The 228639-nt window shown below is 67.2% G+C and carries 206 protein-coding genes, 2 tRNA genes, 1 pseudogene and 2 riboswitches (2 of these 211 only partly in view); of the genes and pseudogenes, 98 read left to right on the top strand and 111 right to left on the bottom strand.

The window, feature by feature from the left end; all coding sequences use genetic code 11:
* Both ftsX and rpoH read left to right on the top strand, forming a co-directional pair.
* Window positions 1-819, top strand: partial view of a permease-like cell division protein FtsX gene (gene ftsX, locus LMH63_RS16705; RefSeq protein WP_109678604.1) — the 3' portion only. Its footprint begins 126 nt before the window's first position; only the last 819 of its 945 coding nucleotides appear in the window; its start codon lies off the left edge, out of view; the stop codon is at window positions 817-819.
* A 497-nt stretch (window positions 820-1316) separates the two neighbouring features.
* Window positions 1317-2198, top strand: a complete 882-nt coding sequence (gene rpoH, locus LMH63_RS16710; RefSeq protein ID WP_109678605.1) for an RNA polymerase sigma factor RpoH — start codon at window positions 1317-1319, stop codon at window positions 2196-2198.
* A gap of 208 nt (window positions 2199-2406) precedes the next feature.
* On the opposite strand, the gene radC is transcribed toward rpoH, so the two are convergent.
* Window positions 2407-3081, bottom strand: coding sequence for a RadC family protein (gene radC / locus LMH63_RS16715; protein WP_109678606.1), 675 nt, complete (start codon window positions 3079-3081; stop codon window positions 2407-2409).
* A gap of 158 nt (window positions 3082-3239) precedes the next feature.
* Here radC and coaBC point away from each other — a divergent pair, with 158 nt between their 5' ends.
* From coaBC to LMH63_RS16740, 5 genes are read left to right on the top strand one after another with little or no spacing between them, the layout of a single operon-like run.
* Window positions 3240-4463, top strand: a complete 1224-nt coding sequence (coaBC, locus tag LMH63_RS16720; protein ID WP_109678607.1) for a bifunctional phosphopantothenoylcysteine decarboxylase/phosphopantothenate--cysteine ligase CoaBC — start codon at window positions 3240-3242, stop codon at window positions 4461-4463.
* Entirely contained in the window at window positions 4420-4875 is a 456-nt protein-coding gene (gene dut / locus LMH63_RS16725) for a dUTP diphosphatase (protein WP_109678608.1), read from the top strand. Before coaBC ends, dut begins: the two co-directional genes overlap by 44 nt.
* A gap of 10 nt (window positions 4876-4885) precedes the next feature.
* Complete coding sequence (locus tag LMH63_RS19455) at window positions 4886-7402, top strand: phosphomannomutase/phosphoglucomutase (protein WP_109678609.1); 2517 nt, start codon at window positions 4886-4888, stop codon at window positions 7400-7402.
* 19 nt (window positions 7403-7421) lie between these two features.
* On the top strand, window positions 7422-8321 hold the full coding sequence (gene argB / locus LMH63_RS16735) for an acetylglutamate kinase (protein WP_109678610.1): 900 nt from the start codon (window positions 7422-7424) through the stop codon (window positions 8319-8321).
* A gap of 56 nt (window positions 8322-8377) precedes the next feature.
* Complete coding sequence (locus tag LMH63_RS16740) at window positions 8378-8881, top strand: C40 family peptidase (protein ID WP_109678611.1); 504 nt, start codon at window positions 8378-8380, stop codon at window positions 8879-8881.
* 179 nt (window positions 8882-9060) lie between these two features.
* Here LMH63_RS16740 and LMH63_RS16745 read toward each other — a convergent pair whose 3' ends face one another.
* From LMH63_RS16745 to pyrE, 3 genes are all read right to left on the bottom strand, one after another.
* Window positions 9061-10788, bottom strand: coding sequence for a potassium/proton antiporter (locus LMH63_RS16745; RefSeq protein WP_109678612.1), 1728 nt, complete (start codon window positions 10786-10788; stop codon window positions 9061-9063).
* A gap of 20 nt (window positions 10789-10808) precedes the next feature.
* On the bottom strand, window positions 10809-11441 hold the full coding sequence (locus tag LMH63_RS16750) for a DUF4124 domain-containing protein (protein WP_109678613.1): 633 nt from the start codon (window positions 11439-11441) through the stop codon (window positions 10809-10811).
* Between the two features lie 107 nt (window positions 11442-11548).
* On the bottom strand, window positions 11549-12193 hold the full coding sequence (pyrE, locus tag LMH63_RS16755) for an orotate phosphoribosyltransferase (RefSeq protein ID WP_109678614.1): 645 nt from the start codon (window positions 12191-12193) through the stop codon (window positions 11549-11551).
* A 186-nt stretch (window positions 12194-12379) separates the two neighbouring features.
* Here pyrE and LMH63_RS16760 point away from each other — a divergent pair, with 186 nt between their 5' ends.
* Entirely contained in the window at window positions 12380-13060 is a 681-nt protein-coding gene (locus LMH63_RS16760) for a hypothetical protein (protein WP_109678615.1), read from the top strand.
* A gap of 294 nt (window positions 13061-13354) precedes the next feature.
* Here the strand turns inward: LMH63_RS16760 and ppc are convergent, their stop codons facing one another.
* The 3 genes and pseudogenes from ppc to icd form a co-directional block, all read right to left on the bottom strand.
* A complete protein-coding gene (ppc, locus tag LMH63_RS16765; protein ID WP_109678616.1) occupies window positions 13355-15997 on the bottom strand; it encodes a phosphoenolpyruvate carboxylase in 2643 nt (880 codons plus the stop codon).
* Between the two features lie 212 nt (window positions 15998-16209).
* Window positions 16210-16737, bottom strand: a complete 528-nt coding sequence (locus LMH63_RS19460) for a CBS domain-containing protein (protein ID WP_308443960.1) — start codon at window positions 16735-16737, stop codon at window positions 16210-16212.
* A pseudogene (gene icd, locus LMH63_RS16770) lies at window positions 16735-17973 on the bottom strand (isocitrate dehydrogenase (NADP(+))); the annotation flags it as partial. The gene LMH63_RS19460 and the pseudogene icd, both read right to left, overlap by 3 nt.
* 483 nt (window positions 17974-18456) lie before the next feature.
* Between icd and bktB the strand changes: the two are divergent.
* Window positions 18457-19638 (top strand): beta-ketothiolase BktB, encoded by a 1182-nt coding sequence (gene bktB / locus LMH63_RS16775; RefSeq protein WP_109678618.1) that lies wholly within the window; start codon window positions 18457-18459, stop codon window positions 19636-19638.
* Between the two features lie 213 nt (window positions 19639-19851).
* On the top strand, window positions 19852-20511 hold the full coding sequence (gene nfi, locus LMH63_RS16780) for a deoxyribonuclease V (protein ID WP_109678619.1): 660 nt from the start codon (window positions 19852-19854) through the stop codon (window positions 20509-20511).
* 237 nt (window positions 20512-20748) lie between these two features.
* Here the strand turns inward: nfi and LMH63_RS16785 are convergent, their stop codons facing one another.
* Both LMH63_RS16785 and LMH63_RS16790 read right to left on the bottom strand, forming a co-directional pair.
* Window positions 20749-22095 (bottom strand): response regulator, encoded by a 1347-nt coding sequence (locus tag LMH63_RS16785; RefSeq protein ID WP_109678620.1) that lies wholly within the window; start codon window positions 22093-22095, stop codon window positions 20749-20751.
* 621 nt (window positions 22096-22716) lie between these two features.
* Window positions 22717-23124 carry a tetratricopeptide repeat protein gene (locus tag LMH63_RS16790; protein ID WP_109678621.1) on the bottom strand — a complete coding sequence of 136 codons (408 nt, stop codon included), beginning with the start codon at window positions 23122-23124 and terminating at the stop codon, window positions 22717-22719.
* A 379-nt stretch (window positions 23125-23503) separates the two neighbouring features.
* On the opposite strand from LMH63_RS16790, the gene LMH63_RS16795 reads away from it, so the two are divergent.
* The 3 genes from LMH63_RS16795 to LMH63_RS16805 all read left to right on the top strand — a co-directional run bounded on the left by LMH63_RS16795 (window position 23504) and on the right by LMH63_RS16805 (window position 26287).
* Window positions 23504-24901 (top strand): AmpG family muropeptide MFS transporter, encoded by a 1398-nt coding sequence (locus tag LMH63_RS16795; RefSeq protein WP_229332634.1) that lies wholly within the window; start codon window positions 23504-23506, stop codon window positions 24899-24901.
* A 118-nt stretch (window positions 24902-25019) separates the two neighbouring features.
* Entirely contained in the window at window positions 25020-26009 is a 990-nt protein-coding gene (gene trxB, locus LMH63_RS16800; RefSeq protein WP_109678622.1) for a thioredoxin-disulfide reductase, read from the top strand.
* Window positions 26010-26011: 2 nt separating this feature from the next.
* Window positions 26012-26287, top strand: a complete 276-nt coding sequence (locus tag LMH63_RS16805; protein ID WP_109678623.1) for a glutaredoxin family protein — start codon at window positions 26012-26014, stop codon at window positions 26285-26287.
* Between the two features lie 9 nt (window positions 26288-26296).
* Here LMH63_RS16805 and LMH63_RS16810 read toward each other — a convergent pair whose 3' ends face one another.
* From LMH63_RS16810 to LMH63_RS16820, 3 genes are all read right to left on the bottom strand, one after another.
* Window positions 26297-27076 carry an exodeoxyribonuclease III gene (locus LMH63_RS16810; protein ID WP_199225656.1) on the bottom strand — a complete coding sequence of 260 codons (780 nt, stop codon included), beginning with the start codon at window positions 27074-27076 and terminating at the stop codon, window positions 26297-26299.
* Window positions 27077-27154: 78 nt separating this feature from the next.
* Complete coding sequence (locus LMH63_RS16815) at window positions 27155-28819, bottom strand: L,D-transpeptidase family protein (RefSeq protein ID WP_146205209.1); 1665 nt, start codon at window positions 28817-28819, stop codon at window positions 27155-27157.
* A gap of 139 nt (window positions 28820-28958) precedes the next feature.
* Window positions 28959-29246 (bottom strand): DUF6763 family protein, encoded by a 288-nt coding sequence (locus LMH63_RS16820; protein WP_109678625.1) that lies wholly within the window; start codon window positions 29244-29246, stop codon window positions 28959-28961.
* A gap of 183 nt (window positions 29247-29429) precedes the next feature.
* Here LMH63_RS16820 and cobU point away from each other — a divergent pair, with 183 nt between their 5' ends.
* From cobU to LMH63_RS16890, 14 genes are all read left to right on the top strand, one after another.
* Window positions 29430-29939: a bifunctional adenosylcobinamide kinase/adenosylcobinamide-phosphate guanylyltransferase gene (cobU, locus tag LMH63_RS16825; protein ID WP_109678626.1), complete on the top strand. Its 510-nt coding sequence runs from the start codon at window positions 29430-29432 to the stop codon at window positions 29937-29939.
* The gene (gene cobT / locus LMH63_RS16830) at window positions 29936-30961 is read left to right on the top strand and encodes a nicotinate-nucleotide--dimethylbenzimidazole phosphoribosyltransferase (protein WP_229332635.1); all 1026 of its coding nucleotides are present in this window, start codon (window positions 29936-29938) and stop codon (window positions 30959-30961) included. Before cobU ends, cobT begins: the two co-directional genes overlap by 4 nt.
* Before the next feature lie 17 nt (window positions 30962-30978).
* The gene (locus tag LMH63_RS16835; protein ID WP_109678628.1) at window positions 30979-31605 is read left to right on the top strand and encodes a histidine phosphatase family protein; all 627 of its coding nucleotides are present in this window, start codon (window positions 30979-30981) and stop codon (window positions 31603-31605) included.
* Entirely contained in the window at window positions 31602-32348 is a 747-nt protein-coding gene (locus LMH63_RS16840) for an adenosylcobinamide-GDP ribazoletransferase (RefSeq protein ID WP_373317875.1), read from the top strand. The genes LMH63_RS16835 and LMH63_RS16840 overlap by 4 nt, the downstream gene beginning before the upstream one ends.
* Before the next feature lie 287 nt (window positions 32349-32635).
* Entirely contained in the window at window positions 32636-33133 is a 498-nt protein-coding gene (locus LMH63_RS16845) for a sigma-70 family RNA polymerase sigma factor (RefSeq protein WP_158280367.1), read from the top strand.
* The gene (locus LMH63_RS16850) at window positions 33126-34082 is read left to right on the top strand and encodes a FecR family protein (RefSeq protein WP_109678631.1); all 957 of its coding nucleotides are present in this window, start codon (window positions 33126-33128) and stop codon (window positions 34080-34082) included. The genes LMH63_RS16845 and LMH63_RS16850 overlap by 8 nt, the downstream gene beginning before the upstream one ends.
* 110 nt (window positions 34083-34192) lie before the next feature.
* Window positions 34193-36595 carry a TonB-dependent siderophore receptor gene (locus LMH63_RS16855; RefSeq protein WP_109678632.1) on the top strand — a complete coding sequence of 801 codons (2403 nt, stop codon included), beginning with the start codon at window positions 34193-34195 and terminating at the stop codon, window positions 36593-36595.
* A gap of 70 nt (window positions 36596-36665) precedes the next feature.
* Window positions 36666-37703: a FecCD family ABC transporter permease gene (locus LMH63_RS16860; RefSeq protein WP_109678633.1), complete on the top strand. Its 1038-nt coding sequence runs from the start codon at window positions 36666-36668 to the stop codon at window positions 37701-37703.
* Window positions 37700-38743, top strand: a complete 1044-nt coding sequence (locus tag LMH63_RS16865; protein ID WP_109678634.1) for a FecCD family ABC transporter permease — start codon at window positions 37700-37702, stop codon at window positions 38741-38743. Before LMH63_RS16860 ends, LMH63_RS16865 begins: the two co-directional genes overlap by 4 nt.
* 4 nt (window positions 38744-38747) lie before the next feature.
* Window positions 38748-39566: an ABC transporter ATP-binding protein gene (locus tag LMH63_RS16870; RefSeq protein WP_109678635.1), complete on the top strand. Its 819-nt coding sequence runs from the start codon at window positions 38748-38750 to the stop codon at window positions 39564-39566.
* Between the two features lie 3 nt (window positions 39567-39569).
* Complete coding sequence (locus LMH63_RS16875) at window positions 39570-40382, top strand: (2Fe-2S)-binding protein (protein ID WP_109678636.1); 813 nt, start codon at window positions 39570-39572, stop codon at window positions 40380-40382.
* Window positions 40379-41308, top strand: a complete 930-nt coding sequence (locus tag LMH63_RS16880) for an ABC transporter substrate-binding protein (protein WP_109678637.1) — start codon at window positions 40379-40381, stop codon at window positions 41306-41308. Before LMH63_RS16875 ends, LMH63_RS16880 begins: the two co-directional genes overlap by 4 nt.
* A complete protein-coding gene (locus LMH63_RS16885) occupies window positions 41305-43176 on the top strand; it encodes an ATP-binding cassette domain-containing protein (protein WP_109678638.1) in 1872 nt (623 codons plus the stop codon). Before LMH63_RS16880 ends, LMH63_RS16885 begins: the two co-directional genes overlap by 4 nt.
* On the top strand, window positions 43173-44879 hold the full coding sequence (locus LMH63_RS16890) for an ABC transporter ATP-binding protein (RefSeq protein WP_109678639.1): 1707 nt from the start codon (window positions 43173-43175) through the stop codon (window positions 44877-44879). Before LMH63_RS16885 ends, LMH63_RS16890 begins: the two co-directional genes overlap by 4 nt.
* 337 nt (window positions 44880-45216) lie before the next feature.
* Here LMH63_RS16890 and LMH63_RS16895 read toward each other — a convergent pair whose 3' ends face one another.
* The 17 genes from LMH63_RS16895 to LMH63_RS16975 all read right to left on the bottom strand — a co-directional run bounded on the left by LMH63_RS16895 (window position 45217) and on the right by LMH63_RS16975 (window position 64562).
* Complete coding sequence (locus tag LMH63_RS16895; RefSeq protein ID WP_109678665.1) at window positions 45217-46665, bottom strand: cobyric acid synthase; 1449 nt, start codon at window positions 46663-46665, stop codon at window positions 45217-45219.
* Between the two features lie 14 nt (window positions 46666-46679).
* A complete protein-coding gene (locus LMH63_RS16900) occupies window positions 46680-47552 on the bottom strand; it encodes a cobalamin-binding protein (RefSeq protein ID WP_109678640.1) in 873 nt (290 codons plus the stop codon).
* Window positions 47549-48547: a threonine-phosphate decarboxylase CobD gene (cobD, locus tag LMH63_RS16905; RefSeq protein WP_109678641.1), complete on the bottom strand. Its 999-nt coding sequence runs from the start codon at window positions 48545-48547 to the stop codon at window positions 47549-47551. The genes LMH63_RS16900 and cobD overlap by 4 nt, the downstream gene beginning before the upstream one ends.
* A complete protein-coding gene (gene cbiB / locus LMH63_RS16910; protein ID WP_229332805.1) occupies window positions 48540-49445 on the bottom strand; it encodes an adenosylcobinamide-phosphate synthase CbiB in 906 nt (301 codons plus the stop codon). The genes cobD and cbiB overlap by 8 nt, the downstream gene beginning before the upstream one ends.
* 178 nt (window positions 49446-49623) lie before the next feature.
* Entirely contained in the window at window positions 49624-50229 is a 606-nt protein-coding gene (cobO, locus tag LMH63_RS16915; RefSeq protein WP_109678643.1) for a cob(I)yrinic acid a,c-diamide adenosyltransferase, read from the bottom strand.
* The gene (locus LMH63_RS16920; RefSeq protein ID WP_109678644.1) at window positions 50222-50521 is read right to left on the bottom strand and encodes a DUF2149 domain-containing protein; all 300 of its coding nucleotides are present in this window, start codon (window positions 50519-50521) and stop codon (window positions 50222-50224) included. The genes cobO and LMH63_RS16920 overlap by 8 nt, the downstream gene beginning before the upstream one ends.
* Before the next feature lie 208 nt (window positions 50522-50729).
* Complete coding sequence (locus LMH63_RS16925) at window positions 50730-51167, bottom strand: MotA/TolQ/ExbB proton channel family protein (protein WP_229332636.1); 438 nt, start codon at window positions 51165-51167, stop codon at window positions 50730-50732.
* An 18-nt stretch (window positions 51168-51185) separates the two neighbouring features.
* Window positions 51186-55484 carry a cobaltochelatase subunit CobN gene (locus tag LMH63_RS16930; RefSeq protein WP_373317940.1) on the bottom strand — a complete coding sequence of 1433 codons (4299 nt, stop codon included), beginning with the start codon at window positions 55482-55484 and terminating at the stop codon, window positions 51186-51188.
* Window positions 55484-57274 carry a TonB-dependent receptor domain-containing protein gene (locus LMH63_RS16935; protein ID WP_109678647.1) on the bottom strand — a complete coding sequence of 597 codons (1791 nt, stop codon included), beginning with the start codon at window positions 57272-57274 and terminating at the stop codon, window positions 55484-55486. The genes LMH63_RS16930 and LMH63_RS16935 overlap by 1 nt, the downstream gene beginning before the upstream one ends.
* Window positions 57275-57394: 120 nt before the next feature.
* Window positions 57395-57617: riboswitch (cobalamin riboswitch) on the bottom strand.
* A 252-nt stretch (window positions 57618-57869) separates the two neighbouring features.
* Window positions 57870-58637 carry an ABC transporter ATP-binding protein gene (locus tag LMH63_RS16940; RefSeq protein WP_109678648.1) on the bottom strand — a complete coding sequence of 256 codons (768 nt, stop codon included), beginning with the start codon at window positions 58635-58637 and terminating at the stop codon, window positions 57870-57872.
* Complete coding sequence (locus LMH63_RS16945; RefSeq protein WP_109678649.1) at window positions 58634-59632, bottom strand: FecCD family ABC transporter permease; 999 nt, start codon at window positions 59630-59632, stop codon at window positions 58634-58636. Before LMH63_RS16945 ends, LMH63_RS16940 begins: the two co-directional genes overlap by 4 nt.
* A 4-nt stretch (window positions 59633-59636) precedes the next feature.
* A complete protein-coding gene (gene trmB, locus LMH63_RS16950) occupies window positions 59637-60338 on the bottom strand; it encodes a tRNA (guanosine(46)-N7)-methyltransferase TrmB (RefSeq protein WP_109678650.1) in 702 nt (233 codons plus the stop codon).
* 189 nt (window positions 60339-60527) lie between these two features.
* A complete protein-coding gene (locus tag LMH63_RS16955; RefSeq protein WP_109678651.1) occupies window positions 60528-61307 on the bottom strand; it encodes a thiazole synthase in 780 nt (259 codons plus the stop codon).
* A 54-nt stretch (window positions 61308-61361) separates the two neighbouring features.
* The gene (gene thiS, locus LMH63_RS16960) at window positions 61362-61562 is read right to left on the bottom strand and encodes a sulfur carrier protein ThiS (RefSeq protein ID WP_229332806.1); all 201 of its coding nucleotides are present in this window, start codon (window positions 61560-61562) and stop codon (window positions 61362-61364) included.
* A gap of 65 nt (window positions 61563-61627) precedes the next feature.
* A complete protein-coding gene (locus LMH63_RS16965) occupies window positions 61628-63109 on the bottom strand; it encodes a tripartite tricarboxylate transporter permease (RefSeq protein ID WP_109678653.1) in 1482 nt (493 codons plus the stop codon).
* 3 nt (window positions 63110-63112) lie between these two features.
* Window positions 63113-63547 carry a tripartite tricarboxylate transporter TctB family protein gene (locus LMH63_RS16970; RefSeq protein ID WP_158280368.1) on the bottom strand — a complete coding sequence of 145 codons (435 nt, stop codon included), beginning with the start codon at window positions 63545-63547 and terminating at the stop codon, window positions 63113-63115.
* A gap of 19 nt (window positions 63548-63566) precedes the next feature.
* Window positions 63567-64562: a Bug family tripartite tricarboxylate transporter substrate binding protein gene (locus LMH63_RS16975; RefSeq protein ID WP_109678655.1), complete on the bottom strand. Its 996-nt coding sequence runs from the start codon at window positions 64560-64562 to the stop codon at window positions 63567-63569.
* A gap of 146 nt (window positions 64563-64708) precedes the next feature.
* Here LMH63_RS16975 and LMH63_RS16980 point away from each other — a divergent pair.
* Window positions 64709-64782: transfer RNA gene (locus LMH63_RS16980), tRNA-Gly, on the top strand.
* Between the two features lie 190 nt (window positions 64783-64972).
* Here LMH63_RS16980 and LMH63_RS16985 read toward each other — a convergent pair.
* On the bottom strand, window positions 64973-66298 hold the full coding sequence (locus tag LMH63_RS16985) for an MFS transporter (protein WP_109678656.1): 1326 nt from the start codon (window positions 66296-66298) through the stop codon (window positions 64973-64975).
* Window positions 66299-66599: 301 nt separating this feature from the next.
* On the opposite strand from LMH63_RS16985, the gene LMH63_RS16990 reads away from it, so the two are divergent.
* From LMH63_RS16990 to LMH63_RS17005, 4 genes are all read left to right on the top strand, one after another.
* Window positions 66600-68540, top strand: a complete 1941-nt coding sequence (locus LMH63_RS16990; protein ID WP_109678657.1) for a PrkA family serine protein kinase — start codon at window positions 66600-66602, stop codon at window positions 68538-68540.
* A gap of 40 nt (window positions 68541-68580) precedes the next feature.
* A complete protein-coding gene (locus tag LMH63_RS16995; protein ID WP_109678658.1) occupies window positions 68581-69759 on the top strand; it encodes a DUF444 family protein in 1179 nt (392 codons plus the stop codon).
* Entirely contained in the window at window positions 69756-71138 is a 1383-nt protein-coding gene (locus LMH63_RS17000) for a SpoVR family protein (RefSeq protein ID WP_109678659.1), read from the top strand. Before LMH63_RS16995 ends, LMH63_RS17000 begins: the two co-directional genes overlap by 4 nt.
* A 143-nt stretch (window positions 71139-71281) precedes the next feature.
* Window positions 71282-72172, top strand: a complete 891-nt coding sequence (locus LMH63_RS17005) for a DMT family transporter (protein ID WP_109678660.1) — start codon at window positions 71282-71284, stop codon at window positions 72170-72172.
* Between the two features lie 328 nt (window positions 72173-72500).
* Here LMH63_RS17005 and LMH63_RS17010 read toward each other — a convergent pair whose 3' ends face one another.
* The 7 genes from LMH63_RS17010 to LMH63_RS17040 all read right to left on the bottom strand — a co-directional run bounded on the left by LMH63_RS17010 (window position 72501) and on the right by LMH63_RS17040 (window position 77932).
* On the bottom strand, window positions 72501-72686 hold the full coding sequence (locus LMH63_RS17010) for a hypothetical protein (RefSeq protein WP_109680346.1): 186 nt from the start codon (window positions 72684-72686) through the stop codon (window positions 72501-72503).
* Between the two features lie 306 nt (window positions 72687-72992).
* Window positions 72993-73985 carry a zinc transporter ZntB gene (locus LMH63_RS17015; RefSeq protein ID WP_109680347.1) on the bottom strand — a complete coding sequence of 331 codons (993 nt, stop codon included), beginning with the start codon at window positions 73983-73985 and terminating at the stop codon, window positions 72993-72995.
* Entirely contained in the window at window positions 73982-74581 is a 600-nt protein-coding gene (locus LMH63_RS17020) for a MarC family protein (RefSeq protein WP_109680348.1), read from the bottom strand. The genes LMH63_RS17015 and LMH63_RS17020 overlap by 4 nt, the downstream gene beginning before the upstream one ends.
* A 191-nt stretch (window positions 74582-74772) precedes the next feature.
* Window positions 74773-75876 (bottom strand): molybdenum ABC transporter ATP-binding protein, encoded by a 1104-nt coding sequence (gene modC / locus LMH63_RS17025; protein ID WP_109680349.1) that lies wholly within the window; start codon window positions 75874-75876, stop codon window positions 74773-74775.
* Window positions 75873-76484, bottom strand: coding sequence for a molybdate ABC transporter permease subunit (modB, locus tag LMH63_RS17030; protein ID WP_109680356.1), 612 nt, complete (start codon window positions 76482-76484; stop codon window positions 75873-75875). The genes modC and modB overlap by 4 nt, the downstream gene beginning before the upstream one ends.
* A 53-nt stretch (window positions 76485-76537) precedes the next feature.
* Window positions 76538-77320, bottom strand: a complete 783-nt coding sequence (gene modA, locus LMH63_RS17035) for a molybdate ABC transporter substrate-binding protein (protein WP_109680350.1) — start codon at window positions 77318-77320, stop codon at window positions 76538-76540.
* Window positions 77321-77434: 114 nt separating this feature from the next.
* Entirely contained in the window at window positions 77435-77932 is a 498-nt protein-coding gene (locus tag LMH63_RS17040; protein ID WP_109680351.1) for a host attachment protein, read from the bottom strand.
* Window positions 77933-78094: 162 nt separating this feature from the next.
* Between LMH63_RS17040 and LMH63_RS17045 the strand changes: the two genes are divergently transcribed.
* The 3 genes from LMH63_RS17045 to LMH63_RS17055 all read left to right on the top strand — a co-directional run bounded on the left by LMH63_RS17045 (window position 78095) and on the right by LMH63_RS17055 (window position 81803).
* Window positions 78095-80251, top strand: coding sequence for an AsmA family protein (locus LMH63_RS17045; protein ID WP_109680352.1), 2157 nt, complete (start codon window positions 78095-78097; stop codon window positions 80249-80251).
* Window positions 80248-81327: an A/G-specific adenine glycosylase gene (mutY, locus tag LMH63_RS17050; RefSeq protein ID WP_109680353.1), complete on the top strand. Its 1080-nt coding sequence runs from the start codon at window positions 80248-80250 to the stop codon at window positions 81325-81327. Before LMH63_RS17045 ends, mutY begins: the two co-directional genes overlap by 4 nt.
* A 209-nt stretch (window positions 81328-81536) precedes the next feature.
* Entirely contained in the window at window positions 81537-81803 is a 267-nt protein-coding gene (locus tag LMH63_RS17055; protein WP_109680354.1) for an oxidative damage protection protein, read from the top strand.
* Window positions 81804-81852: 49 nt separating this feature from the next.
* Here the strand turns inward: LMH63_RS17055 and azu are convergent, their stop codons facing one another.
* The gene (gene azu / locus LMH63_RS17060; RefSeq protein ID WP_158280490.1) at window positions 81853-82308 is read right to left on the bottom strand and encodes an azurin; all 456 of its coding nucleotides are present in this window, start codon (window positions 82306-82308) and stop codon (window positions 81853-81855) included.
* 140 nt (window positions 82309-82448) lie between these two features.
* Between azu and LMH63_RS17065 the strand changes: the two genes are divergently transcribed.
* Window positions 82449-82524: transfer RNA gene (locus tag LMH63_RS17065), tRNA-Phe, on the top strand.
* Window positions 82525-82687: 163 nt separating this feature from the next.
* Here LMH63_RS17065 and LMH63_RS17070 read toward each other — a convergent pair.
* Complete coding sequence (locus LMH63_RS17070) at window positions 82688-83926, bottom strand: ammonium transporter AmtB (RefSeq protein ID WP_229332638.1); 1239 nt, start codon at window positions 83924-83926, stop codon at window positions 82688-82690.
* Between the two features lie 35 nt (window positions 83927-83961).
* Window positions 83962-84300 (bottom strand): P-II family nitrogen regulator, encoded by a 339-nt coding sequence (gene glnK / locus LMH63_RS17075; protein ID WP_109680328.1) that lies wholly within the window; start codon window positions 84298-84300, stop codon window positions 83962-83964.
* 258 nt (window positions 84301-84558) lie between these two features.
* Here glnK and ubiK point away from each other — a divergent pair, with 258 nt between their 5' ends.
* The 4 genes from ubiK (at window position 84559) to LMH63_RS19645 (ending at window position 89624) form a co-directional block, all read left to right on the top strand.
* The gene (gene ubiK, locus LMH63_RS17080; RefSeq protein WP_109680329.1) at window positions 84559-84849 is read left to right on the top strand and encodes a ubiquinone biosynthesis accessory factor UbiK; all 291 of its coding nucleotides are present in this window, start codon (window positions 84559-84561) and stop codon (window positions 84847-84849) included.
* Between the two features lie 68 nt (window positions 84850-84917).
* Complete coding sequence (locus LMH63_RS17085) at window positions 84918-85763, top strand: YifB family Mg chelatase-like AAA ATPase (RefSeq protein WP_109680330.1); 846 nt, start codon at window positions 84918-84920, stop codon at window positions 85761-85763.
* 897 nt (window positions 85764-86660) lie between these two features.
* Window positions 86661-89222, top strand: a complete 2562-nt coding sequence (locus tag LMH63_RS17090; protein WP_146205292.1) for an SIR2 family NAD-dependent protein deacylase — start codon at window positions 86661-86663, stop codon at window positions 89220-89222.
* Between the two features lie 36 nt (window positions 89223-89258).
* Entirely contained in the window at window positions 89259-89624 is a 366-nt protein-coding gene (locus tag LMH63_RS19645) for an integrase core domain-containing protein (protein WP_109680332.1), read from the top strand.
* Window positions 89625-89734: 110 nt separating this feature from the next.
* On the opposite strand, the gene LMH63_RS17100 is transcribed toward LMH63_RS19645, so the two are convergent.
* The gene (locus LMH63_RS17100; RefSeq protein WP_255414649.1) at window positions 89735-90031 is read right to left on the bottom strand and encodes an HU family DNA-binding protein; all 297 of its coding nucleotides are present in this window, start codon (window positions 90029-90031) and stop codon (window positions 89735-89737) included.
* 569 nt (window positions 90032-90600) lie between these two features.
* On the bottom strand, window positions 90601-90870 hold the full coding sequence (locus tag LMH63_RS19580) for a YjiS-like domain-containing protein (protein ID WP_109680333.1): 270 nt from the start codon (window positions 90868-90870) through the stop codon (window positions 90601-90603).
* 394 nt (window positions 90871-91264) lie between these two features.
* A riboswitch (TPP riboswitch) is annotated at window positions 91265-91377 on the top strand.
* Window positions 91378-91446: 69 nt separating this feature from the next.
* Between LMH63_RS19580 and thiC the strand changes: the two genes are divergently transcribed.
* Window positions 91447-93330 (top strand): phosphomethylpyrimidine synthase ThiC, encoded by a 1884-nt coding sequence (thiC, locus tag LMH63_RS17105; RefSeq protein ID WP_109680334.1) that lies wholly within the window; start codon window positions 91447-91449, stop codon window positions 93328-93330.
* A 296-nt stretch (window positions 93331-93626) separates the two neighbouring features.
* Here the strand turns inward: thiC and LMH63_RS17110 are convergent, their stop codons facing one another.
* Window positions 93627-94142, bottom strand: a complete 516-nt coding sequence (locus tag LMH63_RS17110) for a hypothetical protein (RefSeq protein ID WP_109680335.1) — start codon at window positions 94140-94142, stop codon at window positions 93627-93629.
* A 23-nt stretch (window positions 94143-94165) separates the two neighbouring features.
* Window positions 94166-96187: a hypothetical protein gene (locus LMH63_RS17115; protein WP_229332639.1), complete on the bottom strand. Its 2022-nt coding sequence runs from the start codon at window positions 96185-96187 to the stop codon at window positions 94166-94168.
* A gap of 807 nt (window positions 96188-96994) precedes the next feature.
* Between LMH63_RS17115 and LMH63_RS17120 the strand changes: the two genes are divergently transcribed.
* A complete protein-coding gene (locus LMH63_RS17120) occupies window positions 96995-97648 on the top strand; it encodes a pyridoxamine 5'-phosphate oxidase family protein (protein WP_158280481.1) in 654 nt (217 codons plus the stop codon).
* 55 nt (window positions 97649-97703) lie between these two features.
* Here LMH63_RS17120 and LMH63_RS17125 read toward each other — a convergent pair whose 3' ends face one another.
* Together LMH63_RS17125 and LMH63_RS17130 are read right to left on the bottom strand one after the other, a co-directional pair.
* Window positions 97704-98621: a DMT family transporter gene (locus LMH63_RS17125; protein ID WP_109680164.1), complete on the bottom strand. Its 918-nt coding sequence runs from the start codon at window positions 98619-98621 to the stop codon at window positions 97704-97706.
* A 216-nt stretch (window positions 98622-98837) separates the two neighbouring features.
* Window positions 98838-99716 carry a helix-turn-helix transcriptional regulator gene (locus LMH63_RS17130; protein ID WP_158280482.1) on the bottom strand — a complete coding sequence of 293 codons (879 nt, stop codon included), beginning with the start codon at window positions 99714-99716 and terminating at the stop codon, window positions 98838-98840.
* A gap of 160 nt (window positions 99717-99876) precedes the next feature.
* Between LMH63_RS17130 and LMH63_RS19585 the strand changes: the two genes are divergently transcribed.
* The 6 genes from LMH63_RS19585 to LMH63_RS17150 all read left to right on the top strand — a co-directional run bounded on the left by LMH63_RS19585 (window position 99877) and on the right by LMH63_RS17150 (window position 105123).
* Window positions 99877-100140 carry a DUF3892 domain-containing protein gene (locus LMH63_RS19585; RefSeq protein ID WP_109680166.1) on the top strand — a complete coding sequence of 88 codons (264 nt, stop codon included), beginning with the start codon at window positions 99877-99879 and terminating at the stop codon, window positions 100138-100140.
* Window positions 100141-100156: 16 nt separating this feature from the next.
* Complete coding sequence (locus LMH63_RS17135; RefSeq protein WP_109680167.1) at window positions 100157-100396, top strand: DUF2188 domain-containing protein; 240 nt, start codon at window positions 100157-100159, stop codon at window positions 100394-100396.
* A 14-nt stretch (window positions 100397-100410) separates the two neighbouring features.
* Window positions 100411-100830: an HNH endonuclease gene (locus tag LMH63_RS19590; RefSeq protein ID WP_109680168.1), complete on the top strand. Its 420-nt coding sequence runs from the start codon at window positions 100411-100413 to the stop codon at window positions 100828-100830.
* Between the two features lie 79 nt (window positions 100831-100909).
* Window positions 100910-102076, top strand: a complete 1167-nt coding sequence (gene mblB, locus LMH63_RS17140) for an anti-phage 6A-MBL system MBL-fold protein (protein ID WP_109680169.1) — start codon at window positions 100910-100912, stop codon at window positions 102074-102076.
* Entirely contained in the window at window positions 102069-104378 is a 2310-nt protein-coding gene (cap2-3, locus tag LMH63_RS17145; RefSeq protein ID WP_109680170.1) for an anti-phage 6A-MBL system cap2_3 protein, read from the top strand. The genes mblB and cap2-3 overlap by 8 nt, the downstream gene beginning before the upstream one ends.
* A gap of 7 nt (window positions 104379-104385) precedes the next feature.
* Window positions 104386-105123, top strand: coding sequence for a hypothetical protein (locus LMH63_RS17150; RefSeq protein WP_146205287.1), 738 nt, complete (start codon window positions 104386-104388; stop codon window positions 105121-105123).
* Between the two features lie 334 nt (window positions 105124-105457).
* On the opposite strand, the gene proA is transcribed toward LMH63_RS17150, so the two are convergent.
* Window positions 105458-111439 carry an anti-phage protein ProA gene (gene proA / locus LMH63_RS17155; protein ID WP_109680172.1) on the bottom strand — a complete coding sequence of 1994 codons (5982 nt, stop codon included), beginning with the start codon at window positions 111437-111439 and terminating at the stop codon, window positions 105458-105460.
* A 584-nt stretch (window positions 111440-112023) separates the two neighbouring features.
* Between proA and LMH63_RS17160 the strand changes: the two genes are divergently transcribed.
* Together LMH63_RS17160 and LMH63_RS17165 are read left to right on the top strand one after the other, a co-directional pair.
* Window positions 112024-112401, top strand: coding sequence for a BRCT domain-containing protein (locus LMH63_RS17160; RefSeq protein ID WP_146205288.1), 378 nt, complete (start codon window positions 112024-112026; stop codon window positions 112399-112401).
* 1744 nt (window positions 112402-114145) lie between these two features.
* Window positions 114146-115525 carry an RDD family protein gene (locus tag LMH63_RS17165; RefSeq protein WP_109680174.1) on the top strand — a complete coding sequence of 460 codons (1380 nt, stop codon included), beginning with the start codon at window positions 114146-114148 and terminating at the stop codon, window positions 115523-115525.
* A gap of 435 nt (window positions 115526-115960) precedes the next feature.
* Here LMH63_RS17165 and LMH63_RS17170 read toward each other — a convergent pair whose 3' ends face one another.
* Window positions 115961-116866: a LysR family transcriptional regulator gene (locus LMH63_RS17170; RefSeq protein ID WP_229332640.1), complete on the bottom strand. Its 906-nt coding sequence runs from the start codon at window positions 116864-116866 to the stop codon at window positions 115961-115963.
* 97 nt (window positions 116867-116963) lie between these two features.
* Between LMH63_RS17170 and LMH63_RS17175 the strand changes: the two genes are divergently transcribed.
* From LMH63_RS17175 to LMH63_RS19650, 5 genes are read left to right on the top strand one after another with little or no spacing between them, the layout of a single operon-like run.
* Window positions 116964-117443, top strand: a complete 480-nt coding sequence (locus tag LMH63_RS17175) for a DoxX family protein (protein ID WP_229332641.1) — start codon at window positions 116964-116966, stop codon at window positions 117441-117443.
* Complete coding sequence (locus LMH63_RS17180) at window positions 117436-118110, top strand: glutathione S-transferase family protein (protein WP_229332642.1); 675 nt, start codon at window positions 117436-117438, stop codon at window positions 118108-118110. The genes LMH63_RS17175 and LMH63_RS17180 overlap by 8 nt, the downstream gene beginning before the upstream one ends.
* A gap of 4 nt (window positions 118111-118114) precedes the next feature.
* Window positions 118115-119101: a glutathione S-transferase family protein gene (locus LMH63_RS17185; protein ID WP_229332643.1), complete on the top strand. Its 987-nt coding sequence runs from the start codon at window positions 118115-118117 to the stop codon at window positions 119099-119101.
* 17 nt (window positions 119102-119118) lie between these two features.
* Entirely contained in the window at window positions 119119-119952 is an 834-nt protein-coding gene (locus LMH63_RS17190; RefSeq protein ID WP_229332644.1) for an alpha/beta fold hydrolase, read from the top strand.
* Window positions 119949-120179 carry a GFA family protein gene (locus LMH63_RS19650; protein ID WP_439654550.1) on the top strand — a complete coding sequence of 77 codons (231 nt, stop codon included), beginning with the start codon at window positions 119949-119951 and terminating at the stop codon, window positions 120177-120179. The genes LMH63_RS17190 and LMH63_RS19650 overlap by 4 nt, the downstream gene beginning before the upstream one ends.
* Window positions 120180-120324: 145 nt before the next feature.
* Here the strand turns inward: LMH63_RS19650 and LMH63_RS17195 are convergent, their stop codons facing one another.
* From LMH63_RS17195 to LMH63_RS17215, 5 genes are all read right to left on the bottom strand, one after another.
* Window positions 120325-121254 carry a DMT family transporter gene (locus LMH63_RS17195; RefSeq protein ID WP_229332645.1) on the bottom strand — a complete coding sequence of 310 codons (930 nt, stop codon included), beginning with the start codon at window positions 121252-121254 and terminating at the stop codon, window positions 120325-120327.
* An 8-nt stretch (window positions 121255-121262) separates the two neighbouring features.
* Window positions 121263-121775, bottom strand: coding sequence for a MarR family winged helix-turn-helix transcriptional regulator (locus tag LMH63_RS17200; protein ID WP_158280422.1), 513 nt, complete (start codon window positions 121773-121775; stop codon window positions 121263-121265).
* Between the two features lie 318 nt (window positions 121776-122093).
* A complete protein-coding gene (locus LMH63_RS17205) occupies window positions 122094-123347 on the bottom strand; it encodes an MFS transporter (RefSeq protein WP_146205240.1) in 1254 nt (417 codons plus the stop codon).
* Window positions 123344-123922 (bottom strand): TetR/AcrR family transcriptional regulator, encoded by a 579-nt coding sequence (locus LMH63_RS17210; RefSeq protein WP_109679537.1) that lies wholly within the window; start codon window positions 123920-123922, stop codon window positions 123344-123346. The genes LMH63_RS17205 and LMH63_RS17210 overlap by 4 nt, the downstream gene beginning before the upstream one ends.
* 495 nt (window positions 123923-124417) lie before the next feature.
* Window positions 124418-125080 (bottom strand): FMN-dependent NADH-azoreductase, encoded by a 663-nt coding sequence (locus LMH63_RS17215; RefSeq protein WP_109679538.1) that lies wholly within the window; start codon window positions 125078-125080, stop codon window positions 124418-124420.
* 295 nt (window positions 125081-125375) lie between these two features.
* On the opposite strand from LMH63_RS17215, the gene LMH63_RS17220 reads away from it, so the two are divergent.
* Entirely contained in the window at window positions 125376-126251 is an 876-nt protein-coding gene (locus tag LMH63_RS17220; protein ID WP_229332807.1) for a LysR substrate-binding domain-containing protein, read from the top strand.
* 251 nt (window positions 126252-126502) lie between these two features.
* Window positions 126503-127012, top strand: coding sequence for a nucleoside deaminase (locus LMH63_RS17225; protein WP_109679540.1), 510 nt, complete (start codon window positions 126503-126505; stop codon window positions 127010-127012).
* Window positions 127013-127212: 200 nt separating this feature from the next.
* On the opposite strand, the gene LMH63_RS17230 is transcribed toward LMH63_RS17225, so the two are convergent.
* The 12 genes from LMH63_RS17230 to LMH63_RS17285 form a co-directional block, all read right to left on the bottom strand.
* Entirely contained in the window at window positions 127213-128127 is a 915-nt protein-coding gene (locus LMH63_RS17230; RefSeq protein ID WP_109679541.1) for a XamI family restriction endonuclease, read from the bottom strand.
* Window positions 128124-129665 carry an Eco57I restriction-modification methylase domain-containing protein gene (locus tag LMH63_RS17235; RefSeq protein WP_109679542.1) on the bottom strand — a complete coding sequence of 514 codons (1542 nt, stop codon included), beginning with the start codon at window positions 129663-129665 and terminating at the stop codon, window positions 128124-128126. The genes LMH63_RS17230 and LMH63_RS17235 overlap by 4 nt, the downstream gene beginning before the upstream one ends.
* Window positions 129666-129921: 256 nt before the next feature.
* A complete protein-coding gene (locus LMH63_RS17240; protein ID WP_146205241.1) occupies window positions 129922-130389 on the bottom strand; it encodes a hypothetical protein in 468 nt (155 codons plus the stop codon).
* Between the two features lie 430 nt (window positions 130390-130819).
* A complete protein-coding gene (locus LMH63_RS17245) occupies window positions 130820-131113 on the bottom strand; it encodes a hypothetical protein (protein ID WP_109679543.1) in 294 nt (97 codons plus the stop codon).
* 523 nt (window positions 131114-131636) lie between these two features.
* Entirely contained in the window at window positions 131637-132323 is a 687-nt protein-coding gene (locus tag LMH63_RS17250; RefSeq protein ID WP_109679544.1) for a DUF1989 domain-containing protein, read from the bottom strand.
* 62 nt (window positions 132324-132385) lie between these two features.
* Window positions 132386-133462 (bottom strand): ABC transporter ATP-binding protein, encoded by a 1077-nt coding sequence (locus tag LMH63_RS17255; protein ID WP_109679545.1) that lies wholly within the window; start codon window positions 133460-133462, stop codon window positions 132386-132388.
* A gap of 50 nt (window positions 133463-133512) precedes the next feature.
* Window positions 133513-134319, bottom strand: a complete 807-nt coding sequence (locus tag LMH63_RS17260; protein WP_109679546.1) for an ABC transporter permease — start codon at window positions 134317-134319, stop codon at window positions 133513-133515.
* Window positions 134316-135236 (bottom strand): ABC transporter permease, encoded by a 921-nt coding sequence (locus tag LMH63_RS17265; protein WP_109679547.1) that lies wholly within the window; start codon window positions 135234-135236, stop codon window positions 134316-134318. The genes LMH63_RS17260 and LMH63_RS17265 overlap by 4 nt, the downstream gene beginning before the upstream one ends.
* Window positions 135237-135301: 65 nt before the next feature.
* Window positions 135302-136435 carry a polyamine ABC transporter substrate-binding protein gene (locus LMH63_RS17270; protein WP_109679548.1) on the bottom strand — a complete coding sequence of 378 codons (1134 nt, stop codon included), beginning with the start codon at window positions 136433-136435 and terminating at the stop codon, window positions 135302-135304.
* 39 nt (window positions 136436-136474) lie between these two features.
* The gene (locus tag LMH63_RS17275) at window positions 136475-137641 is read right to left on the bottom strand and encodes an ABC transporter substrate-binding protein (protein WP_109679549.1); all 1167 of its coding nucleotides are present in this window, start codon (window positions 137639-137641) and stop codon (window positions 136475-136477) included.
* Between the two features lie 50 nt (window positions 137642-137691).
* Window positions 137692-138657, bottom strand: a complete 966-nt coding sequence (locus tag LMH63_RS17280) for a polysaccharide deacetylase family protein (RefSeq protein ID WP_109679550.1) — start codon at window positions 138655-138657, stop codon at window positions 137692-137694.
* 2 nt (window positions 138658-138659) lie between these two features.
* The gene (locus LMH63_RS17285; protein WP_158280424.1) at window positions 138660-140105 is read right to left on the bottom strand and encodes an amidase family protein; all 1446 of its coding nucleotides are present in this window, start codon (window positions 140103-140105) and stop codon (window positions 138660-138662) included.
* Window positions 140106-140244: 139 nt separating this feature from the next.
* On the opposite strand from LMH63_RS17285, the gene LMH63_RS17290 reads away from it, so the two are divergent.
* The gene (locus LMH63_RS17290; RefSeq protein ID WP_109679552.1) at window positions 140245-141297 is read left to right on the top strand and encodes a GntR family transcriptional regulator; all 1053 of its coding nucleotides are present in this window, start codon (window positions 140245-140247) and stop codon (window positions 141295-141297) included.
* A 323-nt stretch (window positions 141298-141620) separates the two neighbouring features.
* A complete protein-coding gene (locus LMH63_RS17295) occupies window positions 141621-143207 on the top strand; it encodes an L-aspartate oxidase (RefSeq protein WP_109679553.1) in 1587 nt (528 codons plus the stop codon).
* A 201-nt stretch (window positions 143208-143408) separates the two neighbouring features.
* Here the strand turns inward: LMH63_RS17295 and LMH63_RS17300 are convergent, their stop codons facing one another.
* Window positions 143409-144284 carry a LysR family transcriptional regulator gene (locus tag LMH63_RS17300; RefSeq protein WP_199225717.1) on the bottom strand — a complete coding sequence of 292 codons (876 nt, stop codon included), beginning with the start codon at window positions 144282-144284 and terminating at the stop codon, window positions 143409-143411.
* Window positions 144285-144494: 210 nt separating this feature from the next.
* On the opposite strand from LMH63_RS17300, the gene LMH63_RS17305 reads away from it, so the two are divergent.
* The 4 genes from LMH63_RS17305 to LMH63_RS17320 all read left to right on the top strand — a co-directional run bounded on the left by LMH63_RS17305 (window position 144495) and on the right by LMH63_RS17320 (window position 148450).
* A complete protein-coding gene (locus LMH63_RS17305) occupies window positions 144495-145622 on the top strand; it encodes an MFS transporter (protein ID WP_199225718.1) in 1128 nt (375 codons plus the stop codon).
* 53 nt (window positions 145623-145675) lie between these two features.
* A complete protein-coding gene (locus LMH63_RS17310; RefSeq protein WP_199225719.1) occupies window positions 145676-146977 on the top strand; it encodes an SGNH/GDSL hydrolase family protein in 1302 nt (433 codons plus the stop codon).
* 19 nt (window positions 146978-146996) lie between these two features.
* A complete protein-coding gene (locus LMH63_RS17315) occupies window positions 146997-147791 on the top strand; it encodes an SDR family NAD(P)-dependent oxidoreductase (protein WP_109679556.1) in 795 nt (264 codons plus the stop codon).
* A gap of 323 nt (window positions 147792-148114) precedes the next feature.
* Window positions 148115-148450, top strand: a complete 336-nt coding sequence (locus tag LMH63_RS17320) for a hypothetical protein (RefSeq protein WP_109679557.1) — start codon at window positions 148115-148117, stop codon at window positions 148448-148450.
* A 150-nt stretch (window positions 148451-148600) separates the two neighbouring features.
* Here the strand turns inward: LMH63_RS17320 and LMH63_RS17325 are convergent, their stop codons facing one another.
* Complete coding sequence (locus LMH63_RS17325) at window positions 148601-149863, bottom strand: MFS transporter (protein ID WP_109679558.1); 1263 nt, start codon at window positions 149861-149863, stop codon at window positions 148601-148603.
* Window positions 149864-149953: 90 nt separating this feature from the next.
* Between LMH63_RS17325 and LMH63_RS17330 the strand changes: the two genes are divergently transcribed.
* Window positions 149954-150571, top strand: coding sequence for a TetR/AcrR family transcriptional regulator (locus LMH63_RS17330; protein WP_199225720.1), 618 nt, complete (start codon window positions 149954-149956; stop codon window positions 150569-150571).
* A gap of 188 nt (window positions 150572-150759) precedes the next feature.
* Here the strand turns inward: LMH63_RS17330 and LMH63_RS17335 are convergent, their stop codons facing one another.
* The 7 genes from LMH63_RS17335 to LMH63_RS17365 form a co-directional block, all read right to left on the bottom strand.
* Window positions 150760-152205, bottom strand: coding sequence for an aminotransferase-like domain-containing protein (locus LMH63_RS17335; RefSeq protein WP_109679559.1), 1446 nt, complete (start codon window positions 152203-152205; stop codon window positions 150760-150762).
* 139 nt (window positions 152206-152344) lie between these two features.
* The gene (locus LMH63_RS17340) at window positions 152345-152608 is read right to left on the bottom strand and encodes a hypothetical protein (RefSeq protein WP_109679560.1); all 264 of its coding nucleotides are present in this window, start codon (window positions 152606-152608) and stop codon (window positions 152345-152347) included.
* 411 nt (window positions 152609-153019) lie between these two features.
* A complete protein-coding gene (locus tag LMH63_RS17345; RefSeq protein ID WP_158280426.1) occupies window positions 153020-154282 on the bottom strand; it encodes a YbfB/YjiJ family MFS transporter in 1263 nt (420 codons plus the stop codon).
* 228 nt (window positions 154283-154510) lie between these two features.
* Entirely contained in the window at window positions 154511-154966 is a 456-nt protein-coding gene (locus LMH63_RS17350; RefSeq protein WP_229332646.1) for an NUDIX hydrolase, read from the bottom strand.
* A 38-nt stretch (window positions 154967-155004) separates the two neighbouring features.
* Window positions 155005-155607 (bottom strand): LysE family translocator, encoded by a 603-nt coding sequence (locus LMH63_RS17355; protein WP_199225721.1) that lies wholly within the window; start codon window positions 155605-155607, stop codon window positions 155005-155007.
* Between the two features lie 593 nt (window positions 155608-156200).
* Complete coding sequence (locus LMH63_RS17360) at window positions 156201-157106, bottom strand: alpha/beta fold hydrolase (protein ID WP_109679563.1); 906 nt, start codon at window positions 157104-157106, stop codon at window positions 156201-156203.
* A complete protein-coding gene (locus LMH63_RS17365) occupies window positions 157093-157398 on the bottom strand; it encodes an ArsR/SmtB family transcription factor (RefSeq protein ID WP_109679564.1) in 306 nt (101 codons plus the stop codon). The genes LMH63_RS17360 and LMH63_RS17365 overlap by 14 nt, the downstream gene beginning before the upstream one ends.
* A gap of 379 nt (window positions 157399-157777) precedes the next feature.
* Between LMH63_RS17365 and LMH63_RS17370 the strand changes: the two genes are divergently transcribed.
* Both LMH63_RS17370 and LMH63_RS17375 read left to right on the top strand, forming a co-directional pair.
* Window positions 157778-158287 carry a GNAT family N-acetyltransferase gene (locus tag LMH63_RS17370; protein WP_109679565.1) on the top strand — a complete coding sequence of 170 codons (510 nt, stop codon included), beginning with the start codon at window positions 157778-157780 and terminating at the stop codon, window positions 158285-158287.
* A gap of 287 nt (window positions 158288-158574) precedes the next feature.
* Complete coding sequence (locus LMH63_RS17375) at window positions 158575-159204, top strand: 2-hydroxychromene-2-carboxylate isomerase (RefSeq protein WP_109679566.1); 630 nt, start codon at window positions 158575-158577, stop codon at window positions 159202-159204.
* A gap of 184 nt (window positions 159205-159388) precedes the next feature.
* On the opposite strand, the gene LMH63_RS17380 is transcribed toward LMH63_RS17375, so the two are convergent.
* A complete protein-coding gene (locus LMH63_RS17380) occupies window positions 159389-159616 on the bottom strand; it encodes a hypothetical protein (protein WP_109679567.1) in 228 nt (75 codons plus the stop codon).
* An 82-nt stretch (window positions 159617-159698) separates the two neighbouring features.
* Between LMH63_RS17380 and LMH63_RS17385 the strand changes: the two genes are divergently transcribed.
* Window positions 159699-160667, top strand: coding sequence for a LysR substrate-binding domain-containing protein (locus LMH63_RS17385; protein WP_109679568.1), 969 nt, complete (start codon window positions 159699-159701; stop codon window positions 160665-160667).
* 619 nt (window positions 160668-161286) lie between these two features.
* A complete protein-coding gene (locus tag LMH63_RS19595; RefSeq protein WP_369406043.1) occupies window positions 161287-161826 on the top strand; it encodes a helix-turn-helix transcriptional regulator in 540 nt (179 codons plus the stop codon).
* Here LMH63_RS19595 and LMH63_RS17390 read toward each other — a convergent pair.
* Window positions 161723-162517: a helix-turn-helix domain-containing protein gene (locus LMH63_RS17390; protein ID WP_109679570.1), complete on the bottom strand. Its 795-nt coding sequence runs from the start codon at window positions 162515-162517 to the stop codon at window positions 161723-161725. The two genes, LMH63_RS19595 and LMH63_RS17390, sit on opposite strands and share 104 nt — an antisense overlap.
* 131 nt (window positions 162518-162648) lie before the next feature.
* Here LMH63_RS17390 and LMH63_RS17395 point away from each other — a divergent pair, with 131 nt between their 5' ends.
* Window positions 162649-163533: an NHL repeat-containing protein gene (locus LMH63_RS17395; protein WP_109679571.1), complete on the top strand. Its 885-nt coding sequence runs from the start codon at window positions 162649-162651 to the stop codon at window positions 163531-163533.
* A gap of 299 nt (window positions 163534-163832) precedes the next feature.
* Here the strand turns inward: LMH63_RS17395 and LMH63_RS17400 are convergent, their stop codons facing one another.
* Window positions 163833-164723 carry a LysR substrate-binding domain-containing protein gene (locus tag LMH63_RS17400; protein ID WP_158280428.1) on the bottom strand — a complete coding sequence of 297 codons (891 nt, stop codon included), beginning with the start codon at window positions 164721-164723 and terminating at the stop codon, window positions 163833-163835.
* Between the two features lie 181 nt (window positions 164724-164904).
* Between LMH63_RS17400 and LMH63_RS17405 the strand changes: the two genes are divergently transcribed.
* From LMH63_RS17405 to LMH63_RS17415, 3 genes are all read left to right on the top strand, one after another.
* Window positions 164905-165696 carry a crotonase/enoyl-CoA hydratase family protein gene (locus LMH63_RS17405; RefSeq protein ID WP_109679573.1) on the top strand — a complete coding sequence of 264 codons (792 nt, stop codon included), beginning with the start codon at window positions 164905-164907 and terminating at the stop codon, window positions 165694-165696.
* 41 nt (window positions 165697-165737) lie between these two features.
* Window positions 165738-167159: an aldehyde dehydrogenase family protein gene (locus tag LMH63_RS17410; RefSeq protein ID WP_109679574.1), complete on the top strand. Its 1422-nt coding sequence runs from the start codon at window positions 165738-165740 to the stop codon at window positions 167157-167159.
* A 120-nt stretch (window positions 167160-167279) separates the two neighbouring features.
* The gene (locus tag LMH63_RS17415) at window positions 167280-167591 is read left to right on the top strand and encodes a helix-turn-helix domain-containing protein (RefSeq protein ID WP_109679575.1); all 312 of its coding nucleotides are present in this window, start codon (window positions 167280-167282) and stop codon (window positions 167589-167591) included.
* 43 nt (window positions 167592-167634) lie between these two features.
* Here LMH63_RS17415 and LMH63_RS17420 read toward each other — a convergent pair whose 3' ends face one another.
* Window positions 167635-168009 (bottom strand): DUF2306 domain-containing protein, encoded by a 375-nt coding sequence (locus LMH63_RS17420; protein WP_109679576.1) that lies wholly within the window; start codon window positions 168007-168009, stop codon window positions 167635-167637.
* Between the two features lie 344 nt (window positions 168010-168353).
* Between LMH63_RS17420 and LMH63_RS17425 the strand changes: the two genes are divergently transcribed.
* From LMH63_RS17425 to arsN2, 6 genes are all read left to right on the top strand, one after another.
* Entirely contained in the window at window positions 168354-168752 is a 399-nt protein-coding gene (locus LMH63_RS17425) for a PadR family transcriptional regulator (protein WP_199225722.1), read from the top strand.
* A gap of 77 nt (window positions 168753-168829) precedes the next feature.
* Window positions 168830-170158 (top strand): FAD-dependent oxidoreductase, encoded by a 1329-nt coding sequence (locus LMH63_RS17430; RefSeq protein ID WP_109679577.1) that lies wholly within the window; start codon window positions 168830-168832, stop codon window positions 170156-170158.
* 17 nt (window positions 170159-170175) lie between these two features.
* Window positions 170176-171399, top strand: a complete 1224-nt coding sequence (locus LMH63_RS17435) for an MFS transporter (RefSeq protein WP_109679578.1) — start codon at window positions 170176-170178, stop codon at window positions 171397-171399.
* Between the two features lie 31 nt (window positions 171400-171430).
* Window positions 171431-171904 carry a MarR family winged helix-turn-helix transcriptional regulator gene (locus LMH63_RS17440; RefSeq protein WP_146205242.1) on the top strand — a complete coding sequence of 158 codons (474 nt, stop codon included), beginning with the start codon at window positions 171431-171433 and terminating at the stop codon, window positions 171902-171904.
* Entirely contained in the window at window positions 171901-172596 is a 696-nt protein-coding gene (locus LMH63_RS17445) for a DUF8737 domain-containing protein (protein WP_146205243.1), read from the top strand. Before LMH63_RS17440 ends, LMH63_RS17445 begins: the two co-directional genes overlap by 4 nt.
* Window positions 172597-172618: 22 nt before the next feature.
* Entirely contained in the window at window positions 172619-173065 is a 447-nt protein-coding gene (arsN2, locus tag LMH63_RS17450; protein ID WP_109679581.1) for an arsenic resistance N-acetyltransferase ArsN2, read from the top strand.
* Here the strand turns inward: arsN2 and LMH63_RS17455 are convergent.
* The 6 genes from LMH63_RS17455 to LMH63_RS17480 form a co-directional block, all read right to left on the bottom strand.
* Window positions 173060-173539 (bottom strand): OsmC family protein, encoded by a 480-nt coding sequence (locus LMH63_RS17455; protein WP_109679582.1) that lies wholly within the window; start codon window positions 173537-173539, stop codon window positions 173060-173062. The two genes, arsN2 and LMH63_RS17455, sit on opposite strands and share 6 nt — an antisense overlap.
* Window positions 173540-173578: 39 nt before the next feature.
* Entirely contained in the window at window positions 173579-173815 is a 237-nt protein-coding gene (locus tag LMH63_RS17460) for a DUF1127 domain-containing protein (protein ID WP_109679583.1), read from the bottom strand.
* A gap of 512 nt (window positions 173816-174327) precedes the next feature.
* On the bottom strand, window positions 174328-174807 hold the full coding sequence (locus LMH63_RS17465) for a hypothetical protein (RefSeq protein WP_109679584.1): 480 nt from the start codon (window positions 174805-174807) through the stop codon (window positions 174328-174330).
* Window positions 174808-175090: 283 nt separating this feature from the next.
* Window positions 175091-175543 carry an RES family NAD+ phosphorylase gene (locus LMH63_RS17470; protein ID WP_109679585.1) on the bottom strand — a complete coding sequence of 151 codons (453 nt, stop codon included), beginning with the start codon at window positions 175541-175543 and terminating at the stop codon, window positions 175091-175093.
* Window positions 175540-175950, bottom strand: coding sequence for an Xre family toxin-antitoxin system antitoxin (locus LMH63_RS17475; RefSeq protein ID WP_109679586.1), 411 nt, complete (start codon window positions 175948-175950; stop codon window positions 175540-175542). The genes LMH63_RS17470 and LMH63_RS17475 overlap by 4 nt, the downstream gene beginning before the upstream one ends.
* A gap of 90 nt (window positions 175951-176040) precedes the next feature.
* The gene (locus LMH63_RS17480) at window positions 176041-177390 is read right to left on the bottom strand and encodes an alpha-isopropylmalate synthase regulatory domain-containing protein (RefSeq protein WP_229332647.1); all 1350 of its coding nucleotides are present in this window, start codon (window positions 177388-177390) and stop codon (window positions 176041-176043) included.
* A gap of 50 nt (window positions 177391-177440) precedes the next feature.
* Here LMH63_RS17480 and pdxR point away from each other — a divergent pair, with 50 nt between their 5' ends.
* On the top strand, window positions 177441-178940 hold the full coding sequence (gene pdxR, locus LMH63_RS17485) for a MocR-like pyridoxine biosynthesis transcription factor PdxR (RefSeq protein ID WP_229332648.1): 1500 nt from the start codon (window positions 177441-177443) through the stop codon (window positions 178938-178940).
* A 28-nt stretch (window positions 178941-178968) separates the two neighbouring features.
* Here pdxR and LMH63_RS17490 read toward each other — a convergent pair whose 3' ends face one another.
* Both LMH63_RS17490 and LMH63_RS17495 read right to left on the bottom strand, forming a co-directional pair.
* Window positions 178969-179358 carry a RidA family protein gene (locus LMH63_RS17490; protein WP_158280485.1) on the bottom strand — a complete coding sequence of 130 codons (390 nt, stop codon included), beginning with the start codon at window positions 179356-179358 and terminating at the stop codon, window positions 178969-178971.
* A gap of 458 nt (window positions 179359-179816) precedes the next feature.
* Complete coding sequence (locus tag LMH63_RS17495; protein ID WP_109680226.1) at window positions 179817-180842, bottom strand: zinc-dependent alcohol dehydrogenase family protein; 1026 nt, start codon at window positions 180840-180842, stop codon at window positions 179817-179819.
* 111 nt (window positions 180843-180953) lie between these two features.
* On the opposite strand from LMH63_RS17495, the gene LMH63_RS17500 reads away from it, so the two are divergent.
* The 3 genes from LMH63_RS17500 to LMH63_RS17510 all read left to right on the top strand — a co-directional run bounded on the left by LMH63_RS17500 (window position 180954) and on the right by LMH63_RS17510 (window position 183406).
* Window positions 180954-181883: a LysR family transcriptional regulator gene (locus tag LMH63_RS17500; RefSeq protein WP_109680225.1), complete on the top strand. Its 930-nt coding sequence runs from the start codon at window positions 180954-180956 to the stop codon at window positions 181881-181883.
* Window positions 181884-182091: 208 nt separating this feature from the next.
* Window positions 182092-182997, top strand: a complete 906-nt coding sequence (locus LMH63_RS17505; RefSeq protein ID WP_109680224.1) for an alpha/beta fold hydrolase — start codon at window positions 182092-182094, stop codon at window positions 182995-182997.
* 37 nt (window positions 182998-183034) lie between these two features.
* Window positions 183035-183406: a hypothetical protein gene (locus tag LMH63_RS17510; RefSeq protein WP_109680223.1), complete on the top strand. Its 372-nt coding sequence runs from the start codon at window positions 183035-183037 to the stop codon at window positions 183404-183406.
* Window positions 183407-183486: 80 nt separating this feature from the next.
* On the opposite strand, the gene LMH63_RS17515 is transcribed toward LMH63_RS17510, so the two are convergent.
* Both LMH63_RS17515 and LMH63_RS17520 read right to left on the bottom strand, forming a co-directional pair.
* Window positions 183487-184089 carry a glutathione S-transferase family protein gene (locus LMH63_RS17515; protein ID WP_109680222.1) on the bottom strand — a complete coding sequence of 201 codons (603 nt, stop codon included), beginning with the start codon at window positions 184087-184089 and terminating at the stop codon, window positions 183487-183489.
* A gap of 104 nt (window positions 184090-184193) precedes the next feature.
* Window positions 184194-185000, bottom strand: coding sequence for an alpha/beta fold hydrolase (locus tag LMH63_RS17520; protein ID WP_109680221.1), 807 nt, complete (start codon window positions 184998-185000; stop codon window positions 184194-184196).
* A gap of 122 nt (window positions 185001-185122) precedes the next feature.
* Between LMH63_RS17520 and LMH63_RS17525 the strand changes: the two genes are divergently transcribed.
* Window positions 185123-185425 (top strand): MerR family transcriptional regulator, encoded by a 303-nt coding sequence (locus tag LMH63_RS17525; protein WP_229332649.1) that lies wholly within the window; start codon window positions 185123-185125, stop codon window positions 185423-185425.
* Window positions 185426-185462: 37 nt separating this feature from the next.
* On the opposite strand, the gene LMH63_RS17530 is transcribed toward LMH63_RS17525, so the two are convergent.
* The gene (locus LMH63_RS17530; RefSeq protein ID WP_109680219.1) at window positions 185463-186095 is read right to left on the bottom strand and encodes a hypothetical protein; all 633 of its coding nucleotides are present in this window, start codon (window positions 186093-186095) and stop codon (window positions 185463-185465) included.
* A 374-nt stretch (window positions 186096-186469) separates the two neighbouring features.
* The gene (locus tag LMH63_RS17535; protein ID WP_109680218.1) at window positions 186470-187387 is read right to left on the bottom strand and encodes a LysR substrate-binding domain-containing protein; all 918 of its coding nucleotides are present in this window, start codon (window positions 187385-187387) and stop codon (window positions 186470-186472) included.
* Window positions 187388-188269: 882 nt separating this feature from the next.
* Between LMH63_RS17535 and LMH63_RS17540 the strand changes: the two genes are divergently transcribed.
* Both LMH63_RS17540 and LMH63_RS17545 read left to right on the top strand, forming a co-directional pair.
* Complete coding sequence (locus LMH63_RS17540) at window positions 188270-189250, top strand: DMT family transporter (protein ID WP_109680217.1); 981 nt, start codon at window positions 188270-188272, stop codon at window positions 189248-189250.
* Window positions 189247-189873: a nitroreductase family protein gene (locus tag LMH63_RS17545; RefSeq protein ID WP_109680216.1), complete on the top strand. Its 627-nt coding sequence runs from the start codon at window positions 189247-189249 to the stop codon at window positions 189871-189873. The genes LMH63_RS17540 and LMH63_RS17545 overlap by 4 nt, the downstream gene beginning before the upstream one ends.
* Before the next feature lie 71 nt (window positions 189874-189944).
* Here LMH63_RS17545 and LMH63_RS17550 read toward each other — a convergent pair whose 3' ends face one another.
* Window positions 189945-190247, bottom strand: a complete 303-nt coding sequence (locus LMH63_RS17550; protein ID WP_109680215.1) for a hypothetical protein — start codon at window positions 190245-190247, stop codon at window positions 189945-189947.
* Window positions 190248-190659: 412 nt separating this feature from the next.
* Here LMH63_RS17550 and LMH63_RS17555 point away from each other — a divergent pair, with 412 nt between their 5' ends.
* The 5 genes from LMH63_RS17555 to LMH63_RS17575 all read left to right on the top strand — a co-directional run bounded on the left by LMH63_RS17555 (window position 190660) and on the right by LMH63_RS17575 (window position 197297).
* Complete coding sequence (locus tag LMH63_RS17555; protein WP_146205290.1) at window positions 190660-192465, top strand: hypothetical protein; 1806 nt, start codon at window positions 190660-190662, stop codon at window positions 192463-192465.
* Between the two features lie 446 nt (window positions 192466-192911).
* Window positions 192912-193160, top strand: a complete 249-nt coding sequence (locus tag LMH63_RS17560) for a DUF1272 domain-containing protein (RefSeq protein ID WP_109680213.1) — start codon at window positions 192912-192914, stop codon at window positions 193158-193160.
* A gap of 998 nt (window positions 193161-194158) precedes the next feature.
* The gene (locus LMH63_RS17565) at window positions 194159-195889 is read left to right on the top strand and encodes an ATP-dependent nuclease (protein ID WP_109680212.1); all 1731 of its coding nucleotides are present in this window, start codon (window positions 194159-194161) and stop codon (window positions 195887-195889) included.
* Entirely contained in the window at window positions 195876-196562 is a 687-nt protein-coding gene (locus LMH63_RS17570) for a UvrD-helicase domain-containing protein (RefSeq protein ID WP_109680211.1), read from the top strand. Before LMH63_RS17565 ends, LMH63_RS17570 begins: the two co-directional genes overlap by 14 nt.
* A gap of 141 nt (window positions 196563-196703) precedes the next feature.
* Window positions 196704-197297 carry a hypothetical protein gene (locus tag LMH63_RS17575; RefSeq protein ID WP_146205289.1) on the top strand — a complete coding sequence of 198 codons (594 nt, stop codon included), beginning with the start codon at window positions 196704-196706 and terminating at the stop codon, window positions 197295-197297.
* A gap of 342 nt (window positions 197298-197639) precedes the next feature.
* Here LMH63_RS17575 and LMH63_RS17580 read toward each other — a convergent pair whose 3' ends face one another.
* The gene (locus tag LMH63_RS17580) at window positions 197640-198545 is read right to left on the bottom strand and encodes a LysR family transcriptional regulator (protein WP_229332650.1); all 906 of its coding nucleotides are present in this window, start codon (window positions 198543-198545) and stop codon (window positions 197640-197642) included.
* A gap of 334 nt (window positions 198546-198879) precedes the next feature.
* Window positions 198880-201762, bottom strand: a complete 2883-nt coding sequence (locus LMH63_RS17585; protein WP_146205302.1) for a bifunctional diguanylate cyclase/phosphodiesterase — start codon at window positions 201760-201762, stop codon at window positions 198880-198882.
* A gap of 398 nt (window positions 201763-202160) precedes the next feature.
* On the opposite strand from LMH63_RS17585, the gene LMH63_RS17590 reads away from it, so the two are divergent.
* Window positions 202161-202454, top strand: a complete 294-nt coding sequence (locus LMH63_RS17590) for an HU family DNA-binding protein (RefSeq protein WP_439654560.1) — start codon at window positions 202161-202163, stop codon at window positions 202452-202454.
* 248 nt (window positions 202455-202702) lie between these two features.
* Here LMH63_RS17590 and LMH63_RS17595 read toward each other — a convergent pair whose 3' ends face one another.
* Together LMH63_RS17595 and LMH63_RS17600 are read right to left on the bottom strand one after the other, a co-directional pair.
* Entirely contained in the window at window positions 202703-203980 is a 1278-nt protein-coding gene (locus tag LMH63_RS17595; RefSeq protein WP_229332651.1) for an HD-GYP domain-containing protein, read from the bottom strand.
* A 1268-nt stretch (window positions 203981-205248) separates the two neighbouring features.
* A complete protein-coding gene (locus LMH63_RS17600) occupies window positions 205249-205926 on the bottom strand; it encodes a hypothetical protein (RefSeq protein WP_146205294.1) in 678 nt (225 codons plus the stop codon).
* A 306-nt stretch (window positions 205927-206232) separates the two neighbouring features.
* Between LMH63_RS17600 and LMH63_RS17605 the strand changes: the two genes are divergently transcribed.
* Together LMH63_RS17605 and LMH63_RS17610 are read left to right on the top strand one after the other, a co-directional pair.
* Entirely contained in the window at window positions 206233-206859 is a 627-nt protein-coding gene (locus LMH63_RS17605; RefSeq protein WP_229332652.1) for a tyrosine-type recombinase/integrase, read from the top strand.
* 335 nt (window positions 206860-207194) lie between these two features.
* The gene (locus LMH63_RS17610; protein WP_158280491.1) at window positions 207195-208604 is read left to right on the top strand and encodes an RES family NAD+ phosphorylase; all 1410 of its coding nucleotides are present in this window, start codon (window positions 207195-207197) and stop codon (window positions 208602-208604) included.
* Between the two features lie 435 nt (window positions 208605-209039).
* Here LMH63_RS17610 and LMH63_RS17615 read toward each other — a convergent pair whose 3' ends face one another.
* Entirely contained in the window at window positions 209040-210419 is a 1380-nt protein-coding gene (locus tag LMH63_RS17615) for a hypothetical protein (protein ID WP_146205295.1), read from the bottom strand.
* Between the two features lie 104 nt (window positions 210420-210523).
* Window positions 210524-211564 carry a helix-hairpin-helix domain-containing protein gene (locus LMH63_RS17620; protein WP_229332653.1) on the bottom strand — a complete coding sequence of 347 codons (1041 nt, stop codon included), beginning with the start codon at window positions 211562-211564 and terminating at the stop codon, window positions 210524-210526.
* A 245-nt stretch (window positions 211565-211809) separates the two neighbouring features.
* Here LMH63_RS17620 and LMH63_RS17625 point away from each other — a divergent pair, with 245 nt between their 5' ends.
* Window positions 211810-212022: a carbon storage regulator gene (locus LMH63_RS17625; protein ID WP_109680360.1), complete on the top strand. Its 213-nt coding sequence runs from the start codon at window positions 211810-211812 to the stop codon at window positions 212020-212022.
* 105 nt (window positions 212023-212127) lie between these two features.
* Here LMH63_RS17625 and LMH63_RS17630 read toward each other — a convergent pair whose 3' ends face one another.
* From LMH63_RS17630 to tnpA, 4 genes are all read right to left on the bottom strand, one after another.
* Window positions 212128-212376 (bottom strand): hypothetical protein, encoded by a 249-nt coding sequence (locus tag LMH63_RS17630; protein WP_109680411.1) that lies wholly within the window; start codon window positions 212374-212376, stop codon window positions 212128-212130.
* An 11-nt stretch (window positions 212377-212387) separates the two neighbouring features.
* Window positions 212388-213932 carry an IS66 family transposase gene (gene tnpC / locus LMH63_RS17635; RefSeq protein WP_373317942.1) on the bottom strand — a complete coding sequence of 515 codons (1545 nt, stop codon included), beginning with the start codon at window positions 213930-213932 and terminating at the stop codon, window positions 212388-212390.
* Between the two features lie 84 nt (window positions 213933-214016).
* Window positions 214017-214364, bottom strand: coding sequence for an IS66 family insertion sequence element accessory protein TnpB (tnpB, locus tag LMH63_RS17640; RefSeq protein WP_109680413.1), 348 nt, complete (start codon window positions 214362-214364; stop codon window positions 214017-214019).
* Window positions 214361-214753 carry an IS66-like element accessory protein TnpA gene (gene tnpA / locus LMH63_RS19420; RefSeq protein ID WP_146205305.1) on the bottom strand — a complete coding sequence of 131 codons (393 nt, stop codon included), beginning with the start codon at window positions 214751-214753 and terminating at the stop codon, window positions 214361-214363. The genes tnpB and tnpA overlap by 4 nt, the downstream gene beginning before the upstream one ends.
* A gap of 207 nt (window positions 214754-214960) precedes the next feature.
* Here tnpA and LMH63_RS17650 point away from each other — a divergent pair, with 207 nt between their 5' ends.
* The 3 genes from LMH63_RS17650 (at window position 214961) to LMH63_RS17660 (ending at window position 216664) form a co-directional block, all read left to right on the top strand.
* Window positions 214961-215278: an H-NS histone family protein gene (locus LMH63_RS17650; protein ID WP_109674968.1), complete on the top strand. Its 318-nt coding sequence runs from the start codon at window positions 214961-214963 to the stop codon at window positions 215276-215278.
* A gap of 621 nt (window positions 215279-215899) precedes the next feature.
* Complete coding sequence (locus LMH63_RS17655) at window positions 215900-216151, top strand: type II toxin-antitoxin system CcdA family antitoxin (RefSeq protein ID WP_158280248.1); 252 nt, start codon at window positions 215900-215902, stop codon at window positions 216149-216151.
* A 129-nt stretch (window positions 216152-216280) separates the two neighbouring features.
* Window positions 216281-216664, top strand: a complete 384-nt coding sequence (locus LMH63_RS17660) for a helix-turn-helix domain-containing protein (protein ID WP_109674972.1) — start codon at window positions 216281-216283, stop codon at window positions 216662-216664.
* A 213-nt stretch (window positions 216665-216877) separates the two neighbouring features.
* Here the strand turns inward: LMH63_RS17660 and LMH63_RS17665 are convergent, their stop codons facing one another.
* The 5 genes from LMH63_RS17665 to LMH63_RS17685 all read right to left on the bottom strand — a co-directional run bounded on the left by LMH63_RS17665 (window position 216878) and on the right by LMH63_RS17685 (window position 223087).
* Window positions 216878-217840, bottom strand: coding sequence for a hypothetical protein (locus LMH63_RS17665; protein WP_109674974.1), 963 nt, complete (start codon window positions 217838-217840; stop codon window positions 216878-216880).
* Window positions 217841-218470: 630 nt separating this feature from the next.
* Window positions 218471-219547, bottom strand: a complete 1077-nt coding sequence (locus LMH63_RS17670; RefSeq protein WP_109674976.1) for a TniQ family protein — start codon at window positions 219545-219547, stop codon at window positions 218471-218473.
* Window positions 219544-220434 carry a TniB family NTP-binding protein gene (locus LMH63_RS17675; RefSeq protein WP_109674978.1) on the bottom strand — a complete coding sequence of 297 codons (891 nt, stop codon included), beginning with the start codon at window positions 220432-220434 and terminating at the stop codon, window positions 219544-219546. The genes LMH63_RS17670 and LMH63_RS17675 overlap by 4 nt, the downstream gene beginning before the upstream one ends.
* On the bottom strand, window positions 220431-222263 hold the full coding sequence (locus tag LMH63_RS17680) for a TnsB C-terminal domain-containing protein (protein WP_229332655.1): 1833 nt from the start codon (window positions 222261-222263) through the stop codon (window positions 220431-220433). Before LMH63_RS17680 ends, LMH63_RS17675 begins: the two co-directional genes overlap by 4 nt.
* A 74-nt stretch (window positions 222264-222337) precedes the next feature.
* Complete coding sequence (locus tag LMH63_RS17685) at window positions 222338-223087, bottom strand: TnsA endonuclease N-terminal domain-containing protein (RefSeq protein WP_229332656.1); 750 nt, start codon at window positions 223085-223087, stop codon at window positions 222338-222340.
* Window positions 223088-223136: 49 nt separating this feature from the next.
* Here LMH63_RS17685 and LMH63_RS17690 point away from each other — a divergent pair, with 49 nt between their 5' ends.
* The gene (locus tag LMH63_RS17690; RefSeq protein ID WP_373317879.1) at window positions 223137-223841 is read left to right on the top strand and encodes an ATP-binding protein; all 705 of its coding nucleotides are present in this window, start codon (window positions 223137-223139) and stop codon (window positions 223839-223841) included.
* Between the two features lie 7 nt (window positions 223842-223848).
* Here the strand turns inward: LMH63_RS17690 and urtE are convergent, their stop codons facing one another.
* From urtE to urtA, 5 genes are all read right to left on the bottom strand, one after another.
* The gene (gene urtE / locus LMH63_RS17695; protein ID WP_109674984.1) at window positions 223849-224538 is read right to left on the bottom strand and encodes an urea ABC transporter ATP-binding subunit UrtE; all 690 of its coding nucleotides are present in this window, start codon (window positions 224536-224538) and stop codon (window positions 223849-223851) included.
* A gap of 325 nt (window positions 224539-224863) precedes the next feature.
* On the bottom strand, window positions 224864-225700 hold the full coding sequence (urtD, locus tag LMH63_RS17700) for an urea ABC transporter ATP-binding protein UrtD (RefSeq protein WP_109674986.1): 837 nt from the start codon (window positions 225698-225700) through the stop codon (window positions 224864-224866).
* A complete protein-coding gene (gene urtC / locus LMH63_RS17705; RefSeq protein WP_109674988.1) occupies window positions 225697-226818 on the bottom strand; it encodes an urea ABC transporter permease subunit UrtC in 1122 nt (373 codons plus the stop codon). The genes urtD and urtC overlap by 4 nt, the downstream gene beginning before the upstream one ends.
* Before the next feature lie 3 nt (window positions 226819-226821).
* Window positions 226822-228468 (bottom strand): urea ABC transporter permease subunit UrtB, encoded by a 1647-nt coding sequence (gene urtB, locus LMH63_RS17710; RefSeq protein ID WP_109674991.1) that lies wholly within the window; start codon window positions 228466-228468, stop codon window positions 226822-226824.
* A 61-nt stretch (window positions 228469-228529) separates the two neighbouring features.
* Window positions 228530-228639: the end of an urea ABC transporter substrate-binding protein gene (urtA, locus tag LMH63_RS17715; protein WP_109674993.1), read on the bottom strand. Its footprint extends 1207 nt past the window's final position; only the last 110 of its 1317 coding nucleotides appear in the window; the start codon falls outside the window, past its right edge; it ends in the stop codon at window positions 228530-228532.

Below are 228639 nucleotides of genomic sequence, written 5' to 3' on the forward strand. Positions count from 1 at the left end.
GTGATCGGCATCGCACTGGCGCTGCCCGCCGCCTTCCTGCTGCTGCTGGACAACCTCGAGCTCGTCACCGGTGACTGGGAGGGGCGCACGCGGGCGTCGCTGTTCCTCGAGCGCAACCTCGACGCCGAGGGCCAGACCGACGCCGCCCAGCAGGTGCGGGCCGTGGACGGCGTCGCCCGCGTGGAGCTGATTCCGCCGGAGGAGGCGCTTGCGGAGTTCCGCACCCATTCGGGAATGGGCGATGCGCTGGCGCTGCTCGAAGAGAACCCGCTGCCGCCGGTGCTGGTGGTGGAGCCGGCGGCAGAGCTCGACCCGGCGGCAGTGGAGGCGGTCATGGAAGAGCTCGCGGCGCTGGCGCCGGTGGTGGACGTGCGCCTCGACCGGGAGTGGCTGCGGCGGCTGCACGCCCTGATGCGCCTGGCCGAGCGCGGGGTGTGGGTGATCACGAGCCTGCTGGGGCTGACGGTCATCCTGGTGGTGGGCAACACGATCCGGCTGGACATCGAGAATCGGCGCGAGGAGATCGTGATCACCAAGCTTATCGGCGGCACGGACGCCTTCGTGCGCCGGCCGTTCCTCTATGCCGGCCTGTGGTACGGACTCGGAGGCGGCCTGCTCGCCTGCATCCTGGTCGAGGGCGGCCGCTGGCTGCTGGCGGGCCCGGCGGGCGAGCTGGCAAGCCTTTACGGCACCGGCTTCCGCCTCCGCGGCCTCGGACTCGACGGCGCCCTTACCCTCCTCGCCTGCGGCGCCGCCCTCGGCCTTCTGGGCTCGTGGCTAGCGGTTGGCAGGCATCTGTCGGCCATCGAGCCGCGATGACCGGGTCGGGGCAGTTCCAAGGGTCAAGTTCAAGGTTCAAAGTTCAAGGCGATTACGCACTTGCCTCAGCTAGCGTTACGGCATCATCGCTCGCGGAAGACGATACAGGCGCAGGCAGGGTGGCGTGGGGCGGGAGCGGCCGGGACCGTAGGCGAGAGGGATCTCGCCTACGAGCCTCCAGGGACGGATTCACGGCGTGTCCCGGGCGCTCCCGCCCCACGCCACACCCGGCACGGCCTCGAACCGCCTGCGGCACCGCGGATGCGCGCCCGGCAAGTATGGCTGAGCGAGATGCGTAATCGGGAAGTTCAAAGCTCAACGCGGAGGTGCGCCGCCTCGGCCCGGGACCACAGCCGGAACTCGTCAGGGTCTCGCCGATCCAACGAGATGGTAGAATTCAAGGCATCGGAACAGATGGATATGCACGGCCATATCCACGCTTTGAACTTTGAACTTGAGACTTCGAACTCCGCCTTAGGCGGCTCGGGGGGATAGCCATGGAAACGACCAAGGCGCTGGTAAGTAGCCAATACGATCAACTGCCCCTGCACGCGGGCAGCGAAGACCGCTACATCCAGGCGGTCAACGCCATCCCGACGCTCAGCGCCGAGGAGGAGGAAAGCCTCGCCCGGCGCTACCGCGACGAGCAGGATCTGGACGCGGCCCGCTGGCTCGTGCTCTCGCACCTGCGATTCGTCGTGCATATCGCCCGTGGCTATTCGGGCTACGGGCTGCCGCTGGCCGACCTCATCCAGGAGGGCAACATCGGCCTGATGAAGGCGGTCAAGCGCTTCGACCCGGATGTCGGTGTCCGGCTGGTGTCGTTCGCGGTGCACTGGATCCGCGCCGAGATCCACGAGTTCATCCTGCGCAACTGGCGCATCGTCAAGGTGGCGACCACCAAGGCGCAGCGCAAGCTGTTCTTCAACCTGCGCGGCTCGAAGAAACGGCTCGGCTGGCTGAATCACGCGGAGGTCCGGGCCGTTGCCGATGACCTGGGCGTGAAGCCGGAGACGGTGCTGGAGATGGAGTCCCGGCTCTCCGGCCAGGATGTCGGATTCGACCCCGCCCCGGACGCCGGCGACGACGACGACCACGGCCCGCGCGCCCCGGCGGCCTATCTCGAGGACACCCGCCTTGACCCGGCCGCCGAGGTGGAGAGCGCGGACTGGCAGACCCGCCAGAGCGAGGCGCTCGGCGCCGCGCTGGCGGCGCTGGACGAGCGCAGCCGCGACATCGTCTCCCGCCGCTGGCTGGCGGAGCCGAAGGCGACCCTGCAGGAGCTGGCGGACGAGTACGGCGTCTCCGCGGAGCGCATCCGACAGCTTGAGAAGAACGCGATGAAGAAGCTGCGCACCGCGATGGGCGAGGCGGCCTGAGCCGCCTCGCCCATGGCGGTGCGAGTAGGTAGGTCGGCAAGCGCACAGCGCTCGCCGACACGGCGGCAGCCGAGCTCCCTGCGAGCCGCGCTGCGCGCGGCTGTCGGCGAGCGCTCCCGCGCTTGCCGACCTACGTCATCTTTGAACTTGCCACTTTGAACTTGCAACTACGGGCGGCAGCCCGTCGGAAACTACGGGCGGCAACCCGTCAGAGGAGGCCGCGCTCCGCAAAGCTCACCGGCGGCCCGTCTCCCACCACGAAGTGATCCAGAACGCGCACGTCCACCAGGGCCAGGGCCTCGCACAGGCGGCGGGTGATGGCCTCGTCGGCGGCGCTCGGCTCGGCGATGCCCGAGGGGTGGTTGTGGGCGAGGATCACCGCGGCGGCGTTGTGGCTCATGGCCCGGCGGACGACCTCGCGCGGATAGACGCTGGCGGCGTCTATGGTGCCGCGGAAGAGCTCCTCGAAGACGATCACCCGATGGCGGTTGTCCAGGAACAGGCAGGCGAAGGCCTCGTGGGGGAGGTGCCGCAGGCGGGCCGCCAGATAGGCCCGCGTCTCGGCAGGGCTGGTGAGTGACTGGCCGCGCTGCAGGCGCTCCCAGAGGTGGCGGCGGCCCATCTCCAGCACGGCCTGCAGCTGGCTGTACTTGGCGGGCCCGAGCCCCGGGCGGGCCGAGAACGCCGCCTGGTCCGCTTCCAGCAGCGGCCGCAACCCGCCGAAGTCGCCGATCAGATCCCGCGCCAGATCCACCGCGGTGCGTCCCGCCACGCCGGTGCGCAGAAAGATCGCCAGCAGCTCGGCATCGGACAGCGCGGCGGCCCCGCGGCTCAGAAGCTTCTCCCGCGGCCGCTCGGCCTCGGGCCAGTCGGTGATGGGCATCGGCACCTCCGTGTGCGTCGGCGAGTTCCAAGTTCAAAGTTCCAGGTTCAAAGTGTACCCTCCGAGCCATCCAGGGCTAACTCTCGCCGTGGCGGGGTTGGTCGACCTGCAACTTGCGACTTGCAACTCGCAACTCCGAACTTGGGACTTGCCACTCCGTGCAGCTGGATGGCCTTCGCATCGTCCTCGGCGTCAGTGGTGGGATCGCGGCCTACAAGAGCCCGGATCTCGTGCGGCGGCTGCGTGAGGCGGGGGCGGAGGTGCGGGTGGTGCTCACCGCGGGGGCGCTGGCCTTCGTGCAGCCGCTAACCTTCCAGGCCGTCTCCCACCGCCCGGTGCACACCGAGCTGCTGGACCCCGAGGCCGAGGCCGGCATGGGGCATATCGAGCTCGCCCGCTGGGCGGACCTGATCCTGGTCGCTCCGGCGAGCGCCGATCTGATGGCCCGGCTGGCCCACGGCCATGCCGACGACCTGCTCACGACCCTCTGCCTCGCCAGCGAGGCACCCCTGGTGCTGGCCCCGGCGATGAACCACGTCATGTGGCGGGCTGCCGCCACCCGGGACAACGCCGAGCGCCTCACCGCCCGCGGCGTGCGCCTGCTCGGCCCCGCGGAGGGGCCGCTTGCCGAGGGTGAGTCAGGGCCCGGGCGCCTGCTCGAGCCGCGCGAGATCGTGGCCCTGCTCGCCGGCGACGGCCCCTTGCGCGGTGAGCGGGTGCTGATCACCGCCGGGCCCACCCGGGAGGCCATCGACCCGGTGCGCTTCATCGGCAACCGGTCCAGCGGCCGCATGGGGTTCGCCGTGGCCGCGGCCGCCGCGCGCGCGGGCGCCAAGGTGGTGCTGGTGGCGGGGCCGTGCAGCCTCGCTACGCCGGGCGGCGTCGAGCGGGTGGACGTGGAGTCCGCGCGCGAGATGCACGAGGCCGTCATGCAGCGGGCCGGGGATTGCGATATCTTCATCGCCACCGCGGCGGTGGCCGACTATCGGGTCGACCGCGTCCCGGAGCAGAAGATCAAGAAGAGCGACCAGCCCGTGGCGCTCACGCTCGTGCCCAACCCCGACATCCTGCAGGCCGTGGCCGGGCTGCCACGGGCACCGTTCACGGTGGGCTTCGCCGCGGAAACGGAGCGCCTGGCCGAGTATGCCGAGGCCAAGCGGGCCCGCAAGGGCCTGGACATGATCGCCGCGAACCTCGTCGGCGGTGGGCGCGACACGGGCTTCGACAGTGCCGACAATGCCCTGGAGGTGTTCTGGGCCGGTGGCCACCGGAGCCTGCCGCGGGCGCCCAAGATCCAGCTCGCTGAGGCGCTGGTCGCACTCATCGCGGAACGGCGACATGGAAACGATCAGACTACGGATTCTCGACCCGCGTCTGGGTGAGGCCTTCCCGCTACCGGACTACGCCACCGCCGGCTCCGCGGGGCTGGATCTGCGTGCGTGCGTGGATGCGCCGGTCACCCTGCAGCCCGGCGATACCGAGCTCATCCCGAGCGGCATCGCCGTCCATATCGGCGACCCCGGCTACGCCGCGGTGGTCCTGCCCCGCTCCGGCCTCGGCCACAAGCATGGCATCGTGCTCGGCAACCTGGTGGGGCTGATCGACTCCGACTACCAGGGCGAGATCCTTGTCTCCTGCTGGAACCGCGGGCGCGCTGCGTTCACCATCGAGCCCGGCGAGCGGGTGGCGCAGCTGGTGTTCGTGCCGGTGGCCCGGCCGCGCTTCGAGGTGGTGGACGCGTTCGAGGACAGCGAACGCGGCAGTGGCGGTTTCGGCCACTCCGGCAGGTACTGAAGGAGAACCCATGGCTCGCGGCAACCCAGCCAGCCCCCGCCCGCGTCCGGCATCAAGCCGACTGGCGCCGGCGTTCGTCGCAGGCGTTGTCGCGCTGGCGCTGGTGGCGGGTGGCATCGCCGTGCTCGGCGGCGAGACCCTGACCCGGAGCCGGGCCGACGCCGAGCGCCGCGAGGCAAGCCTGCTCGCCGGCCGCATCGCCGACCACGTCGCCGAGCGCCGCGCGGCACTTGCCGAGATCGCCGCGGCACCCGAGCTGCAGGCGGCCGCCGCCGCGGGGTCGCGCTCGGCGCTCGACACGCTGCTCGGCCACTACGAGCGCGCCCTGCCCGGCGTACAGCGCCTGCTCTATGCCCCGGCGGGCGAGCTCAGCGCCGATCGCGGCGCCAGCCCGCCCATCGGCTACGCCCTGGTGGAGCTCGTCGGCAGAGCGGCAGACACGGGCGAGGACGCCGTCGAGGTGCATCTCCCCGGCACCGCCGACGCCCACGTCAACCTCGTGCAGCCGCTGCCGGCCGAGGCGGACGCCGGCGGCGTGCTGGTGCTGAGCTACGATGCCGCCGCCCTGCGCACCGCGCTCGAGGCGCCGGGGAGCGCCGGCGCACGGCTTAGCCAGGGCGGCAGCGCGGTCATCGAGCTCGGCAGTCTCCCCACCGACGCCACCCGGGCCAGCGTCCCCGGGACGCCGTGGAGCCTGCAGTACGCCCGGGAGGGCGCGTCGGGGGCATTGCTCGGGATCTCGCCCGTGGTGTGGGCCGGGTTGAGCGGCGGCGCGCTGCTGCTGCTTGGCCTCGGCACCTGGGTCAGCGGTCGCGGACTGGCTCGTGCCCTTGCCACGGACGGCGAGACGGTGACCCGGCTCGTGGCGGATGCGTGGGGCGACCGCGTGCAGCCGCCCTACCGGGCGGCGCTCGCGGAGCTCGACCAGGCGCTGCAGGCGGCGCTGGCCGTCACCCGCGAGCAGACGCGGGCCGGGTCGCCGGCAACGGCGGACACGGCCCGACCCGCAGAGCCGGCGCCGGGCAGCGGCCTCGAGGTGAGCGAGGTGAGCGACGAGACGCTCACCACGGACGCCGACCGGGGCGAGGAGCGCCCGGCCCCGGAAGAGCCCGGAACAGGGCAGACCCAGAGCGACCAGGAGACGGCCCCGGTGAGCATCAATCCCGCGATCCTCCGCACCTACGACATCCGCGGCATCGTCGGCCGCGACCTCACCCCCGAGACCCTGCAGCTGCTTGGCCGCGCCATCGGCAGCGAGGCCGCGGCCCACGGTCAGGAAACGGTGGTGGTGGGGTATGACGGTCGCGAGTCGAGCCCGGAGCTCGCCGAGGCCCTGCGCGACGGCCTCTGCGCCACCGGCCGCCGGGTCATCGACATCGGCCGGGTACCGACGCCGGTGATGTACTTCGCGACGCACTTCCTCGGCACTCACGCCGGCGTCGCCGTCACCGGCAGCCACAACCCGCCCGAGTACAACGGCCTGAAGATGATCGTCGGCGGCCGCACCCTGTGGGGCGAGGCCATTCAGGCGCTCGGGCGCCGCATCGAGACGGGCGAGCTGATCGACGGCGACGGCCGCGAGGAGCGCCGTGACGTCTTCGCCGACTATCTCGACCGCATCGCCCGCGACGTCACCCTGCACCGGCCCCTGCGGGTGGTGGTGGACTGCGGCAACGGCGTCGCCGGGGCCGTGGCGCCGGAGGTATTCAGGGCGCTCGGCTGCGAGGTGGAGGAGCTCTTCTGCGAGGTGGACGGGCGCTTTCCCAACCATCACCCGGACCCCACCGTGCCGGAAAACCTGGACGCCCTGGTGAGCTACGTCCGCCTGCAGCAGGCCGACGTCGGCCTCGCCTTCGACGGCGACGGCGACCGCCTGGGCGTGGTCGACAACACCGGGCACATCATCTGGGCCGACCGCCAGATGATGCTTTACGCCCGCGACATTCTCACCCGCAATCCGGGCGCGGACATCATCTTCGACGTCAAGTGCTCGAGCCGCCTCGCGGACGTCATCACCGATCACGCCGGCGTGCCGCTGATGTGGAAGACCGGCCACTCGCTGATCAAGGAGAAGCTGCGGGAAACCGGCGCGCCGCTGGCCGGCGAGATGAGCGGGCACCTGTTCTTCAACGACCGCTGGTACGGCTTCGACGACGCCACCTATGCCGGTGCACGGCTGCTGGAGATCCTCTCCCTCGATCCGCGCAGCAGCGCCGAGGTCTTCGGCGAGCTGCCGGAGGGGGTGAGCACCCCTGAGCTCCGGGTTGACCTCGAGGAAGGCGAGCCGCCGCGGGTGATCCAGCAGCTGCTGGCCGACGCCGAGGGCTTCGAGGACGCGCGGGTGACCACCATCGACGGGCTGCGCGTGGACTTCCCCGACGGCTGGGGTCTGGTGCGCTCCTCGAATACCCAGCCCTGCCTCGTGCTGCGCTTCGAGGGCAACGACGAGGCGGCACTGGAGCGCATCAAGGCCCTCTTCCGGGAGCGCCTCGAAGCCGCAAGCCCCGGCATCAAGCTGCCCATCTGAGCGATATCCGAGCAACCGCATGGCCCAGCCACCCACGCCCCCCGCCCAGGTCGCCCACGTCCTCACCGAGGCGCTCCCCTACATCCGCCGCTTCCACGGCAAGACCGTGGTGGTGAAGTACGGCGGCAATGCCATGGTGGACGAGACGCTCAAGCAGAGCTTCGCCCGCGACGTGGTGCTGATGAAGCTGGTCGGCATCAACCCGGTGGTGGTGCACGGCGGCGGGCCGCAGATCGGGCGGCTGCTGGCGCGCATCGGCAAGGAGACCGAGTTCGTCCAGGGCATGCGGGTGACCGACGCGGAGACCATGGACGTCGTGGAAATGGTCCTGGGCGGGCTGGTGAACAAGGAGATCGTGAGCCTCATCAGCGGCCACGGCGGCCGTGCCGTGGGGCTCACTGGCAAGGACGGCGGCCTGATCCGTGCCCGGCGCCTGCGTCTCACCCGACCGGGGCCGGCGGAGCAGGCCCCCGAGATCATCGACATCGGCCACGTGGGCGAGGTGGAGAGCGTCGACCCGGCGCTGGTGGACATGCTCGATGGTGGCGACTTCATCCCGGTGATCGCCCCCATCGGCGTCGGCGACGACGGCGTCTCCTACAACATCAACGCCGACCTGGTTGCCGGGCGCCTCGCCGAGACCCTGCACGCCGAGAAGCTGATCCTGATGACCAACACGCCGGGCATCCTGAACGCGGCGGGGGAGCTGCTCACCGGGCTCGACGCCGAGCGCGTGCAGGCGCTGATCGCCGACGGCACCATCCACGGCGGCATGCTGCCGAAGGTGCGCTGCGCCCTCGAGGCCGTCGCCGGCGGCGTCACCGCGGCGACCATCATCGACGGCCGCGTCGAGCACGCCGTGCTGCTGGAGCTGTTCACCGACAGCGGCGTCGGCACGTTGATCCACGGCAGCCGGTAGCGCCGCCGCGACGCACGGGCTTGCCCGGCGTTGCCGGGCGCGGGCAAGCTTGCTCCATGCGCGTTATTCTCGCCATCAGCGTGACCCTGCTCCTGCTCGCCGGCTGCGCCTCGACGCCGCCGGAGCGGGCGGAAACGCCGTCGCCGGCGGTCGAGCCGCAGACCGGCGAGGCTGCCGGTGATCTGGTGGCCGTACTGGAGGAACAGCACCGGCGCTGGCGCGGCACGCCTTACCGGTACGGCGGCCGGTCCCCGGCGGGCATTGACTGCTCCGGCTTCGTACAGGTCACCTTCAGCGAGCGACTGGCGCGCAGCCTGCCCCGGACCACCCGCCAGCAGGCGCGGCGCGGAGAGCCCGTGGCCGCCGCGGCCCTGCGCGCCGGCGATCTGGTGTTCTTCCGCACCGGCGGCGGCAAGCTGCACGTCGGCATCTACGTGGAGGGCGGGCACTTCCTGCACGCCTCCACCAGCCGCGGCGTGACCCTCTCCCGCCTGGACAATCCCTACTGGTCGCGCCACTACTGGCAGGCGCGGCGGATCCTCACACCGGCACGCACCTAGCCCGGATATCTCACCGATTCACGGCTGCGGTCGCGGATCTGGTAGGCAGCCGCGGCGGCCGAGCGAGGCGGGGCCGCTACTTCGCGCGCTGGCCCGCGGCTCTCTGGCGCCGGGATGGCTCGAGGCCGTTGCTGTCCACGTGAGCATCGCTTCGAGCAAGGGGCGTACGCACTCTCCGGCTAACCGTGGGGCAGGCGCAGACCGACGCGCGCGATCCGCCCGCCGTCGATCTCCCGCACCACCAGACTCACCCCGCCCACGTCCACGCGATCGCCCTCCGAGGGCCGCCGCCGCAGCCGTCGCGCCAGGTAGTCGCCCACGGTCTCGCCCGGGCGGGCGTCGGCGACGGCGCCGCCGAGGTACGCCTCCGCCAGGGCCGCCATGTCCGCCTCCCCGTCGACGGTAAAGTCGCCGAAAAACGCCTGCTCGGCCGCGGGATGCACCGTGCCGACGGCATCCAGCCAGTGCTGGAACCGCTCCTGGAGCAGCGGGTCGGTGGCAGGCACCAGCAGGTAGAGCAGGTCCCCGGTGACGAGCTCCACATCAGCCTCCGGCGGCCGCGGCGCCCCGTCCCGCAGGATGCTGAGCAGATGCACGCCATCGGGGGGACGCAGCTCGCCCACCCGCAGGCGGCTCGCCGGGGTCTCCGGCAGCACCTCGCAGATCACCAGATCGTGGCCGACCGGGCGATCCAGATCCAGGCGCTGGGCCTCGGGTCGGCTGCCCGGCAGCGACAGGCCGAGCCAGCGCGCCAGCGGTGCCACGGTCCAGCCCTGCACCAGCAGCGAGATGAGCACGACGAAGAAGGCGATATTGAAATCGCGCCCGGCGCTGGCGATGCCCGCCAGCAGCGGGAACAGCGCCAGCACGATCGGCACCGCGCCGCGCAGCCCCACCCAGCTGACGAACAGGACGTGCCGCCAGGGGAAGCGCAGCGGCAGCAGGCATAGAGCCACCGCGGCCGGCCGCGCCACCAGGATCACGAAGGCGGCGATGAACACGGCATGCCCCGCCACACTCGGCAGCTCGCCGGGGGTGACCAGCAGTCCGAGCATCAGGAACAGGCCGATCTGGCAGAGCCAGGCCATGCCGTCGTGGAAGCGCTGGATGTTGTGGCGGGCGCCCCGGGCGCGGTTGCCCAGGATCAGGCCGGCCAGGTAGGCGGCGAGGAAGCCGCTGCCGCCGGCCACCGCCGTGCCGCCGTAGACCAGCAGGCCGCCGGACAGCGCGAGCAGCGGGTTCAGGCTCGCCGGCAGCCGCAGCCGGTTGACCAGCAGCGTGAACGCTGCCCCGCCAACGGCGCCTCCGGCGAGCCCGATGCCCCCCTGCCGCAGCAGCTCAGTGGCGATCGCGCTCCAGGCGGCGGCCTCGGGCGTGCGCATCGCTTCCAGCAGCGCGATCACCATGAACACGGCCATCGGGTCGTTCACCCCGGACTCGATCTCCAGGGTGTTGCGTACCTGGTCGTGCAGCCGCAGCCCGCGGCTGCGCAGCAGATAGAACACGGCGGCCGCATCGGTGGAGGAGATAATCGCCGCCATCAGCCAGGCCTCGAGCCAGCCCCAGCCGAACAGGCCATGCAGCGCGAACGCGGTCAGCCCGGCGGTGACCACCACGCCGGCGGTGGCGAGTAGCAGGCCCGGCCGCAGGCCCGTGCGGAAGCTCGCAAGCGGCGTGTGCAGGCCGCCGTCGAAGAGGATGATGGCGAGCGCCAGCGTCCCGAGCAGATGGGCCGTGGCGACGTCGTTGAAGACAATGCCGAGCAGCCCGTCCTGGCCGGCGAGCATGCCCAGACCCAGAACCACCAGCAGCAGCGGCACGCCGCTGCGGTCCGAGGGAATGCTGGCGAGGATACCCAGCGCGAGCAGGGCGCCCGCGGCGAAGATGAATTCGTTGGCGAATTCCACAGGGAGTCGCCCGGTGCCGCTCAGTCGCTGGTCCGGGTCAGCTCCCGGAAACGGGCCATGTCGCGGGCGAACTGAGCGCGGATGCGGGCCTGCTCCGCGCGCTGGCGCTCCACGAAGGCCCGGTTTTCCGCGATGCGCGCCTCCAGCTGCCCGATCTCCTCGTACAGCGGCGTCGGGTCACTACCGCCCGAGCGCTCCAGCCGGATGACCTCCTCACGGCGGCGCTCCAGGCGCGTCTCGAGGGTATCGATGCGGCTGCGGGTGAGCGCGATCTGGCCGTCGATGGCCTGCAGGCGCTCGTCCCGGGCCTCTTCCATCTCGGCCACGCTCTGGAACGTCAGCAGCAGGTTGCGGTCGCGCTCGGCCTGGGCGGCGGCCTCCCGGTCGCGCGCGGCCTCCGCCTCGCGCTGGCGGGCCAGCGCCTCCATCTGCTCCAGCGTGGGCGGCGGCTCGATACGCTCGACGGTAATGCCCGTGTCCGACTTCACCTCGCGCTCGCGCCGACGCTGCGCCTCCTCCGGCGGCAGCGTGTCGCTGTAGTGGACGTTGCCCTCGTCGTCCACCCACTTGTAGGTGGGCGCGGGCACCGCCGTGGACCACAGCAGCAGCACGAGCAGTGCGCCCGCCACAGGCTGCCTGAGCGATCTTGCCATGCGCGCCGATGCCCCCCGACTAAAGACCTGACCCGCGGTGGCCCCGCGACCACCAGACTTGAAGCTAACAGGCCCTCCCGCCGCGGTCGAGTGAGCGCCGCACGCTTTCAGCGCACGCCGTAACGGACGCGATAGCGCTCGATGGCCGGCAGGTGGCCGTCCGGGTCGCCGCGCTCGCGCAGGTAGTCCGTCAGGGCATCGAGGTCGATGATGGCGGTGACGGGCACGCCGTGACTGGCGGCCACCTCCTGGGTGGCGGAGCGCTCGCCCGTGCCCCGCTCCTGGCGGTCGAGGGCCACCAGCACGCCGGCGAGGCGCGCGCCGGCGGCCTCGATCAACGCCACGCTCTCGGCCACCGAGGTCCCCGCCGAGATGACGTCGTCCACCACCAGGACACGCCCCTGCAACGGGGCCCCCACCAGGTGCCCACCCTCGCCGTGGTCCTTCTCCTCCTTGCGGTTGAAGGCCCAGGGGACGTCACGCCCGGCCACCTCGGCGAGACCGATGGCCGTCGCCGCCACCAGCGGAATGCCCTTGTAGGCGGGGCCGAAGAGCATGTCGAACTGGAGCTCGGCATCCAGGGCAGCGCAGGCATAAGCGTGCCCGAGCCGGCGCAGGGCGTCACCGCTGTCGAACAGCCCCGTGTTGAAGAAGTAGGGGCTCACGCGGCCGGATTTGAGGGTGAACTCGCCGAAACGCAGGACGCCGTGTTCCAGGGCGAATTCGATCAGATCGCGCTGGTAGTCGCGCATCATGGGCCTCCTTCCTGCAGGCGGCACAGTTTACCTTCGTGACGGGTGACGGGTGACGGGTGACGGGTGACGGGTGACTGGTGACGGGTGTTCAGAGTATGCGGACTGGTGGCCCGATCGGCAGGGAATGACAGTTTCGTGACAGCGTCGTACGCTACGCGGTTTCTCCTGCTCCGGGGTTCCGCCATGCGCAACGACCGCCGCACCGCCACGATCCTTCTCGTCGCGCTCGCGATCTATACCGCTGCCATGGTCACGCTGGGCGTGTTCCTCGATGCCGGCGTGCGCAGCCGGATTTTCGCCGAATCGGGGCCCTTCGAGACGGCCAGCGAGTGGTTCTGGTTCGCGCTGGCCGTGGCCTGCCTGTGGCTGCTCCGGGCCACGCCGCGCGGCGGCATCGCGCTCGGGCTCGCCGCACTGCTGGCAGGGCTGCGGGAGGCGGAGATGCACAAGGCCCTGACGGCGGACAGCATCTTCAAGACCAACTACTACCTGGACAGCGCCGCGCCGCTCTGGGAGAAGGCGCTGGGCGGGGCCGTGGCGCTCGGCGCCATCGGCCTCGTGGTCTACCTGGGCGTTCGCGCCTGGCGACTGCTGCTGCGCGAGGGCAACTGGCGCACTCCCTGGGGCCTGGTGGTGGCGGTGGGGGCGCTGGCGTTGCCGGTGCTCAAGGTGATCGACCGCGCACCGGCCCTGCTCGTCCAGCACTTCGGCCTCGCCCTGCCCGCGGCGATCAAGGACGTCATGGGCTCGGTGGAGGAAGGTGTGGAGATGGCGCTGCCGCTGCTCTTCCTGGCGGCGCTGCGTATGGCCACGGCGAACCAGCCGGCCCCCGCAACCCGCCACGCGGTCACCGGTGACCGGTGACCGGTGACGGGGGCGTCGTGATGCCTTCCAGCCGACGGAGCGCGGCTCTCCCGGGCGAATCCCCGACCGGCACCGGCACGGCCGTGCAGGTCCGGGTGCGGTGCGCCCTCCCGGGACCGTAGGCGACAGGGATGTCGCCTTCGAGCCTACATGGATGTATTCACGGCGTGTCCCGGGAGGGCGTGCCGCACCCGGACCCCGCCTCCATCACTCGAGCAGCCATCGACACGTCCGGCTGGGGATTCGCCCGGCGGAGCCGCGATCCGGCGGCGCAAAATCCTAGCGCGTCACCCGTCACCCGGTATTGCGCATGCCCGCGGCGATGCCGTTGATGCAGACCATGAGCGCCTTGCGCAGATTCTCCTCGTGGCCATGGCGCACCCGCTGCAGCAGCTCCACCTGCACCAGGTTGAGCGGGTCCACGTAGGGGTTGCGCACGGCTACCGAGCGCTGCACCACGGGGGCATCGTCCAGCGGCCGCTCGTGGCCGCTCACCGCCAGCACGGCCTTCCGGGTCTCGACGTACTGCTCGCGCAGGCGGGCGCCGAGGGGCCGCAGCGCCGCCGGCACAAGGCGCGCGTCGTACCAGGCCGCCACGTCCGGATCGCCCTTGGCCAGCACCATCTCCAGCATGTCCACGAAGGCACGGAAGAACGGCCACTCGCGGTACATGCGCCGCAGCTCCGCCGCCTCCCCGGCGGCCAGCGCCTCCCCCAGGGCCTCGCCGACGCCGAGCCAGGCCGGCAGCATCAGCCGCGTCTGCGTCCAGGAGAAGATCCAGGGGATGGCACGCAGGCTCTCCACCCCCCGGGTCGGCTTGCGCCGCGCCGGGCGGCTGCCGATGGTCAGCTGACCGATCTCATGCTCCGGCGTCGCGTGGCGGAAGTAGTCGATGAATTCCGGGGTCTCCCGCACCAGTCCGCGGTAGGTGGTGCAGGCAGTGTCCGCCAGACGGTCCATGAGCGCGCGCCATTCCTGCCGCGGGGGCTGCGGCGGCTGCAGCGTGGCCTCGGCCACCGCCGTCGTGTAGAGCTCGAGGTTGCGCGCGGCGATGCCGGGCAGGCCGAACTTGGCCTGGATCACCTCGCCCTGCTCGGTAACCCGCAGGCGCCCGCTCACCGAGCCCGGCGGCTGCGAGAGGATCGCGGCATGGGTCGGTCCGCCGCCGCGGCCGATGGAGCCGCCACGGCCGTGGAACAGCGTCAGCTCGAAGCCCTCGCGGCGCGCCAGCGCGACCAGCCGCTCCTGGGTCTGGTACAGCGCCCAGGCGGCGGTGAGATGGCCGGCGTCCTTCCCGGAGTCCGAATAGCCGATCATCACCTCCTGGCGACCGCCGATGTGCTTGCGGTACCAGGGGATGTCGATCAGCCGGCCGATGCAGGCCTCGGCGCCCTCCAGGTCGGTCAGGGTCTCGAACAGCGGCACCACCCGCAGGCTGCGCCGGACACCCGCCTCCTGCTGCAGCAGCTCCACGGCGAGGATGTCCGAGGGCCGCGCCGCCATGGAGATCACGTAGGCGCCGAGTGAGCCCTCGCCGAGCTCCGCGATCACGCGGAAGGTAGCCAGCACCTCGGCGGCATCCTCGTCCGGCGCGAAGTCGCGCGGAATCAGCGGCCGGCGGCTCGCGAGCTCCCGGGTAAGGAAGGCCTGGCGCTCGTCCTCGTCCCAATCGGCGTAGCCGCCAAGCCCGAGCTCGCGGGTGATGGCATCCAGCGCCGCCGTGTGGCGCCCGGCCTCCTGGCGGATGTCCACGCGCATCAGCGTCAGCCCGAATACCGCCAGCCGGCGCAGCAGATCCAGCAGACGTCCATCCGCCACGACGCCGGCGCCGCAGCGCTGCAGCGAGTGATAGCAGGCGAGCAGCGGCTCGCGCAGCTCCTCGGTGTACCGGTAGATCTCGCCGTCCGGGGCCCGGCGACCTTCGAGCTGGGCCTCGAGCCAGTGCCGCGTCAGGCGCAGGCGGGCGCGCACCCGCTTGAGCTCGGCCCGATAGGGCTCCCAGGCATTGCCCACCCGCTCCTGCAGCTCGTCATCCGCGCATTGCAGGGAGAGCTCCTCCACCAGCGCCTCCACCTCGCGCTCGTAGAGCTCCACGGCCATCCAGCGGTTGAGCAGGCAGACCTCGCGGGTCACGCTGGCGGTTACCCGCGGATTGCCGTCGCGGTCCCCGCCCATCCAGGAGCCGAAGCGAATGGGCGCGGCGTCCAGCGGCAGGCCGCGCCCGGTGTGGCGCTGGAGCATGCGGTCCAGCCGGCGCAGGTGGCGCGGCACCACGTCCCAGAGCGTCTGCTCGATCACCGCGAGCCCCCAGCGCGCCTCGTCCTGGGGCGCGGGGCGGCGCTGCCGGATCTCGTCGGTGTGCCAGGCGCTGGTGATCTCCCGCCGCAACGCCTGGTGCACCTCCTCGATCTCCTCCGGGGTCGGATCGAGGCGGTCCCCCTGGTCCAGCAGGTCGGCGATACGGTTGTACTTCTGCAGCAGCGAGCGGCGCATCACCTCGGTGGGATGCGCCGTCAGCACCAGCTCGATGTCCAAGTCCCGCACCGTGGCGTGCAGAGCCTCCGGGTCCACCGACTCCCTGGTGCGGGCGAAAAACTCCTCCAGCGAGCCACGCAGCGGCGTGGACTCGGGATCCCGCAGCCAGGCCCGGCTGCGGCGCACACGGTGGTGCTGCTCGGCGATATTGGCGAGGTTCAGGAACTGGGAAAACGCCCGCACCACGGGCATGATCATCTCGTCCGGCAGCTCGCCGAGCCGGTGCTCCAGCGCCTCCGCCGCCCCGTCGACGCCGGCCCGCGCATCCTTCGCCAGCGTGCGGATGTCCTCCACCACCCGATAGACGGCCTCGCCGTCCTGCTCGTGCAGCGTACTGCCAAGCAGCCCGCCAAGCTGGCGGATATCCTCGCGCAGGGGGGCATCGGTGCGGTGGTCGGACATTAGCGCGCCCTGTAGTTTTGCTACAGGGCGCAGTTTCAAGTTGCAAGTTGCAAGTTGCAAGTTGGTCGCAACGCGGCAATCAGCCTCGCCCGACGCCTGATTGCGAACGGAACGTTATCCATTAACGAACCGTCGCCGCCGATCATGACTCGGTTGCCGCTTGTTACTTGTTACTTGCCACTTGCCACTCGCGCGGCGAGCCGCGCGCCAGCCTACTCGGGCAAGCCGAACTGCTCCACGCTGGCGAAGATGTCGGTGTCGGAGATGATGCCGAGGGGCTCGCCGACGTTGTCGACGACCACGACGCGGCGGATGTTCTCGCTCGCCATCTTCTCCGCGCAGTCATGCAGGGACATGTCCAGCGGCACGGTCTTCAGCGGCTTGCTCGCCACCTCGTCGACGCGCACCGAGCTCGGCTGCCGGTTCTTGGAGACGATGCGGGAGATGACATCGCGCTGGGTCATGATGCCCCAGTCGCCGTCCGGCCCCGGCTGGGTGATGACCGAGCTGATGCGCTTCTCGCGCATGAGGTGCATGGCGTCCTCGACGCTGGTCTCCGCCGGCACCGACACCGGGTTCGGGTTCATCAGGTCGCCCACGGTATGCGGCGTGCGCCCGGAGGCGATCATCTCCTCCAGCGGCGAGGAGACGCGGCGCAGCTCGCGGACCTTGCGGTCCTGCTCGATAGCCTGCTCGCGCTCCTGCTGGTATTTCGCGAGATCCACGCGCCCGGACTGCATGGTCTCGATGATGGCGTCGGCGAACTGGCTGGTCTTGACCTCGGTGGCGCCTTCGATCTGGCGGGCGAAGTCATAGGTGACGATGCGCGAGGTGACCACCTTCTGGTAGGCGGCACGGATGAGGTCCGCGGCCTCCTGCCAGCCGATGTACTCCAGCATCATCACGCCGGAGAACAGCAGCGACCCCGGGTTGACCTTGTCCTGGTTGGCGTACTTCGGCGCCGTGCCGTGGGTGGCCTCGAACACGGCGACGTTATCGGACATGTTCGCCCCCGGGGCGATGCCGATGCCGCCCACCTCGGCGGCGCAGGCGTCCGAGAGGTAGTCGCCGTTCAGGTTCATGGTGGCGAGGACGTCGAAGTCGTTCGGGCGCAGCAGCATCAGCTGGAAGATGATGTCCGCGATGCGGTCCTTGATGACGATCTTCCCCTCGGGGCGCTTGCCGCCGTAGGTGGAGTAGAGCTCGTCCTCGGTAATGGTGACGTCACCGAACTCCTCCCGGGCGACCTCGTAGCCCCAGCTGCGGAAGGCGCCCTCGGTGAACTTCATGATGTTGCCCTTGTGGACAAGGGTCACGCTCTCGCGGTTGTTGTCGATGGCGTACTGGATCGCCTTGCGCACCAGGCGCTTGCTGCCGAAGGGGCTGATCGGCTTGACGCCGAGGCCGGCATCGTCGAAGAACGTGGCGCCCATCTCCTCGCGCAGGAACTTCGCGAGCTTGCGGTTCTCGTCGGTGCCGGACTGATACTCCAGGCCCGCGTACACGTCCTCGGTGTTCTCGCGGAAGATCACGACGTCCACCTCTTCCGGCTTCTGCAGCGGCGAGGGCACGCCGTCGTAGTGGCGCACCGGGCGCACGCAGGCGTAGAGGTCGAGCTTCTGGCGCAGCGCGACGTTGAGCGAGCGGAAACCGCCGCCCACGGGGGTGGTCAGCGGCCCCTTGATGGAGACGATGAGGTCCTCGAGGGCTTCCTGCGTTTCGGCGGGGAAGTAGTCGCCGTCGTATAGCCCGGCGGCCTTCTCCCCCATGTAGAGCTCGGCCCAGTGGACCTTGCGCTTGCCCCCGTAGGCCTTTTCCACCGCGGCATCCCAGATGCGCATCGAGGCGCGAGTGATGTCCGGGCCGATACCGTCGCCCTCGACATAGCCGAGGATGGGGTTGTCCGGTACCTGCATGCGGCCGTCGACTACCCGGATCTTCTCGCCGCTCTCCGGATACTGGATATGCTGGGTCATGAGGCCTCCCTGAATCGGACGGGGCCGCGTGGGATCGGATCCTGCGTGCCCGCCGCACGGGCACGACACACGGGCCGTGACGAAGCGTCTTGTTGTCGGTGGCGGGCCGTACCCCGCGGCGGCGCACCGGGCACCGTCGGGACGGGGCACGGATGGCCGGGGTGGGCCCACGGCGCGAATCGCCGCATATTCTCGCCGACCCCCCTCATGCGTTCAAGAAAGCCGCCGCACAGCCCGCGTATCTCACCGATTCGCGCAGCGAGGGCGTGGAGATGGCGGGCAGGAGATGGGCAGCGCGGGAGAGTCCGGGCGCGCAGGCGTACTCGACAGTACGTCGAGCACCCGGACCGAGCGCAACGCCGGCCTGTCCGCCAGATCCGCGCCCGCAGCCGTGAATCGGTGAGATAGGCGGGCTAGCGGTCGCCGCGGCCCCGCGGCGGGCGCTACACTGCGATCTGCGACAGTCCACCGGAGGAGAGGGCCATGACCGAGATCGTCGTCGGCAGCGCGGTGCGCTGCCCCATCGGGACCTACGGCGGGGCGCTGAAGGATGTGCCTCTGGGCGATCTCGCGGCCTCGGTGGTGCGCGAGGCCGTCTCCCGCGCCGGCGTGGCGCCGGAGCGCTACGGCCATACGGTGTTCGGCAACGTCATCCACACCGAGCCCCGGGACATGTACCTGGCGCGGGTGGCCAGCGTGAACGGCGGCCTGCCGGTGGAGACCCCGGCGCTCACCCTGAACCGGCTCTGCGGCAGCGGCCTGCAGGCCATCCTCACCGCCGCCTCCTATCTCCAGCTCGGCGATACGGAATGCGCCGTCGCCGGCGGCGGCGACGCCATGAGCCGCGCGCCCTACTGGCTGCCGAGCGGCCGCTGGGGGCAGCGCATGGGCGACGGCAAGATGCTCGACGCCATGGTGGGCGCCCTGACCGACCCCTTCGACCGCTGCCACATGGGCGTAACGGCCGAGAACGTGGCCGAGAAGTGGGGCATCTCCCGCGAGGACCAGGACGCCCTCGCCGTGGAGAGTCACGCCCGGGCGGTGCGCGCCATCGATGAGGGCCGCTTCCGCGAGCAGATCCTCCCGGTGGAGATCAAGGGCCGCAAGGGCACCACGGTGGTGGACACGGACGAGGGCCCGCGCCGGGACATCGACCCGGACCGGCTCGCGGCGATGAAGCCGGTGTTCAAGCCCGAGGGTGGCTGCGTCACGGCGGGCAACGCCTCGACACTCAACGACGGGGCGGCGGCGGTCACGCTGTTCACGGCGGATGCCGCCCGCAGCGAGGGGGTCACGCCGCTGGCCCGCCTAGTGGACGGCACCGTGGCTGCGGTGGAGCCGCGGTACATGGGCATCGGCCCGGTGCCGGCGGTACGCCGGCTGCTGGAGCGCACCGGCGTCTCCCACGACCAGGTGGACGTCTGGGAGATCAACGAGGCCTTCGCGGCCCAGGCGCTGGCCGTGGTCCGCGACCTGGAGCTCGACCCGGCGAAGGTGAACCCCAACGGCAGCGGCATCTCCCTCGGTCATCCCATCGGCGCCACCGGCGCCAACCTGACGGTGAAGGCGCTCTACGAGCTCCACCGCAGCGGTGGCCGCTACGCCGTGGTTACCATGTGCATCGGCGGCGGCCAGGGTATCGCGGCGCTGTACGAGCGGCTCTGAGGAGCTGGCCATGGGATCCGGGCCGGAGCCTTGCGGCGGTGCCCAGGGCGTATTCGAGGGGTCGTGAGAATGTCGGCATCCGCCTTCGGTGGGTGCCGACCTACTTCAGTACTGCACGCAGTGCCTTCGGCGTAGGTCGTGCGCGGCGAAGCCGCGTGCGACGTCTCTCGACTCGGCCGTTCCGCGGTTGAGCGGGAGGTCGCGCACCATCGCATGAACGCGACTACGGAATGGCCCACTGACCCTGCCGAGGCGCGGGCGCTGCAGACGCGGCTCGCACGGAAGGTGCGGCTCGGGCCGGCGCCGGAATCCGTCCAGCTCATTGCCGGCGTCGATACCGGCTTCGCGGATGCCGGGCGAACGGCGCGGGCAGCGGTGGTGGTAATGCGCTGGCCGGGACTGGAGCCGGTGGCGGAGATGGTAGCCGAGCGGCCGACCCCCATGCCCTACGTGCCGGGGCTGCTGTCGTTTCGTGAGCTGCCGGCGGTGCTGGATGCGCTGGAGCGGCTGGCAATGACCCCCGACCTGGTGCTCTGCGACGGCCAGGGCATCGCCCACCCGCGCCGGCTCGGCATTGCCGCGCACCTCGGGGTGATCACGGGCTTTGCCACCATCGGCGTCGGCAAGAGCCGGCTGGTGGGCACGCATGCGGAGCCGGACATCGGGAAAGGCGCCTGGGCACCGCTCATGGACGGTGCCGAGCGGATCGGCACGGTGCTGCGCACCCGCGCCGGCGTGCGGCCGCTCTGGGTGTCGCCCGGGCATCGTGTCGACCACGACGGCGCCGCCGACTGGGTCCTCGCCTGCTGCCGCCGCTACCGCCTGCCGGAGCCAATCCGGGCAGCGGATCGGCTGGCGTCGCGGCGGCCCTAGGCTGAGGCCGGGTGCCTTTATTCCCGTAACGCTCGAACCCGCCGAGACGGCTGATGGGCGGGGAGTGGTCCCCTCTCCCGGGACCCTCTTCGGCAGGGATGCCGCAATGGAGCCTACACGGATGTATTCACGGCGTGTCCCGGGAGAGGGGGCCACTCCCCACCCGGGCACCGACGCTCGGCCGAGCCTCTGCACTCCGAAAGCCGATGTCAGCCCCCGCCTGCGGCGGCTGCCGACCTAACCGCTCAGGAAGGCGAGGACGAGGGCGAGGGCGGAGACCACGACGGCGGCGCCGGCGGTGGCCATCAGCTGACGGCGCAGGCTGACGAGGCGCGCCTCGAGCTCGGCGGTGCGCTCGCGGGCGATGACCTCCACCTGATCGTGCAGGAGCGTCTCCACCGCCGCCTCGGCGGCCTCCCGGCCTGCCTCGCGCGCCGCCGCCACCGCACGTTCCTCGGCGCTGGCGATGGCACTGGCGGTGATCTCGTCGCGCAGCCGCGGAGCCACCTCGCGGGCCACCGCGTCCCGCAGGCGCTCGGCGGCGGCATCCATGAGCGCATCCAGGATCTGGTCCCGGAAGGCGTCCGCGGCCAGCAGCTCCGCCATGTACTCGCGGATGTCCCGCCGCAGGTCCGCCATGATGCGCCGGGCGGCCTCGGGCCCGACTTCCTCCGCTACGCGACGGGCCGTCTCCTGGGCGACGCCGTCGCTGATCAGCTTCGCCGCCTGCTCCGCCACACCCTGGGCCGCCTCGCGGGCCGCCGCCTCGGCAGCCTGGCGGCTGGCGTCGTCCGCGGCCTCGCCGGCGAGCTCCCGGGCACGTGCCTCGCTGCGCTCGAGGCCCTCGCGAACCTCGCCGCGCAGGCGCTCGACATGAGGGGCGAGCAGGTCGTCGATCTCTTCGGCCAGGCTCTCCCGCGCCGCAACGCGGGCAGCACCCTCGGCGCTTTCCCGCGCCAGCTCACGGATGCGCTCCCAGGGCGGCTCGGCGCCCGCCGGCGCCTCGGGCGCAGGGGGCGGAGCGGCCCGCTCGCCGCCACTCGCGGCACGCCGCACCACGCCATAGGCGCTGGCGGCGCTGGCCCGGGCGTCGCTGACGCGCGCATCGCCAAATTGTGCCGAGGTGTCGGACCGCGCCTCCGCCGCCTGGGCGCCGGCCGCCTCCGCCTCACCGGCCTGGGCCGCCTCCGCCTGCGCAGCGATGGTCTCGGCGTGGCGCGCCACCGCCTCCAGCACCTCATCGAGCGCCTGCTCGCCGCTCGGCTTGGAGAGGAAACCGGTGATCCCGAGCTGGCGCGCCCGCTCGCGGTCCTCGGAGGTGTCCTGGGAGGTGTACATGACCACCGGCAGGTCGAGGCCGGCGATCTCGCGCAGCTGCCGGGTGGCCTCGAAGCCATCCATGTCCGGCATCATGTAGTCCATGAAGACCACGTCCGGCTGCTCGCCGCGGAGGAACTCCACGGCCTCGCCACCGGTGCCCACCACCTCAACCTCGACCTCGCGCCGCTGCAGCAACCGAGTGAGCGCGATCCGGGCAAGCCGTGAGTCGTCGACCACCAGCGCCCGTCTGACAGCGTGTTCCATGCGCTCTCCCTGGACCTCACGTGGTCGTCCCACCGCGACCCGCCCCGGCACCCAATGCCGGGTGCCTCGAAGTGTAACGCCCCCGGGGACGAACCCCAGCCGCGCAATATGCCAGCCATCAGTTTCCGGGTTGCCGGCGCAGCGATCCTTGACGTGGCTCGCAATTCTTCACCTGATCGCGCAGCCGAATTCACCATGCTTGCGGCTCACGCCGCCGCGACGCTTCTGATCGGGCATAGGCCGTGCCGTTGCGGTAAGGGGTGGGAGCGCCCGGGACACGCCATGAACCCATCCCTGGGGGCTCGTAGGCGAGGTCCCTCTCGCCTGCGGTCCCGGGCGCTCCAACCCCGCACCGCACCGCGGACGTCGGCAACGTCTTCCGCGACCGGGGAGGTGTAAGCGGGGCCCGGCCAGGTACGAAATCAGGCGTGCCCGCGAGCGAGCTGCGGCCTAAGACCGCCGGCGGGTGGGAAAAGCGCGGCCTGGCGCTTCGATACGGTTCGCAGAGATAGCAGGGTGACTGCGTGGTGAAGGCTCCGCGCTTCGCGGCGGTAGCGGAGGGACCCGCAGACGAGCGGCAGGGCGCTCGCCTGCGGGATCACAGGTACTTCGGCGCGGCCCTCAGGACGACTCCGCCACCGCCGGGTCCGCGTCCCGGCGCTCGAGCCAGCGGCGGGCCTCGGCGCTGCCGCCGAGGGCGGCATGGTAGAACCAGCGCACCGCGGCCTGCTCATCGGCGCGCACGCCCCGCCCCTCGGCGAACATCACCCCCAGATTGTGCTGCGCCGAGACATGACCCTGGGCGGCCGCCGCCTCGAACCAGCGCACGGCGAGCGCCTCGTCCCGACCCACGCCCTGGCCCGTGGCGTAGAGGAACGCCAGGGCGTGCTGGGCCTCCGCCATGCCGCGAAAGGCAGCGCGGCGGTAGAAGTACGCGGCGAAGGCCAGATCCACCGGGCAGCCGTCCCCCGTCTCCAGCCGGCGCCCGCGCAGATAGTCGTTCCAGGCCATGTCCACTTGCTTGCCCATCTTGTTATGCCCCCTCAATCCATTCCGGCCTGCGTGCTGACTGCGTAAATGCAGGAGCTGTGCCAGCGGGTGACCCGACCCGCTGCGACCGTCGCCAAACGGTGACAGGTCACTGAGAGCGAAGGAAAACTGGGTCACACTCCGGACCCGGGTGCAGATAGCCAGGCCGCGATACCCCTGGCCCAGACCTGCCCCGCCCTGTCGGCGAATGTCCTACATTGCCGTTTCGCGTCACCGCTTGCCGCACGCGGTGACGATGGCCGACGATGCGGCTTCGCGCCGCCAGCGCGCCGTTGCCCCGCCCCGACGTGGCGTCGGCGACGCCGTCGTCGAGGCGCCTTGCCCTGGCGTCGCTGCGGGCCTCAGAGGGCACAGGAACTTGCAATACAGGACACTAGCCGCCGAGCGTCAGCGCTGGCGCGACGCCATCGCCGTCTATGGCCGGCGCAACGTCGTGCTCATGGGCTTCCTCGGCTTCTCCGCGGGCCTGCCCTTCATGCTGGTGTTCGCCACGCTCACCGCCTGGCTGCGCGAGCTGGACGTGAGCCGTACGGCTATCGGCTTCTTCAGCTGGGTGGGGATCACCTACTCCATCAAGTTTCTCTGGTCGCCGGTGGTCGACCGCCTGCCCCTGCCCCTGCTTACCCGGGTGCTCGGGCGTCGCCGCGGCTGGATTCTTGCCGGCCAGATCGGCATCGCGGCCGGCCTCGCCGGCATGGCACTGAGCGATCCGCAGCAGGCACTGATGCCCGTGGCGCTGCTGGCCCTGGTGGTGGCGTTCTCCTCGGCGACCCAGGACGTCGCCATCGACGCCTTTCGCATCGAGTCGGAGGCTGCCGAGTATCAGGGCGCGATGGCGGCGACCTACCAGATGGGCTACCGCATCGCCATCCTCGCCTCCTATACCGGCGCGCTGTACCTCGCGGACGCCACCAGCTGGCCGGTGGCCTACCTGTGCATGGCGGCGATGACCGGGATCGGCATGGCCGCCGTGCTCGTCGCGAGAGAGCCGGCGGTTCGCGTCAGCCGGTACACCGAGGCACAGGAGGGCCGGGCCGTAGCCTTCGTCGAGCGCAACGCGCACCTGCCGGGATGGATGCAGCGCACCGGGGCCTGGCTGGTCACAGCGGTGGTCTGCCCGCTGGTGGATTTCTTCGGCCGCTTCGGGCTCTTCGCCGTGGTGGTGCTGGCGCTGGTGGCCACCTTCCGCATCAGCGACATCGCCATGGCCAGCATGGCCAACCCGCTCTATATCGACCTCGGCTACAGCAAGGCCGTTATCGCCAACATCAGCGGCGCCTATGGGCTCGCAATGACCATCCTGGGCGCGCTGGTGGGTGGTGCAGTGGTGGCGCGCTTCGGGCTCATGCGGCCCCTGCTCTCCGGTGCCGTGCTGGTGGCGGCCACCAATCTGCTGTTCGCCTGGATGGCGCTGCAGGAGGGCTCCGTGCCGGCACTGGTTCTGGTGATCAGCGCCGACAACCTGAGCGGCGGCTTCGCCGGCTCGGTATTCATCGCCTGGCTTTCGAGCCTCACCAACACCGCCTACACCGCCACCCAGTACGCCCTGTTCAGCTCGCTGATGACGCTGCCGGGCAAGTTCCTGAGCGGCTTCGGCGGCGTGGTGGTGGACGCCTTCAGCTATCCGGTGTTCTTCACGCTGGCGGCAGCGCTAGGGGTGCCCGCCATCATCCTGGTGCTGGTGGTCGCGGCGCGGGAGCGCCGCCGTGCACCGGACCACGTGGAGGCCACGGCACCGGGCGAATCCACTCCCTAGGGCATGCATCGCGATGGGGGTGGGAAAACACGGGGATCATCCCCATTCAGATCGGTCACGGTGGACGCACGGCCGCCCGCCACGGCAACATCTGCGGTCCTGTCCTGAGGAGCTTTGCATGACCGAAAGCCGCCACGCCCGCCTGCTCATCCTCGGCTCCGGCCCGGCCGGCTACACCGCGGCGGTCTATGCTGCCCGCGCCAATCTCGAGCCCGTGCTCGTCACGGGCCTGGAGATGGGCGGCCAGCTCACCACCACCACCGACGTGGACAACTGGCCGGGGGATGTCTCGGGCCTCCAGGGCCCGGAGCTCATGGAGCGCATGAAGGCCCACGCCGAGCGCTTCGGCACCGAGATCGTGTTCGATCATATCCACACCGCCGAGCTCGGCCAGCGTCCCTTTCGCCTCATCGGCGACAGCGGCGAGTACACGGCGGATGCGCTGATCATCGCCACCGGCGCCTCGGCCCAATATCTGGGGCTCGAGTCGGAGTCACGGTTCATGGGCCGGGGCGTGTCTGCCTGCGCCACCTGCGACGGGTTCTTCTACCGCGGCCAGGACGTGGCGGTGATCGGCGGCGGCAACACAGCGCTGGAGGAGGCGCTCTACCTCTCCAACATCGCCCGCAGCGTCACCATCGTGCACCGGCGGGACCGCTTCCGCGGCGAGAAGATCCTGCAGGACCAGGTGCTCCAGCGCGCGGAGGGCGGCAACATCCGCATCCGCTGGAACGCCACGCTGGACGAGGTCCTCGGCGACGACAGCGGCGTCACCGGCGCGCGCCTGCGGGACACGAAGACCGGCGAGACCGAGGAGATCGACGTGGCCGGCGTGTTCATCGCCATCGGCCATCGGCCGAACACGGAGCTGTTCGCCGGGCAGCTGGAGATGGAGGGTGGCTACATCCGCGTGAAGAGCGGTCTGGAGGGCAACGCCACCGCCACCAGCGTGCCCGGCGTGTTCGCCGCCGGGGACGTCATGGACCATGTGTACCGCCAGGCCATCACCTCCGCCGGCACCGGCTGCATGGCCGCGCTGGACGCCGAGAAGTATCTGGACGCCCTGGCCATGGACCCACCGGCGAGGGCCACCGCCGCGGCGTCGTGAGCATGGTCGCCGAGCCCGACACGCCCGCGCATCTTGCCCTCTACGAGCACGAGCTCTGCGGCTTCTGCCGGCACGTGCGCCACGCCATCGATGCGTCGGGCCTGGAGGTGGAATCCCGCAACATCCTGCGCGAGCCAGGGCACCGCGAGGATCTCATCGCCGGCGGCGGCCGGGGCATGGTGCCCTGCCTGCGCATCGAGCACCGGGATGGGCAGGTGGACTGGCTCTACGAGTCGGCGGACATCATCGCCTATCTCGAGCGACTCGCCGCCCGCTGAGCGGCGCCCTCACCAGGGCCAGTCGTAATCCAGCGTCAGCGGGGCGTGGTCGGAGAAGCGCTGCCCGGTGTGGATGCGGGCATCCAGGACCCGGTCCCGCAGCCCCGGGGTGATGACGTGGTAGTCGATCCGCCACCCCGTATTGTTGTCCCAGGCCCGGCCGCGGTAGGACCACCAGGTGTACTGGTGGTCCTGATCGTTCACCACCCGGAAGGCGTCGACGAAGCCGGCCTCGCCGAACAGGCGGTCCATCCATGCCCGTTCGTGGGGCAGAAAGCCGGAGTTCTTCTGGTTCGAGCGCCAGTTGCGCAGGTCCCGCGCGGTGTGCGCGATATTCCAGTCGCCGCAGATAATGAGCTCGCGCCCACTCTCGCGCAGCGCCTGCAGGCGCGCGAGGAAGGGCTCCATGAAGGCGTCCTTGACGTCCTGGCGGTGCTCGCCGGAGCTGCCCGAGGGCATGTAGAAGGAGACCACTGCCAGATCGCCGAAGCGCGCCTCCAGCCAGCGCCCCTCGCGGTCGATCTCGGGCATGCCGATCCCCGTGACCACCTCGTCCGGCTCGCGGTTGGCGTAGAGCGCCACGCCGCTGTAGCCCTTGCGCTCGGCATCGGCGAACCAGGCCCGGTAGCCGGGCGGGAAGTAGAAATCGTCGGTGAGCTGCGCGCGCTGCGCCTTGGTCTCCTGGACGCATAGGATGTCCGGTGACTCCTCCGGCAGCCAGTCGAAGAAGCCCTTGCGGGCGGCGGCGCGAATGCCATTGAGGTTGGCACTGGTAATGGTCAGCGGCATGACGGCTAAACAATGGCCCGTGGTGAGGACGCGCAGGGTACACCAGCGCTCGCCGGCGGCGCTGCGCCGGTGGGCCGGTCAGGGTGCTGACGCCCCCGCCATCAGCGCCTCCTGAGACGACTGCAGGGCCTCGAGCACCCGCGCATCCCGCCCGTAGACATCTTCCCGGAAGTGCATCACGCCATCCTCCCCCGCCCAGGCCGTCCAGTAGAGCAGATGCACCGGCACGGAACGCTCCAGACCCACCGTCCGCGGCTCGCCGCCCACCGCGTCAAGTGCAGCCTGGACCCGCTCCGGCGACCAGCTGTCGTTGGCGGCCAGCACCCGCTCGGCCAGCAGCCCCGGCGCCGAGACGCGGATGCACCCCGAGCTGAACGCGCGCCGATCCTCCTGAAACAGGTTCCGGGCCGGCGTATCGTGGAGGTAGACCGCAAAGCGGTTGGGGAACATGAACTTGACCCGGCCGAGGGCGTTCAGCGGGCCCGGGGCCTGCCGAAAACGAAACGGCAGCCGATCGCCGAGGGCCTGCCAGTCGATGGTCTCCGGATCGATCCGCACCTCATCCCGGCCCCAGCCCTGCAACACCTGGAATCCCATGCGCTCGAGGTAATCCGGATCCTCCCGCAGGGCCGGCACGATGTCGCGGCGGGCAATGCTCTGTGGCACCTCCCAGGTGGGATTGAACACCAGATAGGTCATGCGCCCGGACATCATCGGCGTCTGCCGGTACGGGCGGCCCACGATCACCGGCATCTCGAGCCCGGGTGCACCGTCCTCGAACCATTGCAGCCGGAAGCCAGCGATATTGACACGGATGTGGGGGTCGCCGAGCTCGGCCGGCAACCAGCGCCAGCGTTCGAGGTTCACGATGAGCCGGTCGATCAGCACCGGCAGCGGCTCGTTCAGCGCGGCGAGCGTCTGCCTGCCTACCAGGCCGTCCGCGAGCAGCCCGCGGCTGCGCTGGAACGCCTGCACGGCCTCGACCAGCGCCTCGTCATAGCGGTAACGCTCGGCATCCGTCGCCCGAGCGAATTCCTCCGCAACCAGGCGACGGCGCAGGGCCTCGACCCGCGCTCCGCCCTCGCCAGGCCGCAGCAACGGACCGTCCGGCACCGGCTCCCAGCCGCCGCTTCGCTGCAGGCGGCGATACTTCGCCAGCCCCTGGCGCAGGGCTGCGTAGCCGGGATCCGATGGCGCCAGCGCGGCGAGCGTCTCCCCCGGGCGCCCGGTCCGCACGGCCTCGCGCAAGGGCTCCAGATAGCGCTCCACCGGACGCGTCGGCAGCTCGCTGTCCGGATCGATGACCAGCGGATCCACCCGCCCGCTGCGCAGATCATGGGCGGCGCGCAGATAGGCATCCGTAAGCAGGAGCTCGAGGTCGGTCCGCGCGCCGGCACCGGATTCGGCCTCGAGAAGCAGCCGCCGCAACGCGTCGCGGTGATAGCGCTGCGGATCGAGGCCGTGACGGTCCATATCGTCGAGCGCCCGGCGCAGGGACCGGACCCGGGGGAGCGGCGCGCCTTCGGCGTCGTGCCACGCGGGCTCGTAGAGCCGTCCGGCGTAGAAGGCGCGCACGCCGGCCGGCGCCTCCAGCGGCACATCCGCTACCCGGGCCGGCAGCCGTGCGCCCTCGGCGAACAGCTGCTCCACCCGCTGGCGCAAGGACTCTTCCTGGGCGGGAGCGGGCAACGCCAGCGTGAAGGCGGCGAATCCGAGGAAAGCGGCGAGCGTGGCCCTGGTCAAGATGCGCTCCGAAGGGGCAGCCGGTGATGTACCGACTATGACACACCTGCCGACGAAGGCCGGCCAGGGTGCCAGCGGCCCACGGGCTCACGCCGCACGGGGCCCACACCAGCGGCCTCCCGCAACCGGCAGCGCGTGCTCAGAGATCGAGGTCGTCCAGCGGGTTGCCGGCGAAGTAGGCCGGCGTGCCGTCATCGAGGCCGAAGTCCTCGCGCATCATGTCCAGGGAACCCGACACATCCTCCGGCGGCTCAATGGGCTCGGCGGCCACTTCCATCCAGCTCTCGATGTCCAGCTCCTCGATCGCACCGTCGAAGTACTGGATCTCCACCGCGCCTTCCTCGGCGTCGTAGGCCACCACCTCGAAACTCTCGCCGCTGGTGGAGAGGTACCACTCGCCGATCTCCGGCTCGTGACTCACAGCCATCGCTCCGCTCCCCGTGTCCATCCGGTGCCAGGCACCGGCTGAAGGGTCAGTCCACCTATAGGGCGGGGGCCGCGGACGTTCAAGCCCGCTCATCGGGCAGGGGCGGCGGGGTGTCCGGCCATCGGCCGCCTCGGCTATGCTCCCGCCTCGCATGGGAACGGGGTACGGGAGGCTGGCAACAGGGTGAAGGAGCTGATTCTCGGGGGCGTGCGTTCGGGCAAGAGCCGGCTCGCGGAAGGCCGCGCCGGCGAGGGCGCGGTAACCTATGTCGCCACCGCCCGGGTGGGCGACGCCGAGATGGCGGCGCGCATCGCCGACCATCGGGCACGGCGGCCGGCACACTGGCGGACGGTGGAGTGCGGCGCAGGGCTCGCGGCCACCCTGCAGCGCGAGGCAGAAGCCGGGCGCTGCCTGCTGGTGGACTGCCTGACGCTATGGCTCACGGGCCTGCTGGAGCAGCCCGACGCCCTGGCAACGGAGCCCGACCGGCTGGTCGCGACGCTGCCGGAGCTGCCGGGCCACGTCATCCTGGTGGGCAACGAGGTGGGCCTCGGTATCGTGCCCCTGGGCGAGGTGAGCCGGCGCTTCGTCGACGCCGCCGGCAGTCTGCATCAGCGCCTTGCCGGGGTTTGTGACCGGGTGACCCTGGTCGCCGCCGGCCTGCCGCTGACGCTAAAGGGAGAGGCATCGTGATCCGTCAGCCCGACACCACGGCCGAGGCCGGCGCCCGCGAGCGCCAGCGGCGCCTGACCAAGCCGCCGGGGTCTCTCGGCCGCCTCGAGGATCTCGCCGTACGCCTCGCGGCGCTGCAGGGTCGCGCCCGGCCGACGGCGGATCACGTGCATATCACCGTCTTCGCCGCCGACCACGGCGTGACCGCCGAGGGCGTCTCCGCCTACCCCGCCGCGGTGACCGTGGAGATGATCCGCAATTTCGCGGCCGGCGGTGCGGCCGTAAGCGTCATCGCACGCCGTCTCGCTGCCGAGCTGGAGGTGGTGGACGTCGGCACCGCCGAGGACTACGAGCCGCCGGCCGGCGTGCGTTGTGAGCGCGCGGCGCGCGGCAGCGGCAACATCCGCCACGAGCCGGCAATGGACAGCGCCACCCGCGAACGCGCCGAGGCGAGCGGGCGGGCCAGCGTCACCCGCGCGCTGACGGCGGGTGCCGATATCTTCGTCGGCGGCGAGATGGGGATCGGCAACACCACGGCCGCGACGGCGCTGGCCTGCGCGCTGCTCGATCTGCCGCCTGCGCACCTGGCCGGGCCGGGCACCGGACTGGATGCCGCCGGGGTGACGCACAAGGTGGCAGTGGTGGAGGCCGCGCTGGCCCGGCATGGCCGGCTTCGCGACGACCCGGTGGCCGCCCTGGAACGGCTGGGCGGGCTGGAGATCGCGGCCCTGGCAGGCGCTTACCAGGCCTGTGGCGAGCTCGGGCTGTCGGTCCTGGCGGATGGCTTCATCGCCAGCGTGGCCGCCCTGGTGGCGGTGCGCCGGGAGCCCGCGCTCAGAGACTGGCTGCTGTTTGCCCATCGCTCCGGCGAGCCGGGTCACGGCGGCATCCTCGACGCCCTCGGCGCGGAGCCGCTGCTCGATCTCGGCATGCGGCTCGGCGAGGGTAGCGGTGCCGCGGCCGCCGTGCCGCTCCTGCGCCTCGCCTGCACCCTGCACAACGAGATGGCCACCTTCGACGAGGCCGGCGTCTCCGAGTCCTGAATCCACGGAGCCTTCGCATGCAGCGCATTGACCAGCACCCCATGACCCTCGTGGACCTGATGCGCCACGGCATGCCCGTCGGCGGCCGTCGCTATCGCGGCCACATCGACGACCCCCTGGCCGAGGAGGGCTGGGCGCAGATGCGAAGCGCGGTAGGCGACGCCTGCCCCTGGGACGCCATCGTGAGCTCCCCGCTGCAACGCTGCGCCGCCTTCGCCCGCGAGCTGGCCGAGCGCCATGACCGCCCGCTGCACATCGAGGAGGGGCTGCGCGAGATCAGCTTCGGCGACTGGGAGGGGCGCCATGTTCGCGAGATCCTCGCCGAGAGTCCGGAACAGGTGAGCCGCTACTGGCAGGATCCGGTCCGCCACACCCCGCCCGGCGCCGAGCCCCTCACCGACTTCCGCGAGCGCGTGGTACGCGCCTGGGAGCAGGTGGTCGAGCGCCACCGCGGCGGCCATGTGCTGATCGTCGGCCACGGCGGTCTCATTCGCACCCTGCTCACCCATGTGCTTGAGATGCCCCTCAGCGCCACCCTCCGGCTGGAGATGCCCAACGCCGCCTTCACCCGCGTCCGCGTGCAGGACGACATCAACGGCAACCCGGCGCCCAGCCTCGTCTTCCACGCCCGCCGGCACCCATGATGCGCGGGGCCCTCGCCGCGCTGGTCTTCCTCACACGACTGCCCCTGCCCCGCCTGGAGCTCGGGACGGCGGACGCCGGCCGGAGCCTGCCCTGGTATCCGGCCGTGGGCGCGCTGCTCGGCGCGCTCGCCACGCTGGCGGCACTGGCGGGGGCGAGTGCCAGCCCGCTGCTCGGCGCCGCCGTGTACGTCGCCGCCCTGGCCGCCCTCTCCGGAGGCCTCCATCTCGACGGGCTCGCCGACACCGCCGACGCCTGGGTCGGCGGGATCGGCGACCGCGAGCGAACGCTGGTCATCATGAAGGATCCGGCCTGCGGCCCGGCGGCGGTGAGCCTGCTTGTCGCCGTGCTCACCCTGCGTCTCGCCGCCGCGCAGGCCGTGCTCCTCGCCGGCGCCTGGCCGGCCCTGCTCCTGGCTCCCGTGCTCGGCCGGGCGGCCGCCCCGGCGCTGTTCCTCAGCACACCCTACGTCCGCGCCGGCGGCCTCGGGCAGGCGCTCAGCGAGCATCTGCCACGCGGCACCACACGCATAGCCCTGCTGGTAACCGCCGGCGTCGCGCTCCTCGGCGGCTGGCCCGGGCTCGCCGCCCTGGCGGCGGCCGGCGCGCTCCTGGTGGCGCTGCGCCGCGCGTTCCAGCGACGCCTCGGCGGCATCACCGGCGACACCACCGGCGCCGCCATCGAGCTCTGCGAGCTCGCGGCACTGCTCGCCCTGGCGCTTACGGTGCCAAACCCAGCGTCGTAAGTCGGCATCCGCCATGGGCGGAGGCGTACTGGACACGGACGTGGTGCCAAGAGCGGAGTTGATCCAGGGGTACACAGGTCTGGCTGCTGCCTCGGACGGATCCAGTGACACAGCTGCTCGCGGCTGAGCCCCGGCGCGTCCCGGGCACCGGTCAACCGGGTGCACGCCAGCGCCGCGGATCACGGAATCCGTCGGAGGGCATCAAGTTTCTGCCTGAACTCAAGAGAATGATAGTCTTTCGCACCTGACTCGGAACCCTTGCTGTCGGACTGTTCGAGACCTGCGTCGTGCCCCGCTCATGCCCGCTCATCGACACCCTGCTCCTGCACCGGGACGCCCTGGTGAGCCAGGTGCTCCCGATCGTCGGGGGGCGGGCGCAGGCCGAGGACGTGGTGCATGAGCTGTTCCTGCGCCTCGCGCGGCGCGACAGCGATGCCGGGGTGCGCCAGCCACTCGCCTTCCTGCATCGCGCGGCGCGCAACCTGGCCCAGGACGAGCTGCGTCACGAGCGCATGGTGGCGCGGCATGGCGAGCGGCAGAGCGGGCTGGCGCCGGAGCATGCCCCGTCGGCCGAGCACTGCAGCGGCGAGCGCCAGGCCCTGGAACGGGTGCAGCAGGCGCTGGCGGCGCTGCCGCGGGACTGCCGAGCCGCCTTCGAGATGCACCGGCTGGGGGGCTACACTCATCGCGAGATCGCGGCAGCCCTCGGAATATCGGCGAGCATGGTGGACAAGCACATTCGGCGGGCGCTGACCGCGTGCCGGGACGCCCTGCGCGATGAGTGAGCCGGCGCGCGACCGGCCGCAGAATGACCCCGCCTGGGAAGCGGCCCTGGACTGGCTGCTGGCGCTGCAGGCCGGCGGGCTCGACGACACGCAGCAGGCCGCGTTGCAGCGCTGGCTGGAGGCGGACCCGCGTCACCACGCGGCGTTTGCAGAGGCCCAGCGCGTCTGGGGGGTGACCGGTCATGTCACGCCAGCGCACGCGGCCTGGCCGCGTCCGCAGCGGCAGCGCCCACGGCGCCGGTGGCTGCCCCTCGCGGCGGCCGCGGTGCTGGTGGCGGGCATCACCGCCATCCTCGCCACCGGCGCCCTCGACCGGTGGCGTCACGACCTCGTCGCCGGTGTCGCGGAGCTGCGCACGGAAGCGCTCGCCGACGGCAGCCGCGTGACCCTGGCGCCGGGCAGCGCCGCGGATGTGAGCATGGATGCGTCCTCACGCCACCTCACCCTGCGCCGCGGCGCGATCTACCTCGACGTGGCACGGGACGCGGAACGGCCCTTCGTCGTCACCGCCGGTGAGACGCGGGTCGCCGTAATCGGCACCCGCTTCACCGTTCGCCGCTCCGACGTCCGTGTCCGTGTTGCGGTGGCTGAGGGACGGGTCCGCGTCGAGCGCGGACGCGCCGGCGTCGACCTCGCGGCGGGACAGGCGGTGGCCGCCGGCGGTGGGGCTATGCAGCCGCAACGCGTGCCCCGCCAGCAGGTCGGAAGCTGGCGCGAAGGCCGACTGCGCCTGCGCGATGCCACCATCGCCGAGGGCGTGGCCGCGCTGCGCCCGTGGCATCGGGGCATCATCCTCGACCCGCCCCAGGCACTGGCCCAGCGCCGCATCAGCGGCATCTACGACCTGCAGCGGCCCCAGGCAGCGCTGGCGGCGATGCTGGCGCCTCACGACGGCACGGTCGCCGCCTTCACACCCTGGCTGCTCCGTATCGAATCCCCCGACAGCTGATCGGGTCGGAAGTCATCCCGCATTGAGAACATTCCCCGGCTCGTTCGTCTTCTTCCGTAGACAAGAAGCGATTGCATTGGCATTCGCGACAACAACCACGGGAGAACCGCATGCGCACACGCCACGCCTGCCACCGCCTCGGCGCCACCCTGGCGGTGGCCTCCGCCCTGACCCTGGCCGCCGGCCTGGACGGCACCGCCCTCGCCCAGAACACGAGTGAGCCCACCAGCCTGCAGCTCCCGGCCCAGCCGCTCGCCGAGGCATTGACCGAGCTCGGCGCCGCCACCGGCGTCCAGGTGAGCTTTGACCCGTCCCTGCTCGCCGGCGAACGGGCGCCTGCCCTGGAAGGGCGCTACACCCTGGATCAGGCCCTGCAGCGCCTGCTCGCGGACACGCAGCTCACCTACGAGCGCAGCGGCGATGGCTCGGTGACCATTCGCGCCGCCAGCAACGGCTCGGATGCGGTCACGGTCGCGCCGATTACCGTCTCCGGCTGGCGCCCCTCCACCACCCAGGGCTACCGGGCGGAGGTGATCTCCTCGGCCACCAAGACCGAGGAGCTGCTGGTGGACGTGCCGGCGTCGGTGTCCGTGGTCACCGCCGACCTCATCGAGGACCAGAACGCCACCACCGTCGCCGAGGCCCTGCGCAACGTGCCGGGCGTGGGCGCCGGGCCCAATCCGGCCAATGTCTCGGTGCAGGAGGAGGTCACCATCCGCGGCTTCGAGTCCGCCCTGGTGCGGGTGAACGGCGTGCAGCGCCGCTCCACCGGGCCGCTCAGCCTCGCCAACGTGGCGAGCGTGGAGGTGCTAAAGGGCCCGTTCTCGGTGCTCTACGGCGACCTCTCGCCCGGCGGCTTCGTCAACATCCAGACCAAGCGCCCGCAGCGGGAGGCGGGGGCGGAGGTCAGCCTCGGCGGCAGCCAGGTCATGTCCGGGGACGGCACCAGCGCGCGGGGCACGGTTGACCTGACCGGCCCTCTGAACGAGGACGGGACGGTGCTCTATCGCCTGATCGCCTCCTCGGAGGGCGGCAGCTCCTTCATCGACACCGTGGAGAACGAGCGGCAGTTCATCGCCCCGTCGCTGTCCTTCCTCGGGCTCGACGACCGGCTGCGCGTCGACGTGGACCTTCGCTACCTGCGTAACGACGAGACATTCCTGTTCGGCGTCCCCGCCCGCAATGGCGAACCCGACGACCGCATCGACTACGACACCTTCCTGGGGGCCGATGACAGCGAGAAGGTCACCGAGGATTACGACGCCGAGCTGCGCGCCGAGCTCGAGCTGAGCGACCGTACACGGATCGATGGCGCCATCACCTATCACCGCAATGAGCACACATCACGGGCGCTCCGGCCGTTCGGCGGGGGTCAGGAGGTCGCGAGCGACGATACGGTGGAGCGGGCCTACAGCGTTCGCAGCTCGCGCACCACGGATCAGCAGATCGAGGTCAACATCATCCACGAGCTGAGCGTCCGGGATCAGGAATGGCGGTTCCTCGCCGGTGGCGATGTGCGAAGCACCGACTTCGAGCCGGCGGGCCCCGGCTCGCTGAACCTCAACCCGTTCGATACCACCAGTGTTTTCGATCCCGACAACGACGTGACCTTTCCCGCGGATGACGACCCCGCGCTGTCTCAGTTCTTCGTTGACCAGGACAACGACAGCTGGGGCGTCTACGGCCAAGCCGAGGTCTGGTGGCGGGACCGGCTCAAGCTGCTGGCGGGCGCGCGCTACACGGATCTCGATTACAGCTACCGCAGTGACGCCTTCGGCAGCTTCGATGAGAACCCGACCAGCGTGGATCCGCGCGCTGGGGCCCTGCTGAAGCTCACCCCGGAGACCTCGCTCTACGCGAGCTATAGCACCTCCTTCGAGCAGTCCTTCAGCTTCGACCCGGACAACGTGGAGCCGCTGGAGGCCGAGCAGTACGAGTTCGGCGTCAAGCGCGAGTTTGCCGGGGGCATGGGGCTCCTGACGGCCACTGTGTTCGATCTCACGCAGGAGAATCTGGTGACCACCGACCCCGAAACCGGGCTGAACCGCCAGATCGGCGAAGCCCAGACCCAGGGCTTCGAGCTCGAGGTCCGGGGCACGGTCACCGAGCGGTTACAGGTCCAGGCGGGCTACACATTCCTGGACAACGAGATCAGCAAGGACAACGACGGCAACGAGGGCAACCGCCTGCCCAACGTCGCCGAGCACGAGGCGAGCCTCTGGGCGAGCTACCGCCTGCCCACTCGGGGCGAGGGGTCCTGGTATCTCGGCGGCGGCGTGTTCTACGAGAGCGAGCGCTTCACCGGCGCCGCCAACACCGTGGAGATGCCAGGCTACGTCACCACGGACCTGAGCCTTCGCTACGAGCTGCCCCTTGGCGAGCGTCAGCTCTCGGTCCGCTTCGGCGTGAAGAACGTCTTCGACGAGGAGTACTACGCCGGCGGCTTCGGCGAGGGCATTTCCTTCCGCGGCGAGCCGCGCACGGCCTTCGCCACGCTCACGGCGCGCTTCTGAGGAGCCGGGCTGGCGATGGCGAACACGGTAGGTTAACGTTCAACGCTCTCAGTCGCGTTCGCATCCGGCCATGACCGTCGCAGCCATCTCCGGCGCCGCACCGCTCCCGCGGCGGCACCGCCGCCGCGCCCTGATCCTGCTCGGCCTCGCCGGTGCCGCCGGCACGGCCGTGCTGCTGAGCCTGCGGATCGGTTCGGTGCCCCTGGATACCGCCACGGTGCTCGCGGCCCTGATGGCCCCCGACAACTCGGATGCCCACGCCATCGTGCGCGAGCTGCGCCTGCCGCGCACGGTGCTGGGGGCCGCCGTGGGTGCCGCCCTGGCGGTGGCCGGCGCCATCATGCAGGCGGTCACGCGCAATCCGCTGGCCTCACCCACCATCCTCGGCCTCAACGCCGGGGCGATCTTCGCCGTGGTCTGCGCGGTATTCGTGCTCGGCATAGCCGACCCGGCCCAGTACCTGTGGTTCGCCTTCCTGGGCGCCCTCGGGGCGGCGGCGCTGGTGTTCGCCATCGGCTCCGCGGGCCGCGGCGGGGCGACGCCGGTGAAGCTCGCCCTGGCCGGCACCGTGGTCACGGCGCTGCTCTCGAGCTGGGTCAGCGGCATCCTCATCTTCGACCAGCGCACCCTGGACGAGGCCCGCTTCTGGCTCGCCGGCTCCCTCGGCGGGCGCGATCTCGAGGCCTTCTTCCGGGTGGCCCCGTTGATGGCCGCGGGCATCGCCACGGGACTCGCCCTCGGGCATTCGCTCAACGCCCTCGGCCTCGGCCGCGACGTGGCCACGGCGCTCGGCCAGCGCACCGCGTGGCTGCGGGTGATCGCGACGGCCACCGTCGTGCTCCTGGCCGGCTCCGCCGTCGCCGTCGCCGGGCCCATCGGCTTCGTCGGCCTCGCCGTGCCGCACATGGTCCGCGGCCTGCTCGGACCGGACTACCGCTGGGTGCTCCCCGGCTGCGCCGTCGGCGGCGCAGCGCTGCTGCTCACTGCCGACGTGATCGGGCGGGTCATCGCCCGCCCGGGGGAAGTCGAGGCGGGGATCATCACCGCACTCGTCGGTGCGCCCGTGCTCATCCACATCGTCCGCCGCCCGCGGCTCACCGGCCTGTGAGCGGCGCCCGGCTCGCCCTGCGGCTGCCCCGCCCGCTCGCCGCCTCCTGGCGGGTGGGTCGGCGCACGCTGCTGCTCGCCGCGCTGGCGCTGGCGTCGGTGCCCGTCGCAGCGCTGCTGGCGCTCGGGCTCGGCGAGTATCCGCTCGGGCCCTGGGGCAGCCTGCAGGCGCTGCTCGGCGCGCACGGCGACAGCCTCGGGCAGTTCATCGTCGCCGAGCTGCGCGCGCCCCGGGTGGCGGCGGCGCTGCTGGTGGGGGCCGCCCTCGGCGCCTCCGGGGCGGTGTTCCAGGGACTGGTGCGCAACCCCCTGGTGGCGCCTGACATCATCGGCATCAACGCCGGGGCGGGGCTCGCTGCGGTGCTGGTCATCGTCGGCGGCGCCGGGGTGCTGGCGCTGCCGGCGGCGGCCCTCGCCGGCGCCATCGTCACGGCGGTTGTCGTCTACGCGCTCACCTGGCGGCAGGGCATCACCGGCGGGCGGCTGGTGCTGGTGGGCATCGGCGTGAACGCCCTGCTCGCGGCGCTCACCACCCTGGTGCTGCTGCGCGCCCCGGTGGAGCAGGCGACGCCGGCCGTGGTCTGGCTCACCGGCAGCCTCGCGCTGCGGGACTGGGGCCACGCGGCGCTCGCCGCCGGGGGTATGGCGCTGCTGCTGCCCGCGTTGCTGCTGCTCTGGCCCCGGCTCGCCGCCCTTGAGCTCGGCGATGACAGCGCCCGGGCCCTGGGCGTGCGGGCGGAGCGCGACCGGCTGCTGCTGCTCGCCTGCGGCGCGGCCCTGGCGGGGCTGGCCGTGGCGGTGGCAGGGCCGCTTGCCTTCGTCGCGCTCATGGTGCCGCATCTGGCGCGGCTGCTGGTGGGGCCGCTCAGCGGCGGCGGCGTGGTGCTGGCGGCGGCCCTCGGCGCGCTGCTGGTGCTCGCGGCGGACCTGCTCGGCCAGCACGCCTTCGCGCCGGCGCGGCTGCCCGTGGGGCTGATCACCGCCAGCGTCGGGGCGCCCTTCTTCCTGTTCCTGCTCTATCGTGTCAACCGGAGCCTCTGAGCCCATGCCCGATCTGCGCGCCCGCGACCTTGCCCTCGGCTACGACGGACGCCTGGTGGTGGAGGGCCTGGACCTCGCCCTGCCGCCGGCGCGTATCACCGTGATCGTCGGCCCCAACGCCTGCGGCAAGTCCACCCTGCTGCGGGCGCTGGCGCGGCTGCTGCGCCCGCGCCGCGGCGCGGCACTGCTGGACGGCCACGCCGTGCACCGCCTGCCCACCCGAGCCCTGGCCCGGCGACTCGGGCTGCTGCCCCAGGCCCCCAGCGCGCCGGAGGGGCTCACTGTGGAGGACCTGGTGGCCCGCGGGCGCTTCCCGCATCAGCGGGTGTTCCGCTACTGGAGCCCGGAGGACGCGCAGGCCGTGGCCGAAGCCCTGGCCGATACCGAGATGGAGGCCCTTCGCGATCGGCCGGTGGACGAGCTCTCGGGAGGCCAGCGCCAGCGGGCCTGGATCGCCATGACACTGGCCCAGCAGACCGAGATCCTGCTGCTGGACGAACCCACCACCTTCCTCGACATCGCCCACCGCCTGGAGGTGCTGGAGCTGCTCCGGCGGCTGAACCGCGAGCGCGGGCGCACCATCGTCATGGTGCTGCACGACCTCAACGAGGCCGCCCGGCATGCCGACCACCTGGTGGCCATGCGCGCGGGCCGCATCCTCGCCGAGGGCCCGCCCGGGGAGGTGGTCACCCCGGCCCTCGTGGAGCGGGTCTTCGGCATCGCGAGCCGGGTGATCCCGGATCCCGTCACCGGCACGCCGCTGGTGGTGCCGGTACGCAGCGCCGAGCCCGACCAGCCGCTGCCCCGGGCGCGGAGGGCCTGACCGGTGCCGGACCATCCGCTGGCCGAGGCCCTCGCCGAGGCGACCCGCGCGGAGCCCTGGCTGGCAGCCCGCATTGCCCCAGGCGCGGGGGGCGAGAGCCTCGCGGGGCTCGCCGCGGACGCCGGCCGCCTGGAGGACCTCGCCGGGCGCATGGCGCACACCCACGGGTCGGACGAGGTCTTCGTCGGCGCCACGCTGCTGTTCGAGCGCCTCGCCGCCATCGCCTCGATGGCGCTGGCTTTCCCGTTCTACCTGCGGCAACGCCTGCCCCTGGCCGGCCCCGAAGCCCTGCATGTCGGCTTCGGCGCGGACGGCGAGCCCGATGGCATAACCGTCACGGACGCGGCTTTCGCCTGCCCGGAAGGCGATCCCGCCACCGGCCATGCCGATGCCCGGGTGCTGCCGGATGCGGCGGCCCTGCGGGCGCTGCTGCGCGAGCGCCTGGTCACGGTGGTCAGCCCGCTGGTGACTGCCCTGGCGCGCCCGGCGAAGCGCGGCCTGCGCACCCAGTGGCGAGGCGCGGCGGACATGATCACCATCGCCGCCTGGTGTGCCGGCGGCGCCGCGGGCGACGAGGACGGTGGCATCGCCCTGGCCGAAGCGCTCTGCGAGGCCGGCGCGCCACTGGTGGGGCAGGCCGGGTTCCGGCCCTTCGAGCACCGCGGCGTGGTGTACCGGCACCGGGTGCGCAACACCTGCTGCCAGCGATACCGGATCCCCGGGAAGGGCTACTGCTTCACCTGCCCGCTGCCGAAGCCGGCGCAGCGCGAGCGGCGCTGGCATGAGCACCACGAGGCGCGCGGCGACCCGCAATGAGAGCGCTGATCCTCCTGCTGCTGCTCGCCCCGGGCCTCGCGACGGCCGCGGAAGGCTGGCCGCGGGTGATCGAGCACCCCCTGGGCGAGACCCGCCTGCCGGCGCCGCCGCAGCGGGTGGTCGCGCTGGAGGTGGGCCAGAACGTGGACATGCTGCTGGCCCTCGGGCTGCCGCCGGTGGGGTCGATCACCTACGGCCTTGCCGCGGCCGACCAGCCCGCCGCCTGGCCGCCCGCCATCGCCGCGCAGGCGGCGGCCGCCGGCATCCGCTCGGTGGGCTCCCCGGGGCAGGTGGACCTCGAGGCCATCGCGGTGCTCGAACCGGATCTGATCATCGCCAACGAATGGGGCGGCCACGAGGCCTACGCGGCCCTCTCCCGCATCGCCCCCACCATCACGCTGCCCTTCGAGCGCCACTTCGTGCCGCCCCTGCGCGCGCTCGCCCGCGCGCTCGGGCGCGAGGCGCGCGCGGAGGCCTGGATCGCCCGCTACACCGCCCGCACGCTCGAGCTGCATGAGGCGCTTGCGGGCACCGAGGTTGCCATCGTGCGCCCTCGCCTGCAGTCGGTCTGGATGTACGGGCCGCCCTCAAACGCCGGGCGCGTGCTGGGCGAGGCCGGCGTCAGGGTGCAGCCCCTGCCGCCAGGCGCCTCCTTCACCGCTGACGCCCCCGGGGCCATCGGCGAGCTGTCCCTGGAGCGGCTGCCGGCGATCACCGCGCCGCATCTGTTCGTCATCCTCTACAACCTGGAGCACCACGACGGCCTCCAGGGCTATCTGCGCGGCCCGCTCTGGCAGCGGCTGCCGGCGGTCGAGGCGGGCAACGTGCACGGGGTCGAGGGCATCGCCTGGACCAATCACGGCCCCATCGGCGCCCTGCAGATGCTGGAGGAGGCCGCCGCCGCACTCACCGGCGAGGTGCCATGAGTCCCGCGGCCGCGCTGCTCGTCGGCCTCGCCCGGGAGCATTCCCGGGCGCTCGCCGGCGGCGTGGCGGTCGGCCTGCTCTGGCGGGGCGGCCAGCTCGCCGCGCCGGCGCTCACCGAGGCGGCCATCGACCGCGGCCTGATGCCGGGGGACGCGGGCGCGCTGCTCGTCTGGACCGCCGCGCTCGCCGTCACCGGGCTGCTGGTGGCGATCACCACGGGGGCGCGTCATCACTACGCCGGGCGGGCTGGCTACGGTGCCGAGGCAAGCCTGCGCGAGGCCCTCGCCGGGGCGCTGGCCGGCAGCGCGCTGGGCGCTGCCGAGCGCACCAGCCGCGTCACCGGTGACGCCCGCGCCGTGGGCGCGCTGTTCGAGGCCGCGCCCAGCAATGTCGGACTGGTGGTGGCGCTCGCCGGCGCCACCACCGCCCTCATTGCCACCGACCCCTGGCTCGCCGCCGCCGGGCTTGCACCCCTGCTCGCCCTCGGCGCGGTGACCGTGGCGGCGGTGCCGGGCCTGCGCCGACTCAGCCACGCCCTGCAGCAGAGCCGCGCCGCCCTCGGTGCCACCGTGGGCGAGTCGGTCAGCGGCATCCAGGTGGTGCAGGGGGTCGGCCTCGCCGCCGGCCTCGACCGGCGCTTTGCCGCCGAGAGCGCTGCCGCCCGCTATGCGGGCGAAGCCTTTGCCGACCGGCAGGCGGCACTGGCCGGGCTCGGCACCCTGGCCACCGGGCTCGGCCTCGCCGGCCTGCTCACTGCCGCGGCCTGGCGGCTGCCCGGCGGCAGCATCACCCCGGGCAGCATCGTGGCCGCGAGCGCCTACCTGCTACTGCTCGCTCCCGCGGTGCAGGGGCTCACCTGGCGGGTGTCCGCTGCCGTGCGGGCCTGGGCGGCGGCGGAGCGCCTCGCAGGGCTCGCCGCGAGCGCCCCGCAACGACCCTCGGGCAGCGCCGGGTTGCCGGACCTAGCCCGCATATCTCACCGATTCGCGAAGCGAGGGCGTGGAGATGGCGGGCAGGACAAGGCGCGCGAGAGTCCGGGCGCGCAGGCGTACTCGACAGTACGTCGAGCACCCGGACCGAGCGCAACGCAGGACTGCCCGCCAGATCCGCGCCCGCAGCCGGGAATCGGTGAGATATGCGGGCTTACCGGGCACCTGGTGTTCGAGGGGGTGCGGGTCAGCGCCGCGGACGGTACGCCGTGCCTGAACCTGGACCTCGCGATCCCGGCGGGGCAGCGGGTAGCCGTGCTCGGCGCCTCCGGCGCCGGCAAGAGCCTGCTGCTGGCCCTGGCCGCCGGGATCGACACACCCGCCGCCGGGCGCGTGACCCTGGACGGCGTGGCCGTGGCGGCACTCTCGCCCGAGGCGCGCCGCCGGGCCGTGGCCGTCGGCTTCGGCACGCCGTTCCTGTTCGCGGACACGGTGGCGGCGAATATCGCCCTCGCCCGGCCGGACGCAGTTGCCGCGGAGATCGAGGCCGCCGCCCGCGCCGCGGCCCTGCACGAAGAGATTCTGGCGCTGCCCCACGGCTACGCCACCCGCCTCGGCGAGCGCGGCCTGACCCTGTCCGGCGGGCAGCGCCAGCGGCTCGGCCTCACCCGTGCGCTGCTCGCCCGGCCGCGGCTGCTACTGCTGGACGACGTCACCTCCGCCCTCGATGCCGCCACCGAGGCGCAGATCCTGCCCCGCCTGGCAGCGGCCGCCACCGGGCGGACGCTGGTCTTCGCCACCAGCCGCCCGGCGCCCCTTGCGCTCGCCGAGCGCGTGCTGGTGCTCGAGGCCGGCCGCATCGTCGCGGATGGGGCGCCCGCCGAGCTCGCCGATCATCCCCTGCTGCGCGCCATGGCAGCGGGCGGGGAGGTCCGGTGAGCGGCCGCGCGCTTGCCCTGCTGCGCACCCTGCTCGCGCCACACCGCGGCCGGGTGCTGGCGGCAGTCGCGCTGGCGCTCGCGACGACCGGCGCGGGCCTGGTGCCACCGGCGCTGGTGGGCCAGGCGGTGGATGCCGGCGTGCTGCCGGGAGCGCCCAGGGCGGTGCTGGCCGCAGCGCTTGGCATCGCCGCGGCGGTCATGGTCGCGGCGCTGGCCCGCTGGGCCCTCACCCGCCTCGCCGCGCGGCTGGGCGAGGCGGTGCTGGCGGCCCTGCGCGAGCGCGTCTTCACCAACGTGCTGAGGCTGCCCCTTGCCTTCCATGAGCGCAGCCGCACCGGCGGGCTGGTCTCGCGGCTCACCGCCGACGTCGAGGCGGTGGGCGAGGTGGCCCGCAACGGCGCCGTGGAGACCGTCGTGGCCCTGCTCCAGCTCGTGCTGGTGGTGGGGGTGCTGGTGGCACTCTCGCCGCCGCTCGCGGCGCTGCTCCTGCTGGCCGGGCCGCCGGTGTGGTGGCTCGCCCGCTGGTTCCAGCGCCGCATCGGCCCCGCCTACCGGCGCTATCGCGACCGCGTGGCGGAGACCTCGGCGCGCCTGCAGGACGGCTTCGCCGGCGAGGCGGAGCTCGCGGCCAGCGGCGCCCGCGAGCGCCAGCTTCGCCGCACCCGCAGCGCGAGCCGCGCCGAGCGCCGCACCATCGCCTACGGCTATGCCCTCGAGAACCGCTTCTTCCCGGGGCTGGAGCTTGCCGAGCTGGCGCTGGTGGCGCTGGTGCTGGTGGCGGGTCTCGTGCTCGGCGGCGTGGAGCTGGTCAGCGTGGGCGTGGTCGCGGCCTTCGTTCTGTACCTGCGGGATCTCTTCGGCCCGGTGGAGGAGCTCTCCTTCTGGCTCGACGAGCTGCAGTCCGCCGGCGCGGCGCTGGACGCCCTGGCCGGGCTGCTCGCCGTACCCCAACCCACGGCGCCGGACACCGGGCAGCGGCTGCCCACACGCGGCGGGCTCGCCCTGGAGGGCGTGCGCTTCGCCTACGGCCAGGGGCAGGACGAGATCGACGGCGTGGACCTGACGGTGGCCCCGGGGGAGCGGCTCGCCCTGGTGGGGCCGAGCGGAGCCGGCAAGACCACCCTGGCGCGGCTGATGGCGCGACTGCTGGTGCCGCGGGCGGGCACTGTCCGCTACGGCAGGGTGGACCTGGCGGACGTTCCCCCGGCGACGGTCCGGGAGCGGATCGTGCTCGCGCCCCAGGACGGGCATCTGGTGAGCGGCACGGTGGCGGACAACCTCCGCCTAGTCGCCCCTGAGGCGGAGGACGCGACCCTGGAGGCGGCGCTGGCGGGCCTCGGGCTCGGCTCGCGGCTGCCCCTCGCCCGCGGGGTGGGGCCAGGCGGCGCCTGGCTCTCCGCAGGGGAGCGCCAGCTGCTCGCGCTGGCGCGGCTCGCGCTGCTGGACCCGGCGGTGGTCATCCTCGACGAGGCCACCGGCGCCCTCGACGCGGCCACCGAGGCGGACGTGGACGTTCTGCTGCAGCGCCTGCTCGCCGGGCGCACCGTCATCGTCATCGCCCACCGCCTCGCCAGCGCCTGGCGCTGCGACCGCGTGGCGGTGGTGGAGGCGGGGCGCATCGTCGAGATCGGGCCGCCGGTGACACTGGCAGCAGGGAACGGCCGTTTCGCCGAGTTGCAGCGGCTGGCCCGACCGGCATAGGCGGCCTAGCTGTGATCTCTCAAGAGGTTGCCCACGGGGACCTCCTTTGCGGATGCTTGGTCGGCACCCGCCATTGGGCGGATGCCGAAATCCTCAATCCGCGACGCCAGCGACAGGTCGCCGATGCGTGGCACAGGCGAAGCGTGGCGGTCTCTCCCGGGAGCCTCTGCGGCAGGGATGACGCAGTGGAGCCTTCAGGGAAGCGCTGAGCCATTCCCGTGGGTCTCTGCGCTTCCCGCGAGACGGATCCACGGCGTGTCCCGGGAAAGGGGGCCGCTCCCCGCCCTGGGCACCACGGCCACATGCAGGGTCGCTCTCGCTTGCGGCGGGTGCAGACCTACCTGGGCGCTTGGCTCTGCCGTGAGCTGGCGAGCAGGGCATCAATATCGACATGCTGCTCGAGCGTGTCGGCGAGGCGTTCGATACCCGCCTCGCGCAAGTCGGCCTGGTCCGGGAGCTCGAATGCCTCGAAGCCGCAGCGGGCGAGGAGGGCCCGGCGGGTCTCAGGGCTGTCGAAGAGGCCGTGGAGGTAGGTGCCGAGCACCCGACCGTCGGCGCTCGTGGCACCGTCCGGGCGTGAGCCGAGATCGGCGACCGGGCGCAGGGTATCCGGGCCGTCGGTCTCGCCCATGTGGATCTCGTAGCCCGTCAGGGCCGTCGTCTCGGGGACGAGCTGGCCGCGGACGCGGTGCAGATGCTTGCTGGCACGCAGGCGGGTGGTCACTTCGAGCAGCCCCAGGCCCTCGCTGCTGCCCGCCTCGCCCTCGACCCCATCCGGGTCGTCGATGCGCTCGCCGAGCATCTGGTAGCCGCCGCAGAGGCCGATGACCGTCCCGCCGTAGCGCAGGTGCCGTTGCAGATAGGCCGGCCAGCCCTCGCGACGCAGCCAGGCGAGGTCCGCGCGGACGTGCTTGCTGCCCGGCAGCACCACCAGGTCCGCCGCCGGCGGGTGCTGGCCGGGGCCGACGAAGCTCACCGCGACGCCGGGCGTCAGCGCCAGGGCATCCAGGTCCGTGTGGTTGCTCATGCGCGGCAGCGCGGGCACGACGACGCGGAAGTCGGCCTCCGCGGTGGCGTCGCGGCGCGCCAGGCTGTCCTCCGCCTCCAGGTACAGCCCCTCCAGCCAGGGCAGCACGCCCAGCACCGGCTTGCCGGTGTAGCCGGTGAACCAGGCGAGCCCGGGATCAAGCAGGGACGGATCGCCCCGGAAGCGGTTGATGATCACGCCCTGCACCCGCGCCCGCTCGCTCTCCGATAGCAGCTCCAGGGTGCCCACCAGGGTCGCGAACACGCCGCCCCGGTCGATGTCCGCCACCAGCAGCACCGGACAGTCCACCGCCTCGGCGAAGCCCATGTTGGCGATGTCGTCGGCGCGCAGGTTCACCTCCGCCGGGCTGCCCGCGCCCTCGGCGACGATGATCTCGTACCGGGCGGCGAGCCGGCGGTGGGCGGCCAGCATCTCGGCCCGCAGGGCGCGCTTGCGGGCCTGATAGCCCCGGGCGTCCAGGTCTTCGCGTACCTGGCCGCAGACGATCACCTGGGCCGTGCGGTCGGCGGTGGGCTTCAGCAGCACCGGATTCATGTCCGAGTGGGGCTCGAGCCCGCAGGCGGCGGCCTGGGCCGCCTGGGAGCGGCCGATCTCGCCGCCGTCGACGGTGACGGCGCTGTTCAGCGCCATGTTCTGGGGCTTGAACGGCGCCACCCGCAGGCCGCGGCGCCGGAATGCCCGGCACAGCCCCGTGGCGACGGCACTCTTGCCGGCGTCCGAGGTGCAGCCCTGGACCATGAGCGTCAGCGCCGTCACGGCTGGACCTCGCGCACGCGCTGCAGATGCCGGCAGAGCCGCTCCGCGCCGTCCAGGATGCGCGGCCCGTGCCGCTGCAGCAGGTCCGGGTGGACATGGTAGAGATGGCCCTCACGCACGGCGCGCAGCCCCGGCCACTGCCGCCAGTCGTCGAGCCACTCCGGTCGCGAGGCGCCCATGCCGCTCGCCACGATCGCCTCCGGATCGGCCCCGAGGACGGCCTCCCGGGTGATGCTCGGCGCCAGAGCGTCGGCCTCGGCGAAGGCGTTGCGGCCCCCGCACAGACGGATGATGTCGCTGATCAGGTGCTCGCCGTTGACCGTCATCAGCGGCCGGTTCCAGATCTGGTAGAGGACCGTGACCGGCTCGGCACCGGCGTAGCGGCGGCGCAGGGCGTCCCATCGGGCCCGGAAGACCTCAGCGCGCTCGTGGCCACGCTCGCCGTGGCCGGTCAGCGTGCCGAGACGCTCCAGCGCCGCGGCGATGTCCGCCAGCGTGCGCGGCTCGCTGACATAGACCGGCACTTCCAGCTCCCGCAGGCGCTGGATGGTGCGCGTGCCGTTACCGCTGCCCCAGGCCACCACCAGGTCCGGGTCCAGAGCGACGATGCGCTCCAGGTCCACGGCGTCGTAGCCGCCGACACGGGGCACCTCGCGGGCGGCGGGCGGATAGTCGCTGTGACTCACGGCACCCACCACCTGCTCGCCGGCGCCAACGGCGAACAGCAGCTCGGTGGCATGGGGCGCGAGGCTGATCACGCGCTGCGCCGGCGCGGGCAGCTGCAGCCGCTGGCCGGCGTCATCCACCACCTCGACGGCGGCCGCCGCCAGCAGCGGCCAGCACAGCAGCGCGAGCCACGCCCACCTCATGCGCCGGCCTCCCGGCGCGCGGCGGGCAGAGCGTCCGCCAGCCGTGACCAGGCGGCGCCCTCGTCCGGCGGCAGCCCGATGCGCAGCCCCTGCGGCTCGCGGAAACGCCGCACCAGAATCGCGCGCCGCGCGAGCGCGGCGGCAAGCGCATCCGGCGCCGACAGCGGTGCCCAGGCGTAGAGGTCCGTACCGCCCTCGGCGGCCAATCCGGCGTCGGCGAGCAGGGCGCGCAGACGGGTCGCCGCGGCCGCCAGCTGCCGGCGCTGGCGCGCCTGCCAGGCCGTGTCCGTCAGTGCCGCGGCGGCCACCATGCGTGCCGGCCCCGCCACCGGCCAGGGCCCTGCGAGCTGGTCCAGTGCCGCGCGCACGCCGGCGGCGGCGCCCACGAAACCGACCCGGGCACCCGCCAGGCCGAAGAACTTGCCCATGGAGCGCAGCACCACCAGCCCCTCGCTGCCGGCATCGCCGATGACGCTTACCTCCGGCGCCACGTCGGCGAAGGCCTCGTCCACCACCAGCCAGCCGCCCCGCCCCATCAGGGACGCCTGCCAGCGCCGCAGGCGCGCCACCGGGACGTGGCGGCCGGTGGGGTTGTCCGGGTTGACGACGACGACCACGTCGGCGTCGCTCACGGCCTGTTCCAGCCCGCCGGGCCGGTACTCGCTCACGCTGTGACCGGCGCGCCGCCAGGCCGCCGCGTGCTCGGCGTAGCCCCCGGCTGGGCAGGCGACGAGGCCGGGCGCCCGCAGCCAGGGCAGCAGGCCGATGGCCACCTGGCTGCCGGCCACCGGTGTCAGGGCAGCGGTGCCGTAGTACGCCTCGGCGGCGGCGAGCAGCCCGTCCTCGGGTTCCGGCAGGCGGCGCCATGCCTCGGCAGGCAGGGCCGGCGGCGGATAGCCCGTGGGCGCGATGCCGGTGGAGAGGTCCAGCCACTCCCCTGCCGGGATGCCGTGCTTTCGCGCCGCGGCCTGCAGGCGCCCGCCGTGCTCAAGCAAGGAGCGCCCCTCCCCCGATCGCGAGCAGCCAGACGACCAGCGTGCGGTGGACCAGGGCCATTGCCCGCTGGATATCCGCGCCCGCCGGCCCCTCACCCGCGCCCAGCACCGGCCGCTCACGCCGCGTGCCGTGGTAGACGGCCGGCCCGCCGAGGCGCAGGCCGAGGGCGCCGGCGCCGGCGGCCATCACCGGTCCGGCGTTCGGGCTCTCCCAGGCCGCCGCCTGGGTGCGCCAGGCGCGCAGGGCGCCCCGGGTGCGACCGGTGAGCGCATAGCCCAGTGCCGTCAGCCGGGCCGCAGGCCAGTTGAGGACGTCGTCGGCCCGGGCGGCGAAGCGCCCGAAGGTGCCGAAGCGCTCACTGCGATAGCCCCACATGGCATCCAGCGTGTTCGCCAGCCGATAGGCAACGACGCCGGGGGCGCCCGCCAGCACGAACCAGAACAGCGGCGCGAACACCGCGTCCGCCCCGTTTTCCAGCACGGACTCCACCGTCGCCCGGGCGCAGCCCTCGGCGTCCAGCGCCGCGGTATCGCGGCTGACCATCCGCCCGCTGGCCGCCCGCGCCGCGTCCAGATCGCCATCGGCCAGCGCTGCGGCCACCGGCCGGGCGTGCTCGTCGAGGCTGCGCCCGCCCAGGGCAAGCCAGAGCAGCAGCAGCGAGATCGCCATGCCCGGCCAGCCCGGCAGCGCCCCAAGCACCGCCGCCAGCGCCGTGGCCGGGAGCACCAGCAACGCCCAGGCCGCCGCGCCGCGCCAGGCATTACCGGCGTGCAGCGGGCGGTTCCAGCGCCGCTCCAGCGCCTCCGCCAGCCGGCCGAACCCCGCCAGCGGATGCGGCCGCGGCTCCGGGAGCAGGCGGTCGAGGGCGACGGCGGCGAGGGCGATCAGGGCAGTCACGGGTCGGCGGAGTTGCAGGTTGCCAGTGGCAAGTTGCAAGCAGGAACTCGATACGCGGTCGGCAGGGTCTGTAACACTGACCATGACGCCATACACGGCTTAATGAGCCGCGGCGCTCCGATTCGGGCTCGCCTGCCACTTGCAACCTGGGACTTGTAACTCGAGCTGTGAGCAGAGCTCATAGCTCGACCCCCTTCTGCGCCTTCACCCCCGCGCGAAACGCGTGCTTGACCATCTTCATCCAGCTCACGGTGTCGGCGGCCTCGATCAGGGCGTCCGGGGCGCGGCGGCCCGTGACGACGACGCTCTGCATGCGGGGGCGGGCCTGGAGGACGGCGAGGACGCGATCCAGCTCCAGGTAGCCCTTGTCGAGCACGATGTTGAGCTCATCCAGCAGCACCAGCTGCAGGGTATCGTCCGCGAGCATGGCCTCCGCGCGCTGCCAGGCCGCCTCCGCGGCGGCCACGTCGCGCTCGCGGTCCTGGGTCTCCCAGGTGAAGCCCTCGCCCATGACGTGATAGTCCACCTCCGGGAAGCGGCGGAAGAAGGCCTCCTCCCCGGTGCTGAAGCTGCCCTTGATGAACTGCACCACCCCCACCCGAAAGCCGTGGCCAAGCGCCCGTGCCACGGTGCCGAAGCCCGCCGTGCTCTTGCCCTTGCCGTTGCCGGTGTTCACCACCAGCACGCCGCGGTCCTCCGTGGCCCGCGCCACACGCTCGTCGACGATGCGCTTCTTGCGCGCCTGCGCCGCCCGCCAGGCCTCGGGGTCGTGATCTTCAGCCATCGTCCTCTCCCACCATGATCAGCCTGCCCGTCTCCGGGTCCCGATAGACGCGGCCCACCGGCTCCATGCCGGCCCCGCCCTCGCCGTACACGCCTGCCGGCGGCTCGGCGAGCTCCTCACCCCGCTCCACCACCTCACGCCCCGTCAGCACCTCGCGCAGATCGTCGCTGCGCGCCGCCAACGCCACCAGCAGCCCGCAGATGAACACGAGCATGATATCGGTGAGATTGGCCAGGGGACCCATGGGGTCGGTTTCCTGGGTGTCGAAGCGGGTCTGGGTGAGCCTTTTCATAGCGCCTCTCCGGGGCGGGTACTAGCGACGCTTCATAGCGTCGAGTTGCAAGTTTCAAGTTGCGAGTTGCAAGCTCCAGGACCGGCGCCCAAACACCGTAACCGCGACATTGGCGCCAGCTTCTGCAGCACCCGTTGAAGCCGGTGCATTCGAACTTGCAACTTGCAACTTGCAACTTTGAACTGCGGCTGCTGGAGGCGCTGGGCGCCTAGGCGCCCAGCGCCTCCAGCAGACCCTCGTACCACCGCCGCCGCAGCCGCCCGATGACGAAGGCGATGGCGCCGGCCAGCAGGCCGACGACGGTGGTGTCGAAGGCGACGGTGACGGCAGTGGCGAGGACGTCCAGCTCGCCGCGGCCGAGGGCGGCAAGGCCGGGGCCGAGGGGGATCAGGGTGCCCATCAGGCCAAGCATCGGCGCGAGCCGCGCCACCAGGTCCACCCGCTCGATGCGCCGTCGCGCCAGCGCCTCCACCCGCGCCGGATCCGCTCCGGCCGCAAGCCGGCGCAGGCCGCTAAAGCGCTCGCCCACCGCCGTGCCGCTATCCCAGACGCACACCACCACCGCCACGCCCAGCGCCACGAGCACCGGCTCCAGCAGCAGTCCGGTGAACCCGTGCAGCAGCGTAACCAGGGGACTGTCCAGCATGCCCGTCTCTCCTCAGTTTCAACCGGCGGCGCGGGCGCCCCGCCAGGCGCCCCCGGCGAGCAGCACCACCACCAGCCCGGCAGCCGTCCAGCGCCACGCGCCGACGGCTGCGAATGGCTCTCCGCCATGCTCCGGTTCGCCCGCGGCAGTGCTGCGGCCGTCCCGGCGCGCCGGGGGCTGCCCGCCCGCCGCGTCCGGCCGCTCTTCTTGCAGCGGCGCGATCTCGGTCACCGTGGTGAGGGTCGTCGCCTCCGCGTAGGGCTCGCCACGCGCCGAGGCGAGCTCCGCCTCGAAGGCCTCGCGGGTGGCGGCGTCGAGCCGCTCAGCAACGGCCTTCAGCATCGGGTGGTCCGGCGCCGTGTGGCCGCTGCCCGGCAGCCCGTGCTCGATGATGCCCTCGGCGAGCTCCCGGGAGAGGGCCTCCAGGCGCGCCTCGCCGGGCTCCCAGAAGCCCCGCTCGGCGGCCACCAGCAGCACGGCCCTCATCTGCAGGCCCACGGCCGCATGGCGCTTCCGGTCGAGGAATTCATCCACGCCGAGACCGTGGGCGTCCTGGAAGTAGACCCGGTCCACGGCCTCCCAGGCGCTCGCCCCCACCAGCTCCGGGCTCGTCACCTGCCAGCCCCAGAGGTTCTCCAGAAACCCGGTGCCGAAGGTGCGCGCCCCGGCATAGCCGTGCGCCAGCAGCGGCTCGATCCAGGCGGGGTTGAGGTAGCGCCCCCGCAGCTCCTGGCCGAGGGCGGTCTCCAGGGGCCGGAGTGCGGGTGCCTGCGGATCCGAGAGGTCGACGATACGCCCGCGGGGCGGCTCGCCGGTGAGGGTCTCCACGGCGAGCCCGAGGCCGCCCAGGTAGTCGAAGGCGTCATTGTTGTCGAGCAGGCCGTAGAGGTGGCTCGCCCGACCCAGGTAGCTGCGCCGCACCCGCTCGAGCGCGCCGCGGAAAGCCTCGCCGGCGGGCTCGCCGTAGGCGTCCGCGCCATAGGCGTGGCCGAGACGGCCGAGGTAGGCCTCGCCCAGCTCGCCGCGCGCCTCCCAGGCGCCGGAGCGCTCGGCGAGGGTGTTGATGCCGGCGCCGTAGCTGCCAGGCGCGTCGCCGAAAACCCGGCGCACGGCCTCGCGGCCGGCGGCGGCCGGTGGCTCTCCCGCGGCCAGGGCCGCACGGGCGTCCGCCACCCAGTGGGCGGCGAGCCGGTTGCGCTCCAGGGGCTCCGAGCCCGCCTCGCCTGTTCCGTCGAGCGGGGCCAGCGCCGCCTCCAGCGCGGGCACCAGCGCCGGGTGCCGCGCGCGAATGGTGGCCGCCGACCCCTGCAACGCCAGGCGCACCGCCCGATCCACGAGCTCGAGCAGGTTGCCGTACAGATCCCGGAACAGCCCCGAGGTGGTGAACACCACGTCCCGTCGCGTGGCGTCGTTGGCGAGGGGCACCCGGCGCAGGCCGCTGACGATGCCGCGGCTGTTCCACTCCGGCGCCACACCCAGCAGGGACAGCCCGAAGCCCACCATGGCGCCCTCGTCCCGCACGGTGTCCGAGGCCCAGAGCACCACCGCCTCGCTGCCGCTGCCGCCCCGTGCGCGGGCCTCCGCGGCCATCTCCGCGCCGAGCTCGTAGCCCACCCGGGTGGGCAGCAGGCTGCCGTCGAGGGCGTGGAAGTTTCGCCCCGTGGGCAGGACGTCCGGATTGCGTACCGGGTCGCTGCCTTCCCCCGGGCGCACGAAACGCCCGTCCAGCCCGCCGAGAAGGGCCTCGCGCTCGGCCGCCGGCGAGGCCGCCAGCGCCTCCCCCCAATGCGGCTCGGGCTCGCCGTCACCGGCCATGGATTCGAGCATGAGCCCGCGGTCGGCCTGGGTCCAGTCGGCGCCGAAGACGTGCAGCCCGCTCGGCATGAACTGCTCCTGCAGCTCGGTGAGATAGTGCCCGACCTCGTGCACCACCAGCTCCGGCTCCAGCTCGTCGAGGCGCGCCTCGGGCCAACCGAACTCCTCGGCGATGGCGGTCTCGAGCTCCCCGCGCAGATCCAGGGCGTCAAGGCGCTCGCGCAGGCGGCGGAAGGCACGCTCCCGGGCGGCACCGCCCGCCGCGCCCGCTTCCCAGGACTCCACGAGCTGACGCAGGCCGAGCAGGTCGTCGTAGAGGGGCGTGGTGCGCAGCGGCGGCGTGAGATGGTCGACGATCACGGCGAGCCCGCGGCGCTTGGCCTGCAGACCCTCGCCGACGCCATCGACGATATAGGGGTAGATCCCCGGCAGGTCGCCGGCAACCAGATCGGGGTAGTCGTCCGGCGCAAGTCCCGCGCGGCGGTGAGGCAGGAACTCGTAGGTGCTATGGCGCCCCAGATGCACCACCGCATCCGCAGCGAAGCCGTCCCGCAGCCAGTGGTAGAACGCCAGATACTGATGCGGCGGCGGCATGCCGAGGTTGGCGTGCAGGGCCTCCTCGCCTTCGTGCCATCCCCGCGGCGGCTGCGGGCCGATGAAGACGTTGCCGAAGGTGAGCCCGGGAAAGACGAAACGCCCGTCATGGACCATGACGCGCCCGGGCGGCTCGCCCCAGCCGCCGAGGCCCGGCACGCCGGTGCCGCGAATCGCCTCGATGAGCGAGGCCGCCACCTGCCAGTCCGGCCGGTGGGCCTGATAGAGGTCATCCAGGCGCTCCAGCAGCTCCGCCGCCCGATCACGGCCGGGGTGATCCAGCTCCCGCAGCAGGGCGCGCAGATCGCCAAGGACCGCGCGTCGCAGGTCGTCGGCAAGCCCCGGCTCACCCGCGCGGCGGGCGTCCCGCAGGCGCTGGTGCAGGCGGCCCAGAGGGCCGGCGCGCAGCTCCCGGCGCACCGATGCTGGCTGGCTGTCGAGCCACTCGCGGTAGGTGTCCGCGGGCATGCCCGGCACCTCGGCAGCCATGCCTGCCAGGGCCGCTGCGTCCTCGGGGAGGTTGACGCCCCGCGCCAGCAGCCGATCGGTCAGCGCCCCGACATCCGCCGGCAGCTCGCCGACGTCGTAGCCGGCAGCGTCGAGGTCACGCAGGATCCGCAGCAGCGAGGCGGGCACGTCGAGGTTGTCCGCACCGAGGTTCTGACGGCCCGGCGGATGATTGTAGAAGACGATGGCGATGCGTTTATCGGCATTCGGCTTGCGCCGCAGCGCCGACCAGCGTGCCAGGCGACCCGTCAGGCGCTCGACGCGCTCCGCATCCGGCTCGGTCACGGCAACGCGCAGGCCCGTGGCCTCATGGACGCGCGCCTCGGTGCTGTGGGCGAGCACCATGGGCTGGCTGACCCCCTGCAGCTCCGGCATGGCCACCCGCCAGTGGACGTCGTCGGCGGGGATACCGTCGGCCGAGAGGCGCCACTGGTCCCGGGTACGCTCGTCGAGCCGGATGCCCTGGAGCACCGGGACGTCCAGCGCCTGCAGCGCCGCCGTCGCCTCGGCGCGGCCATCGCCACCGCCGATGACGAATCCCTGCAGCGAGACCAGCGCCGCCAGGGGCGCCTTGCCGGTCAGCCGGGACAGGCGCTCGAGGGCGGCGACACTGGCCTCGCCCCAGCGCGCCAGCAGCACCAGGCACTGCAGATCGCGCTCGGCCAGGGCGTCACAGACGCTATCGAGCAGCGCCCGGTCACCCAGACGATCGCCGGTGTCGTGATCGAGCACGGCCACCACCGGGCGTTCCGGATCCAGGCTCAGCTCCCCGGCGGCAACCACCGCGCCGTCATGATAGAGGCGCAGCGGCGCCCGCGGCTGTGGCGGCGGCGCCTCGCGGCCGAGCAGCCAGGCAAACAGGGCCGCAAGATTCTCCGGGCTGCGGCCCTGCCAGTAGGCGAGTCCGGTGAGCCAGAGTGCCTGGTCGGGATGGTCCGCGGCCAGGCGCTCACGGTGGGTGACAGGGTCCTCGTCCGCCGCGGGATTGCCCGTAAGCTGATCGATGGTCTCGGTCTCGAGACCGGCCAGCGGCCGGCTCTCATCCAGCCGGCTGCTTCGGGTCAGCCGCCGGTCGCCGCTTACGGCCAGAAGCCGTGACGGGGGCGCCTCCCGCGCAAGCCGCAGCAGCCGGCCGACCACTGCGTCCTCGAACACGGCGCCCAGCAGCACGGCATCCGCGGCGCGCCAGTGCCTTGCAAGCGTCTGCTCGTCCATGCTGCGCACCTGGGCCTCGGTGCGGAGGATGATCTCGTCCGCCGGCTGGGCGTCCAGATGCCGCTCGGCCGCCGCAGCAGCGCCTGCTGCGGACCGCTCGGAGATCACGCCAAACAGCGTCTTCGCCCCGGCACCGGACACGAGGCCCAGTACCAGGGCGATGACAGCTGCGGCACGCAGCGCGATCACTGAGCAGCGGGCTCCCAGGTCAGGGTCACGAAGCCGGTACGGCCTGCGGTCTCGAAGCCGGCGACGCTCTGGTACTCCCGGTCGAAGGCGTTGTCCACGCTCAGCCGAAGGCGCCAGTCCGGAGCGAACCGGTACCCGGCCCCGAAACCGGCCACCGCGTAACCACCGAGGCGCTCATCCCCGTCCGGCCGCGGGCCGACGTAGCGCAGGTCGGCATCCAGGGCCCAGGGGCCGAGATCGCGCTCGACGCGCAGGGACGCGAGGCGCTGGGGCCGGCGGTTGAGCCGCTCGCCGGTGTCCCTGTTCTCCGGATCCTGCAGGGTCAGCGCCGCCTCCGCGCGCCAGGCCGGACGAGCGAATTCCAGGGTGAGTTCGGCGCCGCGGATGCGTGCCTCGCTCACGTTTTCGTTGCGGAAGGTGGTGGAGTCGTACTGAATGAGGTCATCCACTTCGGTGTGGAACGCCGCCAAACCCCAGCCGAATCCGCCGGCTTCGCCTTCGAGCCCGGCCTCGGCGCTCCTGGAGCGTTCGGGGTCGAGATCGGGATTCCCGGAGAAGAATCCGACGTTGGGGTAGTAGAGATCGTTGAACGTCGGTGCCCGAAACGCACTGCCGGCGCTGACGAAGCCGCGCACGCTCTCCGTGAAGGCGTATCCGACCGCGGCGCTGCCCGTCGTGGTCTCGCCGAAGGCCTCGTTGTCGTCGTGGCGCAGGCCCGCCTGCAGGTCCCAGCGGCCGAGAAACCACTGCTGCTGGGCGAAGACGCCGAGGTTGTCACGTCGGCTCTCTTCGAAGTCGAGATTGCTCGTGACCTCGTCGCGGTACCAGTCGACGCCGAAGGTGGTGATCACGTCGCGATAGCGGGCCGTGGTCTGCAGCGACGCCTGGTCACGATCGGTGGTGAAGCGATCGCCGTCTGCGGCGCGACTGTCGCTGTCGTCGCGGGCGCGTCCCAGCGCCAGGGTCATGTCCCACCGGTCAGTCACCCGGTAATCGGCGGCAACGCTAAGGGCCTGATTGACGTTCTCCGTCTCGTCCGGGCCGCCTAAGGTCGGCGAGGCGTCGAACTCCACCTCGCTGTCATTACGCAGCAGGCTGCCCCGGAGTGTCAGACGTGAACTCGGTGCGTACTCGCCGCGCAGGCTGACATTGCGCTCCTCGTAGCCGTCGTCGTCCGTGTCGCTGCCAGCCGCCTCCTGGACGTCGAAGCCGTCCGTGCTGAAGCCCCCGGCGGAGAGGCTCAGGCGGCCGTTCTCGAACTCGCGGCCAATGCCGGCGGAGAGGCTGCGGCTGTCGCGGCTGCCAGCGCCGAGGGTCACATGAGTATCGTTCGCCCGGGTGAAGATCTGCACCACGCCGCCGACCGCATCCGCGCCGTATAGCGTGGAGCGCGGCCCGCGCACCACCTCGATGCGCTCGATCCGGGCCAGCGGAATGCTCTCGAGCGCCGCGCTGCCCGCCGTGGCCGAGGCGACGCGAACGCCGTCGATGAGCACCAGCGTCTGATCGCTGTTGGTGCCGCGCAGGAACAGGCTGGTGCTCTGGCCGCGCCCACCGTTGCGTGCGATGTGCACACCCGGGAGCTCGGCGAGCAGATCCGGAAGATCCTGTGGCTGGCGCCGCTCGATGTCTTCGCGGGTAATGACCGAAACGCTGGCGAGCGTCTCGTCAGCAGTGAAGGGGTTGCGGTTGGGAGTGACCAGCAGTGGCTCCGTGGTCTCGGCCGCACTGGCCAGGAGCGGGCACGCAGCCAGCGCTGCGCCCGCGAGGAGGCGTCGGATCGTCATGCAATGCTCCCAGGTCGCGCCACCCGCGCGACGGTGTCGTTCTAGGTCTCATGCGGGAGCAGAGCGGGGCACGCAGCGACGCGGCGCGTCGGACGAGCCCGGGCGCCGCCTCCCGCAACGCTGGGCCAACGTCTCCAGGCCGGTCTCCGGGCTTGCGAGCGGGTGGGTGATCACCCCGGCGCCGCGCCTTCCCGGACCCGAGGGCCCAGTGGCAGATTGCGACGCCTTGTCTCGCCTACCGTTGCGGGGGCAGCGCCGGACTTGCCGTCTGTGACGGCGCACCGGCTTCCCGTTCAACCCCTGGGCCGGGTGGCCACGGGGCACCTGAAGCGATAATGGCGCCGGGAACAGTAGCGGCCCGTGGGCGGGGGGTCAAACCGGTGCCTGATTGGCAACGAGCTTCAGCTGCGCTGCCAGCCAGGTGGCGGGAACCCACGGCGGCCGAGCGAGGCTGGGCAGGAGCGCCCGGCACGGCCGTTACATCGGCCTCGGGGCCGCGGGCTCCTGGCGCCCGCATGGCTGAAGGTCTTTGCCAGTCGCGAACCGAGTTGCCCGAACGGCGGCGGATTCCTTTGCGCAACAGGGGCGTAGCCGGTCAGGCCGGCAGGAAGGCGCGGCGCCCGTCAGCGCTGAGGCAGCGCACCGGGTAGCCGTAGAGCCGGGTGAGATGGGTCTCGTCCAGCACGGCCTCGCGCCGGCCGAGATCGTGGCGGCCGTCGCCGTGGAGCAGCAGCACATGGTCCGCGAAGCGGTCGGCGAGGTTGACGTCGTGCAGAGTCATGACCACCGCCCCGCCCTGCTCCCGGGCGCGGGCACAGAGCAGCTCCAGCAGGCGTACCTGGTGGGGCAGGTCGAGATGGTTCGAGGGCTCGTCCAGCAGATACAGCCGGGGCGCCTGGGTCAGCAGCGTGGCGAAGGCGAGCCGCCGGCGCTCGCCGCCGGAGAGCGTGCCGACGTCCCGGCCCTCGAACCCTGTGAGGCCCGCGTCCGCGAGTGCCCGCCGCGCCCGTCGCTCGTCCTCCCGGCTCTCCCACTGCCAGGCCCGAAGCCAGGGATGGCGGCCGATGAGGGCGGTCTCCAGGACGGTCGCCGGAAAGGGGTCGAGGCTGTCCTGCGGCAGCACGCCCACCTGCTGGGCCAGTGCGCGGCGGGGCCAGAGGGCGAGGCCGCGCTGCGCCACCTCGATCGTACCCGCCGCCGGCGCGTGCAGCCCGGCCAGGGTGTGCAGCAGCGTGGTCTTGCCAGCGCCGTTGGCGCCGAGCACACACCAGCATTCGCCCGGCGCCACCGTGAGGTCGAGCGCCTGGCAGATCCCGCGCCCGCCGATGGTCACGGCCAGCCCCCGGGTGGCGAGCAGGGTCATGGTCCGGCCCCCGTCGCCGCCGGGCGCCCCCGGTGCAGCAGGAAAAGGAAGACGGGAACCCCGATAAGCGCCGAGAGCACGCCCACCGGCAGCTGCTGCGGGGCGAGCACGGTGCGCGCCAGGGTGTCCGCGAGGGTGAGGAAGCTGCCGCCGGCCAGCACGCAGGCGGGCAGCAGCAGGCGATAGTCGGTCACCCCGGCGAGCCGCAGCATGTGCGGCACCACCAGCCCGACGAAGCCGACGCTGCCGGCGAGGGTAACCGCCGCCGCCGTGAGCAGGGAGGTCAGCCCGAACACGGCGAGCCGCAGCCGGCCGACGGCGACCCCGAGCACCCGCGCCTGTACCTCGCCGCGGGCCAGCAGATTCAGGCTGCGCGCCAGCGCCATGGCCGCCATGAGTCCCGTGAGCAGCACGGCCGCCCGCAGTCCGGGCCCGCCGGCGCCGCTCAGGTCCCCCATCAGCCAGAACAGCATGCCGCGCAGCTCCGCCTGTGGTCCCACGGCGAGGAGAAAGCTCACCACCGCGCCCCAGCCCGAGGCCACCACCACGCCGTTCAGCAGCAGCCGCGCGGGCGTCCAGCCGCCGCGGCCGTGGGCCAGGCCGAAGACCATGAGCATGGAGGCGAGCGCGCCGAGGAAGGCGCTGCCGGAAACGGCGCCGGCGCCGAGCCCCGCCATCATGGACAGCAGCGCGCCCACCGCCGCCCCGCCGGAGAGCCCTAGGACGTAGGGATCGGCCAGCGGGTTGCGCAGCAGGACCTGCATCAGGGCCCCGGCGAGGGCCAGCAGTCCACCGGTGGTGAACGCGCTCGCCGCCCGGGGCAGGCGAAGCTCCCATATCAGGGTGCCGGCCATGCCGGCAGCGGGATCCAGCAGCCCGGCGAGCAGCGCCGAGGGCCGCAGCACCACGCTGCCAAACGCGCCGGCAGCCCCCACGGCCACAAGCGCGATCAGCGCCAGCGCCGGCAGGAGCACGAGCGCGCGTGTCTGCCGCATTGGATCAGGCGCCGTCGCGGCGACGCAGGATCAGATCGTAGACCTGATGCCCCTTGCTGCGCCCCCGCCGCTCGAACTTGGTCTGCGGCCGCTCGCCGCGATCCGGCGCGAAGCCGCCGGCCGGATTCTCCAGGCGCGGCTCGGAGCCCACCACGGCGAGCATGTGCTCGGCGTAGTCCGCCCAGTCCGTCGCCAGGTGCAGGAATGCCCCGGGCGCCAGGCGCTCCGCCACCAGCGCCAGCCAGCCGGGCTGCACCATGCGCCGCTTGTGGTGGCGCTTCTTCGGCCAGGGATCGGGGAAGAAGAGCTGCAGCCCGGCCAGGCTCGCCGGCGGGATGTTCTGGCGCAGTACCTCCACGGCGTCTGCTTCGAGCACCCGCACGTTGTCGATGCCCTCGCGCTCAAGGGTGCGCAGCAGCCGTCCGACACCACTGCGGTAGACCTCGATGCCCAGGTAGTTGCGCTCGGGGTGGGACAGCGCCAGCTCTGCCAGGGCCTCGCCGTCGCCGAAGCCGATGTCGAGCACCACAGGCGCGGTTCGGCCGAAGGCGGCGTCCAGGTCCAGCAGGCCCTGTGGGCGCGTCAGCCCGAAGCGCGGGTAGAGCTCGTCCAGCGCCCGCTGCTGGCCCGGCGTAAGCCGGCCCTCGCGGCGCACGAAGGAGCGGATGCGGCGGGCTGCGCCAGGCGGCGCGGTTTCGGCTTTCATGTTCAAGGTTTCGGGTTCGGGGGCGTCGCGGTTGGCAACCTTAAACGTTAAACCCGAAACCCGAAACTCCCCCGGGCGCCAACGGAGGATGCGCCTGCCGGCGTGTCGGCGAGCGCTGCGCGCTTGCCGACCCAGCCCGCCTATCTCACCGATTCGCGGCTGCGGGCGCGAATCGGTGAGATAGGCGGGCTACGCTATGGTGCCCTCCAGCGGCGAGCTGGCGGAGGCGAAGCGGCGGCGCGGCATGCGCCCGGCGAGGAAGGCCTCGCGACCGGCCTGCACGCCCTTGCGCATGGCCGAGGCCATGAGCAAGGGATCGCGGGCGCCGGCGATGGCGGAGTTCATGAGCACCCCGTCGCAGCCGAGCTCCATGGCGACCGCCGCATCCGAGGCCGTGCCCACGCCGGCGTCCACCAGCACCGGCACGCTGGCGTTCTCGATGATGGTGATCAGGTTGTACGGGTTCTGAATCCCGAGCCCGGAGCCGATGGGGGCGGCCAGCGGCATCACCGCCACGGCGCCCATCTCCTCCAGGCGACGTGCGGTGATGGGATCGTCGCTGGTGTAGACCATGACGTCGAAGCCGTCCGCCACCAGCTGCGCGGTGGCTTCCAGCGTGGCCGGGATATCCGGATAGAGCGTGGTCTGGTCGCCCAGCACCTCGAGCTTGACCAGGCTGTGGCCGTCGAGCAGCTCGCGGGCGAGCCGGCAGACCCGCACCGCGTCCCTGGCGGTGTAACAGCCGGCGGTGTTGGGCAGGATGGTGAACTCCGAGGGCGGCACCGCGTCGAGAAGATTCTCCTCGTCGTCGCGCTGGCCGATGTTCGAGCGACGCAGGGCCACGGTCACGATCTCGGCCCCGCTCGCCAGGATGGCGGCGCGGGTCTCTTCCAGATCGCGGTACTTGCCGGTGCCGACAAGCAGCCGGGAATGGTACTCGCGCCCGGCGATGGTCAGGATATCGGTCACAGTCGGGTGTCCTCGGACGGTCGGGAAAGGGTCGGCGCGCGGGACGGCGCCGGCTCAGCCACCACCAATGGCGCGTACGACCTCTACGCGGTCGCCAGGCTGCAGGGGGTGACTGGCGTGCTCGCTGCGCGGCAGCACCTCCTCGTTCAGCTCGATGGCAACGCGCCGGCCGGCGAGCTCCAGCGTCTCGAGCAGGTCGCCGACGCACGCGCCGGGTGGCAGCCGATAGGGCTCACCGTTGAGCAGAATCTCAATTTCCGCGGCTTTCGGTTCCATATAACGGATTATACCGGAGCCTACCCGTTTCCGGGAGCCGTTGATTAGCGCCTGCGGCGGAGCAGCATCGGCAGGACGATCACGACTCCGGCCATTACCCACAGGGTGATGGCGATGGGGCTGCTGAACAAGGCCGACCACTCACCATCGCTGAGGTTCAGGGTACGCCGCAGATTGGTCTCCATCGGCCCACCCAGCACCAGGCCGAGCACTATGGGTACGAGGGAGATCTCCAGACGCCGGAACAGATAGCCGAGCACCCCGAAGAAGGTCATCGTGAGGATGTCGAAGGGGCTGTGGCTGATGGAGTAGATGCCGACGAAGGCGACCAGCGTCACCGAAGGCATGAGCGCCCAGGTGGGGGTGCTCAGCATGCGCACGAACAGCCCGATCAGTGGCAGGTTCATCACCAGAAGGACGACGTTCGCCACGTACAGCGCGGCGATGAGCCCCCAGACGAGATCCGGCTCGTTCTCGAACAGCAGCGGCCCCGGCGTGATACCGAGGGACACCAGCATCGCGAGCAGGATCGCCATGGTGCCGCTCGCCGGCACGCCGAGGGCCAGCAATGGCACCAGGCCGCCGCTGACGCCGGCGTTGTTCCCGGCCTCCGGGGCCGCGACGCCGCGCTTGTCGCCCTTGCCGAAGGTGCCGCCCTTGTCATTCAGGCGCCGCTCCAGGCTGTAGGCGAGGAAGGCGCCCAGCGAGGCGCCTGCACCCGGCAGGATGCCGCCCACAAAGCCGACCACGCTGGAGCGCAGCATGGTGGCCCAGGTACCCGCCACCTCGCGCACCGCCCGGGTGATGCTGCCGACGCGCACCGGCTCCTGGGCGCCGCGAATATGGGCATCGATGAAGGCCAGCAGCTCGCTGACGGCGAACAGGCCCACCAGCGCGACGATGAAGTCCACCCCCTCGTAGAGCTCCAGCAGGCCGAAGGTATAGCGGGGGACGCCGGTGCCCGGATCCAGGCCGATGGTGGCGAACATCAGCCCGACGATGGTGGCGATGAGCGTCTTCAGCGGCCGGGCGCCGGTGACGCTGGTGATCGCGGAGAACGCCAGGATGTAGAGCGCAAAGTATTCGGCCGACCCGAAGCGGATCGCGAAGCTCGCCAGCCAGGGCGCAAAGAACATGAGCGCGATGATGGAGATGGTGGCGCCGACGAACGAGGCCACTGCGGAGATGGCCAGCGCCGCCTCGGCCCGGCCCTGGCGCGCCATGGGGTAGCCGTCCAGGGTGGTCATGATGGCCGGCTCGTCCCCGGGGATGTTGAGCATGATGCTCGAGATACGCCCGCCGTACATGGCGCCGTAGTAGACGCAGAGCAGCAGGATCATCGCCGAGTCGGCGCCGAGGCCGAGGCTGAACACCAGCGGGATGAGGATCGCGATACCGTTGGCAGGACCGAGCCCTGGCAACGCCCCCACCAGCGTGCCCGCAAAGGCGCCGAAAAGACCCAGGGCGATGTTGGTCGGCGTCAGCGCAACGGCGAAGCCGGCGAGGAGCAGGCTGAGGGTTTCCAAGGCTCAACCTCCGAACAGGGCGCCGGCCGGCAGCGGCAGCCCGAGCACCGGATCGAACAGGATGAACAGCCCGATGCTGACGCCGACCCCAAGCACCGCCGCAGGCCCCCAGCGCCCGCCCAGCTGCACGGCCAGCACCGCTATCGCCGCAGCCGTTGCGGGGATGAATCCCACCGGCTCGAGCACGAAGGCATAGGCGACCAGCACGGCCACCGCGACGATCTGGCGCACCAGGGCAAGCCCATGCGGCCACTCGACCCCCGGCCCCGGCCGGAACAGCAGCACCAGGGCGGTGATGCCGAGTGCCACCGCCAGCAGCTGGGGAAAGGCGGACGGGCCGAGCGGGTCGGAGGTGAACGCGCTCTGGTAGTTGCGCCCGACGACCCCATAGGCCACCGCGAGCACGAACAGCAGCGCGCCCACCACCCGATCGCTCATGCCCGTCACCTCCGCGCGCCTACTCTTGCAGGATGCCGATCTCGCGGGACAGCTCCGTGAGCTCTGCCACCTGCTCGTTAACGAAGTCGTCCATCTCCTCGCCGGCGCGCCAGAACGGCACCAGACCATTGCGGGTCATGGCCTCCTGCCACTCGGTGGAGTTGTAGACCTCCTCCATGGCGTTGACCCAGTAGTCATAGGCGGCGTCGCTCATCTCGCCGCCGGCATAGAAGCCCCGCCAGTTCGCGCCGACCACGTCCACGCCCTGCTCCGCGGCGGTGGGCAGGTCGGAGAACTTGTCCGGCAGGCGCTCGTCCGCCAGCACGGCGAGCACCCGGATGGCGCCGGCCTCGATCTGCCCGGTGGCCTCGGAGAGATCGCCAGTGAAGGCATCGATATGGCCGCCGCGCATCTGGGTGATGGCCGTGCCGCCGTTGTTGAAGGAGACGTACTTGATGGCGCGCACGTCCTCCACCCCGGCGGCCCTTGCCGCCAGCAGCACCTTCAGGTGATCCCAGCCGCCGACGGCACTGCCGCCGCCGAAGGACACGTCCCGCGGGTTCTCCGCGATGGCCTCCATCAGGTCGTTAAGGTCTTCGTGCTCGGAGTCCGGAGACACGGCGATGACGCCGAAGTCCGCGCCCAGGGTGGCGATCCAGCGCACCTGATCGGCGGAGAGCCCGGCATACTGGTTCTGCGCAAGGCGCGTGGTGGTGGCGGTGCTCGCGGCGACGATGAGGTTGTCGTCATCGGCGCGCTTGCTCACCACGTTGCTGTAGGCCACGCCACCGCCGGCCCCGGCCATGTTGGTGACGTTCACCGAGCCCTCGACCAGATCGAGCTCGTCAAGGATTCGCCCCACCGAGCGGCAGGTGAAGTCCCAGCCGCCGCCGGGATCCGCCGGCGCGATGCACTCGACGCCGGAGGCCGTGAAATCCTGCGCGGCGGCGCCGCCGGGCAGCATGGCGATCAGCGATACGGCGGCGAACGTCGCCGCGGACCACAGTCTGGACATGATCCTCTCCTCCTTTTACGGGCGGCCGGGTGGCCACCTTCTTTCGTATGGGATGCCCCTGAAGCGTGGCAGGGGCCCGCACCAACCGCAAGCACCGGCATCCCCCCTTGCTCCACAGCGGCAAACCCGCATACTAATGCGGTAACGCGGCTGTAGCTCAATGGTAGAGCGTCGCCCTCCCAAGGCGATGATGCCGGTTCGATTCCGGTCAGCCGCTCCACCCCTTCTCCTTACCCGTCTCGCAGTCGCGATTTCCCGCCAGATTTCGGCCGGTTTTCTTTTCCGAGAGGCGCCTTGACTTGCGCGCTTCCCTGATTCCGCGCGGCCGTGCTGCCGGGGTGCGCCATGCTAGGCGCCACGCCGCACCCGCTTCACGACCTCGCGGACCCGAGATCGAAAAAGCACGCAATTCAGGCCGCCTCGCGGCTGGCCTCTTGCGTGGACGGTGTGGCCTCGTCCGCACTGGCGTCGGCACGGGCGAGCTCCTCGATCCAGTCGAGCTGGGGGTCGATCTCCCGGGCGCGGGGGTCGAGCTCGGAGATCACGGAAGTGGTGCGCGCCATGCTCACGAAGGCCGACTGCTCCTTGGCCGGGACCTGCTCGCCGCGGGCGATCAGTGCGTACAACGCCATCGCCGCCGTGACGCCGGCCACGGCAAGAAACAGCCCCTCGGGCCCCACCCGTGCCATCAGACCACCCACCAGCACCGGCCCCAGCGCCGCGCCGATGCCCCACAGGAACAGCAGCGCCGCGGCCACGCCGACGAAATCGACATCGCCCCGGGCCCCGAGGCGGTCGTTGATATGCGCGACGGCCAGGGGGTAGAGAGTGAAGGTCAGCCCGCCGTACAGCGCCGCCACCGCCGCGAGCAGTACCAGCCCGGCGCCGGTGACCGCCAGCAGCAGGCCGCTTACGGCAAGCAGCGCCGCATTGACCACCACGATCAGCAGCCGGCGGTCGAAACGGTCCGAGAGCTGGCCGATGGGGTACTGCAGCAGCATGCCGCCGAGGATCATGGCGCCCATGAACACCGACACGCTCTGCACTCCGGCGAATGCCACCACGAACACCGGCGCCAGGGCGAACGCGGCACCGTTGACCACGCCTGCGGCGACGCACAGCAGCACGCCCATCCGGGAGCTCGTGAACACCGCCCTCAGCGCCAGCCGATGGCGCTGCGGCGGGGTGGGATGGATGGCGCGGGTAAGGCTGACCGGCACCAGGCAGAGGGCAAGGATGGCCGCGGTGATCATGAACAGCTCGGTGCCCTCGACCGGGCGCAGGGGCAGCAGGAACTGGCCGGCGCCGAGGCCGAGGTAGCTCGCGATCTGGTACAACGAGAACAGCCGGCCGCGGTTGCCGCTGCTCGCGCGCTCGTTCAGCCAGCTCTCGATGACCATGTACAGGCCGGCGATACTGAAGCCGGTCACTATCCGCAGCCCGCCCCAGACCCAGGCATCGATGTACAGGCCGTGCACCAGGGCGGCGGCGGTGGCCACCGCCGCGAACACCGCAAACGCGCGGACGTGCCCGGCGCGCCGGATCACCGCCCCGGCGCCGAGGGCGCCGAGCATGAGCCCGGCGAAGTAGGCCGCCATGACCGCGCCGGTGACGTCCGCAGGAAAGGCCTCTGCGGCCAGGCGCACGGACAGCAGGGTCCCCAGCAGCCCGCTGCCGACCATGAGCACCAGGGTCGACAGGAGCAGCGCGGTAATCGAGGCCACAAGCGCGATCATGCAGGGCAACCGGCCGTTGTTCCGGGGGGCGGCGGGCCCTGCGCCAGGGCCGACCCGGTGCCTTCCCGGCATCGGGCGCGCCAACGGTATTCCAGCGCCTCCGGCTTGTGAAGACTGCCAATGACGACTGGTCAACCGCCCCCGGCGGTGTGCTACAAGATAGGTAACGGCCGGCGCCAGAATACTGAAACCAAAGCCGCCTCGGGACGTTCCAAATCGCAGGCGGGTTCGCATCGCGACCCGGCGTGGGGGCAAAGCAACCGGGTGCACGAGAAGCCCGGATTAGCACGGAGGTGGTTACATGGCGAGCAGTAACGGCGGCGACCATCAGCGGTTCATGGACTCGCTCACGGCCTTCACCCGGGAGCACCGGGCGAAGCACTGGGAGGGCACGTTCGCAGAGTTCCTCGACCAGATCGTGAGCCCGCAACCGCAGCTCGCCACCCGCACCAGCCACCAGTATGTCTGGGACATGCTGAAGTGGATGCAGCGAAAGGAGAGCGTCGAGGCCGAGGACGGCGAGTTCCGCCTGTTCTCCCACGAGCTCTTCGGCATGGACGAGCCGCTGCGGCGGATCGTGGACTACTTCAAGGCGGCTAGCGCCGGCTCCGAGGTCGGGCGCCGCCTGCTGCTGCTGCTCGGCCCGCCCTCAGGCGGCAAGTCGAGCCTGGTCATCCTCCTCAAGCGCGGGCTGGAGGAGTACAGCCACACCGAAGAGGGCGCCGTATACGCGCTCAAGGGCTCGCCCCTGCACGAGAACCCCCTGAATCTCGTGCCCTACAGCCTGCGCCCCGAGTTCCGCGAGACCTATGGCGTGGACATCCAGGGCGATCTCTCTCCCTACTGCCGCGCCATCCTCGACGAGGAGTACGAAGGGGATTTCATGCGCTACCCGGTGGAGCGCATCTTCCTTTCGGAGGCGAGCCGGGTCGGCGTCGGCACCTATGCGCCTCACGACCCCACCACGGCGGATATCGCCGACCTGGTGGGCTCGGTGGACCTCTCAAAGGTCTCCGAGTACGGCGATGAGGGTGACCCGCGGGCGTGGTCCTGGTCCGGCGCGGTGTACTCCGCGAGCCGCGGCCTGCTCGAGATGATCGAGATCCTGAAGGTGAAGCGGGAGTTCCTGTATCTCCTGCTCACGCTGACCCAGGAGAAGAACATCAAGGTCTCGCGCTTCCCGCTCATCCACGTGGACGAGACCATCCTTGCCCACACCAATCTGGCGGAGTTCCGCAAGTTCCTACAGGAGAAGGAGAACGAGGCCCTGCTCGACCGCATGGTCATCGTGCAGGTGCCCTACACCCTCAACTACCGGGACGAGGCGCGGATCTACCGCAAGCTGATCGCCCAGGCGCCGACCTTCCGCGAGGTGCACCTGGATCCGCATGCGCTGGAGGTGGCGGCGGTATTCGCCGTCCTGTCGCGCCTCAAGCCCTCGGAGCGCGAGGATCTCGACCTGTCCAAGAAGCTGCGCCTGTACGCAGGCGAGGACGTCGAGGGGCACTCCCAGAACGAGGTGGAGCGCATTCGCCACGAGCACGAGGACGAGGGGCTCTCCGGGGTCTCTCCCCGGTTCGTGGTCAACGCGCTCTCCAACGCCATCTCGCGCAGCGAGGTGCACAGCCTCACCAGCATGGAGGTGCTGGTGACGCTGAAGGACGCCATCGAGAACGACGCCCGCATCGAGCCCAAGCAGAAGCGCCACTGGGTGGACTTCCTCGTCACCACCCGCAAGGATTTCTACAACCACTGGGTCAAGGAGGACGTGCACAAGGCGCTGTTCGTCTCCTTCGAGGAAGAGAGCCAGAACCTGCTGGACAAGTACCTCGACGAGGTCGAGGCGATGCTCGACAACCGCGAGGTGGAAGACCCCATCACCGGTGAGGCGCGCCAGCCGGACGAGCGTTTCCTGCGCTCGGTCGAGGAGAAGATCAACATCTCCGACGCCGGCAAGCAGACCTTCCGCCAGGAGGTCGTGCGCAAGGCGATGGTGGCCTACAAGAACGGCGAGAAGTTCACACTGGACTCCCACGCCCGGCTGAAGGAGGCGATGGAGCGATACCTGTTCGAGGAGCGCCGTGACGTCCTGCGCCTGGTCACCTCTGTGGCGCGGCCGGACGAGGAGGCGCGCGAGAAGATCGCCGCCGTCGAGGAGCGGCTGATCAGCGAGTACGGCTACGACCGGCACAGCGCGCGCGAGGCGCTCAACTACGTCACCACGCTCATGTCCCAGGAGTGAGGGGGCACCGCCCCCGACGCTCCCGGGAAGGAGGCTCCCGATGTCCCTGACCGACCACGACTCCAGGGACGGCGCCGGCCGCTGGTACGACCTCTTCTCCCGCGGCACCCGCGACTGGCTCCGGCACAACGAGAAGGTCCGCGAGGCGGTGCGTGAGCAGCTGCCCGACCTGGTGGCCGGCTCCGATGTGCTGAGCCGCCCGGACAACCGCACCGTGCAGGTGCCGGTGCGCTTCATGGAGCACGCCCGGTTCCGCCTGCGCGACCCCTCCGAGCAGAAGGGTGCGGGCCAGGGCCAGGCGAAGCCCGGCGACGTGCTGCGCCCGGCGCAGCCCGTGCGCCCCGGCCGCGGCGGCCAGGAGGGCGGCGGCGAGGGCGAGGGGCAGATCACCTTCGTCCTGGAGCTGCGCATCGACGACATCCTGGACTGGCTCTGGGACGAGCTGCAGCTGCCCAACCTGCAGCCGCGCCAGGGCAGCAACGTCGAGGCGGACGAATACATCCGCGAGGGCTGGGACCGCCGCGGCGCCCGCTCCCGGCTCGACCGCCGCCGCACCATGAAGGAGGCGATCAAGCGGCGCACGGCCGTGGGTGAGGGCGCCGTGCCGATCAGCAACGACGACCTGCGCTTCCGCCAGCTTGCCCGCCGCCGCCGGCCCACCACCAACGCCGCCGTGTTCTTCCTGCTCGACGTCTCCTCGAGCATGGACGAGCACTGCCGCAAGCTCGCCAAGAGCTTCTTCTTCTGGGCGCTGCAGGGCATCCGCCGGCAGTTCACTGCGGTGGATACGGTCTTCATCGCGCACACGGTGGAGGCCTGGGAGTTCGAGGAGCAGGACTTCTTCCAGGTCCACGGCCAGGGCGGCACCAAGAGCTCCTCGGGCTTCACCCGGGCGCTGGAGATCATGAACGAGCGCTTCGACCCCGGGCAGTACAACAACTATCTGTTCTACGCCACCGACGGCCACAACTTCAGCGAGGACCGCAGCCGCGCCACGGACCTGCTTCTGCAGCTCGCCCCGGCGATGAATTTCCTCGGCTATGCCGAGGTGTCGCACCAGAACCACCGCCGGCTCGACACCGAGGTCGCCGGCATCTGGCGCGAGATCGCCCTGCAGTACCCCTCGGGCAGCTATTCCCTGACCCGGGAGCAGGACATCTGGCCGGCGATCAAGGCGTTCTTCACCGACCAGGCCGACGAGGCGGAGGTCGCCTCATGACGGAATCCCTCGAAGACACCATCCCGCGCCTGGAGGCACTGGCCGCCGATCTCGGCCTGCGCCACCACCCGGTGGACTTCGAGATCGTGCCGCCGACCTTCATGATGGAGGTCGCGGTCTACGGCCTCCCGGTGCGCATGCCGCACTGGTCCTTCGGCGTGCGCTGGATCCACCAGATGATCCAGCATCGCATGGGCCACTCGAAGATCTTCGAGGTGGTCTTCCCCGGCAATCCGAACCGCGCCTACCTGGTGAACACCAACAGCGTCGAGGAGAACACGCTGGTGGTGGCTCACGTGCTTGGTCACGCGGACTTCTCCCACAACAACATGACCTTCGCCCGCAGCCAGGAGCAGGTGGGCTATCACATCGTCGAGCAGGCGGCGGCCCATGCCCATCGCATCCAGGAGGTGATCGACTCCGTTGGCACCCGGCGGGTGGAAGAGGTGCTCGACGTCGCGCTGGCGCTGGAGCCGCACATCGACACCGACCAGCCGCTGGAGCGGCCGCCCTACGGTCGCCGATCGCGGGATCGCCAGGCATCGGAGCGTGACGACGACCCGTTCCGCGCGCGCTACGGCCACCTCCCGGGCGAGGAGCCGACGGGAACCGGCGCCCGCGAGCGACCGCAGCCGCCACGCATCCCCCCCTACCCGGAGCGCGACCTGCTCTGGTTCATTGCCCAGTACGCGCCGGAGATGGAGGACTGGGAGCGGGACATCTTCCTCGCCGTGCGCAAGGAGTCCTACTACTTCCAGCCGGTGTTCAACTGCCAGATCATGAACGAGGGCTGGGCGAGCTACTGGCACTCGCGCCTGCTGCGTGAGGCGGACTTCCTGCCGCAGCAGACCTACGTCGACTGCATGAAGACCCACTCGGACGTGGTGCGCCCCTATGCCGGCGACCGCCAGGTGGCGCTGCAGGTCAACCCCTATCACCTCGGCTACCAGATCTGGGAGAAGCTGGTGGAGGCGGAGGGCATGGAGGCCGCGCGCCAGCTGATGGAGCAGGAGGACGACTTCGCCTTCGTGCGCAACCACCTCTCCGCCGAGATGGCGGAGGAGCTGGGGCTGTTCGTCTACAGCGCCCGCCAGAACGGCGAGATCCGCGTCACCGAGTCGAACCTGCACGAGCTGCACGAGGCCATCCTGCGGCCGAAGTTCCACTTCGGCGCGCCGCGGGTCTACGCCGACGAGCTCAAGTCCGACGGCACCCTGATCCTGCGCCACGACCACCAGGGCGACGGCGCGGGCCTCGAGGTGGAGCGCGCCCGCCAGGTGCTGGACTACCTGGACCGCATCTGGCGCCGCCCGGTCAAGCTCTACACCACCGACGAGCGCGGCCGCGAGATCTGCCTCAAGCCGGGCCTGGAGGACTGAGCGGGGTGCCAGCGTAGGTCGTGCACGGCCGCAGGCCGTGTGCGACATCCTCGCTGCGGGTTTGCCGGTCGCCGTGCCCGCCGCGGGGCACCCACGCCCCGACCTCGCTTGAAACGCCCAACCCGAAACCCGACACTGCGCCGGTGTCCGCACCGACGACCAACCAGCCCCGCGCCTATCTCCTCGCTCTGACGGCGGTACTGCTGTGGTCTACCGTGGCCTCGGCCTTCAAGCTGTCGTTGCGGCACCTCACGCCGATCCAGCTGCTGGCCTACGCCACCCTGGTCTCGCTGATCACCCTGCTGGTGATGCTGGCCATCCAGGGGCGGCTGCGCGGGCTCATCGAAGGCACGGCGGGCGATCTCCGGCGGTCGGTGATGCTCGGGCTGCTGAACCCGGTGCTCTACTACCTGATCCTGTTCGAGGCCTATGACCGCCTGCCCGCCCAGGAGGCGCAGCCCCTCAACTACACCTGGGCCATCACCCTGGCGCTGCTCTCCATCCCGCTGCTGCGCCAGCGGCTGAGCCGCTGGGACCTCATCGGCGGGCTGGTGGCCTATGCCGGCGTCTGGGTGATCGCCACCCGGGGCGACGTGCTCGGCGTGGAGTTCGCGGATCCAATGGGCGTTGCCCTCGCCCTCGGCAGCACCGTGGTCTGGGCGCTGTACTGGATCTACAACGTCCGCGACGGCCGCGAGCCGCTGGTGGGGCTTGCCTCCAGCTTCGCCGTTGCGCTGCCTGTGGTCCTGGTGATCTGTGCGCTCACCGACGGCCTTGCCGTCGGCTCCCCGGCCGGGCTGCTGGGGGCGGCCTACGTCGGGGTATTCGAGATGGGGGTGGCCTTTGCCTGCTGGCTCGGCGCGCTGAAATACTCCGAGAACACGGCGAAGGTGGGCAACCTGATCTTTCTGTCGCCCTTCCTCTCGCTGGTTTTCATCCACTTTCTGGTGGGCGAGGCGATCCTCGGCTCCACCTACGTCGGGCTGGTGCTGATCGTCGCCGGGCTCGCCCTGCAGCAGCTACGCCGGCGCTGAGCGCCGCGCCGCCGGACTGGCCGCCAGATCCGCGCCCGCAGCCGCGAATCGGTGAGAGATGCGGGTTACTAATCCTATCGAAAGTATTGTCAGGTCTCAGAGCCCCGGAGCGGGCCGGCGGCAAGGCGCGGGAGCGCCGGCGTGGTGATTCCACGTCAAGCGAGCGCGACCCCGCCGCCGGCCCGCTCCGGGGCTCCCGTAGGGCGGGCCTGTGCGCCGCGGCGGACTGCGTTGCTCGCCGCTTATGTAGCTCGGCTACACCGCGCGCCTCGCGCCTTGCCGCCGCGGCGCACAGGCCCGCTGAGAGCTGACAATACTTTCGATAGGATTAGTAAGCCGGGCGCAGCACGACGCCGTCGCCCTCGGTACTCACGAGCCGATAGGGCGTGGCGCTGCAGGCGAAGCGGCGGATAATGCGGTGCGCCTCTCGCTGTGCGTCCTCGGCCGGGCCGCGGATCACGATCTCGTTGCTGCGGTATTCCACGCGGCAGCTGTGGCGGATCATCGCCGGCATGGGACCTCCTACCGTCGAAAGCCGCTGGGCGGCAAGCGGTGCCGCTCGCCTCGCCGCCCTCCACCCGGGCGCGCCTCCGGCCCCCGGGCTGTTGCCCCGATCGCGGGGGTGGCGGCACGCTCCCCGATGCCGCCGCAGCCCCCCGCGCCCCCTCAAGCGTGCCACGCAACACTGTCCGCTTCGGGCTGGTGCTGCGCTGCAAGGTAGCGCGATTCTGCCGCGCACCCGCCGGTCAGTAAACCCCCCGTCATGAAGTCATATATGAGATCGAAGACGTGCCGTCCGTGACGCCCTGCGCATTGCCCGTCAGAGCCACCGGCGAAGCCAGAAGAATGCCACCTGCACCGCAGTCATCAGGCCGAGCGCAATCATCAGCCAGGCGAAGGCGCCCTCGGTCTGCGTACCGGGCATGCCCGCCAGGTTGACGCCGAACAGGCCGGTGACTAAGCCGAGTGGCAGGAACAGCGTCGCCACCAGCGAGAGCACGTACATGGTGCGGTTCATCTGGTCCGAGAGCCTGGTGGTCAGCTCCTCCTGGGCGACGGCGGCGCGATCGCGCAGGGCCTCGAGATCCTCCACGTAGCGGGTCAGCCGGTCGGCGCTCTCGCGCAGTCGCAGGCGCGCCGGCTCGTCCACCAGCTCCCCGACCTCGCCGCCGGCGAGCCGGGCGAGCACGTCGCGCTGGGGCCCCAGGTAGCGTCGCAGAATGATCGCCTCGCGGCGGAGGGCGAGCAGCCGCGTGCGCAGCGCCCGCTGCTCGCCCGCCACGAGGGCCTCCTCCACCGAGTCCATGCCCTCGTCCAGCGCCTCCAGCACCGGGCCCATGCGCAGGATGAGCGCCGCCGCCAGGGCTGCGAGCAGCGCCCCGGGCCGGGGCGGGACCCGGCCCTCGCCGATGGCGGCGCGCACGTCCTCCACCGCCAGCAGCCGCGGCCCGCGCAGGCTGATCAGCCGTCCCGGCTCCAGCCACATGCGGATGGAGACCATGTCCTCCGGATTGGCACCGGGGTTGAGATTGACGCCGCGCAGGATCACCAGCACACCGGAGCCGTGGCGGGCGAGCCGCGGCCGCGTCTCCTCCTGCAGCAGCGCCTCGGCCACCAGCGGCTCGAGCCCGGCATCCCCGCGCAGCCAGTGGGCGCTGTCGGGGTGCTTGCGGTCCAGATGCAGCCAGAGCAGGCCGCCTTCCCCGGCAGGATCGGCATCCCCCGGTGTACAGGCGTGCAGTACTCCGCCACGGTCGGCGCGGTAGGCACAGATCAGGCCCCCACCCAGGGGCGCGGTTGGCGCATCACTCATGCCAGTACCTTCTCGATGAATGCCTCCGTGCCGTCGAGCAGCATCTGCACGGAGATCGCGACGAGGATCATGCCCATCAGCCGCTCCAGGGCAAACAGGCCGCGCTCGCGCAGCACCCGGTAGAAGAGGTTGCCCGCAAGCAGGATCAGCAGCGTCGCGAGCCAGGCGAGGGTCATGGCGAGCCACCACGTGAACAGGCGGTCCGGCGACTGGCGCACCAGCAGCACCAGGGTAGCCAGCGTCGAGGGTCCGGCCACCAGCGGCACCGCCAGCGGCACGAAAAACGGCTCCCCCTCCGGCGCCTCGCCCATCACCCCGCCCCGGGCGGGCGGGAAGATCATGCGCACGGCAATGATGAACAGCACGATACCGGCGGCGATGCGCACCGACTGCTGCTCCAGCGCGAACAGGTCCAGCAGCGCCTGGCCGCCGAGCAGGAACACCATCAGCACCACGTAGGCGAAACCGAGCTCCCGCAGGGTGATGAGCCGCCGCCGGGCCGGCGGCTGGTCACGCAGCAGGCTGAGGAACACCGGCAGGTTCCCCAGCGGGTCCATGATGGCGAACAGAATCACCGCCGCGGATACGAGCTCCATGGCGGCATGCTACGCATCCGGTGATGTCGAAAGCCACGCCGCCGAGGAGTATCGGCGCGGCGGTGGGCATCCACGACGGCCGAGCGGGGCGGTCCCACTGCGAGGCGATTTGGCCGCTCGTGCGAGGCGCATAGGTAACGAGCGCGAGCTTTCAAAGCGGCCGCAGTGGGGGCGCCGCAGCCCAGAGATTGCTACGGCGCAGACGCCTGGGCCGGTAGCGTGCCGACCGCGAGGGAAGAGGCCTCGATCAGGGCGTGCAACCGCCGCCCGGGCTCGAGGCCCAGCGCCGACGCCGCCTGCCGCGTGACCCGGGCCCAGAGGCTACCGCCGCCGTCGGTGACGAGCCCCACCAGCAGCACCGCCTCGCCCTCTCCACGCAGCTCGCGCACCCGCGCCGGCAGCGCATTGAGCGCGCTGGTGGCCCGGGGCGGATCCAGGGCGAGGAGCACGTTGCCGGCGCGAATGCGCACGGTGACCCCGCAGCCGGTGGCGAGCCCCAGGGCCGGCACCTGTAGGCGACCGCCGTCGGCAGCCAGGGTGGTGAGCCCCCAGGCACTGTCCCGTGCGGCCACCCGCGCCCGCCAGACCACCCCCGGCTCGGCGTCGCCGAGCAGCGGCCAGACCGCCGGATCGGAGAAGAGCTCCGGCGCCGAGCCGGCCCCGGCGCGCTCGCCGTGGCGCAGCAGCAACACGCGATCGGCGAGGTGCAGCACCTCCTCCTGGTCATGGGTGACGTAGGCCAGCGGCAGCCCGTAGCGGCCCGGCAGCTCGCGGATGAAGGCGAGGATCGCCGCCCGGCGGGCCGCGTCGAGGGCGGCCAGGGGCTCGTCCAGCAGCAGGATCGAGGGCGCCGCCACCAGGGCGCGCGCCAGGGCCACCCGCTGGCGCTCGCCGCCGGAGAGTCCGCCCGTGCGCCGGTCCAGCAGCGGCTGCAGACCCAGGGCAGCCACCACGTCGTCCAGCGCCGGGCCGGCGGCACGCCGACGGCGCTGGGCATAGCGCAGGTTGCCCTGCACCGTGTGATGGCCAAACAGCCGGGCCTCCTGGAACACCAGCCCGGCCCGGCGGGCATGGGCCGGCAGGGCCCGCTGCTCCCGCTGCCAGACCTGCTCGCCCAGGCGCACCTCGCCGCGACAGTCGGGCTCCAGGCCCGCCAGGCAGCGCAGAAGGGTCGTCTTGCCGCTGCCCGAGGGTCCGAACAGCGCAGTGATACCCGGCTGCAGGCTGCCCGCCACCTGCAGCGCGAACCCGGGCCGCCACAGGCGGACATCGAACTCCAGCGTCGGCGCCGTCATGCCGGAAAGGCGCCACGCCGGCCATGATTCAGGCCGTAGAGCACCAGCAGCGTCACGAACGAGAATCCCAGCAGCCCGGCAGAAAGGGCATGGGCGGAGGCGTAGTCCAGGGTCTCCACGTGCTCGTAGATGGCGATGGCCACCACCCGCGTCTCTCCGGGAATGCTGCCCCCCACCATCAGCACCGCGCCGAACTCCCCCAGGGTATGCGCGAAGCCAAGCACCGCAGCGGACAGGAAACCCCGCCCCGCCAGGGGGCAGGCCACGGTGAAGAACGCATCCAGCGGGCGTGCCCCGAGCACTGCCGCTGCCTCCAGCGGACCATCGCCGACGGCCTGGAAGGCATCCCGCAGGGGCTGCACCACGAACGGCAGCGAGTAGAGCACCGAGGTCACCACCAGGCCGGTGAAGCTGAAGGTCAGCGTCTCGCCGGTCAGCGCCACCCAGGGGGCACCGATGGCACCGTTCGGCCCGAGCAGGATCAGCAGGTAGAAGCCGAGCACCGTCGGCGGCAGCACCAGCGGCAGCGTCACCACCGCGTTCACCGGCACCCGCCAGCGGCTGCGGGTGCGCGCGAGCCACCACGCCAGCGGCGCTCCGAGCACCATCAGCACGGCGACGGTCACGCCGGCCAGGTGGATGCTGAGCCATATCGGGCCGCTCACGCGCCCGCCTCCGCCGGCTCGTAGCCGAACTGCTCGAGGATGCGGGCCGCCTCGGCGCCGCGCAGGAATTCGAGGAAGGCCCGCCCGGCCGAGGGATGCGGCGCGTCCCGAAGCAGCACGGCGTCCTGGGCAACGGGCCCGTGCCAGTCCGCCGGCACCAGCTGCCAGCGCCCGGCCGGCGCATTCGGTGCCCGTGCATACGCCTTGGCCACCAGCCCGTGGCTGGCATTGCCGGTCACGACGTACTGCAGCGTCTGGCCGACGTTCTCCCCCTGCACCAGCCGGGACTGTAGCGGGTCCCACAGGCCGACATGCCGCAGCACCTCCTTCGCGGCCCTACCGTACGGCGCGAGCCGCGGGTTGGCGATGGCGAAGCGCCGCACGTCCGCCGGATCCAGCGCCCGCAGCCCCCCCGATGGCAGCGCCACCCCCGGTGCCGCCCAGAGCACGAGGCGGCCGCGGGCATAGGTGAAGCGGCTGCCGGCCACCGCCAGCCCCTCCGCCTCCAGACGGCGCGGCCGTTCCCGGTCCGCGGCGAGGAAGACATCGAACGGGGCGCCGTTGACGATCTGGGCGTAATGCCGGCCCGTGGCGCCAGGCACTGGCGTCACCCGCGGGCCGCCCTGCGCCGCCAGCGCCTCGGCGATCGCCTCCAGCGGCTGCAGGAAGTTCGTGGCCACGGCAACCCGCACCGTCTCGCCCTGGGCCTGGGCCAGCGCCGGCAGCAACAGCAGCAGAGCGGCGATGAGGCGGCGGCCGATGGCGCGCTGCAGCGACATGACGGTACTCCGGAGCGGGGCCTGAACCGCCGGGCGGCGGCAGGCCCGTATCCTCCGATGCTCCGGCGGGGCGGTCAACGTCCCGCCCCGGGCGCCGGCACGACGCCGGCGGAATCAGCTGCCGGGCCCTGCCGGCGGCCGCCGGCGCGGCAGCAACCCGTCGCGGGCGAGGTGCTCCTGCAGCTCGCGCGGTCCGAGCTTGGCCAGATCCTTCTGTACTTCGCGGATCTCTACGCCGGGCAGCTCGGGCAGACCGTTGCGCAGGAACCCGAGCATGCGCTTCTCCGCGCAGAGGATGACCCGTCGGGTACCGTTGCTCCGGGCCAGGCCGTCCAGCTGGCGGGCGATATCACGGGCAAACCGGTGTTCCATCTCCGCGTCGTGGCCGTCGCGGTGCTCGTCGTAGGCGTGACCCTGGCCGCCGGGCGTCCGGTTGCGGCCGCTGCGGGCGTCGGCGTAGACCTTGCTGTCATGGGCACGATGGCGGGGATTGGCGAGCGAGAGGTGTTCCATCAGGTCGGGGCCGCCCTCGAGCTCCGGGAGGTCCGGACGCTCCAGGGTGAAGAACCGGGCTCTGGCGCCCTCGGCAACGACCACGCAGTATTCGCTCATATGCGCTCTCCTGTGTGATGCTCCGGCTTGCGGGATGCCGTCGGCGCGGCCGGCCGGACGGCAGCCACTAACGGATATCGGGCTTCATCATCGGGTCACACAACCCCAGTATAGGAATGCCGGCGACGAACGGCCCGCCGGCCCGCGAGGAAGGACGGAATCATGGCAGGCGTGCTGAAATGGCTGGCGATCATCGTCGGCGCGGTAGTCGCACTGGTGGTGGTACTGGTCGTGGGCCTGCTGCTGCTGGTGGACCCGAACGACTACCGCGACGAGATCGCGCAGGTAGTGGAGGCGCAGACGGGGCGGGAATTCACCATCGAGGGTGACATCGAGCTCACCTTCTTCCCGCGCATCGGCCTCGCCGTCGGCGGCGTCGCCCTGGGCGACGATCCGGCCTTCTCGGACGGTGCCTTCCTGCGAGCCGACGGGCTAAACCTGGCCGTGGAGGTGATGCCGCTCCTCTCCGGGACCCTGCAGCTCGACACCATCACCCTGCGCCGTCCCCAGGTGACGCTGATCCGCGATGAGCAGGGCCGGGGCAACTGGGAGAGCCTGGCCCCGCCCGCTGCGGCGGCCGCCAGCGAACCCGCGCGGAATGCCGGGCTCGTGGCCGTGAGCAGCCACGAGCCGGCCGGCACTGCACACGCCGGGGGGATGCTGGCGGACGCGCGCCTCGCCGGGCTGCGCATCGAGCAGGCGCGGCTGGTCTACGAGGATCGGGGCGCCGGCACCAGCGCTACCCTGGACCCCGTGAACCTCGCCCTCAACGACGTCCAGCTCGGCGCCCCGGTCGCCATCGAGGGCGACTGGCAGGGCGATGTGGCCGGCACGCGCCTCGACGGCACCCTGACGGGCAGTGCCACGGTCAGCCCCGACTTCGCCCGCGCCAGCGCCGAGGGCCTCACCCTTGCGGTCACGGCGGCCGGCGACGCCGTGCCCGCCGGTGAACAGACCGCCACCCTCAGCACCGACATCGAGGCCGATCTGCAGGCGGCGGTCTACCGGCTTTCCGGCCTGCGTCTGGAGGCGGCCACGGCAGTGCTCGAAGGCGGGGTGGAGGCGAACGCCGCCGGCAGCTCGCCGGTGGTCACCGGCCAGCTCACCCTCGCCGAGACCGACCCGCAGGGTGTCTTCGAGGCCCTCGACATGGCGCCCCCGGAGACCCGCGACGGCAACGTGCTGCAGAGCCTGAGCGCGGAGCTCGCGCTGCGCTTCGCCCAGGGCGTGCTGCGGGTGGATCCGATCCGCGCCAAACTCGATGACAGCAACCTGACCGGCTGGGCCGAGGTGCGCGACTTCGCCGGACCCGATGCCGCCTTCGACCTGCAGCTCGACGGCATCAACGTCGACAGCTACCTGCCGCCCCCCGAGGAGGGCGAGGCCGAGCCCGCCGCGACGCCGGGCGGGGCCGCGGCCGCCGGCGCCGAGCTCATCCCGGTGGAGGTGCTGCGGCCGCTGGTGCTGGACGGGGAGATCCGGATCGGCGAGATCACCGCCAGCGGTGCCCGCCTCAGCGCGCTGACGGCAAGCATCACCGCCGCCGACGGCCGCCTGCGCGTGCACCCGCTCACTGCCACGCTGTACGGCGGCAGCTACCAGGGGGATCTGCGCATCGACGCCACCGGCGAACCGGCAGTGGTGCAGGTCAACGAGCGCCTCTCGGGCGTGCAGGCGGCGCCGTTGCTGAGCGACCTCGCCGGCTTCGACCGCCTGCTCGGCCAGGGCGACTTCTCGCTCCAGGCCACCACCCGGGCCGGCAGCGTCGAGCAGCTTCTGGAGACCCTCAACGGTGAGGCCACCTTCCGCTTCGCCGATGGCGCCATCCGCGGCATCAACATCGCGCGCACGCTGCGCACCGCCATGGCCCAGGTCCAGGGCCAGGATACCCCTGCAGCGACGGAGGAGACCCCGAGCACGGACTTCACCCAGCTCAACGGCAGCATGCGGATCGAGGGGGGCGTCGTGCGCAGCGACGACCTCGCCCTGGACTCGCCGCTGCTGCGGGTACGTGGCAGCGGCAGCGCCAATCTGGTGCGCCAGGAGGTCGACTACCGCCTCACCGTGAACGTCGTGGGCAGCCTCGAGGGCCAGGGTGGTGCCAGCCTGGAGCAGCTCCGCGGCGTGCCCATTCCGTTGCGCATCAGCGGCCCGCTCACCGCGCCCGAGGTGGGCGTGGACATCGCCGGCGCCCTGCGCAACGCCCAGGAGCAGCGCCTGCGCGAGGAGACCGAAGAGGGGCGCGAGGAGCTTGAGCAACGCCTCGAGGAGGAGAGCGGCGAGATCCAGGAACGCCTGCGCGGCCTGTTCAACCGATGACCGCCGAGGCGGTGGAGGCACCCACCCTGCGCACGCCGCAGGGCTTCGCCGCCGCCGTGCTCGCCTGGTTCGAGCGACACGGCCGACACGACCTGCCCTGGCAGCACCCGGCCACCCCGTACCGGGTATGGGTTTCGGAGGTCATGCTCCAGCAGACCCAGGTGGCTACGGTGCTGCCCTACTTCGAGCGCTTCATGGCCCGCTTCCCGGACGTTGCAAGCCTCGCGGCGGCGCCGGTGGACGAGGTGCTGGCACTCTGGGCGGGCCTCGGCTACTACGCGCGGGCCCGTAACCTGCACCGCGCCGCGCGCGAGCTGGTGGCCGAGCACGGCGGCGAGTTCCCCCGGCGGCGCGAGGCGGTGGAGGCATTGCCCGGCATCGGCCGTTCCACGGCGGGTGCCATCCTCTCCCTGGCGCGCGGCGAGCGCCACGCGATCCTCGATGGCAACGTGAAGCGCGTCCTGGCGCGCTTCCACGCCGTGCCCGGCTGGCCGGGGGAGGCGACGGTGGCCCGGCGTCTCTGGACCCTCGCCGAGCGCCATACGCCGCACCGGCGGGCCGCCGAGTACAACCAGGCGATGATGGATCTCGGCGCCACCGTCTGCCGGCGGCGGCCGGACTGCGGCCGCTGCCCGCTGGCCGGCGGCTGCCTCGCCCGGGTCACCGGCCAGCAGGCTGCCTTCCCGGGCGCACGCCCGAAGCGCGAACGCCCCCTGCGCAGCACCCGCATGCTGCTGATCCGCGACCAGGGGCGCGTGCTGCTGCTCAGGCGGCCCCCGAGCGGGCTCTGGGGCGGCCTGTGGATCCCGCCCGAGTGCCCACCGGACGCGGATCCCGCCGAATGGTGCGAGCGCGAGCTCGGCCTCGGCATCGTGCCGGAACCGCCATGGCCCCGGTTCGAGCATGGCTTCACCCACTTCCGTCTCGCCATCGAGCCGGTGCCGGCAAGGCTTCGCGGCGGGGGCAGGGCCATGGAGGGGGGAGACCGGCTCTGGTATAACCCCGCCTCGGGACAGCCGCGCGGGCTGCCGGCACCGGTAAGCCGGCTGCTGCAGCAGCTCGCCTGGCCCGGATAGCTCCCCGACTCGCGAAGCGAGGGCGCGGAGAGGGCGGACAGGACAAAGTCCGGGGCGCGCAGGCGTACTCGACCGTACGTCGAGCACCCGGGCCGAGCGCGACGCCGGACTGCCCGCCGGTTCCGTGGCCGCGACCGCGACTCGGGGAGCTATCCGGGCTAACCCACCACCGCCGCAGCCCGCTGCGGCCGCGAACAGGGGAGCAGACCATGAGCGGCACGGTTCATTGCGTAAAACTCGGGCGCGAAGGTGAGGCGCTGAAGCGTCAGCCCTATCCCGGTGAGCTCGGGCGGCGCATCTTCGAGAATGTCTCCAGGGAAGGCTGGCAGATGTGGCTGCAGCATCAGACGATGCTGATCAACGAATACCGGCTTTCACCCATGGATCCCAAGGCCCGGGAATTCCTGGAGAAGGAGATGGAGAATTTCTTCTTCGGTCAGGGGTCGGCACCACCGCCGGACTATCAGCCGGAGTGACGCCTGCCGGGCCCGCCCCTCGGGCGGGCCCTCGGCCTCTGGCACACCCTCAGTTGACGATGAAGGTGCCGTTCATGGCCGCGGAATGGCCGGGGAAGGTGCAGACGAAGCTGTACTCGCCCGCGCCAAGCTCGCTGACGTCGAACGTCACGGAGTCGGACTCGCCACCTCCGACAACCGCGGTCGCCGCGACCACGCGCTCGTCATCGGCAGGCACGTAGTCGTTACCCGGGCCGGCCGACATCCCCGCCTGCGCAACGTCCTGCCAGTCACCGTCCACCAGCACCCAGTTGTGGCCCATCTGCTGGGCATTCAGCTGACCGGTGTGCTCGAGGGTCACAGTCACCTCACCACAGCCCTCGCTGACGGTCATCTCGTCGGTGCTGTACTGGAGGTTGTCACCCGCCTGGATGGTGAGCTCGCAGTCGTCCTGGGCGAATGCCGGCATGGGCGCGAAGGCGAGCAGGCCGAGCACGGCCGCAACAGTCACGAGACGATGGATCATTGCACGCTCCTTTCTTCTTGAGAATGGCTGGATCGAAAACGGGTCGTGTTTGCGACACCAATCCGAGCCGGAGGGTTCCATAGGTGCATGGGAGCCGACTTGACCGAACTCAACCCATCGGTTTGAATACCGGCTCTCCGGGCCAGGTAGCTCAGTCGGTAGAGCAGCGGATTGAAAATCCGCGTGTCGGCGGTTCGATTCCGTCCCTGGCCACCATATTCCCTTCCTCATTACGCATCGCCTGAGCCAGCGTTACGGCATCCGCGCACGCGGAAGGCGGCACAGGCGCGGGCAGGGTGGCGTGGGGGGATCCCGCCCGTGCCACCGACGAAAAAGGCGCCCCGCAGGGCGCCTCGTGCTGCCTGGATCCGGACCCGGATCAGCTGGTCCGGGTGAACTCCGGGTAGGCCTCGAGGCCGCACTCGCCGATGTCGAGGCCCTCGAACTCCTCTTCCTCGCTGACGCGGATGCCCATCACCGCCTTGATGATGCCCCACACCAGCAGGCTCGCCAGGAACACCCACAGGAAGATCACCACGATGCCGAGGATCTGCGCCCCGAAGGTGGCTCCGGGGTTGGTCAGCGGCACCGCCAGCAGGCCCCAGATGCCCGCCGTGCCGTGCGCCGAGATCGCGCCCACCGGGTCGTCGATCTTCAGCTTGTCCAGCCCCACGATGGAGAACACCACCAGCACGCCGCCCACCGCACCGATGAACGTCGCCGCCAGCGGCGCCGGCGTCAGCGGCTCGGCGGTGATCGCCACCAGGCCCGCAATCGCCCCGTTCAGCGCCATGGTCAGGTCGGCCTTGCCGAACAGCACCCGCGCGGTGGTCAGCGCCGCCACCACGCCGCCGGCCGCGGCCATGTTGGTGTTCACAAAGATCGCCGCCACCGCGTTGGCGTCGGCAATATTGGAGAGCACCAGCTGCGAGCCGCCGTTGAAGCCGAACCAGCCAAGCCAGAGGATGAACGTGCCCAGCGTCGCCAGCGGCAGGTTCGCCCCGGGGATCGCCCGCACCTGGCCCTCGGGGCCGTACTTACCGCGCCGCGCGCCGAGCAGCAGCACGCCGGCGAGCGCCGCCGCGGCACCGGTCATGTGCACCACGCCCGAGCCCGCGAAGTCCTGGAAGTTGTTGGCGTCAAGGAACCCCCCGCCCCACTTCCAGTAGCCCTGCACCGGGTAGATGAAGCCGGTCATCACCACCGCAAAGAGCAGAAACGACCACAGCCGCATGCGCTCGGCGATCGCCCCGGAGACGATGGACATGGCGGTGGCGACGAACACCACCTGGAAGAAGAAGTCCGAGAGGTTGGAGTAATACCCCCCCTCGCCGGCGAGCACCGCCTCGGGGCTGTTGTCCGCGCCGATCAAAAAGCCCAGCCCCGGCAGCACTCCGCTGCCCCCGCCGTACATGATCTGGTAGCCGCAGAGCAGGTACATGATGCTCGCCACCGCGTACAGCGCGACGTTCTTGGTCAGGATCTCGGCGGTGTTCTTCGCCCGCACCAGCCCCGACTCCAGCATCGCAAACCCGGCCGCCATCCACATCACCAGCGCGCCGCTGACCAGGAAGTAGAACGTGTCCAGCGCGTACGCCAGCTCCGTCAACTGTTCCATTGTGATTCTCCTTCAGTTGTCTTCGCGGCCTGCGCTCAGAGCGCGTCCTTGCCGGTCTCGCCGGTGCGGATGCGGATTGCCTGCTCGAGGGTGGTGACGAAGATCTTGCCGTCGCCGATCTTGCCGGTATTGGCGGCCTTGCTGACGGCTTCCACCGCACGCTCGACGAGGCTGTCATCGAGGGCGACCTCGATCTTCATCTTGGGCAGGAAGTCGACCACGTACTCGGCCCCACGGTAGAGCTCGGTGTGCCCCTTCTGACGGCCGAACCCCTTGACCTCGGTGACGGTGACACCCTGTACGCCGATATCGGACAGGGCCTCGCGCACGTCGTCGAGCTTGAATGGCTTGATGATCGCGGTGATGAGCTTCATCCCTAATCTCCCCGATACGCTGCGACACGCCGTCGCAGGCGGTGAACGTTTGTGGACTCGCCGGTGGAAATGCAGCCTCTGTGCCAAGCACTGCAGAGAGCCGTCTGGCGACAGTCGGCCGGCGCGCAGACCGCGCTTGCGCACCACGGTGGTGCACCCACCGGCCCATCGATGCACCTGGCTGGGGCGTTGCGAGCCGATAGGCATGGCCGCCGCAGCGCCGTACACTGGAGCCAATAGTCGAAAGAGGTGATGGCTATGCTCGACCCTCGACAGCTCGACGAGCTGGCCCGCCGCTTCTCGGAGCATCTGCCGAGCGGCCTGCGGGACTTCCAGCAGGAAGTGGAGAAGAACACGCGGGTAGCGCTGCAGAGCGCATTCAACCGCATGGAGCTCGTCACCCGGGACGAGTTCGACGCCCAGACCAAGGTGCTCGCCCGAACCCGGGAGCGCCTGGAGGCCCTGGAGCAGCGCATCGCCGCGCTCGAGGGCGGGAACGACGGCGACGCCGCCCAGCCGGCCGGCGGGTCGCCCGCGCCGCAGGAGTAGACCGCCGCCGGGAGTCTGCGCCGCAGAAATCTTCCGAGCGACGCAAAGGCACAGGGAGGTGCTGACCCATGACGCTCGCCGTGGTCCAGTCACGGGCCGCGCTTGGTGTGGACGCTCCGCTGGTCACCGTCGAGGTGCATCTGGCGGGCGGCCTGCCATCGCTTTCCATCGTCGGACTGCCCGACACCGCGGTACGCGAGGCCCGCGACCGCGTGCGGGGGGCGCTGGCCACCAGCGGCTTCGAGTTCCCCCGCCGGCGCATCACCGTCAATCTCGCGCCGGCGGACCTGCCCAAGGATGGTGCACGCTTCGACCTGCCCATCGCCCTGGGGATACTGGCCGCGTCAGGCCAGCTCGACCCCGCCGCCCTGGAGCACACGGAGTTCGCCGCCGAGCTTGCCCTGGGCGGCGCCCTGCGCCCGGTCTCGGGGACCCTGCCGCTGGCGCTGCGCGCTGACGCGGCCGGGCATGCGCTGATCGTCGCCGCGGCGAATGCGGCTGAGGCGGCCCTCGGCGGCGGCACGGTGCACGGCGCCGAGCACCTGCTTGCCGTCTGTGCCCATCTCGAGGGCCGTGAGCGGCTGCCGGTCGCCGAGGCCAACGCCGCCCCCTCCGGCGAACCCCCACCCGATCTGGCGGAGGTCCGGGGCCAGCAGCGTCCGCGCCGCGCGCTGGAGCTTGCCGCCGCCGGCGGCCACAGTCTCCTGCTCTGCGGCCCGCCCGGAACCGGCAAGAGCATGCTGGCCGCACGCCTCCCTGGCCTGCTGCCGCCGATGGCCTTCGACGAGGCGCTGGAGACGGCAGCGGTGCACTCCGTGGGCGAGGGGGCGTTCGATCCGGGGCTCTGGGCCCAGCGCCCGTTTCGCGCCCCGCATCACAGCGCATCCCAGGCCGCACTCACCGGCGGCGGCTGACAATTCCAACAGTTAAGACGACTACACAATAATTAATGCGACTGCGGCAAACGGACTGCCGGCCCTTAAGTCCTTGTTTTCACACGTGCGTGATTGCGCAATCTCTCAGACGAGATCTCAGGCTACAGATCGCATCGACAGACACCGCGATGCCTCCGAACTAGTCGCCGGCGCCCTCCCGTGTCACGGAGCCACATTACCGGCACGGCACGGCCTGCGGCCCATCGCTACTCAGACAATCCGCCCAGGCCTCGACGGCCTGGTGGTCGATGACATGCCCCGCGTCCGCTTCCGCGTCCACGTCCCGCGTCAATCGCTCGCATTCTTCCACTTGCGCAGTCCAGGCTGAGAGCACCTGCGCAACGGTCCACCACTCCGCAAGCGTTCACGCTCCTTGGCAACCTGATCAACCTTCTCGGCCAGCGCCACGGCGGCATGCGTTGTCAGCGCGCCGGTTTCAGCGCTTGACTTTTCCGCACCCCTTCGCGACGCGATTGCGATGCCCGTGCAATGAATCGCTCGTCGATGCGAATCGAATATGTTCCACCCTGATATCCCGCCCAAGCGGTCGAACTACTACGAAGCGACCAACCATCACAGCCGCAGCATGTCCGCTAGACTGCCCGATCTTGCCCGCGGGCTGCTCTAACATCCAAACCAGTACTTACGGGCGGCCCGTCTTCGGCCAGAAGGGAATATGACCCGAATCCCGCACTTACGCCGCGCATCCGGAGGCTCCGCAGTCCGCTCCACGCCAATGTCTAATCTCAAGACGCGACCCCTTCAGCCCACGTTAAACTTCATCCCCCTCGGCTTGTAGCGTGCCGGACCCTATGGCTCACTGACCCGTATACGTACACTCTCACTTATTCTCATCGACCGCTGACGGGGGGCGCAGTGGACCAAGAAGCATTACTTGATCTATTCACTGAGTTTTACCGCAACGCCTCACAGCCGGTCCTATTTGCCGGGGCGGGTGTCGCCGTGCAAGCGGGTCTCCCCGATTGGAAACGACTCCTAAAAAACCTCGTGGAAGGGATTCGATCCAAGGATTCCGCAATCTATGACGCGATGGTCCAACGGATTGACCAAGGCGAGCTACTCACTGCTGCTGACCTGTTCTTTCTGTCTAACTTAACGGAAGCGGAGCGTACTGATCTTCTAACACTTAACCTAAACGACTACAGCGCTCAAAGATTAAAGGATGTCTTTGGCCTAAAGTATGACTTCGTCGCAACGACGAATTTCGACAAAAGCCTCTTGGACGCGTACGCAAACGTTGTCGGTGCTGCGGCACATGACTTCTATCTATCATCTCCGGCATTCAAATCCATCCCCTTTCAACGGGATTTCTTTATTGCTAGGTTGCATGGTGCACTAGAAGCGCCGGAATCGATCGTGCTTACGAGTGAGTCGTTTCGAAAACTGGAAAACGACCGTGACTATGAGCGAGCTCTCCATTATATCTTCACGCGTTGCAATGCGATATTCTTGGGATTTTCCTTTTCGGACCCGGCAATCAATAGCGTCTTAGACACAATAAATCGAGACCTCGGTGCATTGCATACTGGAAGGCACATCGCTTTGCTGCCGGCGGACGCTAGCAGCGATCTAGCCTCTACCTTGAGGGCTAGGAACGTGCAAGTGCTCGAATATGAGAACGACGGTTCTCATCAGGCGCTCTGGGACATACTCAAAGGCACCGCTAAGAAGATCAGCGCGGAAAACAGAGCGAAACCATCCCGTCCACCAGTGCCAACACTTCCTCTCACGAAGTATCTCGCCTCGTGCCTAGCCAGACTTAGGATGCGAAAGGACCTTGACTCCTTAAGAGCAACGATTGTAGAAGGGGTGGTTTCCCAGGAAATACGTTCCTCCGGTGACGAGGGAACGCCGGTCGCCGAACTTGTACACTTGGTACATGAAGAGCTGGGACTTCGCCAAGACCAAGTCAGGGCGATCGTTGTTGGTGCTCTGCGATCACTGGAAGATGAAGGGCTCATACGCCGATCTTCTCGCACGCAGGGACGGTATGTTTGGGCCGGCCCGGTTGAGGAGTTCACTGCCGAGAACGATTTGGACATAGTGGTCCGCGGGGTCGAGGACAGATATGTAACTCGTGAAGGCGGCACCTCTTCAGATCGACTCCGCGAAGCCATCTCTCTTCTTTTCAATGATATGCTCGCGTCTCGCGGATGGGACTTGGGCGCGTCTTTTGCTACTGGCGAAGTGCCTGAAGACATTGACTGCATCTCTATCGTTCAAACCAGCCCTCACTTCGTTGGTGATGATCTACGCCGTCATGCCATAGGCATCGCACGGTGCTTCAATGATCTCTTTTCAAGACCTAACCAATCAGAGTCCAAGGTACTTTCAGTTCTGGGCCGGACCGCTTTTGCATTGGAATTGCTCTTTGCTTCGCCAAGAGATGCGGTATTCCTCGAAGCCACGATGCCGAACAAGATCTATTTGGACGCAAACGTCCTGCTTCCGGCAATTGTGCCAGGGCATCCGCTTCACGAGATATACAACCAAGCGATACAAAAGCTCCTGAAGCTTCGATCAGCTTCTGATCGTCGCGTTCAAATATGTGTATGCCGAGGTTTTCTCAATGAGATATTTAGTCATAAAAATATAGCCAAACGTGAGGTAGACGCTTCAGAAGATGAAGCGGCTGACTTCGCGGTCAGAGAAGCTAGGTATATGGGATCGCAGAATATCAACGTCTTCTTAGCAGCGTTCGCCAATTCGAACGAGGCCAATGAAGGCAAGAGCTTGGACCTTTTTTTGCGTCGCGTGGCCCCCTACCGTACAGAAGGCGAGCTCCGCACATATATTGAGCAGATGGGGATATCTGTGATCAACGGCAGGGCCGTACCAGGGGTTGGTGAATCCCTTCCGAAGATTTTGCACTTTTTGGAGGTGGCATATAGCAAGGATTTAGAAAAGGGGCTCAAGACATCAGCGGTTGTCGAGCATGATGCGGTTCAATTAGCAGCACTGAGGGCGGAGGCGAGAATTGGTCGAAGCGTCTTGTTCGTTAGCGCTGATAAGAGGCTTCGCGGAGAGTTGGCGGAGTCGGAGTTTGACGACATTCGAGGGCAATTCATGAGCCATCTAGGGCTTGCCCAGTTGGTGGATTTGCTGGTGGGTTCAGAAAGCGAAGAACGTGAGTTGTCAAACATCTATTGGACTGCATCAGTTTCGACGGAAACGGAACGAATGCGGGCCTTCCTTGTTGACACGGCTTTAAGGGAGTACGAGGTGGGCATGTTGGAGCCGATGCACCGGGCCGTCGACATCGTTACACAAGAGGCGATCAATGAACTTGAGGATAACAGAGGGAAGGGACGCAAGGACCGAAACGAAAGCCGTCCGCTGACAAGGCTTGTCGAAGATTACGAGGAAAAATTCTACAGACTGATGCGCGAGGCATATGAAAAACGGCTTAATGAATAGCGAAACAAGTAGTGTCATGAAAGCGCAATAAACGCAATGAGGGATCTTGCCCCACTGAATGACCGTTATGGGTCGTTTCGTGACTCTGCCCGTAGGAGCAGAGACCCATTCGCCTACCGCGACTCCGAGCAACGCGCCGAGCACCTGCCGCGCTGGCTGCATGACTACAACTGGCATCGCCAGCACGGTAGCCTCAACTACCGGCCACCCATCAGCGTCCTGGCGCTACCCGAGGACAACCTCGTGAGACTTCCACAGCTAGGTACCAGTGGTGGCTCGAGTCACGGTGAAAAGCCGACAAAGGTAAGCTGCACTGGCGCTCGACCCAGTTACGTGGACACCGAAACCTCCCTCACCGGGCAACACCATGACCGGTACCGCGAGCTCACGCCGCTAGCCTGATGCTTGGCGATCCTGATGATATGCGAATCCTGCGGCTAGGCGACTGGCGTCCACATCTAGCGTCCGTGCCGGCGCGGCGGACAGCTTCTGCGGCCCGCCGCGGCTAGCCTTCAGCGATTGACGGCGTCCTTGAACACCTTGCCAGGCTTGAAGGTGGGTGTTTTTGACGCCGGAATCCGCAAGGGTGCGCCGCTCCGAGGATTACGCCCCGTGCGTGCCGCCCGCTCAGTGCGTGTGAACTTCCCGAATCCCGTCAGGTTAACGTCGGTGCCCGCGGCGACGGATTGGGTCACCGCGTCGACGAGCGCGTCGACCATCTGCGCAACCTGACTCTTACGTATGCCGTCCACCTTGCCGTGGATCTGGTCAATGAGCTCTGCCTTGTTGATTGCTGCTTTACCCACCACGCGTGTGCCTCCCAGAATTTGCTAGTGGCATCGCCGCTTCTAGCACGAGCGGGAGTACCGGTCACGGCGCACCGCCGCAAACCTGAACACCCCTACACGCCCGACCCGCACCGAATAGCGTGCTCGGCGAGGTCGTGGGCACGCACCGGGTCCGTTGCCCGGGGCTCATTTACGGAGCAGCGCATCGCGCGGCTATGCCATGCTCAAGCTGGCCAAGCAGCTCCTCAATGCAGTGTGCCCCGGGCTCATTCTTCAGCAGGCGGCGGGGAAAGTGGGGCAGAAATAGCGGAATTGCCTGCTCCATCGAGGCCCGACCACCAAACCGTTCTCCAAACGCCTAAATAGCCAGCTCGAAGATGCGAGCGACGCGGACGCCCTGCTCCGAGTATGCGGTCGACCGCCTCGCGATGGCGCCCTTGGAACGCAAGGTCGCCCTCGGCATGACACCGGCAAAAGATTTGTGCGGTGCTCCGAGCACGCGTTCGTTCGGCGTTTTTTAATGGCAATCCAGTTCGGAATTAACCGGTGGAGCACATACCACGAATCGGGCGACCAAAAACATTGTCAGCTCAGGAATTGTCCCCTCGTTGGGCTTGCGTGTCCTTGAGCCATAGCCGGAAGCTGTATGTGTGCCGGTATACCACCTCCGGCGACAAGCCGGCGTCCAGGAGCTCCCGCTCCGAGAGAGCCAATAGCTCCCGGCGGCCGCGAAGAAACTCACGATAGAGCCGCAACCATTCGAGCGGGTACCTGATCGCCCTCTTGATGCCCGCAAACGCGTGGTTTGGCGATGTCGAGCTCGCGGCCTGCCTTGTCCTTTGGGGCTGCATGTAGCTCATTACCCCTCCTCGCCGGGTCCACCGGCTTGTTGCGCAATCTGCACTGTCAGCGTCTACGGAGCAGCCTCAAACGGAAAGGTCCAGCGGTCACACGAAAAATGGGTACAGTGCCTTGCCCCAAGGGAAAGCAGTGTGCAGCGGGCGGCTCGATGCGAAACTGGGCGACCAATGCAGTTCCCTCATTACTGGATCGCAAATTCGTCATTACGTGAGTATTCGCAACGCCACCGCTCCCGTGCCTATCCCCAGACGCTGGAAAAACCTCGACACGGAAACGCGCGACCGCACTGCTATGCCCTTGGAGCGACCCCAAAAGGCCAGGTGTTGAAGGCTCGAGCGCGTTGCTTCGAGCCGCCGACGATTGATCGCAGGCACAAGGTCAGCCATGCTGAAGTTGGCGAAGCGGGGGTGCCTACCTCGATGACCTTGTTCATCGGGTGGGCTGAGAGAGTCCCTTGGAACCTGACCCGGTTAGGACCGGCGTAGGGAAGCTTCCGTGCCCCGGCAGGCGTTCGTCTGCATGCACGAAGTCCAGCCCGTTTCGTCGCCATCCATGCATAACGGAGGCGACAGTCCATGAGTGCCCATTCCAGAGAACCGAGCGTGGCGGCGACCGCGCTTGATCACTCCGTCACGCGTCCCTTCCCAGGATCGCGCAAGGTCCACGTCACCGGCTCAAGGCCTGACCTACGTGTGCCCATGCGGGCCATTGAGCAGCAGGACACGCCGTTCCAGTTCGGGGCCGAGCCCAATCCATCGATTCTCGTCTACGACACGTCCGGGCCCTACACCGACTGCGACCACGCCGTTGATTTGCAGCAAGGGCTGCCCGCGCTGCGGGCCGCGTGGATCGAGGAGCGCGGCGACACGGAACCACTGCCCGGTCCAAGCTCGCGGTTCGGCCGCGAGCGTGCCGAGGACGCGGCCGCGGCGAACCTGCGTTTCCCCGAGCAGCGCGCACCCAGACAGGCCCGGGCGGGCGCGAATGTCACCCAGATGCACTACGCGCGGCAGGGAATCGTGACGCCTGAGATGGAGTTCGTTGCGATCCGCGAGAACCAGCGCCGGGCGGAATACGCGCACAGCCCGGAGCTTGCCCAGCGCCACGCCGGGGAGGGTTTCGGCGCGGCGATCCCCGAGACGGTGACGCCCGAGTTCGTGCGCGATGAGGTGGCGCGCGGGCGGGCCATCATCCCCTGCAACATCAATCACCCGGAGAGCGAGCCGATGGCGATCGGGCGTAACTTCCTGGTGAAGGTGAATGCCAACATGGGCACCTCCGCGGTGACCTCGAGCATCGCCGAAGAAGTGGAGAAGCTGGTCTGGGCGACGCGCTGGGGGGCGGACACCATCATGGACCTCTCCACTGGACGCCACATCCACGAGACCCGCGAGTGGGTGATCCGCAACTCTCCAGTCCCGGTGGGCACGGTCCCCATCTATCAGGCGCTGGAGAAGGTGGACGGCAAGGCCGAGGCGCTCACCTGGGAGATATTCCGGGACACGCTCATCGAGCAGGCGGAGCAAGGCGTTGACTACTTCACGATCCACGCCGGCGTGCGCCTGGCCTTCGTTCCGCTAACCAGCCGCCGTGTCACCGGCATCGTCTCCCGGGGCGGCTCGATCATGGCGAAGTGGTGCCTGGCCCACCACGAGGAGTCGTTCCTCTATACGCACTTCGAAGAGATCTGCGAGATCATGAAGGCCTATGACGTCGCCTTCTCGCTTGGCGACGGGCTACGCCCAGGCTCCATAGCCGACGCCAGCGACGAGGCGCAGATGGCCGAGCTGCGCACTTTGGGTGAGCTCGCGCAGACCGCCTGGTCTCACGACGTGCAGTGCATGATCGAGGGCCCGGGTCATGTGCCCATGCAGCGCATCCGGGAGAACATGACCGAGCAGCTCGCGCTCTGCGAGGAGGCGCCCTTCTATACGCTGGGCCCGCTCACCACCGACATCGCCCCCGGCTACGACCACATCACCTCGGCCATCGGCGCCGCCATGATCGCGTGGTACGGCACAGCGATGCTCTGCTACGTCACCCCCAAGGAGCATCTGGGGTTGCCCGACAAGCACGACGTGCGCGAGGGCATGGTCACCTACCGAATCGCCGCCCACGCCGCGGATCTTGCCAAGGGACACCCGGGAGCTCAGCTAAGGGACAACGCGCTTAGCAAGGCCCGCTTCGAGTTCCGCTGGGAGGATCAGTTCAACCTCGGCCTGGATCCGGAGCGCGCCCGCGAGTTTCACGACCAGACCCTGCCCAAGGAGGCCCACAAGGTCGCTCACTTCTGCTCGATGTGCGGACCGCATTTCTGCTCCATGCGCATCTCCCAGGAGGTGCGCGAGTACGCGCAGCAGAAGGGCATCAACGATGTGCACGTGGCAATGGAAGAGGGCCTGAGGGAAAAGGCGAAGGAGTTCCGGCGCTCCGGCTCCAAGGTCTACCGCGAGCTTTAGTACCGTCGACACGGGGTGTGCCGGAAGCGCCGCGGCCGGCGCACCCCGTCGGCCTGAGGCCATAGACGCCGCAACCCATTCGAAGCCGTACTCAAGCACGCGGGAGGGCCAACCATTCGGGCGGTGCCGCCGCATGGCGGCGATTGCCAGAGCTCCCAGGTCCTATGGGCGCGCTGCCACGGCAATCAGTTTCACCCTCAATTTCGCCGCACACCATCATTCCGGTGCAGCTGCCGGCCGCTGACCTCGAAGTGCAGGTCGCTCACATAGCGGATTTCCATGGCCTGACTGCTCCCCTACCCCGGACCTGCGCGCCGAGAGGCCAGTCGGTACGCCCCAAGAAGCGCACGTACGTCCGTCGCTGCCCGGTGCCGCCGTCCACCGATGCGCCGGTAGGCGGTCTCCTTGTAGCCCTCGAGCGCCGACAGCGTTGTATCCGGGAACACGTCTATCGCCGGGGCGACGCGGAACTCTGGCAGCAGGCCAGCCGCTTCAAAAAGCACATCTAGCCACCAGCCATCGAGCGCGGAGGCATCGCTGTAGGCAACACCCGCCAGGCCCAGTGCTGAGTTCAGACGCAAGGCAACGCGCTCGACGGACTCGCCTTCGCGCATCACCAGGGCTTTCGGGATCCCGTGGATCGCCTCGGCGTTGGCATCCCAGTGCGTCCAGCAATTAAGCGGTGCGATCAGGCAGTCGGTAACCAACCCATCGGGCCCGCTCCAGGCCACTTCCACGGGGTAGCTGTCCGGCGCGATTCCGGATGCCTCCACGTCGATGAAGCAAGGCAGTGGCGCTGGGTGCTCGGTCATTGCCCTTGGGCCTCCGCGTGAGCCTAACCAGGGTGATCTTCCCGATCCCGAATCATGCGCCCGCGGGGGCCTTCGCACTCCACGCGCAGGAGTAGATCGCAGAAGCCGCGCACGATGAACACCAGCCATTCCCAGTCATCCGCGTCGACTTCGACGGCGAACGTCCTGGCATACGCGATTCGCACGCCGGCACGCATACCGAACTGCTGCTCCCTACGCCGCGCGGACCAAAGCGCCTCCGGTTGGGCTGGCGGTCGCGCACCGTGATCGTCCTCGGCAGCACAGGGCATCTCGACAAGGTCGACAGCCTGCCGGAACGGCATCGACAGAGACCAGGAGCCGGGGCCGCCCTCCCGATTCGCGTGAAGGTAGAGCGCGTCTTCTCGCCGTTCGAGGCGAACCTCCCGATCACGTGCGTTATCGGGAAAGTCGAGTGAGGCGGACATGACACGACGCCGTCGGTGCCCCCTGAGCAGATCGCGAAGCTCATCGACGCGGTAGTCGGCACCGCCGATGAGCCAGTTCGCCCAGGGTTCGATATCCCCGTGGCTCGGGCCAATCGGGTTGTCGAGCATGACCGTCGCCGGTGGCGCGAACCGGTCAGCGGCAACCTCTGGCAGCGGCTGGTGGAGGCCGGAGGCCATGTGCGGGTAACCCGCGGTCGCGCCCGCGCGCACTGTGGCGCACACCGGGCCGCCGTGGCGCTCGAGTTGATGGGAGACGACAACCGCCTGCCCCTGGCGCAGCCGCACCCCGCAGGCGTCCAGCACCGCCTCCCGGGCGGCAGGCCCCGCCTGCGTCTGCAGGTGAGCCAGGGTGTGGGGGTCGTGCGTGGCGAAGGCGATCGTGGTCCCGCAGTTCTGCAGCAGACTCTCTACCGTCGCCGGCGGGCAGCCGCCCGGTAGCCGCGCGGCGAGCGAGGCCACCCCCTGCGTGGCGAGCAGGTTGATGTGCCCGCTCGAGCGCGAGCGGTCGAGCCATAGGTTGTCGTCTAGCAGCCCGGAACTCGCGCCGCCCGGCGCGAAGTGCACATGCTGCTGGTACTCGTCGATCGCAAGGAAGGTAAAGCGGTCCCGCCCCCAACCCTCGGCGCGATGGTGAGCGTAGCCGAGCACCGCCTCCCGGAGCCGGATCCGCAACAGCTCGTGCACCAGGGCAGCCGCAACCCCGAATAGGTGCGCGGGCAGGTCGGTGACCACGACCTTCCGGGCCCGATAGAGCACCTGGGTCATATCGAGCGCCGGCGCCGCCGGATCGGCGAGCTTCGAGCGCAGTCGCTCGTCAGAGGCGAAGGGGTGCAGCGCAGGCAGCACGTGGTTAACGTGCCAGGCGTACTGCTTCCTCACTTCCTCGTCGAGCTTCCAGGAGGAACTGCCGTGTGCGTGCCGCGAGCCGCCAGCGGCGAGGATGCTGAATGCGTCAGCGCGCACGCCGTGGAGCAGGGAGAGGTAGTCCCGTGGCAGCGTCGGCTCGCCCTCGACCCAGGCGTCAAAGCGCTCGACGAACGAGCGCGGATGGCTCAGTGCATCATGCAGATCCGCGAGCGTGGTGGCCCGCCCCCAGAGTCGATAGGTCTGGTGGACGAGCAGCGCGTAGTCGATGGCACGCGAGCCCCAGTAGGGGTCGCGGGTCGCGCGAGTCCGGGTGAGCCGCTCGAGCAGCGCTCGCAGCGGCTCCACCGCCATGCCGCCGATCAGGTTGACCGGGGCCGCGTCGCGGGACGCCCCGAGCAGGAGCGTGCGCTGCGGGTATTCCGCGGCGAGGCCCGCGTCTTCCTCCTTCGCGCTTAAGACCACGCCCGAGCAGCCGCTCTCGATGAGCCGCCGGAGCGCGGGCAGCATCACCGATACCGTCTTCCCGCTCCCGGTGGTTCCGGTTACAAGGACGTTGCGGGTGGCGTCACCGAAAGTCAGCAGGACCTTACCCTGTCCTGCGTTGGCGAGCCTTCGCAGGCCGCCATCGTCCTCGGCTGCCGTGGCCCATGCGCCGTGCAAGGGCTGATCGTCGAGTCCGTAGAAGGCAAGTAGCACCTCATCTCGAAGCATGATCGCCTCTCTCGCGGTAGACCGGATCATGCCGGCTCCTTGGTCCAGAGCTGGACCGTGCGGGCATGATTCTGACCAGGGATACGGGAGCGGGGCGGGCGAGGACGCTCGCCCAGCCCCGGGGAGTGCGCGACCGGCCCGGTATGCGCCGGCGCGTCCGCGGTCTAGGCGATCGAGGCTATTCGGCGGGCGTGGTTGGAGCCGTTGCGCCTAGGGGCGTGGCGGTACCCAGCACCGGCAGGGGGCCGGCGGGAGAGGAAGTCAGGTACTTGATGGACCAGTTCGCGCATGTCTGCTTCCGGCTGATACCAGCTGGACGGTGGTTCGTTGCGGTTGGCGGCTAGCTAGCCGGCTGCGCGGCGCTGCCGCGCGGCCACAGGCTCAGCGGCCGAGTATGCGCGAGGCTATGGAGCTGGCGTTTGGAAGCAGGCGGGAGAAGGTGCTCACGGGGCTGCTCTGATCCACTGTGCGCGTAACAGCCATGAGCACGCCACATGGCAGGGGCACTGTCAATGCCTCAGGCCCTGGCAGCTCCGTCAAGTCGGCTCAGTGACACGCGGGATGCACCGCCTGCCCGTGCTGACGCCAACCATGGCGATGCCCAGCGCCGGGCTCCCGCTTCGGGGCCCGGCGCATTGTGGTAGGGGGCGACAGTTTCGGCACTTCCCGTGTCGCGCGCGTTGCGGAGCGTTGGGATGAGCAGGCGGAAAAGATTGGCCCCTCTCAGGGCGTCAAAATTGGCACTTACTTCGTACCGAAGCGACCCGTAGCGTAATGATCCAGGCATGCGCAGCGAGAAGCACCACTGTGACCAGACACCAAACGCAGCCGGCATACCGGCGGGTTCGCCGGCACCCTGAGCGAGCGAGCTACTGCGTCGAGGATGCCTACTCGATCCTCGATGAGGCGCTGGTGGCGCATGTCTCATTCACGATGGACGCGCGTCCTTTCATTGTGCCCATGGGGTTCGCCCGCGACGGAAACCGCCTGCTGCTGCACGGCGCGCGTGGCAGCCGAATCTGCCGCCAGCTTGCCAAGGGCATACCGGCGACGGTGGCGGTCACCCTGCTCGACGGATTAGTGCTCGCCCGATCCACGTTCCACCACTCCATGAACTACCGTTCGGTGGTGGTGTTCGGGCAGTGCGAGCCGATCACGGATATCGAAGACAAGGATAAGGGGCTCGAGCTACTCGTCGAGCACATTGTCCCGGGGCGGTCGCAAGACGCCCGCAGGCCAACCCGGCAGGAGCTGGAAGCCACGGGACTGCTGGCGATGCCGATCGAGGATTTCTCCATCAAGCGTCGCAGCGGACCGCCCGTCGACGATCCGGCCGACCTGGACTTCCCCTGCTGGGCCGGGGTTCTACCCACCCATCTCGCGCTCGGGCAGCCGCAACCGGATTCGAATGGGCCCCCTCCGCCGGAGTGCCCCGATTATGTCGAGCGTTACCGGAGGTGAGCCTGTCCGGACGCTACCGGTAATGTTCCGGCATAAGGCGACGGGCGGCGCGGACCTACCGTGCAACCATAACGCCAGTGGGACGCCAATAAACCAGAAGCACACCGAGCCCCGCCACGCACAGCCCGAGAAAGTCTCCGGCACGCGGCGTGTCACCGATCATTATCCAGGCCATGAACATCGTAACGGGCGGCGAGAGATAGAACAGGCTGGCGACACGGGTAGCGTCCGTTCGCCGCAGGAGCATCCACATGGCGCCATAAGCGCCAAGGGAGACACCGAAGATCAGCCACGCCGTCGTCGCCACGAACGAGAGCGTCCAGTCGGTCGCAAACCCCTCGAAAAACCAGGCTAGCGGCAGCATCGCGATCGCTGTTGCCGCACTCTGGATGAGCATTGATAGCAGAAGTTCGGGCTGGTGATCGCCGCGCCCCTTCACTTGCCGCCGTTCAATGATACTTGCGGCGGTAATGCCCACGACGGAGCCCAGAGGAATCAGATACGCCGTCAAAGGCGGAGAATTCTCCAGTCCGATCCGAGTTCCGACAGCGAGAGCGACGCCACAAAATCCGATTACTAGACCAACCCACTGGCGCACGGAGGTGCCCTCTCCCGTGGCGATGCCCGATATAGCCCCCGTAGCCAATGGCTGCAACGCAGTGATCAATGCGATGATACCAACAGGCACGTCTTCGATGATGGCGAGAAATACACAACCAAGCCATACGCCATGTGCAAGGACTCCCACAATCGCCGAATAGAGGAGATCACGGCGACCGGGTAGCTGAACACGTCGTAAGAAGGCAATGCTTAAAACCAGGATTAACGTTAAGGCCAGATATCGCCACAGCAGGAACGTCGCCGGCGACGCGTGAGGCAGTCCAAATTCTGCACCCACGAATCCAGAGCTCCACAGAATGACAAAAACGGCAGCGAGCGCTGCCGTAGAGCTCGCTTGTACTCTCGCCTTCATTCGACATCTTCATCTGAACCGATAGCTATTCAATCAGCCATGCCAATCGGGCACAAATGAGTATTCCTGAGGCTGCCGTTGCGTATTGGTAAACCGTGCATCTGGTCGGTTTTGAGTGCGTCTGTCCGGCGGCAGGCGACGACATGATCCTAAACCGATTGGCACGCGCGGCCTTGCCGAAACCAGGCACCGGGCATTCCTCGGTCACAACACGGTTTACAGAGAAGATCCACGGAACTCATGCAGCTCGTCGGGGTTCAGCAACACAATCTGGCGCGCCACTGGGGATCTCTTTTCACTCTCCGCATCCAGATTGAGGCGCTGCAGCAGATAAAAGGCGAGCGCAGCTCTAACAGTCACCCTCTTCTCACCTTTGTCCATGTCGTACTCGCGCTCAATGGCTCTGCGTTGCCCCTCTGTAAGCTCAGGATGCGCTGCGAACCGCACCGTCACCCTTCTCGACCAATCGATATCATCTTCAGCGGTCACTCTTGTGCCGGAGTAGCGACCGACTTCCAGAACTCGAGATAGCACGAAGTCCCTGAAGCTTTCACGCTTGTGGCAGTATGCGCGGATGTGAAAGCGCTGGCCGTTGGAGGCGAGTGCATGGGGACTAATCCAGCGCCACGAGGGCTCAGGAGAACTCATGGATTGGTAAAGAAACTCAAGCGCACGCTGCTCCCTGATTGCCTCTAATATCGCGATCAATGTGGGACGATCTACATTTCGGCGCGGAATGGGCAGCGCACCGAAGTCTGGTGCGAACCCAATGAAGGACGCGTTCTTGGCCGTATGCCCTGTGCTCACGTCCTGCAGTTCGCCGAGGTAACTACTCGCATTGCCTGATACAAACGCCGGCTCGAAGTCATCCGTGGCGACATAAGTCTTCTGGCTGGCGTCGTACACCATGTTTTTAGGAGCGGCTCGCCTATAAGCCTGAATGTCCGCAGACGCTTGCGGCGTCGATATTCCGAAGAAGTCTTTCAGGTCACGGCGATTCAGACGTCGCTCCCACAGCAGACGAAAGTCTATGAAGGCGAGGCGCCGTTCTCTGCCCCAATGCGTCTGTGACGATGAGGCGGGTGTCTCCGACATCTTGCGGTCTCCGCTCGTAGGTGGTGCGTCTGACATGGGGTTGCACGTATAGTTAGTATACCCGTACACTCATGCGACGGGTTCAGTTAGTAGACGTACCCTACCATGCTGAGGGTTTCGTTGCAGAGCCCAGGGGACTGATGACGAGAGGTGAGAAGTCATGAGCGACCGGCACGTGACGCGATCGAAGAAAGGGCGCGACGGCGACATCCTGGCGCTGTGCAACCCGGGGGCTCTGTGGAGCCCGCGACCCAAGGCTGATGCCATCAGGGACATCGAGTCTCGCGCCCACACTTACTACGTAACTGGCGAGGGCGGAACGCGAGTGTCCATCCACGTCGTCAACGGCCTCAGTGGCAAATACCTTCGGACGGATCCGGACAACTCCGAGCGCAATAACCTAGACGACCTTCCCGACTGTTAATCAGGGAGTCCGAACCATGGCAAAGAAGCGCGACATCCATGTGGTACCGCACGAAGACGGTGGCTGGGCCACCCGGAAGGAGGGCGCCGGCCGGGTTGGATCACGCCACGAAACGCAACATGAGGCGATTGACCGTGGCCGGGATCAGGCTCGCCGAGAGGGGGTGGAACTGGTAATCCATCGCCGCGATGGAACTATCCGCGACAGCGACAGCTATGGCCCCGACCCGTACCCGCCGAGAGACAGGAAGCACTAGCTGAGGACGCAGACATGACATTCGACGAGGCCCGGCTTCGACAAATCTTTGAACGAACCCAAGGGCGGTGTCACTTGTGTCGTCGCCCCCTTGCCTTCTCCAACCATGGGCGCTCAGGGCACCGCGGTGCCTGGGAGGTGGAACACTCGATTCCCAGAAGTCGTGGGGGCACGAACCGGCTCAATAACCTCTATGCGGCGCACATTACGTGCAATCGCTCGAAGGGGGTAAGAAGCACATCGGCAGCGCGGCGCCGTCACGGGTATCGAGCGGCGCCGCGCTCCGCCAACACCGTGAGGCGCGATGCGAGTCTGGGCGGCGTCGTTGGCGCGCTGATCGGCGCCGCTCTCGTTCCTCCGCATGTTCGTCTATTGGGGCTAGCCGCGGGTGCGGTGCTCGGCTATGCGACTGGCGAGCAAGTCGAACCCGAATGATAGGCGACGACTCAACATGTTGACGATACAGACTACATCAGTACTATATATTGTACCTTGGCCGTGAAGGGACGCCACGATGACGGCTAACATCGCTTTCTTTCCCGTGGGCAACGGGGACATGACGCTTATCGAGCTGGAGTCAGGGCGGCGAATCCTGATCGACGTGAACATTCGTCAGGGGGCGGACGATCCCGGTGATGAGACGCCGAATGTTACCCAGGAGCTCCGGAACCGACTCTCTCGAGACGCCGACGGGCGTTTGTTCGTCGACGCCCTCCTGTTGAGCCACCCAGATGCGGACCACTGCCGCGGCCTTCGTAAGCACTTCCACTTGGGACCACCAGCGGAGTGGTCGAAGAGCGATGACAAGATCATCGTGCGTGAGCTCTGGTCATCGCCGATGGTGTTCCGCAGGGCCTCAAGCAGGATGACGCTGTGCGATGACGCCAAGGCCTTCAACACCGAGGCTCGACGGCGTGTGCGGCGGTTCAGGGAGGCGGGTCACTCGGTTAGCGATGGAGATCGCATCCTGATCCTGGGTCGAGACGAGAATGGGAAGACCAACGGACTCGAGGAGATTCTGGTTGAGGAAGCCGGGACATTCTCACGGGTCAACGGTCTCGACGATGCAACGATGGTCGCCCGCCTGCTCGCTCCCATGCCGAAGTCTGACGACGCTGAGGAAGAGGAGAAGGCGGCCAAGAATCAGTCGAGCACCATCCTGCAGTTTCAGCTTTCAGGGGGCGGGAGCCCGGACCGATGCCGCTTCCTGACCGGAGGCGATGCTGGCGTCGCCATCTGGGAGCGCCTCTGGAACCGCCACGCGAGTCAACCGGAGCACCTCTCGTACGACGTTCTACAGGCCCCGCATCACTGTTCCTGGCGCTGCCTCTCCCACGACAGCTGGAGTGACCTCGGCGAGAAGGCGCAGGTTTCTGAGCACGCACGCTCGGCCCTGGCGCAAGCGCGGCCGGGGGCGGTAATCATCTCGAGCAGCGTCCCCATCCGTGATGAGGACAGTGACCCGCCGTGCACGCGAGCGAAGCGCGAATATGAGGCAATCATCAAGGAGGCCGGTGGTGATGAGTTCCGCTGCGTCGGTGAGCACCCCTCGGAGGCGCATCCGGCCGTCTTGGAATACGAGATCGGCCCCTATGGCCACACCCGCAAGGCCGCGGCCGTGGCGCCGGCGATATTGACCGACTCCACCGCGGTAGCGAGTGAGCCACGAGGGCATGGCTAGCCGGGATCGGGGTGGAGCGCACGATCCACCATGGGCAGTCCAGCAGGCAGTTCGCGTGCTTGGACGCGACCCAAAAGTCAGACCAGCCGCCGCGCCTCGATGGGTGGACGAAATTGGATGCTGGGTGGTTGAAGCAGACTTCGCCGTCGAGCTCCCAGGGGCATACAAGTCGCAAGGATGCTCCCCGAGCGGCGTTATGTCCGTCGAGACGGTGCGCTTCGCCTTTCCTGAGTCCTATCCGCTGGATCCTCCCGAGATTTCTCTGCGTGAGGGCTTTCCTCGTAACTTCCCCCACATCCAACCCTGGCTGACCACCGATAATCGCCCTGTCCCCTGCGTCGTCGACGAACCGCTCAGCGAATTCTTTCTCAGTGATGGGTTAGTGGCGGTTGTCCACCAGGTCGCGATTTGGCTCGAACGGGCCGCGGCGGGCACGCTCATCGATCCTAACCAGGGCTGGGAGCCTGTCCGGCGGGATGGGCTTAAAGACTTGGTGGCAGTAGATCGCACCCGGCTAATCGAAAAACTCGACGACCGGGGCGGCTTCCGCTGCCTCGAGATGGCCTATTGGCGATCAAAACCCAGCGTGGGACTTGCCGTAAGTTCCGTTCTCGTCGCGAATAGCGAAGTTCCTCTGAGCGCTTCCGCACTTACATCGGTTTACTGCACGGAACCACCCTTGACTGACGATACCGAGCGCGGACGAGGCGTGGCGTTGCTGGTCTGGCCGGGCAAATCCCCCGACGGCTCGCCGCTCGTCTGCGACCAGTATCTGCCGGAGACCGTATCGAGCCTTGCCGAACTCCGCGAGAGGGCTCGAATCTACGGCTGTGCGCAAGAACTCCGGGAGGCGCTGACCGCATTCAGGACCGCCCTTAAAAGCCAGGAATCCAAGGCCCTTCCGCTCACGATCATATTGTGCGCACGGCGCCCCTACGAGGTCATTGGTGAAGGAAGCTGTACGGAGCTGTGTGCCTATGTCACCCACTTCCGTGCGCCAATGGCATTCCCGGAGGGGGATCGCACGCCCGTCAGACCTGCAGGGCTGCGCGATCGCGTATCCCGCCCGTTGCTTGCAAGAATGAGCGGCGGCGACGAGGAGGCGCCAAGAATCCCCTGGACCCTGGTCGGCGCCGGAAGCCTCGGCTCAAAGGTTGGGCTTCATCTCGCGAGAGCCGGGCAGGCGCCGGAGGCCGTAGTCGACCCAACGGTGATGAGCCCACACAACGCTGCCCGTCACGCGTTGATTCCGTCCGACACCATGGCGCCTGGCTGGCTAGGCGTGAAGGCATCCGGACTCGCGCAGGCCTTCGAGGCACTTGATCAGCCCGCTCGTGCCGTGGAGGAAGATGCTGCATCCCTGGTGCAGAGCACGCGACGGAGTGGGGCGTGGTCGCGTCGTACTTGGGCTGTGGTCAATTCGTCGGCGTCGTTGCGCGTGCGCGAGGCGCTCGCAGCGGCAGACGCAAAGCTGTTGCCCGCTCGAGTCATTGAGATGCTTCTGTTCGGTGGCGGACAACTAGGCGTCCTGACAGCGGAGGGGGAGGACCGAAACCCCAACACGGCAGACTTGATGGTCGAGCTGTATCGCCTGGCTGTCGAGGACGCCGATATCCGTCACCGTCTGCGCACGGACGATGCCCCGTTCGGCCGAGTTCGGGTTGGACAGGGTTGCGGTTCGCTGACCATGCGAATGTCGGATGCAAGAATCTCGCTGTTCGCGGCCGGGATGGCGGAATATTTGCTTGCAGCGCAGCGGCGGGACCAACAAGCAACGGTGGGAGAACTGCTTGCCGGGCGTCTTGATTCCGGGGCGATGGGAGTGAACTGGGAGCGCCGGACCATCCCCCCTGTCACGGTTATCGCGCCCAAGGATCATCGCGATTGGCAGGTGCGTATCCACGGAAATGCCGTCAAGGAAATCGCTGCGGAGACGGCCCGGTATCCGGAGGTGGAGACCGGCGGCGTCATCATGGGCCGGGTCTCGGAGACGCGAAAGACCTTCCACGTTGTCGACGTCCTGCCCGCACCACCGGACAGCATCCGGTCACCAACAGAGTTCATCCTCGGGACCGGCAACCTGTGTCGAGCCATTACCGAGTACGTTGAGGGATCGGCTTTGGGCCTAAGCTGCCTCGGAACTTGGCACAGCCATCTGAATCAGTCCGGGCCGTCCCTTACCGATGAGCGAACCGCTGAGGCCTTGCAGATCGCCCGCAGCGCGCCAGCGCTACTGCTCATTCGAGCGACCGACCGTTTCCACGCGGCGATGGGGCACTCGGACCAGGTGAACGCGGAATAGCGGCGCGATGCACCAGCAGTTCGGTCTTGACGAGTATGAGCTAAAGGCACGACTTGCCCCGGCAATGACAAGCCTGCTTGGAGCGCTTACAGCAGCGGTCCTTCTCCTCCCGGCACCCGAGACGCGATGGCCCACAATCGTTTTGCTCTTGCTTACCGTCGCCTTTGCGCGCGGCATCGCTCATACGGTCCGCGATCGAGGCAGAGAGATAGAGCGCCGCCTCTATCGCGAATGGGGCGGCAAACCTTCCGTCGCGATGCTCCGGCACTCCGACTCGCGGCTGCCTGCGGCCGTTAAGCACCGATACCACGGCATCCTTAGCCAGCGCGTCCCGGAACTCACCTTGCCAACACCGAACGAGGAGGCTGCCTCCCCCGAAGCGGCTGATGAGGCCTACGAGGCAGCAAGTAAGTGGCTGCTTGAACAAACGCGCGACCCGACGCGCTTTCGGCTGCTGTTCGCCGAGAACATCAATTATGGCTTCCGCCGGAACCTGCTGGCAGCAAAGCCTTTCGGGGTCGTGGCGGACGTCCTAGCGGTACTGCTCATCATCGGCCTGGCCATCATGCAATCCGAGGGGGACTTGGTCACCCTGGCATCTCAAGCCGATTTCTGGAGCCTGGGTGGTGCCGCAATAGCAGCCTTGCATCTTTTGTGGCTGACCGTGGTCGTGACTCCGAATTGGGTGCGCATGACCGCTGAGCGCTATGCCGAGCAACTACTCGCCGCGTGCGACGTCCTTTAGCATCACAACAGTTGTGGCGCACAGACGAAAATTTCCTGCCCGGGGCTTTAACATGAGCACGCCCGCACTAATCGGCCTGCAAGGAATTTCAGCCACCCCAGGATTTGCGGACGCCGGGGCAATTTAGAGGATCAGGCGCCCGAAAATGCCCGGGCGGGTTACGGTATGCTGGGCAACTCCATTCTGTAAGTTCACACTGCCATTACGTTCCGTCGACTGCGCAGTTGGCAGCTACCTTCGACGTACGCCTTGTACGCCGCACTCTCGCCGAAGGGTGCCTAACGAGAGGCACGCTCGGGGGATACCTTCGAGATAGCCCCAGTGATCGCGGTCGCTACTCAGTGGCGTCCGATTCGCAGGCCTGCAGCAATCGAGCTCGGGCTGTGCTGCTAAGCCGCTTGATACCGCAGTACGCGGCCATCTCCCGGATCTGCGCCTCTCCGTCGAGACCCTGGCGACGCGTATGGCGAGCGAGTGTCGCAAGCTCCTCGCGCGCGATGTCGTCCACCGACCGGGATTCGCCGGCCTCAGGCTCTCGGAACCAGCACCAGCTCTCCGGTGGGGCATTTGGAGACCAGAAAAAGGCGCTCCCGGCTTCCTTTGTCTGCACCCCGACTCGAGTCGCGAAGGCCATGACGCGCTTACGAATCCTGCCTCCGGCACGCTGGAATCCGTGGGCACGGGCGATACGGCGCACCAGTAGCTCGTCCCTGATGGGGCCCTCGGCCTCGACAACCGCCTCGATCAGCCGCTTGAGGATGGGGTTGTAGCCCGGCTCGTAGAACTGCTCAGCGCTCAGCTCACCCTGGAAGGCCTGCATCTCGCACGGCCGGTAGCGGATGATCGGGCCAGCCTCTTCAAACAGGTCCGGGCCAGGCTGTGGCGGACCACCGGAGCTCGTTGGGCCTTCCGCGTAGAGCGCCCTACCTACCGGCTCTACCTCAGGCACGCCTTCGTCGGCTTCAGCCGCCTCGTGCCCCTCTGCATCGAGGCTTTCATCATCCACGTCGGCGCTCGTCTCGGCCGCGAGGGTATCGTCGGCTTCCTGTCGGGCAGCTTCTGCCTCAGCTTCGGCCGCCCGTTGTGCCCGAGATGATTCCAGGAGCTCGGTCAGGCGGCAGTCGAGCGTCTCGAGCGCACCGGGCGCGTCAACCCACCAGTCAGTCGACCAGACCCGCAGGATCTCCCAGCCAAGCCCCCTCAGCACGGCCTCGCGGAGCTTGTCACGATCCCTTGCCGTTGCCGCCCGGTGGTAGGTCGCGCCGTCGCATTCGACACCGGCGAGGTATATGCCCGGCGCATCCGGGTGGACAACGCCGAGGTCCACCCGGAAACCGGAAACCCCGACCTGGGCATGCAGCTCCCAGCCGCGCTCGACCAGAGCCGTCGCGACGGCCTGCTCGAATGGGGAATCGAACTCGCCGCCAGGTATGTGCGTGGCCTCGGCGAGCGCTCTCGGCCCACGCTCTGCGTACTCGAGGAAGTGCCTGAAATCACGAACGCCGATCGCCTGCGTGCGGGCAAGGTTGATCTGCTCGGCCTTGAGCGTCGCGAACACCCGGAGCTCCTCGCGCGCGCGGGTAACGGCAACGTTGAGCCTGCGCTCGCCTCCATCGCGGTTGAGAGGGCCGAAGTTCATCGACACTCGCCCCTGGCGATCAGGGCCGTACGTCACCGAGAAGTAGATGATGTCCCGCTCATCGCCCTGAACACTTTCGAGGTTTTTCACCATGATCGGCTCAAGGGCATCATCGGCAAACCAGGGCTCGGTTTCCGGGGCGTTGCGGCGCTCCTCGTCGAAGAGATCCTCGATCAGCCGCTGCTGCTCAGTGTTGAACGTCACGACACCGATGGACAGGTTCTTCGCGGCAAAGTCGGGGTTGCGGATACGCCGCATGACGTCCGCGACGAGAGCTCGCGCCTCCTCCTGGTTCGTTCGAGCGCCGCCCTTCTGGTAGACGCCATCCGGGACATGGTGGAAGCTCACCGCGCGGTCGTTGGTCACCGGGGCCGGGAAGGTGACCAGACCACCGCCGTAGTAGCGCTGATTCGAGAACGCAATCAGGCTTTCATGGCGGCTTCGGTAGTGCCAGTTCAGCCGCTCCACCGGCAGGTTAGCGCCCATGCACTCATCGAGGATGCTCTCGAGGTCACGCTCGACATCCTCGTCCTCGTGCTCATCGTCATCCGCGCGATCGAAGAAGGTGGTCGGCGGCAGCTGCTTGGGGTCCCCGACGATGACCACCTGGCGGCCACGAGCAATGGCGCCGACGGCATCCCACACCGGGATCTGTGAGGCCTCATCGAAAATCACCACATCGAACTGGGCCTGTTCCGGGGAGAGGTATTGCGCGATCGACAAGGGGCTCATCAGCAGGCAGGGCGTCAGCCGCGTGAGCGCTGTCGGCATCTCCTCCACCAGCTGGCGCAATGGCTTGTGGCGACGCTTTTTCTCAAGCTCGCGCTTCAGCACCCCCCACTCTGAATTGCGGGTCACTTCCCCCTTGGTGGGAAGCTCGCCACTAAGCTTGGCCCGGATGTAGGCCTGGGTGAGCCTCGTGAACTCCTCGTCAAGACGGGCGAACTCGGAGATCGTATGCTCATGCTCGGCGGGGACGAAGCTGCGCAGGACCTCGTCCCGGTCCACAACCGAGTTGATCCACCACCGGCAGTAGTTGACCTCCAGGGTCTCGCTCACCGCGCCGGTCTCGACTGCGCCATTCTCAACGGCCCTGACCAGCGGAGCCAGGCCCTTCGCCAGTGCCTCGTCGCGGACACGACGCCAGGCACACCAGGCGCGAAGCGTGTTCTCCTCGGCAACCCAACGACTGAGCTTGTCGGCGAGTGACTTCGGCCAGTCATCGGCTTCGCGGGGCGCGAGGTCGTCGACCGTGCTCCCGGCACGGGCGGCGAGCGCTTGCAGATGCTCATCGAGCGTCTTTCGAGCGCTGAGCAACGCCTCTGCCGCTCTCCCCACGCTTCCGTCGGCGGCGAGCAGGGCATTGCCATCCGTGAGCAACCTCCGCACCGCCGCCTGAGTGTCCATGAGGTCATCGGGCGTTGCGGCGAGAGTGCCGATAGTTGCCCGCAGTTGAGAAAGCAGCTCCAGCGTCCCTCGCACCGCATCGACAGGCGTGTTCAGTCCAGCCCAAAGCCCGTTCGTATCACTTGCAAGGGACTCATACTCGGCGAGGGCGGCATCGAGTCGCTGGATCTCGGCGAGAACGGGTAGATCCACCGAGGCGTTCGGCTTCGAGCCCTTGCGCACTGCACGGCGCAACGCAGTCCGAACCCGCCGCCGCAGAAGGGCACTTCCCGGCCACCATTTCGAATCAGCCTCTTCCCAGAATGCCTGGAGCTCCTCGACCGGGAGCGTGGACAGGGCGTCGGGGATATATGCGCAAGAGAGCCTCGCGACCGCCTCTGCACGCGCCTCAAGTAGCTCGACACCCTCCTGGAGGCGCGACAGTCGCTTCGGCCCCTGTGCCTCTAAGGCAAAGCCATAGTCTTCGCCATACGCCTGCGGCAGGAGCGAGCCGAGGCGCGTGAGCGCGTCGAGCCGATCCTGGGTCATCGCTCTGGCAGGCAACCCGCAGGCAGCTTCAAACGCCTGCGCCCGCCGCGCACAAGTGGTCACAGCCGGCAACGCCTGCTTCGCGCCGTCGATCAACTCCCGCTGCCAGGTCGGTGACCAGTCGGCGGCCGCCACCCCGGCGAATGGGCTCTCCGCGATGCTGCCAAGTGCCGCGCTATCGAGATCGATGCGGGCAGCGACGTCCCTCAGCCCTTCGAGGGCCTCCCGGTCATGCGCCTCCGGCGAGGACCACTCGAGGGAAACCACGGGTACATCACGCCCGGCAATGACCTTGCCAATCGCGTAGTGGGGCGTGAGGCCGTTCGGGAATTCCTGGTGCAGGTGCTGTACGAAGGCGTTGAGCTTCTCCCGTAGCCTTGCAAGACGCCGTGCCTCACGCTCCCAGCGCTCGGCGTCAACATCCGCGCGCGCATCCCACGCCTTTCGCAGCTGCTCGAGCACATCGAGCTTGCGTGCCTTGCTCGAGTGCAACTCGAGGCAGAAGGAATCGAGCCCCACATCGCGCAGGCGCCGATAGACGACCTCGAGCGCGGCGGTCTTCTCCGAGACGAACAGCACCGTCCGTCCCTCCGTGACGCACTGGGCGATCATGTTCGAAATGGTTTGGGATTTGCCCGTGCCCGGAGGCCCTTCGAGGACGAAATCCTTGCCCTCCGCGGCGGCCATGACTGCGGCAAGCTGGGAGGAGTCGGCCGGCAACGGCGTGAAGGTGCGCTGCGGGGGGTAGGCCTCGTCGAGCTCGCGCGGTTTCGGGAAGGGAATCTCCGAGGGGTAGACCTCCTTCGGGCTCTCGATCAAGTGCCGAACGACCGGGTTCTCTTTCAGGATCTCCGTGCGATCGACCAGATCCTTCCACATCAGGTACTTCGCAAAGGAGAACGTGGAGAGCGTCACCTCCTCGACGACCTCCCAGCCTTCCTGCTCGCGAATCGCGCGGGTCATGGCCTGCCAGATGGCGCGGACATCGACGCCGTGCTCATCGGTGGGCAGGGGGCCGATCAGCTCGGGCACCTTTAGCCCGAAGTCCTGCTCGAGCATCTGCAGCAGGGTCGGATTCACGCGTGGCTCATCGTCGTGCAGCACAAGCCGCATGCCCGCGCGCACGCTCCGCCGCTCAAGCCGGACGGGGACAAGGACCAGCGGTGCGCGGTGGCGCCGTTCTTCCTTGCCATCACCCTTGCGCCAGGCAAGGAAGCCAAACGCGAGGAATAGCGTGTTTGCGCCGCCCTCCTGGAGGGATGCGCGGGCCGCGCGGAATAGCTCGACAAGCCGTCGGTCTAGCTCATCAGGGGCCAGGTCGACGACGACCTCGCGCCGTCGCAGCGCCTCGAGCGCGTAGGCCTCCTCGGCATCCTCGTTGTGCTCCTGGCGGTGGAGCTCGGCCGAGCGGCCCTGCTGCTCGTCCATCATCTTCGGGGAGGACACGATCCGGATCTTCTGGTTGTCGGCCAGTAAATCCTCGAGCAGCCCCGGATCCGGACAGCGGATCGAGACCGAGCGCTTCGACGGGCGGAAGTTCAGCAATCGGTTGCGCAGCGAAAGATCAAGGAGCTTCCGCTGCCAGCGGTCGAGCCGGGTGACCGGGGTGTCCTCGACTTCGGGTTCCGTAGCAGAGACAGCGTCGGGGATGTCATCGAAGGCTTCGACATCGAGCCCCGCGTTCGCCTTCTCTTGAGCGCCCGCGCCCGGATCCAGTTGCGTTGGTTCGCGCCCCGTCGGGATGGGCCGGATCCGCTGCATCCGTGCCCGCCTAACATCGACGGCCAGCTCAAACTGATCGTCACGCTCCTCGCCAAGCGCCTCCTGCGCCTGCTTCATGGCCACCTTGAACGCTGGTGGATGCGCCTGGGTCACCAGGGTCGTCTCAAAGAAGATCGCCTCACGGAGCTGGAGGCGCTTGCGAAGGCTTGTGACGTCATCCACGAGCACGCTCGCGAACTGCTCGTCCTGCAACCAGCAGCCGACAAAGCTGTGGCCGCGGGTGAACACGATGATGGGATGCAGCCCGGCCTGCTCTAGGCAGCTTGCGAACAGCACCGTCAGGTCGAGGCAAGTCGCAAGTCCGGACTCGAGGATATGCGACGGTGTGCGAATCTTCTGGCCGTTACGCTCGAAACTCGCCGGCGGGCTCGCGTAACTGATGCCAAGCGATCCGATACTCGCCCAGATGGCGGATATCAGGTAAGCAACCCTCTGAGGGCTTCCTGACTGGTAGCCGTCGAGCCCGGAGGGCATCTGAGCGCGTTGAAGATGCTCGGAGGCCGCCTTCAGGATTCGCTCGACGGCCGCGTCGTTCGGGGTCACGAACGCCGCGATCATCTCCGGCATGTAGGCCGCACCGCCCCATTCCATACGCGCGAGCAGCTCTACGGGCTTCTCCGTGCGGGTAAGCTCTTCGTCTCCCGCAAGAACGCGAAGCCTGACCAGGCCAGTCACCGCCTCCGTCAGCTGCCAGAGCAGCCCCGGGTCGAGCGCAACCCGCCTGTCGTTCAGATGCACCTGGTCGCCCGGCGCAAGCCGGTCTACCACCCACGTACGTGTCGTAACGAACGCCGGTTCCGAGGAAATCTCGACGGTCAGGTTCTCGAGCGCTTGGCTGCCGTCGTTGCGAACCGCAAGGTCGCGAAGGATGGGGACATTATTCTGCTGGCAGGCGAAATTGACGTGTTCCGCGGTAACCGAGAGGACTGCGACATCATCCGTACCGTCCCTGGACTCCATGCCGCCCCCTAGCAAAGCGTGACTGATTCGCAAGGTTGCCTCGCGCCGAGCGCGACCTGCAAGCCGCCATTACGGTCGACCGCTTAATGGGCGGCGGCTCAGCGGAGCCAGGGTACGACGGTTCAGCCCGATGCGCGTAGCGAAGTCCAATGGCGGTTACTACCTTTTGAATGGTTGCCGCGCGAGTTCGTGGTGATGAGCTCACCGGCGCCCCGCGCTTCGCACAGGCCTTGCCAAGGGCGCAGGCCACGGGGCGCTCTCCAAGGGAACGCCGCTGCCGAACGCTACGCGGAACGGCACCTTAGGAATTCGCAACCAGGGAGAGTCAGGAATGGTTTCGATTGACCCCCACGGGCAGCCCGACGCTGCGATCAACTACAAGGCCAACCTCAAGAAGGCCACCGAATCTCTACTCGGACTTTGCCGCGGATTGCTGGCTGACCGGGTGCTGAGCGACTCGGAGATCGTGTTCCTGGACACCTGGCTGAAGGACAACGGGGTTGTTGAGGACCAGTGGCCCGGGTCGGTGATCGCCAGGCGTGTACGCAATGTCCTCGCCGATGGCCGCATCACTGACGAGGAGCGTGACGATCTACAGGAGACACTCGAGGGAATTCTGGGCGGGGGGGTTCGACGAGGGCGTGGCGTCCGGGTTGTCCACTCGGGCCGCCGCGCAAGCCGAGCGGGAGATCATGTTCGAGGGCCGGGCATTCTGTTTCACCGGGAAATTCCTGTTCGGACCGAGGCAGCGCTGCGAGGAAGCCGTCATGCGGCTCGGGGCGACCCCGATCCCGCGCGTCACGAAGCAGCTGGACTACCTGGTCATTGGCGGTCTCGCCAGCCGGGACTGGGCCCACACGAGTCATGGACGGAAGATCGAGAAGGCCATCGACCTTCGGGAAAAAGGTCATCAAGTCATTCTGCTTGAGGAGCGGGATTGGGCTGTCCACATCGATGCATGATTAGTAACGAGACCCAGTGTAGCTAAATTTTATCAAATAATACGAATCAACCGAGGAACCGCATTCCCGTTTGTATTGACAATCGCATAAAAACTCTATAACCTCTCGAAATCATCAACGCACGCACGCTTCTGTTTGTGTGTGGCCTCCAGTTTGTGGGGGGTGAGGGTTCGAATCCCTTGGCTGTTAGCTTGATTTCCGCAATAGCGATTGTGCTGTTATTGGTTCAGGAACCTTCTTCAGTTATTGTTTTTTGCGTAAATTTTAAAGGAGGTGATTGTATGTTATTCAAGCTTACTGAATCCATTAAGACCTTAACTGCGAAACTTGCTAACGCCACGCTCGGTGCTCCCCCCGCCGATACATATCGATCTGCCAGCTAGAGGTTTGCCAAGACGTTCTACTGGCCAGATACGAAATATCCAAATAATCGAATGGGCAGCCAGCCTGAGTGACTAAGGCGCCGGAATCAAAGAATAGTGGTTAGGCGGATAGGCCGCAGGCAGCGAGACCGCGGCCTGGCCTAGGGCAAGGCGTTCACGTAAAGTGTTGAAGCATGCCTGTCGTGGCGGCCGCGCTGATGGCGAATACGGGCGCCCCCATACCCAGTTGTGGCCGCGGCATGGCACGTCGATCCCGGGGCCGCTCCCTGGCGGGGCAGTCCACCACTCTTAAAGACGCCGCAGCTGCGCCGAGCCTGGCCACTGCAGGTAACCTCCATCCCATGCCCTGCTCACACAGGAACTCAGCCAGATTTTTGGCAGTACGCACTGACCACCTGTGAGCGTAGGTGCCTGACAGGAACCGATTGCTCAGAACGCTCCCGGCCCTCATCAACACTTTACGTGAACGCCTTGGACCGAGATGGCCTACCTTTTCATCTGGCACTTTTGGCTTGGCGTCCCCGGTGCCATAGACATGGCTGCTGTGGGCAATCTCCTGGTGGCCAGCGTATCCGATTCGCCGCCTCACGGTCGCAGGAACTGATTGCATCGCGATGGTCTGCCGGACCTCGCGAGACATTTAGACCATATTGTGGATCTCCCCCATCAATCGGGTCATGGTCGAGAGTGTATGAGCGGGCGGCACAGGGACTGGAGTGATGAGGAGGACAGCCTACTGTGCCGGCTCTACCCCGTTGAGGGGTCGGTGACGCACACTCGGCGACTCAACCGGAGCCGGGCGGCGATCCAGCAGCGGGCGCTCGCCCTCGGCCTTGCCTGCCGTCGCCGCTATCGCGGTTGGACGCCGGAAGAGGATGCGCGGTTGCGACGTCACTGGCCCGGCGCGGGCCGATGGGACAAGCGGCTACTGGAGCTACTCCCACGGCACAGCCAAGGTGCTATACAGGCCCGTGCGGCCATGCTCGGCCCCACACGCCGGCAGCCGCCGCGACGATACTGGAGCGCGGAGGACGACGAGATCCTCCGCCGACGCTACCCCGAGGAGGGGCCCTGCGACTCTCCGAGCGCCTGCCTCACCGCACCTACAAGGCGATCAAGGCCCGGGCGGCAGGCCTGGGATTGCGCTACCTCGCCCCCCGGGGGCGGAACTACCAGTGATCGCGCATCCCTTCTCAAGGCTATGCCAGGGGTTGTTGCCATGGCCGAGATCCGGGTGGCGTTCAAGGCGAATGGGGCACACCCTCCCCCAAACTGCACGACTGCGGGCAGTGTATTGCGTGCCAGATAATCCCGACTTTCCTAGACTGGGTCCGGGAGTGGATTAACGGGGGGTCACCGGGATGTGGCACTTCAGCCGTGACGGGGTCAGCCGGGAAGGTCCGCTAGAGCTAGAGGAGCTCGCACGCCGACTTGTCGGCGAGCCGGATCTCGACAGCATCCGGGTCTGGCGACCGGGGCTGGAGGGCTGGGTGCGCGCGAGCGAGGTCGAGGAAATCACCCAGGCTATCGAGCCATTGCGCACACCGCCGCCTCTGCCCGGAGAGGAGTCTTCTTCGGTCGCGGATGGCACAGCGCATGTGGCGACTCCCACCGAGGATGCCGTCGCGGCGTCGTCAACCGCCGGCGTCTCCCATGGGGAGGGTGCTGTCGCGGATGCGGCAGCGCCCGAGGAGGCGGATGCCAGCACGCGTTGGGAGGTCGAACCGCCCCACCCCTGGCGTCGGTTCTTCGCCCGCATACTGGACCTCGCACTCTTCGGCGTAGCGGTCACCTGGCTGGTGGCCCTGACCGGCGTCGGTGCGGGGGCGGTGCTCTCGCTCTCCATGGCGATGGAGGGCAGCGAGGCGGCCGTCAATTTCGTGATCTCCGCGATCCTGATCGCGGCCTGGGTGCCGATCGAGGCGCTCATCCTGGCCGGCACGGCCAATACCCCGGGACGCTGGCTGATGGGGCTGCGCGTGGTGCGATCGCCGGTGCGCCTGCACGCCCCCGAGGGGCTCGATGCCGAGACGGCCCTGAAGCGCAGTGCGCTTGTCTGGATCTACGGCATGGGCGCGGGCCTCCCGCTGATCCAGCAGCTGCTCATGATCCTGCACCTGATGGGGGTCTACCGAGGCGAGCCTCGGTTCTGGGACGAGAGTGCGGGCACGGTCGTGATTGCCCGCCCCCGCAACGGCTTCCAGAACATGGGCTATGGGCTCGCCGTGGCGCTGGTGTTCGTGACCATCGCCGGGCTCAACCAGCTTGCCATGCTGCCGCTGGAGCGCCAGTTCGCCGCCGTTTATACCGAATCCGGCTCCCTCGGTGACACCAACCAGTCAGCCGCTGATCCCGCGCCCGAGGTGAGTCCTGCCGTGCCCGGCGCCACCCCGGTATTCGCTGTCAATCGCTGCGAGGAAGCCCTTGAGTTCGTGGTGCAGTTCCGAACCGGAGAGGAGCGCTTCCTGGCCGGCTGGTACCAGATTGAACCCAACGATCGCTACTCGATCGTCGAGAGCGAGGGGCTACCGGTGGCCCACGTCTATCTCTCCTACACCGACGGCGCCGTGTGGCCGGCAGCGGCAGAGGCCGACACCATCACGCGCCGTGTGGTCAACGACGCTTTCGAGTACATCGACGATGAGTCCCCCGGCGACGAGGGGTTCCGGATCCGCCTCGGGCGCGTCGAGCTCGAGCGGGCCGGTGATCGCTATCAGCTGCCGCTACCCTGCAGCCCGTAGCGCCCGACCTCTCCGCGGACGGTGCGCCAGGGCGGGATCCCTCGGGACCGCCCCCGAATGCCTTCACGCGCGCCTCGCCGTCCTCCAGCCGCCCCGACAGAATCCAAGGCGTTCACGTAAAGTGTTGAAGCATGCCTGTAGTGGCGGCCGCTCTGATGGCGAATACGGGCGCCCCCATACCCAGTTGCGGCCGCGGCATGGCACGTCGATCCCGGGGCCGCTCCCTGGCGGGGCAGTCCACCACTCTTAAAGACGCCGCAGCTGCGCCGAGCCTGGCCACTGCAGGTAACCTCCATCCCATGCCCTGCTCACACAGGAACTCAGCCAGATTTTTGGCAGTATCCACTGACCACCTGTGAGCATAGGTGCCTGACAGGAACCGATTGCTCAGAACGCTCCCGGCCCTAATCAACACTTTACGTGAACGCCTTGGACCTAGGGCATGCTTTCTTGGCGCACCTCGCCGGCGAAACAGGCCTTCTGATGCCCGAGCGCCATATGTAGAAAGTCGAGCAAAGCGCGGATACGCGCCACGCGCCGAAGATCTCGATGCGTAAGTAGCCACAGCCCCACGCTCAGCTCCGGTATTGGCGGCGTTACCCGCTCCAATCCCGGATCCGGGTCGGCAAGGAAGCAGGGTATGGGGGCGAGACCGGCGCCACCGCGCGCGAGGACGTGCATGGCAGCAACGCTGTTGCACTCGATCACCGGCTCAAGACCGGGGAGCGTTCGGCGCAGCCACCGCGCCGATGGTAAATGAGCAAGGCTGTCGTCGGGCGCGATCCAGCTCTGCTCCTCCAAAGGCCTTCCGCCGCCGGCGCGCTCCAGGTACCCGGAACTCGCGTAGACCGCGGTTGCAACGTCAGCGACCCGGCGCCCGACCAGCGTCTCCGGCGGATCGGCCGTGGGGCGCAGTGCCACATCCGCATCTCGGCGGCTGAGACTCAGGAACGGGTTACCGCTCACCAGCTCCAGGCGTATCTCCGGGTGCTCGGCACGGAAGGCACCGAGCACCGGGCCCAGCACCCCGAGCAGGAGCGTATCCGTGGTGGTGACTCGCACGATGCCGCTCGGGCGCATGTCGCGACCGGCGAGCCGTCTCTCCAGGGCTTCAACCTCGGTACCCATGCGCTCGGCCAGTGCGAGCGTCTCCTCACCCGCGGGCGTAAGGCTGAATCCGTCGCGGTGGCGGTCGAAGAGCCGCACGCCCACACGCGCTTCGACCTGCCCAAGGCGGCGGTAGACGGTCGAGGCGTGCACGCCCAAGTGCTCTGCCGCGCCGCCGAGCGTACCGGCGCTCCCCAAAGCACGAACGTAGCGGAGATCGTCCCACTCGAGCATTGCGCCATTGCAACAGAAGTTTCGATATTTGCCTATTCCGCATGCGCAAATGCATTCCTACGCTACAGATCGCCCCCATCGGAATAGGAGTAACGCCATGGTTGAACGCGATCTGACCCCTTATGCGGTGACGCTGCTGCGCGTCGCCCTTGGCGTGATGTTCCTCGCACATAGTCTCATGCTGAAGCTTCTCGTATTCGGCCTGGCGGGGAACGCGCAATTCTTCAGCTCCCTTGGCCTCCCCGGGTGGCTCGGGTACGTAGTCTTCGCCGCTGAGGTGATCGGCGGCACCATGCTCGTGCTCGGCATCCAGGCACGTTGGGCGGCGCTCGCTCTCACTCCGATCCTCGCGGGGGCCACCTGGGCTCACTGGGATAACGGCTGGATGTTCGGCTACGAGGGCGGGGGCTGGGAGTACCCGCTCTACCTCACGGTGCTTGCCATTGCCCAGTTCCTGCTTGGCGATGGGCGCTTTGCCCTACAGCCTTCGGGCGGCCTGTCGCGGCTGCTGCAGCGTGCAACGCCCTCCCACCGGGCCTCGGACCGTGCGGTGAGTGGAGGTGAAAGCCATGCCTGAGCAGCGCCTGCAGCTCATCAGCCACGACCTCTGCCCCTACGTGCAGCGGGCCATGATCACGCTGACCGAAAAGGGTGTCGGACACGAGTGCATCTACATCGATCTCGCCAACAAGCCCGACTGGTTCCGAGCCCTCTCGCCGCTGGGACGCGTGCCGGTCCTGCGCGTGGGAGATGCGGTGCTCTTCGAGTCGGCGGTCATCTGCGAGTACCTCGAGGAGACGACGCCGGGGCGAATGCACCCCGAGGAGCCGGTGGCGCGTGCCGTGCACCGGGCCTGGATCGAGCATGCATCGGCCACTCTGGCGGCCATTGCGGGGCTCTACGGCGCTCCCGATGCCGAGGCGCACGGCGCCCGTCGCCGCACGCTCCGGGAGCGGCTGGCGTGGCTGGATCGTCAACTGGGCAACGGGCCGTATTTCGCCGGTGAGCGGTTCCACCTGGTGGACGCCGCCTGGGCGCCGGTCTTCCGCTACTTCGACACCTTCGAGGCTGTCGGTGAGCCGGCGTTACTCGACGGCCTCGAGCGGGTGACCGCTTACCGCAAAGCGCTTGCCGCGCGCCCGTCCGTGCGCACGGCCGTGCCGGAAGGCTACCCGGAGCGCCTGCGAACGTTCCTGGCGCGCCGGGAGAGCCCGCTGGGAGCCCTGGCCCGGGCGGCGGCCTGACGTCATGGCTCGCGTACGCGCACTCGTCGAAGGCCGCTGGCACCCGGAGCTCCATGTGGGGGACCCGGCATTGCAGCGGCTGCGATCGGCCCCGAGCACCTATCGTGAGTGGGTCACCCCGAACGGACGCCCAGGCCCCGAAGGCCAACCGGCCCGGCCGGCGGAGCCGGGCCGTTATCACCTGTACGTCTCCTACGCCTGTCCCTGGGCACACCGGGCGATTCTCTACCGGCGCTTGAAGGGTCTTGAGACGGTCGTGTCCATGTCCGTGCTCCACCCCCGCATGGCGGGACGGGACTCCTGGCGCTTCGATGACTCCGCCTGGAGCACCGTTGATCACCTGCACGGGCATCGCTTTCTGCACGAGGTCTATGCCCGGGGCGACCCGCACGCCACGACCGTGGTCACCGTACCCATGCTCTGGGACCGGGCCACGGGGACCATCGTCAACCGTGAATCCGGGGATATCCTGCGCATCCTCGAGCGCGCCTTCGACCACTGGGGCGACGCCTCAGTCCGATTCCGCCCGCCGAGCCTCACCGGTGACATTGAGCGCATGAACACCTTCGTGCTCGAGCGAGTCTGCACCGCCGTCTACCGGGTAGGATTTGCGCCCTCCCAGGCCGTGAATGACCGGGAGGTGGTGCGGCTGTTCGAGGCGCTGGACGCGCTCGAGGAGCACCTGGCCGCGCAACCCTACCTGCTGGGCCACTCGGTCACCGAACCGGACTGGCACCTCTTCTGCACGCTGGTGCGCTTCGATGCGGCCTACCACCCGGCCCTGCGCTGCAGCCGTCGGCGCCTGACGGACTACCCGGCGCTCGCCGCCTACACGCGTCGGCTCTACGACTACCCCGGCGTCGCCGACACCGTCGACCTCGAAGCGATTCGTCTGCACTACTTCGACGACCACCCCGAGATCGACCGCCAGATTCTGCCGGCGCCACCCGCCGAGGACTTCCGTACCGCGCCGGATCCGCTCACCGCGTGACGAAGGAGAGAGACCCGATGATCGAATGGTCCCTTTCTCACACGTACCACTCACCCGAAGGCCGCGTCCGCTGGGAACGTTTCGGCGAGGGGCGCCCCATCATCCTGCTGCATGGCACGCCGAACTGGTCGGTGATCTGGCGCAACATCGCGCCCCGCCTGGCCGAGCGCTGGGCCGTGTATGCCTTCGACTGGCCCGGCTTCGGCACCTCCGATCGCTACCCGGGGCAGAACGTCTCCTGGGACGAACAGCCAAGGCGCCTGGTGGAGCTCGTCGCGCATTGGGGCCTTGAGCGCCCGGCGATCGTCGCCTTCGACTTCGCGCCGATCTTCGCGCTGCGAGCACAGCTGCTGGAGGGACTGGAGCTCGGCCCCCTGGTGCTCGCCGACGCCGCCGTGATCCCGCCTTTCGTCACCGACTTCTCGCGCCAGGCGCGGGAGAACATCGGCACCTTCAGGCAGCTGCCCACGCACATCGCCGAGGGCATGATCCGCGCCCACATCGAGCGCACCACGCGGCACCCCATGCCCCCGGAGGTGATCGACGCCTACATGTGGCCGTGGAGCGGCCAGGAAGGCGTTGCCGCGTACTGGCGCGCCGTCGAGTGCTACGACGAACACCTGGCGCGCCCGCTGGTACCGCGCCTTGCGGCGCTGTCTCAGCCGGTCATGGTGTTATGGGGAGAGCACGATGAATGGCTCCCGCCGTCCATGGGCGAGACTCTGACCGAAGCCATTCGAGGCGCCCGTCTGCGCCACGTCCCGGAAGCCGGCCACTTCGCGCAGGAGGACAACCCAGCTGGCTTTGCCGAGGCGGTTGCCGAGTTTCTCGAAGAAGTGGGTTATCGATGAGCGCACAACAGCCCGAAAGCGCTGCTCGTGCGGCACCAAAGGTGCTGCACGGCAGCTGTTTGTGCGGTGGTATTCGCTATCGCGTCCACGGCCCGCTGCGGAATGTCCTACACTGCCACTGCAGCATCTGCCGCAAGGCCCACGGGGCGGCCTTCCGCACGCGCGCCCGTCTGGCGACAAGGGCTCTCCTGATTAGCAACGACCTACAACTACGCGATGTTGGGTAGCCGCGGAGTAGAGAGCGATGCCCCGACCGTGCCTGACGCGAGGCGAGGCAGGAGCAGGCGGGTCCTTCAACTCGAACGGCCGTGGCCGAGCGCCAGAGGATTGCGACTTCGTTCATCTCGCCACGGCTGAGGCGGGAGCCACGCTTCAGTCGCCGCCGACTCGCGAGATGGCGCCGACGGAGACGATCACGCAGACCGCGCCCAGCCACTGCAGCAGCGTCAGAGCCTCACCCAGGAAGACGAAGGCCGCACCGACCCCGAAGACCGGGATGAGGGTGAGGTAGAAGGCGGCGACGTTCGCCGGCAGTCTCTGCAGGGCGAAGAGATAGAACCAGAAGGCGAGAGCGTACTGGATGATGCCCGAGGCCGCAGCCAGAGCCAGCACGCCGAAGGTCACGCCCTCGAGCCCCAGCCTCGTCAGTCCGAGGCCGAGGGCGATGACCAGCACGCCCAGGGTCCAGGTGAGACCAGCGCTCTGCTGCAGCGCCGAGAGCGGCAGCGGATCAATCGAGAGAACGAGCCGGCGCGTCGCGATAACGTAGAAGGCAGCGAACAAGGTGCCGGCAAGGACGAGGAGATCGCCGAAGAGCGATCCGCGGCCGGGCAAGCCGCTCGCATCGGGCGCAACCACTAGCAGGAGGCCGACCGTCGCCGTCGCCGCGAGCATCAGCATTGGTGCGCCGATGCGTTCCTTCAGTATGAGCCAGGCGAGCAGCAGGATGAAGATCGGCTCGGCGGCCCCGATCAGGGCCGAGTTGCTGGCGGTCGTCAGCGCCAGGCCGATGATCCCGAAAGTGTAGGCCAGCCCAGGCTCGAGCAGGCCGCTGAGGCTCGCCTTCCGGGTCGGGCGGTCGAGGCGCACGCGCAAGCGCAGGAGCAGAACGGCGACCCAGAGCACGCAGACCGAGGCGGCGAGCTGGACGGTGACCAGCGTCATCGGCGGCATATGGTTGAGCACGCTCTTGCTCATGACGGTCGCAGAGCCCCAGCAGGCCGCTGACAGGACCGCCGCCAGCACGGCTGCCGCCCGCGGTGGGCGGCGCGCGACGACGAGGGTTTCGGGCGTGGCCCGCATGGACTCCATCACGGCTTCGACACCGCGCGCTCCACGGGGCAGCGCTCATGCGGACAGACATCCTCGTCGCACAGCCGGCAGATGTGGTCGGCGTGACGCCGATCCCGCGTGAAGGCGCCGAGGATGGTCTCCAAATGCGCGGTTAGCGCGGCGCGATCTTCCTCCGACAACGGACCGAGCGCCCTGGTGAGAATCTCCGCCCGCCCCTTGAGGATGGCGCGCCGCCGGGCGACCCCGCGGCGCGTCAGATGCAGGCCCACCGCGCGCCGGTCCGCGCCGCCGCGACGTTCCACGAGCCCGTCCGCCGCGAGGCGGTCCACGATGCGGACCGTGGCGGAGTGGCTGAGGCCGATCGTCCGCGCCAGGGCGTCGATCGAGCAGCCGGGGGCGACGCCCACGCTGACGATCGCGGCAGGCGCCGCCGCGCCATGCGCGGCCCGCGTCTCAGCCTCCTGGGACATGCTGTCGGCGAGCGCCAGAGCCAGCGCGCCGAGCAGATTCGCGGTGCGGTCGTCAGTCATGCAGACATTATATGCATGCCGCATACATAGGTAAACGAACAAGGCCGGTTGCCGACCGCAAGCGGCGCGTGTCATGTCGACGTGAAGTCTTCTACTCTGGTCTATGCGCCTGGGTCAGACCGGCCCTGGGTCCAAATGGCCAGGTCATTCCGCTCAAGGAGCAGGACCGCAGGTGCGACATCCCGCTCCCCGCGGCGCCCTCGTCCCAGGATGCTGTGCCCGCCGCGGCGAGAGGTCGCGGCATGTAACGCAGGCTCTGCCAACACACACCCGGACGTTTTAAGCAAGCGGCCGAGTGTTCGCGTGCGCCTAAGGGTCCTACTTCGCTCTCATCGAGGCGTCTCCGCATTCATAGACGCCTGCGCATTCCCCGCTAGGACTGGGAGCCGCCCGACAGGGACCGGGACAAGGGCGGCGAGTAGTCACCGAGCACCTTTCCCGGTACGCAGTCGCCGCTGTGATGGCTGCGATGGCAGAGAAGACGATGAAGGTCATCTTGTGGTTTGCGGCGTCGATAATGGCACCAGCGATGGGTGCCCCAATCACTTGGCCGACCGCGATCATGAGGAAGGGTAGGCCGAGGCCAATCGCAGGGCGGTCGCTAAAGACCCTTACGCCCCATACCAGGTAAACACCCGTCAGCATGATGTAAGCCGCCCCGAACAAGGCAGCCGAGACGAATGCGATCGACACGTACGAAGGCATCACCCCCAGAGCAAGGCATGCCAGCCCCAGTGCCAGGAGGAAGGCGCGGTGGACCGCATTGATCTCGAAGCGCCGGATCAGCTCACCCGCTGCGCCGCCGACGAGGCCACTGACACCAATAACAACCCAGGCTAGCCCCGAAGCGCCCTGAGGCAGCCCGCCAATTTCGACAATCACCTCGCCAGCGAACGTCCAGTAGGCCGCACTGGCAAAGCCCATCCCGGTCGCTGCCGTAACGAGGGGCAGTGAACCGGCACGCGCAAGTCCCACGCAATCAGCCCCCGAGACGCTCGACCGAGGGCGCACCGCGGTGGTACGCAGCCCCGGAACGGTCAGCACGATCCACAGCGTCACGACCGCCGCCGCGGCCGCGAACAGGAGATACGCTTCCCGCCAGTGACCGGTCGCCGCGAGCGCGATGGGCCCGGACAGCGCGACCCCCACGCTCGTGCCCGAGTTAATGAGCGTGTTGGCCTGAGGTTGCCTTTCAGCCGGTATGACCCTCGCAACCGCCTCCGCCATTGGGGGTGAAGCGAGGCCCGTGCTTATCCCGGCGAAGAGCACCGAGGCGGCCAAAGCCCAAGGCCCCGTGCTCAGGGCGATGGAAAACATACCCACAGTGGCAACGAGCCCGGCTGTCCCCGCCACCACGCGTGCACCCAGCCGTTCAACCAGGAAAGCGCTGCCAACGATGGCAACGCAGTAGCCCGCGTACGCGCCTCCGCCAACCAGGCCGGCGATTGCAGGGCTAAGCCCGACATCATCGCGCATCTCGGGCAGAAACAGGCCATACGCGAAGCGGGCGAGACCGTAACTCACCGCGATCAGGGCCAGCCCCGCCGGTACCAATCGCATGCTCTGATTCACGACGAACTCCACTCGCCGTTCGGTGCTGCCTCGAGAAGCCGTGCCGCACCAGCAGACAACTGCATGGCGACTTGATCAGGCGGCAGCACCTGCGCCATTGCAGTTGCGCCTTCCATGAGCATGGCGAGCTGCTCGCCGCACGTGTCGGCGCGATAGCCGTCTTCTTCTCGAACAAGTGCCCGGATGTAATCGAGCAGTCGCCGCTTATGCGAAGTAGCCACGTTGGTGATCTCGGCTGAATGACCGGCATACTCGCCGACTGCCTTCATAAAGAGGCAGCCACGATCGCCTCCCTGCTGAAGCCAGAGACCATGGGCGTCCACAGCTGCTCTCACCCGACTTTGCCCCTGACTGCGGGCCTCCTCGACCGCCGCTGTCAACGCCGCCCAGTAAGCCCGGTCGCGCCGCTCGAGGACTGCAAGGACAAGCTCCTCCTTGGAGGCGAAGTGGTTATATAGCGTCATGCGAGCGACGCCTGCTTCGGCAGTCACCCGGTCGACGCCCGTCGCATGGAATCCCTCCCGGTAGAAGAGCCCTTCTGCAATTTCAACAAGGTGGTCACGCTTTGAGCGCATAGGAAGCGACACTTAGGTAGATCGTTCTACCTAAGTGTCGCTCACGGATAACCGCCGCGTCAAACGCTCAACTCCAGCTGATCTGTACCCGGTCCCTGACCGCTACGGGTTCCAACCGGCAGCTTTCAGTAACGGTAGCCACACCGTCTCGACCGCTCGCCGCCCAATGGTCTGCGAGCCATGAACGGGTGCGGAGCTCATGGCGGGTTGCGCCCGAGCCCTGGGCGCATTGTTGGGTGACCAGGATCGCCCGACTGTTACACATCGACGGGCGGGCCCCCTCAGTGAGGCCTGTGCCGTCCGTACACCACCCGGCTACTTCTCCCCGTTGGTGTACGGCCAGCACACGGCGGACATGGTTCGCAGTGTGTTCTCACACATGACCGCGCGACCTGGTGCAACGCCTCGGCGCTTACCCCATTATGCCCATCCCGTGCCCGCGCGCATCTCGCTTCTGCTCCAGGTGCACCCAAAGCGCCCCCGCACCATCCGTTGCTAAACCGCGTCCTCTTTGACCGGCGCAGCCCACGTCCTCGCCAAGCGACTCGCGTCGCTGAACGCCGAGGCAACTGACTGGCGATGGCGCTCGTCCCCGAACTCCTGGTAGTCAATGCTGATAACCGTCATCTCATCCACGCCCAGGTAGTGGGAAACGGTGCGGATGTGGGTCTCCAGATGATTCCAGTCCGAACGGATGCCACCTGGCTCAAATCCAAACTCGCCCCGAGCCGTCAATACCGCGAGCTTCTTGCCGCTCAAAATCGGGGCCAGGGGCCAGTCGCCCCGGGCGAGATCGAATGAGAACGTGCGATTGACTCGGATAACCTGGTCGAACCACGCCTTTAGCGCCGCGGGCATGCCGTAATTGTACATCGGGGTGCCTATAACAATTCCATCCACGGACTCAAGCTCATCAATCAGCTCGTCCGATGTCCGTAGTGCCGCCTGCTGCTCCGTGTTTCTCTGACTCGGATCAGTAAAGGCGGCCGCAATCCAGGCCTCGGTTACAAATGGCGGCGGATTGGTGCCGACGTCTCGATAAACCACCTCTACCTCGGGCCGCGCCAACCTCAGCTCGCTTACGAAGTGCGCGGAAAGGTCACGCGACAGGGATCGGGTCTTCCTCGCGCTGGCGTCAATGTGCAGGATTCTATCCATTTCGCGCGCTCCTCTATTGGCCGTTGAATAGCCGCATTGCATCCAACACGCCTTGGGACCGCAAATTCTTATTACTCAGCAACTAGCTGAAGCAGATTCAGCGCGGGCCCTACCGAATGCGACCGCGCCTGAGATTTTTTAGAAACCCAGGGGGGTCGCACTTATCAGCGGAAAGCAGGTTACGGCCGCGATTGCTTGCGGTACTCGGGCCTATCATTAGACTGAACTCATGCGCCGACTCCCACCGCTTCACTCTCTTCGTGCTTTCGAGGTCGCGGCTCGGCACTTGAGCTTTGTGGCTGCGGCCGAGGAGTTACACGTCACGCCAACGGCGATCAGTCACCAGATCAAGGCACTGGAGGATTATCTGGGTAAGCCCCTGTTCCGTCGGCGGCCGCGGCCGATGACGCTGACCGAAGCGGGCGAGCGACTCTATCCCGTGCTTCGAGATGGCTTTGGACAGTTCGCGGCCGCGCTCGATGAGATTCACGACCCAGCGACGATTCAACGTCTGAAGATCACGACCACAACGGCATTCGCAAGCCGCTGGCTAGTGCCGAGACTCGAGAGCTTTCGCGCGGAAGCAGAGCATATCGACCTCGAGGTTCACGCCTCGGAAATGCCCGTTGACCTCCACGCGGGAGAGGCGGACATCGCCATTCGCTACGGCGCGACCCCGGGGGGTGACCTGCGCTGGCATGAGCTCTTCCGGGATCGCTACGTACCGGTCTGCCATCAGGCACTGGTCGCCGACGCGGAGTTGCCGCTACGGCCGAGTGAGCTCGCCGCTCGGCCGCTTATCCACTTCGAGTGGAAGCGCCCGACTCGGCTAACGCCCACCTGGGAGCGCTGGTTTGGCGAATCACCTGCGGCCGACAGCGGCGACGGCCTGCATAAGCCTCTCGGGCGCAAACTGGCATTCAGCGAAGAAAGTCACGCCATCGAAGCCGCCCTTGCGGGGCAGGGCATTGCACTTCTCAGCGACGTCCTGGTTGCCGGTGAGCTGAAGTCGGGCACCCTCGTGCAGGTCCACCCGTTCGCACTCGAAGGATTCACCTTCCACGCCGTCCATTTGCCTCATTCGGCCAAGGCCGATGTGATCGACGACTTCATCGAATGGGCAAAGGGACAGCACGGGGCCGCCCGCGACACGGCTACACGGTCTATTTGAGGTCCGCCGCGCGGCAGTGCCTTGGCGATGGCGCATAGCAGGGGCGCGAGTTCCACCGACGCCACCGATCCGTTAAATCCGGCTTGGTCGCGCCTCGCGCTCCGTCGTACCGCCGCCTCGGGTCCATATGGAGCTGAATCACGATCAGCGATGCGCTGAAAAAGAATCGCTTTGAATGGCCTCATGGTGTCGCAACAATGCCAAGACGGATGAAACAGCACTTACGCTGAGCACAACGAGGAACCACCGGGATGACCTCCGGGAACCATGACGAATCCGGGCCAGGGACGGCGTCGACCGGGGACGACCCACAAGGGCTCGATGCGCAGTGGCTCGAGTCCGCGATCCAGGGCGCGGAGCGCCAGGCAAGAGACGGTGCACCGCCATTCTTCGCGGTCGTGGTTTTGAACGGGCAAGCGGTGGGCGCGGCCGGTAACACGGTAGTACTGAATAATGATCCCACGGCCCACGCGGAGATCATGGCCATCCGGGAGGCGTGCCGCGAGATCTCTCGCACGCGGCTCACCGGAGCAACGCTCTTCGCCTCCGCTGAGCCCTGTGCGCTATGTCTCGTGGCGGCCGCGTTCGCCGGCATCGAGCGCATCGTTTATGCCCTCGATGCTGATGGCGCCGCAGACGCAGGCTTCGATTACCGTGCGGGGCAAGCACTCCTTGGCTCTGGCATCCATGAATGCTTGCGTCTGGAACACCTGCCACTGCCGGACTCCATCCGCCCGTTTACCTCGTCTCGTTCGCGCTGAGACAACACCCGGGAAGAGCGCACCGGGCGGGGCGTCAGGGTCCTTCCAGAGATGCTCCGGTTCCCCTCAAGGCATTTAGGCAAGGTGTTGAATATTATTCTCGCCCCAGCGAAAACGCCTCCGATACCTCTTGGGATCGGAAGCTTCGCTTTTGCCGGGGCACATGCTTCGTACGACAAATGTATGATTCGCACCTAACCTTAGCGTGTCTTCTCTATAAACTCACCCATCTTGTCGAGATCGTGAGCCCAAAACAGTGTCAGGTGACTATCTTGAGCTTGTTTTAGGTTACGCACGTTAAACACACCGGACAGTACTGCCGCCGGCACTACCTGATTCTCGCCGAGTTCGCGTCGCCATATCCCCGCCTTCACAGAAGCGTCATTATTAACGCGCTTAACACTGTTTGTTGAACTGTTGGAGACTTTGCACTCAACCGGCATAAGACGGCCGTCATAGAGGCGGATGGGAATGTCTGCTTTTCTGGATCCCACTAGACACTCCCCGCAGAACTGTCCAGCACCCGGGGCGTCAGCCAGCGTCCGAATGGTGCGCGGCGCAATCTCCTGGAACCCGATGCCACGCAGAAACTCTTTGACACCTCCCTCCTGCTTGTTTTTTCCGTCATTACGTCGCAACGTCGAGACGCGCTGCGCGGTAATCAATGCGGCAGATGTTAGGACTGCGGCGCGTTTTTCGGCGTCGGTCGGTTCGCGGTTTTCAGCCACCCAGGGGAATCGCTTGGAGTCAAGCGCCTGAACAATTGTGCTGAGAATGCGCTCAGCGGCTTGGTCATCCTGCTTGAGCCTGCTTGGCGCCAATGAAGCATCCGCAAGGACCTTCAGGTCGTCTTCTGAAATCGGTGGGCCAGCAAGGTACCGTAAGGCGTCGCCGAGATTGTCCTCGAAAATACTGACTACCTGATCCGCAGTCATGCTCTTGAGATCGTGGGCGCCATGCTTCTCGAAAAGCGTCCGAAACTGAGCATCATGCGCATCAAAGGTCTTGCGCCACACCTCAACCGGCTCATCGAGACGTTCATGGCGGAATAGCGCTATAGCTTGTTCGACCTCGGCCTTGAGGTCAGCATCGCTCCATCTGGGCGGCTTGATCATGCCGTCAGTTGCTCTATCGGTGGAATAGCAATTCGCTCGAGCTCCTTGGGCTCAAATTTGGTAAGGCCTCCGGCGTATGTGCGCCCGGAATGGATACATACGTTATCCCTAAGGAACGCAGCGATCGCGTCAAGAGCCTCGTTAGAAAGGTTTTCCCTAGGATACAGGCCATGAGCAATATTTATGTGTCTCGCCCCGCACTGATTGCGTACAAAGGCGGGTGGGCGTCTAGCCATGTAGGTGCATAGAATTGGCGCCGGCGGCTTTAAACCGACAGACCACCAAGCGGGGCGATGTCGTGCGATGTACGACTGGTGGGCGCCCTGCTGCTTTGCCCAGCGCAGAAACCGCATCACCATCCTGCGCTCTTCAGCATCCAACTCGCTGAGGTCTTGAGGAAGGTCAATGATTCGTTTTAGACCACGCGCGTCCACTAGGTCGTTTCCGGCGCTGATCAGCTCCTTGGCCCTCGTAACCGCGGGTGTGAGAAAACGCTCGGGTACTTGGGGGGCCGCGTCACCTCCAACCCAGACACGGTTTCCGCCAGTCACCTGCCCCCGGTGCACACGGCAAATCTCGCCAAGCTGCACGAAGCCGGCGGGTGGCCTAGGGCTGGGCCGTATGATCATGGACCAACGGTCGGCACCAATAAGCTTTTCCCAGGAGACACCCCGTCCGCCGGATAGTCCGTTGAGTTTTGCTGCTGAGCCTACATTGCGAACACGGAACTTGTCCGCTTTCTGCCCAACCTTAAAGCAGGTTATGGCGCCCGTTGTAGTCGCGTCAGCGAAGGGCAAGGCCTTCGGATCGAGCACATGCAACGCAACGCCGCCCAAGTCCCGGCTCAGGAGCTGGCGCAAAAAGTCGCCGTAATTCACATCCAGCCACTCCGACGAAGTGATGAATGCTCCAACATCGCCGTGCCGGGCCAATTGAAGCGTCCGCAGGTAGAAGTGGAGGTGCAGCCCGGCGAGCTTGCTCGCTTTTACGCCGTATACGGCCGCACTGCGGGCGAACCACTCTTTCCATTCTTCGGCAATGTTGTGGTGTCGGACATACGGTGGATTCCCAATGAACAGCGTTTGTCCGTCAATTTTTGGAAGCCTGGTCTGTCTGTAATCATCTTCAATGACAGCGATTCGGTCTTCCAGTCCGACTGCCGCGACATTTGCTCGAAGAATCTGTACAGCAAGCGGGTCCGACTCTATGGCAACTATGCTTGCTTTAGGGAAAACGTCGGCCGCCTTAAGCGCAAAGCGCCCGGAGCCCGCGCCAGGATCCACAACGCGAGCAGGAGAAGCGTTGTTTCGCGCCCACCGCAACATCGAGTCGATAATCGGCCATGGTGTGTACGTGGCCCCGGCCCCCCGTCGAAACTCAGGAGAACGAATGGCGCAAAAGGCATCCCCAAGAGGGTCTTGGCCGCCAACGATCTGTCTCTGCAGGGCGAGAAGGGATTCCGATCCATCATCCCCCTTCATCGAATGAAGTTCGGCTGCGACACGTCCGAGATGTTCTTCTGAGTGGATGCCTGTCATTCAGTTAGCCTATCACGAGACTTCTGGTAATCAGACCACATCTTCTCGAAAAGTTCGTTTAACCTTAGCCCCCGCATGGCAGCCTCGGACTTAAACGCTCTGGCGAGATCAACAGGCACGCGGATACCTATGACCTGAGACTCTTTCGAGGTTGACTCGGGTTTGGACCGCACCATTTTCATAGGTCCATCCTGTCGACAAGTCGACCGTTTGTCAACACGTGTTTGGCGCAGGCCCTACCTATCAATGCAGAAGTTCAAGCGCGTTTCTCCAATAGTTTGCGCAGCTCTGCCGGCCCGCGGGCAAGCCCCAACAGCATGGCAGGCGTGTTGCCACAGTTGCGGTTGGGCGCCTCGTAGCAGTACGAGCAAAGCGTGAGAGGCTCCAGGGGCTTGATGATCACCTTCGGGTTATAGGGCGCCCGCCCGGTCCAGATACGGCGATCGCCGGCCGGCGTTGGGACGACGCATTCACGCGGTGACGGCCGACCTCGGGCGCGGTGGAGAAAGCGCTCGGTCGGCAGCAGCGAGCAGTGCAGGAGTATCTGCGCCACATGCCCCAGAACCTGCATTGGAAGGGCGACCTGATGAGAGAGGTGCTTCTTGAAGGCCCCGCTAGTGCCCCACCGGTGCGGCGTCCCGCGATCGTGCCAGTGACCCTGTTGCCGGTAATGCGCCTGCAGCGCGAGCTCTAGCAGCTCGCATTGGCCGCGCGCGAAGCTCACCTCTTCCCTTTCGATTCGGACCCGCCGCCTCTCGCTCTTCGCGCGTCGGCGCAGCCTTCACTTTGACGTGGAAGAGATGGCTTCAGCTCGGGATCACGCAGTCGCTGGCGGCGGCTATGTCAACAGTCTGTAGGCCGCTCTCTTGGTCGACCAAGAAGTGCGCCTCATCGAAGTCCTTCAGCCAAAGACGGAGCAGGTTGAAGTGAGCGTAGAGGAGGCACCCATCCCACGTTTGCGAGCCGTCGTCGGGGAGATTCGTCCAAGGGTCAGACTGATCTCTCGGCGACTCGGCATGCCGGCGCTTAAGGGAGCCCCGGCGCTAGTTGCGCCGCACGTGCGCCAGAGGCTCTTTCTGGGGCTCGGAAAGCGCCTCTCGGGGAATGCCATCCTTGCGCGCCCGAAAGATGCCCACGGAGCAGTCGGCGAGGAGTCAGTAGTTCGGGAAGCGCCGCCAGATATCAGGCATCAGGGGGTCGCCCGGCAACATGGCGATCTCATTGACCTGCGTGACGTCGGAGCGCGCGTCATATTTTAAGTGCCCCAGGAAGGAATGCCCGGAGAGCAGCTCCATAGACACGACGGCCCGCAGAAGGGTCTCACGCTCCGCGGCGATGCCCAGGCACGCCTGGTAGGCGCGGTCTATGATGTCATAGGCCCTCTGCGGCCGGATCGGGAAGATCCCGATCAGTCGATTGATGGGCATCGAGTTCAGCAGCACCTTCACGACCTGCTCGGTCCAGGAGCGGCGCTCCGCAAGCGCGCTACAGCCGGCGTCTTGCCGCAGACCTTGCAGCGAACCGAGGACGGGGTAGATTTGGCCTTTTCGCCTATCCGCGGCTGCGGGTTAGCCTCGACGGGGCCACAGTTGGGATCCTTGCCCCGATTAAGTACTGGAGCGCCAAAATTTTCACAGACCGGGTTCTTGCAGTGGTTTATCTTGATGCCTTCAACCGCCCCCGAGACGCGAACCTTTCGAGAGTCTGAGCCGGATTTCTGGCTGGCCAAAGAAAAAGCCTCCTAAACCCAGAGCCTGAGCATGGGAGGCTATTGAAAAGCCTGCCAAGAAATTTTCAATACCCTAGCTGAATGCTGTCGGTTCCCCTATGCCTACTCCCGGGTGTAATCGATCCGGGGAAAGGTAGTCCTGTCCAACTTGAGCACGCTGGCGCTCACCTCCCTGTTGCATGCGCTGGCCGATACACCTCGTCCGCATGGCGCCGGTCGGGAGCGACTGACCGGCATTTCCCTCAGTCCACCCGAAAGCGCAGCTCGCTCGGCTCGGCTTCCGAACCGTTTACCTTGGTGATGTCCTGTGGGCAGGCGGACATCACGGCGATGCACGCGACTTCCGCGCGAAGAGAGACGGCGTCGCCCGGCCTGGCGACCGGCGGCAGCCAGTCGAACGTCCCGTTCGAATCCACCGGTACGTTCATCCAGATATTGAAGGGGCTCGGTATTTCCGGCGCGGACATCCCGATTGCCATGAGCGCCATTCGCAGATTGTCGGTGCAGTTGTCGTGGTAGTCCGCCACACCGAGCTCGCGATATCTCTCGAGGTCACAGGCCGCGATAAGCGTGTCATGGATCCCGGGGGACGAGTCCTCGATGATCGTGAGCAACGCCCGTCTGCGATTGCTGACCAAGGCATCCCCTACGCGCGGAATGGTTCTCCCGAGCGCGGTTCGCAGATGCTCCATTGAGAGGAACTCCCGCGGATCCCTCGCATTGAAGGCCCAGAAATCGCAGACCTGCGTGCCGCTCGGGTTCACAATCGTGAGCCGCTGGCCCACGTCGAGGCGAACAGCCCGCCCCTCCCGCGCCGGCACCCGATAGTCCCGCGCAAGTTCCGGTATGCCATCCGGCGAGATGGGCTGCGTAATGGTGTTGTTGAAGCCATCCGGCTCACTCGGCGCATAGGCGTACTCGGTATTCATCCGCTGCCATCCTGTTCAGTCTTCTCGTTGCCAGAGGCACGCCGCGGGTGGACGCTGCGTGGTCAAGCCGCCGCAACAAGGTGCGCATTGCTCGACTGCCATCGCGCGACGTACTCATCACCGACTTGGGGACTCAGGGCATCCAGCGCCTGCCGCGGGGTCTGCACGACCAGGGTGGTGCCGGCCGGCGTCTCCAGGTGCAGGTTGACGTTGGCGCCGATGAACTCCTCGCCGACGAGGCGGCAGGCGACACCGTCCCCCTCCATGGCAAGCTCCATCTGGTCGGCAGAGACGATGAGATCCACGTTCGAGCCGGTTTGCGGGTTGAGCTCCGAAGCACGGGTCACGTCGAAGACACCGTCCGCTGTCTCGACTGTGACGACCTCGTCCTCCACGCGGCGAACGGTGCCGGAGAAGATGTTGTTCGCCCCGAGGAATTCGGCGACGAACCGTGAGCGTGGGCGCTCATAGACCTCGCGCGGGCGGCCGATCTGCTCGATTCGCCCCTCGTTCATGATCACCACGCGGTCCGCGAGCGCGAAGGCCTCGGAGTGGCTGTGGGTGACGAGAATGAAGGTAATCCCAAGCTCGCGCTGCAGCCGGCTTATGACGCCTTGCATGCGCACCGTGAGACTCGCATCCAGTGCGCTGAACGGCTCATCGAGGAGCAGCATGGGCGGCTCGGTTACCAGCGCCCGCGCCAGTGCCACGCGCTGCTTCTGTCCCCCGGACAGTTGCTCGATCCCACGCTCGGCGAGGTGCGCAATCTCCATGCGCTCAAGCCACTGGAGCGCACGGCGCCTGCGCTCGGCCTTGGCCACGCCACGCATCCGCAGGCCGAACTCGACGTTTTCCACGACCGTGAGGAACGGGAACAAGGCGAGCGACTGCCACACGAGCGGGGCCTCGCGGTCGCAAGCCGAGACCCCGTTCATTGGCTTGCCCGCAATTCGAATGCTCCCGGCGCTGGGTGTCTCAAGCCCCGCGATCATGCGCAGCAGCGTTGTCTTTCCGCAGCCGCTACTTCCCATGATCGCGAGGAACTCGCCGTTCTCGATGCCAAGGCTGATGTCATCGACCACGGCAGTGGTGCCGAAACGCTTGGTCACCGATTCAATATCAACGAAGCACGTATTCATTTCGGATTCCTCCCGGCATTGGCGCCGCCACGCGCGACCCTCGCCGACCGTCATTGGGCCGTCCGGGCCTGCCGCCCGCTGCGCATGTAGACCACCTGCGCGATCACCACGAGCAGAATTGAAAGGCTGAAAACAAGGCTGCCGATGGCGTTGATGCGTGGGCTCACGGTGCCCTGAAGCGTCTGCAGCACAACCACTGGCACCGTCTCGTTGAGGCCGGAGACAAACCAGGCGATGGCGAACTCGTCGAACGAAACCGCCATGGTCAGGCACCACGCGGAGATCACCGCAGGCGCGGCGAAGGGCAGCACGACACTCGCCATCGCTCGCCAGCGACTGGCGCCAAGGTTCCATGCCGCCTCCTCGAGCGCGGGATCCATCTGGGCCAGGCGAATGCGGATAAGCGCCATCGCAAACGGCGTGCACAGCACGATGTGGGAGATCATCACCGAGTGCAGGTAGCCGGCAAGGGAGACCCGCGAGAGGAACGCGAGCATCGCAAGGCCGAAGATCACCAGCGGCACGGTTGGCGGCAAAAGCGCGAGGGCGAGGTACACCTTCTTGCCGACGAAGTTGAAGCGGTAATCGGTGTAGGCCGCACCAAAGCCAAGGAAGGTCGCCACCGATCCCGATACCAGCGCAACCTTCACGCTGTTGCCAAACGCCGTCCACACGCCGGGATCATTCAGTATTTCGCGATACCACTCGAACGACAGCCCGGCCAGAGGAAGGGTCGGGAAACGATCCGCGTTGAGCGAGAAGACGAAACTCGCGAGGATCGGAGCGAAAACGAATCCGTAGACGAGCAGGACGTAAAACCACAGTGAGGCACGGGCCAGTTTTTGGGTGGAGCTCATCGGACCCCCCTCCCTCTGTAGGCGAAGCCGAGCGCGAGCGAGACAGCCGCAAGTAGCGTCACGATCATGGTGATCGCCACCACCGCCGCCCGCGGCCACTGCTGGCCGGACTTGGTGAAGTCGGTGATCAGAATGCTAAGCGTCGGCGGATTGCCGCCGCCGAGATAGGTGGGGCTGACAAAGTCACCGAAGGAGAGGATGAAGGTGAACACCGCCGCAACCACGATACCCACGCGCGCGGAGGGAATGATCACCGAGAACACGGTCCGCCACCTCGGACATCGGAGGTTGTGGGCCGCCTCGATCAACGAACGGTCGACGTTCGCAAGGCTCATCAGCTGGATGAGTATCGCGAGCGGCAGGCAGAGGGTGAGGTAGCCCACCAGGGTCCCCGCGGCGGAGTTCAGCACGCTGATCGCACCGACACCGAGGCTTTTCAACACCGCGTTGAGTGCGCCGTGGTCGGAGAGAATCGACATCCAGGAGTACACCCGGACGAGGTAGCTCGTGAAAAACGGGGTGACGAGCAGCAGCACACCCAGGCGCCTCACCGCGGGCGAGACGGTAAAGGCGAGCGCATACGCGCATGGGAACGCAATCACCGTGGCGACCAAGGCCGAGCCGAGGGCCAGGGCAACTGTCCGGAAGTAGGTCTTCCAGAATGACGCCCCGCCCAGGACGTCTATCCAGTTAACCAGGCTGAAGTCGGGCTGAAGCCGGTAGTTCTGGACGACCCAGAACGTGAGCACCAGCAGGAAGCCTAGTGGCAGTACGAAGAACAGCGTCTGCCAGAGCGCAAGGGGTAGCGACCAGACCGCGGCATAGACACCCCGGCTCGCTCGGTGGCCGAGTACGAGTCGCCTCCGGCGCCCCGGAGCAGCAGGCAAGGCCCGCGCACTGTGGGGGAGTGAGTTCATCGCTGTCTCCTCCTGGTATGAGACGCCGCCCGGCGAGAAGAGCCGGGCGACGCACCCTTGCCCGTTCAGGCGTTCTTGTATTCAGACCAGGCCTCGTTCCACGTCTCGATGCTCTGCTGAACGGGCAAACGCCGGGGTGTAATTCGACCCTCGCGCAGAAGGCTCAGCGCGTTTCGCCCGTCGAACACCATTCCCTGGCGACGGGCCTCCTCGGGGTTGACCCGATTGAGCTCCTGCCAGCCCGTTCGCGTTGGCAGCAGTGCGGGGTAGGCGCGCATGGTTGCACTGCGAACCTGGCCTTCCGGCGAGGTCATGTACTGAATGAAGCGCTTCGCGAGCTCCGGGTTGCGGGCACCACGGGCGATTGAGAGGGATTCCGTCCACTGCAGCCCGCCCTCCTCGGGAATCGCGGTTGTCACGTTGGCCCCGTCGCGCTGGAGCACGCCGGTGATCCAGTCCCCGATCCCGGGCACCGCGGCGACCTGCCCCGAGCGCAGCGAGGCGAGCACGCCTCCGTAGTCGAAGAAGCCCGCCACCTGGGGCTTCAACGACATCGTCCGCTCATGAACGGCCCGCCACGCGGCATCGCTGATGTCGAAGGGGGAACGGTTGCCCTCAAGGAGACTGATGCAGCCGTAGTTCGGCAGGTACCAGTCGAAGTGGCCGACAAGCCCCTTGAGCTTGTCCGCCCACATCACGCCGTAGCTACTTGCCTCCTGCTCGCTCAGCACATCGCGGTTGTAGGACAGCCCCAGATAGCCGAACCGCAGCATGACCGAGTAGAGATCCCCGTCGTGCCAGTGGGCCGGATATTGCTGAAACTCCGGAAAGTAGTCGTCGAAGGGATAGTCCGAGGGCTGCAGCGTCTGGATGTAGCCGGCGACGCGCAGCTGCTGCACGAACTCGGCATCAGTGAGGATCACGTCATACGTGCCGGGGGGCGACTGCGCGAGCAGCGCCAGCATCTGGTCACCACCGACGTAGTACTTCGAGCGCACCCTGACGTTGAACCGCTCCTCAAAGGCGCCGACCACCTCCGGCTCGGCGTGCCCGTACCAGGACAGCAGAGTCAGTTCATTGCGTGCACGGGCAATTCCTGGCGGAAGCATTGCCGCCGCCCCGGCGGCAAGCCCCCATTGCAGAAAACGCCGGCGACTCACGCCACTGGTGTGCGGGTTATGGCTAGTGTCGTTATACATAACGGTTACTCCTCCTCGCCCCTCAAGCAGGCCTTACAATCAGCTCTTCAGCAGATCCGCCCACCGGCGGACCAGGTAGTTGTGTTCATCCATGACCGAGTCCCAGACGATCACCCGGCTCATGCGACGCTCGTAGCCACCGCCCTCGTGGGATTCGCCCTCACGCACGATGCGCTCGCCGTAGGGATCGACCAGGTCCTCGCTCGCGGGCTTGCCCTCGTACCAGTACGCCCACTCCGCTTCGGAGAGGAATGGACGCACCGACGCCGGGTTCGACATGTAGGCGCCGTTGCGCGCCATGACGGCACCGGCGTACCCGCAAAGCCACCAGTTCAGGTACTCGTAGGCCGCATCAAGCGCTCGGCCCTCGAGGCAGCGCGAGAGGGCGAGGCCCCCATACCAGCCCCGATAGCCCTCACGCGGCGTTGCCATGCGCACGGGCACCCCGGCCCGGCGCAGACGCACGAACCCCTGCCACCACATGCTCGCGATATTGGCGGCACCGCTGGTGAGCAGCTCGGCGGCCTCCGCCTCGGTGGCCCAGAATCGCTGGAAGTGGCCGGCGCGCTTGAAGCGGATGAGCTGCTCGACGAGCTCATCGATCTCCTCAACGGTGAGATTTCCGGGATCATCGAACGCACAGAGCCCCGCCGCCTGCACGGCAAGCACCGCGTCCAGGGCGCCAATCGCGGCATCGCTTTGCAGGGCAATGGCGCCAGCATTCGCCGAATCCAGCAGCGCGGCCCAGCTAAGGGGCTCGAGTTGGTCGCGCGGCAGCAGGTAAGCAAACGAGTCCGCGTTGTGGACCGTTGGCAGCATGCTGATCTGGCTGGCCTCGTTCGCTCCGAGCTCCCCGTTGTGCTGTACGTAAAGGCGGTCGGCCGGGTTGCCGCCGGGCGCTCTCGGCGCCTCCGCGGACAGACGCCCGTCCTTGGGCAGTGCATTGACCTCGTCCCAACGCTCTATGCGCGCAAGCTCGATAGGTTGGATGGAACGGGTCGGCCAGATGAGGTCCACGTTGTGGAACCACTGGTCGTAGATGTCGAAGGCCTCCGGCTCGAGCGCGGCGATCCGCTGCGCGGTGGTGCCGTCGTGGATGATGTACTCGAGCTCGATCCCGAGATCGGCGGCCGCACGTTCGCGGATGGGCTCAAGGAGGCTCACCGAGGTCCCAAGCACCCGTAGCCGAACGGGGCTCGCGTGCACGGCGGGGGCTCGACCCTGGGCTGCTGACGCTGTACTCCGGGCGGACACGCTCAAGCCTCCATGCTCTGAGTGGCCCGATCCGAGGGCACCTGCGTGGCGCCACGGGCATCGAAGGCCGACTCTTGCGAAGACTTGCCGGCAGCACGGGGGAAGCGCTGCGCGAAGTCGTCAGCGATCTCGGCAAGCGTGCAGAACTCGACGCCGGGGTGGCTCGACATGTACTGAATGAGCCGCTCCTGCATCAGCAGGACCTGCGGGCGGCCCGAGACGTCAGGGTGGATGGTCATCGGGAACACGGCGTAATCACATTCCCGGTAGACCCAGTCGAATTGCTCGCGCCAGACCTCTTCGACTTGGCGGGGCGTGATGAACCCGTGGCTGTTCGCCATCGCCTTGACGAACATCATTGGCACCTGATCATCCAGCTGCCAGTTGGCGGGGATCTCGACGAGATCGGTCTCCTCCCCCCGCTTCAGGGGATGCATCCAGGCCTCGGCGGGCTGGCTGTAGTCGATCTTGGTCCACCGATCGCCAGTGCGAACGTAATAGGGCTGGAAGTCCCGGTGCATGAGGCTGTGGTCGTAGCGAATGCCGCGCTCCAGGAGGAGCTCGGCGGTGGCGTTGCTGAACTCCCACCACGGCGCCGCGTGCCCCACGGGCCGGCTGCCACAGTGCTCCTCGATCAGGCTGATACAGCGATCGAGCACGGCCGCCTCCTGCTCGCGCGTCATCGCAAGCGGGTTCTCGTGGCTGTAGCCGTGAAGCCCGACCTCGTGGCCCGCGGCCGCGATCGCCGCCAACTGGTCAGGGAATGTCTCGATCGAGTGGCCGGGGATGAACCAGCTGGCTCGGATGCCGTACCGGCGAAAGAGCTTGAGCAGCCGAGGCGCCCCGACCTCGCCGGCGAAGAGGCCTCGCGAGATGTCGCACGGCGAGTCCTCGCCACCATAGGTCCCAAGCCATCCAGCAACGGCGTCGAAATCGACCCCATAGGCACAAAGAATTCGCTTTGCCATCTCTACAACTCCTCGGAGAGAAACCTGCCTGCAGGCGAGTGCCAGAGACCTGCGTCATCAAGCGCGTCCTCGATGGCCAGGGCGGTCGCGAGGACACGAGCATCCTCGCCGCTGGCGCCACAGAGCAGGCAGCTGACGGGAAGGCGATGCTCGGCGTTGAGACCACATGGGATGGCCACGCCAGGGAGATCCAGAAAGCTCCCTAGAACAGTATTCGCGAGCACGCGCCGATTGGCGCGATGCGCGCGATCCAGATCCTCCGCGATGGGGGTGGCGAGGGGAGCGAGGCACGGCACGGTTGGAATCAGGAGCAGCGCCCCTGCAAGCTCATGACGCAGCGAGCGCTGCGCCTCCCCGGCCACACAATGCAGTGTTGCGAGGTCTGCAGCACTCATGTTGCGCCCCTCGTAGAGCCGCATGACCACCAGTGGGTCCATGACGGCGCGACCGGTGCGCTCGAGCGCGTGCCGATGAAAGGCGTAGGCCTCCGCCGCCGTAATACTGCCGTACTGGCGCATGGCGGCCCGGGCCTGCTGCAGGCTCGGCATTTCCATTCGGCTTATGCGCGCACCCCCTTCACGGAGTGCCTCAACGGCGCGGGTGAAGACGGCGCGCACTTCCGCGTCGGCGTCGTCGACCACCGGGTCTTCGGGCACGACGACCCGCACACCGCGCAACGCCGGCGTTGCGGGCGAAGACGGTCGTCGGCCTCGCAAGGCCTGGTCGAGCAAAAACGCATCGCGCACGCTGGGCGCGAGGGGGCCCACTCGATCGAGCGTGCGCGACAGCGGATACACACCACCCTGGGGATAGCGCCCGGCTGTCGGCTTGAAGCCAACCAGCCCTGTGAACGCTGCAGGCACGCGAACCGAGCCGGACGTATCGGTACCGATTGCAAACGGCACAGCGCCCGTTGCGACCGCGACCGCCGCGCCGGAGGAGGAACCGCCCGGAATTCGGGTCTGCTCTGTCGACCACGGGTTCGCGGGCGTGCCGAAGTGCGGGTTGAGCCCGAGTCCGCTGAAGGCCAGCTCGGAAAGGTTTGTCTTGCCGACCGAAACCGTGCCCGCAGCCGCGAGGCGTTGAACGGCTTCGGCATCCTCTCGCGCTGGCTCGGAATCGAGTCGAAGCCGCGATCCCGCCGTGGTGCGCAGGCCGGCCATGTCGAACAAGTCCTTCCACGCCACCGGGATGCCATCCAGCAACCCCAAAGGCCGCCCGCGACGGTGACGCCCCGCGCTGGCCCTTGCCTCGCGGTCAGCCCGTTCCTCGCACAGTTCCAGGAACACGGCCTCGAGCGCCGGCTCCCGAGTCATCGCCAGGGTCCGTGTCAACAGATCACCCGGGGTGACATCGCCGCGCTGCAGGCGGCCCGCGAGCATCTCGATAACGCCCGCTCGCGTGACCGTGTATCGCGACGGGATGCTGGCCTTTTCAGCGTGCCGCATCGGACCTCTCCTCGCACGGTCGACCTGGCTGGGCCGACGACCTACGGCCGGAAGCATACAACAATGACTACCGTATGCAACCGTCATTTATAGATGCGGTGACGAATGGATATAGACTGACGGAAGTCGAAAACACGAGATGCCATCGGGAAGGAGCTTCTGCGTGAGCGGGCAACAACACGGCCGCGGGGTGCCGCGCCACGAGAACGCCGGGTCTGCCGTACCTCGGTATCAGGTCATACGCGATGCGCTTGAGGCATCCATCCGCAGTGGGCGGGTACCGCAGGGACTGGTGATCATCGAGAAGCCGGTGGCCGATATCTTTGGTACCAGTCGCGCCCCTGTGCGCCGCGCCTTGAAGGAACTGCACGACCAGGGACTACTCCAGCGCTTCGAGGGACGCGGCTACCTCGCTGGCACCAGCGCAAGCGCAGAGCCCATTCGCCAGCGCCTTGATGCCCGCGTGCTCGGGCTTGAAACGGACACGCGCATCACCGTCGACTCGCGGGCACTCGCTGACCGGATTCAGGACGATGTCCAGCAGGTGCTCGCAACGGCCATGGCATTCGGGCAGTTCCGCGTCCAGGCCATTGAGCTGGCGACTCATTACGGTGTCAGTCGCACCGTGGCGCGCGAGGTCCTCATGCGCTTGAGGGACCGGCGCATCGTGGGCAAGGACAGCAGCGGTCACTGGGTCGTCGGGCCGCTCACCGCCCGGGCGATGCGTGAGGATTACGAGATAAGGCGGGTGCTTGAGCCCGTGGCATTGCGGGGTTCGGCACCCAAGCTCGGCGATGATGAGTTGCGCGCCATGCAGCGACGCCTTGATCAGGCGATGAATGGCTCGGCGGAGCCCTCGGTCTCTCTGCTGCGGGAGATCGAACGCGACCTCCACGAACGCTGTCTGCGCTTCCACGACAACGACCGGATGCGCGGGATTATCCGCCACAGCCAGCTGCCTCTGGTCGTGAACAATGTCTTCTACATGGTGGTGGGCCGCGCAAAGGAGAGCCCAGCGCTCGCCGAACATGCGTGCGTGATTGCCCACCTGCTCCGCAAGGATGCGGGCGCTGCCGCCCTTAGCCTCGAGTCCCACCTCGAGGCCGCCGCTGAGCGCACCCGGCAAAGGCTAAAAGCGCTTTCCGTCTTCCCGGAACCGCAGTTACCCGACTACCTCCTGCGGGTGACCTGAGAGACGAGGTTCAGTCGAAAGGTCGTTATCCAACAAGGACGTAGCAGGTCTCGACTCGCCCAATGGGCGGACTCGGTCTGCGATTCGTCCAAAGCGCGTCGTACGCAAGGTTCGACCCCGAGCGGGGTGTACGACCAACTTTGTTGAGGGTAACCCCGGCGCAAACGAGGTCGGAATCCCGCATTGACATAGTCCCTGCGATACTTATGCTCAATGCATTCATAAGGTCACCGACACCAACACAAGGGAGCCTGACCTGGCCCTGGTAATGCGGAAGTAGCCACCCCTTCCGCAGGCGATTCCAAGCCCCGGGTATCGAGGCAATGAGCAGCAACCATGACCGCGTAATCATTGCGGGCAGCGGGCTGGCCGGTCTCTCGGCGGCTCTTCGCCTCGCACCCGTTCCTGTGCTGCTGATCACGAGCGGGCGACTTGGCCGCTCCGGGTCCACGTGCTGGGCTCAGGGCGGAATCGCGTGCGCTATGGACGACGGGGACAACCCGGAAGGACATGCGGCAGATACGGTTGCGGCGGGGGCAGGCCTATCTGACGACCGCGTGGCAAAGCGCGTGGCGCACGAGGCGCAAAGGTGTATCGGCTGGCTCTGGGATTCGGGGGTGCGCTTTGACCTTGCAGACGACGGCCGGCCGGCCCTGACCCGCGAAGGTGCTCACCAACACTCCCGCATTCTCCATGCGGGTGGCGATCAGACCGGCGCCGAGTTGATGCGCACCCTGGAGGCGCAGGTTCGCACAACGCCTGGCATAACCGTCATGGAGGACACACAGGTCGTTGATCTGTTGGTCGATGACAGTGGTGCCAGAGGCGTTGTCGCTCAGCGAGGCACCTCGATTTTTCCCGTGAGCGCGAGGGCCGTCGTCCTCGCAACAGGCGGTGCCGCGGCGCTGTATGCGTCGACCACGAACCCGCCCGGGAACTGGGGCAGTGGGCTGCGCCTGGCGCTACGCGCCGGCGCCTTGCTGCGGGATCTCGAATTCGTGCAGTTTCATCCCACTGCTTTGGACCTCCCCGGCAACGCGAACACCGGAAGGCCCTTGCCTCTGGCCAGTGAAGCAATCCGCGGGGAGGGAGGCGTGCTCGTGGACGAAGCGGGGACGCCCGTCATGGCCGGCGTCCCGGGTGGTGATCTCGCGCCACGCGATGTAGTCGCTCGGACACTGTCGCGGCAGCGTGAGCAGGGGCGCCGGATCTTCCTGGATACGCGCGATTCGCTCGGCCGGCAATTCCTACAACGCTTTCCCGGGGTCGCCGGTCTCTGCCAGGCCGCTGGCATCGATCCCGTCAACCAGCCGATCCCAGTGCGCCCGGCGGCCCACTACCACATGGGGGGTGTTCAAACCGATGACCACGGGGCAACCAACGTCCCCGGTCTGTGGGCCATTGGAGAGGTCGCATCGACGGGTCTGCACGGAGCCAATCGACTCGCGAGTAACTCCCTCCTCGAAGCGCTCGCCTATGCGGGGTGGGCCGCCGAGGACATTCGCAGCCGAACGGGCCTCGCACGGGGGACGCCTCTGCCACCCACCCCGGAGCACTCCGCCCAGCTCGTGACACGGAGCGCGATGACGGGATCCTCGGTGCTACGTCTGCGACACCTGATGGATACCCACGTCGGGGTGATACGGGATCGGCACGGCCTCGAGCAGGTTCAGGCGCAATTTAGGGCGCTCCGTGAGACTGCTGAAGCGAACGGCGCCCTGGCGGCAATGAGTGAGGTCGCCGCGCTCATTGCGCAAGCTGCGTTAACGCGACAGGAAAGCCGTGGTGCCCATCAGCGTCAAGAGTTCAATGCACCGAGCCCCGCGTGGGACAGGCACCAGGTCATTGGCAAAGGTACTGCCACGGCGCAAGCCAATGACTCGCTCCGCAACGAGTCACCTGTTGCATAGTGCAAGACGGTGCTGGCCGACCGCCCCTGTCCAACGTGCGTGCGGGTGCAGCGCACCGTTCCGGCGCGCACTGGCCAACCCATAGGTCCTGCGAGCGCCGAGTGCATGCGTCGAGCGGAATCGCCCCGGCCTTCTCGTATCAGCCCGAACTCCCGCGCCGGATTAAAGCCGAACAACCGCCGCCACGCGTGGGCGAGCGAGTCACTCGCTCTCTTCGAATCGCACCCGGGCGGCGAGAAAATCAATCAGCGCTCTGGCACGTGCCGGCAGGTAAGCCCGTCGGCCTTCGTAGATCGCGTGGACGGCCTCTGTATCGCCCGAATCGTAAGCGGGCAGGACCTCGACGAGCCTGCCGTCCCTGAGATCGTCGGCCACCTGGAACTCTGCAAGTCTGGCGAGTCCGAGCCCCTTGATCGCCAGATGCCGCACGGACTCACCGTCGCCCGCGAGTACTGCTGGCCGCGGCAGGTACTCTTGCACGCCATCTCGACTCCGCAAGGGCCAGGCTTCCGCGACCCTTGGGTAGGCAAAGCCCACCCGGACGTGGTGCTCGAGTTCATCGGGCACGCGCGGCGTGCCATGAGCCCGCAAATAAACGGGTGAGGCCACGATCTTCAGCCGTGTCTCCCCCAGCCGGCGGGCGACAAGGCGCGAGCTCTTCAGTGGTCCGGCGCGGATGGCGACATCCGTGTGCTCTCCCACCAGGTCGACGATCTCGTCGGAAAGCCACAGCTCAGGTTTCACCTGCGGGTACTGCGCTGTGAACTCCGGCAGCAGCGGAATGAGGAAGTGGTGCCCGAAGGGCACATTGGCGCTAATGCGCAGGCGTCCCCGTGCTGCCGTAGCCGAGCTGCCTACACTCTCCGCGTCCTCGAGGTCCGCGAGCAACTGCACCGCGCGCTCGTAGAAATCGTGTCCCTCCTGCGTGACACGCACCCCACGGGTTGAGCGGCTCAGTAACCGCACACCCAGCCGATCCTCCAGGCGCGCGATCAGGCGACTGACCGCGGACGGCGTCATGTCGAAGTCACGTGCGGCCGCCGAGAACCCCCGCCTCTCGACGACGCGCACGAACACCGCCATCTCCCCGAACCGGTTGACCAACGGGCGCGGCATAGTGATTTCAACTCAAAACTGAATTGCCAATGTCACGACTATGGCAAAGCCGCACGCCCCTTCACAGTGCGCCCCATTCGGTCGAGCTGCTGGAGGGCTGTCGCAGTGCCACCTGCTGTTATCGCGCTCACCGCCGGAGCGTTCGGAATCGGGGTTACGGAGTTCGTGATCATGGGCCTGCTTCTGCCCGTGAGCGAATCGCTCAGCGTCTCCGTCTCCGCGGCCGGGCTGCTCGTCTCCGGGTACGCGCTCGGGGTCGTCGTTGGCGCACCGCTACTCACGTACCTGATGAGCCGCTGGCGCAGCAAGCGGGTCCTGCTCGCGCTCATGATCATCTTCACGCTCGGCAACGCCGCCTGCGCCCTCGCACCGGATTACGTCTCCCTGATGCTTGCCCGCGTGATAACGGCGCTCGCCCATGGCACCTACTTCGGGATTGGCTCGGTTCTCGCCACTCGGCTTGTGCCGCTCGACCGGCGAGCAACCGCAATCGCGGTCATGTTCACAGGTCTCACCCTTGCCAACATCCTCGGCGTGCCGTTTGGCACCTGGCTCGGCCACGAGCTCGGCTGGCGTGCCACCTTCGTGGCCATAGCGGTGGTGGGTGCGCTCGCGCTGGGGGTGATTGCAGCCCTGGTGCCGGACGTAACGGAGGACGTACCCGATGCGGGTGCAGCTGCGGCGGCGCGGGTGTTTCTCAGACCTGCCGTCGTGCTCGGGATGGCGACGACCGTGCTTGGGTATGCCGGTGTCTTCACCGTATTCACCTACATCGCACCGCTTCTCACCCGGCTGACGGGCGTCGCCGAGGCGGCGCTCTCGCCGATTCTTCTCCTGTTCGGCCTTGGCCTGGTGGCCGGGAATCTGCTCGGTGGGCGCTTCGCGGATAAGCGGCTGTTCGAAACGGTTACTGGCACGTTGCTGCTGCTCGCCATGGTGTTGGCCGTCATGCGCCTGGCCCTACCAAACCCGGGCACAGCAGTGCTCGCCGTTGGTCTTCTCGGCGCGGCGGGCTTTGCAACGGTGCCCCCGCTTCAGATGTGGGTTCTTGCCAAGGCGGAAGGAGCCGGGCAGAGCCTTGCCGCGAGCGTGAACATCGCTGCCTTCAACCTCGGCAATGCTTTTGGCGCCTGGCTGGGAGGCGTCGTCGTTGACCATGGTCCGGGACTCCGGGCCCTTCCGTGGGTCGCCGCGGTCCTCCCGTTACTAGCCATCGCGCTGGCGTTTTATGCCGAGCGCACCGCCCTCGACCGACGCGGCCTGCCACGAACCTGTCCACCAACGGGTCCGGTCGAGTAGCGCTCGACCCTTACGACACCGCGTCGCGGTGCATCGGCAACAAGGAGACACTCATGCAGCGCCCATCAACCACGCTACGCCTGCGCCACAACCATCGGATCCTCGTAGCAGCGCTGGTGATGCTTTCAGTGCTCGGCGCCACTGGCTCACTCACGGCAGCGGCGCAACCTTCCCCGCACTTGGTGACGACGTGGAGCGCGAGCCCGCAGGCACGCTGGGAAAGCGACTTCGTCCTGCCGGCCGGCGTGCCAGAGGCACTACACAACCACACGATCCGCCAGCCGCTGCGGGTGAGCATCGGCGGCGAGCGCCTCCGCATCGTCCTGTCGAACGCCTACGGCGAGCGACCGCTGCCTATTGCGGACGCAAGCGTGGCGATCAGCGCCGGTCGGGACGCCATCCTCCCCGGCTCGGCGCGCTCAGTCACCTTTGGCGGCAGGCGAAGGGCCACCATTCCGCCCGGGGCGCCATTGGTTAGTGATCCGGTCGACCTGCCCGTCGAGCCCCTGTCGATGCTCGCGGTGACACTTCACGTGCCCGAACCGACCCCCATCAACACGTTCCACTGGGATGCCAGGCGCACGAGCTACATCGCACCCGGCCAGCAGGTGCGCGAGAACCACCTCGACGAAGCCCGCACAACCACGACTCGTGTCCTGCTCAGCGCCGTTCTCGTCGAGGCGCCGAAGGCCCGCGGTGCGGTGGTTGCAGTCGGTGACTCCATCACGGACGGCAATGGCGCAACCACGGATGCCAACGCCCGATGGCCCGACTTCCTCGCAGAGCGATTGGCCCCGCGCGATGTCGCCGTGATCAACGCCGGAATCTCGGGCGCCCGCCTGCTCACCGATGGCATGGGAGAGAATGCGCTCGCACGTCTTCGCCGCGACGTGCTTGCCCCGCCGGGCGTCACCACGGCTGTAGTGCTCATCGGCATCAACGACATCAGCTGGCCCGGCACAGCCTTCGCTCCGTATAGCTCACGGCCAACGCTTGCAGAGCTGACCGCCGGGTACACCCAGCTCGTCGAACGGGCGCACACGCACGGCATTCGGGTGGTCGGCGCCACACTGCCCCCGTTCAAGGGTGCCCTCGAGGGCTCACCGCTCGATGACTACTACTCGGCAGACAAGAACCGCCTGCGTCGGGAAATCAACCAGTGGCTTCGGGAGAGCGAGGTCTTCGATGCCGTCGTGGACCTCGACCGCGTTCTTCGCGACCCCGCGAAGCCGGAGCGGCTGAGACCGGAGTTCGACTCCGGTGATCATCTCCACCCGGGCGATGAGGGGAACAGGGCGATCGCCGAGACGTTCACAGAGCAAGCGCTATTCGGCGAGCAGCCGACCACTCAGTGACAACAGGAGCTTTGGCACCATGCGCATTGATCTCACGAACCACACCGCGCTCGTAACCGGCTCGACCCACGGTATCGGATTCGCGACCGCCGTTGGCCTCGCCAACGCTGGCGCACAGGTGATCATCAACGGCCGCCACACGGAGTCCGTCGATGCCGCGCTCGAGCGCCTCTCGCATCAGGCGCCCCCGGAGAACCTCTGGGGCGTGGCCGCAGACCTCTCGACGGCCGAGGGCTGCGCCGCACTCACCGCCCGGGTGCCCTCGGCCGACATCCTGGTGAACAACGTCGGCATTTTTGGGCCGAAGGACTTCTTCGACGTTACCGACGAGGACTGGCAGCACTTCTTCGAGCTGAACGTCATGTCGGCCGTGCGGCTGTCGCGTCATTACGCCCCCGCCATGGCCGACACCGGCTGGGGACGTATCGTCTTTGTCTCCTCAGAGTCTGGCCTGAACATCCCGACGGAGATGATCCACTACGGCTTCACCAAGACCGCAATGCTCTCGGTCTCCCGTGGCCTCGCCAAGCGAATGGCTGGCACCGGGGTGACCGTGAACGCCGTCCTCCCGGGGCCCACCCTATCCGAGGGCGTGACCGCCATGCTGAACGAGGAGATCGAGCGAACCGGTCGCTCGGCGGAGGAGGTCAGCCGGGACTTCGTCATGGAGCACCGCCCCTCCTCAATCATCCAGCGCGCCGCAACGCCCGAGGAGGTCGCGAACATGATCGTGTATGCGGTCTCAGAGCAGGCATCGGCCACCACGGGGGCCGCCCTGCGCGTGGACGGCGGCGTGGTGGATAGCATTGCATGAGGCCGCTCGGCTCCCGGTGGCGGTGACCTGCACCACCACTGGGAGCCGACTCCGACCAAAGAGTGACGGCATGGCGGCCGGGCCACCCGGCCCCGACAGCCATCTGGCCTTCCTCCCGCACCCTAGGCATCGAACCGCGGGGTCGTACGCAGCCCGGCCGCCCGCCATGCATTGGGAAATCGGGTCTAGCGGCCTATCGGAGGTGGACCTATTCGTTTGAACAGGTCCGCCCCCCTGCTTCGCGCTCAGACAGGTGCCGCCCACGCGTAGGGTGACGCGTTGAACCGGTTATCCGGTCTATCTGAAAGCGCGGCAATGCCCCGGTGAACCAAGTCGACGAAGACGTCATCCAGAGCTACGACGAAAAGGTGCGCTGGAGCCGCCTGCTGGACCGCGTTGCGCAGGATCATCGTTACGTCTTGGGCAAGCACGACCGCGTGGTTGCGGCGCTCGTGCCGATGGAGGAATGCGGGGCACTGACCGCTCGGGATGCCGACGACTCGTCCGAGCCCCGCGAGCTCGCGGCGATGGTCGAGCGACTCCAAGCGGAAAAGGAGGCGACTACCGCGGCCCTGGACAGCGCGTTCGCCGAGATCGGTCACACCCGTGAGCGGCTGAGCGCCCTTCGGGCGCAGCGTGAACACGAGGTAGGGCGATGATCGTGACTGAGTCAGCCGCCCGCTGGCGAGTTAGGTCACGCGGCACGCCACACTGACCTGCGGCTGGCTGTCGCGCGGCTGCGCCTTGCACAACCTATGTATGGACTCGCTCCCCGCGGCACGCATAATGGCTTGCCCCACCAGCAGCATCTAAGTTGAGGGCTCACCCGAGAGATTGGGTTGAGGCACCTCGAACGCCCGGGCGCGCTTTTCAACGATCGGCAAGTGCACGAGGCCAGCGAAGACCCCCAATCCGACCACGAGCCACCAGATGAGCCCGTAGTCCCCCGTGAGCTCAAAAAGCGCTCCACCTAGCCACACACCCGCGAATGATCCGAGCTGATGTGTGAAGAACACGAGTCCGAATAGCGTGCCCATGTATCGGGTGCCGAACATGACGGCGACCAGCCCCGACGTGGCGGGCACCGTTGACAGCCAAAGCAGTCCCACAACGACGGAGAACAACAGCACGCTGGGAGCACTTGGGGGCGTGAGGACGAACCAGGTGATCAAGGCGGCGCGTCCGAAATAGATGAACGAAAGGATTGCGCGCTTGCTGTGCCTGCTTCCGAGCAGGCCGGACCCATACGAACCAACGATATTGGCCAGTCCGATGAGAGCAAGCGCCCACCCGATCACCGAGCCGCTGACGTCAAGGTCGGTGAGATAGGGAGGCAGATGGACCATCATGAAGGCGAGCTGGAAGCCGCACACGAAGAACCCGAAAAGCAGCAACCAGTAGCTCCCGTGCTTGAGCGCCGAGCGCAGAGCCCACTTGATCCCGAGGTCCAGCTCCTGGTTCAGGCTCTGGTTCGCGGATTGAGCCCGACCGCGGAACCCTAGCGCCAGCAGCGGCACGAGGCAGGTCATTGCCGCCAGGAGGAGCGTGGCCTGCTGCCAGCCGTATGCGCCGATGAACCCCTGGCCAAGCGGCGCGAAGACGAACTGGCCCAGCGAACCGGCGGCCGTCGCGAGCCCAAGGGCCCAGGAGCGGTGCGACTCGGGCACGATTCTCCCCAACGCGCCAAGCACGGTGACGAACGAGGCACCTCCCATGCCCACACCCACAAGGACCCCGGCTCCAAGGTGCAGGTCCATCGGGGTGCTCGCGAACGCCATCGTGGCAACGCCCAGCGCATATAACGCCCCACCTGCCGCGAGGACCCGCGCGGCCCCGAAGCGGTCGACAAGAGCGCCGGCGAAGGGCTGAGCGATACCCCAGAACAGGTTTTGCAGGGCGATCGCCAGGGCAAACACCTCGCGACTCCAGCCATGCGTGCCGGAGACGGGATCGGTGAACAGGCCAAAGATTGATCTCACACCGAACGTTATGAGCGATATGAGGCAGCCACAGGCGATGACCGCACCGATCGCTCCAAGACCAGACCAGTTGCCAGAGCGCTTGGATGACATGACAAGTCTCCGATGTCGCCTTACCGGGCGGTATACATAAGCAGCGAAAAATTCAGCTGGCCCACGCACGGGCCAGCCGAAGGTTGTTCTATGTATACCGACCGGTATAATGACAGCATGCAACGAGCACCCCGTCAAACCCGCGAGGTCATCGTCGAGGCGGCAGACAGGCTTTTCTATGCCGAGGGCATTCGTAAGGTCGGGGTCGACGCCATTGCCGCCGAGGCGGGCGTGACCAAGCGCACGCTCTACTATCACTTCAAATCCAAGGATGAATTGGTCGCCGCGTATCTCGAGAGCCGGCATGCGCCGACGCTCGCGATGCTCCGGCGGACATTGACCGGCGACGGCGACCTGCAGCAGCGGGTTAGAGGTTTCTTCCTCGCCCTTCATCAACGTGTTCAGTCGCAGGAGTGGAAGGGCTGCCTGTTCCTCAGGACAGTGGCCGAGCTTCGGAGCGAGCCTGGCCATCCGGCGCTCGAGATCGCGGCAGGTCACAAGGAAGCCGTCGAGGACCTCTTCCGTGAGCATCTGGAGGCAAGCGGCGCGTCGCAGGCGCCACTGCATGCGCAGCAGCTACTTCTGCTCTACGACGGCACCATCATCGAGGTTCTTGTTCGGTCAGAGCCGGACTACGCCCTCGCCGCGGGCGATGCAGCAGCTCGGATCGTCGGTGCCGCCCTTGCGGCAGGTACCGCCCCGGAATAGGCGCATCTGGAAGCCGTGGGTGCCGGGCCCCTCGGTTAGCTGGAGCGCGGCGCCGCTATCCCGACGCTTCCAGGTACCTGACGCGCGACAATCGAATGACCCTGGTCTAGGCACGACTTGGGGCCCCGAGGGGGTCGTCAAAGATCCAACTAGCGCCCCAAGCACAGCCAGACGCGGGGTACTCCCGTCTAGCCCGCTAGCGCAGCACGCATCCCATCATGCGTTGACTCCGCCGCCCATCGGCCGAGCCGTTGAATGGCCTCTTCCCGTGTCGCGCTCCAGGGCGCGCCGGCCGTTAGCCGGATGCAATTACCGAAGGCCCCGCTCGGCGAGAAAAGCTCACCGGGTAGGAGCGTAATTCGCTCGGAGACCGCGCGATGGAAAAGCGCGGTGCCATCCGCCAGGGCTGGCAACTCCACCCAGAGTGACAGCCCACCCTCCGGCTCCGAGACCGTTGTCTCCGCTGGGAAGTGGCGCAAAACGGCCTCTCTCAGCACTCGCATCTGGGAGGCGAGGCGCGGGCGAAACCGTGCGAGATGCCGTTCGCTCTCACCACTGTCCAGGAAGTCGGCGACAGCGAGCTGAAGTAACGTTGGTGGCCCGTTACGCGAGCTCGCGTGCCGCATGGCGAGAACCTTCTCGAACCAGCGCCCCGGTGCGAGCCAGCCGATGCGGTTGCCGGGGCCAAGCGTCTTGCCGTTCGAGCTCGCCCAGACGACCCATCCATTGGTGTCCCAGGCCTTGATCGGCTGCGGGCGCTGCGCGCCGAAATGCAGCTCTCCGAGCACGTCGTCCTCGATCACCGTCACCTGGTATCGCGCTGCGAGCTCGGCAAGCTTCCGCCGGTCGGCCTCCCTTACCGTGAGGCCGGTGGGATTGGCGTGGGAGGCGCCAACAAGCATCGCCTTGACGGTATCGCGAGCGAACAGGCGCTCGAGGCACCCGAAGTCCATGCTCGACGTGGATCCGTCCACCTCGATGACATGGCGCTCCTTGAGTTCCAGCAGGTGAAGGAACCCGCGGTACGCCGGCGTCGGCACGATCACGCTATCGCCGGGGCGAGTCGCAACCTCGAGCACCAGATTGATGCCATCCATGGCGCCGTTCGTGACAATGAGTTCCTCTGCGGGGATCATCACGCCGGCATTCTCGTGACGCTTCGCAAGGGCCTCCAGGAGGGTGGCCGCGCCGGCGCCTTCGGAGTAGACGGCGAACGAGCGGGGCGTGGCGTAGCGCGTCGCCCGTCGCATGCTTTGCCGAAACGCCGCCACGGGAAGCAATTCGGGGGCGGGCAGTGCGCTGCCGAACGACACGACTCTCGGGTCGAGGTCAAGGGACGCCACCCGCGCCGAGATACGCCCCCGGCGCACCACCTCCTGCTCGGGTAAGGGCGCCCACGACACAGCGGGTGCAGCGTTGCGAGGCGTCACGTAAAAGCCGCGCTGTGCCTGAGGCCGGATGAGGCCCTCGCGTTCCAGAATACGGTAGGCGTGGATCACCGTGTTTCGGCTTACACCAAACTGCTTCGCGGTCACGCGCACGCCGGGAAGCCGCCGGGCACCGCGCAGCGGGCCGCGGGTGATCGCGGCACGCAGTGCCTCGGCGACGTTTTCATAGCGGTACGGCTTGCTCATGCTGCACCTTGGGCGTTCACTGATATGGTCAGCGGCCTCCGAGCGGCCGTGGGCGACCGGTCCTCGGCACCCACACCCATCCACCGTCCCATGACGCGAGCACGGCGCAGCGCCCCTGCCACCCCCACGCTGCCTCGGACTAACGCCTGTCCTTGTCGGGCTGAGTCTCCCTGACCCACTGCCGGAAGCTCGACGTATGCCGAATGATCACCTCTGGTGAGAGACCCGCGTCCCACCGCTCGCGCGCGGTGAGTGACAGCAACTCCCGCCGCCCCCGAAGAAATACGCGGTAGAGCCGCAGCATCTCAAACGGGTACGCGACAGCAGCCTTGATTCTGCCGATCAGCTGAGGTCCCGCGTTCGAGTCCGCCGCGTAGTCGCTCGTTGTCTGGATATGCTCCATGACGCCTCCTTACCGGACGCACCGGCTATACCACCGACCTGCGATATCAGCGTCTCGGGACTGGCCGCGCAGGAATAGGTCCAGGAGGCCTCTAACAAATGGGTACAGTTTCCCTATACCCAACAAAGGTTAACCAAATCGAGCCGTTAACGGGTTCCCGCGCTACATTCGAATATTTCATGAGCACCACGAAAATTCGTCATCCGTAGCGCTGCGAGAACGTTCCGCAGAAAGGCATCAGTCGTCTTGAAGTGTCTGACCGCAAACGAGGTCGGTGTCGCTTTTTTTGGCGCCGATTTACGCATTGCGTGGAATCTGCCGCCGTGGCGACGAGGGGTAGCGTACGGGCTGCCAGATCCGGGCGCTAATAGAGCGCCCCACTGGTGCACCGGCATGCTACGTGATGGACGCTCAGGAGCTGCGGCCAGCCGCCGAGCCGTTACCCGCCGAGTTCGCGGGCGCTCGCGCAAGGTCCGCCTTGCCCTCGATGAGATCGCCTTGGAAGACACTGAGGAGGAACCCGGCGAACAGCAGAACGCAGGTCAGCCCGAGCCCGGCGGTCAATGAGCCGGATGCATCACTCACCGCGCCTGTCAGTGTCGGGCCGACAACCTGCCCCAGTCCGAACACGACAGTGAACGTACCAATGGCCCGAGACCATTCCGTGCGGTGGACGTTTCGCCGAATAAAGGCCGTGGTCGATGCCACAACGGAGAAGAAGGCGCAGCCGAATATCAGGCCCGACAGAACAAAGGCGCTGGGTCGAGCGCTTAGAAGTGGTAACACGCCACCCACCGTGCAGGTAGCGATCAGCAGGGCAAATGCGCGCCCGCCGGCGGCGTTCCGAAGCAATCTCGCCCACAGCCACGGGGATGCCAGCACGGCGCAGCCAATACTCAACCAGAACAGCGTCACCATGGGTGCCGCTGCACCGGTGGTACGCATCCAGGCGATCATGAAGGTCATGTAGCCGATGTAGCCGGCCCCAAATGCCCCATAGGCCAGCAGTAGGGGCATGGCGGCGCTGATGCTCATGCGCCGCGCCGCGTGAGTAGCCTGGCTCCCGCCGGCGGAGGTCGTGGGCTGGTGTTTGAGCACAGGCGTCATCGCCCCCGCCATCAGCAAGGCGGCAATCCCGAGACCCACCCAGACGAGCGGCCAGCTCTCACCACCGCCGGTGGCCGTGATCACTGGCGCCAGCGCGCCGGAGATCGCGATTCCCAGACCGGCACCGCCGTAGAAAAACCCCAGTCTCAGGCTCTCGTTTCGGTGTGCACTCCCAGCCAGCTCGGCTGCTAGCGCCCCGCCCAGAACGAAGCCGAATGCGCCGAACAGACCAGCAGCGAATCGCCAGAAGCTCAGCCACTCGAAGGAACGGGTCAGGCCGAGCGCGAGCGTCGAGAGCGCGGTGATCAGAGTTGCCAGGACGACCACCCGGGAGAGGCCATAGCGTCGCCCCACAAGCGGTGCGAGCAGGGCCCCGGCCAGGTAGCCCGCAGCGTTAACACTGTTGATCCAGCCGGCCTGGCCGTAAGACCAGGCCAAATCGGCGCGCATCTCAGGCAGAACAAGTGCGTAGGCGAAGCGCCCGATGCCCAGGCACACGGCGGGTGAGAGCGCAAGCAAGAGACAAAGATAAAGGGATTCGTCACGTTCCGGCATAAGCTTGCCCACATGTCGTCCGTCACGATCCCGGAGGCCGCAGCGCGGTATCGGGACAACGAGCGAGAACCACGCCACGGGGAGCACCGGCGGCGACGAACGGGACAGCACCGGGCGAGACAGCACTCCCAGCGAGGGCGAGCGTCTCGCTCGGGGATTCGTCATGCGCATCGCCAGCGCCGCGAAGGCGTCGCGCTATCAGCCGACGACGGCGGCGGCGCAGGGAACGCTGCCATCGCGTCAGCATGGACCGAATCCACTGCGCCGGCCTTCGACCACCAGGCGCGCAACCTCGGCGACTTGATAGCTGGTCACCGCCTCTATGTCATCGATCATCTCAGGCGTAAACCACCCGGTGGCGAGGGCGTCATCATTGGGAGAAGGGATACCCGCGCGCCAGTGGCAGCGAACCGCAATCAGGATGTAGTGCATCGCGCCGTGGCCACGCCACGGCGGGGCGATGACGTCGACAGCCGTAACCACCTCGGCGGGCTCGGCCCTTAAGCCTGTCTCCTCGTACAGCTCTCGCGCCGCGGCGGCGTGGATGGATTCACCGAACTCAATCTTTCCTCCCGGAAACCCCCACAACCCGGCGTCCGGAGGGTTGCGACGCCGCACGAGCAGGACATGTCGCTGGTTCTCGACAACTGCGATCGCAGCGGCAACCGGGTGGGGCTGATCTGGGTCATCGGGCACGTGTGAGAACTCCGTTGTCGCGGTTTCCCCAGGCAAAGCTAACGGCCTACCCACATCGGCAGAACCGAAAGAGCGAGCAGCAAACCCAGCGCTGCGTTCACCCATCGCCAGTGGCGATCGGTGCGAAGTACTCGCGAGAGCATGAGTCCCGTGGCGGACCAGAGCGTCATCGAGATCGCTGCGCAGACACCGAATACGATCGCGAATGCCACGGCAAGCGCCATGGGGCTCGACGCCTTCTCGCCGAACGTTGCGGCTGCGCCGACGGCGAGGGCCCACGCTTTTGGGTTCAGCCACAGCAACAGCATGCCCCCGAACACGCCGACGGGGGCGGTGACGTGCGCCTCGCGCTGCGGCGAGCCACTGCGACCGATCCGCCAGGCAAGCCAGAGTAGGTAACCAGAACCGAGTGCGCGCAGCGCCAGCTCGAGGCTTGGTATGGCAAGCACCAGCGCTGCCAGGCCAAGCGCGCCGGCGCCGCCGAGCAGCGAGAGTCCGAGCGCGATCCCGACGATGAACGGGACGGAACGGCGCAGGCCGAAATTGGCGCCCGATGCCGTCGCCAGGGCGGTCGCGCCGCCCGGCGTCATCGTGGCGACGAGCGCAAAGCCCGTTACCGCGATGAGCGTGCCCAGGGTCATGTTGATACTCCGATACGGGGCCGCGCGTCGCCCACTCGGCCCGGCCGTTCAGTAAGCCCCGGGATAAGACCGAACCAGGCGCCAGGTACGTGGCGATCGGACCGGCACCCTCGCCCACAGGGGGCGCAAGCGGGCGCTGCATAGGGCGGGGCCGCTGCGTAGCTGTTGCGGTTAGTCAAGCTAGCAAGGGGAACATCACAGGACTATTGAGGATTATTCGCCGAGCGGATGAGTTTTTTGCACGCGAGCCCACGGCGCCCGAGCGAGCGTTATGCGAACAGGGCGCGACCTCTGCGCTCCCGCTATCGACCAGCGGAAGAACCGTATGGCGCCTGAGTCCGCCGATAGCGGGGGCCACGAAGACCTACAGCGTCGAGGGGAGGCTTTTCCCGACGCGCGGCGAACGAATCGGTATGATTTGGGGCTCCTACCGCTCCAGTTGCAACGCCTCGCGCAACTCGCCGGTCTTCGCGGATATCTTTACATGAAGATTACGCAGTTCGAGGCGTCATCATGTGTTGAGCCCAAGGTGCAACGGTGGTTACACCCCTTCACTCACTCGGTGCGATTGGGCCAGTCGAGAGACAGGGCACTCATTCCAGAAATCCCAGCAGCGCGGAAAGTACCGCTTCGGGCGCCTCCTCCGGAATGAAATGGCCTGTCGGCATGGGCAGGAAATCGACATCGCTGCACCAACGCGACCATATGGCCGTCAGGTCAAAGTGCTGTGCCACAACGCCATGTTCGCCCCACATGACGAGTGTCGGACAATCGATCCTATCTCCATTCGCAAGGTCTTCCGCGTCATGGACCCGATCCAGGTGAAAGCCGGCGCGGAAGCATTCGCACATCGCCGCGACGGCGTCGGCACGTGACGCCGACGCTAGGTAGGTCTCCAGAGCCGTCGGATGGTAGGGAACGGGCTTGTTTGACAATCCGGTCAGGATAAGACGCATGAACGCGCGCGGATCGCCCGCGATCAGTGACTCCGGGATCGGATGATCCTGGGTGAGAAAAAAGAAGTAAAAATAATCCTGGGCAATTTCGGCGGTCGTGTTGTCGTAAAAATCGCCTGCAGGAACGATGTCCATTTCGACGAGCCGCGTGACGTTCTGAGGATGATCGAGCGCTAACCGTCTCGCCACACGAGCTCCGCGGTCATGACCGACCACGGCGAAACGGTCGTGTCCAAGGGCGCGCATTACCTCCAGCTGCTCTGCCGCCATTGCCCGCTTGGCGTAAGCGTCGAGCCCTGCCCCGGGCTGGGGCTTGTGTGATTCGCCGCGCCCTCGCAGATCAGTGAGAACAACGGTGTAGTGCTTGGCGAGCTGTGCGGCCTGATGGTGCCAGCAGAGGTGCGTCTGCGGGTCACCGTGGAGCATCAGGAGCGCCGGACCTTCCCCGGCCCTAAGGGTCATGATCGAGCCTTCGCGCGTCTGCACGAACTGCCGTTTGAATCCCGGTAGTAGCTCCCGGTCGGCGGCTTCAAAGTGTGTCATTCAGCCAGTCCTTGTAGTCGGCGACCGCCGCCTCGTCGCGTTGGTAATACGACCAGCGCCCCACCTTCCGGGCGCGTACAAAGCCCGCCCTGCGCAGCAGCTCCAGGTGCCGGCTTACGGTCGGCTGCGCCATACCGAGCTTCTCGGTCAGCAAGGTCACACAGACCCCGATTTCCTCCGGCGGCCCACTCGATTGATGCGGGAAATGCCTGGCGGGCTCGGCAAGCCAGCGCAGGATGGACTGCCTGACATCACTGGCCAGCGCCTTGGACTGCTCAATTCGGTCGGTCATATTGGAACACTAATCGTTACTTAGCTATATGTACATGCAATAGCACCAGACTCGGTGCGTGGCTTGTCGCTTCGTCCGCTTGGGCGGTCGGCATAATGCGCCGGTACCGGTTTCAGCTGGGCGCGGGGCCCGACGTTCATCAGCCGTACCCATAAGTCGTTGATACTATCGGCTTGGATCTTCGGGTTGGCACAACAGGACTGCGATGGGTACGTGTGCGCAACTCGCTGGTTCCTGGAGCCGAAAAAGGCTCCTGTGCTCACGCGCGTCTGGAGTAGGCTGATGAATCCGGTAGGCCCGCGGGCAGCGTGGTAGCCCTACCCCTTGGGCGCCGCTCATTAGAGCGCCTTGGCGTTAAACGCAGACAGTGAGGCAAGTTGTGCAACGAGTACGCCCGGAGAGGCCAGGCGACGAGTCGGCCATTGCGCAAGTCAATGAAGCAGCCTTCGGGCGCCCGGACGAGGCCCAACTGGTGGCGGCCCTGCGAGCTGCGGCATCTCCGTTTGTCTCGCTCGTTGCCGAAGACGCCGACTCGGCCCTTACTGGCCACATCCTCTTCTCGCCGGTAACGGTAGGCGACGAGGAGCGCCTCAGCGTGGTGGCCCTCGCGCCCATGGCGGTCATACCAGCACGGCAGCGCAGTGGCGTCGGCACGGCACTCGTTCAACATGGCCTATCCGCCTGCCGCGCCATTGGCGTCGGCGCGATCGTTGTACTCGGCCACGCGGATTACTACCCCCGCTTCGGATTTGCGCCCGCGAGCCGGTTCGGACTCCGTTGTCCGTACGACGCCCCTGACGAAGCCTTCATGGCGATTGAGCTGATCGCCGGCTACCTCGAAGGCATCGAGGGCACGGTGGCCTTCCATGCCGCGTTTGCAGACCTCTAGCCGGTCGCGCCTCCGACGGTCTGCATGCTCTCGAGCATCCCCGCATGCGTACGGGTCATGCCGGATGTGCGCGAAGGTCACTTGTGGCCTCTGACCGCGCACCGGTTCACTGACGTTGGCGTCGACCAACCACGCGCGGCTCGGCCGCCATCTAGCGACCCGGAGCCCGCCTTGGTGCGAGGAGCAGGATGGGGCGTGATTTCGCTTCTGAGGGAGTGCTCAAGGGGCAGTAAGCAGGCCGTGTCGCGTAGACGCTTCTCGACAACCACCGCAGAAGGGCAGCCCCTATGAGCGACAGGGAGCGGGCACGTGGGAGCACCACGCCGACGCTCGAATTCTGGATCGATCTTGCAAGCAACTACAGCTACCTGAGCGCGATGCGCATCGAAGCACTCGCGGCACGGTACGGTGTCCCCGTCATCTGGAAGCCGTTCCTGCTGCAGCCGATCTTCCGCGAGCTCGGCTGGACGACCCCGCTATTCGTCGCGCAAAAGGAGAAGGGACAATACGTCTGGTGCGACATGGCACGTCAGTGCCGCAAGTACGGTTTGCGCTGGAAGCGACCCAGCGAGTTCCCCCGGAACACCTTACTGGCGACACGAGTCGCTGTCGCAGGTGACAAGGCCGGTTGGGTTGCCCCGTTCTGCCGGGAAATCATGACCCTGAACTTCGGATATGACCGCCCGGTCGACTCCGCGGGCGTAATTGCGACCGTCCTCGAGAGGCTAGGTGTCGATGCGCAGGAAGCGCTTCGCGCCGCGACCTCCCCGCAGAACAAGGAGGCGCTTCGTGAGCAAACGGCGCAGGCCCGTGCACGCGGCGTTTTCGGCGCGCCCACCTTCTTTGTCGGACCCGAGCTCTTCTGGGGCAACGACCGGCTTGAGGATGCCCTCGAGACCGCCATCGGGGCCCTGTAAGCGACATTCCGCCCTCTCTGGGTTGGGTCCCGGCTCCCTCAGGTGACGAGGCCGAAGGCGGCCCCACCCACAGGCCGGCATGCCCCTTCGGCGGCCCGTGTTGCCGCATTGGCACCGCGGATGATGTGTGACCGCCAGTCGTTGCACGCGCGGGCCCTGCATGCATCGCCCCTGAAGAGTTCGCTTAACCGTTGCAAGGACGCTCGCGATTCGGCTCGGCACCCTGAAAACGGCGCGAGGCGCTGCCGACGGAGCGGCCAATCCTGACCAGGAGGCGGCCCAGGGATTTCAGCATCCAGAGGAATGCCGCCTGCCGGGCTGCATCGGCGTAGGCCTGCTGGCGGATGTAGAGCTCGCCAAGGTTCTCTCGTGCGGGGCGCTGCTCCGCTGCCTTATTATCGATCCGATTCATGTCTGCCACCTCTTCTCGATTCTGGCAGCACTAATTTTGCTATCTTTTACGGATCGTCCAACTGACGTATCTGCATCACCCCATGAATGAAATTGATGACAAACACGCCTCCGACACTATGTCGCCAGACCATCGCGGACAGCTGCCGCCCTTTCCGGCGCTGAGGGCCTTTCATGCCGCCGCGCGCACGCGCCACTTCGGCCGTGCGGCTGATCTGTTGCACCTCACCCAGTCGGCCGTAAGTCATCAGGTGCGCCAGCTCGAGGAGTACCTCGGCACACGGCTGTTCGAGCGCGGCAGCCGCGGCGTCACTCTCACCGACGCCGGGCGTCGCTACTTCGCGGCCGTGGATCCAGCCATTGAGCGAATTCGGGAAGCGACTCGAGAGTTGCGCGGGCCCGCGGGCACTCGGCGGGTGTCGCTGACCACGCTACCGAGCGTCGTCGCGATGTGGCTGATCCCAAACTGGCGCGGGTTCGAGGAGGCCTGCCCGGGCATCGAGCTCCAGTTCCTCACTACCACGCGCGTGGTGGACTTGCGGGGCGAGCGGGTGGACCTCGCCATGCGCTACGGCGCTGGTCACTGGCCTGACGTGGACGCCGAGCTGCTCTTCCAGGAGCGCCTGCTACCCGTGGCGCGCCCAGGGGACATCGCGGAGGAGGCGAGATCGGATCCGCAAGCCGTCCTGGAGGGTCAGCGCCTGATCGTGAACGACACCGATGACGACGAATGGCGGCGCTGGGCGGAGGCGAACGCGTTGCCCGCGCCGAATCTCGAAGGCGCCCTGCACTTCGCGGACAGCCATCATGTGCTGCAGGCGGTGCAGAACGGGCTTGGCCTCGGCATGGGTCGCAGGCCACTGGTGGACGGCCATCTACGGGCTGAGGTTCTCGAGGCGGCGTTTCCGGGCGCCGAGGCCCCATCGGATGGCTGCTACCTGTGCCACGCGGGAGGCCGCGTGCTCCCCGAACCGGTCGCGCGGGTGCAGGCGTGGCTACATCACCTGGCCGTGTCCTCGGCGGATGAGGGGTCGGGTACCGGCGATCGGTAGCCCGCGCCCTGGCTCAGATCGGCATGGCGCCAGGCATTACGAATCTTCATGCATACCGCCTGAATTCATCATTGGCGCGCCTGCTAGAGGAGCTGCCATCGTCTGCGTCAGTGCGGCGTCGGGCAGCAGTCGTTCAACCGACGTCCGCGAAAAGCGCATCGGCGAACTGTCCCCGCCAGCGCATCTCGGCTGAAGACCCACGTCGCTCTTGCCAACGATGACCACGCCAGATTCCACCCTCCCGTCACGGTTGAGAACTGGCCGGAACGGCTCGGCGCCGAATGGCAGCATCCGTGCACTGGCGGCCGGGGTCACTGTGGCGGTCGCGCCCCAGCCCAGCCCTCGGGTGGTGGCGCCGTGGGCGAACGCGTTCGATGTGCTGACCACCCAAGGCCTGGCAAGCGCAACTCCATGGACGGCCATCACGGTCCCCGCTGAAACCCGGTTCGAACTGCGAGCGGACACCGACACGCTGCTGGCCATGGTGCCCCTGGATGTAGGCGCCGACCGCGAGCCTGCTTATCCCACGGCAACCCCTTTGACCCGGCTTGCGAGGGAGCTGCTCTTTCGCCTCGCATGCGCGCCTGAAGAGGCCGCCCGGTCGGGCCATGCCCGGCGAATGGCGCGTGTGCTCAACGATGAGCTCCACGTGCGAGGACCGGCAGAGCGCCCCTTTGTGCCGCCCGCCGACCGCAGGGCGCGGCGTGCGTGGCAGCTTCTCACCAGCCGGCCTTACCGGGAGCTCTCCCTTGAGGCAATCGCCGCCGAGGTCGGCGCCAGCCCCCGCACCCTCAATCGCGTCTTCACCCGCGAGTTCGGCATGAGCGTCGCCACAGCGCGTCAGCACCTTCGCATGCGCAGCGCAAAGGCGTGCATGGAAACTGGTGATAGCGTTCAGGCTACCGCAAGGAGGCTTGGCTACAGGGACACGGGCAGTTTTATCGACGCGTTCAGGCGCGCCTTCGGACTGACCCCCGGTTCGTACCGAGAGATTTTCCGCGAGGGCCAACTGCAAGCCAGTCTGGCCCCGGTGGTGGAGACCAAAAACGGTGGGGTCAGCCCACTCCCGGAGTCCGTCCGCGCCGCCGCGCGCCCGCTTCGGCGTGCTCGCCAACAAGACGAAGCTCCTGGATCGCCAGAGGTGCGAGACCCAGGGTGAGCTTCACCGCCCTCAACTCGGAGTCATCACAGAGGAGCTGGTCGCGATGGGCGGCCTGGCGCAGGCGCTCCGAGAGGGCGTTCGCCTCGAGCTGCAGCGCGCTGGCAGTCTCGGGCCGCATCCGCCGTGTGAGGCTCAGGAATTCCACGCCCGGCTCGCTTTGCCGGTCGACGACCCAGCCGATGAAGTCCTGGTTGATGCGCTTGAGCTCAGGGCCGAGCGGCCCGCTCCAGCGCCAGGCGACCGGCAGTGGAACGAGGAAGCGAAAGCGCTCACCGACATCCCGCTCGATGATGCCGAGGCGCTCCAGGTCACGCAGGTAGAGATCGACGCTTGCCTGGCTCAGCCCGAACGTCCGCCCGATCTGGCCTGGCGTGAAGCGGTCCAGCAGCAGAAGCAGGAAGTGGAAGAGCTCCGCGTTGCGAGCGAGTGCGCGTTCGGCCGCCAAGGGCAGCGGCTCGCTTGGTCGCGCCGGCTGGTCCGCCGCCTCGATCAGGGTCTCCAGCGGCAGATCGATGGCCTCGCAGATCGCCGCGAGGCGGCTCAGCTTGCAATCCTGCTGCTGGAAGAGCCGCTTGATGCTCGGCTCCGAGACGCCAAGGCGGCGTGCGAGCTCCGCGTAGGTGACACGGCGCGCCTTCAGGGCTGAGCGCAGGGCGCTGAAAACGCCGGGCAGCGCGGTTGCAGGCATATCAATCTCGACACTCGATACGGGCTCTGCCAAGAACGTATCGCAAAACGATCCTTTTGTCGCGTTTATTGCCGCATGAGTATCCCTTTCATAGCTTCGTTGGCGTGTCCTCAGGTCAAGGAGATCAGCCAATGAAGACGTCTGCCCTCGTTTCCGCGGCCACGGCCGCGACCCTGACCCTGCTTGCTGCGCCGGCCCATGCCGATGGGCTCGAGCACCTCTGGACGACCACGGGCTTCGCGGAGCCCGAATCCGTGGTCCACGACACCGAGCATGACCGCCTGATCGTGAGCAACATCGACGGCCACCCCGGCGAGGCGGATGGCCAGGGTTTCCTCTCACTACTGCGCCTCGACGGCGCCATGCTGGAGCGGCAATGGGTGACCGGGCTCGATGCGCCGAAAGGCATGGCAATCCACGGGGATCGTCTCTACGTGAGCGACCTTACCGAGCTGCACGTGATTGATCTGACAACGGGCACCATCGAGCGCACTTATGCGCCGTCAGGGGCCCAGTTTCTGAATGACGTGACGGCGGCCGCCGACGGGCGGATCTTCGTCTCGGACATGATGAGCCACACCGTCTACGAGCTCGACGGGGATGCGCTCGAGCCCTGGCTCGCAGGTGACCCCCTGGCCCATCCGAACGGCGTACTCGCCGCTGGGGAGACCCTCTATGTTGGCAACTGGGGCGAGGGACTGCGCTCGGACTTCACCACCGAGGTCGCAGGCGGTGTGCTTGCGCTCAATGTCGACACCGGCGAGAGGCTCCCACTTTCGTTCCCGCAAGGACGCGGCAACATTGACGGTCTGGTGATGCTCCCTGACTACCTCGTTGCGAGCGACTGGGTGCGCGGAACGCTCATGGTGCTGCCCCTCGACGGCACAACCCCCGAGGTGCACGAGCTCGCTCCAGGGGTGGCCGACATTGGGCATGCGAACGACGTCCTGCTGGTTCCGCAGATGCAGGCCGGGGAAGTCGCTGCGTACCGTGTGGCGTCGACAAACTCGCGGTAACGCCTGGATACCTCGAGGGAGCGAGCAATCGGCGCGGATCAGGCGACCCTTGGGGCAGAGCCATCGGCTCGCCTGACGCGCCCCAGACAGCCATCGGGCTGCGCCCGGCGCGCTCACCCCGGCCCGTTCGAAGGCGCTGGAGCAACGCTCCGGCGCCTCATCCCGGTCGCTATGGCCATGAAAATAGGCGGGCGGGTGATGCGGCCCGATCGATACCGTATAAGGGGGTCCTTCCGGGCGGTAGACGGTTTTGTAGACCAGACTCAGCCGGGGGGCCTGCCAGGAATGCGCGGGGCCTTTCAGTGCTCCGAAGAGGCAGTGGCCGTGCGTAGCAACCACCCGCGGAAGGCCTCAACGGCCTCGTCGCTCGAGCGCGTATCGGAGACGACCACCCAGTAGGCCGTTTGTCCGGTCACCGGGGGGCCCGCAGCGATCACGAGGGTTCCTCGCTCGAGATCGCCGTTGATTAGCGGGCGCCGACCCATCGCGATGCCGGCGCCGGCGCGCGCGGCCTGCAGCGCCAGATCGACGCTATCGACCTCGATATGGCGCCGCGCCTCGGGATAAGGGCGCCCCGCACCTCTCGCCCAGGACGCCCACTCCTCGCGGGCTCGGCTTACGGAGATCAACGTCTCCCCGTCGAGGCCGCCGGACTCTCGCGCGCGGTCCACCACCCTCGGGGCGCCGACCGGCACCAGCACCTCGTTGAACAGCTGCTGCGCGTGCACACCCTGCCAACCACCGCGCCCCATGCGCACGGCGACATCCACGGCCTCGGAGTCGAGCTCCCGGCGTTGCGGCTGCGTATCGACAACGAGGTCGAGTCCGGGGTGCTGGTCGAGAAACTCGCTCAACCGCGGGAAGAGCCAAAGCTTCGCGAACGTGGGCGCTACGGTGACGCGAAGGCGCTTCGCCCCGCCACGCGTACGAAGCCCGTCTGCTCCGCTCGCGAGCACCTCGAGCGAGTGGGCGACGCGGGGGTAGTACTCGCGCCCGGCGTCCGAGAGCACGAGACCCCGGCTTGTGCGAAGAAACAGTGGGACACCGAGCCAGTCCTCGAGGCTCTGGATGCCGTGGCTAACCGCACTCGGCGTAACCGCAAGCTCCTCGGCGGCGTTCTTGAAGCTCTCCAGGCGCGCGGCAGCCTCGAAGAGTCTCAGCGCGTTCAGCGGCGGCAGGCGTCGGCTCACGGCATACCCAGCCTTCAGCGGAAAGTCTGAGGCATAGCAGAGACTCACCGGCGCCACAACGCAGCTGAATTCTGCTCATCGCGAACCGAAAAACCCTCGTTTGTCGGGCTTGAGGCCGGGCGGCAACCTCCTACCGCGAAGCGCTCGGGTGCAACCGGGGCGCAACCCGGAGGAGACAGCCATGACCGAGATCCTGCTTTGCGAGCGCCGGGATGAGATCGCGATTCTCACCCTCAATCGCCCGGAACGACTGAACGCGCTCAGCTACGCGCTCATCGACGCATTAATGGCCACACTCGGCGAGCTCGAAGGCGACGACACCGTGCGCGGCATCGTGATCACGGGCGCCGGCGACCGGGCATTCAGCGCGGGGGCGGACATCAGCGAGTTCCAGCACAGCGTCCGCGCCGGCCCGGGCGCTGCCGTCCGGGAGTTCTGCCGCCGCGGCCAGGAGTTCACGCGCCGCCTCGAGAGCTACCCCAAGCCCATCGTCGCCGCGATCAACGGGCTCGCCTACGGCGGCGGCTGCGAGATCAGCGAGGCCATGGCCTACACCATCGCCGCCGAAGACGCGCTGCTGTGCAAGTCGGAGATCCGTCTGGGCCTGATCCCGGACTTCGGCGGAACACAACGCCTGCCCCGCCTGGTCGGCCGCAAGCACGCACTCGACATGGTGCTCACCGGTGATCCCATTACCGCACAGCGGGCTGCCGAGATCGGCCTCGTGAACCGGGTGGTGCCAAAGAGCCGGGTTCTCGAGGAGGCGATCGGTTGGCTGCGACGGGTCACACGCCACTCGGCCCTTGCCGTGGAGGCGGCACTCACGGCCGTCAACCGCGGTGTGAACGTCTCCATCGACGAGGGCCTGGCCATCGAAAGCGCCCAGTTCGCCCGCCTGGTGCCCACCCACGATCTCGCCGAGGGCATCGCCGCCTTCCTCGAGAAGCGGGAGCCCGAGTTCATCGGCCAGTGACGATGCCGGACCTTTCAATCGGGATTCAGCGGAGAACACCCATGCAGGCAGTCCCCGTCCATACGCACTACGTTGCCGGACACTGGCAACGGCCGAACGAGACCGCCACGATCGTCGTGCGCAACCCCACGACCGAAGCTGTCGTCGGCGAGGTAAGCCTCGCGACGGCCGAGCAGGTGGCCGCCGCGTGTCAGGCCGCGGCAACAGCGCTGCCGGAATGGTCGGCAATCAGCGCCAGCGCCCGGGCCGGGTGGCTCCGCGCGATCGCCGAGGCACTGGCCGCACGGCGCGAGCAGATTGCCCATGCCATCACCTGCGAGGTGGGGATGCCGTTGAAGATGGCGCGTCGCCTGCAGGCGGGGCTGCCGGTGGAGACATTTCGAGCTACAGCCGACGCTATCGAGTCGCTGGACTGGGAGACCAAGGTCGGACACTCCACGGTGCGGCGAGTCCCTACCGGGGTCGTCGGCGCAATTACGCCCTGGAACATGCCGCTGCACCAGATTGCCGCCAAGGTCGCACCCGCGATCGGCACCGGATGCACGGTCGTGCTTAAGCCTAGCGAGCTGACGCCGTCCGTCGCGACGCTCTTGGGCGAGGTTCTCGACGAGGTGGAGCTGCCGCCCGGCGTCTGCAACATCGTCCACGGCACCGGGCCGGAGGCGGGCGCGGCGCTTGTTCGTGACCCGCGGGTGCGCTTTGTCTCCTTCACCGGCTCCACGGAAGCGGGACGCGACGTCGCGAGCGCCGCGGCGGTGAGACTCAAGCGTGTGGCGCTTGAGCTCGGCGGCAAGTCCGCCGCGGTGGTGCTGGACGACGCCAACCTGGCGTCTGCGGTACGCACGACCCTCGGCGCCGGACTCCTTAACTCCGGGCAGATGTGCAACGCCATCAGCCGCCTGATTGTGCCGCGAGAACGGCTCGAGGAGACGCTGGAACTCGCGGCCTCGGAACTCGAGCGGTTCACCATGGGCGACCCGTTCGACGACGCTACGCGGCTTGGACCCGTCATCTCCGCCGAGCAACGTGACCGCGTCCGGCGAACCATCGACCGTGCTGTCGAGCGTGGCGCGCGTCACTTCACGACCACCCAGCCACTGCCGGAAACCGGTCACTTCGTGGCGCCGACCCTGCTCGCCCCTAGCGACCCTGACGACAGCGTCGCTCAGGAGGAGATCTTTGGCCCGGTGATCTGCGTACTGAGTGCCGATGACGATGAGCATGCCGTCGACCTCGCCAACGGCACACGGTACGGACTGGCCGCGAGCGTGTGGTCCGCAGACCCGCAGCGCGCCGAGCGCGTTGCCGAGTCACTGGTTGCCGGCCAGGTCGAGATCAACGGCGCGCGGTTCAATCCGCATGCCCCGTTCGGCGGCTTCCGGGATTCGGGATACGGGCGTGAGCTCGGGGCCTATGGCGTCGATGAGTTCCTCGAACTCAAGGCAACGCAACATCCAGACTAGACGCCGGGGCAAGACACCGGAGGCAGGGGGATGTCAGCGGCCAGACCCGCGCCAGTGCGGGCCCCGGGTGTCGACCAACCGCTATACTGGCAATCTCCTAGAGGCGTCAGGGTGGCCGCGATGACGGACTCAATCGACGTGCTAGAGAAGTTCCGGGATCTGCGCCGCGAGGACCCGGAGCGCGACGAAGCGATTGAGCGCACAGCCCCCCAGCGAGAGGTGGCAGGCGCACTGATCTGCCTCCGACATGCCGCGGGATTCACGCAGGGGGAGATGGCCGAGGCCGTCGGTGCAACAACGGCCGACGTATCACGACTCGAGTCCACGGCGGGTGACCTGGATCTGAAGATCCTCGCTGCGTACCTCCATGCCTGCCGCGCGCGGCTGCAATCGGCCGATGGGCCGCCACCCGGGCCGACGAACACGGAATGAAGGGCGCGCCAACGTCGCGCCGGGCTGGCAGTGAGGCATGCCTCTAGCCGAAGAGCCATCCGTTGATCAGGCGCCCCGGCGCGATCGTGCCTGCGGCAGCTGCAGCTGACCCCACGTAGGCGCCTACCGCGTACGAGCGGTGACGACGCACGTCGCCCCGCATCGCCGCCCGGGTGGAGGCCAGGATCGAGTACAGCACAACCAGCGAGAGCACATGGATCGCACCGTAGTCGCCAATGATCGGCATAAAGCTCTCGATCCAGAACGACGTCAACGCGGTGACAGCCATGGCGATCATCCATGTCCAGCCAAGCGCTCGGTGGCTCTTCGTGCCCTTGCGACGCACGATCTGAGGCACGCCAAGCACAAGGGCAAGCGTGGCTGCACAGAGGTGGACCCATATGGTTACGCCAGCCATCCGCGCTGATCCTCCCGGTTGAACGCCTCAGCCTCGGTACAGCGTGGCAACCGCTGATGACATGAGACGGAATCCGAAGCCGACGGCGTGCTCACAGTTGTGGCTCGTCCTCGCCGGCAGTAAAGAGCCCTTCACTGACCACCGGTGCTCAGAGAGAGGTGGTATCCATCCTGGATATCCTCGAGCTCAGGGAGCGCGGGCCTGCCGGGTTCGGTCACAAGCGGAACAAGATTGGAAGGGGACTACGGCCTCCGAACGCAACTCAGAACAATGGACAGCCAGTAGGGCTGGAGACATTGAGGGTCGATGCATACAATAAGCGTATGAGCAGGGCAGAGAACACGATGGCGAAGGCCGATATCCCGGACTTCCTCAGCCGCTCCTACTGGAACGGCACGATCAAGATGAGTCTGTCCAAGTTCTTCATCCTGTGCGTGCTGCACCGGGGCCCGCTGCACGGCTACGAGATCGCCCGAGAGGTTTCGGCACTGACCCATGGCTGCTGCACGCCCGCCGAGGGGACCATCTATCCGGTGCTCCGCCAGTACGAGCAGGGCGGCTACGTCACAGTCCAGAATGAGACGGTCTCAGGACGCCAGCGCCGGGTTTACAGCCTCACGGACAAGGGCCGGGAGGCTTTCCGCGTTGCCGTCGCCGCCTGGATGGATGTAACCGAATGTCTGCTCGAGTGCCGCAATGTCCTTGACGGCGAGTCGATGCCCGACGCGCTGCGCGCCGGGTGATTTTTTTTGCCTTGAGACTTTGAGCATCGATGCATCGGGGCTCATATGTAACACCAAACCTGAAGGGAGGTAACCCCATGGACCCAGAACGGCTCATCGCGATCATCGGCGCCGGCCCCGTGGGGCTCGCCGCCGCAGCACGGCTTATCGAGCGCGGACTGCACCCCGTCATCTTTGAGCAGGGCCCGGGACCGGCCGCTGCGGTACGCGACTGGGGCCATGTCCGCGTGTTTACCCCCTGGCGCTACCTGGTCGATGAGGCCGCCGGGCGGATGCTCCGGCGCAATGGCTGGACGCCCCCAGACCCGGACGAGCTGCCAACCGGCGCGGAGATCGCCGATCAGTACCTCGAGCCTCTTGCCCGCCTGCCGGCGATCGCGCGGGGCCTGCACACCCGGGCGCTCGTCACCGCGGTGACCCGCAAGGGCATTGGCAAGCTCCAGACGTCCGGGCGCGAGCAGGCACCCTTCCTCATCCACTGGCAGGACCGCGAATGGCAGGACCGGCATACGCTGGTCCGCGCGGTCATCGATGCTTCGGGCACCTGGTATCAGCCCGCCCCGCTCGGGGTGATGGGCATTCCGGTTCCGGGCGAGGAGGACGCCGGAGAGCGGCTTGCCTACGGCATCCCGGACGTCCTCGGTGCAGAGCGGGCCCGCTACGCAGGCCGCCGGGTGCTGGTCGTCGGCGGCGGCCACTCCGCCATGAACGCCGTGCTGGATCTCCTGCGCCTGCGCGAGGCGGTGCCCGGCACGGAGGTGGTCTGGGCGCTGCGCCGCGCCGGGCTGGAGCATGTTGTCGGCGGCGGGAGGCATGACGAGCTCCCGGCGCGTGGAGAGCTTGGGCTCGCGGCCGCCCAAGCCGTCGAGCGTGGCGATTTGCAGCGCCTCGCTCCCTTCTCGGTCACCGCGCTCTCACGCACCGAACACGGATTGCGGGTCGATGGTGTGCACGCCGGCCGTCATGAGTCTCTCGAGGTGGACCGGGTCGTCGCGTGCACCGGGTTCCGCCCGAATACCGCGATGCTCCGGGAACTGCGCCTGGAGCTCGACCCGGTCATGGAGGCACCGCCGCGCCTTGCCCCCCTCATCGACCCCAACGTGCACAGCTGCGGCACCGTGCCGCCCCACGGCGTCGACGAGCTCCGCCACCCGGAGTCGGGCTTCTACATCGCCGGCATGAAGTCCTACGGCCGGGCACCCACCTTTCTCATGGCCACGGGCTACGAGCAGGTCCGCTCGATTGCCGCCGAGCTCGCCGGCGACCACGAAGCGGCGCGCGAGGTCCACCTGCAGCTGCCGGATACCGGCGTCTGCAGCGCGGGGCCGGCCGGCAGCTGCTGCGCCCCGGCCCCTGCGCCCCGCCGCACGCCGTCGGGAGCGGCCAGCTGCTGCGGCGGAGGCTGACGGAGCGGAGCTGAGGGATGGGGCGGTTCATCACCGCGCTCGGCATCGGCCAGTTCTGCGCGTGGGGGACGCTCTACTACAGCTTCCCCCAGATCGCAGAGGCGATGGGTGCCGAACTCGGGTGGAGCAAGGCCGAGCGCTATCTCGCGCCGACGCTGACGCTCATTGTCGCCGCGGTGAGTGCGATGCCCGTGGGCATTGCCATTGACCGCGGGCATGGCCGGCTCGTCATGAGCCTCGGGGCGCTCGCTGCGGGTCTGCTTCTGTTGGCGTGGTCGCGCGTCGAGACACTCGCCGGCTTCTATGCCGTCTTCGCGGCGCTCGGTATCGTCCACGCGGCCACCCTCTACGACGCCGCCTTCGCCGTCGTCGCCCGTCACACGGGGCCAGAGCGCGCGCGGCGCGGCATCACCCTGCTCACGCTCTGGGGCGGCTTTGCGAGCACGGTCTTCATACCGCTCGTCGAGCTCATGCTGAGCCGATGGGACTGGCGCATGTGTGTAGCCACACTCGCGGTGGTACCCATCGCGCTATGCGCGCCACTCAACGCCTACGCGATACGCTCCCTTCGGGATAGCGCTCCAGTGGCGTCAACAGGGAGAGAAAAGGCCATCGCGCGGGCGCCGCTCAGATGGGCCCTTGCGAAGCCGACCTATTGGGCGCTGGCGGTCGTGTTCATTGCTCATGCGGGCGTTTTCTCCGGCTTCACCTACCACGCCTACCCACTGCTTCAGGAGTTTGGGCTCGGTGCTGGCAGCGTCGTCGGTGTGCTCGCGCTCATCGGTCCCGCCCAGGTCGCGGGGCGGCTTGCCCTCCATTTGGCACCCGCCGGCCCTTCGATTGCCACCCTGGGTGTCGGCGCCTCAGGGCTGACCTTCCTGGTGTTCATCACGCTCGCGCTCGCCCCAACGAGTGTGGCGCTCGCAGGCGTTCTCGCCATCGTCTATGGCGCCGCCAACGGCGTTATGACCATTGTCCGCGGGATGGCGGTTCCCGCCCTTCTGACCCGCCACGCATATGGTCGAGTGACGGCGAGCCTCATTGCTCCGGCGACGGTCACCAAGGCCGCGGCCCCTGCCGCGGCAGCCATGCTCTGGGGCCTCACACAGGGCTACGGTCCCGTGCTCCTGGCGCTGGCCCTCGGCAGCGCGGTGCTCACCCTCGCATTCTGGGCCGCTGCCGTAGGCTCGCGGACCCGTCACAGCGCGCGGGGCGATACCGCCGGGACCGCGGAGGTTTGACTCGAGCGTGTTATTTGTGTACACAAGTATTATGGATGAAGCACAGCACCCCTACTACGGCTGCCTCTGCCTCGCCTCGCGGCGACTGGCTCGCGTCGTCACGCAGCTCTACGACGAGGCGCTAAGCGAGACAGGGCTGAAGATCACGCAGTTCTCGGTCCTGACGGCGCTCGACCAGGCCCCGGGCGAGGCGCCCCGTCTTGGGGCCATCGCCGAGGCACTCGACATGGAGCCCTCCTCGCTCACCCGCTCACTCAGCCCGCTCCTGCGTCGGGGCCTCGTTGAGCTCGCCTCCGGGCCGGATCGTCGCGAGCGGCGTGCGCGGGTCACGCACGAGGGCAAGCGTGTGCTCGAACAGGCCCATGAACGCTGGCAGCACATCCAGGCCCGCCTCGCCGAGGACATTGGCGAGGAGGACTTCCACAAGCTCCTGGCGCTCTTGCACCAGGGAAGGCAACGAATTGCGGATCGCAGCGCCGCTCATCAGGAGGTACCTCAGCCATGACGACATCGTCCCTGACGAACCATCGTCGGGCCGCCCCCGGTCCCACCTTCCTAGCCCTTGCCGCGGCTGTCGTGACGCTATGGCTGGTCACAATTGCAACGCTCGGTGCCAACGGCTTTTTCAACGTCGCGCCCTCGGCGCCACCCGTGCAGACGCTGACGGCCATGCTGTTGCCGCCGGCGCTGTTCCTCCTATTGCTGCGGATACCGCAAGTGCACGAGGCGGTCCTCGCTATCCACCCGGTCTGGCTGGCCGCCGTGCACGGCCTGCGCATCCTCGGCGCGGGATTCCTGTTCGTCTACGCGTTCGGCCACCTGCCGGGCCTGTTCGCGCACACTGCCGGCTGGGGCGATGTGCTCGTCGCGGTGCTCGCACCGTTTGTCGCCGCGCGCCTCGCGCTCGACCCGCACTTCCTGCGCTCGTCCTGGCATCTCGGCTTCCACGCGCTTGGTCTGCTTGATTTCGCCGGCGCCGTGCTCTCGGGACTGATCGCGCGCGGTACGCTGCCACTGCTCGGTCTCTCCGAGTCGACAGCGGCCCTCGGCGCCCTGCCGCTCGCCCTCATCCCATGCTTCGCCGTGCCGCTCTGGATCTGCCTGCACATTGCCGCGATCGTGCAGATTCGCGACGCCCGGCGCCGTCATCGCCAGGGCGAGGATGACGTGACCGGGGACGCCTTGGCCTCCCTGTGAGCGCCGAGACCGAGGAGGCCCCATGAACCACGCGATGGAGATCCGTGCCAGCAACCTGGATGCCTCGATGCTGCACCTGCTGGTGCACTGTGGGCTGCCTATCGATGATCTGGGGACGGCCGAGGGGCGAGCGCGGGTCTGGTGCTTCGCCGCGCGCTCGGGGCGTGAGACCGTCGGCGTCATCGGCCTCGAGGAAGCCGGGGGCGACGCACTGCTGCGCTCGCTTGCCGTGCACCCCGACCATCGCGGCACTGGCCTGGGCAAAAGACTGCTCGCGCACACGGAGCAATGGGCCCGGGAGCGGGGGATCGAGCGGCTGTATTTGCTGACAACGACCGCTGCGGCGTTCTTCTCCGCGTGCGGTTATCGGTCCCTGGCTCGGGAAGCAGCACCCACTGCGATTCGCGAGAGTGCGCAGTTCGCCGACATCTGCCCCGGATCGGCCGAGTTCATGGGCCGAACGCTATGAGGGGTCGCCCGCAACCCGGATCCGGGGCTCGCAGCGCACCGGGAAGTTCATCGACCGCGCGATGAAGCACTCGTGGTGAGCCGCCTCGTGGAGCGCGAGGGCCGAATCGGTGCGGGACGCCTCCCGGATGACGACCTCCGGATGGAGAACGACCTCGCTGAAGCGATTCTCTTCGCCACCGAGCCGCAACGTCCCCTCGGCATGGTCAACGTAGCTCTCCACCGTGATGCCGGCATCGGCGCAGAGGTGGAGGTACCAGAGCTTGTGACAGGCCGAGAGGGCGGCGACGAGCAGATCCTCCGGGTTCCAGCGTGCGCCGTCGCCGAGAAACTGCGGGTCGGCGGAGCCCGCGATGAGCGGCTTGCCCGCGACCTTGATCTCGTGATTGCGGCGGTAGGCCCGATAGTCTCCCGTCCCTTCGCCCGTGTTGCCGGTCCACTCCACCGTGACCGCGTAGTGGTGATCCCTTGCCATACCCAAAGCCTCCGCATTGACTTCCCGGTCGTTACGTCCTCAGGGACACCAGAACGGGCGATACGCCACTTCCAGGAGCTCCCGGCGACTGACGCCAATATCCCGCAGCATCCGCTCATCAAGGCGAGCAAGATCCTCCCGCAACCGCCGCCGCACGGCGCGCCGTTCGCGCCACGTCTTCAGGCAGCTCCCGATGGCCACGATCCAGCCGATGTCCCGTGAGCTACCCGCTCTCATCGACGCCTCGCACTCACTCCGCCCCACCTGCTCGAACATGACGCTGCCTTCCTACCGGCCACTTCGCCGGCATCTGCATCTGCAATGGACACACCGCCAAGCTAGGCCTACATCGGCTTGCCAGAAAGATCCGTTTTTAAGTAAAAGAAAGGGCCAATCGGGAGACAAGGCATTCAGCTAATGTGTTGAAACCTTGCTGAAGCGGGCAAAGGCCCCGCTACCGAAAGGTGGCGGGGCCTTTTTCATAGGATTTTGTGATCATCTTCGGGTTGTAGGGCGCCCGGCCGGTCCAGATGCGGCGGTTGCCGGCCACCGTTGGGACGCCACGCTCAAGCGGTGAGAGTCGACGTCGGGCGCGCTGGAGAAAGCGCTCGGTCGGCAGCAGTGAGCAGAGTGCAGGAGTATCTCCGCCAGGCGTTTCATGTCCTGCCCTGGACGGGCGGTCTGATGGGAGAAGGTCTTCTCGACCTCCCCGCTCGAACCCCATGGATACGGCGTCCAGCGGTCGTGCCAGTGGCCCTGCTGCTGGGAGTTCGCCTGCAGCGCGAGCTTCAGTAGCTCGATCTTGCCGCGCGCGAAGCTCCCCCATTGCTGTCGCGCTCCTCCAGGATCTCGTCTCGTTCCCGCGCCGCTGCCTCTCGCTCCTCACGGGCCGGTGCGCTCTTCACTTTGGTGTAGAAGAGATGGCTACGGTTCGCGAGCACCCAGTCGTGGAAGGCAGCCATGTAGGCGGCCCGTATGCCGCTTTCCTGGTCCACGAAGAAGTGCGCCTCATCGAAGGCCTCCAGCCAACGACGCAGTAGGTTGAAGTGAGCGTAAAGAACGTACTCTTCCCGCAGCTGCAAACCGTCGTCGGGAAGTTTTGTCTCCGGGTCAAGTTGATCGCTCGGCGACTCGACATCCCAGCGCTCGAGGGCTTTAGCGCCACGCCGGTGCTCGATATCGCCAATCACGGTGATGGCAGCGCCAGTGTCGTGGGCCACGAGGGGCGTCATCTGGCCCGGGCGCTGGCCGCGCGAGGCGTCACCCATATGCCGGTGCGCCTGGTCAGCACGGGAGGTGTGCGGCCGATTCGCTGGAATGCGCAGGTTCCAGGCGCCTTTGATTGGGTGGAGACATTCCCCACCAAGATCACGCCGGAGGAGGGTGGTGCGCCGCAGCCTTTCCCGGTCGTTCGGGCGAAGGATGGATCCATTCGTGCTCGCGAGTCGGCTCCCGCCCCCGCACCGCTCGGGCGCCCGTCACAGCGGATGCGTCAGAAGGCGAACGATGAGCTGGCCGGACCCGGCATGTGACTGAGACCAGACATGCGCCCTATGCGCTGGGCTTAAATAGCCTCCGGTCCCACTCGAGCGGGCGAATCTCTGGATCTGGGACATTGCCCATATCGGGGTGCGCCGGGTTGATGAGTACATTGCGCCCGTACGGGACGATGACCGACGGCACCTCCAGGGCCAGGGTCTCGGCCGAATCCAGCCAGTTATCGCCGAAGGCTCGTGTCCGCATTTCGTCCGAGAGGTCGCCCACCGCGTCACCAGGCAGCGCCGCGGCCGGTGCGGGCAGGTCTATGGCCATCAACACGTAATCGTCCGGCAGCAAATCCGGATCCATTTCCATGTGCACCAGCACCTCGATCATGGCGAGGGCCGGGTCGGCGGCCGTATAAACAATCGGCCGCCCCCTGGAGTGCCAGCGCCCACTGGCGAGCCGACCGCCTTCGCCCGACAGGTCGGCATAGCGCTTCCGCGTGACCCGGAAGACTCTCACCCCGGGATGCCGTGATCGATCCTTGTGAGCAACTCCTGGACCAGCTCGGCGCCGAGATTGGTGTCGAGCATGTCCACACAGCTGCGCCCCTCGAAGCGGCGCATGGGCTTGTTCAGGTAGGCGCGCGCCTTGTCAGCATTGCCGAACGTCTCGATGGCATGCTGCACGATCCGGTTTACCCGGAAGAGGCGCTCGCTTTCCTCGGTCGTCAGGGGCTCGCCGCGGGAGCGTCGATGGGTCAGCGTGCGTCTTGGTGCAACGAGGTCATAGACCTGCTTGCGCGAGACGACGCCTTGTTCGATCAGGGCATCAACCATCTCGACGGGCACGCCCTTGCGGATGGTCTCAATGGTTTTGAGGCCATCATTGCCGAGCTGAAATCCGAGTGTGGGGCCTGGGTGTGCCATAGGGTTGTGTCCGATATGAGCAAGCTTGCCTCGAAGTATACGCAATGTTGCTCAAATAGCCTAGACCCTTCAGAAGTCTAAGCCTCGGCCCTAGAGCGCGCCGGGCAACACCTCCGGGCGGTGTCGGCAGACACGGTTGATGCCGCTAACGATGGCGCGGACCGAGGCGGTGATGATGTTCGGGTCGATGCCGACGCCGAACACATCGCCGTGGAGGCCTTCGGCGGCTAGCTCCACGAAGGTCACGGCCCTAGCGTCGGAGCCGGTGCCCATGGAGTGCTCGTCGTAGTGCTGCACCCGCACGTCGGCACCCAGGGCCTTGAGGGTGGCGTCGATGGGGCCGTTGCCCACGCCGTCCCAGGTCTCCTCGCCGCGGGCGGTCTTCACCCTCAGGCGGATGCCCTGGCAGTCTTCGGCGTCGAAGAGCTTGTGGCCCAGGCACTCCACCGCGCCGCTGGCGTTGAGGTACTCGTCGGGGAACATCTGCCACATCTGCTGGGCGTTGACCTCGGTGCCGACGCTGTCCGTGGGGTCGCCCAGCAGCATGGCCATCTCATTGACCTGCGTGACATCGGATCGCGCGTCGTAGTTCAGGTGTACCGGGAAGACGTACCCGGAGAGGACCTCGGTGGATACGATCGCCCGGAGCACCGTGTTGCGCTTGTCAGCGCGCAGGCGCCAGTTGAGGGTGTAGGACTGCCGGTCGGTGGCGATGTGGATAGCCCCGCGCCCGGCGGTCTTGGCGCCGAGCTGGGTCTCACGCTCCGCGGCGAAGACCAGGCAGGCCTCGTAGGCGCGGTCTATGATGTCGTAGACCGTCTGCGGACGGATCGAAAAAATTTCGATGATTCGTTTGATGGGCATCGAATTGAGCAGCGCCTTCACGACCTGCTCGGTCCGGTAGGGGCGCTCGCCGGCGCGCGGCGGCCGGCGCCTTGCCTGCGTGACGAACGTCTGGCCGCAGGCGCGGCAGCGAAAGCGCGGGGTGCCCTGACGGGTCTTGCCGTGGCGGTAGTACGCCTCGGGTGTGGTGCGCAGATCGACGCTGGTGTTCTCGCACTCGGGTCGCGGACAGCAGAACGTCTCCGGGCGCCAGGTCAGAATGTCGATCGTGTCGACGACGCCGGCGTTGCTCTTCAGTGGAATGGTCTCGCCGCAGGCCTTGTAGCGAACCGAGGGCGGGATGGATTTGGCCTGTTCGCCTATCCGCGGTGGCCGCGAGTTAGCCCCGACGCGGGTATAGCCGGGATCCTTGCATTTGCTGCGGGCCGCAAGGCCGAAATTCTCGCAGACTGGGTTCTTGCAGTGGTTTACCTGGATGCCATCGACCGCTTCCGGGACACGAACCTTTCGAGCGTCTGAGCCGGATTTTTGGCTGGCCAACGAGAAAGCCCCTATACCCACAGCCTGAGTATAGGGGGCTTCTGAAGGGCCCGCCAAGACAATTTCAACGCATTAGCTGAATGCCTTGAATCGGGAGAGGCCGCTCCATGACCCATCCCTCCTATCCCCTCGCGCAACGCTTTCAGCCCGTCCGCAGTGGGGTGCGAACGCTCCAGGATCAGCTCGTTGCCTTCCTGCGCGGCGCAGTGGCCGAGGGCACGCTGCGCCCGGGCGAGCGCCTGCCGGCATCCCGAGTACTGGCACGCGAGATGGGGCTATCGCGCAACACGGTGCTCGTCGCCTTCGAGCGGCTCATGGCGGAGGGTTATCTCGAATCACGGCGCGGTGCCGGCACCTATGTAGCCGCGGGTCTTCCGGCTCCGGCCATGGCCGACTCACATGCGGACCCTCGCGACGATGCCCCGTCCCGCCGACGTTCCCGCCGTGCGCAGGCCGTGCGCGAGCACACCTCGCCGATGGTCTCCGGCAATCCGCCGGGTCCGATGACACCGGGGCTGCCCGCCCTCGACGAATTCCCGTTCACGCAGTGGGCGCGCCTCAGCGGCCGGTACTGGCGAGGCCGCAACGCCGCCGAGCTCGCCTACACCGATCCGGCCGGACTGCCAGCGCTGCGCGCGGCCATCAGCCACTACCTGCGCGCCTACCGGGGCGTTCTCTGCGAACCCGACCAGGTGGTCGTGGTCGGTGGCACCCAGGCGGGCATCGATATCACCGCCCGGGTCTTGCTCGAGGCCGGGGAAACGGTCTGGGTCGAGGACCCGGGCTACGGCGCCTGTCAGAAGGCGCTGCTCGGCGCCGACGCGCGCCTCGCGCCGGTGCCGGTGGACGAGGACGGAATCCAGGTCGAGGCCGGCGAGCAGCTCGCACCAGACGCCAGGCTCGCCTTCGTTGCGCCGGCACATCAGTATCCGACGGGCGCGGTGATGAGCCTGGAGCGCCGCCTCGCGCTCCTGGACTGGGCACGGCGCGCAGCCGCCTGGGTGCTGGAGGACGACTACGACGGGGAGTTCCGCTACGGGCGCCCGCCGATCAGCACCCTGCACGCGCTCGACCAGGGCAAGCGCGTGATCTATCTCGGCACTCTCAGCAAGGTCCTCGCGCCTGCGCTGCGAATCGGCTACCTCATCGTGCCGCACGACCTGCACGAGACATTTGCCGCGATGAAGGCCGCCACCGACCGCCAGATGCCCATCGGCGAGCAGGCGGTCGCGGCGGAGTTCATCGCTTCCGGCCGGCTCGCAGCCCATGTACGGCGGCTTCGAACCCTATATGGTCGTCGTCGGGAAGCGCTCCGGGCCGCGTTGTCGTCGCACCTTGGCGAGCTGCTCGACATCCAGGACAGCGGAGCGGGCCTGCACTTCATGGCCCGATTCGCCAGCACGCTACCGGCGGACACGGCCATCGCCCGGGAGGCACAGCGGCGTGGGCTCGGCGTGCGTGCCCTCTCGACGTCCTCACCGCTGAAGCGCCAGCTGCAGGGACTCATCATCGGGTTCGCGAACGTACCGCAAGAGCGCGCTGATCCATGCGCGCAGATGCTCGCCGACGCCATCAAAGCCGCGCACCCTCACACGGCGCTTGCCTAAGGCTCCCGGGCGGCACAGGCAGCGGCGTCTATCCCGGCCTGCGGCAAATCACTCGAATCTCGACGAGGGTGCCTTCAGTGATGAGCTCAGTCGTACCAATGCACGACCACGCCGGGTAAGGCGGCTTGACGAATTCGTCCTTTACCTTGATGAACACCTCCAAGTGCTTGCGAAGGGCGACATGGTAGGACGTCATCTCGACGACGTTCGCGAAACCGAGACCAACCGATTTCAACGCTGCCCCGAGAAATCTGAACGCATCACGGAACTGCGTCTCCGGGTCGTCGGCCATGGAGTAGTCGGGGCGACACCCCGTGACACCGGAGAAAAAAACGAAAGCCCCGGCATCGTAGGCCCGGGACAAACGCCAATCGCCTTGGAAGTGGTCAAAATCGGCGGCTGAGTAGATCTCTGTCATGGCCATCCTCCTGCGGCGAGGATGTGACAGACATGAATTGTCATCGACCCGTTTCTTGCGAAATCTCCCGCGCAACCCCGCGGGTCCACTGAAGCACCTGGACCGATATGTCGATCCGCGGATACCTCGTCAGCGCCGGAAGGCTATGGCACGAATCAACCCTCACTCTGAAATAAGCCAGAACGACAGGCATGCGTCGATAACGCACTGTGGGCGCTCCTCGATAACAAGGTGTGCGGAATCGGGTGTCGTCTGAACTCGCGCTCCCGGAATCAGCTCCGCCAGCCTCTCGCCGCGGTCACGGGCATCCAGGCGTCCTCCTCACCCCTGGGCAGCATCACAGGGCGAGCGATCTCCCCGTACCGCGATTGCACCTCGTCGGTGTCCTGCTGATCGGCCTGGGCGATCTGCCGGTAGAAGGACGCCGCCCCTCCGTACCTCGCCACGCCTCGCTTTCCCTAACGGACTAGGACGACCTTCCCGAGCGGGCCTGCGTGCAGCTTCCTGAAGGCGTCGGGGGCCGCGGCGAAGGGAAACTGGGCGTCGATCTGTGGCGCGAGGCCGTGCTCGTCGATCCACGCCACCATGCGCTCGAACGCGGCGCGGTGGCCCACAGCGACGCCACGGATCCTTGCCTGATGAAGCATCAGCGTAGGCAGGGGGAACCGTGCCTCGGGTGAGGCGAGAAAGCCGATCTGGGCGATCTCGCCGTTAAAGGTAAGCGCCCGCAGCGAGCGCTCGAGGTTGTTCCCGCCGACGAGCTCGATGATGCGATCAACCCCGTGCCCACCGGTTAGCTCCAGCACGAGCCGATCCCAGTCGGGGTTGGCGTGGTAGTTCACCGTGTGGCTCGCCCCCAGCAGCTGGGCGACGTCGAGTTTGCGGTCGCTGCTCGACAGCGCAATCACGTGCGCACCGACACTCGCGGCAAACTGGATCGCGAAGCAGGCGACACCTCCGGTGCCCTGCACAAGGACGCTCGATGTGGAGTCGACAGGGTGGCCCTCAAGCAGCGCGGCGAACGCGGTAAGGCCCGCAATCGGCAAGGTGGCCGCCTCGGCATCGGAGAGCGAGTGAGGCGCCCTCACCGCGTGCGCCTGGTCGAGCACGACGTACTCGGCCAGCACACCCTGGAGGGGCCCGCCGAGCGACCGCGCCCGGGAGAGGTCGGGGACCGGAGGGGCTCCTTCGATCCAGTCGACCCAGTAGTGGCTCAGCACCCGCTCTCCGATCGTGAAGCGCTCGACCTCCTCACCGACCGCCACGACGCGGCCAACCGCGTCGGAGCACGGCACGAACGGACGCTCAAGGTCCGGCAGGAAGGCCCCGTCCATGACCAGCAGGTCCCGGTAGTTCAGGGCAACGGCGCTCACCTCGACCAGGATCTCCGTGGGGCCCGGCTCCGGCAACGGCACCCGGTCGACCTTCAGCTGGTCGACACCAAAGCCCTGAAGCCGCCAGGCCTGCATTGTCTCGGCACTCATGGCGTATCCCCTCGTTGCATGTGCAAGCACGTCAATGCGAGGGGGAGAGGCTAGACTGATGCAGCAAACGCACTAAGACATCGCCTTGCACCAGACTTTTGCGTTAACGGCATGAATGGACCTCGACTGACGGCCATTGAGGCCTTCGTCACCGCCGCGCGAACCGGCGGCTTTTCCGCCGCCGCGGAAGTGTTGGGCCTCGCCCCATCGTCGGTCAGCCGTGCCGTCGCGAGCCTGGAGCGGGAGTTCGGTGTTCGGCTCTTTTCGAGGACCACTCGGCGGGCGAGCCTCACCCCGGACGGGCGGCTGCTCTACGAGCGCTACAGCCGCCTGCTCGAGGATCTGCACAACGTCCGCCTCGAGCTGCTCGAAGGGGGCAAGCAGCTGCGCGGAAAGCTGCGGATCAGTATCCCGATCTCCTACGGCCGCAAGGTCCTCGTGCCGGTCCTGTCCCGCTTTCTGAACGCCTACCCCGGGGTTGAACTCGACGTCAGTTTCTCCGACCGCTACGTCGATCTGCTCGAGGACGGAGTCGATGCCGCCGTGCGCATCGGCGACTTCCCGCGGGCGGACTACATCGCCCGCCCGGTCGATAGCGCAGGGTTCGGCGTGTTCGCCTCACCCGAGTACGTGGCTCGCAACGGCGCGCCGGCAGACCCGAGAGCCCTGGCAGGTCACGAGTGCCTTGCGTACGTCTACCCGGGCACGGATCGACGCTATCCCTGGCAGCTCTTCGAGCGGGGCGCCGAAATCTCGATCCCGCCGAGCGGGAAACTTGCGCTCGACCATGGGGAGGCGCTGGTGGACGCCGCCGTCGAAGGCCACGGCATCATTTACGTCCAGGACTACATGGTCGAGCAGGCAATCCACGAGGGGCGGCTCACGCCCATATTGCAGGCCTACTGGCCGGCACGTACGAGTGTCGCGCTCATCTACCGCGAGCCGCAGCACCTCTCCCGTCGCGTCTCGGCACTGATTGGCTTTCTCCGAGCGCATTTCGAGCCACACGTGGAGGGAAACGAAGGCCCTGCTGAGATGTGATACGCGCCCCGCAGCAACTCCCCCCCCTTTGAACCAGGCGCCCCGCTATCCGATTCTCATCTCGCCGGCGAGAGACAGCGGCCATGGATGAGAGGAAGTCATGCAAGCAGCCATTAATTCTCAACGCTTACATCCGTCGCCGGCGTTAAGGCTGCACGTGCCCTGTGTTAATTCTGGAGGTCAATCCAGAAGCCCCAGGAGCTCACCCATGGCACAGCAGCTCCCGAATCCTCGGGACATCGTCCCCCGGGATGCCGTGATCAACGGCCACCGAATCGCCTACGGCCTCCGTGGCGAAGGCAGGCACCTCGTGTTTCTCCACGGCACGCCAAGCAGCTCGTTTATCTGGCGCGACGTCCTCGAGCACCTCGGTGTGGGTGCCCGCACCCTGACGTTCGACCTCCTCGGCTTTGGTCACTCCGAGCGGCCCTGGCAACCGTCCGTGGACACATCGGTCGCAGCGCAGGTCCCGGTGCTCTTTTCGCTGCTCGACCAGGTTGGCTTCGCGGATGCCCATCTCGTTGCGCACGACATCGGAGGCGCCGTTGCGATGCGGGCGGCGCTGGCGTCACCGCAGCGCTTCCGCACGCTCACGTTGATTGACACCGTGAGCTTCGACAGCTGGCCCTCGCCGCGGACTCGCCAGCAGATCGCACAGGGCCTGGACGCGTTGCTCGCCACGGACGAGAACACCCACCGTGAGCACTTCCGCGCCTGGCTTGCGTCGGCAGTGCACGACGAGCAGCGCTTCCGAGCCGGCGCCCTCGAAACGTATCTCGACATGATCTCCGGGCCGGTCGGACAGGCAAGCCTTATCCAGCACCAGATCCGCCATTACGACAGTCGCTACACCGAGGAGCTCACGCCGCGGCTCGCCGAGCTCGGTGAGCTACCGACTCAGCTCATCTGGGGGCGCGAGGATGCATGGCAGCGACTGGAGTGGGGTGAGCGGCTGCACGCAGCGATTCCAGGCTCCGAGCTGCACGTGCTCGACGCATGCGGTCACTTTGCGATGGAAGATCGCGGCAATGAGGTCGCGAGCCTCATTGAAGGATTCACCTCTCGCCACGCTGCGCCCGAGGCCCGCGGTAGCCACGATGGGCATGTCCTATAGTCTCCGAGGGCAGGCCACGGAGGCTCGGAGAGCTGGCATGAACGTCCCAAAGCGTTTCGTCCGCCGCCACTACCTCGTGGCACCCACGCACATCGAGAAAGTACGGGAGCTGAGCGAGCGCCATGGGATCTCGGCCTCCGCGGTAGTGCGCCGTGCCATCGACGCCTACGCCCCTGAGGACGCTGTGAGCCAGGAGCAGGCGGCGGCGGCAGCGCTCGATTCCATGTCGGAGGCACTTCGCGACACGCGCGCGCAGCTTGCGGCCATGCGCGAGAGACTCGATGAACGCATGTCCGAATCGTACCGGGAGCGCGAGCGTGAGCACGCGCGCCAGGAGGTGCGTGCCTACTTCGCCGCGCATCCGGAAGAGCTGGACGCCCTCTCTGACTACCTCGGTGGGCTGCGCTAGTCGGACAAGGCCGTTGCCAGGCGTTCGGGATCGGGGGACGGAATCACGAGCGGCTTAGCAGCGCCTGCGACTCCGGCGTATCACCGCCTCATCGGGACATGTCCGTCCGTGGCTGCAACGCGGTCAAGCCAGCTCGAGACGGCCGGAAAATCGGCGAGCTCGAACCCACCTTCCTCCGCCACGTGGGTATACGCGTACAGCGAGAGATCCGCGATGGTGAGCGTATCGCCCGCAATGAAGGGGCTCTCCCGGAGCTGCCCTTCCATGATGCCGAGCGCCCGACGCCCCCCTTCCTGCTTGGCCTCGTACTGTTTCCGCCGATCCTCCGGGAGGCCGAGGTAGAGCGCGATAAAGCGCGCCACGGCGATATACGGCTCGTGGCTGTACTGCTCGAAGAACTGCCACTGGAGCACTCTCGCCCGCTCCCACGGGTCATCCGGCAAGTACGGAGTACCGTGCGCGAGGTAGTTCAGGATGGCATTGGACTCGGTGAGGCAGGCGCCATCAGCACACTCGAGCACCGGGATCTTGCCGTTCGGATTTCGCTCGAGAAAGGCCTCGGTCTGCGTCTCCCCTGCGAGGATGTCGACATCGATCCATTCGTAGGGCAACCCGAGACGCTCGAGCAGCATCTCGACCTTGTAGCAGTTGCCGGACCCGTGATCGCCGTAGACTCGGTACATTTCGGTTTCCTCCTTACTGGTGGAGACGGCGATTCCTTGCTCGCCAACCAACCACCTCGGCAACCAGAGCGCTGATCGGTGCCGCGGATAACGAACGCCTGCGGTCAGGTTTCAAAGTAGATGGCGCCATCGATGAAGTCCTCAATGATCCTGGAGAGCGTTTCTGGAGTCTCCATCGGCATCAGGTGTCCGCCGGGGAGAGTCATGAACCTGGCCCCGGGAATCGCCCTCGCCATGGCCCGGGCGTGCACAGCCGGCACCATGTAATCGTCCTCCGAACCGATCACGAGCGTCCGCTGCCGGATCGCCGGCAGCTCGGCGCGAACGTCAAGATCGAGGTCCATCTGGATCTGGCGAGCGAGCCCTAATGGATCCGTGCTGCGCACCGTGTCCGCGACCATTGTCTCGAGCGCCTCGCGGGAGAACCCGGACAGCACGCCCGGGCTGAATCCCGTGAGCAGGCCAAGACGGGCCATCGCCTCGGGGTCGCGCTCGGCAAGCGCGAGCCAATGCTCGAACTGGAACCGAAGCCGTGGGTCCTCGCAGCTCGCGAATCCGTTGATCAGCACGACAGACCCGATGCGCTCCGGCCGGGTGGCGGCGATATGGGCCGCTACACCGGCTCCAAGCGAGAAACCCACGAGATCGAACGTGCCGGCATCCGCGGCATCGGCGGCCGCCAGGACCTGCCGCGCGAGGTAGTCCACGGTGAGGCGCGCGCCATTGTCCACGGTTTGGCCGGATCCCGAGTAATTCGGGCGCACGACGCGACGCTCGCCTCTTAGCGTGCTGACAAGCGGTGTCCAGTTGGCCTCGGCACTACCCCCGGTGCCGTGCACCAGCACCAGCCCCCGCCCTGTGCCCTTGGCAAGGTACTCAACCTGCGCCCCTTCAGTTTCCACGAATGCCATGACGTCCTCGCCGTTCCATGTGCCGAAAGCGCAGGCTAGACTCTGACAGCGCTGTCAGAGTCAACGGGTACCAGGCCATGCGGATCGGTGAGCTCTCGAGGCGCACAGGGGTAAGCGTTCGTATGCTGCGCTACTACGAGGCGCGCGGTCTGTTGCAGCCCCAGCGCCGTGCGAGCGGGTATCGCGAGTACTCCCCGGCCGATGAACGCACGGTGCGCCGGATACGCGCCCTGAGCGCCGCGGGCCTCAAGCTCGAGACGATTGTGGAGATCCTGCCCTGCATAAAAGGCGAGGCGATCGAATTCGAGCCGTGCGACAAGCTGAAGAAGCGCCTCCGCGACGAGGCCGACGCGATCGCGCAGCAGATCGACAGCCTTCAGGCGAGCCATGCCCTGCTGATGGAATATCTCCACCGCGCGGAGTAACCGGGGCCTGGTCAATGCAGCGCCGTGCACGCGACGCTCACTCCTCGAACAACCTCGCGTAGCGCCTCAACTGCTCGTTGGATAGGGCAGGCCTGATCAGCTCGCGCTCGGCCTGCGGCATGGCCATCAGCTCGCGGTGACTCGAGGCGTCCCGCAGCGTGATCTTGTACAGGTGCGGCTCGTATTCGATGCCGCGCCTTTCCATCTCCGCGAAGACAAGGCTGAGCGTTGCCGGCGACACACCGCGGCCGGTCTCGAGACGCTCGGCAGCTCGTTCGATCTCGGCGCGGTTGTGCCGGTCGAGCTGCCAGAGCTCACGCAACGGCGCGAGCGCACGCTGCCGCAGCTCGACCTTCAGCGCCTCGCGAAGGTGCCGACGGCGCTGCGCATACTCGGTGATGGCCCGCCCCTCGCCGTCGAGCACCCGGATATCGGCAAACTTCAGGATGCAGCGCGAGCCAACGAGCAACGCGTGTCCGGTCCGATCGTTGCTGATCTCGTAGTGGTGCGAGAGATGGGGGTGCTCGCAGAGCTCACATCGAATGCCACGTGATTCCGCGTAGACAATGACACGACCGGTAAACAGCCACTCGGCGAGTGCCGTCTCAAAGCAGGCCGCCACGCTCCGTGGCAGGAGATTGCGCCGCGAATTCGCCAGCCAGTGATTCATCTCGACTCTGCGAACCTCCCTGGTTGCCATTCACCCCGAGCGCGCCGCCGGGTAACGCGTCGAGCAGTCGCGCCGCCGAGACCCCGGCGCTTGGCGGCGCGCCGCACAGCAATGCACGCGCGGACCTCGCCCACCGCCGCATCTCTCCAAACTATCTGCGAGGCGCGGCCGGCCGGTGGGATCGGGCATCACTCGCCAGCGGCGCGTGCGCCCATGGGGTGTTTCGGGGTCAGGAAGATGTCAGGCAGGGCTAGGGAATTGCGAGACCGCCGCGCAAAGGTGTCCAGAAATCCCGATAGGTTGTCCGGAAAGCCCAACCCGGGGGCTGACCGGGTGGGCACCGCGGCCATGGATTTGGATCTGCGCGCGGCGGATCAGGGTTCCTGCTCTTTGTAGTGCCTGGCCTCGGAGAGAATCCAGTCCCGGATCGCGATGACCTCGGCACCCGGTTCGGATTCCGCCTGCACGAGCCAGTAGGCATGCTCGGTGGACGCCGCGGGCCCGCTCCAGGCAAGCACCTTCAGTCGGCCATCGGCGAGCATTGGCTCGACCAGCGCGCGGCGGCCAAGCGCGACGCCCTGGCCTGCGATCGCGGCCTGAATGACCTGGTCATACTGGTTGAAGTGGACGACGCTCCGCGGCGCGTCGCGGTCGAGGCCGGCGGCATGCAGCTGCTCACTCCATTGCAGCCACGGGCGCCCGGGGTCGCCGAACTCAAGGAGAGTGAGCGCGGGCAACGTCTCGGCGTCCACCCGGTCCACCGCGAGCGATGGATGGGCGACAGGGACTGTGCACTCCCCGAACAGTCGGAGGGCGCCTGGCGGGGCGTCGCGCCCCGAACAGTAGCGGATCGCGAGGTCGATGCCTGCCGCGCGCAGGTCGAGCAGCGCGTTATTCGCCTCAACGCGGACATCGATGCCAGGCAGCTCCCCTTGCAGACGACCGAGTCTTGGCAGAAGCCAAAGGCCCGAGACACCGATGCTCGCGGTAATCGTCACGCCCGCACGGGTCTTCTGGCGTCCGAGGTAAGCGACGGCGGCCTCGATCTGGCTGATCGACTGCTCCGCCACGCGGAAGAAGTGCTCGCCCGCCGGTGTCAGCGCGATTGAGCGGTGGCCGCGCTCGAGAAGCTGCACGCCAAGGTAGTCCTCGAGAGTTCGCAGCTTCCGGCTGACCGCGGACTGCGTGAGAAAGAGATCCTCGGCGGCGAGGGTGACGCTCATGCGGCGGCCGACGGCGACGAAGCCGCGCACGGCATCGAGTGGCGGAAGGCGGACGGCGGACTTACTCATGGCAACCATCTTCCCTGCGAAAAGTGCCCGGCACGGCAGGGTCGCCGCTGCTTGCCGACCGTTGCCGCCGGGCCACGCACACCCATCCAGTTCGGATCGGCCCCGATGCCACGGGAGTGGCGATCAACTACGAGCTCGAGCACCCGACAGGCCGCTGACGGGCGATACCCCCGGTTTCCGGCGCCAGGACGTCCGGACGCGGCGGCCCGCGGCATCGAGGACGGGCCCAACCGGTGAAAACTCCCTGGGCGCTACATCTGGCTCGAGCGGGTCCCCGCCGACCGGATCGCCGATATACCCGCCTGATCAGTCAACGAGGAGCGAAAGGTACCGCACCCGGCGTGGAGACACCCGATTGGACTCGGGCACGGACTCACGGCGCGGCTGGCACGACGGCCTCGCGCCTCATGAGTAAACGCCCCCCAGGCGGCAGACTAAACGGTATTGTGCGTTGCCAAAAAGGTCCAACCGGCCTGCAGCGCACGAGCCGGGCGGCCACCGATCGCGGCTTTGCCGAGGGGCGGCACACGCACTCGGGCGGCCATCATCGGAAAGGGCAAGCCACCCGTAGCTGTTGAGGCCCGTCATCGTTAAATCGCGTCTGCTGCCAGTCGCCCGGGCGAATCTCGGCGCGCACCGTCATGTCGGCCGTGGCGCCCCGGGTCGGTCACACTTGCCCCTGGGGAATGTGAGTCGCGCGCATTCCGCATTTGCCTCGATAGCGGGATCGGGCGTGGAATCCGGCGGAGGTCGGGTGCTACGGGCGACCCGGGGAACGCGTGCGCCTCGCCCGTGAGCGCGCGCCGCGCGCGACAGGCCGTCTGCCACCCCTAGCACGTAGCCCAATTACCGCCTACCTGCCAAGGGAGCAAGAGCCGCCGGATGAACGCGCGTGCCGCACAAACGCAGGGGAAACGGGCCTGGGCGCTCGGCTGGCTGTCCGGCATCACCGTTGTCGCCCTGTTCGCGGGCTTCACGCTCTTCTCGCGTCTTGGCGCCCTGGATGGCCTGCGGCCGGCAGATCTCGCCGCACTACGGTTCCTGCCGAGTGGGCTGGTGCTACTGCCCGTTCTGCTGTCGAAGGGTCTGCGCGGGCTTGGCTTGCTTAAGGCCCTCGCCCTCGCGGTTTTCGGGGGACTTGGTTTCGCGCTCCTCGCCTACCGGGGCTTTGAGCTCGCCCCGGCGGCCCACGGCGCCGTCTTCCTCCACGGGATGCTGCCGTTCTTCGGAACACTCATCGGCGCCATGCTGTTGCTCGAGCGCCCGCGCGCCGGGCGCATCCTCGGAGCTTTGCTCATCCTCACCGGGGTGATCATGCTCGGATGGGATGGCACACGGGAGCTGGATGGCAACGTCGTCCTCGGGGATCTGTCCCTGCTTGGGGCCTCGCTGTGCTGGTCGGTCTACGGAGCACTGGCCCAGCGCTTTCAGGTCGGTGCCATCGCGGCAGCCTCCATCGTCGCCCCTTTTGCGCTGCTGCTCTATCTGCCGCCCTATGTGCTCTTCCTGGACCCACAGTTGCATGCGGTTCCCGTGCCAACCCTCCTTGGGCAGCTGATCTTCCAGGGGCTGCTGATCGGTGTTCTCTCCCTCGTCGCCTATACGACAGCGGTGTCATTGCTCGGGGCAACGCGGACCGCCCTCACAACCGCCGCGGTGCCGGGGGTAACGGTGCTCGGCGGCATCCTGCTCCTTGGCGAGATCCCCACGGCCGTGGCCTGGGCAGGCCTTGGCACGACGACGCTCGGGATGCTTGTAAGCTTCCTCCCGCAGCGACCCAACAAAGGTCCCCGCACCCGGGGCACGGCCGGGAGCACGCCGCCGGCCGCCAGTGGCACAGCCGCAGCGAGGGTGGAGCGATGAAGCTGGAGGAGGCCCTTCGCGCCAGGCGTTCCTGTCGCGAATTCGCCAAAGCACCCGTTGAGGGCGCGTCACTGCTGCGCATTCTCAATGCCGGGTTTGGCGGCTCGGAGACTCAACGCGCACGGCGCCATGTCCCGTCAGCTGGGGAATCTTATCCATTGCTGGCTCGGGTGGCTGCTTTTCAGGTTCGCGAGCTGCCCCGCGGCCTTTACGAGTACAACCCCGATGCGGATCACCTCGAGCGAATTGCGCTCGCAGACCTCGGCGGGACCGGGGAGCCGCCTGAGACCTTCGTCGGCGCCACGATCGGCCAACAGACGTGGATCGGGGGCGCGGCCGCGGTAGTCGGGGTTTTCGGGACAACGGACGGGCTCGAGGCGCGCTTCGGCTCGCAACCACCGCCGGGTCGCTGGCAGCGCTACCTGTGGATGGAGGCGGGGGCTGCGGCCCAGAACGCGGCCCTGCGCGCCGCAGAGCAGGGGGTCGGGATGACGCTTGTCGGCGGCTTTGATGATCGGGCCGTTCAGCGCCTATTCGGACTCGGCGGTGAGCCCTTGGTCGCGATCGCGCTTCTGGTGCTTGGCCGACCCGTCACGGGCGGTGCCTCGAACGAGAACACGTGACCTGCCCGCCGCGGCGTCAGCGCTGAGGTGGCGGTCGGCCGAAGCGAAGGCCGACCACGACCTCAGCGCACCTACTGGCCGTAGGGGTTCGGGTCGTAGTTGTCGCCAAGCCCGTCGTTGTCCGAATCCCAGTCGAAGCGGTTGGATGCTCCGTCGTTGTCGTAGTCACGAGTCGATGGGTTCATGAGCTCGTAAGAGTTCTGCGAGGGGCCGTAGTTGTTCGACCGCAAGCTATCGGGGCTCGAGCGGACATGCGGGCGTACGTAGGTGCCATCGCTTCGGTAATACCCATCGACGTAGACATCATCCGCGACGGCGACGCTGCCTGCGGCCGTCACGGCGAGCGCTGCGCCAATCACAATGCTGCGTAGCATCGCCACCACCCCCGATCACTGCTTCTCCTCCACTTGAGAGTGACATGGCGATCCGGGCGTCCTCAATGCGCGCACACGTGGTCGTCATGGATCGCACAAAGCCCGACGACCAGGCACCGAGGCCTCGAATATCGCCTCCCGCGACCACGGTCACTACGTCTGGCGGGACCGTGCTTGCGGTCCGCCATCGCCGGCATGCACTTCGTTCATGTGACCCGCGCCCGATTTTCATTTCATGCCGTACCGGCCCTTTTAGTTAAATCTGGCCGGTCGCTCGAAGGAGAATGAACGCCCCGCTGCATCGCGCCCTGGTCGCACCCGTCGGGCGAGTTGGAAAAGACGACCGAGATCGGGCAGGCCGCCCGGGGAGAGCGGGCGGCGGCATCTCATCAGGAGCAAAGGAGTCAGCACCGTGCCGCACACCACTGATCGCCTCATGGCGTTCCCGCAGGACGACCGAAAGTGGTGGATTCGCTGGGTCGAACCGTTCAAGACGCCCCGCGCTGGGACGGCGAGTCCTAGCCTCAAAGTCTGGCTTGCCCCGGTGCTGGATGACGGCACGGCCCTGGATCTGCGCGCCACCCTGACAAACACGGATGACGACCGCGACGTCGAAGTGCTCGCCGGAGTTGCCCCACGATTGGCCCTCGGCGCCGTCTTCGAGAACGGGGTCGAGCAGGGCGGCTTGCCCCTTGAGACACGCACACTCTCCTTCAAGCGGGATACAAGCCGCATTTACGTCGATTACGGCCTCTCGACACTCGAGCCTGCTCCACCGAACTGGAACTCTACCGCCCCCTACCGGGTGCTCAATCGCTATGAATATCCGGTGAGTAACGCGCCCAACGGGCAGTGCGTTGTCCTCACTGATCCCCGGAACACGCTGATCATCCCCTGCTACGAGGTGTTCCGCACGCTTTGTGCACCAACCGCGGAGTTCGCACGTGCGCTGCTATCGGGCCCCTGGCAGGAGCAAGTGGCACAGATCGTCAATCCCGATAGGACGGGGATTATCGATGGCAATCGCTGGCAGGTCGTGCTTCGAATGCGCGTGGAGAACGAGTTTCTGACGCTCGCGGCAAACCTCGCGCTAGGAGCCAGGGGGCACAGCGTCGCGAGCAGTATCTATGGCAACGCAGTCACTTCCAGAGCCTTCGGGAACCGGCTCCCCTTCAATTCCTCATGGTATCGATTCACAGTGCGCGGATTTAAGTCGCCCAACGACCCCGAGAAGTTCATCGCCCTGCAGATCGTTCGCTTCGGCTGTGAGTATCCCTTCTCAAAGCTCATGTTCGAGCGCGATAACAGCAACGAGCCGGGCGCAGACCAGAGGACGACCGATGATCCCGCCCCTCACGAGTCTCGTCGGCCACAGGGTGTACCGGACGACACGCGGCCATTCCCGGTGTCGAGCGATGAGGATCCGCGCGAGGATAGTGATGCACTCCATGTCGTAGCGCAGGGCTGCGTACTCGAGGACGAGCCTGAGAAGGAGCGGCTTCAGAAGGAAGAAAGCCTGATCTACACGGCGCGCCGCCGCAGTCATGACGAAGAGGTGCTGAGCAGGTCTTCGTCGGGTAGCCCGTTCCACGGGCGCTCGGATGCGGCGAAGGCCGAGTACCAGGCCGAGGGCGCGCCTGACCTCCCTGAGCGCTTGGGGCTTGTCATTGACCTGATGGATCGCCTAAAGGCAGCCGGCCATATCCTCGACTGGCGCGCAACAGCGCCGGAGAGTGGCAATACCTTACGCGGGAAATTCCCGGCGTGGATAATGCCTTTGGGTCCAGGCAAATCAGCCAGAGGGCAGGCGATTACCCCTTGGTGCTATCTCAACTCATGGACCGGTCAGCGCCGAGCCGCCTTGGTGCTTGAGCTCTCGATGCGATGGGGCAATGTCTACTGGATTGAGATCGAGCCGCGAGTAAGCGAAAAGGGCTTTCAGGCCATACTTGCGTGTTTGGGCGGGGACTATCGTCGTGGTGTGCAGGAGCTGCTACGCGTTGCTGTTCGCAATGAAGGTGTCTGGCCGCCCTCGATATCACCCGAGATGGCCAATGCCGGCGTTCTGGGCATTGAGCGATTCAAGCACCACAGGGAGGCAACGACAGCGGGGCAATCGATGCACCATAACGCTCCCCTGGCCATCACCCATGCGATCAATGTCCTCAGGCGCCTAAACGCTCAGGCCGGACGGAATCGCGACCGCCGATCCAGGTAGATGTAAGCTTTCGCCCCTCTACATCACCCGCAGTGGCGACATGTCAGCGGAAGCGGGACGTTAATTTAGGGATCGCTGTCGGGAGCCGCCGCAGTTCCCCGCCGCGCGGCGGCCACTACCGTCCGCCGCCCAAGCAACAAAGGGGATCGTGGGCTGAGACCAACTAAGCTAGCCGCCGATCGTTCCAGGGTTTTTAGATCCTTAATTCGCTGATCCGAAAGCAGGCGAGTAGGGAGGAGCAAGCCACGGGAACAGGTGCGGCTCGGATGAGATTGGAGGGCTACCGATTGGGTAACCTTGACTGCGACTTCCGCTCTGCTGCACTGCGCCTTGTCGCGGTCTGCGCCAGCCACACTCGGAGTGTCACTGACTCTGCGGGAGGCATCAGTCGTCAACCCGAACAGAGCCAATCTTTAGACTCCGAAGCAGTTTAAACGGGGTGCCCGATGCTGGAACTGAGACCCAACTGCGAATGCTGTGGCAAGAGCTTGCCTCCTGAATCAACGGAAGCGGTAATCTGCTCATTTGAGTGCACTTTCTGTCTGTACTGCGCCTCGGAAGTGTTGAGTCATCGTTGCCCGAATTGTGGCGGCAATCTCGAGCGGCGCCCTATTCGTCCCAGCGCCGCGTTGGCTGACAATCCTGCTTCAACCGAGCGTATCGTTAAAGGCGGAGGCTGTGCGAGCAATTCGTGATCCGTCGCGTCAGTCCGTGGCCTATGGCCGCCCCACACTGTTCGGCCACCATTCAGCTCAAATTCATACTGGACTTCCCCCGGCACAGCGGACACTCCGGAGCTATGGTACTGAAACAGCTCCAATGACGAAGCCCGTTAACGCTGGCCACCTCCCTGCGGCGTGCCCGATGGTGGCAGCCTCCTCCTCGCTGCCGGAGGCAGCCGCTAACACGCTATGCTGGTTACCCTTCGACATCGAAGACAGGCCCCGCAATGGCGCCGCACGTTTGTGCGTACGCATAGTAGCTCTTAGCGCCTGGGAGGCTGCCTGCCGGTCGACTCGAAGCGCGAAGTGAACGCCTGGCCACGGCCCAAGGCCTTAGCCACTTCGCGCCGCGTTTTGCCGGCTAGGCGACGGATCCCGACCATGGCTGTGGCTAGGCGCCGTCCCCTCTCGGCCTCGCGGACCTGGCGGTCGAGCTCCGCGTTACGCCGCCGGAGGAGCTCGACCTCGGCAATCAGACCCCGTCCGTCGTCATGATCCTCGCCCTGTACGGCCCAGCCCGTGGCTAAACAGTGCCGCTGAACAGTGTGTCATTTGGCCAGGCTACGCGTACTGGCACGCCCACGGTTCGCGGGCCTTTTGACGTCATCGTCCGGACCGAGCCGGCTTGCGTTGATCCCCAGGACCACCACCACGGTGACAGCCGGCGCCCCAGATACGATAGTGCCGCGCCAGTCCATCACAGCCGCATTACCGGGACGGCCCACCCAGGCTTCCACGGCCTCCTGGTAGTACGCCCGCCATGCTCTCCGCCCGTCCCTGCACTCTGGCGGGGCCACCCAAACAGCACCTACGAGCGACCGTCTTCGGCCAGGAGCGGACATCCCTACTCGACGGTCATTCCCGCTATATGCCAGTTCGTCTCTCTGTCGGGAGCTGGGCTAGAGAGTCGCAGTCGTCGCTCCACTAATTTATGATTTGGGTGGAGTCGACGTCGAATAGTTGGTAAGGGCATGACGCGAGTAACCAAAGTACAAATTCGCAATTTCCGGTCAATTCAAAGCTTGGATTGGTGTCCCAAACCAGGCTTCAACTGCATGTTCGGACCGGGTGATAGCGGCAAATCGGCGGTACTGGAGGCCATTGCGTGGTGCCTATCGAGTAACATCAGTCGTGCCGCCACAGATGCAGATTTTTACCGGCTGGATACGGGCCGACCGATCGAGATCTCGTTGGTCATTGCAGATTTACCGGCCGAGCTCGGCGCCCTAGAACCTTTTGGCCCCTTTCACTGTGGTTTTGATGCGGAAACCGGCAACATCGCGGACGAACCGAGCCGTGACCTTGAAACAGCGCTGTCGGTCACTCTGTCGATCGATCAATCCATGCAAGGTCTCTGGTGTCTGAACTCGAGCCGTGTGGAGGATGATAACCATCGGCGTGAGATGGCATCGCGCATGTTACGCCGGCTTTCGCTGCTCCAGCTACAAGGTGAAAACGCGTCAGAACTGACATTCGGGCGTGGCTCTGTTTTGTTCAATTTGACCGATGACCGGTTGGAGTTGAGCGGCGCTTTGGCGCAAGCGGCTCGGGCGGCACGTGATCAATTCGGTGACGCCGCAAATGACCAGCTCGCGGCCACGTTGGGTCGTGTCCAAGCCATCGCAAACGGTCTGGGTATCGACGCCGCGGCCGAGGCAAGCGCCAGCCTCGATGCTTCGCAGAGCACACTACGTCCTGGTCACATCGCGTTGCAGGACCGATACAGCGTGCCTTTAACGCGCCTCGGCCTCGGTTCCTCGCGTCTGCTCATTGCCGGCTTGCAGCACGACGCCGTCACGGGCGCCGACGTCGGCTTGGTCGACGAGCTGGAGTCCGGACTGGAGCCGCACCGGATAGTGCGCCTGTTACAGGCCCTCGGTGCCAAGCAGGAGGAGACCCCGCTCCAGGTCTTTGCAACAACCCATTCCCCCGTCGTCATCCGGGAGTTGAGTGCAGACCAGCTCGTGCGTGTGCGTAATCACGACGGGGAGATAACCATGCCACGCATGGACGGTTCTGACAGCTTGCAAGGCACATTGCGATCGGACCCGGAAGCGTTTTTGGCGAAGTCCGTCCTCATATGTGAGGGGGCTGGCGAGATCGGCTTCGTGCGTGGTCTGGACCTGTACCGGATGGGGCATGGGCATAAATCGCTAACCGCATTGGGTGTCTCTTTAGTGGACGCGAAGGGGTACAGAAATATCGTTCGCCGTGCTCAAGCATTCCACGCACTTGGCTACCGCGTCGCGATTCTTCGCGACGACGATAGGCAGCCTGATCCCGACCTGGAAAGTGCGCTGATCGATCAGGGCTGTGTACTGTCAAAGTGGCCACGAGACTATGCGCTCGAGCATGCCCTTTTCTTGGGGCTGCCGGAGGAAATCGGGCTCGAACTCGTTCGACGTGCGACCGAACGCTATGGTGTAGAGACGATCAATGAGCAGGTCACCAATAAGCTGCCGAATGGCGAACGGTTCGATTTCGAGACCGCGCGGCGTATGGGTAGGCTAACTGAACAAGAACGGTCGGCCTGTGCTAATGCCGCAAAATCAAGGGATAGATCCTGGTTTAAGGATCGCGGCGTCGGCGTGATGGAGGAGATCGCCCTAGAGGTAATTGGGCCAGCGCAAGAACACAGCGAAGAGTGGTTCCAGGCGGAGGTCAATCGGCTGTTTGACTGGGCCTCCTATGACGGCGATTGACCTGCTCGCAATAAGGCGCGGCCACGTCAGCGCGCCGGCAGGATACGGCAAGACCCAACTCATCGCCGACAGTTTGGCTGGCCACGACGCGTCTCGCCCCGTGTTGGTATTGACCCACACGAACGGTGCGGTCGCGGCGCTACGTAAGCGACTCTCCGTGCATGCTGTTTCGAGCGATGCCTTTACGTTGAGAACGCTCGATGGATGGGCGCTTCGATTACTCAGCGCCTACCCTTCACGCGCCGAGATCGACATTCGACATCTGGATGTCACTCGTCCCCGTCAGGACTATCCCGAGATCCAACGGCGTGCCCGCGACCTGGTGGTCAGCGGTCATATCAACGAGGTGCTTCGTGCCTCCTACAGCCACGTCATCGTCGATGAATATCAGGATTGCTCGCTTGATCAGCACGCGATGATTGTGGGTTGTGCGGATGTCCTGCCAACCGTCGTTCTCGGTGACCCAATGCAGTCAGTTTTCGGGTTCGCTGGCAGGCGTGTGGATTGGAATGACTTGCCGGACGTTTTTCCCGAACACCATGAGCTCGACACACCGTGGCGTTGGATCAATGCTGGGGCGCCGGATCTCGGCCGTTGGCTCGCGGAAGCCCGACGCGCGCTCGTGAATGGAGACGCTGTCCACCTGAACGAATTGCCGGAGGGGGTCGTATGACACCGGCCAGCGCCCCCTCGTCAACAAGGACGAGGGGAAGCGGCCGCGCTAAGGCAACTCGCGCGCTCCGGAAGCGTGCTAGTAATCGGCCCAAGCGCAGAAGCAAACGCGCGGCATAATTTTGCACGCCGCAATCCTGGCATGACCGTTGTTGAGCCGGTGGAATTAGGTCGCTTGGCGGCGTTCGCGCGTGATTTGGATCTCGATCAGCCACTCGACGCGATCGAGGAATGCGCACGCTTGGCGCGTGACGTTATGACGGGGTTGCCCTCCGCGAACGTATTCCGAGCGCGGATCGCACGGATACTCAAGAATGGTTCAGCTCGGTTCACCCTGACCGAAGCTGACCAAGCGGCACTCGATCTGATGAATCGCCCAACCTATACGGCTGTTGTGAAGCTATTGCAGGCGCAGCGGTCTAGCGCGCAAACGCGTTTGTTTCGACCAACGATCTACAACGCTGCCATCGGCGCGCTTTCGCTGGCAAGTACGGGCCGGTTCGAAACCTTGCCGGCCGCCGTGCGAGCGGAGCGTGATGTGAGGCGATATCAAGAACGCAGGGTCGGGAAAATGGCGATCGGCAGCACGCTCTTGCTCAAGGGCTTGGAAGCTGACGGGTGCATGATCATTAATGCACATAGGCTGGATCGATATGACCTGTATGTAGCACTTACACGCGGCGCGAGGGGGATTTGTATTTGGTCAGAGACTGATACATTAGATCCAGGCGAATAGGAATTCGGAAAGCGCTCTAGGGCGGCGACCGATCCGATATATGTCCGTTCTGGGTCGAATCGCGTCCGGCAACGCACTGTGCCACGCTTTATGGTCGCGTCGGGTAGACCGACGCCATGGATCAGTCTAGCCGCCGAGCCACGAGACTCCCCGGGGACAATGGCGCTGTTGCAAGCCACAACGCCATGCCAACGCCGACGGCCCGACTCCCTCGCCGAGCGGTTGGTCCCAGGCGATGCCGCCGTGATCAGCTCCGGAATCCCGGGCCCCGCTCTGCGCACAAGACTGCGGAGTTCGCGACGCCAGCCGCCAGCAACAGGCTGGACCCGGGCAACCGCTGCATCATGGCGTCCCGACCGGTGCGGTGGCGTGGGCCGAGGGATCCCACGCCGCGGCAGCGGCATTCAGCGCCGAGGACAGCAGTCGGCCAAGGGTAGCGGCGGGTTCTGCGGCAGTACGGTCTGCGCGCAGCAGGATCAGGCGCGTGGTCGGCATGAGGGCCATGGACGCCGAGCCGGAGAAGGGGCGGAGATCGCGGGTAGCGCTGCTCGCCCCCAGCAGGCCGACGGCGACACCGGAGCGGATCGCAGCCCGAATGGCCGCTGCGCTACCGCTGCTGAATACGATGCGGTAGTCGATGCCGTGTGACTCCAGCGCCTCCAGCGCCCAGCGCCGCCAGCTGCATTCCTGATCGAACACCGCGATCGGGAGGGTGCCCTCGTCCGGTGGGCCCTCAGGGGCGGCGCTTTGCAACCACAGCGTAGGGTCTTCGGCGAGCTGCTCGCCCGCCGTGCGGACTTCATCGGCCAGCACGAGCGCCAGGTCGAGTTCGCCCGCCAGAACGAGGGGCTCGAGCAGGGCGGACCGCCCACAGGTGACCTCCAGGCTCGTCTGCGGATGCGCGCGTGTGAAGCGGGCGAGCACGTCCGTCAGCGTCCCGTCGGCGTACTCGTCCGGCAGCCCCAGCCGAAGCAGCCGGGGCGTGTCGGCCGTCAGGGCATGGGTTACCGCCTCCACGGCGTCCGCGGCGTGGCGGACGTAGGGCAGCAGGCGCTCCCCCGCCGCAGTGGGCCGCAGGCCCCCAGGCCCACGCACCAGCAGTCGGTGGCCGACAGCCGCCTCCAGCTTGCCGATCTGAAGGCTGACCGCGGACTGGGACCGGTGAACACGCCTGGCCGCCGCCGTGAACGAGCGTGTCTCCACAGCTGCGAGAAAGGTTTCGAGCCAGTCGGAGCGGACCTGAGGCACTGTTACGTCCAGTTTTATTAATACCTAAGCCCCATATTAATCGTTTTACTCATCTTCTGCGCCGGACCAGTGTCAGCAACGACGCCACCCGGAGCCGCGCCATGCGCCTGTACACCCTTCTGACCGCCCCTCAAACGCCGGTATGGCTACTGAACGCGACCCTGCTCGCCGCGGCCGAGCTCGCCCTCTAGCCCAAGTTCCTGCTGCCGGTAGTCGAAGGCCTAGCGGAGCTGCTGCCAGTCATCGCAATTGCCGCCCTACTCGCCGGCACCTTGAGTCTACGCCCCGGGCGTCACCTTTCGTCAGGCATGCAACCGAGGTTGTGGCGAGCGCATCACCATCGCATGAGGCAGAGCTTCGGCACCTTCGCCGCAATGGCTGGTTTGGCCAAGAGGAAGCCCTGGACCATGTCACACCCCATGTTGCGCAACATCTGGAGCTGCACTTGTGTCTCCACGCCCTCGGCAACGACGCTCCGGCCGAGCTCATGGGCGAGCGCGATGGTGCTCGCAATGATGGCGCGGTCCGCAAAACGATTCTGGGCGTTCGCCACGAACGCCCGGTCGATCTTGACCACGTTCGCCGGGAGGTCCCTCAACACGAAGAGCGAGCTGTACCCCTTGCCATAATCGTCAATCGCAAGGCGTACGCCGGCCGCGCTCAAGCGGCGGAGCGAGGAGGCACGCGCATCGTAGAAGACGCCTTCCGTGACCTCGAGCTCCAGCTGCTCGGGGTTGAGGCCACTCTCCGAGAGTGCTCGACGAACGGAGTGCCAGAGCGCCTCGGTGCGAAGCTGGATGCCAGAAACATTCACCGAGACCTGCTCTGGTGCTTCCCTGGGCGATCGGGACCGCCAGGTGGCGAGATCAGCGCACGCACGGCGCAGGACCCAGTCGCCCAGCTCGTCGATGAGTCCCGACTCCTCGGCGAGCGGTATGAATTGGGTGGGAGGGATGATCCCCTGCTCGGGATGCCGCCAGCGCACCAGCGCTTCGACTCCGACCACCCGACCACGGGCAAGGCAGACCTTGGGCTGATATTCGAGGAACAGCTGGCCAGACGCCAGGGCTTCGTGCAATTGCGTGACGAGCACGGTACGCGTGTCCCGGTCGGCGTCCAGGGCCTGCTCGTAGAATCGCCACGTACCACGCTCAACACGTTTCGCCTCGTAGAGCGCCACATCGGCCTTCCGTAGAATCTCCTCGGCATCATCGCCTTCTGCCGGATGCAGCAGAATGCCAATCGTGGCGGCGAGCTCGATGCGGTGGTCGCCGACGGTGACGGGCGCACGAAGGCTTGTGGCGATTCGTTCGGCTACCGTAGCCGCTCCCGACCTACTGGCGATTCCGGTCGCCAGCACGACAAACTCGTCGCCACCATAGCGTCCCACATGGTCCGCATCACGTACGGCGCCTTGGATACGCGCCGCCGCTTCACGGATGACACAATCCCCTGCTGCGTGGCCAAGGGTATCGTTGATCCACTTGGTTCGGTCGAGGTCTACGTAGAGGACTGCCACGCGGCTGCGGGATGACGCCGACTCAAGCAACCGCGCCAGCCGACCTGCTATCGCCTTTCGATTCAGGACGCCGGTGAGTACGTCGTGTCGTGCGAGATACTCAAGCTCGCTCTCCGCCTCCTTTCGCGCCGTTTCGTCGATCGCGATACCGTCCCAGACCACGGATCCGTCGCCCGCTTTCCGGGGGTGCCCTAGGGTGCGTACCCATCGAATTTCGTCTCCTGGGAGTCGCACCCGAAAGGTGGTGTCGAGGGGGGCCAGGAAGCGGGCCGAGCGCTCGAGCGCAAAGCGGTACGAAGCGCGGTCTTCAGGATGAATCACTTCCTGCATGATGCCCGGCTCGCGGAGGGCGCGCTCCACTGGGATGCCAAAGACGCGCTCGTAATTGGGGCTGAGGTAAGTGAAGCGGATGTTCCCGCCCGGGTCCATGACCCGCCGTGACACGCCACCAGGGAGGTTCGTCGCGATGGCTCGGAACCGCTCTTCGCTTTCCGCCACCGCGGTCAGCTGGGTGGCAAGCTCCTGCTCCATGCGCCGCGCCCCGTGCGCGAGTGCAGCCAATTCCTCTACCCCGAAATCCGACCAGTGGACCGGCTCACCGGCCTTAACCGCCCTCGGGACTCGCAGCAGTTGTGCTGCGAGCGGGCGGAAAAGGCGCCCGGTGCGCCACCCCGCCCCATGAGCAGCCAGCACGCCACCGCCGCTCAAGAGGCACAGCAATCCCAGGGCCAGCACCTGCATGCTTTGCAGGTGCTCCACATGCGGTGCGGCGGGCACCCCCAGCACCAGCGTACGCCCCGTTTCAGCTCTCGGGGGCAAGGTGTCAATCGGGCGGGCATAGGCGAAGTAGGCACTGCTTGCCCGCGTCATGGTCGCCCCGGGTTCCGTCGCACGGCGCTCTTCCAGGCCTGAGGCCACGCTGCGACTGACAGGCCGCGTGGTGTACCAGCCAGCGGGCGCCTCTCCCAGGACGTCACCGTCGCCCTCGCGCACCGCAACCGATAGGTCGCGGAAGCCAAGGGCGAAGAGCGCTTCGCGGGCCTGATCGGCCGTTTCGGGAGCGGACAGATCAACGCTCGCCCGGGACACCAGGTACGTTGCTCGGTCCGCCAGTGCATCAGAGACCCGAGCCAGTCGCTCCCGGTAGGAGGCGTCCGTGTGCAGCCACAGAAGGGCCAAGGTCGGGACAAGCATGAATGCCAGCATGACGGGCGCTAGAAGATCGGCAAGGCGTGTCCGCGACGCGAGAGGGCCTCCGCGAGGCGCTGCCCGCAGCAGCAACGCATGGTGGATCAAGGAGGCCGCGGCAGTGTATGCGAGGCCGTTGATTGGCTGCTTCAGGGCGATCAGGCCCACAGCCAAGGGATCCATTCCGAGGCCGTAGCGATAGAGCAGCGCTACCAGCGGCCCACCGGCAAGGAGCCAGAAGAGGGCATCGCAGGCGATGATTTCTACCCGGAATCGGTGGCGGCCAAAATGGACAAAGGCCGCCTCGATGACGAACAGCAGCAGCCCGAAGGGGTGCCCCCATAGCAACAGCGTGTGCAGCGAGCCGACAACGGCAACGAGCAGAGTCTCGGCCAAGGATCGGCGCAGCGCCGCGTACATGACGGCCACACCGCCGAAGAGTAGGTCGACGCCAGCGAACAGCGAAAGCGCGAAATAATTGCCGGCGTATGCGCAAACGCAGAGCAGCACGAGCCCGGCCCCGTCCCGCGGGCCGAACGGCTGCGGCCATACGGTCCATTCGCCCCGCTCCTCCCTCAACGCCTACGCTCCGATCGTTATGTGCAATGCGTCACATTAGACCAATACGAAGGAGGGTCAAGAGACCGACAACGCCGCCGCAACTGTTCCTGCGCGGGCGGGCGATCTGGCAGAAGTACGGCAGTTTCGGCAGGGCCTCGTGGATTGGCCGCGCCCCGTCGCGCGTACCGTCTGGTCTGTCTCGTAGGCGGAACCGAGGAAGTAGGCTACGTCTTCCGAGAGGATCCATTCCGAGCACTGGGTGACGGCAATGTGTGTACTGTGGCGCAATAAGGTGATAAAACCATCACTTACTCACATCTCTGCAACAACCGGGAGTAATAGAGTCCATGAGTGATTCCGGCCTGAACAAGTCCCAACTCGTCGACGAGATCTACGCCAAGGTGGACGGGATCACGAAGAAGCAGGCGGGCGAGATGCTCGACACTCTGCTCGATACGGTGATTGCCTCCGTAGCGGACGGCCGGGATGTCGCGCTCTCGGGATTCGGCAAGTTCACCCGTGTCGAGCGTGCAGCCCGCACCGCCAGGAACCCTCAGACGGGCGCCATGATCAGCCTGCCCGCCGCGAAGGCGCCCGGCTTCAGGGCCGGCAAGGCTTTCAAGGTTGCCGTCAACCGCTGAACGCCGATTGCGGGGCAGGCAGGAACAGGCGTGCCCCGTGTACGCGCTATGCGCAACTTGCCCAAACCTGCCCGTGATCTGGCATTCCCACAGCCGTGCCAAGGCGCGGGTGCAGCGCGTTCGGGAGATTTCGTGATGCTGCGCCGAGCTCCGAGCGTGTCGCGTCGCTCTCCGGCGGCACCCTGGATGGCTGCAGGCAGGTCTGTCCGTCCGGCCTGAAGGCGTCGAAGATTGGTCGAAGCGCGCTCTCAGTGAGCGGCGATGTCGGCCGCGAGTACGGCGGCGACGTCGATGTCGTGAGCGCCCGGGTTGACCACATGACGGATGTTGCGGGTCTCGCGGGTATTGTCACGGGCGAGTTCCGCGAGATTGAGCATGACGCGGCGATCGTACAGCCGGCCATCGGGGTGGCGCACGAGCATCACCACGGGGTGCAGACGAGCCTCGGGGCTTGCGGAGACCACGACGGCTAGCGAGCCGTCGTCGAGCTCGACCAGGCTGCCGGCCGGGTAGATACCGAGGCAGCGGATGAACGCCTCGGTGAGTTCCTGGCCGAAGTCCTGGTCAGCCCGCTCAAAGAGCAGGCGCAGCACCCGATCGGGGGGAATACCCTCCTGGTACGCCCGGTCGCTCGTCATCGCGTCGTAGACATCGCAGATCCCCACGACGAGCACCGGGCGTGGAATCACGTCCCCCGTAAGTCCCAGCGGGTAGCCCTTGCCGTTCACGCGCTCATGATGGAGGCGCACCATCTCCAGCACGGCCTTGGGCATGCCACCCTCCCGCGAGAGGAGCTCCACCCCTTCATCGGGGTGGCGCCGAATGATCTCCCGTTCCGCCTTGCTGAGGACCCCGGGCTTTTTCAGGATCGCCTCGGGGGTCCGCATCTTGCCGACGTCGTGGAGCAGACCACCGAGGCCGAGCGCCTCGAGTTCCTCGCGCCCGAGACCGAGGTGCCGGCCAAAGGCGATGGCGAGCACGCAGACGTTCAGGCAGTGATTCGCGGTGTACTCGTCACGCTGGCGCAGGTTCGTAAGCCACAGCGAGGCGCTAGCGTTCTCCGAGATCACGGTGACCAGCTCCCGGACCACACTGCGGGCCGCGTCGGCATCGATGCTGTGCCCAAGCCGCGCGTCCTCGAGAATCCGGTCGACTACGCGCCGCCCACGGTCGCGCGCATCGCGGGCAACCCGCACCAGAGGCCAGAAGCGCTGGAATTCTGGATAGGCGGCAATGCCGAACGCCGCTGCCACATCACCGCGGTCTGGCGACGAGGGGGCATCCTCGTTGGCATCGCCTGGTGTTGCCGACGACTCACCCGCGTCCAGTTGGCGCAGGGCATCGCCCCGGGAGCGCGCCTCGTCGATGAAGACGTGGCGGCAGAGTCGACGCAGCTCCCGCAGCTCGGGTTCCCCCTCGATTGAGAAGCCCTGGAACAGGAACGGCGTACCCAGCCACGGACGATCCAATGCCACGACATAGAGCCCCGGCATGAGGTCACCGACAGCCACCTGCCTCTCACCCATGTGCGTCGCGCCCCCTGTGACGGCCGTCGATCCCAACCCGAAGTGACTGGCATACGCTTACGCGCAGTTTACCGCCGCCCGGCAGATTACTGCGCATGCTGACGCCCAAATAGTCTACGGAAGTGACGCTCGCCTTTGTGTGCGCTTCGCCCGGTATTCGCCGGTAGTGCCCGAGTGAGCGCTCCCCCACCTCTGCCGCGCCGCAACGTCTATACGCGGAACGCTCATTGGGGGCGTGACGCTGCATGGTCCGGGAGCACCTGCGCTCGCGGCCATCCCACGCCCATTGCGGCGGGCGACCGACGGCGCATGCGTGCGCTCCGAACCGCCGACGCGGGCACGGTAAGCGCCGCCCTATTGGCTCTTGCCCGACGCCCCAGGGGACTTATCCGGGGCGTGCCCGTTGCCGCCCCTGTTGGTAGCCACGCTTGCCCAACTCGGGAACGGGCGTCACGGAACCCCTCGGACTGTCATCGGCCAGAAGCTGTCGTTCAATGATCGAGCTCAGCCACCGTTAACGGTCGGCTGCAGCCCGTTGTTAAGTGCCCACACTCAGTGGAGCGAGATTCTCGCTCAACACTTCATCCCGCAAGGCACCCAATCGATCCGCAATGGATACACCGCGATTGGCACGAACAGAGTACGAACCGCGAATCACCGGAGGAAAGGCGTCGTTAGTCTCAAACGACGCGTCGTCTAGCCATTCACCAAACCGATCTGCACCCCGAGTCCAAAGAGCTACATCACACTCACTGTTGAATGGCACCGACGTTCCGAATGCCTTGCGGGTTACATTGCTGCTGCCAACAATTCCTAGGACGCACTTACCGCGCCTCTCCAGAAGAAAGATCTTGGCATGCCAGTTCATGCCTTTCCTGTAGTAGGCATCCACGGTAGCGCCAGCCGCCGTCAGGCTATCCCGGAAAGCACGATATCGGTCTCGCCAGCCGTAGTTATGAACCCCAACAGTGGTGAGCGTTATCGTGTTTCGCACAAGAGCCGAAACAAATCCCGGTTCCGCCGAGGCCCTATACCCGGATGGTGCGTCCTCCTGGAAAAACCCGGAACACATGATCGCCCGGTCTGCAATTCCCAAGGACAGTGATTTGACAATACTGTCTCGGAAAATATTGGGGGCATGGCTTCGGCGGAGGAAAATGGCTATTGGCATGAACCAAGAACTCGTTTCACGCAAACCCGCGCTTGAGTCGTCGTGGGGCGCTCAGCGTCCTCGAGGTCGCACTCGAAGCGCTTGTTAGAGGTGATTTTCATCCAAGCCCAACAAGCTTCTTTGCCGCTTCTTTCATGATCTCGCGAGCCTCTTTTGAGGAGAGCGCCGCTTTTACTGCTGTTAATATCTTATTGAGTGCTACATGATACCATACACCTTTTCTAAGGTGGGGGAGATCTTCGGCCGCCTCCTCAATTTTCGTGGCAATGTTAGCCTTCTGCGCTGCGGTGAATAAGCCTGACTCTTCTAATTCAGAAAACCTTTGTTCGAGTCTTTCCAGACGTTCAACGAGATCAGAAATCTCCTGATCGGAGAACTTCTCATTGGGTTCCTCGATATGCTCCGAGATAAACTCCTCAAGCTGTTCAGCGAGTTCTCCAATTCCATCAGGACGTGCACCAGAAGCTCGGATTTCCCCCGCGAGGTTTTCAATCCAGTGATACATGCGGTCCGGAATCTGTCCGAAACCTAAGTCGCCATATATCTCTTCAGAAAGATGCTCCCCGGGTTTCTCAGTTGAGGCAACTCGGTGGGGTAGCCCTCCGATATCTTCAATCATTATTTCGTACTGCTTCTCCGGCCGAAAAACGACCCTCAACAGAACCTTGCCCTTATCTGGAAAGGTAATATCGAACGCATCAATTCCGAACTCTGAGTTCAGTAACACAGAGTAGATATCATCGAGCAGATATTTGTTTAACTGTCGTTTGGCCATTTTTACTTCTAACAGTGATTAGGCAGACAGCGGATATTGATTACGAGTGCCCGGGACATATCACACCAGCAACGTTACGCAGACTAATGCGCACGCTGCTGGTTTCTTTGGGATTGCTTGGGTTGCTCACTCTAGCCTTCCTTGATATCAAACAAGCAGTCAGCCCCGGCTGATGGATAACGTAACCCTGCAGCGCACACAGGTCACATCCCACCCCGAAACACCGTCTAATGTCGTCTCTGGGTCGGATCGCGCCCAGAAGCGCCCGGTACGATACTCTCTGGTCCCCTAATGGAGACCGACGCCATGGATCATTCCAGTTGCCAGGCGACGCGGCTCCCCTGCAACAAGGGTAGGATCTGCGGCCAGAAGCGACCAGTGAAGCGCGAGCATATCTGGGTCATACGGATCCGCCTTGAGCTCGCAGGCCGCCTACGGGACCTCGCGCTCTTCAGCCTAGGACGCGACAGCGAGCTCCGTAGCTGTGATCTAGTCCGGCTGAGGGTGCGCGACGTGATGCACGTAGGCCACGTTCTCCCCCGGGCGATGCTAATCCAGTCCAAGACCCGCCGCCCGGTTCAGTTTGAACTCACTGAGGCAACCCGCACTGCGGTCGCGATGTGGGTGGGTACGACAGCGCTCGCTCCCAGCGGCCACCTCTTCCCAAGTCGCCTCAGCGACCCGCCGCACCTATCCACCCGACAGTACGCCCCTCTCCTGAAAGGCTGGCTACACCAGATTGCCCTGGATGCCGCAGAATACGGCACACACTCGATCCGCCGGACCAAGGCGACGATGATCTACCGGCAGACGCGCAACCCGCGCGCCGTGCCGCTACTGCTTGGCGATACCAGGCTGGAAAGCACCTCCGGTACCTCGGCGTCGAGGTTGTTGACGCCTTGCGTTTGGCCGAACAGACCAACATCCGAGTGACAGCCCGCTGGCGACCGCCGCCACCGCGATCGCACAGAGCGGCCAGCAGCTGACGTTCCCTGCCCGTTTGTAGCTCGGAATCGGACGTGACGCGGGGACAACTTATGGCAACGCATCCACCGCCTTGTTCCGGTGCCTACAACCCACATCATGGAGGGATTTCGTTGAAAACAATGCCCAAAGTGTCTTTGATGCAAAGAACCCTGAGATCGGGTACAAGGAATCGCCAAAATTCGTACAAGTGGGAATTGCCTCCCAGGCACTGGCCCGGCTGAATCTGATATTGGGGGTAACAGATGACTAATGTATGTGCAGATTGCATTGGCGAGAGCTTCTTGCGTGCGCAAATCATACAGGATGGGCATGTGGCACGTTGCGACTTGTGCCAGTCTGAAGCGAACCCAACGATAGAACTGGAGGAGTTGGCGGAACTGGTGCATTCCGCGCTGGACGAACATTTCTACATGACCTCCCCTGACCCAGAAGGCATTGATTATTTGGCCGCTAAATATGGGCATTGGGAGCAGCCTGGGGAGCCGGTAACCTACGCTATCATGAATCTGATTGCTTCGTCCGAAGAGTTGGCTGAAGCGGTTCGCGACTACCTGTCCGATCGATATGACCCGTCGGGTAAAGATGCAATGATTGACCCATGTCCTTATGCAATCGATTCGCAATATGAAGAGCGCCCAATCGATACGTATGAGTTCCAGGAAAGCTGGGCATCCTTTCGTCGGGAAATCCTCTCCCGATCACGTTTCTTTAACCCGGTGGCAAAGTCTGCACTTGAACATCTATTTCGAGGCATAGCACAGCTTGTAACGTATAGTGGTGATCCGGTCGTGCATGTCTTAGGTGCCGATGATTCAATTTTCCGTGCACGGCTTGCGAAATCGAGTGAAGCGCTGGAAGATATTCTGAAGTCTGCCCCAAGGTCTCTCGGCTCGCCGCCGGGGCGTTATGCAAGCGCGGGCCGTATGAATGCCGAAGGCATTTCGGTGTTCTATGGTGCGACCGATGTAAATACCTGCATAGCCGAAATGCGCGCACCGGTAGGGAGTTACGTTGTGAGCGGGCGGTTCTTTCCGCTTAGGGAGTTGCGACTATTGGATTTGACACGGTTGCGGCAAGTGTTTTTGCAGGGAAGCCTTTTTGATCCCGAACACACTGAATCCCTGTCACGGGTTCATTTCTTAAAGCGGCTTGAAGCAGAGTTATCGCAGCCTGTGATGCCGGGTTTAGAATCTAGGGATTACTTGCCGACCCAAGTGGTAGCGGAGTATTTGGGAACGCATCCTGATATGAAACTCGACGGGGTCATGTTCGCCTCTTCACAGATAGCGGTGGAAGAGGGGAAAGGATCGGATACTGGTGAAGAGCAGCAGGGTAGGAACGTGGTGCTGTTTCCGCACGCCCGTGGTTTGGAGCGCTACGACATTCCGACTGGGACAAAAATAGAGGTTCACCGCCATCTCGGTGATCCTGATGACCCGGACCACAGTATTTGGATATGGGAGAGAGTGCCGCCTAGTTCGGAACAAGGAGAGAATGCGTCAGCAATAGATAGGGGTTTCGTATTATCGCCTCTGGTGCATCCGCCAAAATCATCTGAAGATGAGGTTGATGTAAGTATTGGGCTCGACCTGGGAAGTATTGAGGTTCGGAGAATCGAAGGCGTTAGTTACCAGACGTTTTCTTTTCACGTTAGCCGCCATCGTAGTGAATCCAATGACAGCGATTTCTGAGTTATCGTTATCGGCCGCTGTCCCGTCCGCGCCGGAACGCGCATCGGGCTTCGGGAAGAGTAGCTACAGATCACGAAGCGGCCAATAACACTTTGGCTCCGGAATGGCCGCTTAGGGTCGAGAGCCGCCGCACGGATTCAAAGGAAACACGCTTCTCGAGATCCCGTTTCGGTATCGCTGTCCGCACTGGAATACACCCCCGGAGGGCTGATCATCGGAGCGGGATCGGGGCCCGCGCCCGCTTCCCGTACCGGGATCTCGTTCTCTGGGCTCGGGCCCAACGGCACCCGCAACACCACGCCCTTGGCACTACCAGTGGCTCAACCTGGCCATTCCCGCGCAGAGAAGTGCCAGGTTGACGGCTACAGTGTATGTGCTTGCAGCGCGCGCCAGCAGACCGGTCGTGTCAAGGCGAAGTTCGTCGTCCCTCCGATCTCAGTCACCGGCCCACGAACGCCCCGCCTGTTCATCATCGCCAAACTCTCCGTCAGCCTCTGCCGTGTCCCGGGACTGGATCTGCGGTGGTGGCGCCACCCATGCCCGCAGCCGCTGTCCCACTTGCTCGTAGAAGTGCGGCACAGCCTCCTCGAGGCGATCAATGAACACCCGGTTGCCGGTGAACTTGCCGGCAAGGTCGAGGCTGTAGAAAACCTCGAATGCGGAGGGCGGGCTGCTTCGCTCCGGATCCTCCAGGTGCCTGGGGTCTTCGCGCAGCTCGGCGAGCGAGGCTTTGAGGTGCTGCCCGCGCCCACGACGCAGCGCCCGGACCTGAATTCCGTCTGCCTCCGCGTCCTTTAGCTGGCGCAGCAGCCAGTTCACCCGGGCCTTGGTCGACTTTTTGTCCCGCGGGGCGTCGAGGCGCATGGTCGCGAATATCGAGCGCCTTGCGATGTCAGCGGCCACCTCGATGTCGGACGCAGCATCTGGCACATCGAAGGTGCACGTCAGGCGGTGCTCACGCACGAGCACATCCGCGTCATCCTCGAGGCGCTTATCCGCGTTCTTGCGATGCTCGCGCGGTAGCTTAAGACGTACGCTACGGCCGACCTTGCGCGAGAGGATGAGTCCGAGATCGCGCTGCTCCTGATGCCACGCGCTCACCGTATTGCGCACCTCCTCGGCATTCTTCGAGAGGGTGACCCGATCCCGAACCTGCGTGACGAGGTCCTTCCACTCGGGGTTCATGCTGCGAAAACCGGTCACACCACTGGTGTCGTGGCGCAGGTAGCGCACCACCTCTTCGAGCAGGAAGCGCTGATCGGCGCTGCCCACAGCCTCCTCTTCGAGCAGTAGCGTCGCCTCCGTCAGCAGGTACATCCATGACCAGTGGTAGAGCTCAACGCCCTTTGCGTCGCGTTTGGAGAGCTTGACCGGGTGGTGATCTGGGCGGGCGACGAACTGGTTGGTAATGGTGATGACCGCATTGACGCCGCGAGCCTTTGCGTCGGCGACATAGCGCTTCAGCTGATCCTCGCTGACGACGTCGTTGCCGATCTTGCCCTCGAGGAGAGCAGTCCATTCCTGGCGAGTCGTATCGAGCACCAGCAGACCATCCGGGCGATCGTTCCCGCCGCCCTTGCCCTTCTTGCGAGGATGACTGTCGTCTTCGAAGACGATCTCAGTCAGGGCGGTAAAGCGCGCGCGCTTGCCAACGCGCTGGCCAAGGGATCGCAGGGCAGCCTCACGGAACGCCTCGACCCCACGAAACGCTGCCAACACCACCGATACGGCCCGCTCTTCTCGGCTGGTATCCGCGACCACTGGAACCAACCGAGCGTGTTCACCGCGCACGACCTTCTCAAGAATGCCCGTCATGGATCCCCCTTCCTGCTTATTCGACGAGGGAGCGAACGCCCACACGCCTCTAGCAAAAGCTTCCCGTGTGTCAGTGCGGCCTAGGTGGCTAGCCTGTCATGCCCTCATCCATCGATGCACGCGAGGCCCTCGGCTCGAATATCGGCGACCCGCGCAGCACTTAGGCCGCTTATCCGTTGAAGGGCCTCGATTTCCGCCCAGGGCCTGCCTTCCACAATCGCCCGCGCGCGGGCGGGCCCGATGTGGATGATTCCGGTGAGCGCCTCCGCGCTCGCCTCATTCAGGTCGACACACTGTCGAGCCGCCACACCAGCGTCATTGGCCGGGCACCCGACGCGGGTATCGCCGACGGTGAGATAGACCGGCAGGTGATCGCTGACACGCTCGCGTACGTAGGCGTGTTCGAGCCCAAGACAATCGGGCACGAGGAAGATCCCGCTACTGGTGACGGTGAGCTCGCTTGGCTCGAGCCAAAGGTTGTCGTACAGATTTGCGTATTCGCCGTCATTCGTGGAGAGCGTTGTCGCGCCTTCCTCGAGCAGCGGGTCGGCTAGCGCATTCAGCTCATCCCAGGAGGCATGATCCGGAGCGAGATTGAAGTCGCCCACTAAAATGAGCGGGACCTCACCCCCTTTGTCATCAAGCCAAGTCCAGTAGTTATCCAGCGTCGTGATCTCGAGTACACGCTCGCCGACCGTATCGCCGTAGACGATGTGCACGGTTGCCAGGAGCAATTCCTCACCCGTTTCCCGATCGCGGAAGCGGGCGGCGAACGGATCCCGCGCGAACCGATCACCCGGATCCGGGTACGCACCAATCCGGCCCGCGAGCACCACCTCGCTGCTGCGCCACACGAACGTGTAGTGCTCCTGATACGAACTTCGGCCAAAAGCCCGACTCGTGAGCGCCCGCCAGGACTCGCCGGTATTCACTTCCAGGGTGCTTAGCAGCGTGTCGACAGCATTGGGATCCATCAGTTCTTGAATCGCAATGAGGTCAAAGGCCGCGGTCACGCTGGCGACGGCCTGCATGTCCTTGCCGTTGTCCCAACCGAGGTGACGAATATTCCAAGAGGCGAGGCGCAGGTCTGCAACGGCTGGCGCTGCGAGCATAAGCAGCGCCGCCAGGAAAATGCCATGGGCCACATGTCCTTGGCGCGGGCCCAGCTTCCTTACGGCTACGGGAGGCAGGGATTGCGATCTGGCAGAGACAACCATTGCCGTTCTTTCCGTGGCATCGGCAGCCGATATACTGACACCATGATGGTGGTGGAGCGACCTGCAGCGGTCTGCGATGAACCTCTCATGGAGGGTGCCTAAGACCGGCTATGCTGAGTGCTCCGGTGGCCGTAGCCACCGTCCCTAAGGCAACCGCACACGGAGGTGTTCCGATGCTAATACTCAGCCGCCGCGCCGGAGAGACCATACTTATCGGCGATGACATCCGTGTCACGGTGAGTGCAATTCAGGGAGGGCAGGTGCGGGTCGGGATCGATGCACCCGCTGAAGTCAGAATAGTGCGAGGCGAGTTGGCAGACGCCGATTCGCAGCCAAAGCCCATTAATGGAGACGACGACGGGGTTGTGGAAGACCCGGATCACTAGGCCTACCCCCTTGCTCGCCCGAGCGACAGCCGCCTGAACTTCTCGGCGCATGCCTGCCTAGCGTAAGCGTACGACGACCACCCCTTGCGCAGGCCGGCGGATGGTCTAACGCGGCGGGTTGATCTCGTCGGTGCGCTCGCCTTCCTCGAGCGCGAGGTGGACGGCGGCGTCGAGCCGGCGCAGCAGCGCGGCGAGGTTCTCACCCCGGCGACGCCGCAGCATGGCCAGGGCGTTGTGCTCGTCGTTGGCGATGGCGACGACGCCGACCGGGTCGAGGTGGCCGACCGTGATCTGGCCATCCTCCTCGATCAGGGCCTCGATGTTCGGCAGTGCCGGTGGCGGGGGCTCGGTCATGGGATCTTCGCTCAGGCAGCCTGACGGCGATGGTCGCCCAGCTCGGCGGCCAGGTTCCAGGGCAGCAGCGCGTCGATCTCCCGGATCGGATGCTCGGCGATGCGCTCGAGCACCGTACGCAGGTAGGCGAAGGGGTCGAGCCCATTGAGTCGGGCGCTGCCGATGAGGCTGTAGATCAGTGCGGCGCGCTCCCCGCCGTGGTCGGAGCCCATGAACAGGTAGTTCTTGCGCCCGAGGGCGACCGTGCGCAGCGCCCGCTCGGCGGCGTTGTTGTCGATCTCAAGCCGCCCGTCGCCGAGGTAGCGCGCAAGCGCCTCCCAGCGGCCAAGGGCATAGCCCGCTGCCGCGGCGAGCGCGGATTTTGCCGAGAGCGTGCGCAGGATCTCCTCGAGCCAGGTTCTGAGCCCGGCAACGAGCGGGCCGGCGCGGGCCTCGCGGGCAGCGCGGCGCACCTCGGCCGGGCGGCCACGGATCTCGGCCTCCAGCGCGTAGAGCGCGCCGATGCGCGCGAGCGCCTCGCGCGCGAGCGGCGAGTCGGTGGCCGCGGCCACGTCGTGGAACTTGCGGCGCACGTGCGCCCAGCACGCCGCCTCCTCGATGCGCCCGCTGGCGTACAGCGCCCCGAAGCCGGCATAGCCGTCGGCCTGGAGCGTGCCGCGGTAGCCGGCCAGGTGGCGCTGGGGGTGGATGCCCTTGCGGTCGGCGCTGTAGCGGAAGACCACCGCGGGGGCGGCCGCGCCGCCCCAGCCGCGCTCCTCGCGCACGTAGGTCCACAGGCGCGCGGTGCGCGTGCGCCCGCGCCCGGGATCGAGCACCGGCACCGGCGTGTCGTCGGCGTGCAGGCTCGCGCCACCGAGGACGTGGCGCTCCAGCGCCTCGCCGAGCGGGGCGAGCAGCGCGCTCGCCGCGCCCACCCAGTCGGCGAGCGTGGAGCGCTCGATGGCAACGCCCTCGCGGGCATAGATCTGCGCCTGGCGGTAGAGCGGCAGGTGATCGCAGTACTTCGCCACGAGCACGTGGGCGAGCAGCCCCGGGCCGGCGAGCCCTCGGGCGATGGGCCGCTCCGCAGCCGGCGCCTGCACCACCGCCGCGCAGGCGCGGCAGCGCTGCTTGGGGCGCACGTGGCGGATCACCCGGAAGGAGGCCGGTACGTACTCGAGCACCTCCGAGACGTCCTCACCGAAGGTGACCAGCACCCCGCCGCAGCTCGGGCAGGCGCAGGGGCCCTCATGGCGCTGGGTCTCACGCGACAGGTGCGCCGGCAGCGCCCGCGGGGTGCGCGGCGCGCTCTGCCGTGCCGGCTTGGTGGCAGGGGGAGCCGCCACCGCTTCCCCGGCCGGCTCCCCGCCAAGCGCCTCGATGGCGAGCTCGAGCTGCGCGATCTGCGCCTGCAGCCGCTCCGAGGAGCGCCCGAACTGCATCCGGCGCAGCTTCGCGAGCTGCAGGCGCAGCCGCTCGAGCTCCTCGGCCTGGCGGCGCACCGTCGCCTGCGAGGCGGCAAGCTCCGCGCGGCTCGCGAGCAGCAGCTCGCGCAGCGCCGCGGCGTCGACGGGCAGGGCGTCAGGCGGATGGGGAGTGGTGGATTGCACCGGCTAATTATACCCGGGCAGATCGGCCAAGTCGCTCTTTTTCGGATCGATTCAGGCCGCGCATTGCGGGTCGAAGGTGCGCTGCGGGAGGCGCCAGTCGATGCCCTCGAGCAGCATCGAGAGCTGTGCGGCGGTGAGGTGCACCGCCCCCTCGCGCACCTGCGGCCAGATGAACCGGCCCCGCTCGAGGCGCTTGGCATAGAGGCACAGCCCCTGGCCGTCCCACCAGAGCACCTTGATCCGATCCCCGCGCCGGCCGCGGAAGACGAACAGCTGCCCCGAGAAGGCGTTCTTCGCCAGCGCCTGCTGCACCAGCGCCGCGAGCCCGTCGAAGCCCTTGCGCATGTCGGTCACGCCGGCCACCAGGTAGATGCGCACCCCCGAGGGCAGCGCGATCATCGCCCGAGCACCTCGAGCGCGACGCGCAGGGCCGCGGCGTCCGCCGCGCCGCGCACCACCAGGCGGTGGCCGGCGGCGAGCACGATCTCCAGGCTGCCCGACGGCGCCGCGCTCTTCACCTCCGGCGGCACCGGCGGCGGCTCGGAGGCGGCCAGGCGCACCGGCAGCAGGCTCAGCGCCGAACCCTCACTCGGCGCCCCAAGTTCCCCGAGGCGGTAGAGCCGGCGCCAGCGGAAGAGCTGGTTGGCGTTGACGTCGTGGCGGCGCGCGACCACCGAGACCGAGTCCGGGCCCTCGAGGCTCTCCTCAACGAGGCGGCGCTTGTATTCAATGCTGAAGCGCCGCCGGCGCTGGCGGCTCAGCGTCTGATCCCCATCGATGGTGTCCACCTCGCCTCCAAGTGGGCACCTCACAAGTGCCCGCCTATGCGTGAGCGCTGATCATCGGCGAGGCGACGTCACAACGAGAAGTGGGTGCTGGCCGGACGCTTACTGCCTAGCGCCCCGGTGGCGTATTTCATTCTCCCTCTTTTTGCGATAGCTTCACCGCCGCAGTAATACCTGCGAGCCAAGAGAAACTGAAACAGGAGGCATCGAGTGGATCTATCCAAACACAGCATCAAGGAACTTGAGCAGCTGAAGCGCGACATCGAGAAAGAGATCGGCAGGAAGCAGCAGGAAGAGAAGAAGGAAGCGCTGCGCGAGGCAAAACGCGTCGCCGAGAAGTATGGTTTCGCGCTCGACGACCTCGTCGGTAGTGCGCCGAAGGCCAAGAAGCGTGCAGGCAAGGCGCCTGCCAAGTTCCGTCATCCGGACGATCCAACCAAGACCTGGTCCGGGCGGGGCCGCAAGCCGCAGTGGATAAAGGACTGGGAGCAAACTGGGGGCGATCTCGACAAGCTCCGTGTGGCCTGACGGCTCGGCCATCTGAGGAACCGGTCGGCTCCCGGCGCTTGAGCGCCGGGTTCTAGCTCATGGTGAAGTGAGCCCCTACCGCGCTAGCCCGAACTCTGGCATCTCCCGCTCAAGGGCAACAGGCGCAAGTACCTTCGGGTGGGGAAAGGCACATGGAATTGGCTACGGTCGACCCTTGCCGTGCCCTCGGAAATGGGCGGAAGAACCTGTCGCAAACTTGCTTCGCTCGGAGGCTGTGAACCGCTACGTCAGCTCGCGAACGATTCGGCACCGAACTTATTCACGCCCGGCTGTATGACTCCGATCCCGGCACCGAGCGAATAGGGTCCGGGCGCGGTTTAAAGGACTCAGCCAACGTGCTGAAGATTCCCACGCGCCCCGTTCGTAGGCCCCCCGTGATCCAGGCATTGGGTCCATGGGGGGTGCTCCTAACCAGCCGAATTCCACCTCCGGCTCAAGCGCGACTCGCTTCGACGGACAGGCAGCTGGCTCGTGGCTGGTATGCCAGGGCGCTGTACCGAAACGCGTTGTCTCCGTCGATGCACAGTGAACGCGCATCGATGGCAGGGCACGAACGATCGGTCCAAGATCCTGTGGACGCTCCCGCCTCCGGTGACAGACATGGCTTTTGGGCATGACAGCCGACGCAGCACGAAGAAGCGCGCCGTCCACCTAAGCCTCGATAGCGCCGTGGTTGATGAGGCAAGGTCACAGGGGATTAATCTGTCGCAGGTCCTCGAGGGGCATCTGCGCGAGGCGCTGCGGGCGCACCGCGAGCAGACCTGGCGTAATGAGAACCGCGACGCGATCCGGCACTACAACGAGCGCGCGGCTGAGCGCGGCAGCTTCGGCGACCGCTTCCGCTGTTTCTGATACGCCGGTTCGATGGACTGACCAACACCGATGTCCAGAGCGCACAGTGGCCCCACGCCTGATTGCGCTCCAGCATGACCTCCTCGACAATCTCAGTGCCGTCGTGCCTCCCCACTCAGGGACCTACCCATGGACTGCGACGCCTACGAACTGCTGGATCAGCTTGCCAAGCGCCCCGCCACTCGGGAGGCCATGCGCCGTTCGGCTCTTGCCCTCGAGCTAGGACGGCTCGCCTTTGACATGCGCTCAGCGGCCGGCCTTAGCCAGGCGCAGCTTGCCAAGCGCCTGGGCACAAGCCGCACCGTGATCTCGCGACTTGAGGGGGGCAACGCCGGGCGCGTCCCCGGGCTCGATCAGATCGACAAAATTGCCGAGGCCTGTGGCTTCGAGGTCCGCCTCGAGGCCACCCGGATGCGTCCCGAGGCGGGTGCAGAAACGGCGGAAGTGGCCAGATTTCGCTTCTCTGTCACCAGCGCTGCCCCCTCCACGGCCGAGATCCCCCCTCGGCGGTAGCGCCAATGGCAACCGCATTGGCGCTGCTTGCCTGGCGCCTCGGGTTGAGCGCTACGCGTCTTGCCGTGCACGTGGCACTGCGCGCCTGCGCGAGCGGCGAAGGATCTTAGTAGGCCGCGCCTGGACGACCCCAAGGGGCCGTCCGGCATCGCCCGCGACAGGGCCGGATCAGTGGCACGCATTCGCCTGCTCGGTCGAGCCCCATATCCTTGGTCACCCGGCATGCTGGCGTACGTAGTACTTCACGGCATGCGTGGACAGGGGCTGAACACCATTACGCCCAGGAAACAGCATCTCACCACGTGCCTCATCCAGGACTGACTCCCGAAATAGCCGCGCGACCTTCTCCTCGAGCCGAATATCCGACTCCCCAGGCCACAGAACGACTTTGTGACCCTGGTGGGTGACCTCAGACCGGGTGAGCGCGAGCACGCGGGTTAGCGGCACTCCATAGAGGCGTGCAAGCAGTTCCGCCACCAGGGCGCGGCGCTTGGCGGCGGTGCAGGGCCGCTCCAGCGCCGTGGTGATCTGGCGGACCGTATGCTCAACGCGCGATGCATACCGGTTCTTCCTGGGTGGACGCCCCGGGGGCAACGCGATTGAGAGGCCGTGCTGCACCTTCAGAAAACGCACAAACCGCGTGAGGCTCGCCCGGTGGCCCGGATGGCGTCGAAGAAATCGCGTCAGGTGCTTCGCGTCGAGCTCGGTGGGCCGTTCAACCTGGGCGTGCTCTAGCAGCTTCGCTGCAGCGTTGACATAGACGCGTATGGATTTCTCGCGAAGCTTCGCCTGGGTATCCCGCGATAGCCAGTCAGCGTATTCGTGAAGCGTCCCGACCCAGACCCGATCGCCGAGGCGCTGGAGAGCCTGCAGTCGCCTGTCTCGCTCGATGAGCTCCGCGAGGTCATCGTTGCTCCACGGCAGTCGAAGGCGGCGCACAAGGTAGGAAACCGGGAGGTAGTGCCGCCGAAGCCCCTCGGCTGTGAAAATGCGGTAGAGCGACTCCTGCGAGACCTCCTTCCAGTCGCTCAAGTGCCGATCGATCTCGGCGAAGAACTGCGCATAGTGGTCAAGTCGGCCCACCAGGGCCCCATCGGAGACCTCGAGCACCGGCGAGCGACAGAAGTCCACGAATAGCCGGCGCACCCAGTACTGCTCGATGAGCTCTGCGTTCAAAGACGTGCGCCGCTCGGCACGCTCGCGCAGGGCGCAGGGGTCACAGAGGCGCCCCCCGCCCCCTGGGACCGGGACTCCACAACGAGGGCAGGCGTGGGATACCGGCCGTTCTGCGCCGCAGTCCCCACAAAGCGGGTGTCCCTGCGCGTCACGGCGCAGCACCTTACGGTATCGGCGGCAGACGCGGCACGTCTCCCGGGTAGGGTCGCAGCTCGAGCAGACTGCAGCGCCATCGCGGATCCCGGGTAGCTCGCGAACACTTCGGCCGCAATGGCCGCATGTCTTCAGCTTTCGGTAGTACCGCGCGCAGGAGGGGCAGACGGCGCCGGCCTCGATAACGCGCCCTGCGACCGGCACCGGGCGCTCGCAGCGAACACACCGTCGGCTATTCCGCCAGCACTCGCCGCAAAGCCCATGGCCACGGTTGCGATGCACGCGAGTAGTGCGCCCGCACTGCTCGCAGCTCACGCGGATGAAAAGGCGCGCGTAGCAACTCTGGCAGTACCGGTTACCGCGGTAGCGCCGGTGCGCCTTGGCCATCGCGCGACCACATTCATCGCAACGGCGGCTGGCCTCTGCGGCGTGGTCCGATTGGCTCATTGCCCACTTCCCTCTGGGGCAGTTGCTCGGCTAGGTCAACGACTTTAGCAGCGCACGGGCCCGGCGCTCCCGGTAGGCCTCGAGCTTCTCACGCTTGCGTCGCTGCCAGGCGGCAGCCGGGCGGGCCGAGCGCGTGACCCGAGTCCGCTGCTGTCCCGATGGGAGGCGGGCGATCTCGGCGGCGACGACCCCGTCGAGGTGAAGTCTTGCGAAGACACGCTGGGTCATACGGGACTCCTGGGCGCCTACTCGGAACGCCTCCGGCCAGTTCGACAGCCAGGCCGCCACGGTCTCGATCAAGAGCGCGCGTTGCTCGACTCTCCGATGTTCCAGGCGTCGCCGCTCCAGCGATCCCTCAGGCAAACCGGGAAGACCGAGACTTGCCCTGAGCCGCGCATGGATGCGCGGGTCGCCGACAGCCGAGAATAAGGAGCGATAGGTCGCGGCCGAGCCCTGGGGGTACGCGTCGACATCTTGCCGCGCCTCACTCGCCCGCACACCAGCAGCCGAGAGCAGCAGTCGCTGCAGGGCCCAGGCGCTCGCTGATGGCTGCGCCGCGGTCTCCGCGGGCGCAGACAGAAGCCCATGGCAGCGCTCACAGGCCTCGAGCCGTGGAATCAGGTTGCGATGCGGCGCGGGTGGGGCTCCGCAGTGGGGACAGGCGTCGAGCAGAACGCGTCGGTGGCGCTCACACCCGAAGACGAACGCAAGGCGCCAGCGCTTGATAAAGCCGCTGCCTTCGGCGAGGCAGTCGGGGCAGAATTGCTGGCCATGGTGCTGCCTCGCCCGGTGATAGATGCCGAGCGAGAGCACGAAGGGAGTAACGCCCGGGATGCTCGCGTTCTTGACCAGCGCGGCCTGTTCCGGAGCCAGGGTTAGGTCGGTGACCTCGGGCAACGAGAGGCCCGACGTCTTGCACGCGGCCGCGAGCACGGCGAGGGGTACGCCCCGGTCAATGTCGCGTGTCCAGAGCTCCATCCTCGGCCAGTAGAGCCGGTGGAACCGATAGGGCTGACTCCCGTGCGCGAACGCAACGCGACAGAGATAGGAGCTGAGAAGCTCCTCGGGGCGTGGCCGCAGCCGGAACGCCCATCGGGCGGGGATCACAGCGCCCGCGCCTGCTCACCGTAGTTCTTCAGGCTCACCCACTCGATCTCGTCGAGCATCTGCGGCTCGATACGCTCCTTGCCCTCGCGCAGCGCATGCACGGCCGCGGCCTTCAGCACGCCGCTCACACCCCCGATCAGCCCCTCACTCATGTTGAACACCTTGATCGCCGTTTCCCGGTTGGTGAGGTTGGACGGCTCGGCAAGCGGCAGAAGACGCTCGAAGCTCGCGAGCAGGCGCAGGAACTCCCGGTCCAGCTTCCAGCGGGCAAGCCCGAACGGCGCGAAGCGGCTGGAGATCTGCGGGTCGGTGTGCAGCGCGCGGATCGCATCCCGCGTGCCCACCGCCACGATCGGGAGCTTAAGCGCGTTGCTCAGGTTCTTCAGTACGCCGAGGAAGTGGCGCTGGGCTCGAGCATGTCCGTAGAGGATGTTGTGGATCTCATCGATGACGAGCATGCGGCACTTGACGTACTCGAGCACCGAGAGCGCCTGCTCCTTTTTGCGCTGTACCGGGTCAGTGTCACGGTGCGCGATCATGAGCTGCAGGAGCAGCTCGGACCAGAACCGGGACTCGTTCGGCTCCGAGGGCATGTTCATCACCACGACCGGCACTTCCGGGTGGCCGTTGTCGCGACAGTAGGATGGGTACAGGCTCTCGAAGTGGGAGATGATGGTGCTCTTCCCGTTGCCGCTTTCCCCGACGAGCAACATGTTCTGCATGCGCAGCGTCCTGGGGTACATCAACAGGTCGGAGAGCGCGTCGATCGCCTGCTGCGCCCGCGAGTATCCGATCCACCGATCCCGGCGAAGCTCGTGAATCCGCGCAGACAGCGGAAGGTCAACGGTGTCCCTGATTTCCCACTCAAGGTGCTCGAGGCTCTTCATCGCTCCACCCCCAGATCATCGAAGGCCGTGACCGGTTCGGAGAACAGGTCATCCTCGGCGAGGTCGGTATTCACCGCGGCGTTGGTGTCGTTTTCCACCGGCAGCCTTTTGCCGGATGGCTCGGCAGGACCCGCTGGAGACTTGCGCTTCCCCTTGCCCGAGCCCCTGGAAGCCCCTCCCGTGGAGGCCCTGACGCGGTGAGCCTGCCGGCGGGCCTTCTTGGACTTGTGCTTGGCCTCCTCAACGCGCTCCCGCATGCGTTGGACGGCCTCGAAGATGGCGTCCTCGTCCACATGCTTGCGGCCCTCCTCGGCAAGACGGCGCTGGGCGGCACGCACCTCCCAGAGGCTCACCGCCGGGTGGGCGACGTTGCGGTAGGGGATCGTGTAGTACTCGTTCGCCTCGGGGTCGAAGAAGTACACCCGGCTGATGTCGCGCGGGTCCCGGCGAATGATGAACTGCCGTTTGGCCTTGGGATGCGAGGGATCCATCGCGTTGATCCACGGGGTCAGCACCTCGTGGAAGTAGAAGATCTTGTCGATCTGGATCCCGTAGGTCTGAACGGTGCGCATCACGTAAGGCAGGAAGTCGAGCCGAAGCCGTGCCGGGTCCGCGGGAATGTCGGGAACACCAATCCCGGGCTGCTCGTCGTTGCCAAGCACGCCGATCTCCCACTGGCGCTTCGGTGGCAGGCCGAGCCCTGAGTGCTCGCGCTGGTGGTAGACATTGACGATGTAGTCGACGAGCTGCTGCTCGAACTCCCGAAGCGTCAGTGCGGCCTTCCCTTCGGAGTCGTAGCCGGAACGCGCGGCGGGCGAGGCGAACGTGGTGCCTGGGAGCTTGTGAATCTGCTTGGCGTTGGTGCCCATCAACCGCTCGATATGCCCCCCGTAGTGAGGAAGCTTCACCGGCCGCAGCTGGAGCTCGATGGCGTACTGCTCGCAAGCCCGCTGCAGCATGGCCCCTCGGAACTCCTTCGCGTTATCCGCATGGACCACCCGCATCTTCCCCCAGACCGGCCACTCGCCCGGCACATCAAGGTCCGCGAGGTAGCCTTCCTTTGGGAGCATTCCGTTGGCCAGGCACATGCCTACAGAAACGGCGCTTGGCGGATCCATCGAAATGTAGATCCCGACGACCATTCGGCTGTACACGTCGATCGCAAGCGTGACCCAGGGACGGCCCATGGGCAGGCGCGTTTCTTCCTCGACGACGATGATGTCAGCCTCGGTGTGGTCGATCTGCACGATCGAAAGAGGGAAGTCCGCTCCGGGAAACCCACCTCGAATTGGCTGAAACATATTCCGCGCTTCATCGCGACGTCCCCGCCGACGCAGAGAAACCGCGCGCGGCAACTCTCGAATACGGTTCCTGACCGTATTCGGATGAGGCGGCTTGAGGCCGGCCTTTTTGCATTCCTCGACGACACGAGCTGCCACATCCCCGGGAGAGGGCCGCTGATTGCTCAAGTAATACTGATTGATTACGGACTCAGTGATCGCCTCAGCCTTTTTCGAGAGGCGCCTCCCACCCCGCTTCGGACCACGCCGGCCCGGAATCAAGCAGGAGAGATGGCGTGAGTCCTGGAAGCGGCGGAGCCACTCATAGAGTGTTGCCACATGAACGCCAGCTTCCTTCGCCTTCGCCTCTGCGGCCTCACGAGTGCGCATTGGATTATCGAGAAGCGGCTTGATGGCGTCGAACCGCCGCTGCGCCTCGGCCCAGTCCTCCTCAGAGATCTCAGCGATGTCCTTGCCAGCCGCCACGGCCTCTCCGGCCTCTTCGGCCGGGTGCACCGACGTCAACTGCGCGATGCGCAGGCGCTCCATAGCCAGCGTTTCCAGGTTCTGGGCCAGGATCGCGTCGAGGCCCAGAACATGGGTGACCTTATAGCGTCGCTCGCCTAGAACAACGACTGATCCAGGTCGAACTGATAGGAATGTGGATCGTTCCATACGAATCCCTCCCCGGCTTGTATCCAGATGGGTGTGTTCATTGTCAGCGGCTGTGTGAGATCGGCATTCACTCGGTTGATGGCCACCAATCGCCACAGGCTCGGAATTGCCTTCATCCGATTCGTCTTGTCGTAAAAGCATGCCGCCAACAATGCGGCCGGCGTCGATTCGCCGAGCACCACGAGCGTGCTAACCAACTTTTCTTCCATCGCGCGGTCTTCTGGACGATGGATATAGCCGCGGAGGAACTTGGCATTGCCTAGATACCCACTCCCCCTTATCTCAACTTCCGTGAGGATCGAGAACGTCATACCGTTCTTCTTTGCGTATTGCCTCGCCGCCTTAAAGGCGGGCTTGCGGTCCTTCCACTGTGCCCAGAGGTTTTCCCGGTACTTGATCTCGAAGAGTCCTGCGGGGGCATCCAGGTACCGAACGAGAAAGTCGGGCGTGTAGTGGCGGAGTCTCCCGTCCGTGCCCTGGAAGTGGATGCGCAGCGGTTGTTCGATCACCTCCGTGACGGTCGGATCGAAGTCCACGATGTTGAGGAAGTCGCACTCAAGCGAGGACTCGAACCGAACGGACCTACCACGTACGTGCGCCTGTCCAGTGACGCTGCGGCGGCTCCGTCCGATGCGACGCACCGGCCCCTCTAAATCCAGTCGGAGGATCTTCTGTTTTTGCTTAGGCCAGTCGCGCATACCGTTGTCCTCTAGTCGCGGGATCACTTGTGCGAAGCAATGTAACCCCTTGTTTAATTCTACCATGATCGCCTCATCTACTGTATTTTACAGCGGCGGGCGCCCGCGCCCCGGCGAGATCTCCCTCGCCCACAACGGCGTGCTCTTCCTCGACGAGCTGCCGGAGTTCAGCCGCGCGGCCCTGGAGACGCTGCGCGAGCCGCTGGAGACCGGCGCGGTGACCATCTCCCGCGCCGCCGCCAAGCTGACCTTCCCGGCCCGCTTCCAGCTCATCGCCGCCATGAACCCCTGCCCCTGCGGCCACCTGGGCGACCCGATCGAGCCCTGTCGCTGCAGCCCGGATCAGGTCAACCGCTACCGCGGACGGCTCAGCGGCCCGCTCCTGGACCGGGTCGACCTGCAGGTGGACGTCCCGCGGCTCACCGCCCTGGAGCTCGCCGGGTCCGATCCCGGCGAGCCCTCGGCCGCCGTCCGCGCACGCGTGATCGAGGCCCGCGAGCGCCAGCTGCGACGGGACGGCGTGCCCGCCGCCCGGCTCACGCCCGCCGCCCTGGCGCGCAGCTGCCAGCCCGATACGGCCGCCCGCCGCCTGCTCACCGAGGCCGCGGAGCGCCTGCGCCTGTCCGCACGGGCGTGGGATCGCTGTCTGCGCATCGCCCGCACCATCGCCGATCTGGCCGGCGCCGACCAACCGGGAGAGGCCCACGTGGCCGAGGCGGTCAGCTACCGCGAGCGCCTGAGCGCGGGCGGCTGAGGCGGCGCTACACCGTCAGGTACTGGCGCACCAGATCGTCACCGAGCTCTGCCATGGGGCCGGCGGCGACGCTGCGGCCGCGGTCGAGGATGCAGAAGGTGTCCGCGGTGCGGCGGGCGAAGGGCAGCTTCTGCTCCACCAGCAGCACCGTCAGCCCCTGCTCGCGGTTCAGCCGGCGGATGATGTCGCCGATCTCGCGCACGATGTTGGGCTGGATGCCTTCGGTGGGCTCATCCAAGATCAGCAGCTTCGGCTCCAGGCACAGTGCGCGGCCGATGGCGAGCTGCTGCTGCTGCCCGCCGGAGAGGTCGCCGCCGCGGCGATGGCGCATCTCCCGCAGCACCGGGAAGAGCTCGTGGACCAGCGCCGGGATGTCGCGCCGGCCCATGGCTGCCCGGGCGATCCGCAGGTTCTCCTCCACCGTGAGCAGGGGGAAGATCTCCCGGCCCTGGGGCACATAGCCGATCCCGGCCCGCGCCCGGCGCTCCGTGGGCTCCCGCTGGACCGCCCGGCCATCGAACCGGATCTCCCCCGACCGGGCCTCGAGCAGCCCCACGACGGTCTTCAGAACAGTGGTCTTGCCCACACCGTTGCGGCCCATCAGGCAGGTGCAGGCACCGCTCGGCACCTCCAGATCCACGTCCCAAAGGGTGTGGCTCTCGCCGTAGTACTGATTGAGCCTCTCTATCGACAGCACAATGCAAGCTCCCTTCGTGTTCCACGGGCCGGGGTCGCCGGCGTAGGTCGTGCGCGGCGCAGCCGCGTGCGACGTTTCCCGCGAAGAAGCCCCGGCGCGTGAAGGACGGTGTGGTGTGCCTCGCCCCGGGACCCTCTGCGGCAGGGATGCCGCAGTGGAGCCTCCAGGGACGGATTCACGGCGTGTCCCGGGGCGAGGTACACCGCACCGCCCCTGACACCGTAGCCCGTGCGGGGGCCCAAGCCGGATCCGGGGAACGTCGCACGCGGCTGCGCCGCGCACGACCTACGACCCGTCTCCCGTCACCCGGCACCCGATACCCGCATCATTCCCCCAGATAGACCTCCACCACCCGCGGGTCCGCCTGCACCTCGGCCATGCTGCCCTCGGCCAGGACGCTGCCCTGATGGAGGACCGTGACCTTGCGGGCGATGGAGCGCACGAACTCCATGTCGTGCTCCACCACCACCACGGAATGGCGGCCCGCGAGCCGGGTGAGCAGCTCCGCGGTGCGGTCCATCTCCTGGTGCGTCATGCCGGCCACCGGCTCGTCCACCAGCAGCAGCCGCGGCTCCTGCATCAGCAGCATGCCGATCTCGAGCCACTGCTTCTGGCCATGGGAGAGCTCGCCGGCGGGTCGGGGCGCGACATCCGCCAGGCCCACCTCGTCCAGCACGGCAGCAATGCGGTCCCGGGCGGCACTGTCGAGCCGGGCGCCGAGCACGGGCCACACCCGGCGGTCGCCGGCCATGGCGAGCTCGAGGTTCTCCACCACCCGGTGGCTCGGGAACACGGTGGGCTTCTGGAACTTGCGCCCGATCCCGGCCTGGGCGATCTCGGTCTCCTGCAGCCGCAGCAGGTCCAGGCGCTGGCCGAAGAAGGCGCGACCGCTGTCCGGCCGCGTGCGACCGGTGATCACGTCCATCATGGTCGTCTTGCCGGCGCCGTTCGGGCCGATGATGCAGCGCAGCTCGCCGTCGTCGATGTAGAGGGTGAGCGCATCCAGGGCGCGGAAGCCGTCGAAGCTGACGGTGACATCCTCGAGGTAGAGGATCGGGCCGTGCCGGGTATCCAGCCGGGCGTCCAGATCCTGGCGCGGGCGCACGATGTCGAAGACCTGGTCCCGGCGCATCACCTCCCGGGTTCGGGCGAGCATGCTCATCCGTCACCTCCGCGGCGGCGCAGCAGGCCGACGATGCCCCGCGGGAAGAACAGCGTCACCGCGACGAACAGCCCCCCGAGCACGAACAGCCAGAGCTCTGCGAGCCAGGAGGTGAGCAGGGTCTGCGCCCAGTTCACCAGCACCCCGCCCCAGGCAGCGCCGAACAGCGTGCCGCGGCCGCCCACGGCCACCCACACCACCGCCTCGATGGAGTTCAGTGGCGAGAACTCGCTCGGGTTGATGATGCCCACCTGGGGCACGTAGAGGGCGCCGGCGAGACCGGCGAGCATCGCCGAGACGGTCCACAGCCAGACCTTGTAGTGGTCCGTGCGGTAGCCGAGCGAGCGCGCCCGCGGCTCGGCATCGCGCACGGCCATCACCACCCGACCGAGGCGCGAGCGCACGATCATCCGGCAGATCAGATAGCCGCCGGCCAGCGCCAGCACCGAGGCGACGAACAGAGCCACCCGCGTGCCCGGCGCGGAGATCGAGAAGCCGAGGATGTCCTTGAAGTCGGTAAGGCCGTTGTTGCCGCCGAAGCCCATCTCGTTGCGGAAGAAGGCGAGCATGAGGGCATAGGTCATCGCCTGGCTCATGATCGAGAGGTACACCCCGGTCACCCGCGAGCGGAAGGCCAGCCAGCCGAACACGAAAGCCAGCGCCCCCGGCGCCAGAAACACCATCAGAGCGGCGAACCAGAACTGGTCGAAACCCATCCAGTACCAGGGCAGCTCCTCCCAGCCGAGGAAGACCATGAAGTCCGGGAGCACCGGGTCGCCGTAGACGCCGCGGTCGCCGATCTGGCGCATCAGGTACATGCCCATGGCATAGCCGCCGAGGGCGAAGAAGGCGCCGTGGCCGAGACTCAGGATGCCGCAGAATCCCCACACCAGATCCAGCGCCAGGGCCAGCAGCGCGAAGCACAGATAACGCCCGAGCACGGTCACCGCGTAGGTGGACACATGGAAGGGCGAGCCCTCCGGCACCAGCAGGTTCGCCACCGGCACCACCACGGCCAGCAGCGCCAGTACCCCGAGCAGGATGCGGCCGCCTAGGTCGCCGTGGAGCAGGCGCCGATGCGGTGCGGCGGGAATGACGTCGGTGGGGCTCGCGGCCATCGCTCAGCCCTCCGCCGCCGCGCGCCCGCGCTGCGGGAAGAGCCCCTGCGGCCGCTTCTGGATGAAGAGGATGATGAACATCAGCACCAGCACCTTGGCCAGCACCGCGCCGGTCTGGGGCTCCAGGAACTTGTTCAGCACCCCGAGGGTGAGCCCGCCGACGAGGGTGCCCCACAGGTTGCCGACGCCGCCGAAGACCACCACCAGGAAGGAGTCGATGATGTAGCCCTGGCCGAGGTTGGGGCCGACGTTGGTGAGCTGGGAGAGCGCCACGCCGGCGAGCCCGGCCACGCCGGCACCCAGACCGAAGGTGAGCGCGTCCACCCGCGCCGAGCTCACGCCCACCGCCCGCGCCATGGCCCGGTTCTGGGACACCGCCCGAACACGAAGCCCCAGCGTGGTGCGCTTGAACACGGCGATCAGCACGAAGAACACCGCCAGCGCGAAGGCGATCACGTAGAGCCGGTTGAGGGTCAGCGTGAACACCGGGTTGAGCTCCAGGGAGCCGCTCATCCAGCTCGGGGTGTTCACCTGCCGGTTGAGCGGCGAGAACACCGTGCGCACCAGCTGCTGCAGCACCAGGCTCAGGCCGAAGGTGGCGAGCAGCGTCTCCAGAGGCCGACCGTAGAGGAAGCGGATCACCCCGCGCTCGATGGCAACGCCGAAGGCGCCGGCCACCAGGAACGCCGCCGGGATCGCCACCAGGATGGAGGCGTCGATGTGGTTCGGCATCAGCTGCTGGACCACGTAGGTGGTGTAGGCGCCGATCATGATCAGCTCGCCGTGGGCCATGTTGATGACGCCCATGACGCCGAAGGTGATGGCGAGCCCGAATGCCGCCAGCATGAGCACCGACCCCATGGACAGGCCGAAGAACACCTGCTCGGCAAGACCCCACCAGGCCCGTTCGTTCTCGATGCTGGTCAGCACCTCGGCGGCACGCCGCTGCACGGCGGGATCCGGGTCCTGCTCGGCCACATCCCGCAGCCGATTGCGCACGCGATCCTGCAGTGCGCCCTCGAGGGCACCGACCGCCTCGAGCCGAACCGCCGGGTCTTCGGCCTCCAGACGTGACAGGGCCAGCGCAACGGCCATGGTTTCGCGGATGGTGGCGACCGGCTCGTCCTCGATGGCGGCGCGGATGAGGTTGGTGGCCTCCCGACTCAGGTTCGACAGCAGCCGATCCACCGCCGCCTCCCGGGTCGCCGGTTCGGGGCTGTTCAGGCCGGCCACCGCCAGCAGATCCTGGATCTCGCCGCGGATGGCGTTGTTGATCACCACCCGGCGAATCTCGTAGCGGGTGGCCTCGCCCGCGGGCTCGCCGGTCACCGGATCCGTGAGGGCGTAGCCGTCCTCCGTCTCGCGGGCGATCACGACGTCACCGCCGCGGATCCGGAAGAACAGACGGCTCTCCGAGAGGGCCCGCAGCACGGGCTCGGCCCGGGGATGGCCGCTCTCCGCCACGGCGGCGGCCGCCGCCGACTTCGCCGGGAAGCTGTCCGCGTTCAGCTGCCGCACCAGATCGGCGAACGCCTCGTCATCCGGCTGGGCCACGGCGGGCACGGCCAGCAGGCAGAGCACCAGGGCGAGCAGCGCCAGCCGGCAAATCTCACCGATTCGCGGCTGCGGGCGGTATCGGAATGACTGCATGGGTTCGCACTCCGCAGGCGTGCGGCCCGCCGGCTGGCGGGCCGCACCCGGGGACGGCGGCTCAATCGCCGTAGTCCTGGCCGGAACAGGTGGCCGTGGCCACGTTGTAGTTGCCGCAGGCGAGCGGTCGGCGCCAGTCGGCGATGATGTCCGCGCTCTCGGGGAGGTAAT

It is taken from the genome of Spiribacter halobius (genome assembly GCF_020883455.1).
Classification (GTDB): domain Bacteria; phylum Pseudomonadota; class Gammaproteobacteria; order Nitrococcales; family Nitrococcaceae; genus Sediminicurvatus; species Sediminicurvatus halobius.

Coding starts and splice junctions, on each gene's coding strand:
- LMH63_RS17215 (WP_109679538.1), bottom strand. CDS start 125,080: ATGGATAGAATCCTGCACATTGACGCCAGCGCGAGGAAGACCCGATCC.
- LMH63_RS17015 (WP_109680347.1), bottom strand. CDS start 73,985: ATGAGTGATGCGCCAACCGCGCCCCTGGGTGGGGGCCTGATCTGTGCC.
- LMH63_RS17535 (WP_109680218.1), bottom strand. CDS start 187,387: ATGAGTAAGTCCGCCGTCCGCCTTCCGCCACTCGATGCCGTGCGCGGC.
- urtB (WP_109674991.1), bottom strand. CDS start 228,468: ATGCAGTCATTCCGATACCGCCCGCAGCCGCGAATCGGTGAGATTTGC.
- LMH63_RS17330 (WP_199225720.1), top strand. CDS start 149,954: ATGTATACCGACCGGTATAATGACAGCATGCAACGAGCACCCCGTCAA.
- LMH63_RS17405 (WP_109679573.1), top strand. CDS start 164,905: ATGACCGAGATCCTGCTTTGCGAGCGCCGGGATGAGATCGCGATTCTC.
- cobO (WP_109678643.1), bottom strand. CDS start 50,229: ATGGCTGAAGATCACGACCCCGAGGCCTGGCGGGCGGCGCAGGCGCGC.
- LMH63_RS16760 (WP_109678615.1), top strand. CDS start 12,380: ATGCGCAACGACCGCCGCACCGCCACGATCCTTCTCGTCGCGCTCGCG.
- LMH63_RS17175 (WP_229332641.1), top strand. CDS start 116,964: ATGGTTGAACGCGATCTGACCCCTTATGCGGTGACGCTGCTGCGCGTC.
- LMH63_RS17500 (WP_109680225.1), top strand. CDS start 180,954: ATGAATGGACCTCGACTGACGGCCATTGAGGCCTTCGTCACCGCCGCG.
- trmB (WP_109678650.1), bottom strand. CDS start 60,338: ATGAAAGCCGAAACCGCGCCGCCTGGCGCAGCCCGCCGCATCCGCTCC.
- LMH63_RS17520 (WP_109680221.1), bottom strand. CDS start 185,000: ATGGCATTCGTGGAAACTGAAGGGGCGCAGGTTGAGTACCTTGCCAAG.
- LMH63_RS17590 (WP_439654560.1), top strand. CDS start 202,161: ATGAGTGATTCCGGCCTGAACAAGTCCCAACTCGTCGACGAGATCTAC.
- LMH63_RS17360 (WP_109679563.1), bottom strand. CDS start 157,106: ATGACACACTTTGAAGCCGCCGACCGGGAGCTACTACCGGGATTCAAA.
- LMH63_RS17525 (WP_229332649.1), top strand. CDS start 185,123: ATGCTGCGCTACTACGAGGCGCGCGGTCTGTTGCAGCCCCAGCGCCGT.
- LMH63_RS17440 (WP_146205242.1), top strand. CDS start 171,431: ATGGATGAAGCACAGCACCCCTACTACGGCTGCCTCTGCCTCGCCTCG.
- LMH63_RS16885 (WP_109678638.1), top strand. CDS start 41,305: ATGAGTCCCGCGGCCGCGCTGCTCGTCGGCCTCGCCCGGGAGCATTCC.
- LMH63_RS17110 (WP_109680335.1), bottom strand. CDS start 94,142: ATGACCGAGCACCCAGCGCCACTGCCTTGCTTCATCGACGTGGAGGCA.
- LMH63_RS17020 (WP_109680348.1), bottom strand. CDS start 74,581: ATGGAGCTCGTATCCGCGGCGGTGATTCTGTTCGCCATCATGGACCCG.
- LMH63_RS17630 (WP_109680411.1), bottom strand. CDS start 212,376: ATGACCGAGCCCCCGCCACCGGCACTGCCGAACATCGAGGCCCTGATC.
- LMH63_RS17130 (WP_158280482.1), bottom strand. CDS start 99,716: ATGTCGGAGACACCCGCCTCATCGTCACAGACGCATTGGGGCAGAGAA.
- LMH63_RS17210 (WP_109679537.1), bottom strand. CDS start 123,922: ATGCGCTCAAAGCGTGACCACCTTGTTGAAATTGCAGAAGGGCTCTTC.
- LMH63_RS17375 (WP_109679566.1), top strand. CDS start 158,575: ATGAGCGACAGGGAGCGGGCACGTGGGAGCACCACGCCGACGCTCGAA.
- LMH63_RS17040 (WP_109680351.1), bottom strand. CDS start 77,932: ATGAGCGAATACTGCGTGGTCGTTGCCGAGGGCGCCAGAGCCCGGTTC.
- LMH63_RS19580 (WP_109680333.1), bottom strand. CDS start 90,870: ATGAGCTACATGCAGCCCCAAAGGACAAGGCAGGCCGCGAGCTCGACA.
- LMH63_RS17115 (WP_229332639.1), bottom strand. CDS start 96,187: ATGCTTCGAGATGAGGTGCTACTTGCCTTCTACGGACTCGACGATCAG.
- LMH63_RS16985 (WP_109678656.1), bottom strand. CDS start 66,298: ATGATCGCGCTTGTGGCCTCGATTACCGCGCTGCTCCTGTCGACCCTG.
- LMH63_RS17390 (WP_109679570.1), bottom strand. CDS start 162,517: ATGCCTGCAACCGCGCTGCCCGGCGTTTTCAGCGCCCTGCGCTCAGCC.
- LMH63_RS17290 (WP_109679552.1), top strand. CDS start 140,245: ATGCCATCGGGAAGGAGCTTCTGCGTGAGCGGGCAACAACACGGCCGC.
- LMH63_RS19650 (WP_439654550.1), top strand. CDS start 119,949: ATGAGCGCACAACAGCCCGAAAGCGCTGCTCGTGCGGCACCAAAGGTG.
- LMH63_RS17265 (WP_109679547.1), bottom strand. CDS start 135,236: ATGAACTCACTCCCCCACAGTGCGCGGGCCTTGCCTGCTGCTCCGGGG.
- LMH63_RS17305 (WP_199225718.1), top strand. CDS start 144,495: ATGGGCCTGCTTCTGCCCGTGAGCGAATCGCTCAGCGTCTCCGTCTCC.
- LMH63_RS17250 (WP_109679544.1), bottom strand. CDS start 132,323: ATGAATACCGAGTACGCCTATGCGCCGAGTGAGCCGGATGGCTTCAAC.
- LMH63_RS16990 (WP_109678657.1), top strand. CDS start 66,600: ATGGCGAGCAGTAACGGCGGCGACCATCAGCGGTTCATGGACTCGCTC.
- LMH63_RS16870 (WP_109678635.1), top strand. CDS start 38,748: ATGCCCGATCTGCGCGCCCGCGACCTTGCCCTCGGCTACGACGGACGC.
- LMH63_RS17495 (WP_109680226.1), bottom strand. CDS start 180,842: ATGAGTGCCGAGACAATGCAGGCCTGGCGGCTTCAGGGCTTTGGTGTC.
- LMH63_RS16790 (WP_109678621.1), bottom strand. CDS start 23,124: ATGGGCAAGCAAGTGGACATGGCCTGGAACGACTATCTGCGCGGGCGC.
- LMH63_RS17545 (WP_109680216.1), top strand. CDS start 189,247: ATGAAGCTGGAGGAGGCCCTTCGCGCCAGGCGTTCCTGTCGCGAATTC.
- LMH63_RS17225 (WP_109679540.1), top strand. CDS start 126,503: ATGACCTCCGGGAACCATGACGAATCCGGGCCAGGGACGGCGTCGACC.
- LMH63_RS17195 (WP_229332645.1), bottom strand. CDS start 121,254: ATGCGGGCCACGCCCGAAACCCTCGTCGTCGCGCGCCGCCCACCGCGG.
- LMH63_RS17125 (WP_109680164.1), bottom strand. CDS start 98,621: ATGAAGGCGAGAGTACAAGCGAGCTCTACGGCAGCGCTCGCTGCCGTT.
- LMH63_RS17675 (WP_109674978.1), bottom strand. CDS start 220,434: ATGAAGAGCCTCGAGCACCTTGAGTGGGAAATCAGGGACACCGTTGAC.
- nfi (WP_109678619.1), top strand. CDS start 19,852: ATGAACGCGACTACGGAATGGCCCACTGACCCTGCCGAGGCGCGGGCG.
- ppc (WP_109678616.1), bottom strand. CDS start 15,997: ATGTCCGACCACCGCACCGATGCCCCCCTGCGCGAGGATATCCGCCAG.
- LMH63_RS17085 (WP_109680330.1), top strand. CDS start 84,918: ATGACGCTCGCCGTGGTCCAGTCACGGGCCGCGCTTGGTGTGGACGCT.
- LMH63_RS17045 (WP_109680352.1), top strand. CDS start 78,095: ATGGCAGGCGTGCTGAAATGGCTGGCGATCATCGTCGGCGCGGTAGTC.
- LMH63_RS17055 (WP_109680354.1), top strand. CDS start 81,537: ATGAGCGGCACGGTTCATTGCGTAAAACTCGGGCGCGAAGGTGAGGCG.
- LMH63_RS17660 (WP_109674972.1), top strand. CDS start 216,281: ATGGACTGCGACGCCTACGAACTGCTGGATCAGCTTGCCAAGCGCCCC.
- LMH63_RS16940 (WP_109678648.1), bottom strand. CDS start 58,637: ATGACCCTGCTCGCCACCCGGGGGCTGGCCGTGACCATCGGCGGGCGC.
- LMH63_RS17335 (WP_109679559.1), bottom strand. CDS start 152,205: ATGAGCAAGCCGTACCGCTATGAAAACGTCGCCGAGGCACTGCGTGCC.
- trxB (WP_109678622.1), top strand. CDS start 25,020: ATGACCGAAAGCCGCCACGCCCGCCTGCTCATCCTCGGCTCCGGCCCG.
- dut (WP_109678608.1), top strand. CDS start 4,420: ATGGAAACGATCAGACTACGGATTCTCGACCCGCGTCTGGGTGAGGCC.
- LMH63_RS17455 (WP_109679582.1), bottom strand. CDS start 173,539: ATGGCAAGGGATCACCACTACGCGGTCACGGTGGAGTGGACCGGCAAC.
- LMH63_RS16970 (WP_158280368.1), bottom strand. CDS start 63,547: ATGAGCGATCGGGTGGTGGGCGCGCTGCTGTTCGTGCTCGCGGTGGCC.
- LMH63_RS17385 (WP_109679568.1), top strand. CDS start 159,699: ATGAATGAAATTGATGACAAACACGCCTCCGACACTATGTCGCCAGAC.
- LMH63_RS17395 (WP_109679571.1), top strand. CDS start 162,649: ATGAAGACGTCTGCCCTCGTTTCCGCGGCCACGGCCGCGACCCTGACC.
- LMH63_RS16920 (WP_109678644.1), bottom strand. CDS start 50,521: ATGAAAAGGCTCACCCAGACCCGCTTCGACACCCAGGAAACCGACCCC.
- LMH63_RS17200 (WP_158280422.1), bottom strand. CDS start 121,775: ATGACTGACGACCGCACCGCGAATCTGCTCGGCGCGCTGGCTCTGGCG.
- LMH63_RS17170 (WP_229332640.1), bottom strand. CDS start 116,866: ATGCTCGAGTGGGACGATCTCCGCTACGTTCGTGCTTTGGGGAGCGCC.
- LMH63_RS17515 (WP_109680222.1), bottom strand. CDS start 184,089: ATGTACCGAGTCTACGGCGATCACGGGTCCGGCAACTGCTACAAGGTC.
- tnpB (WP_109680413.1), bottom strand. CDS start 214,364: ATGATCGCGCTGCCCTCGGGGGTGCGCATCTACCTGGTGGCCGGCGTG.
- LMH63_RS16805 (WP_109678623.1), top strand. CDS start 26,012: ATGGTCGCCGAGCCCGACACGCCCGCGCATCTTGCCCTCTACGAGCAC.
- LMH63_RS17325 (WP_109679558.1), bottom strand. CDS start 149,863: ATGTCATCCAAGCGCTCTGGCAACTGGTCTGGTCTTGGAGCGATCGGT.
- arsN2 (WP_109679581.1), top strand. CDS start 172,619: ATGAACCACGCGATGGAGATCCGTGCCAGCAACCTGGATGCCTCGATG.
- LMH63_RS16935 (WP_109678647.1), bottom strand. CDS start 57,274: ATGACGATCCGACGCCTCCTCGCGGGCGCAGCGCTGGCTGCGTGCCCG.
- radC (WP_109678606.1), bottom strand. CDS start 3,081: ATGCCCATCACCGACTGGCCCGAGGCCGAGCGGCCGCGGGAGAAGCTT.
- LMH63_RS16810 (WP_199225656.1), bottom strand. CDS start 27,076: ATGCCGCTGACCATTACCAGTGCCAACCTCAATGGCATTCGCGCCGCC.
- pdxR (WP_229332648.1), top strand. CDS start 177,441: ATGACCCATCCCTCCTATCCCCTCGCGCAACGCTTTCAGCCCGTCCGC.
- LMH63_RS17410 (WP_109679574.1), top strand. CDS start 165,738: ATGCAGGCAGTCCCCGTCCATACGCACTACGTTGCCGGACACTGGCAA.
- LMH63_RS16995 (WP_109678658.1), top strand. CDS start 68,581: ATGTCCCTGACCGACCACGACTCCAGGGACGGCGCCGGCCGCTGGTAC.
- LMH63_RS17380 (WP_109679567.1), bottom strand. CDS start 159,616: ATGAATCGGATCGATAATAAGGCAGCGGAGCAGCGCCCCGCACGAGAG.
- LMH63_RS17615 (WP_146205295.1), bottom strand. CDS start 210,419: ATGACGGGCATTCTTGAGAAGGTCGTGCGCGGTGAACACGCTCGGTTG.
- LMH63_RS16860 (WP_109678633.1), top strand. CDS start 36,666: ATGACCGTCGCAGCCATCTCCGGCGCCGCACCGCTCCCGCGGCGGCAC.
- LMH63_RS17230 (WP_109679541.1), bottom strand. CDS start 128,127: ATGATCAAGCCGCCCAGATGGAGCGATGCTGACCTCAAGGCCGAGGTC.
- argB (WP_109678610.1), top strand. CDS start 7,422: ATGGCCCAGCCACCCACGCCCCCCGCCCAGGTCGCCCACGTCCTCACC.
- LMH63_RS16785 (WP_109678620.1), bottom strand. CDS start 22,095: ATGGAACACGCTGTCAGACGGGCGCTGGTGGTCGACGACTCACGGCTT.
- ubiK (WP_109680329.1), top strand. CDS start 84,559: ATGCTCGACCCTCGACAGCTCGACGAGCTGGCCCGCCGCTTCTCGGAG.
- LMH63_RS19645 (WP_109680332.1), top strand. CDS start 89,259: ATGAGGGATCTTGCCCCACTGAATGACCGTTATGGGTCGTTTCGTGAC.
- LMH63_RS19585 (WP_109680166.1), top strand. CDS start 99,877: ATGAGCGACCGGCACGTGACGCGATCGAAGAAAGGGCGCGACGGCGAC.
- LMH63_RS17150 (WP_146205287.1), top strand. CDS start 104,386: ATGCACCAGCAGTTCGGTCTTGACGAGTATGAGCTAAAGGCACGACTT.
- LMH63_RS16880 (WP_109678637.1), top strand. CDS start 40,379: ATGAGAGCGCTGATCCTCCTGCTGCTGCTCGCCCCGGGCCTCGCGACG.
- LMH63_RS17595 (WP_229332651.1), bottom strand. CDS start 203,980: ATGGGTGAGAGGCAGGTGGCTGTCGGTGACCTCATGCCGGGGCTCTAT.
- LMH63_RS17255 (WP_109679545.1), bottom strand. CDS start 133,462: ATGAATACGTGCTTCGTTGATATTGAATCGGTGACCAAGCGTTTCGGC.
- LMH63_RS19455 (WP_109678609.1), top strand. CDS start 4,886: ATGGCTCGCGGCAACCCAGCCAGCCCCCGCCCGCGTCCGGCATCAAGC.
- LMH63_RS17425 (WP_199225722.1), top strand. CDS start 168,354: ATGGCGAAGGCCGATATCCCGGACTTCCTCAGCCGCTCCTACTGGAAC.
- LMH63_RS16900 (WP_109678640.1), bottom strand. CDS start 47,552: ATGAGGTGGGCGTGGCTCGCGCTGCTGTGCTGGCCGCTGCTGGCGGCG.
- LMH63_RS16855 (WP_109678632.1), top strand. CDS start 34,193: ATGCGCACACGCCACGCCTGCCACCGCCTCGGCGCCACCCTGGCGGTG.
- LMH63_RS19595 (WP_369406043.1), top strand. CDS start 161,287: ATGGCGCGTGTGCTCAACGATGAGCTCCACGTGCGAGGACCGGCAGAG.
- LMH63_RS19590 (WP_109680168.1), top strand. CDS start 100,411: ATGACATTCGACGAGGCCCGGCTTCGACAAATCTTTGAACGAACCCAA.
- LMH63_RS17270 (WP_109679548.1), bottom strand. CDS start 136,435: ATGTATAACGACACTAGCCATAACCCGCACACCAGTGGCGTGAGTCGC.
- cap2-3 (WP_109680170.1), top strand. CDS start 102,069: ATGGCTAGCCGGGATCGGGGTGGAGCGCACGATCCACCATGGGCAGTC.
- LMH63_RS17000 (WP_109678659.1), top strand. CDS start 69,756: ATGACGGAATCCCTCGAAGACACCATCCCGCGCCTGGAGGCACTGGCC.
- LMH63_RS17185 (WP_229332643.1), top strand. CDS start 118,115: ATGGCTCGCGTACGCGCACTCGTCGAAGGCCGCTGGCACCCGGAGCTC.
- LMH63_RS17625 (WP_109680360.1), top strand. CDS start 211,810: ATGCTAATACTCAGCCGCCGCGCCGGAGAGACCATACTTATCGGCGAT.
- LMH63_RS17420 (WP_109679576.1), bottom strand. CDS start 168,009: ATGGCTGGCGTAACCATATGGGTCCACCTCTGTGCAGCCACGCTTGCC.
- LMH63_RS17560 (WP_109680213.1), top strand. CDS start 192,912: ATGCTGGAACTGAGACCCAACTGCGAATGCTGTGGCAAGAGCTTGCCT.
- pyrE (WP_109678614.1), bottom strand. CDS start 12,193: ATGCGCGACTACCAGCGCGATCTGATCGAATTCGCCCTGGAACACGGC.
- LMH63_RS17565 (WP_109680212.1), top strand. CDS start 194,159: ATGACGCGAGTAACCAAAGTACAAATTCGCAATTTCCGGTCAATTCAA.
- bktB (WP_109678618.1), top strand. CDS start 18,457: ATGACCGAGATCGTCGTCGGCAGCGCGGTGCGCTGCCCCATCGGGACC.
- LMH63_RS17280 (WP_109679550.1), bottom strand. CDS start 138,657: ATGGCAAAGCGAATTCTTTGTGCCTATGGGGTCGATTTCGACGCCGTT.
- LMH63_RS16945 (WP_109678649.1), bottom strand. CDS start 59,632: ATGCGGCAGACACGCGCGCTCGTGCTCCTGCCGGCGCTGGCGCTGATC.
- LMH63_RS17490 (WP_158280485.1), bottom strand. CDS start 179,358: ATGACAGAGATCTACTCAGCCGCCGATTTTGACCACTTCCAAGGCGAT.
- LMH63_RS17655 (WP_158280248.1), top strand. CDS start 215,900: ATGGCTTTTGGGCATGACAGCCGACGCAGCACGAAGAAGCGCGCCGTC.
- LMH63_RS17340 (WP_109679560.1), bottom strand. CDS start 152,608: ATGGAGCATATCCAGACAACGAGCGACTACGCGGCGGACTCGAACGCG.
- LMH63_RS17310 (WP_199225719.1), top strand. CDS start 145,676: ATGCAGCGCCCATCAACCACGCTACGCCTGCGCCACAACCATCGGATC.
- urtC (WP_109674988.1), bottom strand. CDS start 226,818: ATGGCCGCGAGCCCCACCGACGTCATTCCCGCCGCACCGCATCGGCGC.
- LMH63_RS16925 (WP_229332636.1), bottom strand. CDS start 51,167: ATGCTGGACAGTCCCCTGGTTACGCTGCTGCACGGGTTCACCGGACTG.
- LMH63_RS17460 (WP_109679583.1), bottom strand. CDS start 173,815: ATGTTCGAGCAGGTGGGGCGGAGTGAGTGCGAGGCGTCGATGAGAGCG.
- modA (WP_109680350.1), bottom strand. CDS start 77,320: ATGTCGCTGCAGCGCGCCATCGGCCGCCGCCTCATCGCCGCTCTGCTG.
- LMH63_RS17285 (WP_158280424.1), bottom strand. CDS start 140,105: ATGCGGCACGCTGAAAAGGCCAGCATCCCGTCGCGATACACGGTCACG.
- LMH63_RS16895 (WP_109678665.1), bottom strand. CDS start 46,665: ATGGTCCAGGGCTGCACCTCGGACGCCGGCAAGAGTGCCGTCGCCACG.
- LMH63_RS17685 (WP_229332656.1), bottom strand. CDS start 223,087: ATGCGCGACTGGCCTAAGCAAAAACAGAAGATCCTCCGACTGGATTTA.
- LMH63_RS17135 (WP_109680167.1), top strand. CDS start 100,157: ATGGCAAAGAAGCGCGACATCCATGTGGTACCGCACGAAGACGGTGGC.
- LMH63_RS17530 (WP_109680219.1), bottom strand. CDS start 186,095: ATGAATCACTGGCTGGCGAATTCGCGGCGCAATCTCCTGCCACGGAGC.
- LMH63_RS17510 (WP_109680223.1), top strand. CDS start 183,035: ATGAACGTCCCAAAGCGTTTCGTCCGCCGCCACTACCTCGTGGCACCC.
- mutY (WP_109680353.1), top strand. CDS start 80,248: ATGACCGCCGAGGCGGTGGAGGCACCCACCCTGCGCACGCCGCAGGGC.
- LMH63_RS17430 (WP_109679577.1), top strand. CDS start 168,830: ATGGACCCAGAACGGCTCATCGCGATCATCGGCGCCGGCCCCGTGGGG.
- LMH63_RS16850 (WP_109678631.1), top strand. CDS start 33,126: ATGAGTGAGCCGGCGCGCGACCGGCCGCAGAATGACCCCGCCTGGGAA.
- LMH63_RS17260 (WP_109679546.1), bottom strand. CDS start 134,319: ATGAGCTCCACCCAAAAACTGGCCCGTGCCTCACTGTGGTTTTACGTC.
- glnK (WP_109680328.1), bottom strand. CDS start 84,300: ATGAAGCTCATCACCGCGATCATCAAGCCATTCAAGCTCGACGACGTG.
- LMH63_RS17465 (WP_109679584.1), bottom strand. CDS start 174,807: ATGGGTGACGCCTCGCGCGGCCAGCGCCCGGGCCAGATGACGCCCCTC.
- LMH63_RS17435 (WP_109679578.1), top strand. CDS start 170,176: ATGGGGCGGTTCATCACCGCGCTCGGCATCGGCCAGTTCTGCGCGTGG.
- LMH63_RS17475 (WP_109679586.1), bottom strand. CDS start 175,950: ATGGCACACCCAGGCCCCACACTCGGATTTCAGCTCGGCAATGATGGC.
- LMH63_RS17550 (WP_109680215.1), bottom strand. CDS start 190,247: ATGCTACGCAGCATTGTGATTGGCGCAGCGCTCGCCGTGACGGCCGCA.
- thiC (WP_109680334.1), top strand. CDS start 91,447: ATGAGTGCCCATTCCAGAGAACCGAGCGTGGCGGCGACCGCGCTTGAT.
- LMH63_RS16835 (WP_109678628.1), top strand. CDS start 30,979: ATGCAGCGCATTGACCAGCACCCCATGACCCTCGTGGACCTGATGCGC.
- LMH63_RS17680 (WP_229332655.1), bottom strand. CDS start 222,263: ATGGAGCGCCTGCGCATCGCGCAGTTGACGTCGGTGCACCCGGCCGAA.
- LMH63_RS17445 (WP_146205243.1), top strand. CDS start 171,901: ATGACGACATCGTCCCTGACGAACCATCGTCGGGCCGCCCCCGGTCCC.
- modC (WP_109680349.1), bottom strand. CDS start 75,876: ATGACGGCGCCGACGCTGGAGTTCGATGTCCGCCTGTGGCGGCCCGGG.
- LMH63_RS16740 (WP_109678611.1), top strand. CDS start 8,378: ATGCGCGTTATTCTCGCCATCAGCGTGACCCTGCTCCTGCTCGCCGGC.
- LMH63_RS17295 (WP_109679553.1), top strand. CDS start 141,621: ATGAGCAGCAACCATGACCGCGTAATCATTGCGGGCAGCGGGCTGGCC.
- LMH63_RS17605 (WP_229332652.1), top strand. CDS start 206,233: ATGGATCATTCCAGTTGCCAGGCGACGCGGCTCCCCTGCAACAAGGGT.
- LMH63_RS16975 (WP_109678655.1), bottom strand. CDS start 64,562: ATGTCCAGACTGTGGTCCGCGGCGACGTTCGCCGCCGTATCGCTGATC.
- LMH63_RS16840 (WP_373317875.1), top strand. CDS start 31,602: ATGATGCGCGGGGCCCTCGCCGCGCTGGTCTTCCTCACACGACTGCCC.
- LMH63_RS17180 (WP_229332642.1), top strand. CDS start 117,436: ATGCCTGAGCAGCGCCTGCAGCTCATCAGCCACGACCTCTGCCCCTAC.
- LMH63_RS17010 (WP_109680346.1), bottom strand. CDS start 72,686: ATGCCGGCGATGATCCGCCACAGCTGCCGCGTGGAATACCGCAGCAAC.
- LMH63_RS17540 (WP_109680217.1), top strand. CDS start 188,270: ATGAACGCGCGTGCCGCACAAACGCAGGGGAAACGGGCCTGGGCGCTC.
- rpoH (WP_109678605.1), top strand. CDS start 1,317: ATGGAAACGACCAAGGCGCTGGTAAGTAGCCAATACGATCAACTGCCC.
- LMH63_RS17600 (WP_146205294.1), bottom strand. CDS start 205,926: ATGGCCAAACGACAGTTAAACAAATATCTGCTCGATGATATCTACTCT.
- modB (WP_109680356.1), bottom strand. CDS start 76,484: ATGGTGCTCGGAGCGCCGCTGGCGTGGTGGCTCGCGCGCACCCGCAGC.
- LMH63_RS17315 (WP_109679556.1), top strand. CDS start 146,997: ATGCGCATTGATCTCACGAACCACACCGCGCTCGTAACCGGCTCGACC.
- azu (WP_158280490.1), bottom strand. CDS start 82,308: ATGATCCATCGTCTCGTGACTGTTGCGGCCGTGCTCGGCCTGCTCGCC.
- mblB (WP_109680169.1), top strand. CDS start 100,910: ATGACGGCTAACATCGCTTTCTTTCCCGTGGGCAACGGGGACATGACG.
- LMH63_RS17505 (WP_109680224.1), top strand. CDS start 182,092: ATGGCACAGCAGCTCCCGAATCCTCGGGACATCGTCCCCCGGGATGCC.
- LMH63_RS17570 (WP_109680211.1), top strand. CDS start 195,876: ATGACGGCGATTGACCTGCTCGCAATAAGGCGCGGCCACGTCAGCGCG.
- proA (WP_109680172.1), bottom strand. CDS start 111,439: ATGGAGTCCAGGGACGGTACGGATGATGTCGCAGTCCTCTCGGTTACC.
- LMH63_RS17190 (WP_229332644.1), top strand. CDS start 119,119: ATGATCGAATGGTCCCTTTCTCACACGTACCACTCACCCGAAGGCCGC.
- LMH63_RS17235 (WP_109679542.1), bottom strand. CDS start 129,665: ATGACAGGCATCCACTCAGAAGAACATCTCGGACGTGTCGCAGCCGAA.
- LMH63_RS19460 (WP_308443960.1), bottom strand. CDS start 16,737: ATGCAGTCCGGGCGCGTGGATCTCGCGAAATACCAGCAGGAGCGCGAG.
- LMH63_RS16820 (WP_109678625.1), bottom strand. CDS start 29,246: ATGGCTGTGAGTCACGAGCCGGAGATCGGCGAGTGGTACCTCTCCACC.
- urtD (WP_109674986.1), bottom strand. CDS start 225,700: ATGAGCATGCTCGCCCGAACCCGGGAGGTGATGCGCCGGGACCAGGTC.
- LMH63_RS17575 (WP_146205289.1), top strand. CDS start 196,704: ATGACCGTTGTTGAGCCGGTGGAATTAGGTCGCTTGGCGGCGTTCGCG.
- LMH63_RS16750 (WP_109678613.1), bottom strand. CDS start 11,441: ATGGCAAGATCGCTCAGGCAGCCTGTGGCGGGCGCACTGCTCGTGCTG.
- LMH63_RS17165 (WP_109680174.1), top strand. CDS start 114,146: ATGTGGCACTTCAGCCGTGACGGGGTCAGCCGGGAAGGTCCGCTAGAG.
- LMH63_RS17415 (WP_109679575.1), top strand. CDS start 167,280: ATGACGGACTCAATCGACGTGCTAGAGAAGTTCCGGGATCTGCGCCGC.
- LMH63_RS17070 (WP_229332638.1), bottom strand. CDS start 83,926: ATGGAACAGTTGACGGAGCTGGCGTACGCGCTGGACACGTTCTACTTC.
- LMH63_RS17355 (WP_199225721.1), bottom strand. CDS start 155,607: ATGACCCTGGGCACGCTCATCGCGGTAACGGGCTTTGCGCTCGTCGCC.
- LMH63_RS17365 (WP_109679564.1), bottom strand. CDS start 157,398: ATGACCGACCGAATTGAGCAGTCCAAGGCGCTGGCCAGTGATGTCAGG.